The sequence below is a fragment of the Nocardioides sp. QY071 genome, assembly GCF_029961765.1.
Taxonomy (GTDB): Bacteria; Actinomycetota; Actinomycetes; order Propionibacteriales; family Nocardioidaceae; genus Nocardioides.
The window spans coordinates 5,044,813-5,275,498 of sequence record NZ_CP124681.1; the positions used below are offsets into that span (position 1 = coordinate 5,044,813).

Consider the following 230,686-nt stretch of genomic DNA (forward strand, 5'->3'; position numbering starts at 1 on the left):
CACCGTCCGTGACCAGCTCGACCCCGTCCTTTCGGAGCGCCGCATACCACCCGTTGTCGATGAGCATGCGTTTGCCGAAAGGCGGGTACGTCGGAAGTGACTTCTCGAGCAGGTCGTCGCGGCCGGCGAGTTCGTCCTGGATGTAGCGCGTCAGCGCACGGCGGTGTCCGTCATTGTGCGCATTGATCGACCGCTCCGGGTGCGGCCACGCGGGGTCGATCTGCAGCGAGGGATACAAGCGGTCGTTGATCAACCACGACAATCGCAAGCGGTACCAGAGCTGGTAGTTGGGGAGGTTGTCCATGAGCCAGTGCACGGGCTCTGGAACGGGGCTGGAGTAGTTGAAGCTCGGCGCGATCCACTGGGGGGAGCGCTGGAAGACGGTCAGGGACGAGACGCGGTCGGCCACGGCCGGGACGATCTGCATGGCGCTCGCACCGGACCCGACAACGCCGACGCGCAGCCCCGCAACGTCGAAGCCCTCGGGCCACTCCGCGGAGTGGAACTGCCTACCCGCGAAGGTCGCGGCCCCGGGGATCGTCGGGACCGCCGGTCGATTCAGCTGACCCACCGCCGTGATCACCACGTTCGCGACATGCTCCGCGACCACCCCTTCCGCGGTGCGCGTGGTGACAGTCCAGCGCTTGGCGCCCTCGTCCCAGACCGCAGACTCGACGTCGGTCTCGAACTGAACCTGGTCGACGACACCCGTCTTGCGCGCCACGTCGCGGACGTAGTCGAGGACCTCGTCGCGCTTGCCGTAGTAGGTCGACCATCGCCGGGGCTGGTAGGAGAGCGAATAGACGTGACTTGGCGTGTCCACGCCGCAACCCGGGTACCTGTTCTCCCACCAAGTGCCGCCGACGTCAGGATTCTTCTCGAAGACCGTGGCGCGGATGCCAGCGGCCTTCAGCTCCACGGCGGCCGCGAGACCCGAGATGCCGGCGCCGACGACGATCACGGACAGGTCTACACCGTCCTCGACATGAGGGTGTGGGCGGTCGCCCTCGAGGCTGGCTCGCATGTCCTCCGCGAACATCGGACCGAACTCAGACGGGACCTCCTCTCCCACACACGTCGCGATCAGCTCGACGAGCAGCTCGTCGTCAGGGAGGGGAACCGCCACAGGACGCCCGTTGCGCCAATCCTGGAGGATGTCGAAGGCAGCAGAGCGCACCTCGTCCTGGATCTCCGGAGCGAAGCCTCCGGTGTCGTTGTCGCTCATACCCTTGGCGCGCTGCGGTCGGTAGGGCTCGCTGGTCCAGCGGCGGTCGCCCGTCAGCTGGAACATGACCATGAGCAGTGTCGGCAGGTTGGCGGACTCGAGCGCTTCGCGCAACGTCGCTTCGTCGAATGTCTGGGCGGCAGTGCCCATGAGGGTCTCCTTCGCGTCTTATCTAGAAGTGTTTGAGGCGTCGTGCAGAAGGCGTGAGCCTGGCCACGACCGCCGATCCAGCAATGTCACGAGCTGAGGAACTGCTCTCGGAGGACGAACTTGCGGACCTTGCCGGTGGCAGTCATCGGCAGCTCGTCGACCACGACCACGTGGCGCGGAACCTTGAACGCGGCCAGCTGCCCACGGAGGAACGCACGCAGTTCAGCGATGTCGAGCAACTGGCCCGGAAGCAGGGTGACGTGCGCCAGGCCGACCTCGCCCAGCCGCTCGTCGGGCACGCCCTGCGCCGACGCGAAGGCTACGGCGGGATGGCGCATCAGGGCGGACTCCACCTCGATCGGGTCGACGTTCTCCCCGCCGACCTTGTAGATCTCCTTGATCCTCCCTGCGAACCGCAGGTAGCCATCGGCATCGACCGCGACGGCGTCACCGGTGTGGAACCACCCGTCGACGATGGCATCGGCTGTTGCCTCAGACATCTTGTAATAGCCCTGCATGACGGGCGGGCCCTTGACGAGCAGGTGTCCCACGACTCCCGGCGCCACGTCTTGACCGCGGTCGTCGACGACCTTGACGGTCGAGCGCGGCAGAGTCCGACCCACGGTCTCAGCACGCCTCTCCAAGGAGTCATCGACCTCCCCGAGCGACGTCATGGAAGTGGTCTCGGTCATGCCGTACACGCTGATCGCCGGGCCCATGTGCGCCGAGACCGTGCGAACGAGGTCGGCCGACCCGGGGGCCAAGCACAGTCGCAAGGTCGACAGGTCGCGGTCGGCGAAGGTCGGATGGCGGATCTGGTCGAGATAGTGAGGTGCGACCCCATAGGCGAGGGTCGCCCGCTCCTTCTCCATCAGGTCGAGCGAGGCACCGGCTTCGAACACCTCCATGAGGACCAACGCGGCCCCGCGGACCATGAAGGTCACCGTTGCGGCAAGGGCGAAGATGTGGAAGAGCGGCAGGTACATCACCGCGACGTCCTCTTCGCTGAGCCTGAGCCGCTCCGCCGCATCATCCATGTTGCCGATGACGCGGTGCGAGTGCATGACGCCCTTCGGGAAGCCTGTCGTGCCCGAGGTGTACAGCATGAGGACGATGTCGTCCGGGCGGACGGCGGCGGCTCGCGCTGCCGATTCGTGACGGCTCACGGATTCGGCGCCCGACAGCAAGGTCGCGATGTCCATGCTGTCGGACTCCGTCGGCCCCATCGTCACGAGCGCACGCACCGAGACGCCCGGACTCTGCACGATCTGGCGAGCCTCGTCGGCCAGGTTCCGTCCCCGCAAGGTCGATGAGGTGACGAGCACGACCGAGTCCGACTGCGCCACCACGTACGCCGCCTCGGCCACGGTGAACCCGGTGTTGACGGGCACCACGACGGCGCCGGCCCGAACGAGCCCGAGCTCGACCAACACCCAGCTCAGCGTGTTGCCCATCCACAGGGACACCCGGTCACCGGGCCTCACCCCCAACGCCATAAAGGCACGGGTGTGCCGGTCGACCTCTTCGGCCAGCTCGGACCAAGTGAGCCGCCGCCCGTCGTGGACGTAGGCCGAGCGATCCGGCCACAGTCGCGCCGCGCGGTCGAGAAGGCCACCGATCGTGAGGTCGTCCACGCCGGGCTCGCTCACGGTCGTCCTCGGCCGGATCGTTTCAAACACGTCCACAACTACTCCTCGGCCAGGCTCACAGGGATTCGAGATAGGCCCGCGTCGCGGCGACGACCGCCGGATCGGTCGCGGCGCGCCCCAGGGTGATCGCGTCGTCGTCAGCCTGGGCCTGGGTGGACAGGGCCGCGATGCGACGCAGGCCGGCGGTGACCCCGAAAGCCGGACGTGACGCAACCAGACGAGCCAGCTCGAGGGCGGAGTCCTCGAGCTCATCAGCAGGAACGACTCGGGCGGCGAACCCGCGCGCGAGCGCTTCGTCGCTTCCGAGTGGACGGCAGGTGAGGAGCAGGTCCCGAACGACGGATGCGCCGAGCTGTTCGACCAAGCGCGGCACGGCACCCCAAGCCAGGGGAAAGCCCATCACCAGCTCAGGCACCACGATCTTCGAGCCTTTGGCCATGATGCGCAGGTCGCACGCCGCCACCACCGCCGCCGCGCCGCCGATGGCCGCCCCGTGGACGGCGGCGATCGTGACGAGCTCGGGCGCGGCCAGGGCGTCAGTGAGCCGCGTGCCCTCGCGCGCGTCTGCCTCCGTGAGATCCGGATCGACGGCGTCCGCCCCGAACGCATGCCGGAACTCGTCGACGTCGGCCCCGGCCGAGAACATGCGTCCCTGCCCCTGCAGGACGAGCACCCGCACCGCCGGGTCCGCCGCCAGCCGCTCGACGACGGCGGTCAGCTCTGCCACGACGGATCGGCTCAGGGCGTTCAGCTTCTCCGGGCGGGCCAAGGTCGCGACAGCGACAGCGTCGTCGACCTCGAGCCGGATCGTCGTCGCCATCGTCAGGACAGGCGTTCGATCATCATGGCGATACCCATTCCGCCGCCGACACACATGGTCTCGATCCCGATCTGCTTGTCCAGGGTCTGCAGGTCGTTGATCAGGGTGTTCATGATGCGAGCACCTGTCATGCCGAACGGGTGTCCCACGGCGATCGAGCCCCCGTGGGGGTTGAGCTGGTCCTCGACCGAGATGCCCAGCTCGGCGCAGATCGGCAGCACCTGAGCGGCGAAGGCCTCGTTGAGCTCGACGACGTCGACGTCCTTGATGGACATCTTGTGGCGGTCCAGAAGCTCCCCGACAGCCTTGATCGGGCCCACGCCCATGATCTCGGGTGCAAGACCCGTGACCGCTGATCCGATGATCCGCGCCAGCGGCGTGATCCCGAGCTCCTTGGCGCGGACGTCCGACATGACGACCACGGCGGCAGCTCCGTCGTTGAGCGGGCACGAGTTGCCCGCGGTGACCACGCCATCCTCGCGGAAGGAGGGCTTGAGCGACGCGAGGCCCTCGAGGGTGGTCTCCGGGCGCGGGCAGTCATCGCGGTCGACGATCGAGCCGTCGGGCAGTGTGACCGGGGTGATCTCTCGAGCGTAGAAGCCATCGGCGATGGCCTTGGCGGCACGCTGCTGCGAGAGCAGTGCGAAGTCGTCGAGCTCGCGGCGAGACAGTCCCCACTTGGCGGCGACGTTCTCGGCGGTCTGTCCCATGGGGATGTACATGTCGTTGATGTAATTCGGAAGACTCCGGTCCAGGAACCGAGGATTCATCGCGTCCTCTTCATAGAAGCCCGCGACGCGGCTCACGCTCTCGACGCCCGCCGCCACGAACGCGTGACCCTCGCCGGTCGCGATCGCCTGGTGAGCCATGCGAATGGTCTGCAGCGACGAGCCGCAGCCCCTGTTCACGGTCGTGCCCGGCACGGTGTCCGGCAGGCCGCCGAGCGCGGCGGCGTTGCGCGCCACGTTCATCCCCTGCTCGCGGGTCTGGCTGACGGCGCCCATCATCACGTCCACGACCTCGGCGCGATCGAGCTGGGGCACCTTCTTCATCGCGGCGTCGATGATCCCGCCGGCGAGGTCGTCGGCGCGGACCGTGGTCAGCGATCCCTTGAAGGCGCGCCCAATGGGCGTTCGGGCGGCGGCGACGATGACTGCTTCGGGCATGGGGATGTGCTCCTGACTCTGGCGACGTGACGGCAATTACAGTATATTAAGGAGCAGAGATTCGCAATGACGCTCCGCTCACGCCAGCACTGGACGAAAGGCCCTCGCCATGTACGACCCCGCCTCCCACGCGCTGAAGACCCCCGATCGCCCGGCGATCATCATGGGCGGGACCGGGCAGCAACAGACGTTCGCCGAGCTCGACGAGCGCTCGGCCCGGCTTGCCCAGCTGTTCTGGGCCGAGGGCCTGCGGCCCGGCGATCATGTGGCGATCTTGATGGAGAACCACATCCGGTACATCGAGGTCTTCTGGGCCGCATTCCGCTCCGGCCTCTACCTCACAGCCATCAACCGCTACCTGACCCCGCGCGAGGCCGGCTACATCGTCGACAACTGCGACGCCCAGGTGCTGATCACCTCGTCGTACAAGGCCGATGTCGCCGAAGCCATCATTCCCATGACCCCGAAGGTGCGTCGGCGCCTCATGGTCGACGACGCCATCGCGGGCTACGAGGCCTACGAGGACGCCGTCATGGCCTACCCCGCCGACAAGCTCGCCGAGGAACCCCTCGGACGCACCATGCTCTACAGCTCGGGCACCACCGGCCAGCCGAAGGGGGTGTGGCGCCCGCTCACCGGGCGCACCGTGCAGGAGGGCAAGCCATCCCTGGTTCCGGTCTACCAGCAGATCTACAACATGGGCCCCGACACGGTGTACCTCTCGCCCGCGCCGATCTACCACTCGGCGCCACTTCTCTTCAGCACCGACTCGATGGCACTCGGCGCGACGGTGGTGATGATGGAGAAGTTCGACGCCGAACAGGCGCTCGCTCTCATCGAGAAGTACAAGGTCACCCATGCCCAGTTCGTGGCCACCATGTTCAGCCGCATGCTCAAGCTGCCGCAGGCGGTGCGCGAGAAGTACGACCTCTCCAGCCTCGAGTGCGTCATCACAGGCGCGGCGCCGTGCTCGGTCCAGATCAAGGAGGCGATGATCGACTGGTTCGGCCCGATCATCAACGAGTACTACGCCGGAACCGAGGACACCGGCGCTACGCTGATCGACTCCCACGAGGCACTCGCGCACCCGGGGTCCGTCGGCAGAGCCGCGTTCGGCGACACGATCCACATCTGCGGATCCGACGGCGAGGAGCTGCCGATCGGCGAGGTCGGACGCATCTACTTCGAGACCTCTGACATGGTTGCGGGCTTCCAGTACTACGGCGAGCCGGACAAGACGGAGCGGTCCCACCACCCCGAGCACCCGAACTGGACCGCGCTGGGCGACCTTGGCCGGATCGACGAGGACGGGTACCTCTACCTCGCCGACCGCGAGTCGTTCATGATCGTCGCCGGCGGCGTGAACATCTACCCGCAGGAGGTCGAGGACGTCCTGCACCTGCATCCTGCGGTTCAGGACGTGGCGGTCTTCGGCGTCCCGAACGATGATCTCGGCGAGGAGGTCAAGGCGATCGTCCAGCTGGTCGACCCGTCCCAGGCCAGCGAGGAGATGGTCGCGCAGCTACTCGCGCACTGCGCGGAGAACCTCGCCCGCTTCAAGATCCCCCGGTCGATCGACTTCCTCGACGACTTCCCGCGGTCTCCCACCGGGAAGCTGTTCAAGGCGCCGCTGCGCGACAAGTTCTGGGCCGACCGCGACTCCCGCATCCTCTGACCGTTCAAGGAGACACGACATCATGAGCATGATTCAGTTCGAAGGCCGATCGGTCATCGTCACGGGCGCTGGCGGCGGGCTCGGGCGCGAGTACGCCCTGCTGCTCGCCCGACACGGAGCCCGCGTCCTCGTCAACGACCTGGGCGGCAGCGTCAACGGTGAGGGCGGAAGCACGAGCATGGCCGACGCCGTCGTCCAGGAGATCAAGGACGCCGGCGGCGAGGCGGTCGCCTGTTACGACAGCGTGGCCACTGCTGAGGGTGGGCGGGCGATCGTCGACGCGGCAATGGACGCGTTCGGCGGCGTCGGCTCCGTGATCCACAACGCCGGCATCCTGCGCGACCGCTCCCTGGCCAGCATGTCGCCCGAGGAGGTGGACGCGGTGCTCGACGTCCATCTGCGCGGCGGCTTCAACGTGACGATCCCCGCGTTCGCGCGGATGAAGGAAGCCGGCTACGGGCGTCTCGTGATGACGTCGTCTTCGTCAGGCCTGCTCGGGAACTTCGGTCAGGCCAATTACGGCGCGGCCAAGACCGGACTCGTGGGACTCACCCACGTCGCTGCTCTCGAAGGCGCACGGCACGGCATCTTGGCCAACGTCATCGCTCCGGGGGCCCGCACGCGCATGACCGAGGGGCTGCTGGGCGCGGAGATGGACGAGCTGCTCGCGCCGAACCAGGTCGCGGCGATGGCCGTCTACCTGGCATCACCTCAGTGCTCCCAGACGCATGAGATCTACTCCGCCGGCGGCGGGCGTTTCGCGCGGTACGTCGTCGGGGTGAACGAAGGCTGGTTCGCATCCGACCGTCCTGCCTCGCCCGACGATGTGCTGGAGAACCTCGCTCAGATCCGCGACCTCGACACTCTCCAGGTCCTCGACAGCGGTGCAGACGAGATGGCGGTGCTGCATCGGCTGGCCGTCACAGCCGGCGCACTTCCCGTGCGCGCCTGACCGGTAGCACGGTCGTCCCACTCGATCGACTCCCACCGCGGGAGATCTCGCGAAACGCCCGACCGGGTCACCGGTCGGGCGTTTGGTGTCTGCCCTCCGAATCACCGCACCGCGGCAACCGACCCCGTGCAGGTCGGTCCGACCAACTGCACCGGCAGACCCCGCTGGAAGGGGCCGGCACACTGCCAGAATGCCGAAGCGCCGCCACGACAACGGCCGTGACGGCGCTCCGGGAATCTGCTCCTTCGACTGCTGAGGATGTCCCTAGGGGTGCTCAGGGTCCTGAAGCATCGCCTCGATCATGCTGGGCGCGTCGTACTGGACCATGCACATCCGCAGACCATGGGCCTCGCGCGCGCCCCAGACCGCTTCGCGCATGCTCCCGATGCGGATGTTCTGCACGAGCCGGTAGCCCTTGGCCCTCATCTCCACGATCGCGGCCTCGATGTCGTCGACCTTGAAGTGAATGTTGCGGACGCGCTCCCGCGACGTCGGCGGGTGCGACTGCAGCAGTTCCAGGTACCCCTTCTTGTCCATCGCCATGCTCATGCGCGTGGTCATCGCGTGGGGTGGCTCGTCGGCGGGTAGCTCCTCGATGTCGACGCTCCCGTCGAACTCGATGCGAACGAACTCGGTGTCGAGCAGCTCACCGAACTCAACGATCGCCGCATCGAGGTCCGACACCTCGAGCCCGACGAGTTCCATGCGTTCCAGCTTCATCCGTCTCCTCCTTCTCTACAGGTCGTGTGCGGCGGCTCGTCGTCGAAGCTCAGCGAGGGCGCCGGCTCGCCGTGACCTGGACGCCCGACGTCCAGCCGCCATCGATGGCGATCTCGGCGCCGGTGATGAACGCAGCCGCGTCCGAGGCGAGAAAGGCCACCAGCTCGGCGACATCGCGCGTCTCGCCCGGGCGCGCGATCGGCAGCAAGGAGAGCATCGCGCCGGTGACCTCCGTGGGTACGGAGGAGGTCATGGCGGTGTCGATGTAGCCAGGATGGATGCTGTTGACCCGGATGCCCCATCGGCCGAACTCCTGCGCGCCCGTCTTCGTGATGCCACGGACACCCCACTTGCTCGCGGTGTAGGCGACGTCGGGGTGCTGATCCAGACCGGCCGCAGACGAGACGTTGACGATCGAACCGCCGCCGGCGTCTCGCATCGCTGGAGCCAGGATCTTCATCCCCAGCCAGGTGCCTTTGAGATTGACGTCGAGCACCCGGTCCCAGCTGCTCTTCTCGGTCATGGCGATGCGTCGATGTCCGAGGATCCCCGCGTTGTTGACCAGTACCGACAGGCGTCCGCCCAGCTGCACGGCGAGGTCCCGGATCGCGTGCCAGTCGCTCAGCTCGCTGACGTCGCCCACGTGGGCGACCGCGGCATCGCCGGCCTCTGCGACGACCCTGCCCACGTCCGCGTCGACATCGACCGCGACCACACGCGCGCCTCTGCGTGTCAGCATGCGGACGTGCTCGGCGCCCATGCCACTCGCGGCACCGGTCACGACGGCGACACTGCCTTCCAGGGACAGTCGCTCGTGACTCACGCGCCCTCCTTGGCGGTCGCGGAGGCCAGCTCGAGGGCCCGGCCGGCCCCAGCAGGCACGAACCCGCCATCGATCACGAGCTCCGCCCCGGTGGTGAAGGACGACTCGTCGGAGGCGAGGTGCAGCACTGCCCACGCCACTTCGTGTGGGGTGCCGACGCGTCGATTCGCGTTGAGCCGGACGAAGCTGTCGATGGCCTCCTGCGGCATCCCGGCGACCATCGGCGTCATGATCGCGCCGGGATGTACGGAGTTGACGCGGATGCCGTGCTCGGCGAACTCGGATGCCGCCGTCTTGGTCACTCCCCGCAATGCCCACTTGCTCGCGGTGTACGCGGCGTGGTCATAGCCGGTGAGGCCAGCGATGGAGGAGATGTTGACGATCGAGCCACCGCCGCCGCGTGCCATCAGAGGCGCCACCGTCCGCATGCCCACGACCGGACCCCAGAGGTCGATCCCGAGCACCCGGTCCCACCCGGTCAAGCTCAGGTCGACGATCCCACGTCCGTCACCGACACCGGCGTTGTTGACCAGGACGTCGAGCCGACGGTGGCGCGCCTCGATGTCGGCGACAACGGCTTCCCACTGATGCTCGTCCGCGACGTCCAGCAACGCGAACTCCGCACGGCGTCCGGCCGCCGAGAGGTCGGCGACGAGTGCTTCGCCGGCCTCGACGGCGACGTCGGCGGCGACCACGGTGGCACCTTCGGCCGCGAACAAGCGAGCCTCGACCGCTCCCTGCCCGCTAGCGGCTCCCGTGACGAGCACGACCTTGCCCTCGAAGCGCCTGGTCACGGAACGGCCCTCGCCGGTCACGAGACCATGTAGGTGCCGCCGTCGACCGACAGGACCTGCCCCGTCATGTAGCTCGCTGCGTCCGAGAGCAGGTACGAGAAGGTGGGCGCCATCTCCTCGGACTCGGCGAAGCGCCCCAGCGCGATCCGCGACAGGTACGTCGCCGCGAACTTCTCGTTGGTCATGATGGTCTTCGTCATCTGCGTGGAGGCCGATGGCGCCACCGCATTGACCCGGATGCCGTACCGCCCCAGCTCCTTGGCCCCGGACTTGGTCATGGCGATGATGGCGCCCTTGGCGCTCGCGTAGTTGATCTGTCCGATCGTTCCGCCCAGACCCGCGGACGACGTCACGTTCACGATCGAGCCGTTCGTCTCGCTCGCCACCATCCGGCGGGCCGCTTCACGCAGGCCGAGGAAGGTCCCTCGTGCGTGCACGGCAAGCACGGAGTCGAACTCGTCGACCGCCATCCGCAGCAGCATCGCCGGACGGGAGTTCCCGGCGTTGTTGATCCATCCGGAGATCGCTCCGAGGTCGCGCTCTGCGCAGTCAGCGACGCGCGCGACGTCGTCCTCGTTAGAGACGTCGGCACCGACGCCGACCGCGCGATGCCCTGCGGCGACCAGGTCGGCGGCAACGGTCGCGGCTGCTGCCTCGTCGATGTCCGCGACACACACCTCCCATCCCTCGCCGGCGAGGTGCTGCGCCAGGGCCTTGCCGATGCCGTCGCCGCCACCCGTGACGACGACGACCTTTGACTCACTCATGCGGTTCTCTTCTTCCCTGTCGATGATCGGCTGTCTCAGACCGGACGGCCGAAGTAGATGGCGGTCAGCTCGGGATCGTTCATGACGGTCTCGGGCGGCCCCTCGGTCAGGAGCCGGCCACGGTCGAGGAACAGCACCCACGACGCCACTTCGCGGACGACCTGCATGCTGTGCTCGACGATGCAGATCGACGTCGTGCCGTCGGCCACGATCTGGCTCAGCAGATCCGAGAGCTGCGTGCGAGCCGACTGGTCGAGACCTGACATCGGCTCGTCGAGCAGGTAGCAGCTGGCGCCCGTCGCCAGCAGCCGGCCCATCATGAGCATCTTCTGCTCTGCATAGGACAGGTCGCGGGCCAGCGAGTACCTCTTCTCGTAGAGACCAAGGTTCCGCAGCATGACCTCTACGCGGTCTGCATCAGCGTGGTCGCGTCCGCGCCACGAGCGTGGAAGGAACTGAGCGACGATCGTCTCGTGCCTCATGCCTGTCACCGCAACGTGGATGTTGTCTTGCACGGTCATGCCCTCGAACAGCCGGACCTCCTGGAACGACCGCACGACGCCCAGCTGGGCACGGCGCTCGATACTCAGGCTCGAGATGTCCTGGTCGCCGTAGAAGGTCTTGCCGGAGTCGGATCGCAGGGCACCGCTGAGCAGGTTGAACACGGTCGTCTTGCCGGCACCGTTCGGTCCGACCAGAGCGGTGATCTGGCCCGGACGGACAGCGAGCGTGACCTCGTCGACGGCCCTGAGGCCTCCGAAGGAGATGCCGATTCCTTCCGCCCGGAGCGTCTTGGGCTCTGCATGTGTCTCGTCTCCACCGACGCGTTCGGGCACATCCGGAGCGGTCGTCGAACCAGCGTCAGGCGGTACCCGGCGAGAGCCGGCGGCCTTCCTGAGACGCCGCTCCTCGTTGCGTTGGGCTTCCCTGACCGGGTCCCGGCCCAGCAGCCCCCGCGGCCGGAAGATGAGGATCAGCAGCACGACCAACGTGTAGATCATCCCGTTGACCGGGCCCGCCACCGAGTCGGGGATGTCGGCGAAGCTGAGCGCCTCGGGCAGCGCAAGCACGGTGAACGCGCCGACAAAGGGACCCCAGTAGGCCGCCACGCCCCCGATGATCGTGATCGACAGGATCTCGACCGTGCGGTCGAGCGTGAACTCCGCCGGGCTGATGTACAGGGTGTGCATGGCATAGAGACCACCGGCGACACCGGCAACGGCCGAGCTGAACGCGAAGACCGTCACCTTCGTCCAGAGGGCCCGCTTGCCGAGCGAACGGGCAGCCGGGACGTCCTCCCTCAGCGCCTTGAGCAGGCGCCCGTAAGGCGAGTGGACGAGGCGCCAGCACACCGCGGTCACGATGACCAGGAACACCCAGCTCATCATCATGACCTCGGTGTTGGTCTCGAGCTGGTAGCCGAAGACCGTCGGCCGCGGGATGCCGACAATGCCGGCGGAGCGTCCAGTGAGCTCCAGGTTGTTGAACAGTTCCACGAGCGCGACCTGGACGGCGATCGTGACGATGAAGAGGAACTCGTCGGACAGCCGGCCGGCTGCGTACCCGACGGACAGGCTCAGGATTCCGGCAAGCACCGCGCCGACCAGGACTGCCGGGAGGAACTCCAGCTGGTGATCCTTGACGAGGATCGCCGTGGCGTAGGCGCCGACGCCGAAGAAGCCACCGTGGGAGACCGACAGCAGTCCTCCGTATCCGAGCAGCAGGTTGAAGGAGATCCCAAGGATGATGAAGATCGGCAGCAGCCCGAGGAGGCTGGTCAAGTAGTAGCTCATTGGCTGTCCTCTCTGCGGTGGGTCAGGAGACCGGCGTCGGCTGGGTCATGGACGCATCCGAGGTGCTCTCGGAGAGGATCTCGGTGTCGGAGCCTTTTGCGCTCGGACGCGGCTTGCGCTTGCCACCGATGAGGCCTGTGGGACGGAACAGCACGAAGAAGAACGCGATGATGTAGACGACGAACTCGCCCCACTCGGTCGGCAGCCAGTACAGCGGGATCGTCTCGGCGAGGCCGACGAGAAGGCCGCCGATCATCGCACCGCTCATGCGTCCCATTCCACCGATCGTCAGAGCGATGACCGCCTTCAGCAGGAGGTCGAAGCCCATGCTCGGGTGGATCGGCGCCTTGAGGGCCAGGAGCACCGCGGGCGGGACCACCAGGATCGAGCCGAGGATCATCGAACGCAGGTAGACACGGTCGAGGTTGATGGCCAAGGCCTGGGCACGCTCAGGGTTGTCCCCCACGGCGCGGAACTCCAGCCCGGCGTGGGTGCGGGCGAGGAACCAGTGCATGACGCCGAAGAGAGCCAGGCTCAGCGTCAGCACACCCAGGTCGTAGACGTCGATGCGGATCCCGGCGACGGTGGTGCTCCAGCCGAACCAGTCCGGGACCGCGGCCGAGACCACGCTGGCTCCCCATGCGAACTCGATGACGTAGGACGCGAAGGCGACGACAAGCAGCGAGGCCACCATCACCACGATCGGATCGGCGTCGCGCCGGGCCAGCGGGCGATAGATGAGGTACTGGACCGCGCATGCGGCGAGTGCCGCCGCGCCGACCGCGCCGAGAAGGGCGAGCACGACGGGCAGCTCAAGCGTGGTTCCGAGCGTGTAGAACACGTAGGCGGACAGGACGAACGTGGCGCCCTGCGCGACGTGGAACACCTTGTTGACCGAGAGGATCAGACTCAGGCCATAGGCGAACAGTCCGTAGAGCAGGCCCATGACCAATCCGGTCTTGACGAGGGTGACGAGCAGGTCCACGAGGTGTCCCTTCCGTGGTCGACGAGAATGGGGTGCGCCTGCTCTCCGTGGAAGGACGGAGAGCAGGCGCAGATGAGGGTCAGCCTTCGCCGTTGACGGAGTCGATCGTCTCGTCCGTCATGGGATCGGCCTTGTAATCGTTGACCTGGCGAATGATCGTCGGTCCGACGTACGTGAGCTTGCTGGTCAGGTCCATCGGACCGATGATCGGCACGGTGATGTCCTTCTTCTCGTTCAGCACGGCGAGGATGTTCTCCCCGGTGACCGGAGCACCCTGCGACCGGAGCTCCTTGATCACCTCGGCGTAGATGAACGGAACAGCGTAGAAGTAGGGGTCGTACGACTGGGTCGCCAGCACGCGATCAGGGTCTTCGGCCTGGAGGCGGTCGAGCAGTGCGGTGACGCCGTCAAGGTCCTCAGGGATGTGGGACATGTAGATGAACCCGTTCATCGCCTCAGCGCCCGCGTCACGGATGACGCGCGATTCGCCCTCGCCGGCGTAGCCACCGATGGGGATGTCGATGCCGGCCTCACGGTAGGCCTTCATCGTCGCCGCGCCCTCGACCAGGAGAGTCTGCAGGTAGATGAAGTCGGCTCCGGACTCCTTGACCTTCGCGATCTGGGTCGTGGCGTCCGTGGCGTCCTGGCGGATCGACTCCTGCGCAACGACCTTGCCTCCGCGCGCCTCGACCGCCTTCTTGAACGCCTCCGACGTCCCCTGGCCGCTCTCGTTGTCGACGTAGATGACGGCAAAGTTCTTGAAGCCCTTTGTGTTGACCAGATAGTCGCTGAAGTTGGTCAGCTGGACGTCATTCATCGGCACCGTGTTGACAAGATTCGGGCTGGCGCCGATCAGTGGCGGGCTCTGCGCCCCCGGATTGAACAGCGCGAATCCGAGGTCCTCCGCCACCGGCGCGGCGGCCGAGACCACAGCGCTGTAGGCAGTGATGATCGCAGGCGCCTTCTCGACGGCCCCCAGCTTGTTCATGGCACTGATGCCGCCCTCGGCGGTTGCTTGGGTGTCCGCGGTGACGAGCTCCAGCTTGATGCCGTCCGCGGCGAACCGCTCGTTGACGTCCTTCACGCCGTCGGCAGTGGCCATGACGAACTCCTCGCCATACGAGGCGGCCGGACCGGTCAACGGGATGCCGATTCCGAGCTTGTACGTCTCCTTGGAGGTCGTGGCCTTACCGGTCGCATCCTGCACGCCGTCCTTCCCCGCTGCAGATCCACCGCCGGAATCGGTCGTGCACGCGGTCGCGAGTGAGAGCGCCGCGACGGCGACCACGATCTTTGTCGTTCGAATGAGCCGCATCACTGTTCCTTGTCTCGTGTAGTGCTGACAGACGGACAAGCCGTCTCGGTGCTCAGAACAGGCCCCAGATGTCGGGGTCGTCCAGGAGCGTTGCGGCGGGACCGTCCCGCACGATCTCCCCGAGTCGCAGCACGTAGGCACGGTCGGAGATCCGCAGCGCCTCGTGGATGTTCTGCTCGACGATCACGACGCCGATGCCGAGTTCTCGGTGAACGGAGCGGATCTGGTCGAGCATGGTCTGGACGAGCACCGGGGCCAGACCGGTGGAGGGTTCGTCCAGGAGGAGGAAACGCGGACAGGCCATGAGCGCCGTGCCGATGGCGACCATCTGCTGCTGACCACCCGAGAGCGTTCCTGCGTCCTCGTGCAGCCGGTGGGCCAGTGCGGGGAACAGGTCGAGCACGAAGTCGAGGGTGACCTTGGTCCGGTCGCGGACCCCGCGGGCCACCCCGGCACCGAGTCGCAGGTTCTCTCCGATGCTGAGGGTCGGGAACACACCACGGCCTTGGGGAACCAAAGCGATCCCGTCCTTGGCGACATGCGCGGAGCCGCGGCCGAGCTGACTGGTCCCGTTGAAGCGGATGTCACCCTCCATGACCTCGATAACACCGGCGATGGCACGCAGCAAAGTGGACTTTCCCGCACCGTTGTGGCCCAGGAGGCTGATCACCTCCGTGCTCTCGGCGACGAGGGAGACGTCCCGCAGCACCGTGTGCGCCCCGTAGCCGGCCGTCACCGACCTGACCTCGAGGGACGGCGCACTGCGGTCGGCGATCGAGCCGGCCGGAGCGCTCGTATCGGATTGGGGCATGGGTAGTTCCTCCTGAGGCGGCGGACCTGGGCAGGACCGGGCCGCGTCACACCGGTCGAGTGGGACGCACGGGTGATGGACTGATGCGAGTCCGGGGACTAGGTCCCGGCTCCCGGGGCGTTGGGAACGTTCAGATCGAGCGCTCCACGAGCGCCGTCTTGTTGACGCCGGCCTCGGGGAGCACCCCCACCGGCACCAGCTCGAGGCGGGGTCGGAACGCCAGGACCTGCGTGATGCGGCGCTCGACCTCCTCGGCGAGCAGGGCGAGGTCATCGGGAGAGACGTGCTGCCCGTGCTCCATGCGGACGTGGAGACGTTGCTTGGTCGAGTGCCCCGGGAAGTCGGCGATCACCCGCATGTTCCCGGTCAGCCGCGGTTGGAAGCTCACCGCGATCTCGCGGATGGCGGAGGGCCACACGTTGACGCCCCGCACGATGAGCATGTCGTCGGTGCGACCGACACACCGCACCTTCGGTCCGACGCGACCGCAGGCGCACGTCGTTGCCAGCACCTCGAGGTGGTCGCGAGTCCGGAAGCGGAGCAGCGGCGAAGCCTCACGGTCCAGCGCGGTCATGACGAGCTCCCCGTGGGCGCCGGTCTCCAGGGGAACGTCCTCTCCCGTCGCGGGATCGATCAGTTCGATGTGCACCAGGCCCTGCGCGATGAAGTGCATGCCGTCCCGCTCGAGGCACTCACCGAAGACCATCGGCACCACGTCGGAGTTGCCCAGGGTCTCGCAGCTGGTCGCGCCCCACAGCGCCTCGATCTGCGATCGGATCTCGGGCACCCCACCGCCCGGCTCACCGCCGACGACAATGCGCTCGACCCCGAGCGTGGAGGCGGGGCGGCCGAGCACCTGCTCGGCGATGCGACCTGCGTGCAGCGCGAAGTTGGGTCCCGTGCAGAACATCTTCGGGGCGAGGGACGCCGCCACGGTGAGAAGGCGCTCCGCGCCGGCCTCGCCGCCGATCGGGATCACGACGCATCCCAGCTGTTGCAGGACGCGAACGGCCGGCACGCCGCCGGCGAACCCCTTGCTCATCCCCCAGCCGTGCAGGACCAGGTCACCGGGTCGTGCACCGGCAGCATAGAAGGCGCGTGCGCCTGCGGCGCCCCACACGCCGAGGTCGTGCTGCGTCAGACCAAAGTACGACGGCGTACCGCTGGTGCCGGATGTCGCCTGGATCTGCGCGAGATCAGCGGCCTGCACCGCGAGGTGCGCTCCGAGGGGCGGGTGGTCCGCCAGGCTGCGCCGCAGCTCCTCCTTGTCGGTGAACGGGACGCGTCGCAAGTCCGCGACCGTCCGGACGGAGGCGAGGTCGACGCCTGCGTCAGCCATCTTCTCGCGGTAGAACAGCGAGTTCTCCTGCACGTGCGCGAGTTGTCGGCGCAGCATCGAACTCTCGTGCTCCCGCAGTCGCGGGAGGTCCCAGGTCTCGATCTCATCAAGCACGTCGGCCATCGGTCAGCTCGTCTCGTTCGCGGGGGTGAAGCGGAGGATCGGGAGATCGTCATCGGCCGTGCGTTCGAAGACCGCGCGGACCCGCAGCCCTGGCACCAGGGCGTCCGACGCGCAGCCGACGACGTTCGCCTGGACCGTGACCCCCTCGTCGAGGGTCACGTAGGCCAGCACGAAGGGCACGTGAGAGCCCCAAGGTTCTGCGGCTCGTCGCACGATCGAGTAGCTGTAGACCTCACCGTGCCCCGTGGCGGGCAGCCAGGCGATGTCGCCGCTGCCGCATCGCGGGCAGAACCCACGCGGATACCAGAAGGAACGGTCGCAGGCCCCGCAATGGGGAACCGTGAGCGCGCCGCGCTCGGCTGCATCCCACCACGGTCGGGTGTCGGGTTCGACGACGGGGCGGGGGGTGGGCAGGCCGCCCGGAAAATACTCGGTCACGCGAAACGCTCCAGGACGATCGTCGAGCTGTAATGGTTGGTGGAGAGGCGGAATCCCGTGCCCGAGGCGACAGCCCACTCGAGATCCGGGACCTGAAGCGCCGGATGGGCCTCGCCACGCAGCTGGCGGACGGCCTCGATGACCTTGGTCATGCCGCCGCGGTTGCCGGGATGGTTGTTGGACAGGCCGCCGCCATCGGTGTTGACCGCAAGCCGTCCCGAGCCGCTGACCAGGCCGCCGTCCTCGACGAACGGACCACCTGCCCCACGTGGGCAGAAGCCGAGATCCTCCAAGGCCACCAGCACCGTGATGGTGAACGAGTCGTAGAGCGATGCGTAGCGAACGTGGGCAGGGGTGATGCCGGCTTCGGCGAACGCGAGCTCGCCCGAACGTCGGTTGGCGCTGTAGGTGAGGTCCACGTCGCCGGCCAGCGATGCCTTGTGACTCTCCCCATGCCCCCGGAGGACCGCACCCGCTCGACCGAGCTCCCGCGCGACATCGGGATGCACGACGACCAGCGCCCCTCCGCCATCTGTCACGACGCAGCAGTCGAGCTTGCGCAGAGGGTCCGCGATGAGAGGCGAGCTGAGGACGTCGTCCACGCTCACCTCGTCACGTAGGAAAGCGTTCGGGTTGTGTGCGGCATGACGTGACGACGCGACCTTGACCCAGGCGAGCTGCTCCGCGGTCGTCCCGAACTCATGCATGTGACGCCGCGCGAGCACCGCGTAGTCAGCAACCGGGCCGTATCCACCCGTGTACCCGTTGACCTGGTACGCGGCGGCCGGCGGCGGAGTGTCGGGCGGGGAGATCCGCTGACGCTGCGCGGGAAGCCCGGCCAGGGAGATGACGGCAACGCGGCACTTGCCCGCCGCGATGGCGGCCGCGGCGTGGCCCACGTAGGCCACATAGCTCGATCCGCCCATCTCCGAGGACTCGGTGTACGTGCACTGCAGTCCGAGGTGCTGGAGGAGGTCGATGACGCCGAGCCCCGGCGCCGTCGAGTCGGTGAAGAAGCCGTCGACGTCGGACGGGGCCAGGCCCGCGTCGGCGAGTGCTCCCGCGACGACCTCTCGGTGCACCCCCGCCAGCGTGTGGCCGGCCAGCCGGCGGCCGGGGTGCTCGTAGGCCCCCACGATCACCGCTGATCCGTTCGACGTCATCATCTGTCTCCTGCCCTGTGGCGAATCTCTCATTATTCTAGTCATAGTTAGACCAGACTTGTCAACGATGCGAACAGCACCCGGAAAGCCCCGCCCGCGGCCCGCACGGCGGGGCGAGCCGACTCACCTCACGAGGTCGTTGAGGGGCGCAAGCGAGTCGAGAGACCTGGCGAGGCCGTCGCGATCCGTCGGCGGGAGGGTGATCACCAGACGCTCGACCCCGAGGCTCGCGTACAGCTCGACCAGGCTCTGGTCACCGCGCGGGTCGAACGCGTGAAGTCGAATGGTGGCCGGATCGCGGCCCGCGTCCTCGAACGCCCGCTGCAGATCAGGCAGGCCCTCCTGGATCGTGCGCGGCCCGATGGGAGCCCAGCCGTCGGCGAACTCGGCAATGTTCGCGAACAGCTTGGGACCGGCCAGTCCCCCGATGACGATCGGCGGGCCGCCCGGCTGCACCGGCTTGGGCCACTGATACGACGGCGCGAAGCTGACGTGCTCACCCTGGAACGAGGCAATCTCCTCGGACCACAGCTGCCGCATCGCGAGCACCGTCTCCCGCGTCACCGCGCGACGCTTCTTGTACGGCGTGCCGTGATGCTCGATCTCGTCCTGGTTCCAGCCGTAGCCAATGCCGAAGATGAGTCGGCCCTCCGACAGCAGGTCGAGACTGGCAACCTGCTTGGCCAGATAGATCGGGTCATGCTGTGGTACGACGGTGATGCCCGTCCCGATCGTGAGCCCGGGAGCAGCGGTCGTCGCCGCCGCCAGGCCGACGAACATGTCGACCGTTCGGTAGTACTCAGGGGGAAGCTCTCCGCCGCGGGGGTACGGCGTCGTCCGCGTGATCGGGATGTGGCTGTGCTCGGGCAGGAACATCGCCTCGAAGCCACGGTCGGCGACCATTCGGGCCAGTGGCGCCGGCGCCACTGTCTGATCCGTGGAAAACATCATGATTCCGACGTGCACGGCTAGCTCCTGCCAACGAGAGGGGGGATAAGTAGTATCATAATTAGCATAAGCAGCAGGAGCTGTCCACGGAATGGAGACTCATGTTCGACCTGGCATCACTCATCGCCCGCGAAGAGATCCGGGCACTGCTGATCGAGTACGCGCAGTGCGCCGACACGGGGCGCGCCGAGCGCATGCTCGAACTGTTCGCGCCGGAGGCCGTGCTCGAGGCGACCGGCGACCCGACATGCCGGGGAGCCTCTGAGATCCGCGACTACTTCGAGCGCGCGGCGCGCAGCGCGCAGCGTCTGATGGCGAAGCCGTACCTCCGCCACCACGTCTCGAGCATCCACATCGAGCTCGACGGCGCGGTGCAGGCGCGAAGCACCAGCTACTTCCTCGCGATCACTGACGCCGGCCCCGATCACTGGGGCCGCTACCGCGACACCCTGCGGCACGACGGGACCGGTTGGCTGATCCACCACCGTCGACTCCAGCTCGAGGGCTGTGCCAGCGGCGGCTGGCTCGACAGGCATCGCAGGGAAGCCGCCAGTGGGGGCGTCGCCCTCCCCGCGTCCGCAGTCGAGACCACACCATCTTGACGACCGGCCCCTACGGCGAGACGAGAAGACATGCGGACGAGCAGCCCTACGAAACACGGATCTCCGTGCGTTGGAGCGACATCGACGCACTGGGCCATCTCTCCAACAGCAAGTACCTCGAGTCCGCCTCGCACGTGCGCTTCGAGTACCTCATGAGCCAGGGCGTCGATGACACCCTCGGCTGCGGCGCCGTCGTCCTGGCCGAGACCATCGCCTACCGCCGGGAGATCCGCCCAGGGAGCACCGTGAGCATCACCCTTCGCCTCGGAGCCGCCCGGAGAGACGGCTCGCGCTACGAGCTCCGACAGGAGATCCGCGACGGCGACCAGGTATCGGCCACACTGACGGCGTCAGGGGCGTGGCTCGCTCCACGAACGCCGCCTCGTCGTGCCCCCGAGCCCCGCGGCCGCCGTCATCTTGACGATGCCACGCGCGCGCGACTTCCGATGGTTGGACTGAGCCGCGCGCCCCGGGAGCGAGCCCTCAGACCGTCGACGCGTCGCCGAGCAGAACCGTGACCTGGCTGGACAGCATCCCGCCGTTGCCGTGCGCCAGGGCGACCCGGGCGTCGGCCACCTGGCGGTCCCCGGCCTCCCCACGCAGCTGCCTCACCGACTCGATCAGCGTGAAGATGCCGTACATGCCCGGATGACAGTAGGAGAGACCTCCGCCGTTGGTGTTCACCGGGAGGCGGCCACCGGGGGCGAGTGCGCCGTCGCTGACGAAGTCCCCGGCCTCGCCCTTGGCACAGAAGCCGAGGTCCTCGAGGAACAGCAGGGTGTTGATAGTGAACGCGTCGTACAGCTGTACGACGTCCACATCGGACGGGCGCAGGCCCGCGAGATCGAATGCTCGGGCCCCGGACTCGGAGGCAGCCGTGACCGTCACGTCGTCGAGCTGCGAGATGCCCGTGTGCCAGTGCGCTTCGGCGCCACCGAGGTAGTAGACCGGCGGGCGGCGAAGGTCACGCGCCCGCTCCGCAGAGGTCACGACGAGCGCCCCTCCGCCGTCGGTGACCAAGCAGCAGTCCCGGACCGTCAGCGGGGTGGAGACCATGCGCGAGCCCAGGACGTCATCGATCGTGAGCTCGCCACGCTCGAAGGCCGCAGGGTTGAGCTGCGCCCATCGACGAGCCGCGACGGCCACCTCAGCGAGGTGGCGACGTGTCGTGCCGAACTGGTGCATGTGGCGCGCCGCGGCGAGCGCGTACGCCGAGACCGGGAGGCGGGGAGCGAACGGCGTCTCGTACGACGGGAGGTGGTTCTGCCCCGACGAGATCAGCCCGCCCGACGCCGACCGCTGATTGCTGCCGTAGGCGATCAGCGCCACCTCGCACAGACCTGCTTCGATGGCAGCGCTCGCGTGGCGCATGTGCGCCAGGAACGAGCTGCCACCCGTCGCCGTGCTGTCGCTGTAGCGAGGCCGGATCCCCATCCGTTCCGCCAAGGTGACCGTCGGCATGCCGTAGAAGGCAGAGTGCGAGAACACGGCGTCCACGTCGCCGATGCTCAGGCCCGCGTCGTCGAGCGCGCGACCTGCGCCCTGCTCGACGAGGTCGAGCGCGGTGATCCCCGGCCCCACTTCGCCGAGGTCCGACTCGGCCACGCCGACGACCGCCGTCCGGCCGCGGAGCGCGCGTTCGTGCATCATCGACGAGCTCCCTCGACCGCGAAGAGGGGAATCGTCTCGCTCCCGGCGCGGGCAGGGGCGACGACGACCCGGTCGCCGATCGCCACCGCGTCATCGTCGATGCGCGACATCATGCGGTAGCCCTCGTCGAGGTCGATCAGGACGACGGCGTACGGCTCCTGGCCGCGGGGGGCGATGACGGTGCTCGAGTAGACGGCCCCGCGCCCGGCAGACGCACGCCACGTCAGCAGGTCGGCACCGCACCGCGGGCATCGCAGACGAGGCGGAAAGATCGCGGACAAGCAGCCGGAGCATGCCTGGAAGGCGAGGACATGCTGCTCGAGCAGGGCCTGGTAGGTGGCGTGCGGTCCGCCGTCCTCGATGCACAGCTCGACGGCCCGGCCCGGGATCTCAGCACTCACGTCACAGTCCTCCAGGTTGACAATGTGCTAATTAATATCATACTTATGCCATTCGCCGACCATGGGAGGGCACGCCGACATGGGCGCTACCGAGAGCAACCCCGAGACCGTCCGTCACCACGACGCGTCGACCCGACAGCCCCTGGACGGCATCACGGTGCTCGACCTCACTCGTGTCGTCATGGGACCGTTCGCCACACAGATCTTGGCCGACCAGGGTGCGGACGTGATCATGGTCGAGGCCGATGGCGGCGACACCAACCGCGTGATGGGCCCGGGCCCGCACGCGGAGCTGTCGGGCATCTCCCTCAATCTGCTCCGCAACAAGCGCTCTGTCGCCGTCGACCTGAAGTCCGCCGAGGGCCGTGCCGTCCTGGAGGAACTCGTCCGCCGGTGTGACGTCGTCGTCTCCACGATGCGCCCGCACGTGCTCACCCGGTTGGGCCTCGACTATGCATCGGTACGTGCCCTGCGCGAGGACGTCGTGTACTGCCAGGCACAAGGCTTCCCGGTTGGTAGCCCGCGCGCCAACGAGCCTGCATACGACGACATCATCCAGGCGGCCTGCGGCGTGTCGGACGTGGTCGAGCGTGTCACCGGCGAGCCCGGACTGATGCCGACGATCTTCGCGGACAAGGTGTGTGGCCTGGTGATGGCCCAGGCGATCGTCGCGGCGCTCCTGCAGCGTGCACGCACCGGTCAGGGACGCCACGTCGAGGTGCCCATGAACCAGGCGATGGGGGCCTTCATGCTCGTCGAGCACGGCGCGGGCGCCATCAGCGAACCTCCCGTGAACATGCCTGGCAAGCCCGCCACCGGCTATGCGCGCGTGCTGTCCCCGGACCGGCGGCCGCACCCGACCAGCGACGGCTGGGTCCACCTGCTGCCCTACCGCCCCGAGCACTACGCGTCGCTGTTCGCCGAGGCCGGCGTCCCCAACGCCGACGACGACCCTCGCTATGCGGACCTGCGGGCCACGATCGCCAACTCCGACTCCTTGTACCGCGACGTTCGCCGCTTCACCCCCACCCGGACGACCGCACAGTGGCTCGACTACTGCCGTCGAGCAGGCATCCCGGCCACGGAAGTCGCGTCGATGCAGGACCTGGTCGAGGAGCTGCCGATCGTGGAGCATCCGCACGCCGGCTCGTACCGGCTGATCCCCCCGCTTGCGCTCTTCCACGGCGCGACCATGACCACCCCCTCGCCGGCACCCCTCATCGGGGAGCACACCGCCGCCGTGCTCGACGAGCTCGGCGCTCACCTGACGGAGGCCCCGTGATTCTCGTCCCCACCACCCTCACCGCCGAGGAACGCGCACTCCAGGCCGACGTCCGTGCCTACCTCGACGAGCGACTTCTCCCCGGGACCTACCCGCTGGGATTGGGGATGGCCGGTGACGTGGACCCCGCGTTCTCCCGCGACCTCGGGGCCCAGGGTTGGGTGGGAATGGCCTTGCCCAAGGAGTACGGCGGAGGCGGACGAACCGCGGTCGAGCGTCAGATCGTGGTCGAAGAGCTCCTCACTCGCGGAGCCCCGGTCGGCTTCCACTGGACGGCCGACCGACAGTCGGGCCTCAACATCCTGCACAACGGCACCGAGGAGCAGCGGCGCGCACTCCTTCCTGGCATCGCGCGGGGAGAGCTGTCCTTCGCCATCGGGATGAGTGAGCCCGACGCCGGCTCCGACCTCGCCTCGGTGCGTTCGATAGCGACGTGGAAGGACGGCGCGTGGCACATCAGCGGAACGAAGATCTGGACGTCGAACGCGATGACCGCGACGCATCTGCTCTGCCTGTTCCGGACCAGCGACGGGCGGCACGACGGACTCACCCAGTTCGTCGTTCCGCGTGACACTCCGGGAGTCACCGTCGCGCCGATTCCCTTCATCGACGGTACCCGCCACTTCTGCGAAGTGGCCTTCGAGGACGTGCGCCTCACGGACGACGCGCGCCTGGGGGAGGTCGGCGCCGGCTGGGGACAGAACACGAGTGAGCTCGCCCTCGAACGAGGTGGCGTCGACCGCTGGATGTCGACCATGCCCCTCCTCGAGCGCTGGGCGCGTTCGGAAGGCGTGCGCGACTCGGTGCCTGCGCAGGTCGACCTCGGCCGGATCCTCGCGCGCCTCTGGGCCTACCGCGGGATGAGCCTCTCCATCGCGCGGCTCGTCGATTCCGGAACCTTCCCCGTCGTCGAGGCCGCCCTTGTCAAGGAGATGGCGACCCTGTTCGAGCAGGAGTCGCTTGCTCTCGTTCGCCGTCACTACGGCCGTACGCCGTCCCTGACGTCCGACGATCCGTGGGAGGCCCTGCTCGCGCGGGCGATCCTGGTCGGACCGTCCTGGACACTGCGCGGTGGCACCACTGAGATCCTCCGCACCATCATCTCGAAGGGACTCATCAAGCGATGACCTCGGACCTCACGGCCGCGCTGGCCGACTTCTTCGCGGCGACCTGGCCGGCCGACACCCCGATCGCCGAGTCCGGTCCGCTTGCCCAGACTCGCTGGTCCCCGTTCGCCGCGCTCGGCCTTCATCTCGTCGGCGTGCCCGAGGAGTCCGGCGGGTCCGGGGGAACGGTCGACGACCTGGTCGCGCTGGCGGTTCTCGCCGGCCGGCACGCGGCCGACGTTCCCTTGGTCGAGTCGACGACTGCCGCCTGGGCACTCGCCGAGGCGGGGTTCCCCGTCGACGCGTCGGTCAGCTCCTCGATGCCGGTCGCCCCGGCGTCGCTCGTCATCCACGACGACGGCACGGTCACCGGCCAGCTCACGGATGTTCCGTGGGGCGGGTCCGTGGATCAGGTCGTGGCCGTCACCGACGACGGGCGCACTGTCGCGCTCGCGCCCCGGGACGCCGTGGTCGCCCTCGGCGTCGACCTCGCCGGCCAGCCGCGCGACACCCTCACGTTCGAGCGGATCGCTCCCCTCGCGACAGGTACGGGCCTCAGCCCGGACAGGATGCGCCGACGCACGGCCATGCTGCGGATCGCCATGACGGCTGGTGCCCTGCAGGCGTGTTCTGAGCTGACCCGTCGATATGTGTCCGAACGGGTGCAGTTCGGACGGCCCATCGGCGCCTTCCAGGCCGTCCAGGCACACGTCGTGCAGCTCGAGCAGATGGCGGTCATGACGACAGCCGTCGCGGAACGGCTCGCGATGCAGGTCGATCCCCACGATCTCGACCTCGCCGCGGCCCAGGTCGTCACCTCGGAGAACGCGCTCGTCGCCGCACGCGCCGCTCACCAGGCACACGGAGCGATCGGCATGACCCGGGAGTACCGCCTGCAGGGCTACACCCGGCGACTTCACACGTGGGCCGGCGACCTCGGCGAGGAGCTGGAGCTCTCCCGACGGCTCGGCGTCACCGCGTCGTCCGCCGCGTCCTTCGCCCACCTCGTCCTCGACGACAACCGACCGGAGCTGCGTCCATGACCACCTACCCGCTCGACGGACTGAGGGTCGAGACCGACGGCCTCGTCGCCATCCTGGAGATCGCGCGACCGCCGGCGAACTACTTCGACCGCCCACTCATCGCCGCCATCGCGGACACCCTCGACACCCTGGCGGCCGACGGCACGGTGCGTGTCGCCGTCCTGTGCTCAGAGGGCAAGCACTTCTGCGCCGGCGCCGACTTCGGCGCTCCGACCGAGAGCTCGGACCGTGCAGCCGACTCGCGTCGCCTCTATGCCGAAGGAGCGCGACTGTTCGACTCGCCGATTCCCGTGGTGGCCGCGGTCCAGGGGTCAGCGGTGGGAGGGGGGCTGGGCCTCGCCTGCGCGGCGGACTTCCGGGTGGCGTCGCCGAAGACCCGACTGTGGGCCAACTTCGCGCGGCTGGGCTTCCACCAGGGCTTCGGGCTCTCCGTGAGTCTGCCGCGGATCATCGGGACGCAGGCCGCGAGCCGGATGCTCATCGGGGCGGAGACGGTCGACGGCGAGAGGGCCCTCGCCCTCGGCCTGGCCGACCGGCTCGCCGAGCCGGGTCTCGAACGTGACGTTGCGATCGCCTACGCACGTGAGCTCGCGGCACTTGCTCCTCTCGCGGTGCGTTCCATCCGCGAGACGTTGCGTGGCGACCTCCGGGAGCGCGTCGTCGAAGCGCTCGACCGCGAGGCGACCGAGCAGGCTTGGCTGTGGGAGACCGCGGACAGCCGGGAGGGCATCGCCGCCAGCCTCGAGCGACGCGACCCGGAGTTCGCCGGGCGCTGAGAGGGGCGGGAGATCAGGGGAAGGCGAGGACGATGAACTCGCCGACCATCGCCGGCTTCTCGACTCCCTCGATCTCGATCGACAGGCCCAGCCGGTACTGCATCCCGCCAGCGCGGGGTGCCGCGGCGAGGACGGAACCCCGCATCCGGATCCGTGAGCCCTCCCGGACCGGCGTGACGAAGCGAACCTTGTCGATGCCGTAGTTGACCCCGCTGCTGCGGTCGGTCACGTCGATGATGTCGCCCATCATGCCGGCAACCAGCGACAGGGTCAGGTACCCGTGCGCGATCGTGCGACCGAACGGACCCGCGGCCGCACGGTCGCGGTCCACGTGAATCCACTGGTGGTCACCGGTCGCCTCCGCGAAGGCGTCTATCCTGCCCTGCTCGACAGTGAGCCACGGGCCGGGGCCGAGCTCCACACCGACGGACTCCTCGATGTCGGCAAGCGAGATGACCGTCGGAAGCGCGCGATCGGCCGGTGTATTTATAGTCATAGTTATGATTATCTAGGGAACACCTCCTGAAGGCAACCCAAGAAGTGCCACGGCGGAACCGATCCGATTTGCGGCCGCGGCAAGACGGTGGGCCGATCTACCAGTGCGAGGCCGCCGAGCGCCAGCAGGCACAGGATCGACTCCGAGCGGGATCCAGGACTGCCCCGGCGACGGGCGCCACATGGAGGATGGAATGGGATAACTATTGACATAGATAGGTCCTTTGGGCTCATGATTCGGATGTGACGGACGACACTCGCCGTTGTCGACTCGAACCGGAAGGACTGCTGTGGAGAAGAGCACGAGTCACACCCCCTGGGTCGTCGGGATCGACGTCGGAGGAACCTTCACCGACATCGTCGCCCTCGACCTCATCCGAGGCGAGGTGCGTGACGGCAAGGTCCTGACCACCTCCGAGCAGGAGGTCGGGGTGCTGGCGGCAATCCGGCAGATCGGCATTGAGCCGCAGGAGATCGCAGAACTGGTCCACGGCCACACGGTCGGGATCAACGCCGTGCTCAGCCGTGCTGGCGCCAGGACGGCTCTGCTGGCCACCGACGGCCATCGCGATCTGCTCGACATTGGCCGCATGAACCGCGAGTTCGGACCGCAGTTCTACGACCCCACCTGGGTGCGGCCCCACCAGGCGCGCCCCATCGTCGCGCGCCAGCAGCGCGTCGGCGTGCCCGAGCGAATGTCCGCCGATGGCAACGTGGTGCGCGACCTGGACGAGGCCGCCGTTCGCGCGGCGGCGCACGTGCTCAAGGACGACGGTGTCGAAAGCGTCGGCATCTGCTTCGTCAATGCATACAGCAACCCGGACCACGAGCAGCGCGCCGCGACGATCGTCCGCGAGGTGCTGCCAGAGGCCTACGTGCAGACCTCCTCGCTCTACTCGGTGACCAAGGAGCACGAGCGCACCACCACGGTCGCGCTCGACGCCTACGTCGGTCCGGCCGTGACGCACTACCTGCATCGCCTGCGCGGCCTGCTGGCCGAAGCTGGGTTCGACGGCCTGCTCTGGATCATGACCATGAACGGCGGGGTCACGACCGTCGAGCACGCAGCCACAGCACCGGTCTTCCAGCTCGTGTCCGGGCCCGTCGGCGGCGTCGCTGGCTCCGTCCGCCTTGCCCAGGCCGGCGGTCCGGAGAATCTGCTCACGATGGACGTCGGCGGCACCAGCACGGACGTTGCGAGCATCGTGTCCGCGACGACACCGATGACGGACCTCTGGACGCTGGAACAGGGCCTGACCTTGACGATGCCCCTGGTCGACGTTGGCAGCGTCGGGTCGGGAGCGGGCAGCATCATCTCAGTCGACTCCCTAGGAGCGCTGCGCGTGGGGCCGGCCTCGGCGGGCTCGGTCCCTGGCCCGGCCTGCTACGGCCGCGGCGGCGCCGACCCGACGTTGACCGACGCGTGCGTGGCCCTCGGCATCCTCCAGCCCGACCTGTTCGCCGGCGGCGCGATGGAGCTCGACACCAACCTCGCCCGCAAGGCGCTCGCCACGGTCGCCGAGAGCGTCGGGCTGGACGCGACCAAGCTCGCCTCCGCGGCCTACGCCGTGGCATGTGAGGACATGGCAGCCAAGATCCGGTCTGTTTCGGTGTATCGCGGGATGGACCTGCGCGACTTCGCCCTCCTGCCCTTTGGTGCGGCCGGGCCGATGCTCGCCAACCAGGTCGCCGAGATCCTGGGGCTCGACACGGTCATCGTTCCCTACAGCCCGGGGCAATTCTCCGCGCTCGGCCTCCTGGGCAGCGACCTGCGTGTCACAACGGCCACGGCTCCCATGACGATGCTCACGGCTGGTGGAGCGCTCGGCCTCGAGCAGGCGTTCACGAGGATGGAGCAGAGTATCCGCGACGACCTCATGGCCCAGGGCCTGAACGTCGGCGCCCTGCAGTTCGAGCGAGCCTTCTTCGGGATGTACGCAGGCCAGACCTGGGACAACCGCCGGCCGCTCGCCGACGGTCCGATCACGGCGGAGACCGTCGAGGCCATGGTCGAGGAGTTCCACACGTTCTACCAGCGCACCTACGGGTTCTCCGCTCGCGAGCTCCCGGTCATGTGCACCAGCCTCGAGGTCACGGGCGTGGTCGCCCGCGACACCACGGTGGAGCGTCGGGTCACCTCCAAGGCGGGCACGTCGTACGTACGGACGGCCACCGTCATCCCGGTCGGCCGTGGGCCCATGGAGGCCGAGGTCCACCAGCGTGAGCTGCTCACCTCGGGCGCCCGGATCGAAGGGCCGGCCCTGGTTGTGGAGCGGTTCGCCACGACCTTCATCCAGCCGGGATGGTCCGGCAGCTTACGAGAAGACGGCTGTCTGGTCGTCAGCCGCATCAACGAGAGGGGTTCGCGATGACCGTGGCACCGGAGGCGACGTCCTCAGCAGCACCCGCGGGTCTGTACGACACGATCCGCTACGGACTGATCGAGATCGCCCGCGAGATGAACCTGTCGCTGATGCGCAGCGCCTTCTCGCCCGTCGTGCGTGACATCCTGGACTGCACCACCGCCGTGCACCTGAAGACCGAGCAGGGCTGGGAGATGGTGGCCTGCTTCGAGGGCTGCATGCAGCACGCGTTCACCTCGCAGCACATCGCCAACTTCACGATGAACGAATGGGATCTCGACCGGACGAACCCAGGAGACGTCATCTTCGTCAACGACCCCTGGCGCGGAGCGATCCACCAGTCCGACATTAACCTACTGCGGCCGATCCACATCGACGGTGAGGTGCGCGCGGTGCTGCACTCGACGTCGCACGTCGTCGATCTCGGCGGGCCGATCCCCGGCGGGTTCTCGAACGGGGTCGAGACGGCGTTCGAGGAGCAGCTCAAGTTTCCGCCGACGCTGCTCTACGCAGACGACGTCCCGGTGCGTCCGGCCTTCAACTACCTGCTCGAGAACACGCGTGTCCCGGCGATGCTCCTCGGTGACCTCCGAGCGCTGTACGGGTGCCTGGTGGTCGGCGAGGGGAGGTTGCGAGACCTCCTTGACCGCTACGGCACCGGCACCGTGTTCGCGGCGGCCCAGCATGCGATCGATGTCACCGAGGCAAGCATGCGCGCCGGCATCCGGGAGATCCCGGATGGCGACTACCGGATCGAGGACTTCCTCGACGACGACGGCGTCGAGGCCGACCCACTGCCCATGGTGGTGACGGTCAAGGTGCGGGGCGACTCGATGGAGATCGACTTCTCCGGCACCGGGCGCCAGCCCCGGGGAAACGTCGGCACGGCCTGGGTGGAGGCCACTCGGTGCATCGAGGCCGTGAAGATGCTGGTCGACCCCGAGCCGCCGGTCAACAGCGGCACGCTGCGCCCGATCGAGACCATCCTGCCCCCCGGCAGCGCCGTCTGCGTGCTCCCGCCGTCCAGCTGCTCCAATCACATCGACATCGGCTCACGATCGATCAACATGGTCGTCAAGGCGATCTCGGGGGCCCTGGTCTCCAAGTCGATCGCGGCCGACTCCGGCACCTGTGCGACCATCGTGATGGGCGGCATCGACATGCGGCCCGGGCACGAGGGTCAGCAGTGGGGCTCATTCGCCGGCCCCGGTGGTGGCTGGGGTGGCACCTGGAAAGGTGACGGACTGACCTACTGCATCGCTCCGATCGGTAACTGTCGGACCTCCGTCCACGAGCACGCCGAGGCCGAGTCGCCGACCGTGATCGGCCAGATGGAGGTGATGCCAGACTCCGCCGGCGCCGGCAAGCACCGGGGCGGTTTTGGCGGCATCTACACGCTGGTCGCCCTGTCGGACACCATGGTGACCATCACGTCCGACCGGGTCCGCCACGGGGCCGACGGCGTCGGCGGCGGCGGGCGCGGGATGTCGTCCTACGCGTGGTACATCCCCCAGTTCGACTGGTCAAAGCACATGGACCCGCGGATGCTGCAGGGCCTCGAGCCGCTGTACGGCGCCTTCGACGACAAGGGCGTCCCCGACGCCGACCACGGCTCGGTCCAGGGCACAGCATCCAGCACGACAGGGAAGCTCGCCGGAGTGGTGGTCAAGGCCGGTGACGCGCTCCGCGTCGTCATCGGTGGCGGCGGCGGGTGGGGAGATCCCCTTGAGCGCGACACCGACGCCGTGGCGAACGACGTCCGCGACGGCCTCTACTCGCCCGGGTACGCGACGAAGGCGTTCGGCGTAGTCCTGGAGGACGGTGTCGTGAACACGGCCGCTTCACTCGAGTTGCGCCGCCACCTCGCGACGGAGCGGGACGCTGGCCGTTGGAGCGTCCCGTCCGCGTCCCCCTCCGACTGGATTCTCTGACCCGACCTCCTGCCGGGTGTCTTCCCGGGACCGATGAAACGACGAAAGGAGCCCCCTGATGGGCGTGGATCGCTTGTTGTTTGGGCCGCCCCAGGAGCCGACGGTGAGCGTCGAGCGCGTGCCGACGGGCCGTACGTGTCCGGCGTGCGGCTCGCACGACGTGGCGCGGTACCCCGTGGCCAACTACCTGGGCCCCCGCATGGTGGTCAAGTGCCAGGACTGCTTCGAGCACTTGGAGGTGACGCTGCCGACCGCTGACGACCACTGGCCGCCGTGGGCATCCGCGACCTCAGACTGGCCAGCCTCGCGCAACGGCTAGACCCGCTGGCGCCGGAGCAGCTCTGCTCCGGCGCCGGCCTCGGCCGTGCCTCTGCAGGACAGCAAGGACTCGACACAGGAACGGAGGCCCTCATGGGGTGCTTGGACGGCAGGACGGTCATCATCACTGGCGGCGCTCGGGGCATGGGAGCCGCGGGGGCTCGCCTCGTCGCCGCCGAAGGCGGGACGGTCGTCATCGGCGACGTGCTCGTCGAGGAAGCGCAGGCACTCGCGGACGAGATCGAACAGGGCGGCGGCCGTGCGGTCGCCGTCGAGCTCGACGTCACGCGCGAGCCGGAGTGGGAGCGCATCACAGCCGTGGCGGCGGACCTCGGTGGCGTGGACGCGCTCGTGAACAACGCGGGCGTCAGCCAGCGGGTCGGCATCCTCGACACCGAGCGCGAGGGGTGGGACCGGGTCTTGGCCATCAACCTCACCGGGTGCATGCTCGGGATCCGCGCGGTGGCACCCGGTATGCGCGAGCGCGGTCGGGGCTCGATCGTCAACGTCTCGTCGATCGCGGGCCTGGTCGCCTACTCTTCAGCTGCGTACTCGGCCAGCAAGTGGGGCCTGCGCGGCCTGACGAAGGTCGCCGCGCTCGAGCTCGGCCCCCATGGCATCCGGGCGAACTCCATCCACCCGGGCATCGTCGAGACGCCGCTGATCGACGACGTCACCCCCGTGGTGCGCACGTCGTTCGCCTCCGTCACCCCTCTGAAGCGCACTGGACAGGCCAGCGAGGTCGCCGCCCTGGTGGCCTTCTTGTGCTCGGACGCCTCTTCCTACATCAACGGTGCCGAGATTGCCGTTGATGGCGGGTTCTCCGCAGGCGGCGCCTTCCAGGGCGTCATCAACGAAATCACGTGGCGCGCGCAGCCGTCCGAGTGATCCGTCATTCGATCGACGTCGTCAGGCGTCGGGCATGTCCTGTGACGGCGAGCATGTAAGTCGATAGCAGGCCTGACCCCTGTCATTCTCATGACGCGTCCTGCGAGACCGTCGGCCTGCTGGCCGGAGCAGTCCTCGGCCGCGAGCTCCACTTTGGGCCGGTCCCGACCTGTCGCGAGTGAGCCCGAGCCGGTTGGCTCGGGCTCGTCGAAGGCGAGGGTCTGGGTCCAGGTCAGCAGGTCGGCGGTCAGTACGACGACCGCCATCCAGATCCGGCGCTGCACGAGTGGGGTCTTGCCCCTCGCCAAGCCAGGAATCCGCCACACAGGCACTCGTGCGCTGGGCGGCGGTCCCCCGACGGCATGAAATCCCGATGCTAGTCCGGCCAGCGCAGCGGGCTGCGGAGCGTCGCCGGCTGGTTCTGAGCAATGAACCGACGGCCGACGTCGAGGTGACGGTGCATCGAGTTCGCCGCGCCCTCGGCATCGCCGGCTTCGAGGAGGTCGATGATCTTGGTGTGCGCACGAACCACGTCCTCGAGCTCCGCGCGCTCGTAGTGGACGCCGCTCGACGCACCATCGGCGATGAACTTCACCGCGTCGACGATCATGCTGATCACGCGGCTGTCACCAGCCTCAGCCACAGCCGAGTGAAAGCGCTGGTTCTGCGCCCAGAACTGCCCCGGGTCGTCGTAGCTGCGCTTCATGACCTCCACGGAGTCGCGCAGCTCCGCGATCTCCTCCGGAGTGATCCGCTCCGCTGCCAGCCGCGCCATCATCGGCTCGAGCGCCAGCCTGGCGTCCGAGACGTCCTGGAGCGTGAGCTGCTGGAACTGCAACATGAGACCGAGGTGCTCCGCCAGCTCGCCCGAGCTCGGGCGTCGGACGGTGGGTCCACCGCCGGGACCGGTACGGATCACGACCAGACCCCAGACCTCGAGCAGCCGAAGTGCCTCCCTGAGCGTGGCTCGACTGACCTTCAGCTGGTTGAGCATCTCGCTCTCGTGCGGCAGGCGCGCTCCCTCTTCGATCTCACCCTCGACGATCGATGTCGCCAACTGGCGAGCCAGACGCTCGGAGGCCTTGACCATGCGCTGGCGGAAGGCGCTCATCTGCACTCGTGTCACTTGTACAACTATACGTAAAGTTATCCACCACGATGGCAGGACCTCGGGCCCTGCCGGCCGTGGCGGCGCGTGAGAGTCCAGCGAGCCAGGACGTCCTGCAGACACCCGGTCAGCGCGATCGGCTGGTCGAGCATGACGTGGTGACCGCTGTCCTCGATGATCAAGTCCTCGGCACCGCCGAGCCTGTCGCACAGCTCAGCCGCCTGGTCGGCGGAGAGGAGTCCGCGCTCCGCACGCACCAGGACGACGGGACCGATGTCATTGCCCCACAGCTCGTCGGGGAAGGTGTCGTGGCCCGTGACGGCGGGGTCGAAGCGCCATGTCCACCCGTCCGGGGTCAGGTGCACCGACCCCTCCGCGACATGACGTTCGACGTAGGGCACTCGCGCCGGGTCCGTCGGTCGGGCCTGGAAGCGCGCCGCCGCCAGCTCCCGACTGGGGTGGAAACGGCGGGGGTTCAGGACGGTCCGGCGAGCCTCCAGACCGCCTTCGGCCACCAGCCAGTCCGGAGGGTCGACCGCGATGGTTCCCGCCACGCGATCTCCATGACGGTAGGCCGTGACCAAGGCAGCGACGCTGCCCAGGCTGTGCCCGGCGACGGAGAACACGTCGCCCTCGGCTTCGGCCGTCCCGACCGCTTCGATCTCGTCTGCCCAGGAGAGGAGGTCGTAACGTGAGCGCGCGTCGCTCGAGCCATGGCCCGTGAGGTCGAGGGCGACCACGCGGTGCCGCGGCGTCAGCGCCGGCGCCACGTGGTCCCACCACCCTGCATGGGCCGCTCCTCCGTGAACGAGCACGACGACCGGCGCACCTCGAGGCCCCCACGCCCGGTACGCCACGCGGGCGCCGTGCACCTCGACCGCGTGGTCCTGACCACCGTCCTGAAGCGCGGCGACGAACCACGACGGGGGCGGGTCAGCCCCTGGCAGCGAGCACGACATCGGCGATCGCGGAGCGCAGTTCGGCGTGCGTGCCGCCCAGCAGCTCCAAGGACTTGGCCCGCTTGAAGTGGAGGTGTGCGGAGTGCTCCCACGTGAACCCGATACCACCGTGGAGCTGGATCATGTCCGCCGCGGTCCGGAAGTACGACTTCGTGGCATACACCTTGAGCACGGAGGCGAGCAGGGCGAGATCCTCGCCGCCCTCGACCAGCACCCTGCCGGCATGCCGGACACCGGCTCGCGCACCGTCGAGGCGCACCTGCATCTCGGCACAGCGGTGCTTGACGGCTTGGAACGAACCGATCGGCTTGGCGAACTGGTGGCGCGTCTTCGCGTACTCGACCGTGTCATGAATCGCACGAGCTGCGCCGCCGACGGCCTCGGCAGCGAGGGCCAGGGCCAGCGTGGGCTGCAGGGATGCGAGGATCTCCGGTGCCTGCCCGTCCCGCCCGATCAGCTGGGCCGGCGCACTGTCCAGCACCAGGGTCGCCATCCGTCGCGTCGGATCCAGCGTCTCTGCGGCCCTGCGCTCGACACCTGAGCCGTCCAGGAGGAACAGCGACCGGCCGGCGGGGGTCGAGGCCTCAACGATGAGGTGGTCAGCGTCAGCTCCGTCGATCACGCGGAGCGCCTCATCGCTGACGACCCAGCTGTCGCCCGTCGACGTCGCCTCCGGCGCGGGCGCGGTGTGCCGGTCACGACCGACGTCGATGGTCGCCAACGCAGCAGTCTTCTCGCCGCTGGCAATGCCCGGGAGGAGCTGCTCGGCGATCGCACGGTCACCACTGAGCACGATCGCGTTCGCCGCCAGCACGACGGTGCTGAAGTAGGGGCCCGCGTACAGGGCGCGACCGAGCTCCTCGGCAACAAGGAGAGCCTCCGCGGGCGCGCCGCCCGATCCGCCGTACTGCTCGGGGATGTTGAGCCCCGCGACGCCGAGCTCTCCGGCGAGGCGGCGCCACGTCGCGCGGTCGGGTGCCGCCGCCTGCAGGTCCGCACGGACCTCTTCGTCCGTCCAGTTCGTGTCGAGGAACTTGCGCAGGCTGCGCTGGTAGGAGCGCTGGTCGTCGTCGAGCAAGGGGTCCATGGAAACTGCCTTCTGTGGGTGCGTCGTCACTTGGGGAGGCCGAGCAGCTTCTCGCCGATGATCGACTTCTGGATCTCGGTCGTGCCGGCGTAGATGGTTCCGGAGCGGGAGACCAACGCCGTGGTGATCCACGAGGCGCTCGAGTTGGGCGCACCCATGTCGTCGGTCTGGAACATGGTGGTGTTGGTGGGACGCCGCCCCTCGGCCACGAGGCTCTCTCGACCGAGCACGTCGAGGGAGAGCTCGGTGACCTTGGTGTGGTACTCGCTCCAGAACAGCTTGCTGATCGCCGCGTCGGGACCAGGCGCGTGACCCGCGAGGAAGCGGGCGAGGGAGTCGCGGCCCAGGAAGCGCATGATCTCGTTGTCGATGTAGGCGTCCGCAAGCAGGTCGCGCATGACGGGCTCGTCCGCTGCGCCGTTCTCCCTCGCCAGGTCGAAGAGCCGCTCGAGCTCGACGCGGAACATGATCGGCAGCGTTGCCGCCGACTCACCACGCTCAAAACCGAGAAGCGTCATGGCCACAGGCCAGCCCTCGTCAACCCCGCCCACGACGTTCGCCTTGGGGCAGCGTGCATCGGTGAAGTACACCTCGTTGAAGTCGCTCTCGCCGGCGATGTTCTTGATCGGCCGGACCTCGACACCTTCTTGGTCCATGGGCACGAGAAGCATCGAGATGCCGCGGTGCGCGGGGGCATCCGGATTGGTGCGGACGAGCACGAAGATCCAGTTGGCGAGGTGGCCACCGGACGTCCAGATCTTCTGTCCGTTGATGACCCACTCGTCATGGTCGAGGACCGCACGAGTGGACAGGGAGGCGAGGTCGGAGCCCGAGCCCGGTTCGGAGTAGCCCTGACACCAGACATCCTCGCCGGAGAGGATGCGCGGGAGGAAGTGCTTCTTCTGCTCCTCGGTACCCCAGTGGAGCAACGTGTTCCCGATCATCACGATGCTGAAGATGTCGTTCATGATCCCGGTGGGCACACCGACCCGGGCGAACTCCTCGGCAAGCACGACGCGTTCTGCATCAGTGAGACCCGCGCCGCCGTACTCGACCGGCCACGACGTGGCCAGCAGTCCGTGCTCCGCCAGCGAGGCACGCCAGCGCTGAGCGAAGGCCTCGGCCTCGAGGTGACTGAGCTCGCCGACTCCGGCCCAGTCAGCCGGGAGCTCATTCTCCAGAAAGACCCGCACCCGGGCACGGAATCCGTCGACGTCCGGCGACGTCACTGCGGCAGCATTCATAGGAACTATGATACTAAACCTACGAAGACGCGTCCACCCTCATCGCGGAGAATCCCACCCGCGCAGCCGCGATTGACGCTTGCCGGTCTCTGCCCATCTGCCAACCGCCGCTGGGGCGGCTCTCAGGTCGTGGCGGGCTCCGGCTTGACCGCCAGGACGGGACAGGTGGCATCGAGCAGGATCCGCTGGGCCGTGCTGCCGAACACCAGCTTGCCGACCGGGGTACGTGCCCGCAGCCCGAGGACGACGAGGCGGGCGTCGCGCCGCTGGGCGACCTGGACGACGTTGTCGCTGGGGTCGCCGAGGTCACCGCTCTCGATCTCGACGCGGCCGCCGACCTCTGGCCACCGCGCGACGATCGCGTCGAGCTCGGGCAGTGCTTCCCCGCGAACCGCTGGGACGAGGATGATGACTTCCTGCGCGGGGGCAGACTCGGCGACGGCGGCTGCGACGGCGGCGTGGCCGGGAGGGGTGTCGGCGTAGGCGACGACGAGGGTCATCGGGATTCCTTTCGGGAGGGGCTGGGAAGAGGTGCTGGCCGGGACGTCACTGCAGGAGGCCGAGGGGCAGGTCGACCGGAAGCAACGACGGCAGGACGAGGAGCACCAGGCCCAGGACCAGGGTGTAGACGACCGCGGTCCGGGGGCGGACTCGGGCGGCGTACAGCAGGAACACGGGCGTGAAGACCAGCGTGGCCGCGAGGTAGCCGCCGACGGTGACCAGGACCAGGAATGCGGCCATGGCGGCGAAGGTCCGGGCCGCGATCACGAGGTCGTGGCTCTGGGCGACGGCGACGTCCGTCGGCGCCACGCGGGTCGCGAGCACGGTGCGGCCCGCGCCTGCACCCGCCCGGTGGTCGTCGGGTTCGTCGTCGGCCGACCTGGCGTCGCGCCACCGGCCACGGAGCTCCTGCCAGACCAGCGCGAGTGCCACGGCCAGGCCGCAGACCGCCACCAGCCGCGGCATCAGCCGCGCCTCCGCGGAGAAGCTGCCGCTGACCCAGAACGCGCCGGCGAACAGGGCGACGGCGACGAGGGCGACCGCGGCGGACCACCGCGTGCCGGCCATCGATCCCTCGAGCTCGTCGCCATCGGCGTCCTCGGCAGCGTGCTCGTCTCGATGGCCGTCGTCGACGGCACCCGAGGCGCCGCGCAGCCGCTTGACCAGCGCCCAGAGGGCCGGCACCACCAGCAGGGCGGCGAAGACCAGGACACCCGGGCGGGTCATCCAGCTCGTGCCGTCATACAGGTTGGCGGTGAGGTAGTAGTAGCGCTCCATCGGGATCGCGAGGACGAAGCCGATCAGGAAGGGGGCCCGCGGCATGCCGGTCGCCTTGAGGAAGAACCCGACCACTCCGAGCACGACCATGACCCAGAGGTCGCCGAGCTGGCCGCCCTCCTGGAACGCGCCGAGCAGCATGACCACGAGCAGCCCCGGCCCGAGGACGGCAAAGGGCACCTTGGTGAGCTTCGCGAGCGAGCCGGTCGCGAGGAAGCAGAGGAACGCGCCCGCGACCGAGGCGATGGCGAACGCCCAGACGATGAGGTACATCAGGTCGAGGTGGTCGGTCACGATCGCCGGACCGGGCTGGATGCCGTAGGTCAGCAGCATCCCGAGGAGCATCGCGGACGGTACGCCGCCGGGAATGCCGAACAGGAAGGTCGGGATTAGGTCACCGGCCTCGACGGAGTTGTTGGCGCTCTCCGGGCCGACGATGCCGCGCGGGTCGCCCTTGCCGAACTTGCGCTTGTCCTTGGCCGTGGCGACGGCTTGTCCGTAGGCGAGCCAGGTGCCCGCGGTCGCGCCCACGCCGGGGAGGACTCCAGCCCAGATGCCGATCAGGCCGCCGCGGATGACCTGGGTCCAATGGGTCAGCCACTCGCGGATGCCGGAACCCCAGCCGCCGGTGAGCTCGACGGGCTTCTCTGCGACGCGGCGCTGCCCGACGCGGCTCGCGATCTCGGCCAGGCCGAAGATGCCCAGGGCGACCGCGACGAGCGAGAAGCCGTCGCTGAGGAAGAGCGAGCCGAACGAGAAGCGCTCCTCTGCGGTCGTTGGCGACGTGCCGACGAGGCCGAGCAGGAGTCCGAGGAAGCCGGCGGTCAGGCCCTTGACGACATTGCCGCGCGAGAGCACGGCGGCGAGGGAGACACCGAGGATGGTGAGCATGAAGAGCTCGGGGCTGCCGAAGGAGAGCACGAGCGGTCGAGCCAGCGGGATCGCGAGCGTCAGGCCGATCGCACCGATCACGCCGCCGGCCATCGAGGACAGGAACGCCAGGGACAGCGCCCGTTTTGCCTGACCCTGCCGGGCCATGGCGTAGCCATCGAGCATCGTGACGCTGGCGGAGGCCGACCCGGGCGCCCCGAGGAGCACGGCAGCGACCGTGTCGGAGGTGTGGACGACGGCGAGCGCCCCGATGAGCATCGCGAGAGCCGGCTCGGGGTCCATGCCGAACGTGACCGGCAGGAGGATCGCCACCGCACCGGTGCCACCGAGACCGGGGATCAGGCCGATCACGAGGCCGGCCACCACACCGATGGCGAGCATGACGAGGAGCGAGGGGTCGGCGAGCGAGCCGAGGGCTGAGAAGGCTGCGTCGGTCATGGTGGTCAGTCCTGCTCGATCGTGATGTCGTAGTCGGTCGCGAGGAGCGCAAGGACGTCCTCGCGCACGCTGTCGTCGACCTGGTAGGCCTCGCCGATCCGCTCGGGGAGGTCCTCGGACGCGTCGATCGGGTAGCCGCCGAGGATCTCGGCCGCGGCCTTCTGGAACTCGGGGTCGCGACCCATCTCGTCAGCGGTCGAGCGGAGCAGCTCCACCGCCTCGTCGGGAGTGTCCTCGGGCACCCACAGCGCCTTCTGGTACGTGTACGTCAGCGCGAGGATCGCCCGGTAGGTCTCGAGCTTCCCGGGGTCGGGCTGCTCGTCGTACAGGTCCTCGTAGACCTCGACGACCGTCGGCAGGTCGGGGAAGTTCGGATCGCGGACGATCTCGCCGTCCTCGTCGACCTGGCCCAGGGAGAAGAGCGGCACCGCCACGCCGTCCTCGACCAGCGGCTCGACCGCCGGCCCGTACGACGACGTCGTCTGGTAGTCGATGTCGACCTCACCCCGCTGGAGGGCCAGGTTGACCGGACCGCGCCCCTCGAAGCCGAAGGTCGCCTTCACGTCGGCGGAGAGGAGGTCGAAGGCGAGCAGCGTCGTCAGGTCGAGGCTGGTCGCGGCGATGCCGCCGAAGACGAGCGGCGTGCCGCGGTCGACGAGGTCCTCCACCCCGTGGACGCCTGCACCGGTTCGGGCGTAGACCACGGCGCCCGTCCCGTTCGCGAGGATCGGGCGCAGCTCGTTGAAGTCGTAGCGCACCGCGGGCATGTCGAGCAGGTAGGGGACGACCGTCGACGCCGTGCTGACCAGCACCTCCGTGCCGTCCGGTTCGGCCGAGCTCATGAAGTGGTTGGTGCCGAGGATGCCCTCGCCGCCGTCGTCGTTCACCGGTGCGAGGCCGGGCGACCCGGGCACCGCGTGAGTGAGCTCGGTCGTCACGAAGCGCGCCCAGGTGTCGGTGCCGCCGCCCTCGGCGAGGGGGATCATCAGCTCGACGGTCTCACCGGCGTAGTCGCCGTCGGTCGTGGAGGCCGCCGGGTTGAGGAGGTTGCCGCCGACGACGGAGACACCCACCGCCAGGGCGGTGAAGCCGGCCACGACGGCCGCGGCCAGCCGTGGGCTGGGCGCCCGGCGCTCGGGCGCGTCCTGCGCGGGCCGGACGTCGCCGTCTGCGGTCGCGACCACGTCGCTCTCGTTGACGTGCTGGGTCATGGGTTCCTCCAGATCAAGCGAGCCTCGCACGGACCGGCCGTGTCAAGGGAGTGGACTGTCATGCCGAGACGGACGGGAGCAGCGGGGGGTCGGGCAGCACCACGGACCCGTGGGCCAGCCGGCGGTAGGTCCGCAGGACGCCGACGACGGGCACGCCGTCGTGCTCCTCGGCGAAGGTCGTCACACACCCGGCGGGCGTGCCGAGGCGAAGTCCCGCGGCAGGGCGGTCCTGGCGCACGAGGTCGTTCACGACCGTGCCGGGGACACCCGCGGCGAGGGTCAGCGCCACCGACCCGGTGACAGGAACAGCCGGGTGGAACCGGCCCATCGACAGCATGCGAACGGTAAGATCAGTCTCCTCGCCGTCCTGCGAACCGGGGCCCGAGACCAGCGCCAGCTTGGGTACGGCGCGGGCGACGGCCTCGGGGCTCGGCGCGAGCCCCATCAGTACGCCGGCTTCCCGTCGTACGACGTCGAGGCAGTCCAGCAGCCCGGGCACGCGGTCGAGGTCAGCGATGTCCTCGTCGCCGCGGACGCCGAAGTCGGCCGCCCGGGCAGCAACGACGGGGGCGCCGGCGTCGACGAGCGTCACGGTCACTCCCCCGACGCCCTCCGTGAGCACGTCGCGCGGCGAGCGGGTCGGGAACAGCCGGCCGGTGCTGCGCCCGGCCGGGTCGACGAACCCCATCCGCACCGGGGCACCCGGGAACGGCACGCCGGGGATCGTGTCCGAGGCGGCCTCGTCCAGGTGACCACCGGGCGTGGGCACGTGCTGCAGGATCAGCTGGTCGGTGTTGGTGTTGAGGACGCGCACAGCCGTCTGCGACGGTCCCGTCGACACCCAGCCCTCGCGGATCGCGAAGGACGCGACGACGGCGGAGCAATTGCCGCAATTGCTGCCCCAGTCGACCTTGGCCTCGTCGATGCCGACCTGGGCGAAGGTGTAATCGACGTCCACACCGGGCTGGGAGGACGGCGCGAGGATCACGGCCTTGCTCGTCGTCGACGTACCACCGCCGACGCCATCCACCTGACGATGGTCGGGACTGCCGTAGATCCGCAGCAGCACCTCGTCGACGGACAGGTCGGGGACCTGCAGGTCCTCGCGTCGGAAGACCCAGCACTTGCTGGTGCCTCCGCGCATCCACGTCGCCGCGATCTCTCGCATTCGCCCCTCCTGGGTCGGGCCGCCCGGACGCTCCGGACCCCCTCAGGTTGGGCTGCCGTGAGTTGTAGCACAATCGCCATTTGTCACAGGAGAGTGAAGTGATGCTTAAGCCACTACCGGCACGTGACACCCGTGGGCAGCGCGTCCGCGATTGAAGCAGCGCAGGAACACCCTTCATGGCTTTGTAGCGATGCTTCAGGCAGAATCGGCGTCATGCTCGACATCAGGCGCCTGCAGGTCCTGCTGGCGATCGTGGAGGAGGGCTCGGTGACGGGTGCCGCCGCAGCACTCGGCTACACGCCGTCCGCGATCTCGCAGCAGCTGCTCCGACTGGAGCGCGAGGTGGGCCAGCCACTGCTCGACCGCCACGCCCGCGGCATGACGCCGACCGACGCAGGCGTCGTGCTCGCGACCCACGCACGCAAGATCCTCCGGCACCTGGCGGCGGCCGAGGCCGACCTGGCCGAGGTCGCCGGGGTGCGACGCGGCAGTGTCACGCTGGGAACCTTCCCCACCGTCGGGAGCTCGTTCCTCCCCCTCGCCGTCCGCCGCTACCGCGAGCTCTACCCCAACATCTCCCTCACGATCAGCAGCGGGCGCGAGGACAACCTGGTGCGGATGCTCGAGGACGGCACTGTCGCCATGTCCCTGCTGTGGGACTACGAGTGGCAGCGCATCGACAACGACGAGCTGGTCCTGACTGAGCTCTTCACTGATCCCACGGTGCTCCTCGTCGGCGCGAACCACCGGCTCGCCCGCCGTCGTACTGTCCGGATGAGCGACCTGACCTCCGAGCCCTGGATCATCAGGGCCGGCGGCCATCCGGTCGTCGAGGTGCTGGACCGCAGCGCGGTCGCGGCGGGCTTCACGCCGACCATCGCGTTCCAGGCCAACGACTACCAGGAGGCGCAGGCCATGGTCAGCGTCGGCCTCGGCATCGCCCTCGCCCCCCGGACGGCCACGGTCAACCAGCACCCTGACGTGCGGGTCGTCTCGCTCGGCGACACCGCCCCCTCCCGGCGGGTCCTGGTCGCCCACCGTCAGGGACGGGTCCGAGGTGCGGCCGAGCTGGCCCTGCACGACGTGCTGGTCGAGACGGCGTTGACCTACACCTGAGAACCGGAACCTGCCCCGCGCGGACATGCCGAGGGAGCTCGCTCTGCATCGGGGGCCAGAAGCCCTCCATCATGGCGTTGTCCGGGCCGTCGCCCATGGTGACGAAGGACGGCGAGAGCTCGGCTGTCCGCACACGGCTGCCAACGGCCGACGGGAGTCAACTGGACCCCATGGTCGGCGTGGACCACGCCGACAGGTCCGAACTGCCGCTGTGCATGGCCAGGTCGAGAGCATTGACGACCCGTGTCGAACTCTGGCATGCGTCGCTGGACCAGTCCCACGGTACGCCGGCCAAAGGGATCCAGCACCGCGGCGTAGTGGACATTCCCCGCCCGCGTGGGTGTTCGGCGCTAGCGAGCGATCGTCTGCTGCCTCCGGCCGCCCAGCCCGGCATCAGTACTCAAGCAGACGACCTCCCGACCAACCGAACCATCGATCAATCGCCACGTGGACCGTGACGAGAGGACTCTCCCTGGCAGGGTAGTCCTTGCCGAGGAAGTGCCTCGAGAGTCGATCGATGTCGGCCAGGCCCTCATCGGGCTTGATCGATACGACATGCCCCTGGACTGATACATGCGTGCCGAAATCGTCCGCCGCCAGCACGGTCAGCGATACGTGTCCGTTGTTCTTCAGGTGCTTGAGCCGGGCACGATCGGAGTTCATGCACAGCATCAGAAGGCCGTCATCTTCGAGGAGGTACCACGTCGCTACCGACACGGGCCGGCCGTCGGACGTGACCGTCGCCATGACGGCCGGGTTCGGCTTTCGGACAATGGCTAGGGCAGCTTCCGGCAACGGGGCGTCAGACACAGCGTCATTGTGACAGGACCAGCGCCCCATGATGCAACAGGTTGGCGACCGGCGCCCGAACATGGCTTCGACCAGGCCGTCGATGCTGCGGGTTCTGACACCGTGGACGTAGGCCTCCGACACCACCGCGTACGACGCATGGTCGGTGCGTCGGCGGGGTTAGAGGATGACGGGCAGGAACGAGGCCTTGCGTCGTTTGGGATGCGTGGCTCGACGTCGCCCCTCTGTTCCGCGCCCTCGTGCCGGGCTCCTCACTGCCACGACGTTGTACGCGGAGGTCACCTCATCCCAGACGAGGTCGATGCAGGCGATTCATCGGTGCCGTCGCTCGGGCAAAGGAGCGGCTCGCGTTGCCAACAGCTCACAGCACATCGTCTCTCAGCGGCGCGGCACTCACCGCGACCTCCGCGCGGCGAGCTCGGCCCGCGATCGGACCCCGAGCTTCGCGTAGACCCGGGCGAGGTGGAACTGCACGGTTTTCACCGACAGGAACAGCTCGGCGGCGACCTCCTTGTTGCTGCGGCCCTGCGCGACCAACCCGGCGACGGCCTCTCCTGCGGGGCGAGGTCGTCGAGCTCGCGGTGCCCGCGGACCACCTTGACGCCGTCGGCGGCGAGCTCACGGTCGCAGCGGGCGGCGTCGAGGTCACCGCGCACGCCGTACCAGCGGCCGCGGGCGTAGGCGAGCCGGGCGGTCGCGGAGGCGTGGCCGTGCTCGCGCGCGACCTCTTCGTGGCAGGTCAGGAAGGCGTCCGCCTCGTCCTGCCGCCCCACCAGCACGAAGGCGTTCGCGTGCACGTCGGCCCACGGCCAGCAGCCGGGCTGCTCGACCCAGTCGCGCGCTCGGTCGGGGTCGTCGGCGGTGAACGCGCCCAAGCCCCGAGCTGCCGAGCACACCTCCGCCGTCAGGAAAGTCCAAGCAGGCCGATCGCGTTCTCCCTGAGAATCAGCGGTCGGGCCGCGTCGGGAATGTCGAGTGCCTCGAACTCCCGCAGCCAACGGTCGGGTGCAAGGACTGGGTAGTCCGACCCGAACAACACCTTGTTGCGAAGGATAGTTCCGGCCTGCCGGACAAGTTTCGGCGGCAAGTATTTCGGGGCCCACCCCGACAGGTCGATGAACACGTTCGCCTTGTGAGTCGCGATCGCCATGGACGAGTCGACCCACGGCACACCGGGATGCGCCAGGACGATAGGCAGGGCGGGGAACTCCGCAGCGACATCGTCGATCAGCATCGGGTCCGAGTATCGAAGCTTGATGCCACGGCCGCCCGGGAGCCCAGCACCGATTCCGGTCTGGCCGGTGTGGAATAGGGAAACTACCCCGAGCGCCTCCAACTCCGCCCACAGCGGGCGAAGCTTGGGATCGTTGGGACGGAACCCCTGGAGGCTCGGGTGAAATTTGAAGCCGCGCACCCCGTGCTGCTCGACCAGCCGTCGCGCCCGAGTCACTGAAGCAGCCCCTGAAAGCGGATCGACGGATCCGAACGGGATGAGGACGTCCGCGTGTTCCGATGCTCGCTCAGCAATCTCTTCGCTCGACAGCGCCGGGTGTTCGAGCGCGGTCGTCGCGTCGACCGTGAAGATCACCGCCGCCATGTTGCGCTCGCGATAGTGAGCCGCAAGCGCTTCTACGGTCGGCGACCGGTCCTGGTCCGCCCTGAAATAGGCGGCGGAAGCATCGAGCAGCTCCTGATCCAGCGAGAAATTCCCGTGCGCATCGGCTTCCACGTGCACATGCATGTCGACCGCCATGACGGAGCCGACGTCGATTCGGGACTCATACATTGTTGGGTCCTTTCAGGGAAGAGAAGGGAAGTCGCGCTTTCGCAGAATCAGCTCAACGAGCAGTTCATCACGCTGGGCAACGAGATCGCGCTGGTCGATGCCTTCCAGCTCCGCGTCAACCCCTGCAACGAGGGCGTCGGTGAGAGCAGGAGTGAGTCGGGGAGCGCCCAGGTCATCCATCCACACCTGGGCGGGCGGCCCAAGGTGGCGAAGCGTATGGGCCATACCCCCAGGCCCGCCGGACAGATGCTGTCCAGCGAGCGGACCCAGCAACGCCCAGCGAAGACCCGGCCCAGAACTGATTGCCGTGTCGATGTCACCAACCGTCGCGATGCCACGCTCGACCAGCGAATACGCTTCGCGCCACAGCGCTGCCTGAAGCCGGTTGGTGAGGTGGCCGGGCACCTCTCCTCGCACGAGCACAGGCCGCTTGCCCAGGGACTCATAGAACGAGAAGGCAGCTTTGACGAACTCCTTCGACGAGCGCTCCCCCGGCACCACCTCAACCAGCGGCACGAGTTGCGCCGGGTGAAACGGATGCCCGATCAGCACTCGCTCAGGGTGTGCCGAACACATCTGCTGGAGCGTGGTCGGCATCAGCCCCGAGGAACTGCTAGCGACAACGACCCCCTCGGGGGCCAACGCATCGACATCAGCCAGCAACTCGGCCTTGGCCTCCAGGTCCTCCGGCCCGGACTCCTGTACGAACGTCGCACCCTCGAGCGCCTGCTCAAGGGTCGCGCTCGTCGTAAGCCTCGATCGGTCAGCTCCCGCGGCCAGGCCAAGTCGCTCAAGGGCCGGCCACGCCGCTTCGACCCCGTCCCGCAGACGAACCTCGGCGCCATCAGCCGGGTCGAAGACGCGAACATCGTGACCGCGGGCAAGCAGCAGCGCCGCCCAGCCGATACCGATGGTGCCGGCCCCAATGACCGCTACTGGCCCTGACTTCATCTGTTCCTCACGATCGTGACGCCCATCCAGTTGACGAACACCAGCAGTGGTCTCAGGGACATTGGGAGCAGACTCATCGCAACCCCAACCATTGGCTCAACCCACGGGACGAAAAGCCCAAGGTCTCGGCGCTTCCTGGCCCACCGGAGTCGGAAAGATCGTCGATGGCGTGATCTGTGCGCATTCCGCTGCTCTTGCCCAATGGAGTGCGGATCGCACCGAGGACCGATGCCCTGCGACTGGTAGTCAACGTGAGTCCTTCGTAGATCTGGAAGTTCGTTCGTTAGCAGCGCGGACCTGGGCGAGAACCCGGACCTGGACCGTTCCGGGCGCGGCCTCAGGGCGCGTCGCTCCCGCCGCGTCGGGCAGGAAGCTGCTCCAACGCACGGCGGCATCGGAGCGACCGCCGAGTTCGTCGGCGCGTGATGGTCGCGCTCGTGCGCTGACGCGGTAGCGCAACCGATCAACACCATGCTCTCCGGCGCAGAGGGCCCTACGGCGTCTTGGACTCAGCTTGACCTGTGCCCGACGTTTCCCAGAACGTGCTCACACGCTCGGACTCCGCCGCTCCCTCCTCGTCGGCCACCAGCACGAATCGTTCCCGGCGGTGCGGCTTCGGCACTGCCGGGTTGGCGCTGTCGATCTCACGACCGAGGCGGTGACCGTCGAAGATGGCGTCTGCGAGCACGCGTGGCGCAACGCAATCACCAATCTGATAGACGCTCTCGATGCCCGCGTCCTCAAGCTGTTCCGGATCTGCGCTCAGCTGCAGATAAAGGTGATCGTCAGAGGTTCGCCGCGAGACGACGACCAGCGACTCAGCCCGGACGTCGATCGCAGGCTCGAACTCGGACTCGAGACTGGCCGAGCCGTCCGCGAAGCGGGTGATGGAACGCCCCGTCCATACGGAGACCCCAAGTTCGCGGAGTCGCGGCCGGATGATGCCCGCCTCCCCGGTGTAGTACGTCCGTGGGGCGAGGTCAGAACCCGGCGTCACGATGCTGACCGAGTAGCCCTCTGAAGCCAAGAGCTCCGCCAAGCCGACGCCGACATAGTATCCGTCGAGGTCGTAGACCATCACGTCACTGCCCTCTGGGCGAAGTCCCTCATCCATGATCTGCTCAGGCAGCAGCACCCGGGACGGGTCCAGATCGAGCTGCTCGAGGACCGGGTCGGGCGACCAGGTGGACCCGGTAGCCATCACCACGAGGTCCGCGCCGTAGTCCAAGATCCCTTCGAGATCAAGGGACCTGTTGAGCGCGACTGTCACTCCCTTGAGGCGCTGAAGTTGGCTCGCGCGCCACTCGACGACCCGCGACCAGGTCTGGAGGCCTGGGAGGTCCCTGACCCACCGCATGTGGCCGCCAAGCTCGTCGCGCGACTCGACGAGGTGCACGTTGTCGAACCCGCGCTTGGCCAGAACGATCGCGCACTCCATGCCTGCCGGTCCACCGCCGACGATCAGTGCGTTCCTGTTGTTGTTGTCGGCCTCGCCGAACACCTCCGGGTTCCAGCCCCGGCGGAACTCCTCACCCGCGGTCGCGTTCTGGGTGCAGTTCAGATGCGGCGCACCGAACTCGGCGGTCTTCGCGCACATGTTGCAGCCGATGCATTCGCGAATGTCGTCGTAACGGCCTTCGCGAATCTTCTGCGGCAGGAACGGGTCGGCAATCGAGGGGCGCGCACCCCCGATCAGGTCACACACGCCTGCCTTGATGAGGTCAACCATGACGTCGGGGTCGGTCAGCCTCCCCACACCGACAATTGGCTTGGTCGTGGCTTGACGAACCCATTCGCCGATGTGGCGCTGGAACCCTTGCGGGTAGCCGCGAGATGCACCGAGCTCGACAGCTGGATCACCGACCTCGATGTTGACGTCCCACAGATCGATGAGCGGGTCAGCCTGCGCGATGAGTTGCAGTCCTTCTTCGTTGGTCACTCCACGTTCGCGCATGCCCCCGATGCCCATACGGGTAGCGATGGCACAGTCCGAGCCCACTGCGTCGCGCACCCTCTCAAGAGTCTCAAGGTAAAAGCGTGCGCGGTTCTCGAACGATCCGCCGTACTGGTCTTGACGCTGGTTGACGTACGGCGACAGAAACTGCATCGGCAGATCCGTGGCCATCACATAGATGATGTCGAAGCCGGCGTCTCGCGCACGCTTGGCTGCGTCGACCCAGTCCGACTGGACCCGTTGAATGTCGCTCAAGCTCATGGCCTTGGGAACCAGTGTTGGGTCTCCGACAGGGATCGCGGAGGGCGCCACCGTCGGCCACCTGGTGTAGTTGCTCACCATGCTTCCGCCGAGGTGCGTCAGCTCGATGCCTGCCAGGGCTCCGTGCTCGTGCACGCTCTCGCACATCAGCTGCAGGCACCTGGCGTCCTCGTCGTCCCACATGTGCGACGACAGGGACGGCGAAGTGTCGGAGTCGTAGCTCACTGGAGAGAACTCGTTGCAGACAGCTCCCCAGCCGCCCTGTGCCTTCATGCCCCTGAACGCAGCCTGCGACCGCGGCTTCTCGACACCCATGCCCGCGGAGTGCGGGACCGCGTAGAAGCGATTGCGGATGGTCTTGGACCCGATCTGCACGGGATCGAACAAGATGTCGTGACGTGGATCGCGTTTGGTCATGTGCCCCTGCCGGTTGAGAGTTGAGGAGGCATGGTCGCGGCTTGGTCCGCGACCACGCCTGCTCGGGACCTACTTGGACGAGACCCAGGTGTCCATGAGACTCCACGTGTCGAGCGGCGTCACTCCGAACTTGTGCACTGAGTCGCTGACGGCGTAGACCGAGGTATCGAACAGGATCGGCAGCCATGCCAGGTTGTCGAGAGCTGACTGCTGGACCTTTGCGTACAGGTCCTTGCGCTCAGCTTCATCCCAGGTGCTGTTCGCCTGCTTCATCAAGTCGCCGAGCTCCGGGTTGTCGTACTTGAAGTACTTCGCGATGGCCGGGTTGGCCCAGTTGTCGTAGAACTCGGCCTCCGTCGGGACGTGACTCGCCATGCTTCCCGGACCGAACAGGATCGTCTGCCAGTTGCCGTCGATGTTTGCCTGGTACAACGCAGCCTGATCCAACGACCGAATCTCCAGAGTCACGCCGATCTCCTTCCAGGCCTGCTGCAAGATCTGGGCAGTCTGGTTGGAGACCGTGTCACCGGTGAGGGTGAGCATCTCCAAAGTGAAGCCGTTCGGGGTTGGGGAAGCCGCCATCAGTTCCTTGGCCTTCGCGAGGTCGGTCTTCACGGCAGGCACGGCGCTGTCCCAGTACCGCAGGGGCGGCACAGTGCTGTTCGGAATGGTCCCCTTCCCGGCGAACGCGACCTTCTTGATGGTCTCGAACGGGATCGCGTACAGGAGCGCTTGGCGAACCTCCTTGGGAGCCGTCGGCCCATCCGAGGCGATCCACGGTGCGAACACTGACGCAATCTTGGTTTCCTCGATCTTCACACCAGGGACGCCCTCGACACTCTTGATCTGTGGGTACGGGACGCTCTCGGCGACATCGATCTCGCCGGACCGGACAGCGAGCATCCGCGCGTTGTCGTTCGGAATCATGCGAATGACGACCTCGTCGACGTTCGGCTTCTGACCAGTCCAGTTCGGGTTCTGCTTGAACACCATGCGCTGACCGCGATCGAAGCGCTCGATGTTGAACGGCCCTGACCCAGCGTCGGTCGGAGCGTCACCGAACTTCTTCTCGCCGAGCTGCTTGAACACCTTCTCGCTGTAGATCGATGCACCCGTGAAAGTCAGCCAGTCGAGGAGATCTGGCTGCGGGCCGGCCTGGAGCTCGAGAACGACCGTGGTCGGGTCGGGCGCATTCACCTTCTTGATCTGGCGTTGGTAGGTGTAGCCGAAGTCGGGGTTCACCTTCAGATCCGTCAAACGCTCGAGGGAGAACTTGACGTCATCGGCGGTCACGGAGTCGCCGTTGGCGAACTTGAAGTCGCCGAGGTGGAACGTCAGCTGGGTCTTCGCTCCGTTGAACTCCCACGACGTCGCGAGCCCCGGAACGATCTCGTTCGACGTGGGCGAGGCCTCGACGAGGCGCTGGAAAGCCAGCAGCAGAGGACGCTCAGCGGGCGGAGCCGTCTCCGACTTGCCCGGGTCGAGCGACAGCGGCTCCGCGCTGGAGCCGATCGTCAGCGTGCCGCCCTTCTGAACCGGACCATCGGCCTCCGAGTTGCCGCGACCCTTCGCTCCACAAGCAGCAAGAGCAACCGCCAGCACGACGGCAAGAACAGCTCGTATCACTTGCCCTCCGGCCATGCGATTCGATTCACGGAATCTTCCCGCGAGGAGTGCAGATCTCATCGGTACACCTCCAGCTGAGCTCACGATCGAGCTGTCGCCCCTTGCGACATTGAGGCGAAAGTATCAGTCCACCTGATACAGTGCAAGGGTGGTCACCATCAATCGATTCGAGGAAGTTCCCTACGAGCGCGACCTGGGCGCGCCGGCTCCGTACCGAGGCGGCGTCCACCATTTCAGCGTCGGCGCGGACCTCACCCATGCGGTGGCGTTCGAGCTCGAACCTGGCCAGGCCGTGTGCCCGTACCACTACGAGTACGGCCACGAGCTGTGGGCGGTGGTCCTCGAAGGACAGGTCACCGTCCGCACTCCCGAAGGCTTCCAGGAGCTCGCCACCGGCGACGTCATGTTCGCTGCGCGAGGCACCGACGGTACTCATCAGCTCATCAACAAGTCGGAAGGCCGGGTCCGGATCCTGGGCTTCTCCAACTCCGGCCTGGGCGCCTCGTTCTACCCGGACTCCGAGAAGGTGGGCGTCTGGACTCCCTTCGAGGGAGAGGACTTCATCGGCGTTCGATCGACCGGAGTGGGCTACTTCCACGGCGAGGGCGACCTGCACCTCATGGCAGACGACTAGCAAGCCGCGCTGGCAAATCCATCCGGTTCAGGGCCCCGTCCGCTGCCAGAACGTCTGAACACGGACGGGCCTGATGCCTAGGCTGAGGATTCGTCGGCCCGCGATGAGGTGAGTAGACCTCCGCCAAGCCGTCGCACGCAGCTGATCAGGGCCTCGAGGACGATGTCGCGGTCTGCGGGCGCAACATCGGCCAGCATCTCCTTCTCAAGCTCCGCAACGTCGTTGTTGCAGTCCTCGAGGAGACGATGGCCCGCCTTCGTGACCTTGGTACGAAGGATTCTCCCGTTGTCGGGCTCGAGCGCCCGCTCGATCAGGCCCTTGCGTTCGAGCTCGGACACGACCTGCATCATCGACTGAGGCCGCACGAACGCGCGGCGCGCCAACTGGGCGTTGGACAGGCCACTCTGGATCTCGAGAACCGACAGTGCGGTGTACTGAGGAAGGGTGACCCCGTACTTGGCGACCTTCTCGCCCATCGCGCTCGCGAGCGCCTTGTCGAGACGGCCGACCACGTAGCTCAGGCTCGGCACGGGCTTGGCAACCAGCCGGCTCGATGTCCGCGGACTCACGATGCCGACCTTACCCGAGCAACGCTGCGTGGCTGCCGTAGTCCAGGTTCACAGGGCGAGGTTTCGGACATGGGACCTCCAGGCTTGGCTGTGGGGCTGGTCACGCAATCCACCGGTTCATCTATCCGCTATGCATAGCCGAGGCATCGTCGATGTCGGGCCGTAGCGGGAGGTTGCTGACCGCTGGGGGGACAGGCATTGGCAAAGCGGCCGGGTAGTGGCACTCAGCCGAATGAGTGCCACCGAGCTCGACGACCGGTGGCCGTTCAATGGAACAGAGCTCAGTCGCGGCGGGACATCGATCGCGGTACCTGCATCCGGTCGACTGCAGTTCCGCGACGCTTACATCGGGTCGACGTTCACGGGGCGCTTTCACGCTGGTTCGCTGATGGCGCCCGGGCTGCGCAGCCAGAAGCCCCACCGTGTACGGATGGGCCGGGTGCTTGAAGATCGTCTCGACAGGACCAACCTCCACGATCCGTCCGAGATACATGACTGCGACGCGGTCTGCAATGTGCGCGACGACCGGAAGCTGGTGGGAGATGAACAGGATCGAGATGCCCAGCTCAGCCCTCAGACCTTCGAGAAGGTTGAGGATCTGGGCTTGAACGGGCAGATCCAGGGCGCTCACGGCCTCGTCAGCGATGAGCAGGTCAGGCTTGACCGACAGGGCACGCGCGATCGCGATCCGCTGCCGCTGACCTCCGGACAACTCGCGGGGCAGCCTCGACGCCATGGAGGCGGGTAGGCCGACGCGCTCGAGTAGGTCCTTTGCATACGCCCCACGCGTGAGGCCTCCGAGCGTGCCGTGCACCACGGCGGGTTCGGTGATGGCACGCCCGATGGCCAGCTGTGGGTTCAGCGACCCGTACGGGTTCTGGAAGACCATCTGCATGCGGGGGCGGAGCTTTCGCAGTGCCGTGCGCCCCATCCCCAAGACGTCGTGGCCGTCGAACTCCACAGTGCCATCATCGGCGTCGGTGAGGCGCGTGACGATTCCGGCGAGTGTGCTCTTTCCGCTGCCCGACTCTCCTACCAGGGCGAGGGTCTCGTCGCGGCCGAGTTCGATCGATACGTGATCGAGGGCGAAGAACGTCGTCGCCTCCCGCAGGAGCTTCCGTCGCTCGGTGGGATAGGACTTCGTCAGATCCTCGACCTTGAGCAGTGCGGAGTCGTTCATCGAGCCGCCTCCTGACGCTGACGGATGAGACAGGCCGTGGAATGATCAGTTGCGACGGTCTCCAGACGCATGTCGAAACTGGTGCACTCGGGAGTGCGGTCCGGGCATCGCGGTTCGAAGTAGCAGCCGGCTGGGAGGGCCGTCAGCAGAGGCGGCTGGCCGCCCAATGTCTGAAGAACCCGGTCGCCTCGGCCGCGCGCTCCCGCCATCTCGGCGAGGGTTCGCACCAGGCCTTCGGTGTACGGGTGGCTCGGGCTGTCCAGAACGGCGTCGGCCTGGCCGCGCTCCACGACTCTGCCGGCGTACATGACTGCGACGTTGTTGCACACCTCGGCGATGACGCCGATGTCATGGGACACGATGAGCATGCCCATCTGCATTTCGTCGCGCAGGTCGGCGAGCAGCTCGAGGATCTGAGCCTGCACGGTCACATCCAGCGCTGTCGTGGGCTCGTCTGCAAGCAGCAGCTTCGGCCTCGACGCAACGGCCAACGCGATCATGATCCGCTGGCGCATGCCTCCGCTGAGCTCATGGGGGTACGCCTTGAGCCTCTCCCGCGCAGACCGGATGCCGACCCGTTCAAGCAGGTGGAGGGCTTCCTTCTCCGCATCCGCACGGTTCAGGCCACGCTTGCGGGTCAAGACCTCACGAATCTGGCGGCCAACCGACAACACAGGGTTCAGCGACGTCGTCGGGTCCTGCAAGATCATCGAGATCTCTTGGCCGCGGACCTTCTCCCAACCCTTCGGCGACAACTCAAGAAGCTCTCGACCGTTGAGCTTCACGCTCCCTGCGAGCACCTGCCCGGGGTACGGAACCAGACCAAGAAGGGCCCGAAGGGTGATGCTCTTCCCACATCCGCTCTCGCCGACCAGACCTAGCGTCTGTCCGGCCTCCACGGTCATCGAGACCCCTGATGCAGCAGGTACGACTGCGCCGCGCGCGGTAAGGAATCCGATCGAAAGGTCGTCGACCTCGAGAAGCGTCTCGGCCATCAGTCCTCCGCCAGAGATAGGTCACGGCCGGTGAAGTCAGCGATCGCGTCTCCGATCAGGCTGACGCCGACGCCGAGCAGTGCGACAAAGATGCCCGGAAGGATCGAGATCCACCAAGCAGTGAAGAGCTGGTTCTGACCGTCGGAAATGATGGCGCCCCACTCGGGAGTCGGAGGCTGAACGCCGAGGCCGAGGAATGACAGCGACGCGATGAGCAGCAGGTTGAGCACGAAGTCGATCACCGCGTAGCCGAGGCAGACGCGCCAGACGTTGGGGAGCGCGTGTCGGAACATCGACCGCCGGCGGGAGAAGCCCAGTACGTCGGTTGCGAGCATGAACTCCTGCTGACGCACGATCAGCATCTCCGCTCGGGCGAGACGTGCATATACGCCCCACCCGACTAGTGGAACGCCGATGATGATGCCGGTCAGGCCAGGGCCTGCAACCGCGATGATCACGATCACGACCACCAGGAACGGGAACGCGACCACGATGTCGATGGTTCGCGTTACCAGAGCGTCGAGCCAGCCACCGAAGAAGCCCGCAAGAGTCCCCAGCGTGAGTCCGAGCACGACCGACAAGGACGTCACCAGCAGGGCGATCGGCAAGTCAATCCGACCAGCGGCAAGGGTCCGACTCAGCACGTCGCGTCCCAAATCGTCGGTTCCCATCCAGTGCGAGAACGATGGCGCCTGCAGGACCGCGTCGTAGTTCTGCGCGATCGGCGACGGCAGCGGTAGGAGTGGCTGGATGCCGCACAGCACGAGGATCGACGCAGTGAGCACGATGCCCACCCACATGCTGACGCGTAGGAGGCGGCGCTCTCGCCGAGCAGCGCGCTGCGCCTTCCGGAGACGATCCTCAGCGACGCGTTCGACGAGCCCCTTCTTTCCGCCGCTCACAGCCGGATCCTCGGGTCGAGGAGACAGTACAAGAGGTCGGTGATCAGACTCGAAAGAAGCGTCACACCGGCGAACATGAGGATCAGGGCTTGGATCACGGTGTAGTCCCGGTTGTTCACAGAATCGACGAGCAGTCGGCCGAGGCCGGGGATCGAGAAGATGTTCTCGACCACGACAGTGAAGCTGAGGGCGCCTCCGATGGAGAGCCCGATGAGGGTAACTGTCGGCAGCAGCGAAACCCGAAGCGCATGCCGGTACAGCACCCGCTGGCCGGACAGACCGCGAGCCCGTGCCGCTTCGATGAAGTCCGTGGTCAGAGTGTTGATCAGCGCAGATCTCAGGGTCCGCACGAACAGCGGGGTGATCGCGAAGGCCACGGTCACCACAGGCAGGACGAGGCTCTGGAGGTGCCCCACGAAACCTTCGCCGTAGCCCTGGACCGGAAGAACTGCCAGGTTGACGCTGAACACAAGGACGAGGACGAGTCCCACCAGGAACGACGGCGTCGCGTAGCCGACGACGCCGAGGAAGCGAACCGTGTGGTCCCCGGCTCGATTGCGCTTGACAGCCGCGTACACGCCGAGAGGGACGGCGATGAGGACCGCCAGCATGATCGACAGCAGTACGATCGCCAAGCTGGGGACCAGAGCATCCAGCATCGTCGGCGCGACCGGATCCTTCGTGCGGAGCGACTCGCCGAAATCGAAGTGCAGTGCACCGCCCAGGAAGTGGGCGTACTGCTGCAGCATCGGCTGGTCAAGGCCCATCTGCGCCCTGACGGCTGCGACCTTCTCCGGCGTGGAGTTCAGAGGGCCGAGCACCTGCAGAGCCGGATCGCCCGGAACAAGACGCGGCACAAGGAAGGCGAGCACCGAGACGATGAACAGTGTGGCGAGGGCCTGCAGCAGGCGGCCTAGGAGATAGCGCACGGGCATGGTTGATAGCTCTCAGGATGACTCTCAACTCAGGATCGAGCCCGAGCACCCGGGGACCGCAGCCCGCGATGTGTCGTGCCGAGTTCCAGAGATGAATGCCATCCGCACCCTTTCGTGTGATGTTCACGGTGCAGATACCGCGGCCGACTGCGCGCGACATCTACGACCTCAAGTTATCAGTCTTTCTGATAACCATCAATGGTTTCGGCGCCAGAAAGGGGGCCCGCCGGCCTCGGTCAGGCGCCCTACAGATCGAGCACGAGCCGCCTTGAAGCAGCTCGGCTGACACAGATCATCATCGTCTGGCCGGTCTGTCGCTCGCCCTCGGTCAGGATGCTGTCGCGGTGGTCGACCGCCCCGGCGAGCACCTTGGTTTCACACGTGCCGCAGGTTCCTTCCAAACACGAGGACGGCGGCCAGACTCCGGCTCCTTCAACCACGTCGAGGATCGATTCGCCATCGCTGACCTCGAGTACCAACCCCGACCGCTCCAGCACTACTTCGAAGCCGTCGCCTTGGCGCGCGGCCTCCGCAGAGATGGCGGGCGCGAAACGCTCGACCCTCAGCTCACGGCCCACCGCCGCGCAGCGCGCCGCGACGGCGTCGATCAATGGCGCCGGGCCGCAGCAGTAGACCAGGGTTTCCGGCGAGGTCTTGTCGATGATCGTTAGGTCCAGCAGACCAACCTCATCCTGCGGTGCGATCTGGACTCGTTCGCCGTAATCCGAGACCTGTGAGACGAATGCCATCGAGGCGCCGCTTCGGCCGCCGTAGAGGAGGCGCCACTCTGCGCCGCGTGCGGACAGAGCTCCGAGCATCGGCAGGATCGGCGTGACGCCGATACCTCCGGCGACGAATAGATAGGAGGGCCCCTCCTCCAGCTCGAAGTGGTTCAGCGGGCCGTTCGCTTCGAGCGTGGTACCGACCCGAAGGGACTGATGAATCCACTCCGATCCGCCTCGTCCACGGGCCTCGCGTAGTACCGCGATCCTCCAGTAGCCCTCGCCAGGGACACCGCACAGCGAGTACTGACGCTCGAGGCCGTTGGGCAGGGCAAGATCGATATGAGCCCCCGGCTCCCATGAGGGGAGCTGGCTTCCATCGGCCGTCTCCAGCTCGACAGAGACAACTCCGTCGGATTCCCAGCGAAGCGATCGGACGAGGAGCTTCATCCTCGTCGTCACTCGCTCGGAGCAGGGGCAGCCTCGAAGAAGTTGCCCGCGCGGATGTGGACCAACGAGTCAGCCTCATCGTGGATGACACCGGGCGGGTCCTCACCGGCCTCAACTGCCGCAGCGACGCGGGCCATCATGCGACGGAGCATGGTCACACCCTGGTCGGTGGTCGTGAGGTGGTCGTCCGAGTGCAGGCTCGTCTTGCCCTGGCTGCTCTGCGCCTCGTAGTCACCGGGCATCCGCTGGTGCTCCTCGGGAGTGAGCTCGGCCCACCGCTTGCCGGCGAATGTCCCCCTCATCTGCTGGAGGCGGTCGGCAGATTCAGCGCGGAAGAGGGTGAAGATCTTGAACGCCTCGTCATCCACCGGGACGACCCAGCCGAGGATCTCGCACGGCGCGTCGAAGGTCGTGAGCTTGACATCGGGGACGACGCGCAAGTTCGGGAAGACAGCTTCGGTGACCCGGCGCAGTCGCCGTCCGTCTTTGAGATCGCGAATCGACTGGATCCGCAGACCGTCGTCGAGATAGGAGAAGGTCACCTCAGGGATGACGGCCATCTCGGGAACGAACTGGTTGCCACTGAATCGTGCGTGGAGGATCGGCACGTGGAACGGGTCCAGGACGTTCTCCCAGTGCGAAAGCCAGTTGAAGTCGAGGAAGGCCGGGCCGCCGCCGGAGAAGCCGGAGTCGTCCGCAAACACGTGCTGACCCTCAGGCAGGTCCTCAAAGACGTCGTACCGCGGCAGGACGGGCTTCTTCTCCGGCGGGCCGAGGTAGGCCCAGACGATGCCGTAGCGCTCGAGAACCGGGTACCAGGGCTGTCGGACCCGGTCGCGGTGAAGTCCGAGCTCGGGTTCGCACGGCTGCTCCAGGCAGCGGCCCTCGACGTCGAAGACCCAGCCGTGGTAGCAGCAACGAATGCCCTGCTCCTCGATGCCTCCGTAGTACAGCGAAGCGCCGCGGTGGCAGCACCGCGGGTAGAGCAGTCCTGGCCGGCCCGAACCGTCCCGGAACAGAATGAGGTCCTCGTCGAGGATCCGGACATTCTCGGGACGCTGGGTGACCTGCTCGGAGAGGCCGACCGGCTGCCAGTAGCGCCGCAGCACCTCGCCCATCGGAGTGCCACGTCCCACTTTGGTGAGGTGTTCGTGGGGAGAACCCGGCGTGAAGTGGTAGGCCGAACCCTGGTGGTCGGCGGGACGCGTGGTCATGAGATCTTCTCCTGCTCGTGGGAACCGCGCAGTTCCCGTCGTGTTGCTGCGATTTCGAATGTATGCCGGATGAGTGACGGCACGTCCAGATCTGCCAATCCTTTGTGTGCATCGACATGGACGATCGCGCCGCGCGAGGGCGCCTGCTCGTTCTGGTCGGTTCCGTCGTTGACCAGAGCCCACGGGCGATCGAGCGCATAGTCGGCAACTGCCCGCGCCTGTCCGAACTGCACCGGAAGGAACGGCCACTTGTCGCCCTGGATCCCTAGTTCTGAGGCCCACGAGGTATGCGCGTTGTGCCCCCACGCACTCACCCAGACGATGTCGTAGACCTCAGCGAGCTCGGCGACAACCTCTCGCGCCCCAGTCGGGACAAGGACGCTTCGGTTCCAACGGCCCCAGGCAGAGACCCGCACTTCGTGAACGTCGGCACCGGGAGGTGGTTCGACCGCCACGACCCCATCGATGTCCAGACCGAGGATCGGACGTTCAGTCATGACGACCCGAGAGTGGCAAGTCGTCGACATGGCGCTCGAGGATCTGGCGAACGGTCAACGGATCCTTGCCCGTGAGCTTGCGGTAGTCATCGCTCACCACCGCGAGCTCACCGCGCTCCTGTGCCTCGAACTCAGAGAGGCGCCAGGTGATCTGGTCCTGGTTCAGGTCCTCCTTCGCGTACTCCCCCAGCCAGTGGTCGATGGACGCCGGCTGATAGGTGTAGGTGTCGCCACTGACCGAAGACGCACACTCCGCGATCTCGTCCATCGTCAGCGCCTCGGAACCCGTGACGTCGTAGATCTTGTTGAGGTGACCGTCCTCCATCATGGTGATGGCGATGGCCTCGGCGAGTTCCCGACGGTAGGAGAAGGAGATCCGACCGTCCCCGACAGGCACCCGGCAGATTCCGTCTTCGTCGAACCATCCGGGCAGGTGATCGGAGTACATGCCGTTTCGAATGAACACCCACGGAACACCGGATGCGCGCAGTGCCTCTTCAGCCGTGTGGTGGGACCGCGCATGGTGGAAGATCGCGGTCGGCGACGGCAGCATGAACGATAGGTACACGATGCGCTCGACGCCGGCCTTGGCGGCCGCATCGATGAAGCTCCCCTGAAGCCGAGTGCGCTCGTCGGGCGACTGGGGCAAGGAGACCATGAACACCCGGTCCCCCTCTCGCAGCGCCTTCTCGAGAGCGGCGGCGTCGTCCCATTCGGCTTCGACCACCTCCGCGCCGGGGATCTGTGCGGCGCGATCGGCGTCCCGCACGATGAGCCGAACGGGCTCAGCGCCACGACGACTGAGCTCCTCAGCGACAAAGCGGCCGACTCCTCCGGTCGCACCCGTAACAACGTAAGCCATGACTTGAGATTCCCTTCGTCGAAGGTCAGTTGGAGAGGACCGTCAGCGTCAGGTTCGACGGCGTCGTACCTCCGGTGATCAACGTTTGTTGGTTTGCCTGGGTCCGTGTTGCCTGCCACGGGTTCTCGCCCGTACCGGGAAGCCACAGGAACAACGGGAAGTCGCTCGACGCGAGGTGGATGCGGAGGCGGTGCCCCGGTCGCAGGCGGTACCCGGTGTGGCCCAGGTAGACCTCGGAGAGCACGTCCGGATCCGGTGAATCGATGGTGACCTGACCTCGGGTGATCATGTGCGCTGTGCCGTCGGGCGAGACGTCCAGGAGCTTCGCGTGTACCTGCATGGCGGAGCCGCTGGAACCAACCTTGACCCTCAGGTGGATCGGACCGGCCAGGTCGAGCGGCGTGCTGCGGGCCTCGGAGGTGAAGGTGAGCACGTCCGGACGATCGTGAACTCGGGACTCGTCGGGGTACTCTCGCAAGAACGCGAACGAGTCGCCGACCATCGACGGCACCATGTTGTTCGGGTCGTGTGTCCACTGAACGCTGGCTCGGCCTGCGTCAGCCTTCTCCGAGAGCGCACCGCCTTCGGCTGACGTCGCTGATCCTTCTCCTACGAGGTGAAGGACAAGCTCCTCAGCGCCCGGCGGGGGCCAGGTGTCAGCCTGGTGCCAACCGTCGTGGCCCAAGTGCCAACGCACTTGAGCGAGGTCAACGGGACGGTCGAGTCCTCGAAGCGTCCAGTCGAAGAAGTCGAGGGCCGGCGCGAGGTACAGGGGAATGAGCCGGGCTAGCGCGGCGTCGTCCTCCCCGTGGTCCAGTTCGGGGCTGATCGGAACATCACGGAGATGGTAGTTCTCGTGGTCCCGCGAGTCTGCAGTGAGGAACTGGAGGCTCGTCCGGTCCTCGATCGCAGAGATCGTGACGTAATCGCGCATCGACAGGGGAGAGACATTGTCGAACCACGCAACCTGGTGAAGGACAGGGATGCGGCTGCCGCGAAACGGATGGGTGGGCCAGTTCGCGCCGGCGACAGTCGGGTCGTCCCAGGTGTTCACGACGTTGTCGAACGCGCCCGAGCGCGTTCCGATCTGCCCGAACGCCTCGTCGAAGACGTTGGCGAGCGGCCGAATGCTCCAGTCGACGTCGAACTCGTGAATGTTGTTGTCGACCCAGACATGGGAGACGTAGTCGGACTGGATCAGTGGGAACACCGCGCCCGGGAGCCGCTTGCGTTGCAGCGACAACTCGGCGGACGTGACTCCTGGTGCGATCGCCTTGAGCGCGTGGTGCCCACTGGCCGCCGCAGCCCACTGGGTATACCCGTAGTAGGAGTCACCGAACATCCCGACGTTCCCGTCGCACCATGCTTGGCGCGACAGCCACTCCAAGGTGTCGTAGCCGTCTGCCATCTCGCTCGTGCAAGGCATCGTCTCGCCCGTGGAGCGGAACTTTCCTCGCACGTCCTGGGCGACCAGTACGAACCCGCGCTCGTTGATGGTCTCAGCGAGCTGCGACATGAAGGTGTAGCGGCCAGACTTGTCGTACGGAAGCCGCACGAGGATCACCGGCTTCGGAGTGGTGTCCTGGCACAGGTAGACGTCGGTAGCCAAGGTGATGCCGTCGCGGGTGCGCACCTCGAACTGCTCGGCGCGAGGATCGACCGGTGCGGGTCCGAATGTTTCGACCGTTGTCTTGAACTCAGTCATGCGTTGAACTCCTTGGGTCGCCGGCAGGGATCGTCAAGCCACGGCCGCAGCTGCTCGACGGCAGCGGCGACGCGGAAGACGACCTCATCGCTGTAGGTCGGACCTACGATCTGCAGGCCGGTCGGTACGCCGTTCGCGGAGAATCCTGAGGGCACGCTGATGGCCGGGACCCGGCTCATGACGTTGAACGGCATGGTCATCATGGCGTCGAACGGACCCTCGAGAGCCTGTCCATCCACCTTGACCCGGTAGTCGTCGGGGTAGTCCTCGTCAGCCAGAAGGCCCGAGGTGGCGACCGTCGGACAGATGAGCGCGTCGTACGACGCGAACACCTTCGACGTGAGTTCGCGGTACAGCTTCTGCTCAAGCTCCCAGCCGTCCTCGACTGTGCCGCCCTTTCCGTGCGAGCGGTGACGGCCGGACGTCCAGATGAGCTCGTTGGAGATGAGCTCACGGTTCAACTCGATGAAGTCGTCCCAGGACCCGTCCGACAAACGGAGGGTGCTGATGTGGATGCCGGCAGCGCGGTTGACCTCATCGCGCGGCAGGTTCAACGGAACCTCATCGACGATCGCGCCGGCGGCCCGCAGTACGTCTGCCATGTCGAGTGTGTTGCGCCGCACGTCCGGGTCCACTGCCCACCCGCCGAAGTCGACGGACAGCGCAATACGCATGCCCTCCACCGATGGGAAGGTCAGCGGCAGTTCGAGCTTCGGCCGTAGCGAGACGATGTCGGAGTCGTCCGGGCCGGCGATCACGTTCTCGAGCAGGATGGCATCCTCGACGGTGCGAGCCATCGGGCCGTAGTGCAGGTACGTGTCGTGATTGCCGGTCGGCTCGGACGGAACGCGACCGAACGGCGGCTTGTATCCGACGACCCCGGTGAAGGATGCAGGGATGCGGATCGACCCGCCGAGGTCCGATCCGGTGGCAAGGGTTGCGGTCCCTGCGGCCAGAGCAGCTCCGGAGCCGCCGGAGGAGCCGCCGACGTCGTACATCGGGTTCCACGGGTTGCGTGTCGGACCCCAGATCTTGGAACGGGTCAGGACAGCCGCACCGAACTCCGGGCCGGTCGCACGAGCGTGGACGATGGCGCCGGCGTCGATGGCTCGCTGCACGAAGCAGGAGGTCTCGGTCGCGATCTCTTCGCGGTAGAGCAGAGAGGCCTGCGTCCAGGGTTGACCGGCGATCGGCTCATGTTCCTTCACCGCCAGTGAGATGCCGTCGAGAGGGCGAGCGTCCACGCCTCCACGGGCGTAGCGCGCTTCGGACTGACGGGCCTGTTCGAGAGCCTCGTCGAAAAAGGTGTGGCACAGAGCGTTGACGACCGGCTCGACGGCCTCGGCGCGCTCGATGATGGCGGTCATGAGTTCGACCGGGGACAGCTCCTTGCTGCGGAACAGCTTCAACGCATCGGTTGCGCTCAGGTAGTGCAGGTCCATCACGCCACCTCGCTGCCGTAGGCCGGGGTGGCCTTCTCGGTCTTGCGCATCAGCTTGTGCGACAAGGTCGCCTCCTCGCTATCATGTCAGGTAAACTGCGATCTTGGAGCACACTACCCACACATTCACGCAGAAGCCAAGGAATGTTCTTCGCCTGGTCTTGAACCAAGCTCGGCAACGGCCGGGATCGGCTTTCGACCTCTCTCGAGACTTGTTTCAAACGAAGGGACGCCATGCATCTCCTGCCCAGTTCAGGCAACTTCGGCCTCGGCACGTGGCCGCTTCGAAGAGCGCGGATCGCGCCCGACGCGGTGGCCCTGAGTCAGGGGAGTCGAGTCGTCACGTGGGGCCAGCTGGCGGATCGCACCGCTCGCCTGGCCGCCGCCCTCGAGGCCTTAGGTGTAGCCCGCGGCGAGCGTGTTGCCTACCTGGGACCCAACGACGTCGCGATCTTCGAGACGTTCTTCGCAACTGCACAGGTCGGCGCCGTGTTCGTACCGCTGAACACCCGGCTCGCGGCGGCTGAGCTGCAGTACATGCTCCGTGACTGCGACCCCGCCGTGCTGGTGGTCGACGACGAGATCGGATTCGATCCGTCCGATCTCGTGACGGGCGGAGCGACTCGGATCATCTCGAAGTCTGACCTCGACGCATTGATCGAGACACACGAGCCGGGCGCACCGGTGGCCCCCCTGCCGTTGGACGACCCTGCCCTTTTCCTGTTCACCAGCGGCACCACCGGGCGTGCCAAAGCAGCGATGCTGACTCACTCGAACATCCTTTGGAACACCTTCAACCAACTGGCTCACATCGACTTCTTAAGCACCGACCGAGCGCTGTGCGTAGCTCCTCTGTTCCACTCGGTCGGATTCGGCCAGATCACGCTGCCGGTCCTGTTCAAAGGCGGGCGGGTCGAGCTTCTCGCAAAGTTCGACCCCGCCGCGATGCTCGAGACCATTGAGAAGCTCAAGATCACCGGATTCGCGGCGGTTCCGACGATCCTGCAGATGCTTGCAGAGCACCCCTCCTGGAACGACGCCGATCTGTCGTCTCTTCGCCACGTCAATTTCGGCGGGTCACCCGCAAATGAACGCGTCATACGCGAGTGGCAGAAGCGTGGCGTCATGTTGCAGCAGGGCTACGGCATGACCGAAGCCGGGCCGGGAGTACTGATGGCGTCCGCCGAAGGAGGCCTCGACAGACCGATGGCCGCAGGAATACCCCACTTCTTCACCGACATCGCGCATGTGGGCGGGGACGGCCACGCGGCGCCGGTCGACAACACTCCTCGAGAGCTCATCGTGCGAGGACCCCACGTCTTCGCCGGCTACTGGCGCCGGCCCGAGGAGTCTGCGGCTGAAGTCGTTGACGGCGAGTGGTTCCGGACGGGCGATGTCCTTCGCTTCGAGGACGGCTGGGGATACGTCGTCGACCGGATCAAGGACGTCATCATCTCCGGCGCGGAGAACATCTACCCCGCTGAAGTCGAGGCCGTCCTCGCAGCCGCGCCGGGTGTCCGGTCAGCTGCCGTCGTGGGCGTTCCAGATGACCGGTGGGGTGAGGTCGGACTCGCCTACGTCGAGGCACTCCCCGGCTTCGAGCTCGACCCCGAAGATGTCCTGACCTACGCACGTTCCCGACTGGCGAAGTACAAGGTTCCGACGCAGGTGCACGTCGTACCACAGTTGCCACGAAACGCCTCCGGCAAGTTGCTTCGCCACACGCTCCGCGAACAGAACGCGAACCCCTCAGACCTCAGCGTCGCCAGCAGTCCGGAAGGAACCCCATGATCGAGTCGGCCTCCACCTCCGAGAGCCCGGTACCCGCGCAGGAAGAACACGCTCCCGCGCTTCCGTCGTCGCTTCAGCTCGAGCGCCGCGGCCCAGTCGCTGTCCTGACACTCGCGCGTCAGCACAAGCGGAACGCCCTGGATGACGCCACCGTGCTGGGCCTCGAGGCGTTCTTCTGCTCGCCCCCCGAGTGGGCGCGCGCAGTCGTGCTCCGCGGGGAGGGGAAGCACTTCTCTGCTGGCTTGGACCTCAATGAACTCCGACGGCGCGACCTTCTGGAGAGCCTCACCCATTCACGCATGTGGCACCGGGCATTCAGCGCGATCGAGTTCGGGAGTCTCCCGGTCATTGCCGTCCTCAGTGGTGCCGTCATCGGCGGCGGCCTCGAACTCGCCGCGTCGGCCCACATCCGAGTCGCCGAGCCCAGCGCGTTCTTCGCCCTTCCCGAAGGCCAGCGGGGCCTGTTCGTCGGCGGCGGCGGAGCGGTCCGCCTGCCGCGCCTGATCGGCGCAGCAAAGATGGCAGACATGATGCTGACCGGCCGAGTACTTCGAGGCGACGAAGCGGAGCGCGTGGGCCTTGTCCAGTACACGGTCGCCGAAGGCGACGGTTTCGCCAAGGCGCTGGAGCTCGCAGAGGCCGTGGCACAGGTGTCCCCGATCACCACTCTCGCCGTGCTCCATGCTCTGCCGCGGATCGCCGACATCGACCGCGACACGGGCCTGTTCATGGAAGCTTTGGTGGCCTCCGCCGCGTCGAGCAGCCACGAGGCGCAGCACCTGATGGCCGAGTTCCTTGAAGGTCGCGCCAAGAAGGTCGGTCGATGAGCGAAACGGAGGCACTTGAGGTTCTCTGGACACCAACCGATTGGAGAACGAACTCGCGCGTCGGCGAGTTCGCGCGCTGGGTCGAGACTCGCACGGGTACCGACCTCTCGGACTACGATGCTCTCTGGAAGTGGTCCGTCACCGACCTCGACGGTTTCTGGTCCTCCATCTGGGACTACTTCGGGGTGCAGAGCAGCACCGCACGCGGCGCAGCGATCGCTGACCGCTCGATGCCCGGCGCACAGTGGTTCCCGGGCGCGCGGATCAACTACGCGCGACACCTCCTTGAAGACGCAGACCTGACCCGCCGGTTGGATTCGCGTGTCGCTGTCGTCGGTGAGTCGCAAACTCGTGCCCGTACTGAGCTGACGTTCCAGCAGCTGCGCACGGAGGTCGGACGGGTCCGGGCCGGTCTGCGCGAACTCGGTGTCGGTCGCGGCGACCGGGTGGTCGCCTACCTCCCCAACATCCCCGAGACCCTGATCGCCTATCTGGCGACCACGAGCCTGGGCGCCATCTGGGCCTCCTGTGCCCCGGAGTTCGGTGCACGCAGCGTCATCGATCGGTTCGGCCAGATCGATCCGAAGGTGCTGTTCACGGTCACCGGCTACACCTACGGCGACAAGCACGTCGACCGCGAGAGCGAAGTCGCAGCCATCACGACCGGCCTCCCGAGTGTGCAAAGCGTCGTGCATGTGTCCTACCTGGGCATGGCACCGCCAGGCTCGCTGGACTGGAACGACCTCGGAGCCGGCTTGGACTGCGAGCCCGCCTACGACGACGTCCCCTTCGACCATCCGCTCTGCGTGTTGTTCTCATCGGGCACCACGGGACAGCCGAAGGCGATCGTCCACGGCCATGGTGGAATCCTGCTTGAGCACCTCAAGAATCATGCGCTCTCCTGGGACCTCGGCGAGGAGGACCGCCTCCAGTGGTTCTCCACCACTGCATGGATGATGTGGAACGCCATGGCGTCCGCGCTGCTGGTTCGATGCTCGATCGTGATGATTGATGGTCACCCCGCTTGGCCGGATGCCAACTATCAGTGGAATCTTGCGGCCAGCACGTCAGCGACGGTCCTCGGCATGAGCCCTGGGCTTGTCATGGAGAGCAGGAAGCAGGGAATCCGCCCCGCTCGCGACTTCGACCTTGCCAATCTTCGCGAGCTCGCGTGCGCGGGCAGTCCGCTTCCGGCCGAGGGATACCGATGGATCTACGCGGAGCTGGGCGACGTACTTCTCAACGTCGGAAGCGGCGGCACGGATGTCTGCTCGGGCATCGTGCAGGGCTGCCCGGCGTTGCCGGTCTGGGCTGGAGAGATCTCCGGCCGATGCCTCGGAGTCGCGGCAGACGCGTTCGACGACAACGGCACCCCCGTCGTGGGCGAGCTTGGCGAACTGGTCATCACCGAACCCATGCCGTCGATGCCGGTCGGCTTCTGGAACGACGCGGACGACACTCGTCTCCGCGGGACCTACTTCGACCAGTTCCCCGAAGTGTGGCGACACGGCGACTGGATCCGATTCACAGCGGACGGAAGCTGTGCCATCACCGGGCGGTCGGATGCGACGCTGAACCGCGGCGGAGTCCGGCTCGGCACTTCCGACTTCTACAACGTCGTCGAGGAACTCCCCCGAGTCGCCGACAGTTTGGTCGTGCACTTGGAGGACGCCGAGGGCGGCAACGGCGAGCTGCTGCTCTTCGTGGTCGCCCCGGATGGTCTGAGTGACGATCTGCGCCACGAGATCCGCTCCGCCCTGCGGACCGCGTTGTCACCCCGTCACCTTCCGGACGCGATCATCGAGGTCCGTGCGGTCCCTCGAAACCGGACCGGGAAGAAGCTCGAACTCCCCGCGAAGCGCATTCTGCAGGGCCGTTCGCTTGACGAGGTCGCCTCTCGTGAGACCCTCGCAGATCCGACTTCTTTGGACGCGTTCGTCGCCTTGTTCGCGGAGAGAGCGCATTCGGCCTGAACCACGGCGACCGGCCTCCATCGACCTCGTCGGTGGTCGTCGTCGAAGTCCACGCTGGGTCGGTCAGTGTCTGCCTGAGTCTGCACAACGCTCCTTGAGCTCGCAAACGCCGGACAAGCTCTACCAAAGGCATTCAGAGGCACCGTCCCTACAGAATCGACCGCTCACGGTCTCAGCGTGAGTGATACCGCCACCATCGTCGGCCATGTCCGGACGGTCAATGCCGTCGCGCCCGACCGCGCGACCAGGTCCTTCCAGACGGTCCGGCTACCCAGCATGAGAAGGCGATACACATTGAAGGTCGCTTCTCCGCCGATTGAGCGCAACGATCTTCGGCGTGTGTGAAGCTCCTTGGAACACGGCTCAACGCCGCTGCTGGAAGCACGTCGTTCTCGCGAGCGGCGATGGTGAAGTTCGCTCTGCGGCACAGGACTGGGCGTGAACTACTCCGCCCTGTCTCTGTGGCACGAAACGACCCCTACTGACTGGAGCGCTCGGCGCGCCCTCAGCGGCGAGGTCGAGGTCGACGTTGCCATCGTCGGCGCCGGTTTCACCGGCCTATGGACTGCCTATTACCTCAGCCGTGCGCGCCCCGACATGCGCATCGCGATCGTCGAGGCTGAGGTCGCCGGCTTCGGCGCCTCGGGGCGCAATGGCGGCTGGTGCTCCGGACTCTTTCCTGTCGACCTTGGCGACGAACAGGCCGCCGTGATGCGAGCGACCGTCGACGAGGTCCTTCGGATTGCAGCAGAGGAGGGCATCGACTGTCATGCCACGAAGTCCGGGACCATTTCCCTGATTCGCAACGGGGCGCAACTGAAGCGCGTGCGGGCCTCAGGCGCACACGTGCTCACGCCTGCCCAGACTGCTCAACACGTCCGAGCCAGTCGCGTGCTTGGCTCGACGTTCACACCCGACTGCGCAGTCATTCATCCAGCGCGTCTCGTCCGCGGCCTCGCCGACGTCGTAGCTCGTCGCAGCGTGACCATCTACGAGAAGTCACCGGTGCTTCGGGTACAGCCCGGCGAGGTGCGAACCGCCGTCGGAACCGTCCGAGCCAAGTACGTCGTGCGGGCAACCGAAGGATTCACTCCGAAGCTGCCCCGCTTGGCGCGCGCGATCATCCCTGTCTACTCGTTGATGGTTGCCACCGAGCCGCTCAGCGAGGCGACGTGGGAACGAATCGGCTTGGCCTCCCGGCCCACCTTCACCGATCATCGCCATCTTGTGATCTACGGCCAGCGGACCGCAGATGATCGCCTGGTCCTCGGTGGTCGTGGCGCCCCTTACCACCTTGGATCCAAGGTTGCGCCGGGCTACGACCGCGCGCCGCGGGTGTTCGCCAAGCTGCAGGAGACCGTCATCGACCTGTTCCCGGCATTGGACAAAGCACGGTTCACCCACGCGTGGGGCGGGCCCCTCGGCATATCGCGGGACTGGCATCCGTCAGTCGGTCTCGACAGGACCACGGGGATGGCTTGGGCCGGTGGCTATGTCGGCGACGGCGTCTCGACGACCAATCTTGCCGGCAGGACTCTCGCTGACCTGATCCTGTCACGAAACTCGAGGCTCGTGCGACTCCCATGGGTCGACCACAAGTCGCCCCTGTGGGAGCCCGAGCCGCTGAGGTGGGTTGGCGTGAATGCCGGCCTGCGCGCCATGACGATGGCTGACGCGGAGGAGCGGTTCACGGGCCGGCCATCGTTGATCGCGCGGGCCATGGCACCGCTGATTGGGCACTGATGAGGGCCCTGTCCTAGCGGTACGGCCGGAAGGGAAAGTTGCGTTTCACGTGTACCGCGAGTTGATGCGCGCGCCGGACTGGCCCAGTTGGCTGCCTCGCAACTGCTGGCCCCTCGACCCGGACCTCCGGCTTCGCTTTCGCCGTCACCTCATCGTCGCCATCCAACTGGGCGTGCTCCGCCTGATGCGCCTACACCGCCGTACGCGTTGCATCGGCGCCCTCGCTCTTGCCCTGGGTCCTCGCCAGGCTGGTATTCGACACCACCGGCCTGGTCGCCGGACCCCCGCCGCACGCCGGCGTCTCGGGTCCTCGCGTGTTCGCCCTCGGTGAGAGGCTTCAGAAGCCGATCCTCGCCAGTCTCGCCAACGATCGCGCCCCCAGGACGAGCACGGCCGCTACAACGCCATCCAGAACGGCACCTTCCTGGCCGGCTCAGTCCTCGGCCCGCTACTGGCCGGCTCCTCGTCACCGGCACCGGTGCGGCGACTCGTCACCGCCATGGTCGCCCGGCCGCCTCCGCGATCGTCGTCGCCTTCGTCTTGCTGGAGCGGACCCCGCCGCACCAAGCGAACCTGCCGGCGCCAGCCTCAGCCACCCCGTCAGGAACTAGTTTCGAGCAGCCTGAGTCCGAGGACGCCGCCGACAATAGGCCCACGCACAGCCCTTCAGGAGGCCGCCGCCGGCCTCGCAACCTGAGATCAACGTATAAGCAACGGCCAGGGTCGCGCCGACGCCGATCCACACGGCGCAGCAGCAGCTGCTCACCGGTAGCTGCTTTGTCGTAGTCACCAGATCCGCCATGTTCACAGTCCGGCTCGGCTGCTCTCTCTGAACCTCGCGCGGCGGTTGCCCAGCCACCTCGACCATACCTGCGACGAGGAGGACGACCCGGGCAGCGGCCGCCTACATCACCAACCTCTCGCTGAGAGCCGGTGCGGCTGGGGCAGCTCGTCGATGTTGATGCCGACCATCGCCTCCCCCAGACCGCGAGAGACCTTCGCGACCACGTCCGGGTCGTCGAAGAACGTCGTGGCCTTCACGATCGCCTCCGCCCGCTGCACCGGGTTGCCCGACTTGAAGATCCCCGAGCCCACGAACACACCCTCGGCACCCAGCTGCATCATCATCGCCGCATCCGCCGGCGTCGCGATCCCGCCAGCGGTGAACAGCACCACGGGCAGCTTGCCCGTCGTCGCTACCTCCACAACCAGTTCGTACGGCGCCTGCAGGTCCTTTGCGGCGACGTACAGCTCGTCTTCCAGCATCATCGTCAGCCGACGGATCTGCCCCGTCATTGTTCGCATGTGGGTCACCGCGTTCGACACGTCACCCGTGCCGGCCTCACCCTTGGAGCGGATCATCGCCGCGCCCTCGGTGATCCGCCGCAGCGCCTCACCCAGGTTCGTCGCACCACACACGAACGGCACCGTGAAGGCCCACTTGTCGATGTGGTTGGCGTAGTCGGCCGGGGTCAGCACCTCGGACTCGTCGATGTAGTCCACACCCAACGACTGCAGCACCTGCGCCTCGGCGAAGTGACCGATCCGGGCCTTCGCCATCACCGGGATCGAGACCGCCTCGATGATCCCGTCGATCATGTCCGGGTCGCTCATCCGCGACACACCACCCTGGGCACGGATGTCCGCGGGCACCCGCTCGAGCGCCATCACCGCCACCGCACCAGCGTCCTCCGCGACCTTCGCCTGCTCCGGGGTGACGACGTCCATGATGACCCCACCCTTGAGCATCTCGGCCATGCCACGCTTCACGCGCGTCGATCCTGTGGCACTGGTCGCACCGCCGTGGAGTGTCTGTGTCACGGTGATTCCCATCGTCAGTAGTGCGCGCTCATGACGTGCTTGATTCGCGTGTAGTCGTCGAAGCCGTAGCCAGAGAGGTCCTTGCCGTACCCGGACGCGCCGAATCCGCCGTGGGGCATCTCCGAGACGAACGGGATGTGCGTGTTGAGCCACACGCACCCGAAATCGAGCTCGCGGGTCAGTCGCTCCGCGGTCCCGTGATCGCGGGTCCACACGCTGGCGGCAAGACCATAGGGAACACCATTGGCCATCGCGATCGCGTCCACTTCGTCGGAGAACGACTGCACCGTCAGGACCGGGCCGAACACCTCCTCCTGGACGATCCGATCCTGTTGCAGGACGCGGGTGACGATCGTGGGTTGGAAGAAGTAGCCGGTGTCGCCGTGGCGTCCACCCCCGGTGACGACGTGGGCGTGCGGCGGCAGATCGGCGAAGAAGGCCTCGACCTTGCTGAAGTGGTGGGCGTTGTTGAGCGGACCGTAGTCGGCATCCACATCGGCGGGAAGGCCGGGGCGGGTCGCCTCGGCGGCCTTGCGGAGCAGCGCCACGAACTCGTCATGGACACTCTCGTGCACGATCACCCGGGTGGCTGCCGTGCAATCCTGGCCGGCATTGAAGTACGCCGCCGCGGCGATCGCCTCGGCGGCCGGGGCCAGGTCGGCATCCGGCATGACGACCACGGGCGCCTTGCCACCCAGTTCGAGGTGAGCGCGCTTGAGGGAGCGGGCCGCCGACACGGCAACCTCGATCCCAGCGCGCACGGATCCGGTGATCGCGACGAGACCAGGCGTCGGGTGCTCGACCAGGTATCGACCGGTCGTGGCGTCACCGTTGACCACGTTGAGCACGCCCGGCGGAAGGATGTCGCCGGCGATCTCCGCGAGGAGCATGGTGGAGCGGGGAGTGGTGTCGCTCGGCTTAAGCACGATGGTGTTGCCTGCGGCCAGCGCGGGTGCGATCTTCCAGATCGCCATCGCGAAGGGGTAGTTCCATGGGGTGACCTGGCCGACGACGCCGATCGGCTCGCGTCGGATGCTGGAGGTGTGTCCTGCAAGGTACTCGCCGGTCGACTTTCCTTCGAGGAGTCGAGCTGCACCGGCGAAGAACCTGAGCTGATCGACGCCTTGGTCAACCTCTTCGCTGGCGATGTACCGCACCGGTTGGCCGGTGTCGCGAGCCTGAACCTCGCTGATCTCGTCGCGGCGGGCGGCGACTGCAGTGGCCAGGTCGAGAAGGTAGGCCTGGCGTTGCCCGGGGGTGAGTCTCTTCCAGGAGTCCTGGGCTCGCTCGGCGGCGGCGTAGGCCTGGTCGACCTCGGAGGTCAGGGAGACGGGCGACGTCCCGTCGGGTTGACCGGTGACGGGGTCGACGAGCTCGATGAACGAGGCCGTGGCCGAAGGCACGAGCTGGCCGTCGATGAAGTTGCTGATGATGTCGGTCATGGCGGGTCCTGTCAGGCGACGTAGATCTTGCGAAGGGTCTCGTGGACGACCCAGGTGGTCTGGTCGCCGGCTCGCAGGCGGACGACCGTGCCCGGTGCGAGGTCGATGACCTCGCCGTCGTGGAAGGTCACCGTGGCTGCTCCGCTGAGGACCACGAAGACCTCGTCGACTTCGATGTCGGCGGCAGTGCCGGGCGTCATCTCCCAGACGCCGACCTCTACGCCGGCGACAGCGGCCAGCGCCCTCGATCCCGCTTCCGGGGAGCCCGCAAGGACCATCGCGTCGTCGAGGAGTTGGGTCGGCACGTCAGCGGAAACATCGAGCACACGATTCACACAACCATCCTCGCCGCTGACCGCGAGGGTCGGTGGGTGACAGTCTGTCGTCAGTTGTCGAATGCCTCGAACAGTTCGTCTGCCACCAGCGCGACGTGGAGCGACACCCTGACATCCGGGTCGTCCAGATCGACTCCGAGGGCCTTCTCGATCATGGCTATCCGGCTGTAGAACGCGGCACGGGACAGGTGCAGACTTGCCGCCGCGTCTGTCTTGCTTCCGGGATGGTGCAAGAGCGAGCGGAGCGCGGCCATCAGATCCGTGCGCGCACCTCTCGTCTGGTCGTGTGCCTTGAGAGCCGACAGTTCTCGGTCGATGAAGAGCCGCAAGCGTTCGTCGGCACCGAACAGCGCGAGCAGGCCGCGCAGATGCAGGTCCTTGAGGCGATGGACGTCTCCGGTGACGTGGTCGCGACCATGCGGGACGGCATCAGCAACCTGCCCGGCCTCTGTCACCGTCCGCGCGATCCCCGACCGGTCGAGCACGACCTGGCCGGCAGCGACAGTCACGTCATGGTGCTGAAGCAGCCTCTTTGCCAACCGGTCGGCCGCCGCGTCCGCATTGGTTGAAGTCGTGACCGACAGGAGAGCCACGACGTCGCGCTCGACTTCGCAGACCAACGCGGGCAAGCGCAGCGCATGAGCCCCGCGCACGACCGCTGCCGCGAGCTCGGGCGCCTCCGCTGCCAGCTGACCGCCGACCTTGGGCCGAACGACGATGCCCAGGAACTGACGCCGCTGAGTTGGGAAGCCGCTCAGGTCGCAACGGCGAACCACCTCGGCTGAATCCGGTTCGCGCTGGAGTCCCTGCAGGATCTCGTAGTGAGTACGACGCATCAGGTTGTCCCGATCCCGGTCGTTCAACCTGTGCAGTGCGAGAGCTGCCGCAGCTCGCTCCGCAACCGCGATCAGACGCTGTGAAGGCGCACCGGGCGAGCCGATGACCAGCCGTCCCCAGGCATTGTCGGCGGAGCCGAGCCTTGTCACCAGCCAGCCGTTGCGGGCGTCCCAGCCCGTGCGGCCCGCGACAACCACCCGTTGGGACCGGGCGGACCACTCGTCCAGGAAGCCAGCCATATCCTCCGCGCCCGCGAGATAGTCCAGAGGTCGGTGTTGGACGTTCTCCACCACCACGGGCGCGCCCGCGAGCCGCTGCACCGCATCAAGGATGTCGTGCGGTCCGGCATGGCTGAAGCTCAGCTCGGTGAAGGTCTCGTGCACGCGCTGGGCATCGCGCAGTTCGGCCAGCTGTTCGTCGACCACGCGCTCGCCCACGGCCTGCGCGATCGCGGCGAATCGCGTCTCATGCCGCAAGGCGACCAGTGGCACCGCGAGGTCTTCACATGCTTCCACGAGAGGGCGCGGAAGACCGTCCTCCCAGCGACGGCCTAGCTCCACCACGAGCCCGACACTCTCGACATCAGCCAGCTCTTGGACGAACGCGCGGAGTCCCGCAGCGTCCTTGTCGGGCGGAAGGCCGGTACCCATCGTGAGGACCAGATCACCCGGACGCAGCAGGCTTCCCACGTCGACCCGCTCCGTCGCATGAACCCAACGGATCGCACGTTCAAGCCCCGACGCTCCGGCGACCACCTCGGGTGCCGCGCGCCGGAAAGCCGGGAGCGACAACGCCTCACGCAACGTCACTGACGCCACGGGAACGACCACCCTTTCTGAAGACTGACGAAACGTCGCGTCAGAGAGCAAAAAGCTACGTTCCGCCAGCCCAGCGACGCCGACACATACGACAGGATGACGTCGAGTCAGTCGCGACCGGCGGTCCATCCACGATCTGGATGGACCGTCGGTAGCCCCGGGGCCCCGGGCGCGACATCCGATCGCAGCCAACCTAGGAACAGACGTGATCCCCCAGCCCACGGCCTACGAACGCCATGCACCCGACACCCGCGTAGTCCGGCGTGCACTCGCCGAGTCGACCAGAGCGGTGTACTGGCTGGAGGAGGCGAACGCCCGGGCACAGTTCACTTCCCTGACAGCAGGCACGTCCGCCGACCTGACCATCGTCGGGGGCGGCTACCTGGGGCTGTGGACCGCCGTGCAGGCCAAGCGACGCAACCCGGGCCAACGCGTGGTTCTGCTCGAAGCCGAGACCGTCGGCTGGGCAGCATCGGGTCGCAACGGCGGGTTCTGCGAAGCCTCGATCACCCACGGCGAGGAGAACGGCCGCTCGCGCTGGCCCGACGACTACGAGCTCCTCGAGCGGCTCGGGCAGGACAACCTCGACGGGTTCGAGAGGGACGTCCGCGACCTGGAGCTGGACTGCCACTGGGAACGCAACGGCACACTAGCGGTCGCTGTCGAGGAGCACCAGGTGGCATGGCTGGGCGATTCCCCCCACAGACTTGACCGTGCTGCGGTGCGGGCCGAGATCGACAGCCCGTTGTTCTTGGCCGGCGCCCTCGACCTTGGGGGCAGCGCTCTCGTGCATCCGGCACGCCTCGCCCTCGAGCTCGCGCGGGTTGCCGCCGACCTCGGCGTCGAAATCCATGAGCACTCGCGAGTGGTGGCTGTCGATTCCGCCGCAGCGGGCAGCAGCGTCGACGTCCGAACCGAGCGCGCAACCGTGCGCTCGGACCGGGTCGTCCTGGCCACGAATGTCTTCCGCTCGCTCCTGCGACGCAACCGCCTGATGACGATCCCCGTCTACGACTACGTCCTGATGACCGAGCCCCTCACCGACGAGCAGATGGCATTGATCGGGTGGAGCGCGCGCCAGGGCCTAACCGACCTCGCCAACCAGTTCCACTACTCCCGCCTGACCCGCGACAACCGGATCCTCTACGGCGGCTACGACGCGATGTACTACCCCGGAGGCAAAGTCAAAGAGCAGTACGAAGAGCGCCCCGAGACCTACGAACGCCTCGCTTCGCACTTCTTCGCGACCTTCCCACAGCTCGAGGACGTCCGGTTCAGCCATCGTTGGGCCGGCGCTATCGACACGTGCACCCAGTTCACGGCGTTCTACGGTCTCTCCCACCGCGACCGGGTTGCCCACGCCGCCGGCTTCACAGGTCTCGGCGTCGGGGCCACACGCTTCGCCGCCGACACCCTCCTCGATCTCCTCGCCGGCACCCCGACCCGGCGTACCCAGCTCAAGATGGTGCGAAAGCGACCGATGCCGTTCCCGCCCGAGCCCGTGGCCGCCTTGGGGATCAATCTGACTCGGTGGTCGCTCGACCGCGCCGATCACCGACAGGGGCAGCGCAACGCGCTCCTCAGGACGCTCGACGCGATGGGACTCGGCTTCGACTCATGACGAAGTCTCCCGAAAGCCCGGTTGGTTTCGGTGTCCGAAGTACGACGAAAGAAGGGCTGGCGAACCCTTCTCCAAAGGACGGTCCTCCACAGTCCGAAACCAAGGCCCCCACGGATTCGCACCTGAACGTCCATAGCCAGTGCGGCGTCCACGGGACCACGCACTCGCAGCTGACCGCACGTCTGCCGCTCGGCATGCTGTCCCTCGTGACGCTCTTGCACGTCAAGCGAGTCGCAGGATCCATGGCGGCCCGGAGAACCGGGCGGGGATCCACCTGAGGTCCCCCGTCGGTCAGCACCTCAGGTTGGCATGTAGCAGTCGCGATCATCGGTCGACGTTCGGAGGATCTCGTCCCTGTCGGCGAGGAGTTCGAGATGCACGGCGGTCTCAAGGATGGCGGTCATCCCGTGGACGTCGTTCAGCTCATCGAGTCGATTGTCGCGACGCCTCCAAGGCATCCGCCCCGCCACATCGGCTGCCGTTCGATGACCGTCGGCGACCCGTGATGGGGTGTCGATCCGGCAGAAGTCGTGTCGGGTGCACTGGTCACCGCCGATGAGGAAGGTCGCCTCGCGGTCCTCCCAGCACTCGGAGATGTTGGGGCCGCCGACCTCCTGGCAGAGCGCGTGCGGGCCTCGGACTTCACCTGCTCTGCAGAGCGGTGTACCCGGGCCATCTTCGCGCGGGTCTTGACCCACGAGCACTTCCGCTCGATCGGGGTCTCCGCGTTGCGGACTTCGAGGCGGAGAAGACTCGCGTCCTGAAGCACCACATCACTCATGTCACTGCTCCGAGTAGCAGACGACGTGCCGGGCTGTGCCGATGCCGGTCCGCCCGCGTGGCGCGGGCAGGGACCAGGGCTGAGACCGCGACTGGTGCCTCAGACGTTGAACAGCGGGCCCGTGATGGTCAGCCCGAGCGTCGGCACCAGGGCGAAGAGTGCGAACAGCGCGAGCGCGCCGCCGACCAGGCTGACGGTCTTGTTGAACTGGACCTGCTCGTTCATCCGGGCCTCACCCTGCTCGTTCCAGTAGCGGTGCATCATCGGCGCGATGGGCGCAATCGCGACCAGCAGGAGAAGCGAGCCCAGGTCGCCCCAGACACCAAGCAGGACCGAGAGGGAACCGACGAGCATGAGCAGACCCGACACGACGGTGCTCAGCTTGGGAGCCGGAACGCCCTTGAACTTAGCGTAGCCAGTCATGGCCTCGGTCTGAGCGAGGTGGCCCACGCCGGAGGCGAGGAAGATGGCGACGAAGAGAATGCGGGCGATGAGGACGACAACGTCCATCGGAACTCCTAGAGATGTAGTTGGATTTTCAATTACCTCTACCTGCAAGCGCCCGGCCGGCGATGCGATCCCCGACGGAACCGTGACGAACGTCACGGATTGGGGAGGCGTAGGGCGTTCGCCACGCCGGCCGTCACGATGTGGTTGCATCAACGTGCTCGATCACGGCCGGCAAACGTCACCTGATCAGCAGCGATGTCTGCGGCGCACCACGGTGGGAATCACGCCCGCGGCGGCGCTCGTGGTCGAGATCACCGCCGGATCAGTGCCTCCCTGGGTCTGCCGCATTGCGAGTGCTGAGACGTACTCGCCGATCACTTCGGGCGCGGCGTTGTTCGGCTTGAACTCGACCCAGGTCGTCTCCGCTGTCAACTGGCGCAACTCGGAAACGATGCGCTTCAACTCCTGGTGGAGCAATGACGTCTTCTGAGGCCGGGCGCGGGCGCGACGGTAGTCAAACCTAGGGGTCGAGCAACACTTGCACCGAACGGTCCCGATCACTCGGTGCAGCAACCTGAGCCAACCGCGCGACCAGCCAATCGTGTCGCAAACGTGTCAATCGGCTCTGTCGGGCCCACAACGTACAGTGGCTCTGATCAGCATTTCTGCTGGTCAGAGCCACTGTCGTCAGAGCCGCCTGTCGGAATCGAACCGACGACCTAATCATTGCGATTGGCTGGCGCATGATCCTGTCCCACCTCGCTACGCCTCAGCCATTCTCTGCCGCCTCACTCATCACCCACTACCGGCTTTTGACGACTCCCGTATCAGCCCTCGCCCTAGCCGCTATCTAGCCCTCCAACAGGGCGGCACGCATGCTACGAAGGTTCGTAGCTCGGTCCGTCCCCCTGGGACGGAGCGTGCGCCGTTTTCGCGTTGATTGACGAGTAGTGACGGACGGTGATCGGGGCCGTGCACGGTGGGGTGAAGTTCTACCGCGGCTGCGCCAAGGCCGCCCGGAACTATGTCGAGGCCGACCGGTCCCGGGCCGACGACTACTACCTGACCGAGGGCTCCGGGATCGCCCAGCGCTACGTCGCCAGCCCGGCTGCACCACTCGTCGATGGCGGGTCCCTGGATGGCGACGCCTACGAATCCTGGGTCGCCGGGTACGACACCAACGGGGCGCCGAAGGGGCGGCTGCGCAAGGACGAGAAGGGGCTGAGGTTCGTCGAGGTCGTCGTCAACGGACCCAAGACCTGGTCGCTCGCCGCGTCGCTGCACCCCGAGATCGCCGACGCCTACGACGCCGCTCAGGAACGGGCGGCGGTCGAGATCATCGGCTGGCTGGCCGAGCACTCCACGACCCGGGTCGGGCCACGCGGGCTGCAGGTCCAGGTACCGGTCGAGAAGATCGAGGCCGCGGTGGTGCGGCACTACACCTCCCGCGCCGGGGACCCGCACCGACACCTGCACCTCCAGGTCAACGCCCGGGTGTTCGCCCAAGGTCGGTGGCGAGGCTTGCACTCGGTCGGAGTTGTGGACTCGATCGAGGCCATCAACGGCATCGGTCACGCCGCCGTCATGTGCGACCCCGAGTTCCGTCGCGTGCTCGCCGCGTACGGGTACACGCTCGACATCGAGTCTGGTGAGATCACCCAGCTGGCTCCGTTCGCCGGGGAGTTCTCCCACCGTGCTGCGCAGATCGGCCGGCATGTCGACCGGTACGAGGCCGAGTGGCGCGCCGAGCACCCTGGCCAGGAACCAGGCGCGGCGCTGCGTCGGGCTTGGGACCGGCGGGCGTGGGCGGAGGCACGGCCGGACAAGGTGGTCCCGACCGACGGCGCCGAGTTGGTCGGGCGGTGGCGCGAGGAGCTCTACGACCTCGGGTTCCGACCACCCTCGATCGCCGCCAGGTTGCCGACTGCCGCGGTCGGACAGATCGACCGCACCGCTGTCACCGAACTCGTGCAGTCCCGGCTCGGGTCACGGCACTCGGCGTGGAACTGCGCAGACATCCGTGGGGAGGTCGAACGGGTCGTCGCGGCCGTCGGCGTCGTCGCCGAACCAGTCGTGCGGCGCGAGCTGGTCGAGGACCTCACCGCCCGGTCCGAGGATGCCTGCCTCCGGCTCGTGGACCGCGACAACGTCCCCGACCACATCCGCTCCCTGACCTCGCAGCGGGTGGTCGCGGTCGAGAAGGACCTCGTCGACCGCATCGCACGACGCACAGATCAAGACGGTCGCGCTCCGGAGGCCGTGCGGCCAGCCCGGATCGGCCCCGTCGTCGCCCGGCGGCGCCTCGATCCCGGACAACGACAGGTGGTTGCTGCTCTCGTTGGTCGCTGCGCATTGGTGGTCGTCGAGGGCGCAGCCGGCGCAGGGAAGACCACCACCCTCGCCGCCACCGCTGCCGTGCTCGGGATGGACGAGCGGCGGATGGTGGTAGTGACTCCGACCCTGCGGGCGGCCCGGGTCGCGGAAACCGAGGTCGGGTCACCGGCGTCGTCCGCGGCTTGGCTCGCGCATCAGTACGGCTTCCGGTGGGACGCCGACGTCCGCTGGACCCGCGAACCCCTCGACATCCGTACCGACCGGCACCGGCTCGACCCACGAGCCCGGTTGATGCCGGGCGACCTGCTGCTCGTCGACGAGGCCGGGATGCTCGATCAGGACACTGCCCAGGCCCTGTTCACGATCGCCGACGAGACTGGCGCCCGGGTCGCGCTCATGGGCGACCGTCACCAGCTGCCCGCCGTCGGCCGCGGTGGCGTGCTCGACCACGCCACCCGTTGGACACCCGCCCACGCACAAGTCGCCCTCGACAGCGTCCACCGGTTCGCCGACCCCGCCTACGCCGACCTGTCGTTGCTGATGCGCACCGGCGACCGACCGGTACACGTCTTCGACCAGCTCCTCGAACGCGGCGCCATCGTCATCCACCCCACCGAGGTCGAACGCACCGCCGCACTCATCGAAGCAGGAGCGGCAGGCGCCACCGTCATCACCGACACCCGTGACCACGTCGCGGACCTCAACGCCGGCATCCGCGACCGCCGCCGCAGCCATCACCGCGCCGATCACCCAGCCGACAAGACCGATCCTCCCGTCGGTCGGACGCCTTCCGGCGAACCGCTCTGGGTCGGCGACCAGATCACGACCCGACGCAACGACCGCGACCTCGACGTCGCCGACCGCGACCGCTGGACCATCACCGGCACCGACCGCCACAGCAACCTCCAGATCCGCGGCGACCGCGGGAGCCGGACCCTGCGCCGCAACTACGCCCAGACCCATGTCGAGCTCGCCTACGCCACCACCGTCCACGGCGCCCAGGGAGACACCGTCGACCACGCCCACTTCGCACTCAACGAGACCACCGGCGCCGCCGCCACCTACGTCGCCATGACCCGCGGCCGACACTCCAACACCGCCCACCTCGTCGCCGACACGACCGACGATGCCCGCGAGCAATGGCTCACGACCTTCAGCCGAGACCGGGCCGACCTCGGCCCGGTCCGCGCCCGCGAGCGCGCTCTGGACGACATCGACCGTTACGGCCCCACACCACGCCGTGCGAGGCCCGAGCACGGGGTAGCCCCGCCCGTCCGGCAGGTTCCCCCCAGCCCGAGCATCGGATTCTGATGCCTCGCCGCAGCCGTCACCTCCTTCGTGTCCGGCACCGCGTCAAGACCCTTCGGGAAACAACCGGGGGGAACCTGCTGACCTGCGCAAACACCAGAAGACGCTCAGGTTCCCCCCTCTTGGAGGCCCGAAAGCGGCGTACCTGCGTCGTCATCATCGGTCGGTCCGGGATGGCACCTTCCGAGATTGCTCGTCAGCGATTGATCGCCCCGAGGGCTTCTCCGGACCTAGGTGACCAACCACGACACCGAAGGGACCCCCTCCGATGAACCCGATCGACATCCCCGCCGAGTGGAACGACAGCGCCCTGCTCACGTTCGAGGAGTTCTGCGCCCTCATCCACATCCCCCAACGAACCGTCCGCGACTGGCGCCGACGAGGCGTCGGTCCACGGTTCTGGCGCTTCAACGGCACCGGCCGGCTCTACACCACCGTCGCCGAAGTCCGGCGGTTCACCGACCCCGTCAACGCCGCCCGCTAGGAGCACCTCGATGTCCACCGCCCGTCACGACAACGACGACCACGCCAACGACGAGATGCTCACCATCGACGAGGCGGCAGCGTTCCTCCGGGTCCCCGTCGCGACCATGCGCTACTGGCGCTACTGCGGCACCGGCCCGTTCAGCTTCAAGATCCAGCGCCACGTCCGCTACTGGCGTACCGACCTCGTCCTCTGGCGCGCCGACCAGGGTCGTCAGCCCGGAGGTTATCCACAAGGCGCACGGAGCGCACCACGCTCCGCCACCAGCGACTGACACTGGAAGCCACGAAGGGAGCAGCCATGGCCGGCAACATCGCCAAACGTCCCGACGGGAGCTGGCGCGCCCGTTATCGCGACGAACAAGGGCGCGAGCGCTCACGCCACTTCGACCGCAAGATCGACGCGCAGCGCTGGCTCAATGAGATCGCGTCCGCCGTCCTCACCGGGACCTACGTTGATCCCGACGCTGGGAAGGTCACGTTCCGGGAGTTCTACGAACGTTGGTCGGCCCGACAGCTCTGGGTGTCCTCGACCCGCACCAACGCCGACCTCGCGACCCGGTCGGTGCCCTTCGCCGACCTGGCGATGCGAAGCATTCGTCGATCGCACATCGAGGAGTGGGTGAAGGACCAGAGCAGTCGTCTCGCGGCCACGACCATCAAGACGAGGTTCGTCGTCGTTCGCTCCGTCTTCCGCGCCGCCGTCACCGAGCGGGTGATCACCACTGACCCGTGCGCGGGCGTCATCCTGCCCCGTCGCCGAAGGGCAGACGCCGCGATGAGGATCCCTACGGTCGAGGAGGTCGGACGGCTGCTCGAGCACGCCGACAGCGAGCGGGTCTCGACCCGCAAGGGCTTCCGCGCCTACGTCGCACTCTGCGCCTTCGCCGGCCTCCGGAAGGCCGAGGCCGCCGCGGTTCAGCTCGGCGACCTCGACCTGCCGCATGGGCAGCTCGCGGTCACCCGGCAGCTCCAGCGCGAGGGGTCGACGTACGTCCTTCGCGCTCCCAAGTACGGCTCGGAACGAACCGTCTACCTGCCCGACCAGCTCGTGGGCATTCTGGCCCTTCACATCCGAGACCACGTCACGGAGCGCACCACGGAGCGCTGGCTGTTCACCGTCGGCGACGAGCCGCTCTACGACAACGCCATCCACTGGCGGTGGCGGGCCACCCGTTCAGCCGCCCACCTCGCCCGCATCCGGCTCCACGACCTGCGCCACTTCTATGCCTCCGGGCTGATCGCGGCCGGCTGTGACGTCGTCACGGTGCAGCGGGCACTCGGCCACTCCAGCGCGACGACCACGCTCAACACCTACAGCCACCTCTGGCCGACGGCCGAGGACCGCACCCGGGCGGCGGCCGCCGAGCTGATGCGGCAGGCGCTGGCGACGCCCGCAGGAGACCGGTCCGAGGGCCCGGCGGAGGGACCTCTCTCGAATTTTGCGGACTTTTTGCGGACCAGGGAGGGTCCGCAACGCTCTGACCTGCGCAAACAGGCCGATTCAGTAGTACCAGGGGAACGGCGACCAGTCCGGCTCGCGCTTCTCCAGGAACTGGTCCCGCCCCTCCTGCGCCTCGTCGGTCATGTACGCGAGCCGGGTGGTCTCACCGGCGAAGAGCTGCTGGCCGACGAGGCCGTCGTCGAGCAGGTTGAAGGAGTACTTGAGCATCCGCTGGGCGGTGGGGCTCTTGCCGTTGATCAGGCGGCCCCACTCGAGGGCGGTGGCCTCGAGCTCGGCGTGGGGGACGGCGCGGTTGGCGGCGCCCATCCGGACGGCGTCGTCGGCGGAGTACTCCTGGCCGAGGAAGAAGATCTCGCGGGCGAACTTCTGGCCCACCTGACGGGCGAGGTACGCCGAGCCGTAGCCGCCGTCGAAGGAGCCCACGTCGGCGTCGGTCTGCTTGAAGCGGGCGTGCTCGGTGGAGGCGAGGGCCAGGTCGCAGGTGACGAAGAGGCTGTGGCCGCCGCCGGCCGCCCAGCCGGGAACGACACAGATGACGACCTTGGGCATGAAGCGGATCAGGCGCTGGCACTCGAGGATGTGCAGGCGGGCGAGCTTGGCCTTGTCGATGGCGCTGGGCTCCTCGGCACCGGTGTCACCGGAACCGGCGGAGACGTCCTCGTACTGGTAGCCCGCGCGACCGCGGATCCGCTGGTCGCCGCCGGTGCAGAAGGCCCACTTGCCGTTCTTGGCGCTCGGCCCGTTGCCGGTGAGCAGCACGCAACCGACGTCGGCGGACTGGCGCGCGTGCTCGAGGGTGCGCAGCAGCTCGTCGACGGTGTGGGGGCGGAAGGCGTTGAGGACGTCGGGGCGGTCGAAGGCGATCCGGACCGTGCCGTGCGCCTTGGCGCGGTGGTAGGTCAGGTCGGTCAGGTCCTCGAAGCCGGGGACGACGTCCCACTGGCTCGCGTCGAACGTCTCGCTCACGCCCTCGATCGCACTCATGGCACCGAACGCTAGCCCCTCCGGGATCCCGGGCTTGACCTTGACCCCGGGGGCAAGGTCTACGGTCGGTCCCGTGCTCATCAAGGACCTCGCCGAACGCGCCGGAGTGAGCGTGAAGGCGGTGCGCTACTACGAGTCGCGCGGCCTCATCACGCCGGAGCGGGCGGCCAACGGCTACCGGGAGTACGACGACGCGGACGTGCTCGTCGTACGCGAGATCCGCGCCCTCCTCTCGCTCGGCCTCACCGCCGACGAGACCGTGCCGTTCGTCGAGTGCCTGCGGGCAGGCAACGAGCGGGCGGACGTGTGCCCGTCGTCGCTGGACGCCTACCGGCTGCGGATCGCCGAGATCGACCGGCGGATCGAGGAGCTGAGCCGGCTGCGCGGCGAGCTGTCCGGGCTGTTGCACGACGCCGAGACCTACCCGAACCGAGAGGAGAAATGATGAGCCTGCAGGAGATCACCGATGCCGACTTCGCGGCGGAGGTGCTGACGTCCGACGTACCCGTCCTGGTCGAGTGGTGGGCGGAGTGGTGCGGACCGTGCCGCCAGCTCGCGCCGGTGCTGGAGAAGCTCGACGACGAGCGCGGCGAGGCGCTGCGCGTGGTACGGATCAACCAGGACCAGCAACCGTTGCGGGCCGCGGAGCACCGGGTGCTCGGCCTGCCGACCATGATCCTGTTCCGCGACGGAGCGCCCGTCCTCCAGCTCGCGGGCGCACGGACGAAGGCATCGATCGAGCGCTCGATCGACGCGGCGCTGGAATAGCCGCCAGCGGCCCGGCCTTGAGGTGGACATGACCCTTCACGGTGAGTACGAGCCCAGCAGCCAGAAGTGGGTCCGCGACCAGGTCGCGGCGTACGAGGCGTCCGGCGGCCGCGAGGCCAACACGCTCCAGGGCGGCAAGGACCCGATCGTGGTGATCACCTCGGTCGGCGCGAAGTCCGGCAAGCTCCGCAAGAACCCGGTCATGCGGGTCGAGAAGGACGGCGTGTACGCCGCCATCGCGTCCAAGGGCGGCGCGCCGGAGAACCCGAGCTGGTACGCCAACTTCGTCGCGAACCCGCTCGTCGAGCTGCAGGACGGACCCGAGCCGAAGGCCTACACGGTACGCGTCGCCGAGGGCGCGGAGCGCCAGGAGTGGTGGGACCACGCCGTCGCGACCTGGCCGACCTACGCGTCGTACCAGGAGAAGACGGACCGCGAGATCCCGGTGTTCCTGCTGGAGCCCGTCGCAGCCTGAGGTTGGATGACGAAACTCGCGCTGGGACGAGGATGCTTCCTCGTCCAGGCGCGAGTTTCACCGGTCGGCCGGTGAAACTCGCCGGTCAGCTGTTGGCGATGGTCACGGCGAGGCCGCACAGGTGGCCGAGCCGCATGACCTCCGAGTCGGCGAACTCCGGTCCGCCGCGGCGGCCGACGACGACGATCTCGTTGCCGTCGAGGCGCGCGGCCGCGAACAGGGTGACCTCGTCCTCGGGCGACTCGAGCCGGGTCGGCGACTCGATCTCGAGGAACTCGAACTCGTCCGGCGCGGCGCTGGTGCCGTAGACGACGCCCTTCGCGCGGTGCACCCGCGCGGCCCAGTCGACGCGGAAGGTCGCGGGCAGGACGTCGATCAGCTTGTCGAAGGCGTCGTCGGGGGACGCGGTGAGCTCCTCGACGGCCTCGAGGTCCAGCATCAGGTTGCCGCCGGCCGGGTAGCGGCTCACGAACAGCACCTCGACCCCGTCGAGCGCGTTGCACGCCGACACGACGGAGTCGGGCATCATCCCCTGCTCGAGCTCGAGCAGTACGTCGTCGACGGCAGTGCCGTCGTCGACACGGTGCTCGACGATCTCGATCGCGTCGATGTCGCCGCCTGCCATACCGATCGCCGTCGCGACGCGACCCAGCGACCCGGGGACGTCGGGCAGCAGCACGCGGAGCAGGAATGGCATGGTCTCGACACTAACCCGCCCAGGTTTCGGGCCGGTTGCGGGCCCACCGGTTGAGCGGGGCCGTGCGGATCATCGGGCGAGGCGGTGCCGCAGGCCGGTCGCGCGCTGCGCGGTGGTCGTCACCGCAGCGCGTACGGCGGCCTCCGAGCCCACCACGAGCAGGCTCTCGCGCGCCCGGGTCACCGCCGTGTAGAACAGCTCGCGGCTGAGCAGGCGCGAGCCCTCCTCCGGCAGCAGTACGGCGATCCGGGTGGCCTGGCTGCCCTGGCTCTTGTGGATCGTCATGGCGTGCATGGTCTCGATCGCGTCGAGGCGGGCCGGGGCGAACGGGCGGGGTGCGCCGGCGCTCGCGATCCACGCCCGGGGCCGGCCCGAGGGTTCGGTGACGACGACACCGGTCTCGCCGTTGTAGACGTCGAGGGCGTAGTCGTTGCTGGTGACCAGGAGCGGCCGCCCGGCGTACCAGGCCGAACCGAGGGGCACGCCGATCTCGGCCGCGAGCCACTGCTCGACGTGGCGGTTCCACACCCGCACGCCGTAGGGCCCGTCGCGGTGGGCGCAGAGCAGGCGGAAGCCCTCGATCTCCGCCAGCGCCGCCTCGGGTCCCTCGTCGACGGCGGCCGAGCGCACCCGCAGCGCGGCGGCGGTGCACTCGTCCTGCAGCGCCGCGACCGGGTCGTCGGTCTCGACCCACCGCACCTCGCCGGTCCCGGCCCGGAGCACCTCGAGCACCCGGTCGGCCGCGTCCGGCGAGTCGTCGCGCAGCGCCGCGGCGAGGCTCTTGATCTCCTCCGTGGAGCGGTGGTTCTCGGTGAGGGCGACGACCGGGGAGTCCGGGTGCGGCGCGAACCCGGCGACCAGGTCGGACAGCACCGCGCCCGCACCGACGGACGTGAGCTGACGCGGGTCGCCGACCAGCACCAGCCGGCTGTCGGGGCGGACCGCCTCGAGCAGCCGGGCCATCATGGTCAGGTCGACCATCGACGCCTCGTCGACGACGACCAGGTCGTACTTCAACCGGTTGCCGCGGTCGTGGCGGAACCGGGTGGTGTTGTCGGGACGCCAGCCCAGCAGCCGGTGGAGGGTCATCGCCTCGGGCGGCGCGACCTGGTGGTCGGCGTCGCCCAGCGCGCCGAGCGCGACCAGCTCCTCCTTCACCGCCTCCTGCAGGCGGGTCGCCGCCTTGCCCGTCGGCGCGGCCAGCGCGATCGACATCCGCCGGTCCTGCGCGACCGAGAACTGGTCGGCCAGCGCCAGCACCAGTCGCGCGACCGTGGTGGTCTTGCCGGTGCCCGGGCCACCGGTCAGGACAGTGGTGCGGTGCCGCGCCGCGTGACGTACGGCGGCCGCCTGCTCCTCGCTCAGGTGCTCACCGCTGACCCGCGACATCGTCGCCGTGAGCACCGCCTCGTCGACGGCCGGCGGACCGAGCTCGATCCGCGCCGTCAGGTCGTCGGCGACCTGACGCTCGAGCCGGTGGTAGCGATCGAGGTAGACCAGGTCGTGCTCGACGTGCAGCACCTCGGCCCCGACCAGCGCGGAGGACCCGATCGCCGCGACCCAGTCGCCGCGGTCCGGCCAGGCCAGGCCGGTGCCGTCGAGGTCGGGCAGCGCGTCGAGGTCGAGACCGACCGACCCGCCACGGACCGAGCGGACCGCGAGGGCGGCGGCGAGGAGCACCCGCTCGTCGTCCTCGCCCGCGAGCGCGGCCACGCGCTCGGCCACCCGGACGTCGGCCGCGTCCACCACGCCGGCGGCGTTGAAGGAGCCCAGCAGTCCGTCGACCCGGCGCGCCAGGCGCGGGTCGTGGGGCGAGGTCGGCTCGAAGATCTCGGTCATGACCTACTTCCTCCCGTCCAGCAGGTCGGACAGCGCCACCACGAGCTCGACCGGCGGCTGCCAAGTGAAGATGCCGCACGGGTTGCCGTCGACCCGCGGCGTCTCCGGCCCGCACATGCCGCGCAGGTAGAGGTAGGCGACCCCGCCGAGATGACGCGCCGGGTCGTAGCCGGGCTGGCGCCAGCGCAGGAACCGGTGCAGCACGACGGCGTACAGCAGCGCCTGGAGCGGGTAGTCGGAATGCCCCATCGCCTCGTCCAGCGCGCTCGGCCGGTAGGAGCCGGCCGTCAGCGGGTCGTCGGCCGGCCCGAGCCAGTTGGTCTTGTAGTCGATGACGACGTAGCGCGCGTCGCCGCTCCCGCCGCTAGCCGACGGCAGCCGGAGGACCACGTCGATCGAGCCGGTGAGGTAGCCGCGCAGCACCTGCCCGCCGAGCAGCGGGTTGTCGAGCGCATCGGCGTACGCACGCACAGGGTCGCCCTCCGGCAGGTGCTTGCGCAGCAGGGCGGCGATGTCGCCGAGCAGCACCTCGTCGCTCGACCGCGCCTGGTGGACCGGGTGGTCGCCGCCCGACAGCGGCAGCTCGAAGTCGAGCTCGCAGAGCCGGTCCGTGGTGCCGACGGCGCGCAACGTGGTCTCGTCCATCAGCGGCCCGAGCGGGGTGTCGAGCACCGCGACCAGCGCGTCGGCGAGCTCCTCGGGCTCGAGCGCCACCGGCCACCAGGTCAGCTGATCCTCGATGTGGCCGAGCAGCTCGGCGCGCAGGTCACCCACCGTCGGGTCGGTGTGCTCGAGGACGGCGTGGACCAGCGATCCGAAGGTCGCGCCGACGGGCAGCCCCGCCATCGGAGAAGGTACGGCGAGCGCCGGGTCGGGCGCGGCGGTCTCGACGACCGGCGGCAGGTCCTCGTCGTCCTTCGGCTCCACCTCGGGCTCGCTGCCGACGCCGGGTGCCGGGGTGCCGAGGTCGACATGGCTCAGCGCCGAGTAGGACGTGCGCCGCCAACCGGTGTCGACGGACCGGGTGAAGGCCCGCGAGCTCAGCTCGACCGGCGGTTCCGGCGGCAGCGGCGGCAGGGCGGCCGCGGGCTCGGCGACCTCGGGCACGAACGCGCCCCGGTCGCGCCAGGTCGCGAACAGGCGGGTCGCCGCCTCCTCGTCGGGCACCGCCGGGTCGACCGGGACGACACCGCTCAGGCCCTCGCCGTCAGCTGCCGGACCGCGCAGCAGGAGGCGGTGGAGCGGCGAGGCCTCGGCGTTGCGGGTCGGCGCCCACCACACGACGACCTGGCTCTGCGCGCGGGTGAGGGCGACGTAGAGCAGCCGCAGCCACTCGCCGTTCTCCTCTTCGCGCCAACGGCGCTGGTGGTCGGCCCAGTCGGGCCCGGCGTTGGCGACGTCGAGGCAGCGGCGCCCGGATGCGTCGTGGAACAGCGGCTTGTCGGGCTTGCCGACCCAGCGGTCGGCGAGCGAGGGCAGGTAGACGACGGGGTACTGCAGGCCCTTGCTGGCGTGGATCGTCACCAGCTGGACCGCGTCGGCGTCGGAGTCGAGGCGGCGGGTCCGCTCGGCACCGCGGCCCTCGCGCGCCTCGAGCACCTGCTGGCGCAGCCAGGCGAGCAGGGCGACGGCGCCCATCTGCTCGCGCAGCGCGGCCTCGTGGAGCACCTCGCCGATGTGGCGCAGGTCGGTGAGGGTGCGCTCGCCCCCGACCTGGCCGAGGAGCCGCTCGGGCATGCCGCCCGAGGTCGCGGCCTCGACGACGGCGGCCACGCCGCGCCGGCCGAGCGCCTCGGACCAGGACCGGAGCCGGTCGCCGAGGTCGTCGCTGAGGTCGTCGCCGCCGGCGTCGAGGGTCGCGGCGTCGTAGCCCAGGAAGGAGGTGAGCGCCGCGGCCCGCACCCGCGGGGTGCGGTGGGGCTGCTCGAGCGCCTCGAGCAGGGAGAGCCACTCGACGGCGGCGGGGGTCGCGAAGACGCTGCCGCCGCCGGCGATGACGGCCGCGACGCCGACCTCGAGCAGCGCGGCCCGCGCGGCGGCCAGGTCGGCATGGCGGTAGCAGATGACCGCGATGTCATCGGGGCGCAGCTCACGGCCCTCGAACGTCGCGCCGCTGGTGATCAGCGCCCGGATGTCGTGGGCGAGGTCGCGGGCGATGTGGGGCCGGACCTGGTTGACCGGCAGCGCGGTCCCGCCCCGCTTGCGGAAGGTCTCGCGCCGCACCACCCGCAGCCGGAACGGCGCCGGCTTCGGCGCCCCGGCCAGCCGCGACTCCTGGTGGTGGGCCTGCACGTCGTGGACGACGATCCGCGGGTCGCCCAGCTCGGCGCCGCCGAGGAGCCGGCCGAACCCGGCGATCAGGCCGGCGTCGCTGCGCCGGTTGACCGCGAGGGTCTGGCGGGTGGTGGCGGTCTCCGCCGCCGTGAGGTACGTCGTCACGTCGCCCCCGCGGAAGGCGTAGATCGCCTGCTTGGGGTCGCCGATCAGCACCATCGTGGCGTGGCCGCTGAACGCCCGGTCGAAGACCTTCCACTGCACCGGGTCGGTGTCTTGGAACTCGTCGACCAGCACGATCCGCCACCGCGCCCGCATCCGCGCCCGGGCCGGGGAGTCAGGCGACTCGAGCGCGTCGGCGAGCTGGTCGAGCAGGTCGTCGTAGGACAGCACCCCGAGCCGGCGCTTGCGCCGCTCGATCTCCTGGCGCACGGCCGTGGCGAACGCGACGCGTCGCCCTGCCGGGTCCTCGCGAGGCAGGCCGGCGGGCTCGAGGTCGGCCTGCGGGTCGCCCACGACGCGGCGCGCGATGGCGAGCGCCTCGGTGTGGGTGAACGCCGGTGCGGTGCCGGCGGGCAGCTGCGCGAACGCCCGCAGGTAGAGGTCGTCGACGACCTCGACCAGCATGTCGTCGAGGTCCTCGACCAGGCGGGCGCGGGCGTCGGTGTCTCCCGCGACGCCGAGCGAGTCGAGCACCAGAGAGCAGAACTGGTGGATGGTGGCGATGGTCGCCGCGTCGAAGTCGGCCAGCGCCTGGCTGACCCGGCGGTGCCTGGTCCGGAGCTCGTCGGGCGGGCCGTCGAGGAGCTGTTCGATCACCTCGGTCGGCGGGCTCGCCAGGGTCCCGGCCAGCGCGGCCTCGGCCTCGACCAGCTGGCGGCGTACCTGCTCGCGCAGCTCCTGGCTCGCCGCCCGGCCGAAGGTGACGACGAGCAGCTGCTCGAGCGGCACGCCCTCCTCGGCGACGTAGCGGGTCACGAGCGCGCCGATGGTCCAGGTCTTGCCGGTGCCGGCGCTGGCCTCGAGCAGGGTGGTGCCGGTCGGCAGCGGCCCGCGGATGTCGAAGGGGCTCATGCTCGTCGAGTCCGATCCGGCGGAAGGACCGGGGTCCCCGCGGCGTTGTTCGGGGGAGCGCAGCGGAGGAGAAGAACGGCGTGGGGTGGTCATAGGGGACCCACCTTCTCGGCGCCGGCGAGCAGAGGCTCCCACAACGTCCAGGCGTACGACGGCAGGCCGGCGTCGATCAGCACCGACACCGGCGCGTCGTGCCCCCAGATCCGGCGGTGCACGGCGTCGTCGTCCTCGCCGGTGATGCCGAACGGGTTGAACGGGTCGGTCCTCCAGGCGCGACCCGCGGCCTCGACCGGGTCGATGTCCATCCCGCGCAGCTCCTTTGCCCGCGCCTCGGCCCAGGCATGCGCGGTCTTGAGCGGGATCGGCAGCGGCCGCACGGCACCTTCGTCGTAGAGCGCCACGACGGCGCCCAGCCACTCGAGTGCGCGGTGGTCCAGCGGCCCGGCCAGCGCCCGCTGGGGTCCGCCCTTGGCGCGGGCGATCGCGTGGCTGCTCCAGTTCTCGTCGGGGTGGCTGGCGCTGAGGGCGACCACACGCAACCACGACGCGATCCGCTGCTTGGGGCCGGGCCGGGAGTAGGTGACGTCGACGAGCTGGTTGCCGTGGATCCGGGGCACGGTGCCGGTGAGCCGGCGACCGCCCCCGAGGTCGACGTCGACGTCGACGCTGCGCGCGGGGGCGGCCCGCAGCGGCGCGCTCTGCTGGAGCAGGGCCTGGCAGTCGCGGACGACCTCGGCGAGCGCGCCGTGGCCGAGGCCGAAGGGGGGCAACGAGCCGCGCAGCTGCTCGGCGAGCATCACCGCCTCGCCGGTCGTGCCGGGGTCCTCGGAGGAGAGCACCGCGCGCAGCAGTCGGTCGCCGATCGCCCACTTCTCCAGGTTGTCGAGGTCGACGGGGATCGCGTCGGCGACCTCGCCGGGCTCGAACGGGGTGGCGACGTCGAGCCGGCCGCGCAGGAAGGTGCGGGCGGGGCGGAGCACGAAGTCGACGAGGTCGGCGAGGGACACGTCCTGCTGCGGGCGGGTCGTCAAGGGGCCCGACAGGAAGGACGGGACCGGCGTCCGCTCCCGCACCGACGCCCGCGCGCCGGCGAGCGAGGCGCGGTCGAAGCTGAACGGCTCGCTCCCGACCAGCTCGCCGGGGACGTGGTTGCGCGGGTCGAAGCCCTGCAACGGATGGCGTACGACGACCCGGTCACGCACCGGCGCCGCGGCCGTGCGGTCAAGGGCGTCGAGCAGCTCACCGAGCGGCACGGCCGGCGGCCGCTCCTGGCCGGTGTGCTCGGCGGCGCCGGTGTAGGTGACCACCAGCCGCTCGCCGGCCGCGAGGATCGCGTCGAGCAGCAGCTGGCGGTCCTCACCACGCAGGTCGCGCTCGCCGACCCGCGGCCGGCGGCCGAGGACGTCGTCGCCGTTGACCCCGCTGGTGCGCGGGAAGACGCCGTCGTCGAGCCCGACCAGGCACACCACCCGGTGGGGCACCGACCGCATCGGCACCATCGTGCAGACGGTCAGGGTGCCGGTGCGGAAGTTGGCGCGCGTCGGCCGTCCGGCCAGCCGGGCCTGCAGCAGCGCACGCACGTCGGCGAGTCGCAGTGGAACGCCCGTGTTGTCAGCGTCGCTCTCGTCGGCACTGGCCCTGGCCCGCGCGAGCTCGCGCTCGAACTGCGGCAGCTGCCACGCGTCGTCGTCCTCGACCTCGCACAGGTCGCGCACACCTTCGGCGAGGGCCGCGAACCACTGCTCGGCGGCGGTCGCGGCGTCGAGCGCGCCGAGGCAGGCGCCGAGCCGAGCGACCGCCTCGCTCATCCGGCCGACCAGCTCGATCTCACCGCTGGCGATGTCGTCGACCGGCAGCCCGCGACCGACGTGGCGGTGCTCGTCGTCGCTCATCGCGACGCCCAGCAGCAGCCGGTCGAGCCCGGCCCGCCAGGTGTTGTGCTCGAACCCGTCCATGGCGTACGCCGCCCGCTGGCTCGCGTCGATCCCCCACCTCACGCCGGCCTCGGCGACCCACCGGGTCATCCGCGCGAGGTCGTCGTCGGTGAACCCGAACCGGCGCCGGCACACCGGCCGGGCCAGCAGGTCGAGCACCTGGGACGCCGTCGCCCGGCCGCCCGCGAGCTCGACGAGCACGACCGCGACGGCGAGGAGCGGGTTGGTGCTGGTGCTGGCACGGTCGGCGAGGCGGACCCGCAGCTGGTGGGCGGGGTGCAGTCCGGCGTCACCCGGGCCGCCCGGGCCGTCACCGATCAGCTCGCCCATGCCGAAGCCGGCGGAGATCAGCGGCGCGTACGTCTCGACGTCGGGGCACATCACGACGATGTCGCGCGGCTCGAGGGTCAGGTCGTCCTCGAGCAGGCCGACGAGCAGCTCGCGCAGCACCTCGACCTGCCGCGCCGGACCGTGGCAGGCGTGCACCTGCAGCGAGCGGTCCTCGGCCCTCAGCACGCGGCCGGCCCGCTCCTCGGCGGACAGGGCCAGGTTGGCCCGGAGGTCGGACTGCAGCCAGCCGAGCAGGTCGTCGGGAGCCTCGGGGTCGGGCGCCGCACCTGAGTCGGAGGCCTCCCCCGTCCGCACCCGTGCACCCAGCACCGTCGCCAGCTCGCGGGCGTCGCGCCCGAGCGAGGCCAGCAGCGGATGGTGCGCCAGCTCGGCGGAGGTGGACCCGTCGCGCGGCCCCAGCTCCATCCCGGCCTCGGCCACCGCAGCCCACAGCGCGGCCGACGGCTGGGCGAGCCACAGGTGCACGTCGCGGTGGGAGGCCAGTGCCACGAGCAGGTCGATCTCGGTCTCGGGCAGCCGGGTGTGGCCGAACAGCGACAGCCGGTCGGGCAGGTCCAGGCCGGCGACCTCACCGGCCCGCAGCGCCGCGCACACCCGGTCGTGGCGTACGTCGGGCGCCTCGTCGTGCCCCGCCGCGGCCATCCGCGCGAGCAACCGGCGCCACAGCTCGGCCTCCCACACCAGGTCCGGCGCCAGCACCGACCCGGCCCCGTCGGTGTCGCGGCCCTCGCGCCAGTCGCGGACCAGCGCGGGACGCTGGACGGCGTACGACGCGAACAGCTCCGCGAGCCGTCGCGCCACCGACCACCGGCGGCTGCGGCGCAGCTCGCCCTCCTCGCCGTCGAGGCCGTGACCGAGGTGGGTCGCCAGGGTCGCGCACCACGGCTCGTCGAGCGAGTCGTCGATGGTCGCCAGCAGCGGCCAGACCAGGCGATCGGGATGCCACGGGTCGTCACGGTCGCGGCCGAGCAGCATGCCGACCAGCGACGCGGGCTGCAGGAAGCGGACCCCCGCGCACACGCCGTCACCGCCCGACGGTCCGGCACCGAGACGGTGCGAGAGACGTTGGGTGAGCCACCGCTCGACGCCCTTCGCCGGCACCACCACGACCTCGCTGGCGAACGGGTCGGCCAGCGGGCTCGCCAACAGCCCGCCGAGCTCGTCGGCGAGCAGGTCGGTCCGCGCGGCGCGGTGCAGGTGGAGGGTCATCGCGGCCGAGGCTACTGAGGGGGTCCGGCAGAACCCGACGGAGTCCCCAGCACCGCCCGCCCGATCCGCAGCAGCCCGTCGCGCTGGCCGTCCTCGTCGAGCGCCAGGCGCAGCCGCATCGAGTTGACGACCGACTGCGCCGCACGCACGAGCGCGTGGGCGTCCGAGCGCGACAGCTCAGGGCGGCAGGCCACGAGCAGCACGACCCACTCGTCGACGTAGTCCTGCTGCATCCGCCGGATCGGCGCCCGCTCGTCCTCGGGCACGTGGACCAGCTCGGTGAACAGCGCGGCAAGCGCGTCCCCCTGCGCGACGTTGATCCGCACCAGCGACGCCAGCGCCTTCTCCAGCGCCTCGGCCGGGTCGCTGGTGGCGGACAGGACGCCCGCCAGGTCGAACTGCATCGCGTCGAGGCACCGGGTGATGGCATGCACGAGCACTGCGGACTTGCGCGGGAAGTGGTGGTAGAGCGTCGGACCCGAGATCCCCGCCGCGGCGCCGATGTCGTCCATGCCGACGGCGTGGAAGCCGCGCTCGGCGAAGAGGCGTACGGCGGCCGAGAGCGCCGCCTCGCGCCGCGACGCCGGCCGCAGCCCTTCCGCCGGGCCCACCGGCCGGCGTACGACGGCGCCACCGGTGCCGAGATCGCCCAGGTCCGCGACGGCGATGGCGGCCGCGACCATCAGCTCCTGAGCACGGTCCCGGTCGACTTTGGCCCGCTCGAACGCCCGTCCGGTCGTGAGCACCGCGTGCACCGCCCAGGCCGGCACCTCCCCGCCGACCGCCTGGCGCAACGGCTCGAGCGCTGCGAGGTAGCGCGCCTCCAGCTCCGCGGCCCGGTCCGGCTGGAGGAACACCTGCCCGCGCTGCCACACGCTGCCCGCCCGGTCCGGTCGCAGCAGCCGGGTCGCGGCGTGGTCGAGCAGACCGGACAGGTCGGCGGGACCGCCGTACGCCTGCTCGAGGAGCTCGATCTCCTGCTCGACCGCGGCGGCGAGAAGGCCCGTCTTTCCGCTGAAGTGGCGGTAGAGCGCGGAGGCGGAGACGCCCACCTCGGCGGCGATGTCGGCGACCGAGACGTCGTGGAAGCCGGCCCGCTCGAACTGCCGCGCGGCGGCAGCGACGATCAGCTGCTTGCGGTTGCGCGGGCGGCGCTGCGCGACGGCCTCGGGCATCAGGCCGGCAGCCGGTCGAGGTAATCGACCATCGCCAGCCGCCCGCGCTCGATCGCGTCGTCGATGGCGGGAAGGTCGGCGCTGAGCCGCGACACGTCGGGCGAGCCGAGCGGCGGGCGCACCTCGACCAGGGTCGGTATGTCGGCCAGCGTGCCCGCGGCGAGGCGCAGGTCGTCGGCGGCGTACGACCGGAACCGGCCGACGTGGGCGGCCCCGGCGGCCCGGCCGTGTCGCAGGAAGTAGGGCGCCAGCAGCACCCGCTCCAGCCGCGAGGGCGGGACCGCCCGCTGGTCGGCGCGGCGGGTACGCAGCACCAGCACGTGGGTCGCGCCCTGGGCGAGCGCGGTGCGGTAGGGCACGCCCTCGGAGAGGCCGCCGTCGACGTACCTCCTCTCGCCGACGCGGACCGGCCGACCCGCCAGCAGCGGGATGCAGGAGCTGGCCCGCAGGGCCGTCTGGGCGCTCAGCCGGTCGACGACGTACGGCGCCAGGTCGGTCTCCTTGCCCGTGGCGGCATCGGTCGCCATCGGGTGGAAACGGATCGGGTTCGCCACGATCGCGTCGAAGTCCATCGGCGTGATCGACTCGTAGACGTGGTGGACCAGGCGGCGCAGGTCGACGACCGGGCCACCGCGGAAGACCCGCCGCGGGTCGGTCACCCTGGCGGCCTGGACCTCCGGCCAGGCCCAGCTGCGCAGCCACCGCTGTGCCTCTCCGGTGAGCAGCCAGGCTCCGTTGAGGGCGCCGCCGGAGGTGCCGTAGACGTCGTCGAAGCAGTCGGTGAGGCCGGCCTCGTCGATCGCCAGCGCCATGCCCGCGGAGTAGGCCGCCCGGCTGCCGCCGCCCTCGATGGCCAGCGCGATCCGGAACTCGTCGGTGCGCTGGCCCGGCCGGCTGCCGGACGCGCGGCGCGCGGCGAGGGCGTCGAGCAGGGTGGTCACCGGGGTCCCCGCGGAGTTGTGTGGCGGAGGAGCACAGCGGGGGAGCCGCAGAACTTCGTGGGGTGGTTCATGCGGGGAGCTCTCTCACCACCCGGGCCGGGTTGCCGACCGCCAGCACGCCGGCGGGCAGGTCGCGGGTGACGACCGAGCCGGCGCCGACGACGGTGTTGGCGCCGATGCTGACGCCGGGACAGACGATCACCCCGCCGCCGAGCCACACGTTGTCGCCGATCGTGATCGGCGCCGCGTTCTCCCACTTCTCGCGCCGCAGCCCGGCCTCGAGCGGGTGCAGCGGCGTGAGCAGCTGCACGTTGGGCCCGATCTGCACGTCGTCGCCGATGGTTATGTCGACGACGTCGAGGGCGATCAGGCCGAAGTTGACGAACACCCCCGAGCCCACACGGATCTGGCTGCCGTAGTCGACGCGCAGCGGCGGGCGGATCGCGCTGTCCTCGCCGAGGGCGCCGAGCAGCTCGCCGAGGATCTCGGTACGACGAGCGCGCTCGTGGATCCCCGTCGCGTTGTAGGCCTCGGTGAGCTCCTGGGCCCGGACATGGTCCGCGACCAGCTCGGGGTCGTCGGCGAGGTAGAGCTCGCCCGCGAGCATCCGCTCCTTCGTCGACCGGGTGTCGTCCACGGCGCTCACCACTCGTGCTCGTCGGTGTGGTGCCGGCGGCCGTCGGCCTCGCTGATCTCGCCCTCGAGGGCCGCCCGCGCCTCCGGCTTCCCGTGGAAGCGCCGGTAGGAGTAGACGAGCAGGCCGAGCGCGATCGCGCACGACAGCAGCAGCGTGACGCCGGTCCACACGCCGCCGGGCAGCCACCACCTCTCGTCGATCGGCCACCAGTCCGGCATGTCCGGGTCGAGCAGCCAGACCATGCCGAAGGCGCCGATCCCGAGGGCGCCGATGGTCGAGGCGACGATCCGCGGCCAGGTCTCGACGCCCTCCGCGGCCGCGCGCAGGGCGCGGAGCAGGACGGGGTCGAGGAGCCGCTCGGCCCAGGTGTACTGCTGCGACAGGACCGCGAGCCCGGCCGCCATGAGCAGCAGCCCGGGGCCGGGAAGCACGATCGCCGCGATGCCGGCGAGCAGCAGGACCCAGCCGAGGACCTCCAGCAGGATCCGCTTGGCGGCGCCGGTCACCGTCCGCCTCCGAACCTGTCGAGCCACGCGAGCACGTCCTCGTCGGCGTTGCCGTGCGCGGCAGCGATCCGGGCCCACTTCTGTGCCATGGCGTGGAAGCGCAGCGGGTTGTAGACGTCCTCCTCGCGGGAGAAGAGCCCGTCGCCGGCGTACGTCATGATCGTGATGTTGGGCTCGGTCAGCATCGTCCCGTCGCCGGGGTCGGGCATCGGGTTGAGGACCTCGCAGACCAGCCGGTTCTGCGCGGCATCGACGACCTGCCAGGTGATCGGGAACTCGGGCATCACCCGTCCCGGGTAGGACGTCATGGTGCGCACCGACCACGCACGGATCTCGTCGCGGCCGCGGAAGGTGCCCATCGCGTGCTCGACGTACTCCGCGTCGGGGGTGAACAGGTCCGCGTAGCCGTCCCAGCTCCCGGTCTTGGCGAAGTCGGCGACCTGCTCGTGGAAGGCGGCGTACGCCTCGGTGATCTCCGCAGACGTGAACGAGGGGGCTGCGCTCATGGTCCGATCCAATCAGGTCCCGCCCAACGGGGCACGGGATCAGTCCCCGGAGCCCTCGAACCGCCAGTCGCCGCGGACCCGGGACAGCACGCCGTCGATCGACCCGTTGTAGTCCTCGACGACCGCCGCGACCCGGTAGGCGCGGTCGGGGCTCGGCGCGCGCTTGAGCTCCTCCTGGTCGATCACCACGCCGTAGCAGTCGTGGGGACCGGCGGCCCATTCCGGGATCGGCGCGATCGGCTGCGAGGGTCCCCAGCTGCGGGCGGTCAGCGGCGCCGTGGACCAGGTGGGCACGCACGCGGCGTCCTCGTCGGGGTTGCCGGTGACCCGGATCGCCTCGTCGCCGGCGACGGCCAGCGCGTCGACCGTCGGGTTGGCCAGCGGGAGGTGCACCACCTCGAACGCCTTCGCTCCCTGCCGCCACAGCAGCGAGCGCTCACCGCCGCGCGCGACGAGCAGGTGGGCGCTGGTCTGGGAGAGCGGCTCGTACGCCGGCCGCTCGACGACCTGCGCGACCCACTCGCTGCCCTCCGCGCTGGCGACCACCACGCCGGTCGAGGGCGGCGGCGCGTCGTCGTACTCGTCACCCCAGGCGGAGCCCGCGGGCCAGCACTGGACGAGGTGGAGGACGTCGGTGGCGCCGTAGATCGTCTCGGAGCGGGCGGCGTGGCACTCCTGGCCGGCGGGAGCCCGGGCCACCTGCTTCGGCTCGGTCCACGCGGTGCTGCCGGCGGACCGGCGCTGGACGACGACCCGGCGCAGGTCCGGTGACCCCACGGCGACGGACGAGTCGTCGTCCAGGTCGGTGATCTGCATCGGCAGGCCGACCGCGGGGTCGATGGAGGCCAGTCCTCCCTCGCCGGTCGCGCCGCCCGGCTGGTCGTCGGTCCAGGTGTCGCCGGTGCGGGTGAAGGTGACGACCTGGTCGATGGCGCGGTTGTAGAAGGACACCGACGCGGTCCCTGCCTCGATGTCCTCGGCGTAGCAGCCGTCCTGGCCGCGGGCCGGGGTGGCGGCGACCACGGCGAGCTCGGTGCGACGCGGGCGGGCGGCCCACAGCTCGAAGGTGCAGCCGTCCGCCCCCTGCCGCCCCACCACCGTCACCAGGCTGCCGTCGGCCAGCAGCCTCACGTCCGGCGCCCGGTGCACCCCGCCCGTCGCAGCCGGCGGTCCGGTCAGCCGCACCCGCTGCCATCCCTCGTCGTCTCCGCGCCACACCGCGAACGCAGGCACCTCGTCGTCGGTGGCGACCGCGGCGAAGGTCCCGTCCGCGTCGATCATCGGCGCCGCGGTGACGTCCTCGACGAGGTCGCAGGTGAGGTCGTGGCAGATCGCCGCGTCGCTGCGGACGAAGCTGTCGTGCTCGTCGTCGTCCGCCTGCCACCAGTCGATGGCGACGACCGCGGCGTCACCGCCCACCGCGATCGTGGAGCCACCCGTGTCGAGGTCCGAGCCCTGGGCGATCGTCTGTGGCTCGGTCCATCCCTCACCACCGCGCTCGCGCCACTGTGCGATGTACCTGTCGCCGCCGTCGCTGATGACGAGCTCGTGCCCGTCGGCCAGGGTGGCCCGCGCGGGGTCGGCGGGCCCCGACCGGACTAGCTCGTCGCCGTACGTCCCGCCCGTGCACGCCGTCAGCGCGAGGGCGGGCACGACAGCAGCGGCGATCCTTCTCCCGAGACCCACCCGCCTCATCCTAGGAGTCACTACGCTTCGGCCCATGCCGCGCGGGACCGCCTCTCGACGACGCAGCCCGTTCGGCTCGCGCGTCCTCGGCCCGCGCGACCAGGAGCCCCGGCAGCTGCGGGTCCGGATCCAGGTGCTGCTGACCGTGCTCCTGGTCGGCACCAACCTGATCGGCGCGCTCGTCGTGTTCGTCATCAACACCTGGGCGATCCCGTCGCCCGGTCCCAACCGCGAGATGGTGATCGCGTTGGCGATCGCGATCCCGACCTACGTGTTCGTGGCCGCGGCGATCGGTGCCGTGTGGGGTACGACGACCTCGCTGCGCGCCCTGCGCTGGGCCACCCAGCCGGGCGTCGACCCGGACCGCACCCAGCGCGCCCGGGCGCTGCGGGTGCCGCTGACGCTGACGGTGATGCAGCTGGTGATGTGGCTGGTCGGGACGCTGCTGTTCACGACGCTCACGGTCCTCCTGCAGCCCTCGCGCACCCTCGGCACAGCACTCACCGTCAGCATCGGCGGGGTCGTGGTGGCCGGCATCTCCTACCTGTTCACGGAGTTCTCGCTACGACCGATCGCGGCGCGGGCGCTGAGCGACGTCCGGGTCACCGAGAGGATGCGCGGCGTCGGTGTCGGCCCCCGGATGGCGATCTTCTGGACGCTCGGCACCGGCGCGCCGGTCGTCGGCCTCCTCATCGCCGCGATCCTCGCCCTCACGCCCGCCGGCTCGGACGCGACGCTCACCCAGCTCGCCGTCGTGACGATCATCGTGTGCGGGATCGTGCTGCTGTTCGGCTTCCTGCTCACCGATCTCAACGCCCGGTCGGTCGTCGCGCCCCTCCTGTCGGTGCGCGACGCGATGCAGGAGGTCGAGAAGGGCCGGCTCGACGCCGACGTGGTGGTGTACGACGGCACCGAGCTCGGCCAGCTGCAGAGCGGCTTCAACTCGATGGTCCACGGGCTGCGGGACCGCGAGCAGATCCGCGACCTGTTCGGCCGGCACGTCGGCCAGGAGGTCGCGGCGGCCGCGGCGGCCCTGGGCGCCGGCGAGATCGAGCTCGGCGGTGAGACCCGGGAGTGCTCCGTGCTCTTCGTCGACCTCATCGGGTCCACGACGTACGCCACCCAGCACGGGCCGACCGAGGTGGTCGCCGTACTCAACCGGTTCTTCGGGGTCGTCGTCGACGAGGTCGACCGTCACCACGGGCTGGTCAACAAGTTCATCGGCGACGCGGTGCTCGCGATCTTCGGCGCCCCGGTCGAGCTCGACGACCACGCCACCGCGGCGCTCGCCGCGGCCCGCGCCGCCGCGGCGCGGCTGGCCGTCGAGGTGCCCGAGGTGGGTGCCGGGATCGGCGTCGCCACCGGCCAGGTCGTCGCGGGCAACGTCGGGCACGAGCAGCGCTTCGAGTACACCGTGATCGGCGATGCCGTGAACTCCGCCGCCCGGCTCACCGACCTCGCCAAGGACGTGCCCGGCGGCGTACTCGCCTCCTGGGACTCGGTCGCCGCCGCCGACCCGGCCGAGGCGGCCCACTGGATCGGGCACGGCGAGATCGTGCTCCGCGGGCGGAGCGAGCCGACCCGGCTGGCGATCCAGCGCTTGTAACTAAGTGTTACGCGCCAGAAAGCGGTGCAACAGCGCCCAGGTAGTAGCCACAACGCCCGGGTGGCTGGTAGCAACCCTTGGCTCGATGGCAGTCGCGCGCCGAGCAACACCTCCGAGGACCCAGCAGACATCTACCTCGGCGCTGCGACCGCTACCCGGGCGCTGGTGCAGCCAAAAACGTGCTGTAACACTTAGTTACAAGTCACGCCAGCGCGCCCAGCGCCTGACCGATCACGACGAGCAGCTTGGCCGGCTCGAGGTCGACCTCGGTGGGTACGGCGGTCAGCTGGGCGTCGCGCTGCAACACCGCCAGCCCGTGCACGGTCGCCCAGCCGATGGTGACCAGCTCCTCCGTCGGCACCGACGCTGCCCACCCGTCCGCCTGGGCCGCCCGGACGAGGTCGAGCAGCAGGGCCCGGTGGGCGAGCCGGACGTCGCAGAGTGCGGCGTCGTCGGCGTGCAGCAGCTCGGGGCGGAACATCACGTCGAACATCGTCGGCTGGCGGGCGGCGAACTCGACGTACGCGACTCCGGCGGCGGTGACCTGTTGACCACCCGCAACCGGGACGTCGACGACGGCCGAGCGAGTCGACGACAGCAAGAGCTCGAAGCCCTCGACGGCGAGCGCGGTGAACAGGCCTGCCCGGTCCTCGAAGTGGTGGGCGGTCGCCTGGTGGGAGACCCCGACCCGGCGGGCGATCGCGCGCAGGCTGGCCTTGGCCGGTCCGCAGGCCGCGATCTCCTGCTCCGCGGCTCGGATCAGCCGCTGCCGCAGGTCGACCTGCCTCATGATCATCCCCCGAGTCACCGAGTCCGCTGCGGCCACCACAGCCGCCTGCCCAGCAACGTAGCGAGTGCGGGCACGAGGAGCGAGCGCACGACGAAGGTGTCGAGCAGCAGCCCCACGGCGATGGTGAACCCGACCTGCCCGATCGTGGTCACCCGGCCGGCGAGCAGCGCCATCATCGAGACCGCGAAGATCACGCCGGCCGACGTGATCACTCCCCCCGTCGCGGCGGTCGCGCGCGCGATCCCCAGGGCCGAGCCGTCGGGCGCCTCCTCGTGCATCCGCTTGGTCAGCAGCAGGTTGTAGTCGGCGCCGACGGCGACGAGCACGACGAACGCGACGGCGGCGACGGTCCAGTCGAGCTGGATGCCCAGCCCGTACTGCCATACCAGCACCGAGAGGCCGATCGCGGCGACGTACGACAGCACGACCGTGGCCATCAGCGCGAACGCCGCGACCAGGCTGCGCAGCAGCAGCAGGAGCACGAGGAAGACCGCCACCAGCGCGAGGCTCGCGATCACCTCGAGGTCGGACATCGAGTAGTCGCGCAGGTCGGCGTTCGTGCTCGCCATCCCGGTGGTGAGGACCTCGGCGTCGTCGAGACGGGTGCCGTTGAGCGAGGTCTCCACGGTGGCACGGATGTCCTCGACCCGGTCGGAGGCCTCGGGACCGAAGGCGTCGGTCGAGCCGAGTACGGCGAGGCGCGCCGTCCGGCCGTCGGGCGAGAGGTAGAGCCGCATGGCCGCGGCGAAGTCCTGGTCCTGCAGGGCGGTCGGCGGCAGGTAGAAGCCACCGCTGACCGGGTCGTCGGCCGCCGTGCGCGTCTCGCGGAGGTGGCGTGCGGCTGCCGCGAGGCCGTGCTCGAGCTCGGGCAGCGAGGCCGCGACCTGCCGGGTGCCGCCGTACAGGCGGTCGGCCCCCGCCGCGAGCTCGTCGACACCGGCGGAGAGGTCGCCGAGCCGGTCGGCGAAGACCTTCTGGCCGTCGGCGAGCTGGCGGCTGCCGTTGCGGGCCTTCGCGATCCCGGCCCGCAGCTGTTGGAGGCCGGACTGAAGGTCGCCGCTGCCGGTGGCCAGTGCCCGGGCACCCTTCGCGGCCTGGCGCAGGCCAGGCAGCAGCTGGTCGCGCTCGGCCTCCCAGATCTGCTTGAGCCCGGTCCGGGCCTGCCGGCAGGCCGCGTCGAGACCGCAGGTGAGGCTCTTGGTGGCCAGCGCGTCGTGAACCAGCCCGAGACCGTCGACGGCGACCTGCACCTGGTCCGCGGCGGTGTCCAGACCGTCGGCGAGACCGGCCGCGCCCGTGCGCAGGTCGCCCGTCCCGGTGATCGCGGCGTCGGCGCCGTCGAGCAGCTTGGTCATGCCGGAGGTGAGCCGGCCCGTCGAGGCGGCGATCCGGTCGGCACCGGTCACGGCCTTGTCGGCCCCGTCGGCGAGCCGGCCGGCCCCGTCGTCGAGCTGCCCGGCACCGTCCGCCAGCTGCTCGGCACCGCTGGTGCCCTCGGCGACCTTGCCCTGCGCCTTGCCGAGCTCGTCCCCGACCAGCCCGGCCTGGTGGGCGACCGACGCCTCCGTGATCGGTACGCCGAGCGGCCGGGTGACCCCGCGCACCAGGGCCACTCCGTCGTGCTGGGCCACTGCGGCCGAGGCGCGCTCGAGCACGGCGAGGTCCTTGCTGGTGCGCAGGTCGTGGTCGGCACGGATGAGCACGTAGTCGGGGAGCACCTCGTTGACGGGGAAGTGCCGTCCCAACAGGGCATACCCGGCGTTGCTCTCCGCGTCCTCGGGGAGCGGGTCGCGCACGTCGTACGACAGGTCGGTGAGGGGGAACACCGCGGCCAGCAGGGCGAGCGGGACGAGTGAGGCGACGAACGTACGCGCGGGGTGCGCGGCCACGACGCCGGCGACGCGCTCCCACACTCCCGAGGCCTTCGACTCGCGCGGCTCGGCCCAGCCGCGCCGGCCCGCGAGTGCGAGCAGCGCCGGGGTGAGGGTGAGGCTGACCAGCAGGTTGACCGCGATGCTGACGGCGACCGCGGGGCCGGTGGTGTTGAAGAAGCCGAGGTCGGCCAGTGCCATCGCGAGGGTGGCGAGGACGACGGTGACGGCCGAGCCGGCGATGACCGAGCCGACCCGGGTCGCGGCGATCGCGGCCGCCCGCCCCGGTTCGACGTCGAGACGGCGCTGCTCGTGGTAGCGCGCCACCAGGAAGACGGCGTAGTCGGTGCCGGCGCCGAGCACGATCGCGGTGAGGAAGGAGCCGCTGAACGTCGAGACCGCGAAGAGGTCCTGCAGCCCGCACCACGCGACCACCGCCCGGCCGAGCCCGAGGCCCAGCCCGACGACGGTGAGGATGAGGACCGGGACCACGAGCGAGCGGTAGATCAGGAACAGGATCAGCGCGATCAGGCCGATGGTGACCACGGTGATCCGCACGACGCTGTGCTCGGTCTCGGTCGCGAGGTCCACGACGGTCGCGGTGGGCCCGGTGACCTGGACGGTGAGCCCGTCCGGCGCACCGGCCCGGGCGATGTCGCGCACCGCGGCGACCTGGCGCAGCGACGCGGGCGCGCCGGTCGCGCCGGTGATGCCGACCAACAGGTAGCGCGCCTGCCCGTCGTCGCTGGTCAGCGCCCTGCGCAGCGCGGGGTCCCGGATGTCCTGGACGAACGCGACGTCGCCCTCGTCCTCGGCGAGCCCGCCGACCAGGCCCTCGGCGTACGCCCGGTCCGCCTTGGTCAGGCCCGACGTCCGCTCCATCGCCACCACGATGAAGCTCTCGGCGTCGCCGTTGCTGAACTCCTGGTTCATCAGCTCGACCGCGCGCATCGACGGCGCGTCCTTCGGCACCATCGGCGAGGAGTCGCGCCCGGCGATCTCCTCGAGCTGCGGTACCGCCACGTTCATCACGACCGTGACCGCCAGCCAGGCGAGCACCACCCACCCGGCCCGTCGTACGGCGAAGCGGGCGTAGCGCGCGACCTGGTCGCTGTGAGGGGGCACCCCCGGAAAGTAGAACCGGTTCCTTGCCAGTGGCAAGCAAGTGTGGCGCGGGCCACGGGCGTGGCTCGGTGTGGCAGGCTCCCTCGCGTGAGCCAGGGAGCTGAGCAGGGATTCCAGCCGGACGCGATCGTCGTGGGCGCCGGCCTCGCCGGCCTCGTCGCGACCCACGAGGCCGTGAAGGCGGGCAGGAAGGTGCTCGTGCTCGACCAGGAGAACCGCGCCAACCTCGGCGGCCAGGCGTTCTGGTCGCTCGGTGGGCTGTTCTTCGTCGACTCCCCCGAGCAGCGCCGGATGGGGATCAAGGACTCCCCCGAGCTGGCCTGGCAGGACTGGCAGGGCTCGGCGGGCTTCGACCGGATCGGCGAGGGTGACGGTCCCGAGCGCGGCGAGGACCACTGGGGCAGCCGTTGGGCTCGGGCGTACGTCGACTTCGCGGCCGGCGAGAAGCGCGCCTACCTGCGCGAGCTCGGCCTCAAGTCGCTGACCTTCGTCGGCTGGGCCGAGCGCGGCGACGGGTCCGCCAGCGGCCACGGCAACTCGGTCCCGCGCTTCCACCTGACCTGGGGCACCGGCCCCGAGGTGGTCCGGGTCTTCCTCGAGCCGGTCGAGGCCGCCGAGGCCCGGGGCCAGGTCCGCTTCGCCTTCCGGCACCAGGTCGACGAGCTGGTCGTCGAGGACGGTGCGTGCGTCGGCGTCCGCGGCTCGGTCCTCGAGCCGTCCGACCTGCCGCGCGGCGTGAGGTCGTCGCGCGAGGTCGTCTCCTCGTTCTCCCTGAGGGCGCCGGCGGTGATCGTGACGTCCGGCGGCATCGGCCACAACTTCGAGCTGATGCGCGCCAACTGGCCCACCGACCGGGTCGGGCCCGCACCCGAGCACATGATCGCCGGCGTACCCGCCCACGTCGACGGCCGGATGCTCGCCATCACCGAGGCCGCCGGCGCCAACCTGGTCAACAAGGATCGGATGTGGGCCTACGTCGAGGGCATCCACAACTGGGACCCGGTCTGGCCCGACCACGCCATCCGGATCCTCCCCGGCCCCTCGTCGATGTGGTTCGACGCCGACGGCCACCGCCTCACCGGGATGTCGGGCGTCCCCGGCGCCGACTCGATCGGCTCGATGAAGCAGATCCTCGCCACGGGCGCCGACTACTCGTGGTTCGTGCTCACCCAGTCGATCATCGAGAAGGAGTTCGCGCTCTCCGGCTCCGAGCAGAACCCGGACTGGACCGAGAAGGACGTCCGGATGATGCTCAAGGAGCGGCTCGGCAAGGGCGCCACCAGCCCGGTCGAGGCGTTCAAGGAGCACGGCGAGGACTTCGTCGTCGCATCGTCCCTCGACGAGCTGGTCGCGGGGATGAACAAGATCGCCCGCGGCGGCCGGGTCCTCGACGTCGAGGTGCTGCGCAAGCAGATCCAGGACCGCGACCGGCAGATCGACAACGCCTACTGCAAGGACGCCCAGGTGATGGCGATCCACAACGGGCGCAAGGACCGCACCGGCAAGATCATGCGGGTCGCCAAGCCCCACAAGATCCTCGACCCGGCCCACGGGCCGCTGATCGCCGTACGCCTCAACATCTTGTCCCGCAAGACCCTCGGCGGCATCGAGACCAACCTCGACAGCCAGGTCGTGCGCCCCGACGGCACCCCCTTCCCCGGCCTGTACGCCGCCGGCGAGGTCGCCGGCTTCGGCGGGGGCGGCGTCCACGGCTACAACGCGCTCGAGGGCACCTTCCTCGGCGGCTGCATCTTCTCCGGCCGGGCCGCCGGGCGCGCCGTCGGCTCTCGTTGACTTGCCGCATCCTCACCGTTGACTTGCCGCATCCTCACCGTTGAGTCGCCGCATCCTCACCGTTGAGATCGGCAACTCAACGGGGAGAAGGCGGCAACTCAACCAGGAGGATGAGGCAACTCAACGGGACGGGTCGACCAGGATCTTCGCGTGCCGCTCGGGGTCGCCGAGGTCCTCGAATGCCCCGGCCACGCCGTCCAGCCCGACGACACCCGTGACGAGCGGGCGCACGTCGACCTTGCCGGACGCGATCCACTGCAGGGCCTGGTGGAACTCACTGGGGTCGTAGGCGAACGCGAAGCGGAGGTCGATCTCCTTGTTGATCGCCATCGACGGGCGGAAGGTGTCCTCGCCCATGCAGACGCCGACGACGACCACGCGTGAGAGCAACGGAGCGTTCGACACGACGTGCTCGATCATGCCGGGGATGCCGACGCACTCGAACACGACCGGGCCGCGCGGGGTGGCCCCGGCCTTCTCGGCGGCGCGCATGACGTGGGCCCACGGCAGCAGCGGTACGGCGCGCAGCTTGTCCATCGCGTCGATGCCGAGGTCCGCCAGGGCGATCGCCTCGGTGAGGTACCGCTTCGACTCGGCGAAGGAGGCCCAGGGCGACTCGTCGGCGGGGTTCACCACCACATCGGCACCCGTCTTCGCCGCGAGGGCACGGCGGCCGGCGGAGAAGTCGCTGGCGATCACGTGCCGCACGCCGGTGGCCTTGAGCATCGCGATCACGGCCAGGCCGATCGGGCCGCAGCCGATCACGACGGCGGTGTCCTTCGCGCCCACCTCGCCACGGCGTACGGCGTGCAGCGCGACCGCCATCGGCTCGGTGAGCGCGGCGGCGTCGGCGTCGAGCTCGTCGGGCACGCGCATCGTCATCGACGGCACGGCGAGCACCTGCTCGGCGTACCCGCCCGAGGCGAGCGGGCTGAGGCCGGTCAGGTGGGTGGACCCACCGGCGCGGAGCACCGGGAGCGCGACGACGCGAGTGCCGACCGGCAGCTGCTTGCGCGTGCCGGGACCGTAGTCAGCGACGGTGCCGACGAACTCGTGCCCCATCACGACCCGGTCACTCGAGCGCATGAAGTGGTCGTAGCCGAGCTCGGCGGCGCCCGCCGCGGTCTCGTCGCTGTGCAGGCGGGCGTGCAGGTCCGACCCGCAGATCCCGCACCGCTCCACGTCGATCAGCACCTGCCCCCGCTCCGGCGTCAGGTCAGGGAGGTCCTCGACGGTGAGCTCGGTGCGGTGGCAGACGACGGCGCGCATGCGGACATCATGCCGCCCGCCGGGGGACGTACCGGTCGAGCGGTCGCTGGTCGGTCAGCTCCCCGATCGCCCGCATCAACGCGTCGGTGGCGGCCCGCACCTCCCCGTTCCGTACGTCGACCGGGGCGCCGATCACGACGGTGACCCGCCCGCGCCGCCACCACCGCCGACCGCCGCCGCCGCGGGAAGGCGGATCGACCACCTCGGTTCCCAGCAAGCCCACCGGCAGCACGACCGCGTCGGGCACCGCCCGGGCGACCCGGACCACCCCGGTGTGACCGCGGTGCAGCCGGCCGTCGGGCGAGCGGGTGCCCTCGGGGTAGATCGCCCAGACGCCGCCCGACCGCAGCAGCGTCTCGGCGGCGGCCAGGGAGGCGGACGCCGCGGAGCCGCCGGCGCGGTCGACGGGGATCTGGCCGGTGACCGAGCACAGCCAGCGCTCCGTCCGCCCGCGCAGCCCGGCACCGGCGTAGTACTCCGCCTTCGCCAGGAACCGCGGCTGGCGCGGCAGCACCAAGGAGAGCACCAGCGAGTCGATCTCGGCGCGGTGGTTGGCCGCGACGACCACCGGGCCGGCGGACGGGAACCGGTCCAGGCCCACCACCCGCGGGCGGGTGAACCACCGCACGACCGGGCCGAGCAGCACCCACCGCAGCAACCAGAACCACATGACCGACCTCCGCGTAGACAATGTCTACTGGCCAGCCTGCCCGACTCTGTAGACAATGTCTACGTGAGCCCGCGCGACTGTCTCGTCACCATCGGCACCGAGCTGCTCGAGGAACGCGGCCTGTCCGCCATCTCGCTGCGCGCCATCGCGAGCGCCGCCGGCCTCTCCCACGGCGCCCCGCGCCGGTACTTCCCGACCTACCAGGCCCTGCTCGCGGCCATCGCGCGCGGCGGTCTCGAGGACCTCGATGAGCAGATCGCTCCGGCGCTGGCCGCCGACGACCTCCACGCCGCCGCCCGCGCCTACCTCGACTTCGCGCGGCAGCGCCCCGAGATGTTCGACCTGATCACCCGCCATGACCTGCTCGAGGGCGCCGGCGGCCACCTGCGCGAGATCACCGGGCGCTGGTTCGCCGACCTCGGCGCAACCCTGACCCGCGCCACCCGGCGGACTCCGAGCCCGGAGGAGGTCCTCGCCCTGTGGTCCGGCGTGCACGGACTGGCCGCGCTCACCAGCCGCCGCGCTACCGAGCCGACCGGCATCGACCCGACCGCAGCGCTCGACGTACTGCTGCGGCGGGCGACATAACGAGTACTTGGACGACGAAACTGGCGCTTGGACGAGGAAGCTTCCTCGTCCCAGCACCAGTTTCACCGGCCGGCCGGTGAAACTCACCACCGGCCGAAAAAGCACAGTGCCCCGGCTCCGAGGAGCCGGGGCACTGCGAAGAGGTGAGACCTCAGGCGTTGTCCAGGGCGGACGCGACCCGACGGTGCGCCTCCCAGATCTCCTCGGGGAGACCGTCGAACTGCGCGAGGTGCTTCTCGCGGAAGCCCATCTCCTGCTGCCAGCGCGGTACGTCGATGGTGAGCAGGGTGTCGAGGTCGGCGAGGCACTGCTCGTCGAGGCCCTCGAGGTTGAGCTCCTCGCGCTTCGGCAGCACGCCGACGGCGGTCTGCACGCCCTCGACCTCACCGTTGAGGAACTCCATGAGCCAGTTCAGCGGGCGCAGGTTCTCGCGGTAGCCGGGCCACAGGAAGCGACCGTCGTCGCCACGCTGGAACCAGTTGACGTGCGCGAAGATCGGCTTGGTCGTCGCGCGGCCGATGACCTCGAGCCAGTGCGCGGCGTAGTCCGCCTCCGAGTACGACATGAACGGACGCATCGACATCGGGTCGTAGCGCAGCACGCCCTCGAGGCCGTCGGCGGCAGCGGTGGCCTCGGCGCCCAGGGTGAGGCCGTCGTAGACGCCCTCGGCGATGTCGGTGATCGCACGGATCAGCGGCTCACGATCGCGCGTGCGGCCACCGAAGATGATGCCGTGGATCTCGACGCCCTTCGGGTCCTCGAAGTCCTTGGCGACGTTCGGGACGTTGGCCAGGGTGGTCGTGAAGCGGGAGTTCGGGTGCGCCCACGGGTCGTCGGCGTGCTCCGGAGCCCGGTCGGCGATGACCTCGCCCTTCCAGTCCTCCCAGCCGTCGAGGTCGGTCGGCTTCTCGCCGCGACCCTCCCACCAGACCTCCTGGGTCTTCGGGTTGTAGGCGACGTTGGTGAAGATGGCGCCGGTGCCGTCGACGATGGAGTCGATCGCGGTCGGGTTGGTCTTCTCGTTGGTGTCCTTCGCGACACCGAAGACGCCGTTCTCCGGGTTCATCCCGTAGAGCTTGCCGTCGTCGCCGACCCAGATCCACGCGATGTCGTCGCCGTAGAACTCGACGTAGTAGCGGTCACCGAGGGCGTCGGGCGCCAGCGTCATCGCGAGGTTCGTCTTGCCCGAGGCCGACGGGAAGCCACCGCAGATGTTGTACTTCTTGCCGGTCTGCTTGTCGGTGATGCCGAGCAGCATGAACTGCTCCACGAGGAAGCCGTTCTTCCAGCCGTCGTAGGAGCCCTGGCGCAGGCCGTGGGCGATCTTGCCGAGCAGCGCGTTGCCGCCGTACGACGAACCGAAGTGCAGGATCGTGCGCTCGTCGGCGACGGTCACGAAGTAGCGCTTGTCGTCGGGGGTGCCCTGGCCGAGGTTCTCCAGGTCGCCGGTGACGTGCACGGCCTTGACGAACGAGTCGCCGAGGTCGTTGACGTACTCGACGCCGACGCGGGCCATGCGGATCATCTGCATGACAACGTTGCGGTTGTCGGTCAGCTCCACACCGGCCGCGAACTTCTCGACGGGCGAGCCCTTCGGCGACATGAGGTAGGGGATGACGTACATCGTCTTGCCCGCCGAGGCGCCGGTCATCAGCTCGACGAGCTTCGGCTTCATCTCGGCGGCGGGCTTCCAGTTGTTGTAGACGCCCTTGTCGGCCTCGTTCGAGGTCGCGACGATGGTGCGCTCCTCCGCGCGAGCGGTGTCCTTGTAGTAGGAGCGCGAGTAGTAGCGGCCCTCGCCGGCGGGGAGCAGCTCGCCCGCGTCCAGTGCCTCCTGGATCAGGCGCGCGTCGTCGGCCGCGGACACGACCTCGATGCGCTCTGCTCCGGTGATGTTGGCCCAGTGTGCGACGTACTCACGGACGTGGGGGTTGGTGAGACCCGCCTCGTCGAGCGTCCGCTCCACATCAACCATGTGCTATTCGCCAGCCTTTCGGTCCTTGTCAAGGTGTGGGCACGCTACCCCACAGCCCACCCGGTTTTTTCCGGGGTTCGAATCGTGCGATCCGTGGACACCGTCGTCCGCGTGACAGTCACCATGACACCCGATTTGCGTTGACGCACATCCGCGCGAGTTGGATCGTTCAACCGGCGTTCAGCCGCCGGCCGGGCCGGCAAGGATCTCCCGGGCCCGCCGCAGTCGGCGGAAGTACGTCGCCCGGCTGAGGTACGTCGCCCGCATCACCGCCTCATGGGTGGCGCCGGCGGTCAGGTAGCGGCGGACCACGAGGTCGTGCAGCACGGGCTCGGCCGCGAGCAGCTCCGCGACGCGGGCCCGCACCCGCGCCTGCACCGGCTCACCGGCGGCGGGGTAGTCCTCGAGGGCGGCGACGAGGTCGACCTCCGGGCCACCCTGCTCGGCCACCACCGCGGCGTGGAGCAGCCCGGCGAGGCCGGGGGGCCCGACGTCGGCGACCCAGGTCGTCACCGGGACACCGTCGACCTCGCGGCGCAGGCTCACGGCCTCGGCGTACCCGTAGGCCTCGAGGACGGCACGCTCCTCAGCCAGGTCGCCGACCAGGTTGACGTGATCGCTGCGCGGGTTGCCGATGCCGCACTGGGCGAGCCCCGCCGCGTTGCGGACCCGGACGACCTCCGCCTCGTCGACGTCGTCGAAGGTCAGCTGGACCGCGCTCAGCACCGCCCGGTCCGGTCCGCCGGCGCGACGGGCGTGCTCGACGACCGGCGCGACCAGCCGGCGCCGTGGGCCGGTGATGCCCTCGGCCGCGGACATCGCGAGGGCGGCGACGAGCGCGACCGGGCGTCCGTCCCCGCGCCGGACGACCCGGGTGCCCTCACCCAGCCACGGCGCGACCACCGGCCACACGCCGGGGTGGCGCACCGCCAGCTCGCGGCGCACGACGGCCGCGTCGCTGGCGCGCCAGCGGTCCGCATAGTGGCGACTCAGCGTGGTCGGCCCGAGTCCTGCCCGGATACCGGGGTCCGCGACCAACGCGGCCAACCGCGGCAGCGCACCCGCTTCGCCGGCGACCGCGCGGGCGTGCTCGTGCTCGGCGACCCGCAGCACCGCGGCCGCTGCCCGTACCGGCTCCTCGGCCCGCAGCCGGTCGGCGAGCTGGCCGGCGAGGGAGGGATGCAGCACCAGCCGGTGGCCGACCGCCTCCACCACGCTCGTCTCCCGCAGCGCGGCGACCAGCTCCTCGACCCGGTCGGGGAAGAGCGCCGCCAGCATCGGTACGTCGACCCCGGCGGCGAGGACCAGCACGGCGAGCAGGTCGGGGTCCAGCCGGTCGAGCGCCGCGTCGGTGAGGTGGGCGACGAGCTCGTCACCTGAGCTGCGCACCAGCTCCGCGAGGTCCCGATCACCGTCACCGGCACCGGCGGCGGCGGCCCAGGCCCGGGCACCGAGGACGAGTGCCAACGGCAGTCCGCCGGCCTGCGCGACGAGCGTCGCCCGCGCTGCCGGGTCGTCGAGACCCCAACGGACGAGGAGGGCGTCGGCCTCGGCCGGCGTGAGCCCTGCCAGCCGGACCTGCACGGCCAGGGCGGCGAACGGGTCGGGCAGCCAGCGCGCCGGCAGGGTCCGCGCCGCGAGCACGACGCACGCGTCGTCCGGCAGCCTCGCGATCGCGGCCACCAGGGCGGCGAGCGCGGGACCGAGTGCGTCCACCTCGTCGACCATCACCACCCGGCCCGGACCCTCCACCGCCTCGAGCCTTGCGAGCACGTCGTCGACGCGCGCATCGAGAGCCACGACCCCGCGGCCGGAGCGCTCCCCACGCCGGCCCGCCTCGCGCAGGCCGGCGCTCTTCCCGCTGCCGGCGCGGCCGGTGACCACGAGCAGGCGGTGCGGTCCGACCGGGTCGAGCAGCAGGTCCAGCCGGCGGTCGAGGTCGGCGGGACAGGCGTAGCGCCGGGCATCCAGTGTGGCGGCGTACGACGCCAGCGTCGGCCCCGCGGGCTGCCCCGTCCGGAGCCGGACGATCCCCATGTCCCTCAGCCTAGGATTGGTGTTGACGAGTGGTCAACGGTTCGGCGTAAGGTCGCGACGTGTCCACCAGCCTCCTGCGCGGCCTGCGTGCCCTCGAGATGCTGGGCACCGAGGCCCTCGGGGTCTCCGAGATCGCCCGCCGGCTCGGCGTCGACAAGGCCGGCGTCTCCCGGATGCTCGGCCAGCTGCACGCGGAGGGCTGGGTGCTGCGCACCGGCGCGCGCTACGTCCTCGGCGAGCGCGCGCTGACGATGGCCACCACCGACCCGGCCGGCGTACGGCGCCGAGCCACCCGGGTCGCCGCGCAGCTCCACGAGCGCACCGGCCTGACCGCGGTCGTGCTCCGGCTCTCCGGCGACGGCAGCCAGCCGGTGGCCGTGGCCGGTCCGACGGACTTCCTCGAGCCGGACGAGCCGTTCGAGCACCTGTGGTCCACGGCCGGGGGCGTCGCGCTGCTCGCGCAGCTCCCCGACCCCGAGCTCGAGCGTCGTCTCGCCGTCTCGCCCTGGCCCCGCCCGTCCGCCGCCGCACCCCGCGACGCCGCCGACGTGCGGCGACTCGTGCGGGCCGTGCGGTCCGGCTCCGCCGCGGAGGAGCGGTCCTGGACCATCGCCGGCGTCAGCTGCGTCGCCCTCCCGTGGCCACTGCTCGAGCCCGCGCCGCCGTACGCCGTGCTGGCGGTGGGCCCGACCGACGACCTGGAGCGCGACCCCGACGCGGTCCGGCAGGCCGTGCGGGACGCGGTCGCGGGATGAGCCCCGCCCAGGAGTCTCACCCTGGTCTCACCCTGCGCCGATCCTCTCGGCGGCACGCCGCCGGATGGCCACGATCACCGGCGTGACCACTTCTCCGCGCCGCGTGGCCGGCCTCCTCGTCGCCCTCATCCTCGCCCTTGCCGCCCTGGTGGTGCCACGGGCCCACGCCGAGACCGGCGCGTCGGGCAGCGGCAGGGCCGTCACCGTGACCCCGGCCCGGCCGATGGCCGGGGAGCGGACCCGGTTCAGCGGACGGATCGGCGCGAAGAACGGCCCCGCCGCCCTCGAGCGGAGGAAGGGCAAGCGCTGGGTCACGGTTGCCCGCGGCAAGGTGAGGAACGGGAAGTTCAAGGTCACCGCGAAGGTGAGGAAGCCCGGGACCTACCGGGTCCGGGCCGGGGGCTCCACCTCGAAGAAGGTCAAGGTCCGGCTCGCGGCACAGGCGGCGCAGATGGGTGTGGGGGCGCCGTTCGTCGCCGGTCTGCCGCGGCAGGCCCTCGCCACCTTGACACCGGCGCGCGCGGGCCGGGTGGTCTCCCTGCAACGGCTGACCGGGACGACCTGGTCGACGGTCGCCAGCGGGACCACCGACGGTGCGGGCGTGGCGAGGATCCCGTACGCCGGCGGCCCGGTCGGCACCGCGTCGTACCGCGTCATCGGCGAGCGCCACCGGGGCTCGGCCGCGACGACCTCGGCACCGCAGCCGGTGCGCACCGCCGCCTCGCCGGAGCTGGTGAGCGCGGGGACCAGTGCGTCGGAGCACTCCTCCGATCCGTCGGTCTCGGCGGACGGGCGGTGGGTCGCCTTCAGCTCCGAGTCGCCCCTCCTGCCCAGCGACACCGATGACGACGACGACATCTACCTGTTCGACAGGGTGACCGGAGGCCTCACCCATCTCGTGGCCGGCGCGACGGGACACGTCAACAGCCCGATCCTGTCCGGCGACGGACGTCACGTCGCGTTCCAGTCCGACGCGATCGACCTCGCCGGCGAGCCCGGCTACGACTACGACGTCTTCGTCCTCGACCGCGCCACCGGTCAGGTCGAGCTGGTGTCGACGACGGCGGGCGGCACGATACCGGCCGACGACGACTCCTACCTCTACGACATGAGCGACGACGGCCGGGTGGTGGCCTTCACCTCGACCGCCACGGACCTGGTGGCGTCCCTGCCCCCGCCGGACCACACCGTGCGGCACGCCTACGTCCGCACCCGCGGCGACATCAGCCGGGGTCTCGACCGGGTCGGCCTCGGGTGGTCCGACGCCAACGTCTTCGGGCTCGATCTGAGCGCCGACGGTCGTCGGGTCACCTTCCAGAGCGGCGACACCGACCTGGACCCGGGCGACGTCGACGGGTCCGCCATCTTCGCCTGGGACGTCGCCGTCTCCGGGACGATCTCGGGCCGGAGCAACCTCACGCCCGACATCGACGCGGACAGCCCCTCGCTGAGCGGCACCGGGGACGTGCTGGCCTTCACGACCGCCGAGGCCCTGTCGGCCCAGGACCTGAACGGCGCGCGCGACACCTACCTCCGTGTCGCTCCCGGCAGCTTCGTCCTCGCCGGCCCGTACGGCGCCGCGGGCAACCCCGGCGGCACCCTCTCCGACGACGCCCGGTACGTCACGATGGGGACCAAGAACGTGCTGCCCGGCGACACCAACGGCGGCCAGGCCGACATCGTGGTCTGGGAGCGGGCAAGCGGCACGAGCACGCTGGTGACCCGCGCCGGGGCCGGAGCCAGCGGCGAGGACCAGCTGTCCGCGGACGGCTCGGTCCTGGTGTTCGGCTCGGCGGCGGCGGTGGCGCCCGGCGCGACGGGCAACTACGACGTGTTCGCCGTGGTGATGCGATGAGGGTCCCCGCCACGCTCGCCACCCTGGTGGTGGTCGGACTCCTCGCTCCGTCGCCGGCCGCCACCGCTGCCGACGACCCCTGGGCCGGCGTGACCTGGTCAGCGCCCGAGGGGGTCTCGCCGGCGGGCATCGACGTGGCCGCCGGTGGGGTGTGGCCACTGGCCGACGGCAGCCTCCTCGCCCTGTGGTCGGTCGTCGACGACCCGACCGCAGGAGGAGACGGTCCGGCCCAGGTCTGGTCGAGCAGCCGCGGGCCGGGCAGCGAGGTCTGGACGCCACCCGTGGCCGTCAGCGACTTCCAGCAGTACTTCACCGCCTACCCGAACTTCGTCTGGGACGTGGATCCGTCCGGCGCGGCGGTGGTGGCCTGGACGCAGTACGACGACGCCGCCGACGTGTGGACCTACCGCGCCGTCGTCCGCACCGCCGCCGGCACATGGGGTGCGCCGACGACGGTCGCCGCAGGTGAGACCGACGGGCTCGGACCGATCAGTCTCGCCGGCCGGAAGGCGGTGGCGGTCGCCCCCGACGGCGGGGCGACGGTGGCGTTCGAGGCCAGGGAGCCGGCCGCGAGCCCCGGTGAGACGAGCGCGGACAGGGAGGTGTTCCGCACGCACTGGTCCGGCACGGCGTGGACCGCGCCCGAGGAGGTCTCGGTCGAGACCCCGCCCTTCCCGATCGTGTGCGCCGAGCCCGACCCGGACGACTGCCCCGACCGCGAGGGCCACTCCGACCAACCGGCCGTTGCCTTCGACGGGTGGGGCCGGGAGTGGATCGCCTGGGTGCACACCGAGGCGGCCGACGAGCCCGCCGAGGAGGCCGGCATCTTCGTGAGGGGCGCGGTCACCAGCCACCTGGCCACAAGTTCCGAACAGGATCCGCGCACCTTCGCCCTGGCGGGGATCGACGCCGACCCCGCCGGCGGCATCGCCCTGGCCTGGACCCGCGAGGTCGCCTCCGGCAGGGAGACCTGGGCCCACGCGGGTGGCGACGTGACCGGCGCGACCAGCCTGATCACCCCCGCGTCGGTGAACGGGTCGGTCCGCTCGATCGCGATGGCGCACGGCCAGGCGATGGTCGTCGTCGCGACGGGGACGGCCGGCGTCGACGGGAGCCGCGACCTGCTCACCTCGCACCGCGCCGCCACGGGCGCCTGGGCGACGCCCGCACCGATGGTCGAGGGCAGCAGCGCGGTCCGCGGTGTGGGGGGACGAGCGTTGATCACCCCGGCCGGCGTACCCGTCCTCGGCCACACCGACGGCGGCGACGGTGCGGTGCTCGCCCCGACGACCTCCGGGTGGGCCCGCACCGAGGTCGACGGTGTGCTCGGGTCGCTCCAGGTCGCCGCCTCCGGCGTGCTGTACGCCGGGTCCCGCGTCGTGGACGGCGGAGTCCACCGGCTCCGCGTGAGCGTGAGCAGCGCAGGGCCGGCCACGGTGACGCCACCCTCCCCGCCCCCGGGCCCGGCGCCACCGCCGGGGCCGACGCCGGGGCCGACGCCGAGCCCGCTGGTCGTCGTCGACGACGGCGCCCTCGGGCGCTCGAGCGGCTGGCAGCGGAAGACCAGAGCGGCGTACGACGGTGGCACCGCCCTGCTCGCCAAGCGCAAGGGGGCCGTGCTGACCCTGCCCCGGACGCCGCTGACGCAGGTGGGCGTCCTCGCCACCACCTGCCGGCGCTGCGGGAAGGTCGAGGTGTTCGTGGGGAAGCGCAGGGTGGGCCGGATCTCGTTGAAGGGCGCGAGTGCCCACCAGCAGACCCGGCTGCTCCCGGCCTTCGCGGCGCGTTCGGGCAAGGTGCGCCTGGTGGTGGTCACCCGCGGCCGAGCGGTGCGGATCGACGCCCTGGTGATCCGCGCGGGCTGAGGCCGCCAGACGACTCCCGGTCACCGGTACCCGCGTCCCGTGCGACCGGGACGGCTGTTTGGCTGGCGTCGTGCTGCGCACCCACGCCCCCGAGGTCGCCGGCCTGCTGGCCCGCCTGCCCCTCGTCCCGGTCGACGCGCTGGTGGCCGACGAGCCCGACGAGGTCGTCGCCTTCGCCGAGCAGTTCGCCGTCGACGTCTCGATGATCAGCCCCGACCAGCGACAGGCCCTGATGACCGCCCTCGGCCCGCGGACCCGCACCTTCGCCGGCCACCTGTACGTCGCCGACTGGCTCCCCCGCGCCCGCCGCGCCCTGGACCAGCTCGCCGGTTCGACGACGCCCTGGCCGGTCGCGACCGACCCCGGCGAGGACCCGTGGCCCACGCTCGACGAGCTGTGGCGCGCCATCGCCCGGCTCCGCGTCCTCGACCCGCTGACCACCGAGTTGCTCCGGCTGCGCCAGGCTCGCCAGCACAACTGCCGGATCTGCCAGTCGCTGCGCAGCCGCTCGGCGCTGGACGCCGGTGGCGCCGAGGAGACCTACGCCGAGATCGACGACTACGCCGCGAGCAGCCTGTCCGAGCGGCACCGGACCGGCCTGGCCGTGGTCGACGCCCTGGTCTGGGACCCGTCCGGGCTCGGCCCCGACCTGGTCGCCGACGTCCGACGCCACTTCTCACCGGCCGAGCAGGTCGAGGTCGTCCTCGACCTGCTGCGCAACGCGGCCAACAAGATCTCGGTCTCCCTCGGGACCGACGAGGCCCACGTCACCGAGGGCACCGAGGTGTACGACGTGCTCGAGGACGGCAGCGTCGTCTTCGGGCTCGGTTGAGCGACGCCAGGACGGGTAGGAGCGCCCCCATGAGCTTCCCGCCCCCTCCCCCGACGGGACCCCCGACGGGACCGCCGCCGGGCTACCCGCCGTACCCGCCCTTCGGTCCCCCGCCGCGCAAGGGCAACGGCGCGCGGATCGCGCTGGTCATCGTGGGCGTGCTGGTCGCCGTCGTGCTGCTCGGTGTCGTCGGCGTCGGCGCCTTCCTCATCGCCGGCGGCGGCGATGACGATGACCGCGCCTCGGAGACGCCCACCCGCACCAGGGAGACCTCGGAGCCGACCTCCGAGCCGACCTCCGAGGCGACGTCGGGCGCGACGTCCGAGGCCACGACCGAGGGCAGCCCCACCTCGCCGGGCTCGGGCCCGTCCACGCCGTACACCCCCTCCGACGACACCGACGACGACATCCACAACGACGTCAAGGTCGCCGACTTCCCGGGCAACTGGGACTTCAAGCTCGGCGACGTCGAGCACCACGCCACCCTGGTCAGCTCCACGGACCACGCGAGCTGCGCGCCGGTCGAGAAGGGCTCGGTACTCACCGACCAGCGCTGCACGTACGCCGCCCAGTGGGTCTTCAACGCCCTCGGCGGCAAGGTCCGGATGACCCACCTGTTCCTCGTCTTCGACACCGAGCGGCATGCCAAGGCGGCCCAGGGCGCGATGAAGGACACGGACTTCGAGCTGCCCGACGGCAGCATCTACCCCTCCTTCGTCCAGGGGCAGTGGAACTCCAGCGTCTACGGCAACATCGTCGCGGTCACCATCGGTACGTCGAAGGTGAAGGTGAACGAGAAGAAGCTGAACTCGCTGGTGAACTACATGAACACCGACTTCAAGACGGCGCTGCTGTTCAAGTCCTGACCCGCACCGGGCGAGGGTCCGGAAAAATTGGAAGCCGCCGCAGGCGTCTCGGGTCACCTGCGGCGGCGTGAGAAGCATGCCAGAGCGCCCTTGGGGTTGTCATCAGGTTGCGAGAAAAACTTTCCGGCCCCCGCGAGCGTCGTACCGCCTAGGCTCGGACCATGGGGGACCAGAGGGCCGATGACACGCGCCCGGGCGACGAGGTGAGCCTGGCGGCGCTCTACGAGCTGGTGCCGGCGACCGAGGACTTCGACGCCCCGCCGACGCCCGGGCAGGCGCAGGGGATGGTCGAGCACCTGCTCGAGGGCGAGGTCATCCCCGACGACGCCGAGGATCCGGACGAGCCCGACCAGGACTGACTCAGCGCTCGCGGTACGCCGGCGCGCGCCGGCTCGGCACCGGCTCGGCGCTCGCGAGCAGCGGGAGCACGCGAGGCGGCACGAGCACGGACAGCACCATCACGCTGGTGGAGCGGACGACCGCGGAGGCCTGGTCGATCCGCACCAGCGTGGCCTGCAGCTCGGGGTGGGACCGGGTCGCGACCCGGCAGAGCACGTCGAAGGATCCGGTGGTGACGTAGGCCTCGAGCACCTGCGGTATCTGCTCGAGGTCGCGGGCCACCTCGTCCAGCGCGCCCTGCGCGATCTCGAGGGTGACGTAGGCCTGCACCTCGAACCCGGCCGCGGCGACGTCGAGGGTCGGGTCCCAGTCGAGGATCACGCCGGCCTCGCTCAGCCGGCGCAGCCGGCTCTGGACCGTGGCGCGGGCGACCGACGTCAGCCGGGAGAGCTCGAGGTCCCCGGCGCGCGGGTGCTCGGTGAGGGCGGTGAGGAGGGCGAGGTCGATCTGGTCCAGGGTCAGCACTCGTCCAATCTAGTCAATCTGCCTAGTTGTATGCCCGCGTGTTACGTAGATCTGCGCAGCATGACCACCTCCGGGTGGTCAGGTTGTGGGGTCCGGCGCCGGGCTGATCTGCTCGCCCCATGCAGGCCACCCACATCTGGGGCGACGAGCGTCGCGTCACCGAAGCCGCCGTGAAGATCGCGTCCGCCCGGATCTCCAGTCCCTCCGACCCGAAGACCACCGCGCGCCCGATCTCCGCGCTGCGCGCCGACGCCGGTACGACGATCACGCCCGCAGGCATTGGGGTCGACCAGGCCTTCTCCGTCTTCCAGGACGTCATCGCCCCCGCCACCCGCGCCCAGGACGACCCGCTCAACCTGGCCTACATCGCGGCCGCACCGACCCGGGCCGCGCTCGCCTTCGACGCCGTCGTGTCGAGCTTCAACATCTTCGGCGGCACCTGGGAGGCCGGCGCCGGCGCGATCTTCGCCGAGAACGAGGCGCTGGCCTGGCTGGTGTCGCTGCTCGGCTGGCCCGAGGACGCCGGCGGCTGCTTCGTCTCCGGCGGCACCTCCGGCAACCTGTCGGCGCTGGTCACCGCGCGGCACACCGCGCTCGCCCGCCGCGGCTCGCGGCCCGAGGGCGGCTGGAAGATCGCCTGCACCTCCGGTGCCCACTCCTCGATCCTCGCCGACGCGCGGGTGATGGACGTCGAGGTCGTCGAGGTGCCCGAGGGCGACCGCGGCCAGCTCACCGGCGCCGCGCTGCGCGCCGCCATCGCCGAGGAGCCCGGCGTCTTCGCCGTCGTCGCCTCCGCCGGCACCACCAACGCCGGGATCATCGACGACCTCGACGACGTCGCGGACGTCTGCGAGGAGCTCGGGATCTGGCTCCACGTCGACGGCGCGTACGGCGGCGCGGGGCTCGCCGCCCCCTCCGCCCGGGCCCGGTTCACCGGCATCGAGCGAGCCGACAGCTTCATCGTCGACCCGCACAAGTGGCTGTTCGCGCCGTACGACTGCTGCGCCCTGCTCTACCGCGACCCCGACCTGGCCCGCGCCGCGCACAGCCAGCACGCGTCGTACCTCGACCGGATCGACCGCGAGGCCTGGAACCCGACCGACCTCGCCGTGCACCTGTCACGGCGCGTGCGCGGGCTGCCGTTCTGGTTCAGCCTGGCCGTGCACGGCACCGACCGCTACACCGCGGCCGTCGAGCAGACCCTCGCCACCACGCGGGCCGTGGCCGACGCGATCGAGCAGAGCGCGACGCTGCGGCTGCTGATGGAGCCGGACCTGTCGGTGCTGCTGTTCGACCGCCCGGGCTGGAGCCGCGACGACTACTACGCGTGGTCCGACGAGCTCTCCCGCGCCGGCCGGATCCTCTGCGTCCCGACGTCCTGGCGCGGCCGGACCGTGCTGCGGCTGGCGTTCGTGAACCCGGCGACCGACCCGGCGGCGGTCATCGAGATCCTCACGACGACGACGGCCTGATTGCTGGGCGTGATGCCCAGGCACCGCACCTAGAGGTCCTTCGGCAGCCGTACGGCGAGCAGCGCTCCGATCGCTGCTGCGACCGCACCCCAGCCGTAGCCGAGGGCGTACCCGACCGCGGACCCGGCGTGTGCCGCCAGCAGTGCGCCGACGACGGCGCTCGACACCGAAGCGCCGATCATCCGCATCAAGGTGTTGAGCCCGTTGGCCGCGCCGACCGCCTCGGGCGCGGTGAGCCGGACCACGAGGAACGGCAGGGTCGCGAAGGACAGGCCGATCCCCACACCGATGACGACCGAGGCAAGGACCACGACGGCGGGCCAGCGGGCGGAGCCGGCCGAGGCGGCGTACCCGACGCTGCTGCAGACCAGGCCGGCCGTGAGCGCCCACCGGCCGCCGCGACGCTCGACCAGCCAGGAGCCGAGCGGGGCCGCGAGCATCATCGCCATGCCGGCCGGGACCAGGCACAGTCCTGCGACGAGGACGCTGACGGCCCTGCCGTCCACCGGGTGCCGCAGCAGGATCGGCAGCACCAGGACGTGGGTGAACATCGCGACGCCGGCGAGCACCGAGGCGGACTGGACCAGCGCCATCCTCGGTTCGATGGCCGAGTCGAGGTCGACGAGCGGGTCCGTCGTACGGCGCTCCCAGCGCCACCAGCCGACCAGCACGAGCAGGCCGCCGACGGCACACCCGAGCGTCGGTGCGCCGGCCCAGCCCCAGCGGCCGCCGTTGGTGACGGCGAGCAGCGCGGCGGTCAGGCCGACGGAGAGCAGCACGCAGCCGACGCCGTCGAAGCCCGCCCGGCCGCTTGCTCGGTCGGCCGCGGGAGACGGGACGACGAGGATCACGGCGGCGGTGGCGAGGAGGCCGAGCCCGGCGGCGACCCAGAACACCACGGTCCAGTCGGCGACCGCGGCGATCAGCCCGGAGAAGGCGACGCCGCCCGCCGTACCGATGCCCATGGTGGCGCTGATCAGCGCGGCCCCGCGCTGCAGGCCGACGCCGACGGCGATCTCAGCGAGCGCGCTGATGCCGAGCGGGATGACCGCGCTGGAGGCGCCCTGCAGCGCGCGGCCCGCGAGCAGCAGCGGGTAGTGCCCGCCGCTGGCGCACAGCACGCTGCCGACGGTCGTCGCGGCCAGGCAGCACACGAGGACCCGCTTGCGGCCGACGATGTCGGCGAGCCGACCGCTCACCGGCGTGGCCACGGCGGCCGCGACCAGGCAGATCGTCATCGCCCACGACGCCGCCTCGCCGCTGACGTCGAGTCGTGCGGGCAGGTCGCCGAGCAGCGGGATGAGCAGCGCCTGCGAGAGGATCCCGACCAGGCCGGCGGCCGCGAGCACCGCCACAACCCGGCCCTGGGCCGGGGCGGCCGGTGTCGTCGCAGCGGCGGCCGTCGCGGTCACGCGAACAGGGCGCGGGCGCCGTCGATCGCCGTACCGCGCTCGGTGTCGACGCGGAACGAGCCGTCCGCCCACACCGGCACGACCAAGCGCTCGCCCGGGAAGACGGCGCTGCTGAACCTTCCCTCGAGCAGGGTCAGGTCGGCCGGGGACGCACCCCGGGCCTCCGCCGCGGCGAGGACGGCGGTCGACATGGTCGCGAGCCCGTGCAGGATCGGCCGCGGCTGGCCGATCCGCTCCGCGGCGAGCGGGTCGATGTGGATGTGATGACGGTCGCCGCTGAGCCGGTAGAGCGCCGCGGCGTTCGCCGCCACATCGACCTCGATGCTCGTCGTCGGCTCACCCTCGGGGCCGGTGGTCCGGCCCGGGCCGCGCTCGCCACCGAAGCCGCCCCGGCCCGGCGCGAAGATCGACCAGGTCGCGCGGACGTACTCGCACTCGACGACGACCTCGAAGACCGCCGCCGCACCCTTGTCCCACACGTTGCCGACCCGCGCGCTCATCAGCGTGGTGCCGCTCGCCGGCATCGGGGCGAGGACCTCGAGCCGCTGGGAGCCGTGCAGGGCCGTACCGACATCGAAGGCACCGGCCGACCCGAGCACGTCGGGGGCCCACTGCGCCAGGGTCAGCGCGAAGGTCGGCAGCACCTTCAGGTCACGCTCGAAGACCAGGTCGAGCTGGTCGGCGCGGGCGCCCACCGCGAGCGCGAACAGGATCGCGTCGCGCTCGTCCCAGCTGACCTCTCGCTCGCCGAGTGACCGGCCGGCCCAGTCAGCGGTGTCGGTCACATCGAGATCGGGTTGCGTCGTCATCCTGCTACGATACCAAGCAAACGCTAGGTTTGTATGACGACCCGGGAGCAGCCATGAGCGACGAGACCACCACCATCGAGCCGGTGGTGACGTACGACGTCCGCGACGGCGTCGCCTACGTGACCCTCAACCGGCCGGAGTACGCCAACGCGCAGAACTCCAAGGTCACCTACGCCCTCGACCGCGCCTTCACCGATGCCGTCAACGACGACGCCGTGAAGGTGATCGTGCTCGGCGGCAACGGCAAGCACTTCTGTGGCGGCCACGACATCGGCACGCCCGGCCGCGACATCCACGAGTCCTTCGAGCGCAAGGCCGTCATCTGGTGGGACCACGTCGGCGCCCAGGGCGTCGACGCGCGGTTCGCCCGCGAGTCCGAGGTCTACCTCGGCATGTGCCGACGCTGGCGGGAGATCCCCAAGCCGGTCATCGCGAAGGTGCAGGGCGCCTGCGTCGCCGGTGGCCTGATGCTCGCCTGGGTGTGCGACTTCATCATCGCCTCCGACGACGCCTTCTTCCAGGACCCCGTCGTCAAGATGGGCATCCCCGGCGTCGAGTACTTCGCCCACCCGTGGGTGATGAACCCGCGCGCCGCCAAGGAGTTCCTCTACACCGGCGGCCGCTTCGACGCCCGCCGCGCCCACGAGCTCGGCATGGTCAACCACGTCGTCCCGCGCCCCGAGCTCGACGCCGCAGTCGACGAGATGGCCCGCCGCATCGCCGTCATGCCCCGCCTCGGCCTCGCGCTGACCAAGAAGGCGATCAACCAGGCCGAGGACCTGATGGGACAGCGCGCCGGCATGGACTCCGTCTTCGGCCTCCACCACGCTGCCCACTCGCACAACGCCGAGGTCACCGTCGACTCCCTCGCCGGGCTCGACGCCGCCGCCATGGCGGAGTCGAACAAGCGGGACGCCGGCGAGCTCTGAGCCGGCACACACTCAACGCGTGCGGGCCTCCGGCAGCGCAGCCAGTCGCCGAGAGACCGTGTCGGCCGTCGTCACCAGGCGCTCCCGCCAGTGCGCCACCTGCGCGCCGGATGCTCCGGCGGGCATGCCGTGGAGCACGAGCACCAGCGCGGTGCGGCCACCAGATCGGACGGGCGCGGCGAGCGCGCGGACGTCGTAGGAACCCGTCGGCTCGAGGTCCGAAGGCTCGTAGTAGGGCGTGAGACCGTCCAGCAGGGCGCCGATGCGGCGTTCGACATCGGGCATGGCCCGCGCCTCTGAGAAGCGAGCGACCTGGTCCCAGACGTCATCGTGCTGGGGCGCCCGGAGACCGAGCGACCAGCCGCGCGAGCGCACGCGCTCGAGCATCAGCCGGTGATGCGCCCGCATCGGCGCGGAGACCGGCGTGCGGAGGTGGTGGGCCCACTGGTCCGCGGCCACGTCCGGGTCGGCGAGGTCGAGGAAGAGCGACCCGTAGGGCGGGACCAGCGGCAGCCGGCGTCCGATGTGGGTCCGGACGACCTGGTCGCCGCCCGCCCCGGCGACGACCACGACCTCGTCGTCGACGAGCGCCTGCGCGTAGCAGGGGAACCCCACCTCACGCGCCAGGTCCTCCATCGGCCCCCGTGCCACATCGGCATCCTGGAGCTGGGGGCGCAGGTCGGCGGACCAGGGCGCGACGAGGGCACGCGGGCGGAATCCGCCGTACCCGCCCTGGAAGAACAGCAGCGGGTCGCCCGCGCCGGACACCTCGAGGTGCTCGACCCGGCCGAGCACGATGTCGTGGTCACCGCCGTCGAGGACGCCTTCGACCGAGCAGTCCAGCCAGGCGACGGCGCCGGCGAGCACCGGGGAGCCGCCGGGCGACAGGGCCCACGTGACGTCCGTGAACTTGTCCGCACCGCGCGAGGCGAACTGGCGGCACAGCTGCTCCTGGTCGCTCGCGAGCACGTTGACGCAGAACCGCGGCTGCTCACGGAGGGCGGCGTAGCTGCTCGACGACTTCGCCGGGAGGTAGGCGACGAGTGGCGGGTCCAGCGAGACGGACGTGAACGATCCGACCACCATCCCCAGCGGTGCGCCGTCGCGATCGAGCGCCGTGACCACGACGACTCCCGTCGGGTAATGCGCGAGGACCTCGCGGAAGCGCCGGGCGTCCCCGGCCAGCTCGGTGTCGGACACGGACAACTCCTCAGGCAGTCGGTCGGTCGGCCAGGTGGTCGCGCAGCGTGGCACCGGCGTAGCGCTTGCGGAACAGGCCGCGTGCTTGCAGCCGCGGGACCACTTCCTCGACGAAGTCGGTCAGGCCCGCCGGCATGTCGGCCGGGATCACGACGAACCCGTCGGCGGCGCCCGACTCGAACCACCGCTGCAGGTCGTCAGCGATGTCGTCGGGCGTGCCGACCAGGCTGCGGTGACCGATGCTCAGCCCGATCCGCTGCAACAGCTGCCGCAGGGTCAACCGCTCCTCGAGCGCGGTCCGGATGAACAGCTCCGGACGTGACACGCCGGCGTGGGCCGGGAGCTGGCCGCGCAGGTCGGGGAAGGGATCGTCCAGCTCGTACGACGACAGGTCGAGGCCGCCGAACGACGCAGCCATGAACTGCAGGGTCGAGGGTTCGCTCACGTAGGAGCCGAGGTCGGCAGCCAGGTCCCTGGCCTCGGCGCGAGTGCGGCCGACGATCGGCGTGACGCCGGGCAGCACCTTGAGGTCGCCGGCGTGACGTCCGGCCGCGACGGCGAGGGTGCGCATCTCGTCCGCGAAGGCGAGCGAGGCCTCCGGGGCGACCTGGGTCGTGAAGACGAGGTCGGCGACCCGCGCACCGAGCCGCATCCCGGGTCCCGACGAACCGGCCTGCGCGAGCGGCAGCCTGCCCTGCGGCGAACGCGGAACCGTCAGCGGCCCGCGCACCCGGAAGTGCCGGCCCCGGTGGTCGAGGGACCGGATTCGGTCGAGGTCGGCGAACACGCCCGAGGACCGGTCCGCGACGACGGCGTCGGGCTCCCAGCAGTCCCACAGCCCGAGGACGACGTCGACGAACTCCTCGCCCCGCTCGTACCGGTCCTCGTGGTCGGGCAACGTCTCCGTGCCGTAGTTCTCGGCTGCCGCGGCGATGGCCGTCGTGACGACGTTCCACCCCGCGCGCCCCTCGCTGAGGTGGTCGAGTGTTGCGAACTGCCGAGCCACGGTGAACGGATCGTTGTAGGTCGTCGAGCTGGTCCCGATCAGCCCGATCCGGCTGGTCGCGACACTGAGCGCCGACAGCAGTGCGACCGGGTCCGGCCGCAAGGTCGCGTCGCCGGCGATGCCGGGCGAGAGGGTGAGCGCGTCCGCGACGAAGAACGCGTCGAAGCAGCCCGCCTCCGCGGTCTGGGCGAGGTGGGCCCAGTGCCCCGGGCTCAGCTCCGTGCCGGCGACGGTCCGCGGCGAGCGCCAGACTCCTTGCGCGGCGCCCATCGCCTGGGCGAAGACCGCGAGGTGCATCGACCGGCCCATCAGGACGCACGCCCGGTCCGCAGTTCCTGCGACAGTCGGGCGGAGCGGCCTTCGGCCGTGGGGCACGGTGTTCTCATGGGTCCTCCTGAGGTCTCGACTCGTCACCGGTCCTCGCGGCCCCGCCGTGGGCACGCGGAGCGCGGCGCCGCATCAGCCTGCAGGGGCCAATCGCCGCCCGCACCCGCCGTGCCACTGGGTGAAGTGCGCGGGCTGCTGCACGGCACACCGAGCCACTGGCGGCCCTTGAGGGGAGTCGATAAACTACCAAGCGTTTGCTCAGGAAGGAGTGCACGATGAGCTCTGCCATCGCGAGCTCGGTCGCCCGTCCAGCGACCCGCGAAGGCGTGCTCGAGCGCGTCACGCAGATCATGGACTGCTTCGCGGACGCAGCCGGGCCGCTCGGCCTCGAGGAGGTCACCCACGCCACCGGCCTTCCCAAGTCGACCGTGTTCCGGATGCTGCGCAAGCTCCACCGGCTCGGCTGGATCCACCAGGACGAGCGCGGCTATGCGCCAGGCCCGCGGATCACCCGCCATGACGTCAACGCCGAGCACGACCAGATCCGGATCGCGGCGGCGGTCGCCCTCAACGAGCTTCAGCTCGCCACCGACGCCGTCGCCCACCTGTCCGTGATCGACGGACCAGTCATCCACTACCTCGACAAGATCGGCGGAGCACGCGCGGCGAGCATTCCGTCGCGCGTGGGCGGCCGAGTCATGGCGACAGAGGCCGTGGGCGGTCTGGCGATGCTCGCCGCGATGCGCCCCGAGGAGGTCGACGACCTGGTCGACCGACAGCACCGCTGGCACCCCGACCAGCTGACCGCGCTCCACCGGGACCTCAACCACATCCGCCGCAACCGCGGCATCGCGGTGTCCGACGGCCTACGCCTCTACGGGGGCATCAGCTCGCTCGCCGCGCCCGTGCGCGGTCCGCACGGTCCCGTGGCCGCCATCACGGTGGCGCGCCGGGGACAGCTCTCGACCGCGGTCGCCGGGCCCTTGCTGCTCAACGCCGTCCGGGCGACCGGTCGGGCCCTGCACCTGCTGCGCACGGCCTAGTGTCTTGTCACGCTAGGGCACCGCTACGAACAGACCCCGCGCCTCGACCGTCGCGACGTCGCCCCACCACAGCGCTCCGACGGTCTCGACCTTGCGGCCGCTGCGACCGACGATCTCGGCGGTGAGCCGCAGCGGCACGTCGAGCGGCGTGGCGACCCGGTAGTCCACCGTGAGCGAGGCGGTGACCGCGCGGACGGCGTGGTGCTGGACCAGGCTCGACAAGATCACGTCGAGCAGCAACGCACCCACCCCGCCGTGCAGCTTGCCGGGCGGGCCGGCGTACACCATCCCCAGCCCGGCAGGGATGGACGCGGTGGCGCGGCCGTCCTCGAAGAGCATGGCCAGGCCCGGCAGCGCCGGGTTGTCGAGATGCCAGCCGTAGTGGGGAGCACCGACCGCTTCGTCGTACGGCGTGCGGGGGACGTCGTCCAGCTGCCGCTCCCGCAGCAGCTTGGTCAATGCCCGCACCGTCGCGGCCGCCTGCGCCATGTCCGGGTCGTCGACGTCGGTGACGGCCATGGTCGACGCGAGCTCGCGAACCGCCTCGGTCAGGTCGCGCCGGGCGTTCACCGCGACTCGCGCTCCGCCCGCAGCTCGTGCAGCGGCCGGCTCACCGAGGCGTCGGTGCTGACCCGCCGCCGGTCAGCCTCCTCGACAGCCACCGGCGCCACCTCGTGCATCGTGGCGAGCGAGCGCTGGGCCAGCTGGCGATAGACGTCGGGGCCGTTCGACTTCCAGGCCAGCTGGGCCTCGTCGAGCTCGCGGAGGACCTTCGCCGGACTGCCGATCACCAGCGAGCGTGACGGCGCGACGAAGCCCGCGCTGACCACACTGCCGGCGCCGATGAGCGAGTTCTCGCCGATGCGGACGCCGTCCATGACGACGGAGTTCATCCCGACCAGCACCCGCGGCTCGAGCACGCAGCCGTGCAGGATCGCGCCGTGGCCGACGTGGCTGCCCTCACCGAGGACGCAGTCGGCGCCGGGGTAGACGTGCACGACGCAGCTGTCCTGGACGTTGGAGCCGGCCTCGATCCGGATCCGGCCGAAGTCACCGCGAAGACTGGCCGAGGGGCCGATGTAGCAGCCGGGACCGATGATCACGTCGCCGATCACATCGGCGGACGGGTGCACATAGGACGTCGGGTCGCAGACCGGGACGACGCCGTCGATCTCGTAGAACGGCACGGTCAGGCCTTCATCCCGCCGTCGACCACGAAGTCCTGGCCGGTGCAGTAGCTCGCCGCGTCGCTGAGCAGGAAGGTCACCATCGCGCTGACCTCGTGGGGCTGCGCTGCCCGCGGGACCGGCAGGTTCGCAACCACACCGCCGCCCTGGCGCGAGGCCTCCGAGAGCATCGCGGTGTCAGCGGCGCCGGGCAGTACGCAGTTGACGCGGATCCCGCGCTCGCCGCCGAGGTCGATCGCAGCAGCCCGGCTCACGCCGCGCAGCGCGAACTTCGAGGCGCCGTACGCACTGCTCCCCGGCCAGGCCGCCAGGCCGGCCACCGAGGCGATGTTGACGATCGCGCTACCCGGGCGCATGTGCGGCGCGAACGCCTGCATGCCGTGGACGGCGCCCATCACGTTGACCTGGAAGTGCCCCTCGAACATCTCCGGCGACGTCTCGAGGAAGTGCGCGTACTCGCACCGGCCGGCGTTGTTGACCAGGCCGTCGACGCGGCCGTACCTCTCGAGGACGAACGCGGCGAGCTCGGCCCACGCCTGCGGCGAGGTCACATCGAGGGCGGCCGAAGCGTGCCCCTCCCCCAGCTCGGCCGCCACCTCGGCGACGCCCTCCGCGGCGAGGTCGGTCACGACGACGGTGGCGCCGGCCTCCGCGAGGGTGCGCGCGTGGGCGGCGCCGAGGCCGCGACTGGCACCGGTCACGACGACGACCTTGTCGGTCAGGTCGACGAGCGGGTGGGGTGCGGTGTCCGACATGTTCATCTCCTCAGGGTTTCACATAAACCAAGCGCTTGCTAGGTTTCGTTCATGACGACGATCCATCACGTGGGCATCACGGTCAGCGACATGACGCGCTCCCTCGCGTTCTACGAGGACCTGCTCGGCGGCGAGCGCCTCGGTCCCTACGAGCGGCGTGGCCCGCGCATCGACGCGGTCACGGGCTACCCGGGCGTGGTCGTGCGCCAGGCGTTCGTCCGCGCCCAGGAGGGCACGACCGTCGTCGAGCTGCTGCAGTACGACGGCGGGTCGGACGTCGTGCTCGACCCGGACAACGGCCACGTGGGCGCCGCGCACGTCGCGATCACCGTGACCGACCTGGACGGCACACTCGATCGTCTCCGTGCCGCGGGGACCACCGCGCTGTCGGACCCGATCGTGGCCAGCGAGCCGATGGCCGGGTGCCGCGTGGTCTATGTGCTCGACCCGGACCGGGTCCGCGTGGAGCTGGTCGAGCCGCCGGCTCACGACTGACCGCGTCCGCCCGCGAGGTGGGCCAGCTCGTCCTCGGTGAGGACGAGCGTGGCCGCCTGCACCGAGTCGCGCACCGACTCCGGTCTGCTCGCCCCCGGGATCGGCACGATCCACGGCGAACGGGCGAGCTGCCAGGCCAGGGCGACCTGTTGGGGGCTCACCCCGCGCGCCTCGGCGACCTCGGCGAACGGAGCGAACGAGGAGCCGAGGGACTTCGCCTCCCGCATGCCGCCGAACGGGCCCCAGGAAAGGAAGGTGAGGCCGAGCTCGGCGCACAGGTCGATGACCGGCTCGCTCCCCCGCGCGAGCGGCGAGTACTCGTTCTGCACCGACACGAGGGCGTCCCCGATCACCTCGACCGCCAGCCGGATCTGGTCACCATCGACGTTCGAGAGCCCGATCCGGGCGACGATCCGGTCGTCGACCAGGCTCCGCAGTGCCTCCATCGACTCACGGTACGGCCGCCGCGGGTCCGGCCGGTGGTGCTGGTAGAGCGGGATGACGTCGAGGCCCAGCCGCTCCCGGGACGCCAGCGCCGCGGCGCGCAGGTGATCGCGACCACCGTCGATCCACCAGGTCAGGCCGTCGCGAGTGTGTCCGCCCTTGGTGGCGATCACCACGTCGTCCAGCGGACCGTCCCACGATCGCAGCGCCGCGACCAGCGCACGCTCGTTGACGCCGTAGCCGCCGACGGTGTCGAAGCCGGTCGGTCCGTAGACGTCGGCGGTGTCGAAGAAGGTGATGCCCGCGTCGAGCGCGGCATGGACGGCACGAGTCCCGCGCTCGACATCGCTCTCCGGGGTCTGGGTGAGAGTCATCGAGCCGAACCCGATCGCGGAGATCTCGAGGTCGCCGAGGCGTCGCTTCGGAAGGCTCACTTGCCGACCGCCGTCCAGCCGCCGTCGACCGGCAGGCACACCCCGGTGGTGTGCGTTGCGTCGAGGAGCAGGTGGACGATCTCGGCAGCCATCTCCGCCGGCGTGCAGAGGCGGCCGAGCGGCGTGCGGGCCTCGACCGGGCCCACGTCGTAGCCGTGGTCGATCATGTCCTGCACCATCGGGGTGAGCGTGTGCCCCGGTGCGACCGAGTTGACCCTGATCCCCAGCCCCGCCCACTCGATCGCGAGGTTCTCGGTGAGCTGGCGCACCGCGGCCTTCGCGACACCGTAGTCGGACTGGTTCGCCCAGCCCCGATAGGCGGTCGTCGACGACAGCGTCACCACGGACCCGCCCTGCGTCGCATCGAGCTCCACCAGGCGGCGGGTCAGCGCGGTCGCGGTCACGAGGGTGCCGACGACGTGGACGTCCAGCATCCGTCGGACGCCGGCGAGGTCGAGCTCCAGGGCCGGCACGAATGCGCCCCTGATGCCGTGGCTGGCCACCAGGTGGCGGACCACTCCTCGGTCAGCCTCGGCGGCCCGCAGGGCGGCGGTCACGGCGTCCGCGTCGGTCACGTCGAGCTCGTGATGGCCGACGTCCTGACGGGACGGGGTCGCGAGGTCCCAGACGGTCACGGCGTGCCCGCGCTCGCGGAGCCGGTCGACGACGGCCGCGCCGATCCCGCTGGCCCCACCCGTCACGACCACATGTCCGGTCATTACTCCACCTCTTGTCTCGACCAAGCGTTTGCTTGTGATGCAACCACCACGCCGCCTGACCCGCAAGGCCTGTCCCCTCCAGTGGCACTGCCGCGCTCCCCGAGGTACAGTCGCCACCAAGCAAGCGCTAGGTATGGAGGACTGATGGCGGACAAGACCATGCAGCTGACCGACGTGGCGAGCCACGTCCGGTCGGGCATGACCATCGGCATCGGCGGCTGGGGGTCGCGGCGCAAGCCGATGGCCCTGGTCCGCGAGCTGCTGCGCAGCGACGTGACCGACCTGACCGTCGTCACGTTCGGCGGACCTGACGTGGGCCTGCTCTGCGCCGCGGGCAAGGTGAAGCGGCTGGTCTACGGCTTCGTCTCGCTCGACAGCATCCCGCTCGACCCGCACTTCCGTGCCGCGCGCGAGGCCGGCACCGTCGAGACGACCGAGTACGACGAGGGCATGTTCGTCGCCGCCCTTCGCGCCGGCGCCAGCCGGCTCAGCTTCCTGCCGACCCGGGCCGGTCTCGCCTCCGACGTGCTGACGATGAACCCGGAGCTCAAGACGGTCGCGTCGCCGTACGACGACGAGGTCTACGTCGCCGTCCCTGGCGTCCGGATGGACCTCGCGCTGATCCACCTCAACCGCGCGGACGCGGCTGGCAACGGCCAGTACCTCGGCCCGGACCCCTACTTCGACGACCTCTACGCGATGGCAGCGGACCGCACCATCATGAGCGTCGAGAGGATCGTCCCCACCGAGGAGCTGACCGCGACCGCCGCGCCGCAGTCACTGCTGGTCAGCCGGATGTTCGTCTCGGGCGTCGTCGAGGCGCCGGGCGGTGCCGGGTTCACCAGCTGCGACCCCGACTACGGCCGCGACGAGGCCTTCCAACGGGAGTACGCCGAAGCCGCCCGCGACCCCGAGGCCTGGGCCGCGTTCGAGAAGTCCTACCTCGAGGAGAGCACCCGATGAGCGCGACCACCGACGTCACCACCGAGGTCACCCGCGCCGAGGTCTGCGTCGTCGCCTGCGCAGACGCCTGGCGCGGCTCCGGCGAGATCCTGGCCCACGCCGTCGGCATCGTCCCGACCATCAGCGCCCGGCTCGCGAAGCTCACCTCCGAGCCCGACCTGGTCCTCACCGACGGCGACTGCTTCTTGATGAGCGAGCCGCCGCCGCTGGGCCGCAACGCGTCCGCCGGCGGGACCATCGAGTCCTGGGCGCCGTTCCGCCGGGTCTTCGAGATCCTCGCGACCGGCCGCCGGCACAGCATGATGGGCGCCAGCCAGGTCGACCGCTACGGCAACCAGAACATCTCCTCGATCGGCGACTGGCGCAAGCCGACCCGCCAGCTGATCGGCGTACGCGGCGCGCCCGGCAACACGGTCAACCACCGCACCGACTACTGGGTCAGCAAGCACAGCGCCCGGGTCTTCGTCGAGGCCGTCGACGTCGTCTCGGGCGTCGGCAACGACCGGGCGCGCGCCCATGAGGGGAGGGCGCTGCGCTTCCACGACCTCGGCGTCGTCGTCACCGACCTCGCCGTCCTCGACTACGACGACGACGGCCGGCTCAAGGTGCGCTCGCTGCACCCCGGCGTCACCGCCGAGGAGGTCGCCGAGAACACCGGTTTCGCGATCGACACCAGCACCGCCGGAACCACGCGCCTGCCCACGGCCGAGGAGCTCGAGCTGATCCGCACGGTCCTCGACCCGAAGGGGCTGCGCGACAAGGAGGTACGACGCTGAGCGCGTCGTACTCCCGTCGTCGATGCGGCTCAGGCGAGCAGTCCGCCGTGGAGCATCTCGAGGTACTGGTCGGCGAGCGCCTTGTGCTGCAGCCGGCCGCGCGGGTTGTACCAGCGCACGGTGGACCAGATCGCGTCGCGGATGAAGCGGTAGGTCGTACCGGGGTCGAGGTCGGCGCGGAAGTCCTCCTCGACCTGCCCCTGCTTGAGCACGCCCAGCCAGACCTTCTCGACGTCGAGGCTGGCCTTCTGGACGAACGCGAACTCGGGCGTCGTGGCCAGGAGCGCCGACTCGTTCTGGTAGAGCGCGACCGCGAACGGCACCTTGTGGATGGTCTCGAAGGAGTTGTAGATCAGCCCGTCGAGCGCCTCGCGCGGGGTCTGCCCGCGCTCGGCGATGTCGCGGATCTCGCCCAGCAGGTTGCCCATGAACTCGCGGAGGATCTCCGTGAGCATGGCCTCCTTCGAGTCGAAGTGGTGGTAGAGGCTGCCCGACAGGATGCCCGCCTCGTCGGCGATGTCGCGCACCGTCGTCTGCGAGTAGCCCCGCGTCGCGAACATCTCCGCCGCGATCGCCAGGAGCTGGGCACGCCGGGACGAACCCGCGCCGTTGCTCCGCCGCCGGCCGCCGCGCGCCGTAGCCTCGTTGTTGCTGCTCGCCATGACTTGATCCTTTCCCACGGTCCCTCCCGCCGGACACACAGGCCGGCCGGGACGGGCAGGACTACAGTACCTAACAAGCACTTGTTCACGAGGAGTCTCGCCTGATGGCAGCACGGACCATTCCCGCTCTCCTGGCCCAGGGGGCCGCGACCCACGGCAGCCACCCCGCCGTCGTCGACGGTGACGTCACCGTCACCTACGAGGGCCTCAAGGACCTCGCCGTCGCCGCCGCCAGGTCCTACCGCGCCGTCGGCGTGGAGCCCGGTGACCGGGTCGCGATCTGGGCCCCGAACCGGGTCGAGTTCATCGTGGCCCTGCTGGCCGCGCAGTACATCGGCGCCTCCGTCGTCCCGCTCAACACGCGCTACCGCGGCCACGAGGCGCAGGTCGTGCTCCAGCGCTCGCGGGCGGTCGCGCTCGTGCTCTGCGACGGCTTCCTCACCACCGACTACTCCACGATGCTGCGCGACGCCGGGGCCGACCAGCCCGGTCCCGTCGTACCCGGCCTGCCGCACCTGCGCACCGTCGTCGACATGAACTCAGCCGGTCGTCCCGGCACCCTGCCGTGGACCGAGTTCCTCGCCCTCGGCGAGCGCGTGTCGGTCGAGGAGGTCGAGAAGCTCGCCGCCGAGGTCACCCCGGAGACCGTGTGCGACATCCTCTACACCTCCGGCACCACCGGCATCCCCAAGGGCGTGATGAGCACCCACGCCCAGACCATCGGCGTCGCCGACGTGTGGGCAGACGGCGCGTCGCTGTCGCCGCAGGACCGCTACGCGATCGTCAACCCGTTCTTCCACGGCTTCGGCTACAAGGCCGGCGTGATCACCTCGCTCACCGCCGGAACGACCATCTACCCGGTCCTCACCTTCGACCCGGTCGCGCTCATGCAGCTCATCCAGGACGAGAGGATCACCGTCCTCCCGGGCGCGCCGACGATCTTCATCACGCTCATCAACCACGACCGTCGTACCGAGTTCGACCTGTCGTCGCTGCGCTTCGCCATCGCGGGCGCGACCTCCGTTCCCGAGACCCTCTTCGAGCAGATGCTCGACGTCCTCGGCTTCGACACCGTCGCCCAGGCCTACGGGCTCACCGAGTGCGTCGTCGCCACGGTGTCGCGCCGCAACGAGGACCCGCGCCACATCGCCGAGACGACCGGCCCCGGAGTCCCCGGCATCGAGGTCCGCGTCGTCGGCGGCGACGGCGTCGACGCCCCGGTGGGCAGCGACGGCGAGATCTGGCTGCGCGGCGCCAACGTGATGCTCGGCTACTTCGAGGACCCCGAGGCCACCGCTTCCGCGATCGACGCCGACGGCTGGTTCCACACCGGCGACATCGGTCGTCTCGACGAGCACGGCTGCCTGAAGATCACCGACCGGATCAAGGACATGTTCATCGTCGGCGGCTTCAACGTCTATCCCGCCGAGGTCGAGAACGTCCTCGCAGCCCACCCCGCCGTCATGGAGAGCGCCGTCATCGGCGTCCCCGACGACCGGATGGGCGCTGTCGGCGCGGCCCACGTCGTACTCCGGCCCGGGACCTCCGCGACCCCGGACGAGCTCATCGCCTGGGTGCGCGAGCGGCTCGCCAACTTCAAGGTCCCGCGCGACGTCGTGCTCGAGGAGGCGCTGCCGCGCAACGCCAGCGGCAAGGTGCTCAAGACGGACCTGCGGCAGGGCTGATCCGGGCTCCTGTTCGTCGAGTAGGAGCGGCTACTCGGCGAGCTCAGAGCACTATCTCTCAAACCAAGCAAGTGCTAGGTTGTCTTCATGGCGACCGACGCACGCGTCGCGGACGGCGGGCCGGACCCGGCGCTCCACTCGACGACCTTCCGACTGAGCTACGCCGACACCGATCCGGCCGGGATCCTCTACTACGCCGCATGGTTCCCGTGGATGGAGCGGATGCAGAGCGAGTGGTTCTGGCTCAACGACCTGCGGCAGGACGAGCTCAAGCAGCGGCACGGGTTCTGGACGGTCACCGCGCACACCGCGTGTGACTACCTCGCCGCGGTCGGACTCTTCGACGAGATCCGGATCGAGCTGAGGCTCGGGGCGGTCGGGCGGCGCTCGTTCGAGATGTTGCACCGGATGGTGCGCACGGCCGACGACGAGGTCGTGGCGCGAGCGCGGATCCGCATCGTCGCCGTCTCCCCCGGCATCGACTCGGTCGAGATCCCGCCCCTGCTGCGGCAGCACCTCGACGCCTGGGCGCAGGGCGCCCGCCTCACCACCACGGACCAGACGAACGAACCGACCCCCACGGAGGCCACCGCATGAGCTACGGAACCACCCTCGTCACCGGCGCGACCGGCGGACTCGGCGCGGCGATCTGCCGCCGCCTCGCCGAGGACGGCGCCGACCTGCTCCTCCTGCACCGGCGTACGGCGCCCGACGCCCTGGTCGCCGAGCTCGGCACCAGCGTGCGCGGCACGCGGCAGTGCGAGCTCAGCGACGCGGCCTCGGTCGGCCAGGCGGTCAGCGAGCTGGAGGCCGAGCACGGGCAGGTCCGCACGGTCGTCCACGCCGCCGGCCCACACGTGCCGATGGTCCACCTGTCGAAGGTCACGCCCGAGCAGTTCGCGAACCAGGTCGACCAGGACGTCGTCGCGTTCTTCAACCTCGCCCACGCCGTGCTGCCCTCGCTGCGCGCGACCCAGGGCACGTTGACCGCGGTCACCACGGCCGCCACGGTGCGATACCCGATCCGCGACGGCCTCTCGTCCTCCCCCAAGGCGGCCGTCGAGGCGCTCGCGCGCGGGCTGGCGGCCGAGGAGGGGCGCTTCGGCGTTCGCGTCAACTGCGTCGGCCCCGGCATGCTCACCGACGGCATGGCCGAGCGCTTGATCGCCAACGGCGACCTCGACGAGCGCGCCCTCGACGTCGCGCGCACCAACATCCCCCTGCGCCGGTTCGGTACGGCGGTCGACATCGCCGAGGCCGTCGCGTTCCTGGCCAGCGATCGGGCCGGGTTCGTCACCGGGCAGAAGCTCGACATCGACGGCGGCTACGGAGTCTGAGGAGACAGCGATGACCAACGACACGATCAACCTCGGCTTCACCCCCGGCGACGCCGTCATCGTGACCGGTGCCGGCAGCGGCATCGGTCGCGCGGTCGCCCTCGGCGCGCTCGACGCCGGCCTGCGCGTCAGTGGCTGGGACCTGCGCCCCGACGGCCTCGAGGACCTGGCGGCCAAGGGTGTCCACACCGCGGTCTGCGACGTCGCCGACGCGTCGGCGCGCGCCGACGCGCTGTCCGCGACGACCGCTGCCCTGGGCGGAGTGCCGCGCTACCTGGTCAACAACGCCGGCCCGTCCTCGCAGGTGCCCCTCGACTTCGAGGAGGCCGTGCGGATCAGCGTCGGCAGCGTGCGCGGCCTGACCCAGGACTGGCTCGACGCCGGTACGCCGACCGGCTCGGCGATGGTCGTGACAGCGTCGGTCGCGGGCAACAGGGTCGGCACCGAGAGCGACTGGTACTCCGCGTCGAAGGCCGCCGTCATGGGCTACGTCCGCCACCTGGCGGCCCACAAGGCGGACCTCATCCGCGCCAACGGCATCGGGCCGGGCATGACCGACACCCCGCGACTGGCCGGCTTCGCGCAGTCCGAGATGGGCCACCACATCCTCGGCCGGGTTCCGCTGAAGCGGATGGGCCGGCCCGAGGAGATGGCCTGGCCGATCCTCTTCCTGCTGTCACCGCTGGCGTCGTACGTCAACGGCGTCTTCCTGCCGGTCGACGGCGGCTGGACGATCACCCAATAGCGTCGGCAGGGCTCAGGCGGTCAGCCAGCCCGGTCGGGCCGGCGGACGCAGCTCGCGCAGCGTGAGGGCCCGCTCCTCGAACAGCTGAGCCGTCCGCTCGGGGTCGGTCAAGCACCAGAAGTCCCCGCGAGCCACCGCCTCGAGGAGGAGCGAAGCCGCCCGCCCGGGCTCCATGCCCTGCTCCTGGATGGCCGTCGCCATCCGGGCGAAGGTGGCGCGCGCGTCGGCGTCGACCGGGTCACCCCCTCGCCGTACGTCGTCGAAGATCCGGGTGCGGACCCAGTTGGGCAGCAGCGCCGAGACCTGGACAGGGGTCTCGGCGGCCCTCAGCTCGAGGTCGAGGCACTGCACCAGGGCGAGGGCGGCGTGCTTGCTGGCGACGTACGCCGACTGGTACGGCAAGGAGGTCACCGCGCCTGTCGACGCGACCACCGCGAAGACCCCCGGCCGCTCCTGGGCGGCCATCCGCGGTACGGCGGAGCGCGCGCAGTGGAAGGCGCCGTCTGTTGACGGCCATCACCCGGCGCCACTGCTCGGGCGTCATGTCGCAGACCCGGTCGCCGGACTCGATGCCGGCGTTGCTGACGACGAGGTCGACGCTGCCGTGCTCCGCCCAGACCGAGGCGAACAGGGCGTCGACCGCGTGGCCGTCGGCGACGTCGAGGACATGGGCCGCGGCACTGCCGCCCGCCGCGACGCACGCGGTCGCGACGGCGGTGGCGCGGTCGCGGTCGACGTCGGTGACCAGCACGTGCACACCGTCCGCGGCGAGGCGGGCGGCCATCGCCTCCCCGAGTCCCGATCCCGCGCCGGTCACCAGGGCGATGCCGCCTCCGAACCGGTCTGCCACTGCTGTGCTCATCAGACCTCCTGATCGCGCTCCTCCAGGCGCTCGGCGAGCATCCCGCGCACGGTGGCGCGCGAGAGCTTTCCCGTGGTGGTGTGGGGCAGGGCGTCCATCCAGACCACGGCGTCGGGCACCTCGTACCTCGCCAGTACAGCCCGCGCCCCGGCCAGCACCGCCGCGTCGTTCCGCCCATCGGCATCCGCGTCGTCGGCGGGCACCGCGACCGCGACCAGCCGCTGCCCGCGCCGCGGGTCCAGCAGGCCCACGACAGCGACCTGGGCGATGTACGGCGACTGAGCAAGCGCCTGCTCGACCCGCACCGGGTCGACGTTGAACCCCGACACGACGAGCTGGTCATCGACGCGCCCGGTGATGCAGAGAGCGCCGTCCGGGTGGACGTGTCCCTCGTCGCCCGTGGCGAGCCAGCCGCCGGCATCGGTGGGGACGGCGACCTGGTAGCCGCGGGTCAGCACCCGGCCACGTGCGCCCGCCGGCAGTGGATCCCCCAGGGCGTCGACCACGGCCACCTCCACACCGGGCACGACGGTCATCGGGGCATGGCCACCGCTGGTCAGCCGGCCGATGTCGGGGCAGATCGCGACCGTGCCACAGGTCTGGGTGAGTCCGTACCCGGACGACACCCGCGGGATCCCCGCCACGGCGGCCATCGGCAGCAGCGCGTCGGGACGCACCTCGGTCGCACCGGTCATGAACAGCCGCACCTGCGGGCCCAGGCTTGCGCCGGCGGACACCGCGGCGGCGAGGTCGTGCAGCAGCGCGGGCGGTCCCGCGACGATCGTCGCGGAGGAGTCCCGGACCAGCCCGGGCAGGGCTTCGCGGTCGCGCTCAGGCACCAGCCGCACGGACGCGCCGGTCAGCAGAGCCAGCACCAGCAGCCCGTTGAAGCCGAAGGAGTGCGCCAGGGGCACGACACCCAGCAGCCGGTCACTCCGGTCGATGTCGAGCATGGCCGCCACGTCGACGTACAGCCTCACCAGCACGTCGTGGTCCATCGCCACCGTGCTCCGGTGCCCCGCCGTGCCCGACGTCGCGAGCAGCACGGCGGGTCCGGACGGTTCAACTACCGAATCTGTCGCCGGATCGGCCGATGCGCGACGAATCCGGTAGTTGAACCGACCACAGACCAACCCGAGGTCGAGCTCTCCCTCCACCGGGAGCTCGGCCACGACGACCCGGGCGCCGACGCGGTCGGCGTAGGCCTGCCGGGAGGCCACCGGCTCCTCCGCCCCGAGGGGCGCCAGGGTCGCGCCGAGCAGGTGGACGCCGCCGGCGACGAGCACCCACTCGACCGTGTTCCTGGCCTGCAGTACGACGACGTCTCCGGGCCCCACACCGGCGCCCCGGAGCGCATCAGTGACGGCCTGGGCGCGCGGCAGCAGCTCGGCCCAGCTCAGCCACCCGCGACCGTCGTCGACGGCGGGATCGTCGGGATGGACGCGGGCGCGTTCGATCCAGAGCTCGGCGATGGTCGCAGCCACGTGTCCCACCCTGCCGGTGACTCGTTGGTAGGTCACCTCTGATTTCACTCCTTGGCCAACCAAGCGCTCGACCGGGACAAGGGTATTCCTAGTAGGTATAGTTCGAACCGTTACCAGATAGCTAGGATGAAGCCCGTGCCGACCAAGGGACCCGACGTGCCGTCGGACGACGCCGCGCCCACGCTCCCACCCACCGGATGGGCGGTCCTCGGGCTTCTCTCGTTCGGCGAGGAGCTGTCCGGCTACGACCTCAAGCGCTGGGCCGACTGGAGCTTGAAGTTCTTCTACTGGTCGCCGTCGTTCTCCCAGATCTACGGCGAGCTGCGCCGGCTGGAGAAGCTCGGTCTCGCCAGTTCACGGATCGAGAACCGCGACGACGTCCGCGGCAAGCGGATGTACCAGATCACTGACGCTGGCCACACCGCGCTGCGCGACTGGTCGGCCGACGACCACGTCGACCCGGTCGTCCTCAAGCACGGCGTGATGCTGCGCCTGTGGCTCGGTCACCTCTCCGACCCCGACCGGCTGCGCGCCGTGCTCGCCGAGCACCGCGACCAGTCCGAGCGGATGCGGGTCCGCGCCGAGGCCGACCGCGAGGGCGCGACCGCCGAGCCCGGCTGGGCCTTCCCCGAGCTGGTGCTGCGCTGGTCGGAGCGCTACTACGCCGACGAGCGCGACCGGGCCGAGCTGATGCTCGCCGAGCTCGACGAGGCGGCACGCACCTGGGGCACGTCGTCCGCGGCCGAGGCCCGGCGTACGTCGGAAGAGCTGCGGCAGCACCGCGGCTAGGAGGGGTACGGCGATGACGGAGTCAGCGACGCGACTGGGCGTCCTCGAGCGCGCGACGATGATCCTCGACGCGTTCGACGACGCACCCGGCCCGCTCGGGCTGGACGACATCGCCGAGATCACCGAGCTCCCCCGCACGACCGTCTTCCGGCTGCTGACCACGCTGCGCGACCTCGGCTGGGTCCACCACGACCGCCGCGGCTACTCGCCGGGGCGCCGACTGAACGCGACCGGCGGCGAGGGCGAGCACCTCGACCTGCGCGCCGCCGCGTCGGTCGCGCTCAACGAGCTCCAGCTCGCCACGGACGCCGTCGTCCACCTCTCGGTGCTCGACGGCCCGATCGTGCACTACCTCGACAAGGTCGGCGGCGCCCGCGCCACGACCATCCCCTCCCGAGTCGGCGGCCGGATCATCGCCACCGACTCGGTCAGCGGACTCGCGATGTTGGCGGCCCTCGCCCCGGAGCAGGTCGACGCCCTGGTGGGTCACCTCGACCGTACGCCGGGCGGGCTCGAGTCGGTGCACCACGAGCTGGCCGCCGTACGACGCCGCAAGGGGATCGCGATCCTCGACGGCCTCCCCGGCACCGGGATCAGCTCGATGGCCACGGTGGTCCCGGGCCCGCGCGGCCCGCGACCGATCGCCGCGATCTCCGTGGTCCGACGCGGTCACCTGCCGCTCCCCGTCGTCGGCCCGCTGTTGCTCGCCGCGGCCCGGACGACCAGCCGCACGCTGTACCCGGACTGGGTCCCGTCGAAGCGCGGCGCCGTCCTCCGCCTGGCCTGAGAGCACGCCGACCCGGCAGAAAGTTGCGCCGGGTCGGCGCCGACCCGGCGCAACTTTCTGCCGGGTCGGCGATCAGGTCAGCCCGCGGTCTTGCCGAAGTACGCGTCCTGCAGCAGCGTCATGTCGCTGACCTCGCTGGCGGGCGAGGAGAGCATCGTGCGGCCCATGTCGAGGACGGTGACGTGGTCGGCGATCGCGAAGGACGCCTCGACGGCCTGCTCGACCAGGAGGATGCCGATGCCGGTCTCCTTGAGCTGGTGCACCCGCTCCATCACCTCGTTGACGATGACCGGGGCGAGGCCGCCGGACGGCTCGTCGAGCATGAGCAGCCGCGGCTGGGCCATCAGCGCCTGGCCGATGGCGAGCATCTGCTGCTGGCCGCCCGACATGCTGGCCGCGGGCAACGCCCGCTTCTCGGCGAGGATCGGGAACAGCTCGTAGATCCGCTCGGCCTCGGAGCGCAGCTCGGACCGCTTCATCTTGCGGGTGTAGCCGCCGAGGAGCAGGTTCTGCTCGATCGTCTGCGAGTGGAAGACTCGCTTGCCCTCCTGCACGTAGGCGATCCCCTGCCGCACCCGCTGGTGCGCGGGCACCTTGGCGAGCGACTCCCCGCGGTAGCGGACCTCGCCGGCCACGATCTTGTTGAGGCCGCTGATCGCACGGATCGTCGTGGTCTTGCCTGCGCCGTTGCGACCGAGCAGGACGGTGATCTCACCGGCCCGCACGTCGAACGACACGTCCCACACGACCCGCAGGTCGCCGTACCCGGTGCCGAGGCCGCGGACCTCGAGCAGCAGCTCGTTCGCCTTGTCCCCGGTGCTCTCGGTGCTCATCGGTCGGCCCCTTCCGCCGCTCCATCGGTGAGTACGTCGGCCAGCACCACGTGCGCGGACGCCGGCGCGTCGGGGTCGATGCCGAGGTACTCGCTCATCACCCGCTCGTTGTTCTGGATCTCCTCCGGCGTTCCCTTGGCCATCAGCTCGCCGTGGGCGAGCGCGACGATCTCGTCGGCCAGGGAGAGCACGAGCTGGAAGTTGTGCTCGACCAGGACGACGGTGCCGCCCGCGTCGCGCACCCGGCGGATCACCTCGGCGAGCCGCTCGACCTCGTCCTCGTCCAGGCCGGACGCGGTCTCGTCGAGCAGCAGCACGCCCGGGTTGCTGATCAGGCAGCGGGCCACCTCGAGGAGACGACGCTGGCCCAACGGCAGCGCGGTCGCCTCGGCGTTCTCCAGGTGCCGGATCCCGACCAGGTCGAGCACGCGGTCGGCCTCGGACAGGTCGCCCTTGCGGACCTTGCGGTAGCGGGGCAGGCGCAGCACGGCCTCGAGGACGGTGGCCCGGTGGCCGGCGTACCGACCCGCCATGACGGCCTCGCGGACGGTGATGCCCTCGGGGATGTTGGGCGTCTGGAAGGTGCGCGCCACGCCCGTGCGGGCGACCCGGTCCGGGCCCATCCGCTGCAGCTGCCGGTCGTCGAGGGCGATGACGCCCGCGTCGGTGCGGTAGAAGCCGCAGATCATGTTGAGCAGGGTGGTCTTGCCCGAGCCGTTGGGCCCGATCAGCGCGGTCACCCGGCCCGGCGTGGCGGTGAGGTCGACGCCCTTGAGCGCCTGGTTGCCGCCGAACGCCTTGGCGACGCCCTCGACCTTGAGCACCTTGCCGGGTACGGCGGGCACCTCGTCGGCCGCTGAGACGGACCGCTCGGACCGCTCGGCCGCGGTCGAGGGGTCCTCTGCGACCAGCCTGCGCCACAGCGCCCGGGCCAGGCCGGAGAGGCCGCCGGTCAGCAGCACGCCGCCGATGATGAGGAAGGCGCCGGTGACGACCAATGAGTACTTCTGGAAGTCGGTCGACTGGTTGAGGCCGAACTGCAGGATGAACGCGCCGAACACGGCGCCGTACACGCTGGCCGAGCCGCCGAGCACCGACGACGCCAGGATGGTGGTGGCGACGGTGAACGAGAAGGCCTCGGGCGAGATGTACAGGTCCAGGCTGGCGAAGAGCGCGCCGGCTAGACCCGCCGGGACGGCGCCGAGGGCATAGGCCATCAGCTTCATCCGGAACACGTTGATGCCCATCGAGGCCGCGAGTACGGGGCTCTGCTTGAGTACCCGCAGCGCGGTGCCGTGCCGGGAGACGGCGATGTTGCGCATCACCGCGAACCAGCCGACGGTCACGATCGCGATGACCATGAAGTAGTCCTCGGGCGTGAGCAGCCGGCCGAACAACGTCGGCGAGAGGATGCCGCTGAGGCCGTTGCGGCCGCCCGTGTCCTCGCGGAAGATCGCGATCACGTCGGGCAACAGCAGCACCAGGAAGAACGATGTCATGGCCAGCGACCAGCTGCCGAGCCGCAGGCCCGGGATACCGGTGATCACTCCCACCAGCAGAGCCGCGACCCCGGCCGCGACGAGCTGCAGCACGATGTCGGTGTGCCCGTGCAGGGAGAGCAGGCCTGCCGTGTAGGCGCCGGCGGCGTACATCGCCACCTGGCCGAGCGCGAGCTCACCGGCGAAACCGAGGCTCAGGTTGAGGCCGCTGACCAGCAGCGACAGGATCATCGCCAGCTGGAGCTGGCGGACGATGGAGTACTCCAGGTTGAAGTACGGCACCAGGATCAGCAGGATCCCCAGCGCCAGCGGGACGATCCAGAGCGGACCGCCGGCAATGCGGCGTGCGAGCGTCTGAGCAGCCATGGTCAGACCACCCTTTCCTTCGTGCGGACGAAGAGCCCGGCGGGACGCACCATGAGGACGGTGATGAGGATCAGGAAGACCGCGAGGTTGGCGTACTCGCCGCCCAGGTAGCGCGAGGCGTAGGCCTCGGCCAGCCCGACCAGGGTGCCGCCGACCAGGGTGCCCGGCATCGAGCCGAAGCCGCCGATGGCCAGGACCACGAAGCCCTTGAGCGCGAGCGCAGCACCGAGCGTGGAGACGGCGAAGGTCTTGGACCCCACGAACATGCCGGCGAAGCCGGCGAGGGCACCCGCGGCCACGAAGGCCATGAAGGCCATCCGGCGCACGTTCACGCCGCGCAGCAGTGCGGCCTCGCGGTCCTCGGCCATGCCGAGCAGGGCCAGGCCGGTCAGCGAGCGGCGGCTGTAGATGCCGAGCGCGACGACGAGCAGCACGGCCAGAGCGATCAGGAACAGCTCGACCGGGTAGGCCCGGCCGCCCAGCAGCGTGAACGCCTCGTCACCGCCGAAGAAGGGGACCGTCAGGGGCTGCGTGCCCCAGGTCAGCTGGGCGATGCCGTCGAGGAGGATCGAGGCGCCCAGCGTGGTGACCAGGATGTTGTGCATGTCGCCGACCGGGCGGATCGCGATCCGCTCCTCGATCGCGGCGACCAGGGCGACGGCGATCGCCGCCATCGGGACCACCGCCACGGCGGGCAGGTCCCAGGTCACGAGACCGGTGTAGGCCACGAAGGCGCCGACCATGGTCAGCTGCGCGTGGGCGAAGTTGAAGGTCTTCGAGGAGATGAAGACGATGTTGTAGCCGATGGCGACGATCGCGTAGATCGCCCCCAGGGACAGGCCACCCCAGATCAGAGTCACGGTGATTCCCTCGGGTCGTACGGCGAACGCCGGCGGGACGGGTCACCCCACCCCGCCGGCGTCAGCACGTCAGTGGAACTGGCCGTCCTTGAGCGGGCCGGGGGCGATGAACTCGAACTCCTCGGGCGCCGGGTTGGCGGCGTGGGAGTCGGCCGAGAAGCGGTAGGTGCCGATGACCGCGGTGGTGGCCTCCTCCTGCACGTCGGCGTCGAGGAGCGCCTCGGCGATCTTCTTCGGGTCGGTCGAGTCGGCCTCGTCGGCGGCGGCCTGGACGAGGGCGAGCGCGTCGTTGTTGTAGGCGAGGATCAGCGTCGCCTTGATCGGGTCGATCTTCTTCATCCGGGCGACCAGGTCGTTGGCGTCGGTCGCAGCCGCGTCGTACGCGGTGCTCTTGAAGACCTGCATCACCAGGTTCTTGACGGCGGGCGTGCCGAGGACGCCCGAGGGCGGCTCGGTGGAGATCAGCGTGGTGGCGGACACCGAGGTGTTGCCGACAATCGGGATGTCCCAGCCGAGCTTCTCGATGCCCTTGAGGACGTAGCCGAGCGGGGCGCCGTACGCGTCCAGCACCAACACGTCGGGGCTCTTGGCGCGGATCGCCTCGAGCTGCGCGGTCATGTCGAGGGCGGCGACGTCGTACTCCTCGTTGGCGACGACATCGAGGCCGGCGGCGTCGAAGGTCTTCTCGGAGGCGGCGCCGTAGACCTCGCCGTAGGAGCTCGAGCCGTGCAGGATGCCGACCTTGGCGTAGCCCTTCTCCTCGAAGTACGGCGGGTACGCGTCGAGCTGGTTCTGCGCGCTGGCCGAGAGGTCGAAGTTGAGCGGGAACGCCTTCGGGTCCGCGGAGGTCGCGGTCGGGCCGATGTTGAAGGACAGGATGCTGTTCTGCTTGAGGATCGGCAGGGTCGCGTCAGCGACGGTCGACGGGCCCGAGTTGAGGACCAGGTCGGGCTTGCCCTTGGCGATCGCCTCACGCAGCTTGGTGACGGCGACGGTCGGGTCGGCCTGGTCGTCGAGGACCTCGATCTTGACCTTCTTGCCGTCGATCCCGCCGCTGGCGTTGACGAGGTCGACGCCGGCCTTCGCGGACAGGACCGAGGTGGAGGCGTTGTCGGCGAGGGGGCCCTCGGCCGAGATGCCGCCGAGCACCAGGACGCGGTACTCGCCGTCCTTGCTGCCGCTGCCGGAGTCCTCGCCGGCGCAGCCCGCGGCGACCATGGCGAGGGCGGCGAGTCCGCCGACCACCTTGAACAGACGTGTCTTCATCCCAGATTCCTTCTGATGAGCGTGGGCAGGCCGGGCAGGCCCGCCAGTTCGACGCGAGGAGCCGAGCCTCTCGTTATGACCTTCCGGGGTATTACGAATCGTCATAGTAGGTGACAAACCAAGCAAACGCTAGGGCAAGCGGCAAGGGATCTCGCGCGATCCCCGCGTGCTCGATGCAAGCACTCAGCTCCGCTGCCTGCCGGCCGATGGGGACGAGGTCACGTGATCGTCGAGCCAGCGCGATCTACGTCATCGCACGCACCTGGATCGCACCATGGGGACCAGCGCCACCACGCGGCCGTCGTACGCCGCGGAGCACGACCACGAAGCCGACCGACTCGAGTCGCTGCGCTCTTACGCGCTCCTCGACACCGAGCCCGAGGACCTGTTCGACGACCTCGTCCTCATCGCCGCCCGGATGTGCGGTACGCCGATGGCGGCGGTGGCCCTGGTGGACGACGAGCGAGTGTGGTTCAAGGCCCGTTTCGGCATCCGGCGCACCGAGGTGCCGCGCGGCTTCACCTTCTGTGAGCAGGTCGTGGCCCGCAAGGAGCCCCTCGCGGTGGCCGACTCACGGCTCGATCCGCGATTCCGCGCCGCCGCCGACGACGGAGTGCTGGCGTACGCCGGCGTGCCCCTCGTGGGCCGCGACGGCCTGCCCATCGGCACGCTCTGCGTGTTCGACACCGTCGCCCGCCAGCTGCCGGACAAGTCCGTCGAGTGGCTGCGGATCCTGGCCGAGCAGGTCGTCGCCCACATCGAGCTGCGACGCACCGACCACCGAGCGGGTCTGGCCGACGGCTTCGAGACGTCCGGGCTGCTGCGACCCGAGCGGATCCGCGCCGCCCTCGACAACGGCGAGCTGTTGCCCTGGTTCCAGCCGGTGGTCGACCTGCACACCGGCCGGCGTTGCGGCGCGGAGGCGCTCCTGCGCTGGGAGCACCCGGAGCACGGACCGATCCCCCCGTCGGCCTTCCTGCCCGTGCTCGAGGCGACCGGGCTGATCCTGCCGACCGGACGCCAGGTGGTACGGCGCTCGCTCGCCGCACTGCGATCGGTCCTGGACACGGTCTCCAGCGGCTCCGCCGAGGGGCCCGGGTTCGGCGTATCGATCAACGCCTCGGCCGTCGAGATCGCCCAGCCCGGGTTCGCCCGGCGGATCATCGACGAGATCGCCGAGCAGGCCGTCCCGGCCGGCGCCGTGACGATCGAGCTCACCGAGACCGGAGGCCCGACGCCGATCGAGGTGCTGCGCCCCGAGCTGCAGCAACTGCGCGACGCCGGGCTGCGGATCGACGCCGACGACTTCGGCAACGGCCACTCGACGCTCCAGCGCCTGCTCGACCTGCCCCTCACCGGGATCAAGCTCGACCTGTCGATCATCAGCCGGGTCCCGCACGACGTCCGGGTGGCGCGGGTCGTGCAGTGGCTCGTCGACGGCGCCCACGATCTCGGACTGTCCGTCGTCGCCGAGGGCGTGGAGTGCGAGGAGCAGCGCCTGTTCCTGCGCGACGTCGGCTGCGACCGGGCCCAGGGCTACCTGTTCGGGCGACCCGCGCGCGATCTCGATCCGGGTCCCACTGGGTGAGTCGAGCGACTTGTCGTCGGTCCCGTGCACCGGAAGGCTCGCCTCCGTGACCCCGACGACCGCCGACCGGCTCGCTCTCGACGACCTCGTCCACCGCTACGCCCTGCTGGTCGATCAGCGCGCGTTCGCGGCGGTCGGTGACCTGTTCACGTCCGACGCGGAGCTGGTCCTGCCCGATCCGCCGTCCTCCCTGCAGCCGACCGTCGAGGTGCTCGGCCGAGAGGCCGTGGTCACCGCTCTCGGCCGGCTCGCCGGCTTCGCGGCGACCTTCCACGCCGTGGTCGGCCGGATCGCGGAGGTCGACGCGGATCGACCCGACCGAGCGACCGGTCGGGTCGCCTGCGAGGCGCACCACGTGAGCACGGCGGATGACGGCCGGGCCCGGGACCTGACCTGGTACCTGCACTACGACGACGAGTACGCGCTGGTCGACGGGCGTTGGCTGATCGCCAGGCGAGCGCTGACGATAGAGGTGATCACGACCGGACCGGTGCGCAAGGTCCGCTGAGTTCGCGCGACGGGGAGGCGGCGTCGCGAGCGTCGTGGCGCGCGCAGCAGGCGCCTCCCCGTCGCGCGAACCCTACGATCGAGACGTGAGCGACCCCTGGCAGACCGACCGGCTCGACCTGGCGGGCTACCTCGATCGTCTCGGCCTGACGGCGGCGCCACCGTCGCGGGCCGCGCTCGACGCGCTGCACCGGGCGCACGTGCGGACGTTCACCTTCGACAACGTCGACGTGCTGCTCGGCCAGCACCGCGGCGTCGGGCTCGACGTGCTCAGCGAGAAGTTCGTGGGACGGGGGCGGGGCGGCTACTGCTTCGAGCACGCCACGGTGTTCGCGGCCGCCCTCGACCGCCTGGGGTACGACGTCGAGCGGCACCTCGGCAGGGTCGGGGACCCGGCGACGGGTGACGTGCAGGGCCGCACCCACATGACGCTCGAGGTGCGCCTCGACGGGGAGCGGCTGCTGTGCGACCCCGGCTTCGGGATGAGCCTGGTGCGACCGGTGGTCCTGGCCGACGGCGCGGAGAGCGACCAGGACGGCTGGCCCTACCGGGTGGTGCGCACCGGCGGCGGGTGGGGCCTGCAGCGACTGCGGGAGGCCGGCTGGGAGCACGCGCACACCACGGACGAGCTGCCTGTGCTGCCGGTCGACGTCGTCATCGGGCACCACTACACGAGCACGTTCGCGACCTCGCACTTCCGCAACGGCCTGATGATCACGCGCCACGACGAGGGTCGCCACGTCTCGGTCACCGCCACCGCGCTGACCGTACGACGACCGGGCGAGCCCACCGCGCACCGTCCCTTGGCGCCCGGTGAGCTCACCGACTGGTTGCGCGCGCTCGCCGTACCGCTGACCCCGGACGAGGAGCGGCGACTGCTGGACCGGGTCGCCGGGCTCTGACCGGTCAGCCGGCGGCGAGGATCCCCTCGGCGATCTCGGAGCCGACCCGCACGGCGCCGTCGACGTGCTGGAAGCCGTGGCCGGCGACGTCGCTGCTGCCGAACTCGATCGGGCCGACCGGCTGGCGCAGCACGTGGCCCCAGCGGGTCAGGCCGCCGAGGTCGAAGCTGGTGCCGTAGGCGCCGCCGGTGAGCTCCTGGTGCTGCCAGTCGCTCTCGACGTACGCGATCGGGTGGCGGGCCTGCTCGCCGTAGTAGGTCGCGAGCGAGTCGAGGACCCGCCCGCGGCGCTCCTCCTCGGACAGCGGGCCGACCGCGTCTGCGTTGACGTCGGACACGAAGCCGACGACGACACCGCGGGACTCGCCCTCGGGGGTGTTGTCGTAGGCCTCGTGCACGAGCTCGTAGGGCCCGAACGCAGTGCCGTCGAGGCCCGCCTCGCGCCAGAACGGCGTCTCGTACATCGCCTGCACCTTGATCACGAGCCCGAACGACTGGTGCTCGCGGGCGATCCGGTGCTCGGCCGGCAGCTCGGGGGTGAACCGGACCCGGCGCACCACGGTCGGGGGTACGGCGAGCACCAGCCGGCGCGCGGCGTGCTGCTCGTCGCCGACGTGGACGACCGCGCCGCCGTCGTTCCACTCGACGTGGGTCACGTCCTGGCCGAGACGGACCCGGTCGCCGAGCCTGCTGGCCAGCTCGATCGGGACCGACTGCAGGCCGCCGACGACGCGGCGGTCGAGGATGATGTCGGCGTCGAGCAGGTTGCTGAACGAGCCGGCGCTGGCCGCCATCTGCACCGCCTGGAGCGCGGAGAACGCGTGGGCGGGCTTGGTCAGCATCGCGGGGCCCAGGTAGAGCGCGATGTTGTCGCGGGCCTCGGCGTCGTCGCACTGCTCCTCGAGCCAGGCGCGCAGCGAGATGCTGTCGAGGTGGCGGGCGTCCTCGAGCTCCCACGGCCGGGCCGGGTCCATCGCGGCGGCGAGCTCGTCGAGCTTCTTGGCCAGCTCGGCGATCGCGGCGTTGGTGGCCTCCGATACCGGCAGGTCGTCGGTGAAGCGGCGCGCGACGCGGTCGCGGCCGACGTACAGCGATTCGCCGTCGCGGTGGCGTGGGTACGTCGCCAGCCCGAGCTCGTCGACCAGCGCGATGAGCGCGTCCTGGTCGGGCGAGACCCACTGGCCGCCCATCTCGAACATGGCGGGGGCGCCCGCCTCGTCGGTGAGGTCGGTGCGCAGCCGGCCGCCGACGCGGTCCCGGGCCTCGAGCACCAGCACGTCCTGGCCGGCCTCGGCCAGGCGCCAGGCGGCGGTCAGGCCGGTCGCGCCGGCACCGATCACGATCACGTCGTGGAGGGTCATGTCAGTTCTCCTGGAAGGCGGGCTCGAGGGCGGGCTCGTCGGTCGGGTCGATCACGACGAAGCGCTCGTCGGGCCGGCGGGCGAGGTAGGTGAGGTAGTAGACGAGGGCGACGGCGAGGATGCCGCCGGTGATGGCGAGGTCGAGCGGGTCGGCGCCGACGAGGGCGTAGCCGACCGCGACGACGACGAGCAGCGGCGGCAGGGGCCACAGCGGCATCCGCCAGCCGGGGGCGGTGCTCATCAGGCGCACCCGGATCGCGGCGAGCGCGAGGACGACGTACATCGCGGAGATGATCACCGAGGTGATGCCGAGCAGGGCCTCGATGTCGACGCCCCACGCGAGGACCGCGCCGGGGATGCCGATCACGAGGGTGGCGACCCAGGGGGCGCCGTACCGCGGACCGAGGAGGCTCAGCGCGCGGTTGACGGCGGGCGGCCAGGCCCGGTCACGGCCCGACGCGTAGACGACGCGGCTGTTCTGCAGCACCATCACGATGGCGGCGTTGAGGATGGCGATCGCGATGCCGAGGTTGACCGCGACGGCGGTGGCGTCGCCGCCCCAGGCCCGGACGAACTCGGAGAAGTCGCCGGTCGCGAGCGCGCCGAGGTCGTCGACGGCCAGCACGGTGGTGACGGTCGGGACCAGGATGACCAGGCCGCCGAGGCCGAGCGACCAGAACACGACGCGGGCCACGTTGCGGCGGGGCTCGACGACCTCCTCGGCCAGGTAGGCCGCCGTACCGAATCCGCTGACGACGAACACGCCGACGGTCAGCCCGGAGACCAGCAGGGCCGCGGTGAACGGCTCGAGGCCGCTGTCGCCGAGGACGTGTGCGCCCAGCAGCTCGCCGGGACCGCGCTGGACGTGTGCCGCGCCGAGCAGTGCGACGACGGCCGCGGCGACGATCTCGAGCAGCAGGAAGATGCCGGTGACCAGCGCGTTGGCGCGGATGTCGAGCAGCGCGATGCCGGTGGCGACGAGCATGACGACCGCGCCGGTGAGCGCGCGGTCGAGGTTCACCAGGTCGGCGAGGTAGTCGGCGGTGCCGAGCGCGATGACCGGCGGGATCACCCAGAGCAGCACGCCGGACAGGGCGAAGGTCAGCCATCCGGCGCAGCGGCCGAGGGTGTGGGTGACCATGGCGTACTCGCCGCCAGCGCTCGCGACCCGGGTGCCGAGCTCGGCGTAGCAGGCGCCGACCGCGACCGAGATCAGGATGCCGGCGAGGATCGTGAGGACCACGCCGCTGCCCTGGCTGGCCATCATCTCGGGGACGATGATGAACAGGCTCGACGCCGGCGTGATGCACGACAGCACGAGCAGGACCGCTCCGGCCGGGCCCAGCACGCGAGCCAGCCCTCCCCCGTGTCCCGACTCGACGGGCGTGGTCTCCGCCGCGCTCGCGGTGATGGTTTCGGTCATTTCCCGGACTCCTCGGCAGTACCTCTCGACGCACTTTGAACGTCGTACAAAAGTTTGAACGACATTCAAAGTGACGTACGACACGGGTCCTCGTCAAGACCCCTGCACGATTTGTCCAGGCTGCGTCCCCACGTCGCCGCCGTCGCGAGCGGCGTTTCCGGCCGCTATGGCAAGGCGGCGGAGCGAAGTCGTGCTGGATCGCCCTTCGAGCGACGCCGACGCAGCCAGATCGAGTCGGAAACGTCGCGCAGCAGGCGGGGCCGTGGGGGCCGCGGCCTAGGGTGTGGGCGTGGCACGCACCCGATCGAACCGGCGCCTGGACCGGCCCCGCGAGCAGGTGCTCGCCACGACCCTCGAGATGATCGCCGAGCAGGGCCTCGGCAAGGTCACCATCGCCTCGCTGGCCGCCCGCCTGGAGACCAGCGGCGGGCACCTCCTCTACTACTTCGGCACCCGCAACGGCCTGCTCCTGGAGACGCTGCGCTGGAGCGAGAGCCAGTACGCCGAGCAGCGGGCGCCCCTCCTCGAGCAGGCCGCCGCGGGGACCGGCGACCTCACCACGGTCCTCGAGTTCGCCGGCGTCTTCCTGCCCGTCGACGAGCGCGACCCGCGCTGGATGCTGTGGCTGGAGCTGTGGGCGCGGGCGCCGTACGACGCCGAGCTGGCCGCCGCGCAACGCGAGCTCGACGACCACTGGCACGACGACCTGGTCGTCGTACTGCGCGCCTGCCTGCCCGGGATCGGCGACCCGGAGGGGCTCTCTGCCCGGCTGCGGGCGATGTGGGACGGCTTCGCGATCGCGATCGTCAACGGCGGCGGCACCGCCCAGCGCGAGGCCGCGATCGGCCACACCCGCGCGACCCTCACCCCCTGACCCGCGCGGCGATCCCGTCCAGCGGGACCCGCGGGTCCGCTCCCGGCGTGCCTCACCACAGTGAGGGCACCAACGACCAGGGAGGTTCCTCCATGACCACGGCCCACGACGTCTTCTCCGGCCGCACCGCGTTGATCACCGGCGCCGGCAGCGGCATCGGCAAGGGACTGGCCCAGCACGCCGCGTCCCTCGGCATGAAGCTCGTCCTCGCCGACATCGACGAGGCCCGCCTCTCGGCGGTGGCCTCCGAGCTGCCCGGCGAGGTGCTGAGCGTCGTCACGGACGTCGCGGACGCCGCCGCCGTGGACCGGCTCGCCGAGGCCGCGTTCGAGCGCTTCGGCAGCGTCGAGCTGGTCGTCAACAACGCCGGCGTGATGCGGATCGGCTACTCCTGGGCGATCTCCGCCCAGGACTGGGACACCGCGATCGACGTCAACCTGCGCGGCGTCGTCAACGGCGTCCGCGCCTTCGTCCCGCGCCTGGTCGCCCAGGGCACGGCGGCCCACGTCGTCAACGTCTCCTCGGTCGGCGGCTTCCTGCCGAGCCCGATGATGGCGCCGTACACCGCCACCAAGTTCGCGGTCCTCGGCCTCACCGAGTCGCTGGCCATGGAGCTCCAGATGGCGCAGTCGCCGGTCAAGGTCTCCGTCGTCACTCCCGGCCCGGTACGCAGCGAGATCTTCGCCCAGGCCCCCGCCACCGAGGACCCGGCGCTGCTCGGCTTCCACCAGTACCTCGCGCAGCAGAACGTCGAGGAGGGCATCCCCGGCGACGAGTACGCCCGGATCGTGCTCGACGCCGTCGCCGCCGGCGAGTACTGGGTGATCACCCACCCCGAGTTCACCGACGCCGGCCTCGCCGCCCGCGCCGAGATGATCACGACCCGGACCGCCCCGTCGGTCAGCCTCGGCTGACCAGCTCGTTGAGTTGCCGCATCCTCACCGTTGAGTTGCCGCATCCTCACCGTTGAGTTGCCGGAACTCACCGTTGAGATCGGCAACTCAACCGCGAGGACGGGGCAACTCAACAGGGAGAAAGCGGCAACTCAACCACGAGGACGGGGCGACTCGACGGGGACGTCAGCCGAACCGGGTCCACTGCTCCAGCACGACCAGCGTCTTCGTGCTCGCGACCGCACGTCCCGAGCGCAGGATGCCGACGACGCGGCGCAGGTCCTCGACCCCGTCGACCCGGATCCGCACCAGTGCGTCCGGGTCGCCGGCGAGGGTGAGCACCTCCTCGACCTCGGGGACCTGGGCGACGAACTCCATGATCTGGGCGAGGTCGAGGTCGTCGCCGAAGTGCAGCTCGGTCATCGCCTCGATGCCGGTCGCGATCCGGCCGTGGTTGATCTTGACGGTGTAGCGCTCGATCACACCGAGCTTCTCCAGGCGCGCGATCCGCCGCTGGACCGGTGCGACGGTCAGCCCGACGGCGGTCGCGATCTCGCGCAGCGGGCGGCGCGCGTTCTCCCGCAGGAGGTCGAGGATCGCGCGGTCGGTGGTGTCGAGAACAGCAGCATCACTCACGCAACGGAATCTACTCCTCACGAGTCTTCTGTTGCGCAACGAAGCGGCAGCGCACCGCCACGATTGCGGATCGACGCCAAACCGGGCGACAAGTCTTGTGACCCGGCCCACCAAGCCCCAGGCTCGTGCGCATGACGCTGACCGCCGCCCCCGCCGCCCCCGTCGACCTGGTCTTCGAACGCTCCGACGAGCTCGGGTCCGCCGGCCACGAGCAGGTGGTCTTCTGCCGCGACGAGGCCACCGGACTGCGCGCGATCATCGCGATCCACGACACGCGGCTCGGCCCGGCGCTCGGCGGCACCCGCTTCTACCCCTACGCCAGCGAGGCCGAGGCGCTCACCGACGTGCTGCGCCTCTCGCAGGGCATGACCCACAAGGCGGCCGCGGCCGGCATCCCCCTCGGCGGCGGCAAGGCGGTCATCATCGGCGACCCCGAGTCGATCAAGACGCCGGAGCTGATGGCGGCGTACGGTCGGTTCGTGGACACGCTCTCCGGGCGCTACTTCACCGCCGCCGACGTCGGTACGACGGCACAGGACCTCGACGCGGTCGCCACCGCCACCCGGTACGTCGTCGGCCACAACGGCGGCTCGGGCGACAGCGGCTTCTCCACCGCGTACGGCGTGTTCAGCGCGATGCGGGCGACCGCCGAGCACCGCTGGGGACCCGACGGCCTGCGCGGCAGGACGGTCGGCGTCGAGGGCATCGGCAAGGTCGGCACCCACCTGGTCGCGCTCCTCCTCGAGGAGGGCGCGAGCGTCGTCGTGTCCGACGCGTCCGAGGCGGCCCTGGCCCGCATCGTCGAGGCGCACCCGAGCGTGACCACGCGCGCCAGCGTGCTCGACGCCCCTGTCGACGTCTACGCCCCGTGCGCGCTCGGCGCGACGCTGACCCCGGGCTCGGTCGACGCGATCCGCGCGAGCATCGTCTGCGGCGCCGCCAACAACCAGCTCCTCGACTCGTCGGTCGCCCCGCTGCTGCAACAGCGCGGCATCACCTGGGTGCCCGACTACGTCGCCAACGCCGGCGGCCTGATCCAGGTCGGCGGCGAGATCTGGGCGCGCACGCCCGAGGAGCTGCGCGTCGAGATCGCCGCGATCGCCACCACCGTGCGCGCGATCCTCACCCGCTCCGACGAGAGCGGCCGGCTGCCCAGCGAGGTCGCCGCCGAGATCGTCGCCGAACGCCTGTCCGCCGCGACCCGCCCGACCGAGGGAGCCACCGCATGACCGAGCTGCTCGAACGACCTGCCGGCGAGCCCGCCGCGCCGTACGACCTCGACGACCGGTTCCGGGTCGACGCGCCGCCGACGCTGCTCACCGGCGTGCAGGCGATCGCCCGCCTCCTCGTCGAGCACCGCGCCCTCGACCGTCGCCGCGGCCTCAAAACCGCGTCCTTCGTGTCCGGCTACCAGGGCAGCCCGCTCGGCGGCCTGGACCGGATGCTCGCCGGCATGCAGGACGTGCTCGACGCCAACGACATCCGCTTCGTGCCCGGCCTCAACGAGGAGCTCGCCGCCACCGCCGTGTGGGGCAGCCAGGTCGACCTGCCGCTCGGCACCAGCAAGTACGACGGCGTGACCGGCTTCTGGTACGGCAAGGGCCCTGGCGTCGACCGGGCGACCGACGCACTGCGCCACGCCAACATGTACGGCGTCAACCGCCGCGGCGGCGCGGTCCTCCTCGTCGGCGACGACCCGGCGTCGAAGTCCTCGACCGTGCCGGCCGTCAGCGAGCGGTCCCTGGCCGCGCTCGGCATCCCGGTGCTCTTCCCCCGCAACTCCACCGAGATCGTCACCCTCGGCCTGCACGCGATCGACATGTCGCGCGCCACCGGCTGCGTGGTCGCGCTCAAGATCGTCGCCGACGTCGCCGACGGCGCCTGGGTGGTCGACAGCTCCGACGTCGCCCTGACCCCGGTCACGCCGACGATCGACTGGAACGGCAACCCCTACGCCTACACCCAGAGCCCGATCGTGCTCCGCCCGGCGATGATCGTCGGCGCGGAGGCCGAGCTCGTGGGCCCGCGGACGGCGCTCGTCCACGAGTACTCCGCCCGCAACGGCCTCAACGTCATCGAGGTCGACTCCCCGACCGCCCGGATCGGCCTGGTCGCCTCCGGCAGCTGCTACGACTCGCTGCGCCAGGCGCTGACCGACCTCGGCGTCACCGACGAGGCGCTGGTCGCGGCCGGCGTCCGGGTGATGCGGATGGGCATGATGAGCCCCGTCGAGCCCGAGGCCGTACGCCGGTTCGCCGACGGCCTCGAGGAGATCGTGGTCGTCGAGGACAAGACGTCCTTCATGGAGATGCAGGTCCGCGACCTGCTCTACGGCAGCGCGAACGCACCGCGGATCCTCGGCAAGCTGGACGCCTCGGGCCAGCGGCTGATCCCCGCCGACGGCGAGCTCACCGCGGGCCGGCTGCTCGCTCCCCTGCGCCACGCGCTCGAGGGCTGGCTGACCGTCGCCCCGCCCCAGCGACCCCGCACGAGCCTGCCGCTGCTCCCGGTCAACCGGTCGGCGTACTTCTGCTCGGGCTGCCCCCACAACCGCTCCACCGTGCTGCCCGAGGGCTCGATGGGTGGCGGCGGCATCGGCTGCCACGCCATGGTCACCATCTCCGACCGCCCGGAGGACACCGTCACCGGTGTCACCCAGATGGGCGGGGAGGGTGCGCAGTGGATCGGTCAGGCGTGGTTCACCGATGCCGGCCACATCTTCCAGAACGTCGGTGACGGCACCTTCTTCCACTCCGCCCAGCTCGCCGTGCAGGCCTGCATCGCGGCCGGCGTCAACATCACCTACAAGCTGCTCTTCAACGAGGTCGTCGCGATGACCGGCGCCCAGGACGCCGAGGGCGCGCTCTCCGTCGCGCAGCTGACCCACAAGCTCACCACCGAGGGCGTCGCCAAGATCATCGTCTGCGCCGACGACCCCGGCCGGCACCGCCGCCGCGACCTCGCCGCCGGCACCCTGCTCTGGGACCGCGACCGCCTCGACGAGGCCCAGCGGCTGCTGCGCGAGGTCCCCGGCGTGACCGTGCTGATCTACGACCAGCACTGTGCCGCCGACGCCCGCCGCCAGCGCAAGCGCGGCGCCCTGCCCGCCCGCACCCAGCGCGTCGTCATCAACGAGGCGGTCTGCGAGGGCTGCGGCGACTGTGGCGTGAAGAGCAACTGCCTGTCGGTGCAGCCGGTCGAGACCGAGTACGGCCGCAAGACCCGCATCGAGCAGACCTCGTGCAACACCGACTACAGCTGCCTCGACGGCGACTGCCCGTCGTTCGTGACCGTCGAGACGGCACCGAAGACCGCCCGGTGGTCGATGAGGTTGCGCAGCAACCGTCTCGAGACCCCCAGGACCGCCAAGTCCAAGCGTTCGTACCCGGCGCCGCCGAGCGTCGCGGCGAGCACCGCCGACCAGCCGGTCACCACGACCCAGAACGTCTTCATGGCGGGCATCGGCGGCACCGGCATCGTGACCGTCAACCAGGTGCTGGCCACGGCCGCGCTGCGTGCCGGGTACGCCGTCGAGTCGCTCGACCAGACCGGCCTGAGCCAGAAGGCCGGACCGGTCACCGGTCACCTGCGCTTCGCCGCCGGCGACCTCGAGCCGGCCAACCGCCTCACCCCCGGGTCGGCCGACTGCTTCCTCGGCTTCGACCTGCTCACCCTGGCCGAGGACCGCAACCTCACCTACGGCGACCCGGAGAAGACCCGCACTGTCGTCTCCACCAGCCGCACCGCCACCGGCGCGATGGTCCACGACCCGAAGGTGTCCCACCCCGACGAGGCGGGCCTGCTCGATCGGGTCCGCACCGCCAGCGTCGAGCTGTTCGACTTCGACGCGCTCGAGGCCGCCGACCGGATCTTCGGCAACACCGTCGCGGCGAACTTCCTGCTCGTCGGCGCCGCCCACCAGACGGGTGCGCTGCGGCTGCCCGCGGCCGCGATCGAGGAGGCCATCGAGATCAACGGCACCGCGGTCGCCGCCAACATCGCCGCGTTCCGCTGGGGCCGCGTCGCGGTCACCGACCCGGCTGCCTTCAGGGCCGCCGGCGCCGTCGCCGCGCCGACCGCTCCTGCCCGCGAGGTCGCCGTACCCGCCTCCGTGGCGGCCGCCGGCCTCGAGGGCGAGCTGCTCCGCCTGGTCTCCCAACGGGCCACCGACCTGGTCGGCTACCAGGACGAGAAGCTCGCCGACTCCTATGTCGCCCTGGTCGCCCAGGTCGCCGCCGCCGAGCGGGCCGCGACCGCCGAGACCCGGTTCAGCGAGGCCGTCGCGCGCAACCTGTTCAAGCTGACGGCGTACAAGGACGAGTACGAGGTCGCTCGGCTCCTCACCGACCCGGCCTTCCTCGCCTCGACGGGCGACGCCTTCCCCGGCGGCACGGTCGCGTTCAAGCTGCACCCGCCGGTGCTGCGGGCGATGGGCCGGAAGAAGAAGATCTCGTTCGGCCCGAAGTCGCACGGCTCGCTGCGCGCGCTGGCCCGGATGAAGTCGCTGCGGGGCACCCGCGCGGACGTCTTCGGCTACGCCCACCTGCGCAAGGTCGAGCGCGAGCTGCGCGACCACTACCGGACGCTGGTCACCGGCCTGACCTCCGAGCTGGGCGACGCGGCGTCGTACGACCGCGCGGTGCGGATCGCGGAGCTGCCCGACCTGGTCCGGGGCTACGAGACGGTCAAGCTGCGCAACGTCGAGGAGTACGTCGCCGCGCTGCGCGAGCTCGGCGTCACGCCTCCGGCGGTCGACTGACGGGCGGACGCGAGGGGTCGTGGGCCGCTGCCATCGCGGCCCCGACCCTCGCCGTCGGCCCGGCGACGAACACGTACTCGACGTTGCGCAGTCGCGAGACGGTCCCGACCTTCTTCCCCGAGGGACCGTGGATCCCGATCTGGGCGCCGACGTACCGCTTGCGGTCGAACGCGAGCATCCGCACGTCCTCGTGCCCGGCGTCGCGCAGCGAGTCCATCATCTGCTCGGCGGTGATCCACGACTCGTCGTTGTAGGACACCACGACGACCTCCGACCGGGCCCGTCCGACCAGGTCGGCGAACGCGGCCGGCATCGCGCGCTGGGTGTTGAAGACGCTCCTGGTCCCCGCGTCCCGGCTGTCGATCCGCTTGCACGCGACCCCGTAGTGCTCGGGTGCGTCCCAGCGGACGAGGGTCTCCCAGATGTGGTAGTTCGTGAAGTAGCGGTGCTGGTTGTACGGCGGGTCCAGGTACATCAGGTCGACCGGCGGCAGGTCGTCGATCGTGCGCATCGCGTCGCCGCGGATCGTCGTACCGGTGCCCGGGAGGAGCTCGGGGCGCCGCAACGCCAGGTCGTTGTGGGACCGCGGCGCCCACTGCTTGAGGTAGGCCATCTGCACGCCCGTCGTCGAGTCGACCCGGTCGGCCGCCAGCAGCAGGGCGGTCAGCAGGATCGGGTACAGCGGCGAGCCCCGATGGTCGCTCTCCAGCACGTTGCGGATCGCGTCGACCCGGGCGCCGTTCTTGGGCTGGAAGAACCGCGACCGCACGCAGAACGTCTCCGTGAAGTACCCCGGCTCCCCCGGCAGCGCCGCCAGCCGCTTCAGCTCGTTGTCCAGCTCCTGCTCGTCGACCTCGCGCGCGTCGGTCGCGATGAAGCAGTCGCTGAGGACCTGGCTGTACGTCGCCAGGTCGGTCGCGGTGACCACCAGCCCGCGCCGCTTGAACTCCTGCGCGACCCGCGTCGTACCGGTGAACAGGTCGACCGCGGTCCTCGCGCCCACCGCCTCCGCGATGTCGCCGAGCACGGGGACCAGGGTCCGCTTGGAACCCAGGTACTTGAGCACGGACCGAGGCTACTTCGCCTTCCGTCGCACCGCGGGACCCGGGCCGCGCGGCCCCACACCCCGCGGCGGGCACGGGTACGGCGAGTCTCGGGGGGATGATCGTCGCCGTACCCGGGCAGCCAGAACCCTAGGAGCCGGCCTTGACACGCGATCGGCGTGAGTGTGAAAGGTCGGACGTAGCCTCACAACGCGGAAGGCCGGCCTCCGTGGTTCGGAGACCGGCCTTCGTGCTCTGCGCGCCTGTAGGGATTCGAACCCCAAACCTTCTGATCCGTAGGGATCAGATGGGGTGACCGGCGCCGACCCGGCGCGCCTGTGGCCGACACCTCGATGTCGCCCAACGTAGCAGGTCAGAGGGCACTTCGCCGGCCCGTCGTCCTCAGTCGGAGCCGGTCGCACCGAGCCGTCCACCCTCCACAAAGGACTGTCCGAATGAGCCGAAAATGAGCCGGCTCCTTCCTCTCGAAGGCCGCGCGATCCGATCTACCGATGGTGCCTGGATCGCTACCTCGGACTTTCCCGACTTCGCGACGGCACCCCCTCGCACCTCTTGAGACCGATTCGGCATCCGCTCACGCTCGACGAAGGGTGCGGCCCCACGGCTTCTGCGTGGATGTGTCGGACCCCCATGGCACCATCCGAGGATGGACGTGTTCGACGCCGCCGACTTCAGCGATCTCCTGCCCAAGAAGCTCCTGCGGTGGATCGGCATCGGAGTAGTGGCGTTCGCCGCCCTGGCGCCGACTCGGTTCCAGGACTGGTACATCGGACAGGCACAGCAGCACGCCGAGCACCTCACCGAGGAGCTCGTCGACATCATGATGCCTTCCACCGACCCGCCCATCGCCCCCGCGAACGAGGACGGTGCTCCGTGAGCGATTTACGTCCGTGGTGAGAACACCTAGCGGACGAAGGTCACCTGCTGGTCGAGTGGCTCCCTGTCCGTCGCGTTCACGGCGATCGGGTGAGCCCGGTCCTCGTAGCCCAGCGAGATGCCGCACACGATCATCCGGTCGGCCGGAATGGCCAGGTGCTCCCGCACGGCCGGGTGGAAGTCCAGAAACGACGCCTGTGCACAGGTGGCAAGGCCACGGCTCCGAGCGCTCAGGAGGAGGGTCTGGATGTACGCACCGACATCGATGAGCGCGCTTGCTCGGGGGTTGCGGGCCGTGGTCACGATCATCCCGACGGGAGCGGAGAAGAAGTCGTAGTTGCGGCGGTGGTAGCGCTCGCGCTCCGTAGCGTCCTCCAGGCGCAGGCCGAGGGCGCGGCCATAGAGTCCCTCGCCGAATCTCTCTCGGCGCTCCTTGAACGGCGGCTCCCACGCTGCGGGATCCGGTTGGTAGTCGAACTCGCGCTCCGCCCGGCCGAAGGTGTCGTAGTAGCGCAGCACGTGCTCGGTCAGCGCCCGCCGCCGCGCGCCCGCGAGCACGTAGGTGTGCCAGGGCTGGACGTTGGAGTTGCTCGGCGCCCGGGCGGCGAGGTCCAGGATCTCGCGAACCAGCTGCGGGGGGACCGGATCGTCACGGTAGGCCCGCACGCTGCGCCGGCCCCGGACGATCGCGTCGAACGCGTCCACCTCGTCGTGGCGACACGACGAAGGCGCGCCCTGGCGCGTCGAGGTCATTCGACCGGAGGCACGATGTCGTAGGAGATGCGGCCCGCCGGAAGGTAGAACAAGGCGATGACGGCGCCGCCACGCACCTCCGGGTAGTGGTGGCTCGCCGGGTCCGGCGCCGTCCAGCCCCCGCCGCACCAGCCGCGTGGACCGGCGAGCTCGGCGCCCTCGTCGAGCGCGACGACGAGGTTCAGCTCGCCGTACGGGTGCTGGTGGTATTGGCCACGGAACGGCTCGACGCTGTCCATGTAGACGGCCGTGATGCTGAAGTAGTTCAGCTCGGCACTCGGCTCGGCGAGGCGACTGCGCCGGTAGTGCGGGCCGTCGATCTCGATGTTGGCCGCCCAGCCGTCCCGGACACCCTCGGTCACCAGACTCGCCACACGGTCGTAGAACTCCGAGCCGGGGCCGTGGGTCTGGTTCAACCAGCGCTCGAGGTCCTCCCCGGCGGTCCGGTTCTTCAACGCGTTCAGGAACGGGATGCTGGCGTCGATCAGGTCCTGCGGTGTGCTCATGGTCGGTCTCCTCGTCTCGTCCGGGCGCCCGCCCGATCCGGTTCTAATACAATACCGTATCGTAACGAAATCGGAAGAGGGGACTTGCGATACTGAGCCCATGACCCCCAGCGCACACGCGACGCCCGCTGCGGCCGCCGGGCCCGGCCGCCCTCGCGACGCCGATCTCGACACTGCGATCATCCAGGTGACCCGTGAGCGGCTGGCAGAGCAGGGCTACTCGCAGATCAGCCTGAGCGAGATCGCGGCCGCGGCGGGTACGACCCGGCCCACGTTGTACCGCCGCTGGCCGACCAAGCTCGATCTCGTCATCGCCGCGCTGGAGTGGGGGTTCCAGGCGCAGACCGACTCCTACCCCAGCGACGCCATCGCCGAGCTGGAGCCGCGCGAGGCCTTCGTCGAGGCGGTACGGCGCCTCGACCCGGCGTACTTCAACGAGGACGCCATGTTGCTGATGGGCAACTTCATGGGCGAGGCCCGCCGGACGCCGGAACTGCTTGCGATCGTGCGCGAGCGCGCCGTCAACCCACGGCTCGCCCAGCTCGAGGCCGTACTCCAGGCGCTGCAGCATGGCGGCGGGATCCGGCCGGAGGTCGACGTGCGGGCGGTCGCCACACTGTGCTTCGGCGCGTACTTCGCCACGTTCCTGCGCGAGGACGCCGACCACCACGCCGTCGCGGAGAGCGTCTGCGACACCCTGTGGCCCTCACTCGCCCCCTGACGGCGCCGCCGAACGGCACCGGGGGATCCACCGAATCAGCGCATCGAGCAGGTCCGCGAGCGCCTCGTCGTTCTCCGGGCTCGGAGAGAAGCGCCGTCCCGACGCCTGCTCCTCGATCCGAGCGCCGACCGACGGGACCACCACGGCCTCGCGCAGGGCGAGCGCCCCGACCGACGACAGCACCGGGCGAAGGGCGGCCGCGGCCCGGGTCCCGCCGGAGATCCCCCCGTAGCTGACCAAGCCGACCGGCTTGTCCGACCACTCATGGAAGAGGTGGTCGACGGCGTTCTTCAAGGCCGCATTGAAGCTGTGGTTGTACTCCGGGAAGACGATGACGAACCCGTCGGCCCGCTCGATCAGTCGACCGAAGGCGCGCGTGTGCTCGTGCTCGTACTGGCGCAGCCGGGGGTGCCTCGGCTCGTCGTAGAGCGGGAGGTCGACCTGGGCGAGGTCGACCTGCTCCACCGTGAGGGCCGGTCGGCCCTCCGCTTGCTCCGCCACCCACGCGGCGACGTGGTGGCCGACGCGTTGGCGCCGGGTGCTCGCCGTGATCACCTGGACCAGGGGCGGGTGCTCAGCCATCTCGACTCCTTCTTCTCGTTTCATTACAATACTGTATCGTAATATCATGCTCGTTGGCCTCATTCGAGGCGCCGTCCTGCGGCCCCCCTGGGCCGGCTCGGTCACCTTCGCGGTCTTCACCCCGCTGTTCGCCCTGATGGCCCTGCCCGGCGCCCGCGGGCCTGCCGCACTGCCGATGCTGGCGGCCCTCGTGCTCCTACCGCGACTGGTGGGCGGCATCGTCTTCGGCGCGCTCGGCGACCGGTACGGCGCCACCTGGGCCCTGCGGCACTGCCTCACTTTCGGCGCCGGCACGTCGGCGGCGACGGCCGCGCTCGCCGTGCTGCCCGGGCCGCTCGCGTCGAGCGCCGCGGTCCACGGCGCCCTGCTGAGCAGTGCCGCGATCGCGGCCGGAGGCGCCTGGCCACTCACTGCCGTCCTGTGCGCCGGCGGCGCGGAACCGACCCGCCGTGGCCGCGCCGGACTAGCACCTCAGCTGGGTGTGCTCGCAGCCGTCGTGGCCGGCGCCGGAATCGCCGTCGGATCTCGCCTGGCCGGGGTCCTGCTTGGCGTGGACGCGTGGATCGCCGGCTCTCACGTCGTGGTGGCCATGGGCCTGCTCCGGCTGTGCCGAGTCCACTGCGGGCCCGTGCGAGCCCCGCGACCGAGCTCCGCGGCGATCTCCCTGCGCAGCTGGCGCCGGGTCCTCCTGGCCGCAGCCGCCCTCTCCACCACCTTCACGGTGTTCACCATGGCGACCGCGCCCGTGGTCGCCCTGGGCGCCGAGAGCGCCGGCTCACCCCTGCCGGTCGTCGCGGCCGGCCTGGTCGTCGTCCTCGGCACCCTGGCCGGGGCCGGCAGCCTTGCCGCCGTCGTCTCGGACGCCTACTCCCGCCAGCACATCGTGCTGGCCGGTACCACCGCGGCCACCGGCGTGGCACTGTCGGCCGTCCTCCTCCAGCCGGGGCCGATCCTGCTGACGTCGCTGCTCGCCGTGCCCGCAGCCCTGCCGTTCGGCTGCGGCGCGGCGCTGCTGCCGACGCTGTTCCCCGCCGGCCACCGCACCGTCTGCGTCGCGATGGCCTCGGCCCTGGGCGCGGCCGGCGGGGCGGCGACCTATGCCTGGGCGACCGTGGGCACCGACCCGGCCGCCGCGCCGGAGCCCGCGCCGGCCGTGCTGGCGGCCGTCGGCTGCCTGAGCGCGCTGTGCATCCGCGCGGTGATCCGCGACACCCGCCGCGCCTGACCAGGGCCCCGCAGCGACCGCCGCCGCGCTGCCGTCAGCCGGCCGCCAGGTGGACCGTCTGGACCCGCAGGTACCCGGCGAGCCCCTCCGGGCCGAGCTCTCGGCCCAGGCCGCTCGCCTTCCATCCCCCGAACGAGAACGCGGGGTCGGGGACGTAGCCGTTGACGCCGACCGCGCCCGCATGCAGCCGCCCGGCGACCCGAGCACCGAGCTCGAGGTCCTCGGTCCACACGGTGCCGCACAACCCGTACGGCGTTGCGTTCGCGAGGCTGACCGCCTCGGCCACGTCGTCGTACGGCGTGATGGTCAGGACCGGCCCGAAGATCTCGGTCTGCGCGAGGGTCGAGGTGGTGTCGACGTCGGCGATCACGGTCGGCTCCACGAACCAGCCCGGCCCGAAGCGCTCACCCGGACCGCCGCCGACCACGACCCGGCCACCCTCGGCGACACCGGTCGCGATCAGCGAGGTGACCCGGTCCCGCTGGCGCTCCGACACGAGAGGGCCGACCTGGACCGTGGGATCCGACGGGTCGCCGACGACGAGCGAGCCGACGAATGCAGCCACCGAGCCGACCAGCTCCTCGTATCGCGAGCGAGGGACCAGGAGCCGGGTCGTCGCGTAGCAGGTCTGCCCGTTGTTGAGGAGCGCGGCGCCGAAGAGGTCACCCCAGCGCTGGGTCAGGTCGACGTCCTCGAGCAGCACTGCGGCCGATTTGCCGCCCAGCTCGGTGCTCGCCGGTCGCAGCAGGCGCCCGCACTGCTCGGCGATCGATCTCCCGACCTCGGTTGAGCCGGTGAACGAGACCTTGTCGACCCCCGAGTGGGCGACCAGGGCCGCGCCGACCTCCGCGCCTCCCGGAAGGATGCCGACCACACCGTCCGGGAAGCCCGCCTCCTCCAGAGCGTCGGCGAGGAGGAGGCTGTCGAGCGCAGTCTCGGGAGACGGCTTCAGCACGATGCCGCACCCGGCAGCCAGGGCGGGCGCGAGCTTGGTGAAGGCGAGCGTCTGCGGGAAGTTCCAGGGCACGATGCCGGCGACCACGCCGACCGGCTCCTCTCGGACCCGCGCGGTGCCTCCGTGCCGACCCGCACGCAGCGGGGCGAAGTCCTTCTCGCGGATCAGGTCGGCGTAGAACCGCAGCGTCGCACCGGGCATGGCGGCCTCCAGCTGCGCCGAGAGCTGGATCGGCATGCCGTTCTGCGCGGAGACCACTTGGGCGATCCGCGGCCCGCGCGTCGCGAGGGCGCCGGCCAGAGCCTCCAGCCGGTCGGCCCGATCGGCCGCCGACCAGGACGACCAGCCGTCCGGTTCGTCGAGGGCGCGCCGGACGCCGCGCACGGCGGCATCGACGTCCTCGGGCGTCGCGGCACTCGTCGAGCCGACGACCTCGAGCGTCGCGGCGTTGCGCGCCAGGATGGTGGCGTCCGTCGCCGGGCGCTGCCAGCCACCCGCGTAGTACAAGCCTCGCGGCTCCAGAGCTTCCATGGTCGACCTTCCTCACGTGTTGTATTACAGAGTTGATTCGTAACGTAAATGGCGGACGCCAGACGCCGCCGACCCCATCGGGCTCAGATCAGCTGAGGCTGCCGCTGGGCGACCTCGTCGAGCAGGACGCCAAGCACCTCGCCACGCATGCGGTCCGGCGAGATCTCCTCCTTGGTCGCCCCGACGTGGAGCGCGGCCACGATCCGGCCGTCCCAGCGGGCCACCGGAACGGCGATGGAGTGCTTGCCGGCCTCGATGTCGTCGGCCACATAGCTGTAGCCGTCGCTGCGCACCTCGGCGAGCTCGGCCTCGGTCAGGCCGCTCGCGCCGCCGAGGTAGGCGGCGGCCTCGTCCTCGGGCAGGTTCGCGACCAGGACCCGGCCGAGGGACGAGACCCGTGCCGGGGTGCGGAAGCCGATCCCGGTCCCGATCGCGATCAGGTGGTCGGGCACGAAGCGGGCCACGATCAGGGCGTCGTCCCGGTTCAGCACGGCGACGGAACAGGGCGCGTCGAAGCGGGCGCCGATCCGGTCGCACGACGGCTGGAGCACGGAGCTCACCGGGTTGGACCCCAGGTAGCGGCCGGACAGGGCCATCACCTGGGGCGTGAGCTCGTAGGAGCGGCCGTCGCTGCGGAGGTAGCCGAGGAACTCCAGGGTCAGGATCGCGCGCCGCACGGTCGCCCTCGAGACGCCGATCAGCTTGGCGGCCTCCGCCTGGGTCAGTCGGTCTCGGTCGGTGCCGAAGGCCTCGAGGACGGCCAGTCCGCGCGCCAGGGCCTCGGAGAAGTCGGCGGGGTTGACCCCGTCGGGGAGCGTGCGGGCGCGACGGGCCTGCTCGTCCTCAGGTGCTAGTCGACCCATCGGCTGGTCCTCTCCTCCCGAGAGTCTCGAGACAGCGTGCAGCGCATCAGTATGGCGGGAGCCGGCATCACGGCAGCCGAGAGCCTCGGTACACGGTCTGGGGCCGGGTCGCCGCGTCGAACGACGCCGAACCGCCGGTGGCCCCCATCCCGCTGGACCGGGTGGGCTCGTAGACCATGATCCCACCACGGCCCTGCCACTGGTTGAGCCAGACCAGCGCGACGGGGAGCTCGGCCGCCGCCGCCAGGTGCGCCTCGTCGTTCGAATAGACGGTGGCGCCCAGGCCGTACGTGCTCGCGGCCGCCTGGTGCAAGCCGGCCTCGAACGAGCTGACCGACTCGATCGCGACGACCGGCCCGAAGGTCTCCTCTCGCATCAGCGACATCGAGGCGTTCACGCCGGTCACGACCGTGGCCGGCAGGCGGTTCCCCGGACCCTCCGGTACGACGCCGCCCCGCACCACCCGCGCGCCCCGGTCGACCGCGTCCCGCAGCTGAGCGACCACCAGGTCGCGCTGACGGCCCGACGCCAGCGGACCCAGCGCCGGCATGGCGGCTCCTCCGTCGTCGAAGCCCCATGCCTCGACGGCCACACCCACCGCCTCGGTGAAGGCGGCGGCGATGTCCTGGTGGACGTACACACGCTCCATCGAGGTGCAGATCTGCCCGCTGTTCAGCAGCGAGCCGAGCGCGATCTGCGCGGCCACGCTCTCGACGTCGACGTCGCGGTCGACGACGACCGCATCCTTCCCGCCGAGCTCGAGCGTCGCACGCATCAGCTTCCGCGCAGCGGCGAGCGCCACCGCCCGGCCCGAGCCTACCGAGCCGGTGAAGCTCACCAGTCGGACAGCCTCGTGCGCACTGAGCAGGGCGCCCGTGCTCCCGTCGCCGTGGACGACGTTCATCACCCCGGGCGGCAGCGGCGAGATCGAGGCGAGGAACGCCACCGACATCGGGCACAGCTCCGACGGCTTGACTACCAGCGTGTTCCCGCTGAGCAGGATCGGCCCGCACTGCTCCAGGACGGAGAGCACCGGCGAGTTCCACGGCGTGATAAGCGCCGTGACCCCGAGGGGCCGCCGCTCGAGGCGGCTGGCGCCGTCTTCGTCGGCAGCCTCGACCGAGAAGGCATAGCGCTTCGCCGTCGCACAGGCCGAGCGGAGGGCCGCGGCGCCCTGGAGGATCAGCATCCGCCCGAGCCCCAGCGGCTGGCCCATCTCGAGGCGCTGCAAGGTCGCCAGCTCGTCGAGGTGCTCCTCGACCACGTCCGCGAGCTCGGCCAGGTGATGGATCCGGTCGGCCAGCCCGAGCGCGGCCCAGCCGATCTGGCTCGCGCTCGCCGAGTCCACCGCAGCGCCGACGTCGGATGCCGCGCCGATCGGCAGCGTGGCCAGGACCGACCCGTCGTGCGGCGAGAGGACCGGGCGGCCGGCGCCCCCCTCCGCCACGACGGGCCGACCGGCGACCCAATGGGCGATCGCGGTCTTGTTCATGGCCGTCACCCCAGCTTGTCGGCGAGATGCTCGCCGACCATGACGGCTGCGAGGTGGGTGTTGGCCCGCGGCACGAACGGGAGGACCGAGGCGTCCGCGACCATGACGCCACGGAACCCGTGCAGCCGGCCGCTGCTGTCGACCACGGCCCTCGGGTCGTCGCCGCGACCGATGCGGCACGTGCTCGTCGGATGCTGGGCGTCGGCGGCAGTCGCCAGAAGGAACTCGTCCAATCGGCGGTCGTCGTCGATCGCCGCGAACAGCTCGGCATTGAGGTCCGGCAGGTTGCCGGCCGAGATCGCCGCGACCGCGTCCGAGCGGCACAGGTCGGCGACCAGCCGGATGCCGTGGCGGAAGCGGGCCAGGTCCCTCTCGTCGTCGAGCATCCGCTGGCGCACGAACGGCTGGACCCGCGGGTCGGTGCTGACGATCGATACAGTGCCCTCGGCGTACACCCGGTTCACCCACAGGCCGACGGCGCCGGCGCCGAATCGGACGTCGGCCCGCTCCATGGCCAGCACGTTCTGGTTCCCCGACATGATCAGCATGTCGTTGAAGACCGAGCCTGGTCCCTCGCTCGTGTAGCGCACCGTGACGTTCGTGTGCCGCCCGTCCACGGACGTGACGGCCGACTCCTCGGTCAACGGGATCCGCACGAAGACCACGGGATGGTCCTGGAGCGCACGACCGACCGCGAGGTCCGCCCGGACCCGCACGCCCGCACGCTCGAGGACGTCCGCCGGCCCGATACCGCTGCGCTGCAGGATCGCCGGTGAGTGGATGGCGCCCGCCGACAACACAGTGAGATCGGCCCGGAACTCGGCAGGGACGCCGTCGACGACCGCGGTGACGCCCACGACCCGATCGCCGTCGATGAGCAGTCGGTCGACCAGGACGCCGCCGCGGATGTCGAGGTTCGGGTCTGCTCGCATCGGCTCCAGGTACGCATCGTTCGTGGTGACCCGCCGACCACCTCGGCTGTTGATCGGGTAGCGCGAGACGCCTGTCGCGCCCGGCGCGTTCACGTCGTCCTCCCACCCGAAGCCGGCACCGAGGGCGGCGTCGTGCAGGGCGCGGTCTACCGAGCCCCAGTCGGCCGGGTCGGTCCGGAAGACCGGGATCGGGCCGCCGCTGCCGTGGTACGCCGCGGCGCCATAGTCCTGGTCGTCCTCGAGGCGCGCGAAGTACGGCAGCACGCTGTCCCGGTCCCAGCCGTCGGCCCCGAGCGCTGCGTAGTCGTCGAAGTCCTCCAGCGGTGGCCGGATCGCGATCTGGCCGTTGACCGACGAGCTGCCGCCGACACCTCGGCCCCGCCAGTACGGCTGGGCCTCCTGGTGCTCCGTGCGCGTGGCCATCAGGTCACGCCACACCAGGCTCTTGGTGGCCTCGGGGTCGAGCAGCGCGCGGAGCGGGTTCGGCGAGCGCCAGACCTCCGGCATGTCACGCGAGCGGTAGTCGGGCCCGCCCTCGAGCAGGAGGACCCGGCGCCCGCCGGCCGCGGCGCGAGCGGCGAGCGCCGCACCTGCGGAGCCCGCGCCCACCACGATCAGGTCCCAGTCGTTCTCTGTCATACGTTCGCTCCTCGGGGCGTTGGACGTGTCGCGGCTGGTCGCCGCCGTCGGGTGGTGGCGGCGGCTGTTGCCACTGCCAGGAATTCTGCGATGTCGGCGGGGTCCGTGTCGTAGGAGCAGACCAGACGGCATCGTCCGCTGTCCTCGTCGTACACGTGGAAGTCGGCGATGTCGGCCAGGGCGGCCCGGATGCGGACGCTCAGGTCCACGAACACCAGGTTCGCCTCGACCGGGAAGGCGAGTCGCGCACCCGGCAGCTCCGCCAGCCCTTCGGCGAGCCGACGGGCGGCCTCGTTGGCGCGCTCGGCGTTGGCCTGCCACAGCCCGGCCTGCAGGTAGTGGTGGAATTGGGCGCCGATGAAGCGCTGCTTCGAGGCGAGCTGACCCGCTTGCTTGCGGACGTGTCGCACCCGGAGGTCCGGAACGCGTGCTCGCGAGGCGACGACCACCGCCTCGCCGAACATCATTCCGTTCTTGGCCCCGCCCAGGGTCAGCAGGTCGACGCCCGCGCCAATGCTGAGGTCGCGCAAGGAGGCCCCCTCGTGCACAGCGGCGTTGGCGAGCCGTGCGCCGTCCAGGTGGACGAGCAGATCCCTCGCGTGTGCCCAGTCCGCCAGCTCCCGGACCTGATCGGCGTCGTACACGCGGCCGGTCTCGGTCGCGTTGGCGAGCGTCACCACGGCGGGCCTGACCTGGTGCTCGCCGCGGACGAACGGGCGCAGCGCGGCCTCGAGGCTCCCGACGTCCAGCATCCCGTCGTCAGTCGCGACGGGAACGAGCGAGGCGCCGGCGAACCGGGCCAGCGCTCCTGCCTCGTCGGTGAGGACGTGACTGTCGTCGGCGCAGACGACCGCCTCGTGCGCGCCGGTCAGCGACGCGGCGAGGGCGACGGTGTTGGCACCGGTCCCCCCGAAGGTCGGATACACCCTCACGCCGCGGCCGAACTCGGCGCGGAAGGCCTTCGCCGCGCCGGCGGACCACCGGTCGGAGCCGTACGCCGGCGCGGGGCCGTCGTTGGCCGCCGCCAGGGCCGCCAACAGGTCGGGGTGGGTGGGCGACCAGTTGTCGCTCGCCAGGGCGATCCGGCGGCTCACCGCCCACCCCCAGGAGAGAGCCAGGCACGAGCCGCGGCGACCAGCGCGGCGACGCCCGTCGTGAGCGTCGGGCGCGGGCAGGGGGCGAACTGCGGCGAGTGGTTGGTGGGCAGCTGGTCGATCCGGTCCGCGTTCCGGGCGCTGCGGTACTCCTCCGGCTCGACCCCGCCCAACGCCCAGAACACCGAGGGCGCGCCGCACGCGCGACCGAGCTCGGGGAAGTCCTCGCTGCCCATGATCGGCTCGATCTCCTGCACCTGCGCGGCACCGAGAACGGAGCGATGCGCCGCGACCACCCGGTCGGTGGCGTCCGGGTCGTTGATCGTCGGCTTGAACCCGAACAGCTCACGGAACTCGGGCGGCCTCGGCGAGCCGGAGGCCGCGCACTCGGCCTCGACGATCCGGCGCAGGGAGCCGGTCACCCGCTCGGCGACGGCCTCGTCGAAGGTCCGCGCGCTGACGGTGAGGTCCGCATGGTCCGGGACGATGTTGCCGGCGACGCCGGCATGGAGCTGCCCCACGGTCACCACGACCCGGTCCGCAGGCGAGACCTCCCGCGACACGATGGTCTGGATCCTGGTCACGATCGAGGCGGCGAGCACGATCGGGTCGACGACCGCTTGCGGCTGCGAGCCGTGCCCGCCCCGGCCGTGCACCCGGATGTCGTAGGCGTCGGACGCGGCGAGGATGGGCCCGGACCGGTAGCCGACCGTCCCCGCCTCGTACGGGAACACGTGCTGGCCGAGGATCACGTCCGGGCGAGCGAACAGGTCGAACAGGCCGTCCTCGATCATCGCGCGGGCGCCGCCGGCGCCCTCCTCCGCCGGCTGGAAGAGCGCGACCAGGGTCCCACCCCAGGAATCCCGTTGCCGCGCGAGCTCCTCGGCCGCACCGACGAGGCAGGCCATGTGCACGTCGTGGCCGCACGCGTGCATGAGCGGTGTGGCGACGCCGCCCTCGCCGGTGACGACCTCCTGGCTCGCGTACGGGAGGCTGGTCTCCTCCTTGACGGGCAGGCCGTCCATGTCCGCGCGCAGGACGACGACCGGCCCGGGACCGTTCGCGAGGACGCCCACGACGCCCGTGCCGCCCACGGCCGTGGTCACCGCGAAACCGGCGGCGGCGACCCGTTCCGCGAGCACGCCGGCCGTGCGGACCTCCTGGTAGGCGAGCTCCGGGTGGGCGTGCAGGTCTTCGTACAGACGCTCGATGTCGTCGAGGTGAGCCTGGTCCATGACCGTCCTGTCTAGTTCGTTTATCGCACGTACGTGCGTCCTTCGGAACGATAGGTCGAGCAGCATCGCGGACGCAACCCCTTGCGGTCCACCAACTGTGGTCTTAGTCTCTCTTGTCAGCGCACGTACGTTCGTTAATCGAACAGGAGAATTAAATGGTCACACCCGTGATGAACCCGGTGGAGCCCAGAGGAGGGCAGATCACCCGCGGGCTTCTCACCATGGCCGGCATCGGCATGTGGGAGCGCTTCTCGTTCTACGGGACCCAGGTCGTCCTGCTGTACTACCTCTACTTCAGCGCCGACCAGGGCGGGCTCGGGCTCCAGCCGGCGGAGGCCGTCGCGATCGTCGGCACCTACGGCGCGCTGGTCTACTGCTTCACGATCGCCGGGGCGTGGCTGTCCGACCGGATCCTCGGGCCCGAGCGGACCGTGTTCGTCAGCGCGGTCGGGATCATGCTCGGCCACCTGGCACTCGCGGCGCTGCCCGGAACGGCCGGACTGATGGTCGGACTCGGCCTGCTGGTGATGGGCACCGGCGGCACCATCAGCAACATGCCCTCCTCGGTGGGGTTGCTCTACGACACCGACGACCACCGGCGCGACGCCGGCTTCATGCTCTTCTACATGGGCCTCAACGTCGGGGCCCTCGGCGGTCCGCTCCTCACGGGCCTGCTGCGCAAGGAGCAGGGCTTCCACGTCGCGTTCGGCGCGGCAGCCGTCGGCATGGCCATCGGCCTCGTCGTGTACACGCTTGGGCGCCGCAACCTCAGCCCCGAGGGACGTCGGGTCCCGAACCCGCTGGCCGCCGGGAACGCCGTACCGCGGCTGCTGGCGGTGGCCGCCCTCGCCGCGCTGGTCGTCCTCGCCCTCGCCTCTGACCGGCTCACCCCGTCCAACCTGCCCGACGTCACGGCGATCGCCATCGCCCTCATCAGCGCCGCCGTGTTCGCCACGATGCTCCGCAGCCCGAAGACGACGGCGCCCGAGCGGCGGCAGGTGACGGGCCTCATCCCGCTCTACCTCGCGGGCGCGGTCTTCTTCGCGCTCTACCAGCAGCAGTTCACGGTCGTGCAGGTCTACGTCGCCTCGCGCGTCGACCTGGAGCTCGGCGGCATCACCCTGGCGCCCGAGTTCTTCAACTCGGTCGTGCCCGCCTTCGTCATCGTGCTCGCCCCACTCTTCGCGCGGTGGTGGACCAAGCAGGGCACCCGCCAGCCTTCGGCCCCGGCCAAGTTCCTGGTCGCCCTGATCGGCATCAGCGCGGCGTTCTTCTGCTTCCTGCCTCTCGCCGGCCGCGAGGGCGCGACCATCTCACCCCTCGCCATCTTGGGCATCCTTTTCCTCTTCACCGTCGCGGAGCTCTTCATCGCCCCCGTCCAGCTCGCCGTCGCCACCCGGCTCGCCCCCGCCCACCACCAGACCCAGACCGTCGGCCTGATGTTCCTGTCGATCGCCCTCGGGTCGTCGCTGGGCGGCATCGCCGGCAAGTCGTACTCACCGACCGCCGAGACGGAGTACTTCCTGACTGTCGGTCTCGCCGCCCTGGCCTGCGCTGCCGTCTTCGCACTCTCGATCCCGTGGATTAGGCGGACCATCGCGGACGACGACCCACGCTGAGTCGGCTCTCCTCCATCGGTATGACCGCAGCTGGGCATCCGTCGTCGTTCTCGGCGAACGGAGGGTGCCCAGCCCGCGTGCCCGGGTCCGGTCGAGCGGGGGTCCTCTGACTCCCGCCTCACCGCCGGGAGAAAGCACGAGGCCCCAGGGATCCCCTGCGGCTTCTCATGTGCGCGAGAGGGGAGTTGAACCGGAGGAATTCGCTGCTCTGACAGCGAATTCGCCGTTCTGAGGGTGAAATCGGCCTTTTGCTGGCTCCGGTTGGGTCCCGATTTCCCAGGGTATGCACCCTGGCGGTGCACCAGCCGGTGTTTCAGTTGGGGCGGTGTCGGCCATCGGCAGTCACAGGCTATCCCCGACCGGCGAGCGGCCGGGCGCTCCCCCAGGGCGGCGACTTGCATCCGGTACCCGGGTCCACGTCAACCGTCGATCCGTGGACGTGTTGAGCACGCCAGCGTGCACTGTGCCGACCAGCGAACGGCCGCTGCGGCTGGCCGAGTTCGACGAGCTCTTCGCCGACGCCTTGGTCGACGTCACCCGCGAGGCGACCACCGCGATCCTCCGGCTCTCGGGGACGACGGGCCCTGTCGGCGCGGGTGCATGACCGCGCGGTACGCGAGAGCAGCTGCTGCTCGTTCTTCGCCTTCGACGTGAGCGGATCCGACGAGACATCGAGCTGCGGATCACCGTGCCGCCGGAGCATGCGGACCTGCTGGCGGCGCTGGTCGACCGTGCTTACGAGGCGCGACGGTGAGCCTGCGCGCCGCGGAGGTGCGGCGGCCGGGGGCGTGCACCGCGAGACGCTCCATTACTACGAGCGGCGGAGCCTGCTCGGCGACCCGGACCACAGTCCCGGCGGTCACCGGCTGTACGACGTGCAGTCGTGACGACTCTGCGGGTCATCTGAAGGCCGTCCGAGAGATCAGTTGGTGACACCCCGCGGGTGCCCGGACATATGGGCGAAAAGGCAATGAGCTTCGCGCTGAGCTTGCGACGGCAGCGGCCGTAATTGCGGCGCTGCCATCCGGACCAAAGCCGGCCGAGGGCTTCTGTGTTCGCGGTCCGTGGGAGGCGACCTCGGCATCGAGGACCCGGCTCTCGGCAGCGAAGAGCAGGGCCCGAACCTCCTCTCCTCTTAGGGCTTGGCGAGGTGGGGTGCGGTGCGGTCCTCGCATCATCCGCAGCCGTTCCGGGGCTGTCGGAGATGCGAAACGCACTGTTCATTTCGACGAGTGGTCGCGCGGCACGGGCCACAACTCACCCAAGAGCCGCGCCAAGACCGGCGAGGCATTGCGGGACATCGCGAGCTCGTACGGGGGCTTTCGCTACGACCCGCAGACCGAGACAGTGCAAGCCGGCCCGCACAAGTTCGGCCTATCGACCGCAGAGCAGGCGGCGTTCGGCTGTGTGCGGCCATCAACGAAGCTGCTCATTAGGCGGACCACCAGCAACGCGGCGCCCCTAGCTTCCGCGCTCCAGTCCAATGAGCGCGGCGCCCGCCCTGGCCCGGACCCGCAGTACAGGATGTGGCTGTGACCACGATGTCAGAGACTCGCTACACGCTGGCCCTACAAGAGGCTCGTCGTGGCTTCGACCAGCTCGCGCATGAAGTGTCCGTCGTACGAGACCGGGCTACCTCCATACTCGGCATGGGAGGTCTCGCCGCCTCGTTTCTCGGAGGACTGTCCATCCGCGATGGTGCACCCGTGACCGGCTGGACGTGGCTCGCCGTGATCTCGTTCGTGGCACTCGCCAGTTTGTGCGTAGTCGTCTTGTGGCCGCGCCGCTTTCACGTCTCTCAAGACCCGGCCAGCATGGTCTCGTGGGCGGAGCAACACAAGGCGACTCCGAACCAGATGGAGCGCGATCTCGCGCTCTGGCTAGGCATGAAGTACGACGAGAACCGAGAAGGAGTCGACCGGCTCGGTCGGCTCCAGTCCATGGCTTCGATCGCGTTCCTCATCGAGATCGCCGCCCTCATCCTCGACCTCCTCACCAGGTGACCCGATGACCGACAACAGTTCACAGCCCCCGCCGCGCCCCCAGCCGTCCTTGCCGGACCCTGGGCGCGAGCGGGAAACACGCAACGACCCGCGCCCAGCACCCCGCCCTAGCCGTCCCAACCCGCGGGAACGCTGAGCCAGCCGACGGTCCAGATCCGCTCGGCGCCGATCATCGACGCCATTTTCGGGTTGGGCTGACCCGGTTTTCGTTGATCGATGTTCTCAGCGGCGAGAAGACGGACCGTCACGTGTCCAGCCGTGCGAGCAGCCTGGCGCGCAGACCTCGAGGGGCGGGAACTCGGCTTCCGCCTGGGTCTGGATCTCATCGGCCATCCGGCCATCGGCATGGTCCAGGTCCGAGAGGCCAATGTTCCCTTCATCGACCGGCTCCTCGCCGACATCGAACACGGCCGCCGTCACGGAGCCTGCCCCGCCCGCGCCATGGCCGCTCCACCGCGCAGCTTCGGGTGGTTCTCGGGAGCGTGCTCAGTCTCGCCGTCTCAGAGGGCGCCATTCCCACCAACCCGATTCGCGACGCCGGCGTACGCGATCCCTGATCGCCCGTCCATGAGCCCGTCCCCAACGTCGAGCTCCCCACAGTGAAGGAGCATGGCAGGCACGCGTAAGTGTCGGACTCCCCTGTTAGAACTCTTTCCATGACGAAGCAGCCGGAGCCGTCGAGGTACTCGACGGTGAGCCAAGTGGCTCAGAGCATCCTCGCGCTCGGCGAATCGGATCGGTATGAGTTCAAGCGAGACGTTGACGTTGTCACGCCGAAGCTGCTGGCTGCGCTGGCGAACTGGGTGTCGCTCGACCCGACTCGCGAGGCCGCTCACCTTTTGGTGGGTGTCGATGAAGCCGAGGACGAAGAGACCGGGCTCGTCTATGGAGTTCCGTTTGGACTATCGAAGGGCCTCGACAAGGCGGTCGCACGTATCCAGGACATGGCGAGCAAGACCCGGCCGATCCCCGTCGACGTCCGCATCATCGAGGAAGGCGTCGACCAAGCTACGCCGTTTCTCCGAGTGGAGATCCGCCCGAGCATGGCACCGCATTTCGATGACGAGGGCCGGCGCCAGACCAGACAGGGACGTTCCACTCGGGCGCTCACCGACGACGAGCTCTTGGGCGTCTACCTCGACCGCGAGGCCGGCAGCTTCGCAGCTCGCTTCCGGCAGACCACGACGGAGCTGCAGTCCGCCGTCGGAGTAGTCGGCGGCCAGGTCGACCAGATCGCCGCGGGCATCGAGAAGAACATCGCTGAGCCGATCGCGCGCATGACGGCAACTGCAGAAGAGGCCGCGGACGCCGCGCACTCTGCCGCTTCAGCAGCCGACTCGGCCAACGCCGCGGCCGACACCGCCACCTACGAGGTCGAGCACGTACAGCGGCTGGTCAGAGAGCTCCAGGAGGTCGTGGACGACCTCGACGACGAGTCTCACCAGAGCCTGGTGTACCGCGTGGTGCAGCTCCGCCGGAAGGTGTGGTGGAACTTCGCCGTCGATACCCACCAGCGCACATCGGCATGGGCCAACAAACTCACCGACGAGCTTCGCGACCTACTGGCCGGCGATGTGTCGGTAGAGCCCGCCCGCAACAGCTGGGAGCTGGACGTCTGGCAAGACATGCTTCGGGACCGCGGAGAGCAGCGGCACTCCCGCGGAACACAGAAGTGGTGGGCGGCGGCGATCGAGGAGGTACAAGACTTCCTCAAGGACCCCGTGTACGCCGGCCCCGACCTGCCGGACTTACGGGCGGCGCTTCAGGCGGACTTCGATCACGAGGTGGACGACCCGGAGAGCGTGACGAACCAGTTCCGCGCCCTCCTCGATGACGACTGATCCCGCCCGGCCGACGGAATCTGTCGGAGGCTCGATCTAGCCTCGTCAGTGAACCAAGGAGGCGCGCCATGACCGACCGTCTGCAAAGAGCCCTAAAGCACCAGTACATCTACGTACCCTGGATCAAGGATAAGGACACATTGCCGCTGGGCAAGCAGCTCGGCCTGACGGTGGCTCGGCAGCACCGCACCCGACTGACGGTCCTATCAGTCTAGAAAAGCGGAGCCACACACCACCCAGAGCTTGCCAAGCAGACCATCGTGAGCGAGCGAAGCGGGTACATCGAGGACGGCGGAGTTGTCCTGGCCTGGTGTCCACGACACAAGACCATGGAGAAACTCCACCAACTGGAGAAGAGCGTCGTGGTGCTGGTCGAGTGGGTGCCTGGCCAGATGGCGGCATGGGCCAAGATCAACGAGGCATACAACATCCTGACCGGCGAGGTCATGGAGTCAGGACTCGATGAGGAAACCACCGAGCTGCTGGAAGGCATCGTCACCGAGGGATACAACGGCTGGACCAAGAGCATCGACGTCACACTGACGAAGAGCTACCTGGAGGACTTGTCGAAGGCTGGGCATACGACCGCGACCTTGTTTTGGCCTACGCCCGGCAGGAGAAGCCCGAGGCGAGCATCGAGCGGCTCGTGAAGATCTTGGATGACTTCGAGAAGACCCTGCCGACCGCGGCGGCACCCGGGCGGCTGGTGTTGTAGGCGACCGAAGCAGTTCGTCACTCGACAACTCTCCGGCGGGAGCTTCCACTTCCCTCCGGGAGAGCCTCAACCAGCCACTCCCGCATCTGACGGCCCAAACGACAGAGCAATTCAACCACCCACATCGGCGAAATGCGTCACGACCGTGTCACTCCACCAGGAGTAGGAAGGCCTCCGTCCTGCGTTTCCACAGTTCAGAGGCCTTTTAGAGCCTCCTGTCGTGTTCGAACCGACGACTTAACTATCTCGCTCAACGTGCCAAGTTGTTCGCGAACCGATGTCACCGGTGGAGTCCTTCGCGAGGTCGAGGAACTCGTTGATGGCGTCGGCGACGACTTCGTCGCGGCCTGGCAGGGCGTGGGAGTACTCGCGCAGGGTCGTGGAGGCGTCGCCGTGGCCGAGGCGGTCTTGGGCTTCGAGGATCTTGCCTTGGGAGACCAGGAAAGTTGCGACGCTGTGCCGCAATCGATGCAGGGTCGCAGTCGGGACGCCTGCCGCGTCGCGGATGTCGTCGAAACGATGGCCCAACGCTCCCGCTCCGAGGCGGCGATGGTGACTCGCGTCAGCGCTGAACACCCACGGCCCCAGTCGCGCCTCTATTTGATCGACGGCATTCACTTCCTGTGCCGTGTCTCTGGCGTCGCCGACGCGAATTGCCCATTCGTCGTGGAGACGACGCCACAGGGCGGCGGTGTCGGCGCCGAGTGTCAGCGTCCGGCCGTACCCGGACTTCGGAGTGGTGAGCTGCCCGGCGGATACGGCGCGCTGGATGTGCAGCCTCCGCCCCGTCAGGTCGTCGAACCGCAGCGCGGCCAGCTCGCCGCGGCGAGCACCGCTGTCGGCCGCCAGCCGTACCAGCAGCAGGCCCTGTTCGGCGACGCGTAGACGCCGCCACGCAGCCGACCTGGCAACGGCAGCCGCCGTTCTTGGCGTGACTGACGGACCACCGCGTAGATCTGGGCCGTCGAGGGCTGCCGTGGTTGGGGCAGGTGGGAGGTTGGCGTGGGCCTCGAAGACCCGGAACTCGGCGGTGAGGAGCAGGGCCCGGATCTCCTCGCTGGTCAGGGCTTGGCGGGGTGGGGAACGGTGGGGTCCGCGCATCATCCGCAGGGGGTGGGTGTCGAGGAGGCGTTCGTTGTAGGCCCAGGTCAGGCAGGCCCGCAGGACCCGGAACCTGGCCGCCACCACCGCGTCGGAGTCCCCGGCGGTCTGCCAGGCGGCGAGTCGGTGGCGGATCTCGTGGGGCGCAAGCGCGGCGGCGGGCCGCAGGGCGATCGGGTCGCGGGACAGGGCGCGGGCGTTGGCGCCGTAGCCGACGTAGGTCGAGGGCTTCCACGGATGGTCCGCGGCCAACCAGGCCTCCAGCAGGTACCCGACGGACACCCGGTGGGGTGGCGGCGTCACCGGGTGGCCGGCCGCGAGGAGCCGGATCCGGGCGGCGGTGGCGTCGGCCTCGGTGCCGTGCACGGTGACCGAGAGGTGCCGGGTCCGGCCGGTCGCCGGGTCGGTGTCGGTAGGGACCCGGACCTCCCAGGCCCCGGGACGGCGTTCACGTTGGGTGCCCTCACCACGCGGACGACGGCGTGGCACGCCCGGCGGGGCGGACGGCGAGCTTCGAGGAGGACAGCGGGTGAGGTCGATGATCATGTGACCACGGTGCGCCCGCATCTGCGGCGGGCTCAAGACCGCCCGGACGTCGCCTCGTAGTGGGATCCGTAATGGGATGACGGGACGAGGTGATCGATCCCGTTGCAGGCCAACCCGGCGTTGACCTGCGCAAACTGTTGCGCGCCTGTAGGGATTCGAACCCCAAACCTTCTGATCCGTATCTGGCGGGGTCACTGGTGCCGACCCGGCACGCCCACGGCCGACACTCTCCTCTCACCAAAGTAGCAGGTCAGAGCCCCTCCCACCGGCGCGTCGCCCCTAGTCGGAACCGGTCGCGACGAGCCGCACCTGCACCTCACCGAGGGCGTCGATGAGCCGAGAATGAGCCGAGCCCCACCACCACCCGACGCTCTTGGGGGACTTCCGGGCCGGACACCGCAGGTCACCTCAAGGTGTCACCTACCCGTGCAGCGGACCCGTTTCCCGAATGGAAAGGACGACCACCGGCCTTCGATGCCAAGATCTACAGGGGCCGCAACGTCATCCAGCGCTCCTTCAGCGACCACACGCAAAGGGGAGGCAGCGCCACCCGCTACGACAAACTCGCCACCGTCTATCGAGCGCCGTAGTCCTACGCGCTATCACCATCTGGCTCGCGAGCTAGGAGACGCGCCCTAACTGTTCGATCCCGTCGCAGGCCACACTAGCGGCGACCTGCGCCAAGCTGGATGGGCGGTTTTGAGGGCATGGGAGCACTAACCCGGCTACTAGGTCGTGCGCCGTGTCAGGGGGCGCCATGCGGAGCGGTGAGCCCGAGTTCCGCGAGTGGCGGGCCGGGGCCCAATCTTCGGCGCGGCCGTCAGATCGAGCGTCGCGATCCTCAGACAGACGCAGGCCGCCGGACCCCTCGCCCGCCGAGATCTTCAGTCATCGCAGTGACACGGATGGACAGAATGCAGAAGCCAGCGTTCAGACCCTCGTCCGAGACGGCGCACGGACGTTCTTGCGACGTCATCGAGGTCACGACCGCCTCGCAGGCTGATCCGGTGTAGTCACCGGCTTCGGGGTCGTACTCACGCAGGATAAGGATGTCGCCGACCTGATAATCACGGTCGTTACGGCGCAACTCATGGGACCGCTCCCCCGCCACGATGGGGCGGAAGAACTTTGACCAGCTCTTGATCTGGTGGACACGATTGTTCATTGCTTCTCCACCGGGGTGAAGTCCGAGAAGTCGAAGTTGAGGTGTCGCAGGCCGCTTGCATGTGGCGGGTCCAGGACGGGCTCGAGGGCGAGCCATGTGCTCGGGTCAGGCACGGGACGTCGACTCACGTCCGATCGACCATTGACCCAGAATTCGGTGTTGGCGATTCGTCCAGCGGTCGTGTTCGTGACTGCGGGCAGGGCGTCGAGCAGATTCTGTGTCATGCCGATCACCCGCCTCATCATCTCGTCCTGGCCGAATGCATCCTCGTCGTAACTATCAATGTAGATCACACCCAGGACATTCCGTCTTGCGTCGTCGCCTGGCTTGGTCGCCCCGAGGATAGGGATCGCTGCCACTGAAGCCACTGAAGCGGCCATGTCCTGCGAGGCCTCATTGAGCGAAAGTGCGTCCATGTCTGCTCGCAACTCCTCGCGCGTGGCGCCGTCACGACTCCGGACCACCTGACCCAGAGTGAAGGCTGCCCCGATCGTCCCGTTAGCGCTGGGGAACGTCCGCCCAGCCCGGCCGGTGTCGTTACCTGGACCTTGGTAGTCGCAGCATTGCTGCAGCACGACCTCATCTCCGGCGGCCAGGGTGCGGTGCAGGGTGACCCTCAGCCGTGCCGACGGCTCCGCGACACTGACGATGTATCCGGCAACAGCAGCACAGAACGTGGTGGCTACAGCTTCGGTGGGGCTCGGCAAGTACTCACGGCGCCAGTGCCCCCGGACAACATCCGTGGTCTGCGGTGTTCCGGCGCCCGTCGTCAGTTCACCCAGACCAGGCATGTCGAAGTAGCCCCCTGACCACGCCGGCGAGTCACCTTGTGTGTGTTTCTCAGGTTCGTTGAAGCATTGCTCCACCTCAGCACGGAGGGTGCCGTCGAGTACGGCGGTCAATCCGGCCTTCTTCTCTGTCCCGTGCCTGATGATGACCCGTTCGTGCGGGACGCCGTGCTCGCGCGCCAAACGGGCGAAGTCCTCGACGCCGTCGGCCGTCACCGGGGTGAAGGCACCGCACCGGTAAAGCAGGTAGGCGAGTAGCCGGTTCTGGAAGGAGACCCGTTTGTCGACGAACAGGTTCGCGAAGCTTGGGTTGCGCACTCGAAGGAGGACATCGGTGTCTTGTCGGAGCCGGGCCCGCAGCCGCTCTTGGACCTCTTCTGCAGACTCCGCTAGGCCCGGGTCCTCCCAGATCGCACCGAAGTCCTCGAACGAAGTGCCATTCGAGTCGTTCGTCTTCTTGACAGTCCGCAATCGTTCCAGAAGGTCGTCGCGACCGGAGAACAACTCCGCCAGGATCCGGTCCTGGCGGAAGTGAGAGATTCTCAGCCGGAACAGGTCGATCATGGCGCCGTCGCCAGAACCGGAGACGACGTAGGTGCTGCGCGCCTGACCCAGTTGCGGCTGAGCAAGGGTTTCGTTGCGCCAGTAGTAGGTGTGCGAGTCGGTCTCGAGCCCGAAACCCACTGCTAAGACGACAAGGTCGAACGTCGCTGACTCCCCCGACGGTGACGGCTGACCACCCGCTGGGAGGGCCGGCTCGGCTCGGTCGCGTTCTTCGCCTATCCATTCCACTTGCAACGTGGCGGCATCGGTGTTGCTGCGGATCAGGAGGTGCCGGGTGTTGCAAAACAACCGCAACCTCGGCGGGTCAGAGGTGGTGTCTTCGGGCGGAACCTGGTCGATGCCAGCCACGTCGCGCCACCCACTCAGGACTTGGACCACTACGTCAGAGGCGCGGCTCGCCGTCCAATTCAGGACCGGTAGTGCGGCGCTGTATGCCTCGCTACCTCGACTGGGCCAGTCGTAGATGTGGGGGTGGAGCCAGCGCGAATCGCTTCCGTGTTGTAGCGGCATGACGGTGTCGCGTCGCTCGAAGACATAGATGTCGGCGTTGACCCGCTTCTTCAACAGACCCGCCGCGACGGTGAGGCCGGCGAAACCTGCACCCACGATCGCGATGCGTTTGCGGGTGGGGTCGACAGCGCCTGCGACATGTCCTTCGGGGGCGGCGAGGGCGACTTCGCCGGCTTCAACGAGCGCCCACGCGAGGTTCAGGGCCCGTATCTGCTGGCTAAGTACGGTGATGCCTTTATCGAAGGTACCGACCATGTAGACAGTCGAGTCTGGCAGCTTGTAGGTCTTGAGGAGCTCCTCAGCTCGACCCGCCATGTCAGTCACGTCCACCCTCCAACCCTAGATTGTTTGAAGGCCGAACGGGTGCTGCGCCGTTGCGGACGGTGCCGGGTCCGACAGCTCTTCGCTGCAGAACCCTGTGCGGGTGGTCTAACCGCTGGGCCAAGCTCACGAGCGGGAGAGGTGGCGAACGGCGCTCAAGTCAGAGAATCGTTGTCGGTTTCGCCGCCACCAAAATCACGATCCAGCTCGAGTTCCGTCACCACCACTGTCCGGGGCACACGCCGAGCTCCGCGGCGAGGTCCTCCAGAAGATGGCCGTCCTCGGATGGGACTGCCAGCGGCAGCTGCGAGGGATGCTCGAGTCCGAACGAGTCGGCCAGTCCGAACGCATGTCCCCGTGCCGTGCCTTCGCGGTTCCCGCACGAGAGGCTGCCGGCGGGCAGAAGCTTGGCTACCAGGCGACCTCTGACGAAACTGGCAGGCGCGGCTTCTCCTCCGCCGCGGCGCTAAGAACCAGCTCCGCCGGCTGCCCTACCAGTCCCCCCGCCGCCATGACGTCGTCGAAGTCGATGCCGGCGTCGATCATGACTCTGCGTGCAATGCCTAGCAGTTGGGGTGCTTCGGCTACTCCGAGGTCACCAGGCTCCGGCCGCCCCCAGATTGAGAGTTGCTGGTTTGCACGTCGGTACGACGCTTCGGAGAGCACGCCGAGATGCCGAGCTCGGTAGACCAAAGCTTTCAGGCTTACGCCCCAGCTACGTTTGAGTTCGTGGAACCGTGCCCAGTCGATACGACGCGGCAGTAGATCGATGATTTGCTCTCGCGGCATGAGCAACTCGGCGGCGAACCGGTTGGCCTGCTCTTCGACGATCTTCGACCCTGGTTCCGTGTCAGGATGAAGGAGCAGGTGCCCAAGTTCATGGGCGGCATCGAACCTTCCCCGTGCCTTGTCGGCTTTGTCTGAGGCAAGAAGGACGATGGGATAGTTGCCTGCATCGGAGGAGAAGGCACTGACCTTCCGGTCGGTTTCTGGAGGCAGTCTGACAACGATGATCCCGTTGTTCTCCAGGAGTCGCACCACGGGCGGGAAGGGTCCTTCAGGGATGTCCCAATGCCTTCGCGCATGCGACGCGGCGGTTTCGATGAACGAGTCAGACAGGTTCTCTGGCAGATCCATCTCTGGAAGATTTCGGCGCGGAAACTCCACATAGCCGGCCATTAGGTCGGCCGTTGCGAGGCATAGCTCGCCGAAGGCGAGCGCCTGCTCCCGGCTTGCCGCGGGAGTCGAACGCAACGAACGAAAGTGGGCACTGTGCGCGGGCAGGGGTTCCACGACTCGCCCAGCGCCTAGGAATTCGCGAGGCACACCAAGCCGGAGCGCCAACTCAGCGACAACGGCAGCACTCGGGCGAACGTTCTTCTCGTACTGTCCGACCGCGGTGGGGGTAACACCGACCGCCCTCGCAAGCTCGGCTTTCGTCATGCGCCGGAGCCTGCGCGCCACTTGGAGACGGTTGCCGTCGAAGTTGGGCACGCCGGAAGACTCTCGAGTCCGGGGCGTCACTTGTGGTTCTCCTCGGTGGCCTTGGGCCTGAGGGTGACGGCTGGCTCAGGTACTTGGAGTTGATCGAAGCGAGTAAGACCCTCGGGCAACGACACTGCGGCGACGGGAGTGGCTTCGGGCTCTTCGTCGACCCAAAGCTGCTGTGCTCCGATCAATGGGTAATCACCGACTACGGGTGCGCCGAGCCACGCTGAGGTGAGGGGGGACCGCGGTTCTCCTGCGAGGACGAGAAGGTAGTCGCGGACTGGCCCGAACGTCGGGCCGGCGTCCTCGAAGAGCGGGTCGTCAACGCCAAGGATGCTCCGATAGCCCCCGAGAGCTGCAGAGTTGTTCGCGGCCATCTCGGAGCGCAGTTGGCTCTGCCCGTCCCATTTGCCCCACTGATCGGGGCGCAGTTTCCGCCCGTGCTCGTACGGGACCTTGAGTACGGAGATCCGTGCGCCACGGAAGTTCATGACGAAAGCATTGCCCGACCGAGTCAAGGAGAGGCCTTCGATGTTCCAGTGTGACTCTTCTGCTTCGCGTTCGTCGTGTGCGTGTCGTCGCTCTGCTCGGGTGATGAAGTTCTGGTGGGTCTGCAGACCGAGCGACATTGCGGTGTCGCCCAGTTCATCTGGCTCGTGGCGAGCGATGTTGATGGTCCACACCGTCTTGAACAGATCGCGACACGCCTTGACCAGTCCAACACTTTCGAGGTCTTCACACAGAAGCGCGACTGTCTCGCGCGCGCGTACCTCAGCCCGTCCCATAGGCTCTAGTGAAGCACGAAGAGACCGGAGCTTCCAGTCGAGTGAAGCCAAATGCGCAAATTTTGCGCGAAACTGAAGAATCAGGCTTGCGTCGTGCCCCAACCGCATGGCACGGTGAGTTCTGAGCACAAGAGGCCCGACCTGGGTCTCCCAGGCCGAGCCTCCTGCATCCGTTGCGATCCGGATTGCTTGAGATTAGTTGGTTTCGATCGTCCTGAACAGATCAGGCGGCCAACGACCGGCCCTGGGGTTACCTGCGTGCTCGGAAATTGGAGCCAAGCCCATGCCTGCTGAGATCACCACCAACCTCGAGGTCAGCCGCCAGACGGTGAACATCGACGTCGAGTCCATCGCGCCGGTTCGCCAGTTCGGTCCCGACTCCTACGACGTCGCGAACAGCACCATCACCGCGAACGTCAACGTCCCCTCCGACGACACCTACCGGCTCGTGCTCGCCATGGAGACCGAGCAGGACACCTCGGCGTTCGTCCGCTGCGTGTCGGCGACCGACGACGACTTCGACACGATCGCGAACTTCAAGCGCATCCCGAAGGGCCAGGTCAGCATCCTCAAGCCGGTGCTGGAGAAGGCCGGCATCCCGCTGGAGGCCGACCTGCAGGCCCAGCTCGAGCGCGAGGCCTCCAAGTACAAGGTCGCCGACATCGACCTGCCCGCCGGGCAGCACGTGCTCCGCATCCACGCCAGCCAGAAGCTGACGCCGGTCGACGCCACCAACAAGCGCTACCAGTTCACCATCTACGCACCCCAGCTGAGCCTGGCACCCACCGGCAACGTTCGCCTCGGTGTGACCGTCGTCTTCCCGATGGACTTCACCGCCACCATCGACGCGCCGATCGTCGAGGCGCTCCCCGGCCAGCCGCAGGTGGGGACCGACGCCCAGACCGACAGCACCGTCGGCATCCAGCGGGCCCTGGGTTGGGCGTTCCACGCCGACCCGAAGATCACCATCGCCTACACCTACGCCTGACCGACCAGGACGTCGCCGACGGCTCCGGACTCGACAGTTCGGAGCCGTTGGCGTTGGCGTTTGGCTGTCGGCGTAGGTCGCCGGGCATGCCGGCGGCCTGCTGCCAGCCGCTATCGTCTCGACACGCCATCGACTCATGGGTTCGAGTCCGCCGCCTGCGCACGCATCCACGACGCGTTCGTCCAAAGGAAGGCACCCGTGAACGTCGCCCTAGGGGGTGCCCGCTCGCCAGGTTGGCCGGAGGTCGTCACGCCCTCCAGGGAGCACGAGGAGCGCACCCGACACCGAACCTACTCAGAGAGGAGTCAGATCTCGTCGCGCTTCGAGCAGTCGCGCATCCTTGGGGTTGCGCCGATGTCGGAACCCGCCGATGACCGCCTGCTGGGTCTCCGGACTCCAGAAGATCTGCAGCTTGTCGCGAGCTCGCGTCACGGCTGTGTAGAAGATGCTGTGATTGATCTGTTCTTCGTGCTCGTCGGTGATGACGATCTTCACCGATTCGTACTCGAGGCCTTGGGCCTTGTGGATCGATACGGCGTAAGCGACCTGAAACGGCACCGTCGTGTGGAGTGAGTCATCGTCATCCTCGCTGAGGTCATACTCGTACACGAGGAAACGGACGGTTGTGTCGTCGACCCACACCAGGTCGTTGCCGAAGATCTGCTGCACCTCCACGGGGTCGAGAACCCGATCAACCTTGATGTCGAACTGGACTGCGCCGACCAGTCGCTCGATGCGTCGGATTTGTCCCTTCAGGCTGTTGTAGAGCAGGGGCCGGAACCGCTCCACTTCGCTGAACAGGACGGGGTCGCCGACCTTGTAAGTCGCCGCACCCCAGTCGACGGCGTATCCGGAGTTGCTCGCCTGCATGAACCGGTTGATGTTGTTGATGCCGTACAGGCCGTCGTAGTTGAGGCAGAGCACGATCTCGTCGTCGGACTCTCGCTGAAGCAACGAGCCGTCCAGCTGCTTGGCGAACCCGTTGCGAGCAATCGCTTCAGCGATGTCGGGCTCGATGTTGCGGACCTTGTCCCAGAACCCGAGCAGAGCTTGGTTGGTGGTCCGGTAGGGCTTGGTCAGCTCGAAGACCGCGTTCGCCGGGATGAACTCACGGATGAGGCTGAACCAGTTGCCGAACTGAATGGACTCGATCTGGTGGACGTCACCGACGAGGACGAGCAACTTGAAGGTGACGTTGTCGAGGAGTGCGAGCAGGTCCTCGTTGCTCACTGTGCTGCACTCGTCGATGACTAGGACGTCGCACACAGACGGGCTAGCGTTGATGCGGCCGCGGATGGTGTCGAACTTGCCGTTGGTGACGTCGACCCGTCGTTTCAGGTTGTCGACAGCCGTGTTGGTGTGCGCTACGAGGAGTATCGGTTTGCCGTGGAAGTAGCGGGCGATGAGGTCGACGAGGGTGGTCTTACCTGTCCCGGCTGCACCGTAGATCAGGGCGATCTTCGTGTGGACGAAGAGGTTCTCCAGCGCATGTCGCTTCGCTTCGTCCTCGATATCCTGGGTCGCCATCCAGCTAGCAGCGGACTGTTGGTGGCCCGGCACGCCCGACTGTGACAGTCCGCGGAGCCTCTTGATGATCGCGACCGTGTCGTCTTCGTACCGCTGCATGACGACGTGGCCCTTGTCGATCACGAGCCGACGGCCGGCGTGACGATAGAAGACCTTGCTGTTGTAGGTGGCGACGAGGTCAGCGACCGTTCCTGCAGTCTGTTGTGGCCCGATGGGCTGGTTGAAGTCGCCCAGCTCAACCAAGGGCGTGTAGAGCATGCCGTGCTGCTCGACGTTGTTCTTGATTCGGCGGGCCAACAGTTCATGGTTTCGTCCCGTAAGGCTGACGCTCTCCCTGAGATCAGCGATCGATGGGATGTGGCGCTTCGGGTTGGTGCACAACGGCATGGTCTCGAACGGGATGCACCCCCAGTCGAGATGGAGCTCTGAAAGTGGACCGCATTGGTCGCGCGCGTACTGCGACTTAACGATCCGATTCCTCATACGCAGCATGAGGTAACGGACGATGTTGCTGCCGGGTGCTCCGCTGCGCGTAAGCCGACGTGCCTCGTCGAGGATGGGGAAGATCTGGGGAGTCGCCAAGCTGGCAGTGGCCGCTTCTCGGATCGCAGCGTATTGATGCTCTGGTGCGTCGAGCAGGCCGAGGAGGTTCGCACGTCCAGCGGTCAAGCCGCGCATGACCTGGAGGTACTCGAGGCTGTTGGTACGAACCTGAACCCGTTGACCGAACAATCGGGCGAGGTTGTTGAGCTCCCACGGGCGGATCGACACTTCCCAACCGCGGATCACGATGATCGGCATTCGCCGGTCGAACACGTCGATCGAACCGTTCGCGAGCCAGAGCATCGACGAGTAGTTGTCCGTCACATCGATGTCGGTGAACGCAGTCACTCGATCGAACTTGCTGACCCTGTTGATCGCCGGGCTGAACGTCACTTCGTAGTAGATCTTGCCGTCGACGAAGAAGGGTCGCGTCTTGTCGATGTAGTAGCGGCGGGCTGTGTCATCGACAGGCAGCGAGTGCATCGCGTCGACCTGTGCGGCGATCTTGGTGTGGTACTCGCGTAGCGCGGGATCGAGGTCGACCGGGAACTGGTCCAAGTTGCGCAGGACGTGGATGCCGTACCGGTCCCGCATGAGGTTCTTGATGCGGATCATGTATTCGAGGTACTTCAGCATGAGCCGTTCCGACGAGTCACCGTCGACGGTGTAGTGGGAGGCACTGATTTGGATCAGGTTGTGGAACTTGCCGAGAAAGTTCAGTTGGGCCTGCGATCTAACGAAGGCTAGACCGGGCTCGATGGCTTGATAGTTGAACTCGTGTGCGCCTCCGACGTGGAGGCGAGCAGAGATGCTCTCGATCAGGGTGCGCAGCTGCGACACGATGTTCTGGGCGAGCAGGTCGCGTTGCCCACTCAATACCTCGATGTTGTGACAGATCGTCTGCTCGACGATCCTGATCTGCTCGTCGACGGTGACCACACGACCATCGTGTCAGTGCGGCCCGACGAGCGGAGGCAGATCGTCCGCAGAAGGCCGCGGCCGGTCCAACGTCCACGAGGAGACCGTCCGCTTCGCATCGTCGAGGTGCGGTTCTAGTCAGGGCTTCTCCTCTTGAAACGGCATTGGTCGAGGTGGTCATCGATGCGGTCGGCGATGTGGGTGTCGGTCCCGGGGATGACGTACGCGTACTCGCGCAGGGTGGTGGCGGCGTCGGCGTGGCCGAGGCGGGCTTGGGCATCGAGGATCTTTCCGTCGCGGACGAGGGTGGTGGCGACGGAGTGGCGGAAGCGGTGAAGGGTGGCGCCGGGGATGCCGGCTTCGTTGCGGATGCGAGCGAACCGGTGACCAAGAACTTCCGCACCGAGACGTCGGTGGTGGCCGAGGTCAGCGGCGAACAGCCAAGGGCCGAGGCCTCCAGGTCCTTCTGGATGAGGCTGGTCTTGGCGGCGGCAGTCCCAGGTCTCGACGAGTTGGTGCCACAGGTCGGCGGTGTGGGCGCCGAGCGTCAGGGATCGTCCGCGGCCGGCTTTGGGGGTGGTGATGACTCCGGCGGATATGGCGCGGTCGATGTGCAGGGTCCGGCCGTCGAGGTCGGTGATCTGGAGGGCGGCGAGCTCGCCGCGTCGGGCGCCGGAGTCGGCGGCGAGGCGGATGAGGAGGAGGTCCTGCTCGGCTCGCTGCAGAAGGATGGTGGGCTGGCCGGTGCGGTGGTTGGCGTGGACCTCGAGGAGGCGCATCTCGGCGGCGGTGAGCAGCGCGCCGACGGCCGTGTCTGGCAGCGGGCGGCGGGGTGCGGGTCGGCCGGGTCCTCGCATGCCCCGCAGCGGGTGCAGAGGGAGGATCCGTTCGTTCCACGCCCAGGTCAGCGCGGAGCGCAGCGCCCGGAGCCGACCGCCGACGACGGCGATGCTGGCGCCGTCGTGTTCCCAGCGGGCGGTGGCGGAGCGGACGACGTGTGGGGTGAGTCCGGCGGCGCGGTGCTGGCCGAGGGGGTCGGCGGTGAGGAACCGGACCACGGAGCGGTAGCCGACGCGCGTGGAGGGCTTCCAACCCTGCTCGGCGTCGAGCCATGCCTGCAGCAGTCGGGCGAGGTCGAGGTGGCGGGCGGAGGGCAGACGCGCGGCGGCCGCCTCGGCCAGGACCCGGTCGCGGTAGGCCTCGGCGTCGGCCTGCGTGCCGTGGACGGTGAAGGACCGCTGCCGTGGGGTGCCGGCGAGCGGGTCGCGGCCGACCGCGATCCGGATCTCCCACACCCCGGGGCGGCGTTCGCGCAGCGACCCGGTCGACCGCGCCGCTCCACTCGCCGCCGACGGTCCCGAAGGTTCCGGAGGCTGCGGAGGCTGCGGAGGTTCTGATGGTTCAGAGGCGTCAGCGGGGTGCGGCGGCCGCGCCGACGGTCCGCGACGGCTCAATCCGGCGGCGGCGGACGGGGCGAGGGGCTGGAGTGAGGGCATCACCCATCGTCAGTGGGCGGGTCACTGGGCGGCCAGTCGCGCGCCAGATCAGCCTCGCCATCCGTCCCGGATCCTCAGGGAGGGATGACGGTAGGGATGCGGGCCCGGAAATGACAGCAGGTCAGGCCCGGGACCCGGGCCTGACCTGCGAAGACATCTGCGCGCCTGTAGGGATTCGAACCCCAAACCTTCTGATCCGTAGGGCTCTGGCGGGGTCACTAGTGCCGACCCAGCACGCCTACGGCCGACAACCTCGTGTCGCCAAACTAGCAGGTCAGAGCCCCTCCCTCTGGCCCGTCGTCCACAGTCGGAGCCGGTCGCGGTGAGCCGGAGCTTCGCCTCACCGAGGGGTCAACTGAGCCAAGAATAAGCCGGGCACCCGCAACCACCGGCGCTCCTGGGCGACCTCCAAGCCGGACACGGTAGGTCACCTCGAGGTGTCACCTATCCGTGCAGCGCTCTCCCATTCGAATCACGGTGCGCGAGATGGGCAGGATTCGGCCGGGCAACTCTCCGTTAAGCCACTTGTCGCACGCGCGCTTGATCTCCAGGAGTTCGTCTACGAGGTCGTTGATGCGGACGGTGGCGTTTAGGACCGAGACGGTGCCTTTGTCGGTGTCAAGCCGACGAAGGAAGTTCGGCACGGCGGTGTCCACCTCGAAACGGAGCATGTCAGTCGGGCCGACGATCTGGTCGACGTAGGGGTGCTGATGGCTCTTCGCCAGCACGGCGTCCATCCGCTCGTCGAAGTGCTCGAACGAGTCCCGCACGCTACGGCTCTGGACGAGGGGGCTGGCCGTGATCTGCAGCGTGGTGCGCAGTTTCTCGCCGCGCGCCCTGCCGCGCGCTCCGCTGCGAGCGACCGGCCACAACAGCTTTGAGACCATTGCTGCCGCCGACAGCAGCGACTGCGCCGCAAAGAACAGGCGTTCATCTCGCTCGACGCTGTCTGATATTTCCCATGCGGCATTAAGGTCGGCAGCGGCGAAGCTGGCGTACCGGCACTGCTGACGGATCTCATCAACGAACAGGTCGGTGTGACTCTGCGCGAGCAGGTCGAGCTCGAGGTCGTCCATGTCTACGATTGTGCCGCTCAGGCCGCACCGGCTCACCCGCCTTTCTCGACACCGGAGCCGAGGAAGCCCCGGGGAGGTCGGGCCGAGGTCGACGGCCACCGAGACTGAGCTCCCGTAGGCCGGTGCCGGAGACGGACACCACGATCGCCCTGGGCTCGGGGGGTCCATTTAGGGTGCGGCATGGAGCAGCGAGGCGAGCTATCGCACCGCGAGGACTGGTTGGGCATCGCACCTAGCGAGCCGGTCCAACGCCCTTTTGTCACCTTCGCTCGGCTACGCCATCGGACCGAAGTACTGACTGCTACCCTGCGAGAACCACGCAAGCAACTGCCGTACTTTTTGCTTGCGCTCTGACGCCCTGGAGTTGCCCGTGAGTGACACACACACAGTTGCCCTCGCGAGGAAGGCCAAGAAGGACGATGTCGTCTCGGCGGCCCGCGACTTGGTTGAGGCAGCGTCAACGGGCTCAGTCGATCTCGACTTGTCGGAACTTTCGGACATCGACGCGACGTGGGGCGCGGTGCTTTCGAACGTGCTGGTCAGCCTTCGCGAGGCCCGCAACCTGATGGTGCATATGCCGTCCGCTCCGAGGGCACACACTCAGCTTGCGCGTTCTGGAATGTATTTCGCACTGGCTCGGCATCCGGGTTTCGACTGGCAACAAGATCTCCACGGCTGGAACGATCACCTGGCGCGTTGGCGACGGGACTGGCGGCCGGCGGACCTTCAGGACCCCTTATTCGACCTGGCTGGCGAGTGGGTCGCGCGGGAGGAGCCGAACCCGTTCGACGACCAGTTGGTTGCGTTCCTAAACCCGGACCGCACGCCGCGTGAGGATGCGCCCAATGATCAGGCGGCCGTCGTTTATCCGTGGCTCCGGCACCTAATGCGGCATGATGGTGAGGTCGATCCTTCAGAGGAGCTCGATCTTCACCGAAAGATCAGCTTGGTCACTTGGGAGCTGCTCGACAACATCCGTGAGCATGCCCATCTATCGCGAGCTGGTCAGTCCTCGTTGGCAACCTTCGCGACCAAGGGACGGCCAAATCATCTAAATTTGTATGTTATGGATACCGGGGTCGGCATCCCTGCATCGTTGCGTTCACGCCTAGGCGACGACCCTGGCAGCGACACTGACTCAGTCGCCGCTGCACTGAACGGCGAGCTTGCATTACGCGGGCGCTCGCGAGGAAATGGACTACGGCGGATCGTTTCGTTGGTTGAGTCGATGCCGGGCGCGAGCATGTTCCTCGCATCTGGGCCCACCACATCTCGTGGATCCGTTGTCGCAGAGCTGTCGGGTGGCTCGAAAGCAAGCAAGGCCGTCGATGCGCATACGGACGCCAGAGTCAGGGCTCGCGAAGTTCCTGTCTCGATGCAAGGCACGGTGGTTGTCGTGAAGCTGCCGTTCGGGATCGGTCGGAACGCTCCAGTCTCAATTCGACGTTCGCGCAAGACGCGAAATGGGCGTCTCGACGCGCGCCAGTTGGGGCTGCCTGACTCGCTGACAGGCTCGGCGGCTAGAACCGAATCAGGCACTGACGGATGATCATCGCTCCCTCGTCCGGGAGCGACTTGGGTGGCCGACAGGACGGCTACCTGCGAGTGCATTCCGGACGCCGCACGGTGTCGCGTGAATCGGCCGCGGCGGCCAACCACGCTGCACTGCTCTTCATCGATGTCGAAGACGCCGTCGAGGTCGAGGACGTCATCTCGGTCCTTCAGGAGGCTCCGCCTCGACTCGCTAACACGAGCTACGTGCTCGTGCGGATGCCGGACGTCTTGGCCGGGATGGAGAAGGACGAAGAGGAGGCGGAGCACGCGCGTGCAGCGCAATGGGCGTCGGCTCTCCTTGAGCGGGCTCCTGCGCTGAGCCCGACCAACGTCCACATCGGCGTGGTGCAGTTCGTTGTGGGACGCGAGCCGCGTCTCCAATGGGCAGAGGGGACAGGCCCACGGCAAGCGACCGACGAAGTGCTCTTGCAGCGTGCCTTGCGCGTCGAACTGCTGACATTGCTGGAGTTCGGCAAGGCGGTCTGGCGCCCTGACTCGTATCACTACCAGTTGCCTTCGGGACAGCACGCCGCGTCATTCATCCGCGTCGGCGACGCTTTCCGGAGCCCTCGTGATGTCCACGCGATTGCCACTTGGCTGACACCTCGACTTCGCGACGGTCAGGCGATCGTCGCGGACAGCGCGTCGCTGGTGCCGCTTGTCCTCGAACTGCAGTCGATGACGCGGCGCGAGGGATGGACTCGCGGTCCCGTGGAGATGTTGGACGAGTATCCGCGGACCCAGCTTGACATCAATCGAGTCGTTCGACCGCTGCGTAGAGGCGGCGGGGGTGCTCTCGCATTGATGTCTGTCAACTCTTCCGGTCGCTATCAAGACATGTTCATGTCAGCGCTGCGCGACCATCTCGAGCCGGGCGATTGGTCGATGGTTGTTCTCGTCAACAAGACGGACTCCGACAGTGACCGCGAGTACCTTCCGGCCGATGACGATCTCGTCGCGGATCCGGTCTCCACCTGGCTGGGCCTCGCCGACGAAGCCGGACGATCAGTTCCGCAATCCTCGTGCCCCTGGTGCAGGGACAACAGGAAGGCGCAGGTGGTGCGTATCGATCCGCGCACCTTCGAAGCGCTCGCATTGCCTGACGTCGACCTGTTGATGCCCTCAGTGCCAGCTGCGCGCAACTCCACCCGGTTCTGGGATCTGTGCAACAAGGCTGACGCTGTCGGCGTACGCGCGAAGCCGGCCGACAGTCCTTCCAACGTCTCCCGGCCGAAGTCAGGGTTGATGAGCGTCTACATCGACTTCGAGCGACTGCTGAACTGTCCACAGTTCACCGAGTTCGTCACCGAACGGATTGAGAAGGCTCGGGATGAGGCGAAGGCCGAGTCGAAGACCGGGCTCCCCACCTTTCGCTACGACAACTGCAAGATCGTACTGATTAGCGCCTACGAGGCCGAGAAGCCCGGGTTCGCCGAAAGGTTCGGGGAACTGCGCCCAATCCTCGGCCTTGAAGACGCACAACTCGTCCCAGTCACGTTTGACGAGAGCCCGCTGCCGATCGATATCACCGGACACGACGACGTCCTTGTGTTCTCCCTCGGCTCAGTCACGAGCTGGAACATGCGCCAACTGCTGACACGAGTTCAGGAAGCGTGGCGACCTCTCGCCGGCAAACGCATGCACGGCCTCGTCGTTCATGCCCGACCTCAGACCCTCCGCGAGTGGGAGAACCTGTTCAACTCATTCGAGAGACGTCTCCACGCGCTATGGCGCACTTTTCTGCCGTGGCGCGACCCTCTGGACGAGGAGGCGAAGGCGCTCAAGGAGTTGCCTACCGAAGGATTGACCGAAGCAGCCGCCGCCTATCTGCACCTTCGGAAAAACCTGTTAAATCCGCGGCTCCAGGCGTGGGCGCCGCGCGTCGAAGAGCACGACGCCGCTTGCGTAAGTCCCTTGTGCGCAAACACTGACGAACGGCCGAGCCAACAGCCCGAGGCGACGATCCCGGCAGGCTTGTGTGAAGACCTGAATCCCCGCTCCGTCCTGTGGGGCCTCCCGCCGTACGGCGGGAGCCGACAGTTACGACGGCAGTCCCTCTACGGGTACGAGGCCCGGGCGCTGACCGCTTATGCGGCCATCGGGGCAGCCATCCATGAACGTCGCCAGTTGGACTCCGACTACGACCCCCGTCGCCGCGTCTTCGACATGCCTTCGATCACGCGGTCGTACTACGACGCAATCATCATCGCGGGCATCTTGCGGTGGCTCGAACCTCAGGAAGCCTGGTGGGGCCACTCCGAGGGTGAAGCGACGAACGCGGTGAACGAGCTTCTAACGCGCACATCGGACCAGGCGGAACTCAGGGTTCTCGTGCCGGAACTGCTCTACGCGGCTTCGCAGGGCAAGATGCCGCGAGCTGCAGCCGAACTCCTGCAGGCAGAAGCCGAGGCATTGGCGGCGAATTGGGACCCGGACCATCGCGGTCCGACCGAGCTCGGCCTGGCCTTGTTGGCCAACGCCTGGGTCGACACCGCTTCCGGCAACTGACTGGCTAACTGCATCGGTCGGCGCCAGAGGCGCGCCGGCCTGAGAACATCAATCTCGATCTGCAGACGCGCTGTCCGCGACTCCAAGCCTGAGTGCGGACCACTGGTCACCGCACGGGTTCTTGAACGTGCACCACTTTGGATCGCAACATTATCGCCGAGGACGACGGTCTTCGCTGACCAAGGAACAGGCCGTCGCGCCGGGAGGAGTCAGGATGAGTACGAGACAATGCTTGTTCTGCCTCGGAGACTCGAGCTCGTCTGTGAGCGTGGAGCACATCGTGCCGGAGTCGCTGGGGAACACGACACTGGTGCTGCCTCGCGGGTTCGTCTGCGACAAGTGCAACAACTACTTCGCTCGCAAAGTCGAGGCACCGTTCTTGAACTCGCCGGCGATATTGGCGATGCGGCACTTGCAGGGTGTGGGGAACAAGCGTGGGCGGATCCCTGGGATGGACGTCGTTCTGGACAACGGGATGGCGGGTCGCCTGGAGCGGCGTCCTCGTTCGCCGATTCCATTCTCGTTGTAGGTGGATACCTCCGATCTCGCCCAACTCGGATCTGACATCGCGAGTTGGCCACGAGGCGCGACATTCGCCAGCCCGGACAGACCCCCGCCGACCCGGGACGTTGCCCGGTTCGTGGCCAAGGCAGGTCTGGAGCATTTGGTACACCGGAACCTCGGTTTCTCCGAGGGCTTGGAGTCCATCTTCGGTGCACCTGAACTGGAACTGTGTCGGCGGTTCGCCCGAAATGGCGAGGGGCCCAGGGAATGGGGAATACGTATCGAGCGCATCTATGACCCCAACCACCTGTTCGAGGAGAACCTTCCGAACGACCAACGGGTGTGGGAGATGGACCTCCTGATCCCGGGCGACCGAGCGAGCGCGTTGTTTGCAATGAGCATCTTCGGGCTCGAGTTCGCCATCAACCTCGTGGACCCGGATCTAGGCCCTTATGACCGGTGGCGACGACTGGCTAAGGCACCGTCGTTGCTGTATCCAGAGGGAGTTCCGCGAGACCTGCGACACTCGCGCTGACAAAACGGTCACTGTCCCTCCAGGTGCTAGTTATGGCGCGACAGCGTCCCCTGTGAGTGTGCTGGAGCTGCCGTATATCGCGGCGAAGTCGCGAACAACAGCCGTCCGTTGGGTCACACTGTCGACGTGACTCGGGCTTCCGCCGACAGCGCCGCCAACGCGATCCGGATCGTGGGTATCGAGTCCATGGCGCCCGAGTGGGTGGACATGGTCATCGAGCTAGGCGACGCCAACCGTAACCGCCTCGGCCCGATGCCCTACGCCGGTTTCAGAGAAGCGGCAGCGAACGGCAACATCGTGCTAGCCGTCCGAACCCACCCGGACGGGACCGAGGCCCTCGCCGGCTACTGTCTTTACGCCCCGACGGTTCGCGCGGACTGGTACGCACGGATCGCGCACTTGTGCCTGACCGACGACGCCCGAGCGTCCGGGGTGGCTCGACGGCTCATCGACGCCGTGATGGACCGTTGTCCTGATCGGCTCGGGCTTCGATTGAAGTGCCGCGACGACTGGGAGGCCGCGAAGATCTGGCCGAGTCTCGGATTCGAGCCTGTGCGCCGGCGAACTGGCCGAGGCAAGACCCAGGAGCCGATGACGGAGTGGGTGAAGCAGAACGAGTCGGTGGCGAACCTGCTGACGTTGCCCGATGAGGACCCTGACCAGCTCGAGGCTGGTGTCGACAACAACGTGTTCTGCGACCTGCATGGCACTTCCACGAAACGACGGCAGCGGTTCTCCGGTACCGTCGCGATCCTGGCTGCGTCCGAGCAGATTCGTCTCGCAAGGCCGTTCACACTGACCCAGGAGCTGAACAGAACGGCCGACCAACGGGAACGGGACGCTCTCCTGCACACGGCAGCTGCCAGCGGTATGAAGGTGCTCAACGGCGACCGCTCCGAGGTCCGAAAGCTCCGAGACAAGCTTCTGGCAGGGGTGTCTGACAACGTTCTCGCCAAGGACGAAAGCCTCAAGACTGATGCGCTCCTTCTCGCCGAGACCATCATTGGGGGTGCGGACCTGTTCGTTACCCGCGACAAGAACGTCGTCACCTACCTCGGACCCGCCGCCGCCGACGGTACGGACTTCGCGGTCTTGTATCCCGACGAGCTTCCGGCATTTATCGACCGCCGGGCCGACGCCGTCAGTTACCTCCCCGTGCAACTGGAGGAGACCCAGTTCCAGGTGACCCGTGGGGACGCTGCGACATGGAACCCGGAGAACCTCACCGATCTCCTCGACAACGAATCCGGCGAGCGAATTGTCTATTTCAGGGCCCTCATAAAGTCACTCGCGGAGACGGCCGCCGGGACCGACGACCGCCAGATGATGCTCACCCCCGCCGGAGAGGTGCTCGCGATCTGGGCCGGGCAGCCGCATGACACCGTCCTCGAGGTGCCGCTCCTTCGCATTCAGCGCGGACCGCTTCTCCCCACCATCGCCCGTCAGATCTCACCAACCCTGCGCCGCAGGGCGGCGGAATCAGCCCTCTCCGCTGTCCGACTCACCGATTCGCACCTTCCCGCCGCCATCGCCGCCGAACTCGATCGCGACGGCTTCAGAACCAACCCCGCAACTAGCAGCCCGACCGCAACCGTTCTCACGTCCATCGGCACTTGGGCTGAGGTCCGGTCGGCAGGCGAAGCGGTAACCGATTCCGGCCTCGTCCTGCCGACCCACCTCGGATCGACAGCCGAGACATCCGAGTTCGAACGACTTCTCTGGCCGGCCAAGATCCTCGACCCCGACCTGCCCACCTACATCGTGCCCATCCGAGGCGTCTTCGCCGACGACCTCCTTGGACATGTACCAACCCTTCTCGCCCGGCCCGCCGAACTTGGCCTGTCCCGCGAACACGTCTACTACCGCAGCGGGCAGAGCCGCCCCGCGGCCCCCGGCCGCATCTTGTGGTACTCCAGCGCCCGCGACCGAGAGCTGGTCGCCTGCTCCAGACTCGTCGAAAGTGTCACCGGCAGCCCGGAGGTTCTCCACCGAGAGTTCGCCAACATCGGCGTCCTGACTCTGGAGCAGGTCCGATCGGTCGCCGACAAGCGAGGCAAGGTGAACGCTCTGCGGTTCGCCGACACCGAGATCTTCGACCGTCCGATCCCGCTCGCGCGCGTCCAAGAACTGTCGAGGGGCACTGCTAGGTTGACGCTTCAATCGCCAGTGCCGGTCGACGCGGGGTGGTTCAAGCGACTGTACGAGGAGGGGATCTGTCGATGAGAGTCACCCAGGTCCCCCAAGGAGTGACCCAACTAGCGGCGAGAGCACTCGAAACCAGCATTCGAGCAACGACGGTGTCGGCAGCGAACGGACAGCGCGCGAAGAGCGCTGCGGAAGTCGTGGCAGCCGCCACCGCCGACCCACTCGAAGAACCTGAAGAGCGAGCTCTTTTCATCTCGGTGAAGCCACGGTACGCGGACGCCATCCTCGAGGGCACCAAGACCGTCGAGCTGCGCCGCACCCGACCAAATCTTCCCGACGGGTCCCTCGTCATCCTGTACTCCTCGACGCCCACCCGCGCAGTCGTCGGCTGGGCCCAGCTCGCCGGAGTGCGGATAGGTACCCCTACCGAGATCTGGGGCAAATACGGCACCGCGGCAGCAATCGATGAGCCCGACTATGATGCCTATTTCGACGGTACCGACCAGGCTTTCGCTCTCGAACTGTGCTGCGTCGTCGCCGCTGATCAACCCATCCCGCTTGACGTCATTCGCTCCATCGGCATCCAGCCCCCACAGAGCTGGCGCTACGTCGCCGCCGACATAACCACGCAGATTCAGGCGTCAGCGCTCGCCTAATCGCAGCAAACCTGACGACCGGCAGTCCTGATCGACGCCGCGATCAAGGCGCACTGAAGTAGCCCCTGCCGGACCGGTGGCCTGCTCCGTCAGGGTCGCTCATCGGTGAAGCGGCACTGGTCGAGGTGCGTATCGATCCGGTCAGCGACATCGGTGTCGGTGCCGGGGATGACGTAGGAGTATTCGCGCAGGGTGGTGGCGGCGTCGGCGTGCCGAGGCGGGCGTGGGCGTCGAGGATCTTCCCGTCGCGGACGAGTGTGGTGGCGACGGAATGCCGGAAGCGGTGCAGGGTTGCGCCGGAGACACCGGCCTCGTCCCGGATCCGGGCGAACCGGTGGCCGAGGACCTCGGCGCCGAGGCGACGATGATGGCTGAGTCGGCGGCGAATAGCCATGGCCCCAGCCCGCCGAGTCCCTCTGAATGCGCCTCGTCGCGATCGCGATGAGTCCAGGTCTCGGCGAGTTGGTGCCACAGGTCGGCAGTGTGGGTGCCGAGCGTCAGTGATCGTCCCTGACCGGACTTGGGGGTGGTGAGGACTCCGGCGGAGATGGCGCGGTCGATGTGCAAGACCCGGCCGTCGAGATCGCCGATCTGAAGCGCGGCGAGCTCACCGCGCCGCGCTCCGGAGTCGGCGGCGAGGCGGACCAAGAGGAGGTCCTGCTCGGCACGCTGCAGGACGATCGCGGATAGGGCGACCCGGGGCTGGTCGCCGTGGCCGTCGCGGTGGTTGGCGTGGGCCTCGAGGAGTCGCATCTCGGCGGCGATGAGCAGTGCGCCGACGGCGGCGTCGGGCAGCGGGCGGCGTGGTGCGGGCCGACCGGGGCCGCGCATCCCTCGTAGCGGGTGCAGGGGCAGGATCCGTTCGTTCCATGCCCAGGCCAGTGCGGAGCGCAGCACCCGGAGCCTTCCGCCCACCGCGGCGATGCTGGCGCTGTCGTGTTCCCACCGGGCAGTAGCGATGCGGACGACGCGCGGGGTCAGCCCGGCGGCGCGGTGTTGCCCGAGGGGGTCGGCGGTGAGGACACCGGACCACGGACCCGGTAGACGACGCGCGTGGAGGGCTTCCAGTCCTGCTCGGCGTCGAACCACGCCGTCAGCAGCCGAGCGAGGTCGAGGTGGCGGGCTGAGGGCAGCCGTGCGGCGGCGGCCTCGGCAGGACCCGGTCGCGCTAGGCCTCGGCGTCGGCCTGCGTGCCGTGGACGGTGAAGGACCGCTGCCGTGGGGTGCCGGCGAGCGGGTCGCGGCCGACCGCGAAGTCGACCGCACCGCTTCACGCGACGCCCGCGGCCCCGAAGGTTCCGTAGGTTGTGAAGGTTCAGGGGTGTCAGCGCAGTGCGGCGGCCGCGCAGACGATCCGGGACGGTTGAATCCGGCGGTGGTGGACCGAGCGAGGGCTGGAGTGAGTCGCGAACTCGCATCGGCCCGAGCACGCTCTTCGGGTGTCGGGGCGGCCTTGACCCAGGCGTAGTAGGACGACCGCTCGATCTCGACGCGCTCGCACAGTCGCTTCACCTCGAAGGTGGCGTCGTTATCGGCGACGAACTGGAACGACTCATCAGACCGTCTCCCCGGGCGAAATACTTGGCCGCCCGCTGAAGGATCTCCCGATCGGTCGTGAGCTTGGCGGTCTCGTTCTCGAGCTCGTTCACCCCCGCTTCGAGCCGGGCGATCTTCTGCTCCGGCGTCTCATCGGCCGGCACCAACGGGCTCTTCGTGGTGGTCTTGGGCTGCAGCGGGCTCGCGATCAGTGTCCCGTCAGCCTTCTTGCCGGTCCCGTAGACATCGAGCCAGTGACGCAGCGTGCCGCGCACCTCGGCGCCCGGTGTGGACTGGTACAAGTCGACGGCCTGAAGACGGAACTCCTCGGAGTAGTTCTTCCTGGCCATGGTTCTCGGATGATCTCGCTTCCCCGCAACAGGTGCTGGATTCAGCCCATCCAATAACCGGGGTCAGGCCCCATCGCGCTTCAGCGCCGAACGGGACCGCCCTCAGTACCCTCCGGCAGCGTCGCGGCCTAGCAAGCCCCCGCCTGCACCCCGGCGCGCTCAAGAACCGCGTCGGGCACGAAGAAGGGGACCGGTCTCCATCATGACCGGCCCCCTCCAGAGACAACCCTCCCGGATCAGGTGCGCCAACGGCCGAGATACTGCTCCACTCTGCCCAAGACTGCTGCCGCCAATCCGCCGATGAGAGCAATCACAATGACCGCTGCGAACACCAGCGCTGTCTCGAACTGGTTGGTTCCGAGAACAACGCGATATCCAAGGCCACTGCTGCCAGAAATGAATTCCGCCAACACGACACCCATGATCGCCTGCCCAATCCCGATACGGATTCCCGCGCCGATACTGGGGACCGAGCCTGGCAACACGACATTCCAGAGCATTTGGGGGATGTTCGCCCCGAACGACCGACTCATGGCCAATAGGGACGGTTCGATGGTTTCGATTCCAGCCCGCACACTCATGATGATCGGAAAGACCGCGCAGATGAAGACCACCGCACTCTTCGAGAAATCCCCAAGCCCGAACCAAATCACGAACAGTGGCGCAAATGCGATTCTTGGAGAGTTGTACAGGACCATGACGATCGGCGATGCAGCGATATCCAGCAGCCGGAACCATCCTAGGAGGATGCCGATCGGAACTCCGATCACAATTGATGCGCCGAAACCCCAGAAAAAGACAACACCACTGGCCGAGAGATCTGACCATCCTGCTCCGCCACTACCGAAATAGGTTCCGAACTCACGGATGATCTCAGTCGGGTAGCTGATGAACAGCGGGTTCACGACGCCGCTCGTCGCCGCGATTTGCCAGACGATCAGCACGGCCAGAACAGAAGCCAACTTGACCGAGAAGGCTCCTAGGCGGGTCAACGTCATCCAGTCGATCGCCCGTCGCACGGGGCTCTTCCTACGAACGGCAACTTCCGAGCCCTGGGCCCTGGGCGGTGCGACATTGACTTCGGCGTCGTCGACGCTCGTATCATTGACATCGGTGCTATACATGGATTAGCCCTCCCCCACAGTTAGCCGACACCCTTGATGAGGTCATCATTGATCACCTTGTCTGGCGTGAAGTCCTCAAAGTCCGCGACACCGTACTTCTGCAGGAGGTCGACGACAGCAGTCGCGTCATCGACCGTGTAGGGCCTCAGCGTGTACGACGACTTGAGCGAGTCATACTGACCCTGCGCGCTCTCCTCGTCGATACTCACGTACTTTGCAATCAGCGGAACGGTCTTCGAACTGTCGCTGAGCGCCATCTCACCAGCGGCTTGCAGGCACTTCAAGACACCGGTGGTGACGTCCGTCTTACCCAGCGCTCGATCGCTAGCCACCACAACCGATCTCGACAGACTGTCGATCTCAGCAATCCCAGAAGCGCTGTAGATGCTGTGAGCGCCTGCTTCGGTGAGATCCGCTGGAACCGGGGGGAGGTAGACGAAGGCGTCGGCCTTCCCAGCAACGAACAGGCTCATCGCGGCCGCCGCAGTCCCGCTGTAGACCGTTTTGACGTCAGAGCCAAGCTCGAGACCCACCGAGTCGAACGCGACATGTGCGACCACGTCGGGGAGAGATCCTTGGGCCGACGCAACAATTGTCTTGCCCTTCAGATCGGCGAGGCTGTCGATCCCCTCCGCGGCATAGAGCTCAAGGGGCAGCGAGCCGTACGACGCGATAGCAACCGTAGGCGACCCATTGTTGGCCGCAACAAGGAAGCCACTCGAGCCTTCGACAACATAGTCGATATTGCCGGACGACAGGCCAGCCGTGGCCGCGGGCAGTGCGAGTCCGGTGACCGTCGGGCGGACGCCATACTCTTCACACATCTCGGGGTCGGATTGTACGAGATACAGGCCACCCCACGACGCGGTGGGACCCGGCGCATATGCGATGTTGACCTTCGCAATGCCCGAAGCGTCGGCCTCGGACGATTCACTTGAACTGCATGCTGTCGGGAGTAGGGCCGCTGCCGCAGCAACCACCATGATGGCCGGTCTCGTAAGCTTTGTTCGCACTGGTCGCGTCCTTTGATGTATCAATGCTCGGAATGATGTGAGTGACAATGTGAAACGGTCGCGTCGTAGTTCGCTCGAACTACTGATCGTTCTCTTCGTCCTTTCGGGGTCGAGTCGGAACCTCCTGCTCATCCTTCAGAAGGTCCCAGATCTGGCCCACATACTGGTCGAATTTCGGATCCATGCGGGTTTCTGGAGTCCGCGGCCGTGGCAGATCGATGTCAATAACGTCCCTGATCACGGAACCCGGGCCACGGGATTGGATAACAACCCGGTCACCCAGGAGCACGGCCTCATCAATCTGATGCGTGATAAATATGCCGGCAGTGTTCGTCGACTCCCAGACCCTGAGCAACTCATTCTGAAGCGTCTGACGCTGCTGAGCATCGAGCGCCGCAAAAGGCTCATCCAGCAACAGAATGGCGGGATCGGTGACCAAGGCTCTGGCGACATTGACCCGCTGCTGCATCCCGCCCGAGAGTTGATAGGGATATGAGTCGGCGAATTCGATCAGCCCGACAGTCTTCAGGGCGTCACGCGCTCGCTCCTCGGCCACACGACGTTTCTCACCCGCTATCCGCAACGGATACGCCACATTCGCCAGCGCGGTCCGCCACGGCAAGAGCGAAGCCTTCTGGAATACGACCGAGACGTTCTTACTCGCCCCGACGACCGGCCGACCGAAGATTTCAATCGATCCCAGTTGGTAGGGTGTCAGGCCGGCGATCGCACCCAGCAGTGTTGACTTTCCGCATCCGCTTGGTCCGACCACGCAGACGAGTTCGCCCGGGCGAACGTCAAAGCAGGCGCTTCGCACCGCTACGAATTCGCGACCGCGCACTTGGTACTGCACCCGAACGTCACGGAGTGCGATCGGCGGGTTGGTCGGCGTCGTGGTTCGCGCCTCACGCTCCTTCATCTCAACTCCGCCCGTCACGTCGCTGCATGTCTGGCCGTTGCAGTCCAAGATGGTCGCGCAGCGAGTTGCCTTTGTACTCCATGCGGAAGAGTCCGCGGCGCTGCAGAATCGGGACCACCTCGTCAACGAAGATCTCGATACCGTCGGGGGTGTGGGCGGGCACCAGCATGATTCCGTCGCATGCCTCGTTCGTGAACCACTCCTGCAAAGAGTCGGCAATCTGCTCGGGTGAGCCAACCAAATTCCAATGCCCGTTGTGCGACAGGTGCGTCTCGATCATCCGGCGAAGTGTGTAACCCGGAGTGAGCGCCAACTCCTTAAACAATTGCGGTCGGCTTTGTCGCGCGACGAGCGCCGAGGTGTCTTCGGGGAGCCGATCGACCGGAATGGGTTCGTCGAGATCCAAACCGGAGAGGTCAACCCCGCCGAGTTCCTCCTGCAAGCCGATCAGGCCGTAGTCGACGTCCATCAGCGACACCGCCTCGTCCCGGATCCGGCAAGCTTCCTCCTCCGTCGATCCGATGAACGTGCTGCACCCCGGCAGGAGCTTGACCTGGCCCGGATCGCGACCGGCCGCGGCGATCCGCCGACGCATGTCGCCGTAGAACTCCTGCGCCGAGGAGATGTTCGGCGCTGCGGAGAAGATCACCTCGGCGTAGCGCGCAGCGAAGTCGCGCCCGGTCGCCGACGCTCCCGCCTGCACCAGCACCGGACGACCCTGGGGAGATCGACTCACATCGAGCGGCCCCTCGACATTGAAGTAGCCGCCCGAGTGGTTAATCGGGTGGACCTTGGTGACGTCGGTGTAGATCCCTGACGCCTTGTCCACGAGAAGGGCATCGTCTGCGATCGAGTCCCAGAGCGCGGTAGCTACCTCGATGAATTCCTCTGCCCTGGCGTACCGGTCCGGCTGGGCGGCCAGCGGCACGCCGTAGTTGCGAGTCCCGAGGAACGACGTGACGATGTTCCATCCCGCTCGTCCATTGCTGAGATGGTCGAGCGTAGCGAACTGCCGGGCCAGCGTGTAAGGCTCGTTGTAGGTAGTGGAGGACGTCCCCACCAGTCCGATTCGACTGGTCCGAGCCGCCAGAGCAGACAGGAGACCGATCGGTTCCAGCTTGGGTGCCTGTCGAGGCCGACTGGGCAGCTCCAGCACGGGCGCATCGGCGATGAAGAGCGCGTCGAGCTTTCCTCGTTCTGCGACCTGCGCGATCTCGACCCAGTAGTCCAGAGAGGAGAACTCGGCAGCCCTGCTCACCTCTCTCCGCCAGCCACCGAGGCTGTCCGGCTGTGTGATAGCCATCGCGATGTGCATGGCCCGTTCCGGTGAAGGCATTCTCTAGCCAACCTCTCGTCTGTAGTCGTTGTCGTTCAGCACGGCTGAAGTAGGGCTCGTGGCTCAGAAGTTGCTGCGGGACTCCGCGACCTGTCGCGGCAGATGTACGGCGGCGAGACTCTCGTAGGCGACCCAGGCCGCATCGGGCGCGAGGTGCCGGTCCATGCCCGCGCCGAGAGAGATCGCCACGCTCGCGAACGGGTTCACCAGCTGGCAGATCTTGATCTCCAGCAAGAGCGATGCGAGGAGGTATGCCTGCTCTTCGCTCTCACCCGTCGCTTCGCGGACTGCGGCGATGGCAACGGGCAACACGGCTGCGACGGCTTCCTCGACGTCCGCGCCGATGCCGATGACCCAGCACCGGTGCTTCGCCATGACGATGGGGTGAGGAAGTCCCCACGAGGCGAGCTTGGTGGCTACGAGGTCGACCTCCGCTTCCACCTCGATGCCGGTACCGCACAGCTCGCCGTCGCCGATCGCGGCGTGCACGTCGCCGCAGAAGATGCCACCGCCGGGTACCGCCGCCGGCGCCCACAACATGGCGCCGGCGCCAAGGAGCGGCACGTCGAGGTTGCCGCCATGGGGGCCGAGAGTTCGCGACTCCTTGGCACTTGCCGGCAGCACCCCCAGGGCGCCGAGGTGAAGCTGCGACGGCACCGTTCGACTATTCCTGCCGCCGGTCGACAACGTCTCGGTGTCGAAGGCGCGGCAGGCCAGCCATCCGGGGTTGCGAAATCCGAGGCCAGGTCGCGTCCAAACGTGGCCACGCGACGAGGGGCGTACGCCGATGACGGCAATGCCCAGCGCGTCGCCGATGTCGACGCCCGCGACTCCGACCGGGCCCGCCACCGGGAAGAGCCGCGCGGGGTCGATCGCGTCCACAGTCACGCCCGGACGCACTTGGTTGCCAGACGCGTCTGGAATGCTCAGAGAGAACACCTCGCCAAGCGACACGGTGACGACATGCGGGGTGTCGGGCCCGACGGAATACAGGAGGTCGTCGATGACCGGAGCGTTGCTCACGCCGGCCCCTGCCCGCCCGCGACCGTCTCGGACATAGCCGCGGCCGCCGCCTTCATCATTGTGACCCGCGCAGCACGGTCCTCCGAGGTCCACGCCGTCGAGGTGTTGGCGATCGCCGCAGCACCGAGGATGCGCCCGCCGGGATCCACCAGGGGGACCGCGATCGCAGTGACGCCGATGTCGACCTCGTCGACGCTGAGAACGTAGCCGTCCTCGAGCGTCTGGGACCGTAGCGCTCGCAACACCTCGGGGGACGTATGGGTACCGACCGTACGTGCGGCCAGCTCCCCGCCAAGGTAGAGCTCCACCTCGTCGTCGTCGAGGTGAGCCAGGATGCATCTTGCAGCTGCACCGATGTGCATCGGTAGGCGTCGCCCGATGTCACAGTAGAAGACCAGGCTGGCCCCGCTTTGGATCTTGTCGACGAAGATCGCTTCGTAGCCTTCTGCCTTCGCGATGGTGATCGTTTCGCCGAAGTGCGTGGCCACGGGCCGGAACGCCGTCCGTGCCGCGCCGCGCAGGTCGAAGCCGCTGCGCACCCGCGAGATCAGCTCCGTCACCTTCAGAGTCGCGACATAACCGCCGTGGAAGCCGTTGACGCGCGCATATCCGGTCGCGATGAGCGTGTTGACGATCCGATACGCGGTCGGTTGCGCGACCTCCAGCTCTGCCGCCAACTCTGCCAGTGAGACCGGCTGCGTTGCCTGGCACAGGTACTCCAGAGCCTTCAGCACGCGCAGTGCGGACTGCACCAGCGGTGTCTCGCCGGCGCTCACGAAGGAACTCCGTAAGATGAAGGTGCTCCCACTTCACGAACCCGCACGCGTCGACCTGATCTCGATCAAAAGGTTCCGGTAGCGAGCCTGGCCGAGGTTGGTCAGTGCGTGCAGCTCCCCCACCGGGTGCCATTCGAACGACTCGCCTTCTACATCCCGCTCGCGAGAGCCGTCAGCGTCCGCCACCCCCAAGTGACCGTCCGTCTGGTGCATCACCAGGTACGGCACCTCGTGCTGGTGCAGCGGCAGCTCCTCGCCGCCGTCCAGGTCGACCTGCCACACACGAACCTGCTCGTTCTCGAACAGGATCGCGTTACCTATCGGGTGTAGCTCACTCATTGCTCATCCGCCTTCTGTTGCGCGATATATGGGTTGCCAAGGACGTTGGTCTCAGTCGATCCGGAACGACCGGCCGCCAGCTACAGCGTTGGCCACAGGTGTGCCCAGGGCTGAATGCGTTCGAAGGCCGAGGCCAAAGCCAGCACCGTGGCGTCTTCGTGCCTGCGTCCCACGATTTGCAGCCCGACCGGCAGACCGTCTGCGGTCTGCCCTGCCGGCACCGAGATCGCCGGCTGGCCGGAGAAGTTGAACGGGTAGCAGGGCGCCCAGGCGAGGTGGCCGACCTGACGACCGGCGACCGTCGACGGGTTCACTGCTCCGAGTTCGAATGCCGGCAGTCCCACCGTTGGCGTCAGGAGAAGGTCGTAGTCGGTGAAGAAGTCGTTGAGGGTCGCGACGTTCTGCTGGCGCAGCCGAACCGCCCCCACGTAGTCGACCGCACTGGTTCTTTGGTGTGCCTCGGCGTATGCCACGAGCTCCTGGTCCATCAATGCCTTCTGCTCCGCTGGTCGACTTGCGTGACCACCGGCTTGGACGACGCCGTAGAGGATGTCGAGAAGCTCGGCCATCGAGTCGAGTCTGGGTGTGGCGTCCTCCACGGTGAGCACCAGAGTTGAGATGACGTGAACGGCACGAGTGACGATCTCCATCACCTCGCGCTCGACCGGCGTGTCGGCGAGCTTCGGTGCCCAGGCAACCCGTAGGCCGCTCGTCCCAGACAGCACAGCGTCATCTCCACCCGAGGGGTCGAGGGTGGAGAGTGGGTCCCGGGGGTCGTAGCCGCGGATCGCGCGGTACAGCAGTCCGCAGTCGTCCACGGTTCGGGCCATCGGGCCGACATGCGCGACCAGCTCACTGCCCCCCAAGGCGGGGTACTGGGCCACGTGCCCGAACGTGGGCTTGAGTCCGACGATGCCGCAGAAGCTTGCGGGGATCCGGATGGACCCGGCTCCATCAGACCCGACTGAGAGCGGCCCCATGCCGGCCGCGACGGCTGCCGCGGCACCGCCGCTGGACCCTCCGGCTGTCGTGGAGACGTTCCATGGGTTGCTGCACTCACCATGCAGCGGATTGTCGGTCGTCCCCCTCCAAGCGAACTCCGGCATACTGGTGCGCCCGACGACGATCGCGCCAGCGACCCGAAGTCGAAGCACTGTCGGTGAATCGGCGGGAGCGACGAAGTCCGTCATCAGGCGGGAGCCCGAGGTAGCGACGTCGCCCTGGTGCCAAAGATTGTCCTTGATGGACACAGGCACTCCATGGAGCGGGCCGAGCGGCTCCCCTGCGCCGATTGCGGACTCGGCCGCCTTCGCCTGCGCCAGAGCGCGTTGGCCGTGCACATCGACGTAGGCGTTCAGTGCGCCGTTGAACTGATTGATCCGTTCCAGGACGGCCTCGACGACCTCTACCGGCGAGACCTCATGGGTGCGAATCATCGCGGCCAGCCGCGTTGCTGGGATCTGCCAAAGTTCCTCTGCGCCCGACTGGGGCGCTCCATTGCTCGTCATCTGGGCTCTTTTCGTTGCTCGGAAAGCCGACCCTCGGAGATTTGAAGATTGATCAGTGGGACCACTGACGGAATCGTTTCGGCCGCATTCAGGCCTCGAGCACTGATCGCGCTACGCGTGCCGTTTTCACGCGCGATTCAGGCCCTGGGATAACTATCGGCATGAAATTCCTGCCCACACTTCACCCGACTCACGCGACCCGAGGATCGAACCGATGGATCTCGGTGCGGTCGAACCCCTGGATGAGCCGCGATACTTTCCTCGACCTCGGCCCAACTTTCGTTTTGTGAAAGTTAGCTTTCGCTTCTGCAGAATGCTATTCACTTCTCGGACTTGGCGTCAACCACTTCGTGCGCGTTCGTGACCTGGCGGCGGTCGGTCGGTCGGTCCGGTCGGTCGGGTCGGTAGAGACTTCTGCCGGTCACAACCCGCACAGTCGGGTTCGACAGGAACGACGTTGAGCAATAGGCATAGCCCAGAGCAGGGTCCGGCTATGTGTGACACACAGAATCGGACGCTTGCCGGCAAAGGACGCTGCCGGCGCCCGGCCACGAAGCGCCGACGTGCGACAGACCTCTCCCGTGGCATGGCGAGTCCGGCGGGATCGAGGCCGCGGAGGCCACGCGACTAACCGGTCCACGGGCGGGCGCGACGCTTACGCTGCCGCGGTTCGGGAGAAGACGCGCTGGAAGAGAGCATGTCGACGGGCCGCTGAGCCCGGGTGGCCGACGGGCGACCCGGCGCGCTGACCAACGTGTTGACGGTGTCGAGCCTCGCTACTCAGCCCGTGGTGTGCTCAGCGCCCTGTCTTGCCGGGTTCCAGGTGCTTCGTGGCTCGCCCACATCGGCGTGTTGTGGGCTCGCTCAATCTCGGCAGATGCTCGTGCGCAGGCCTGCAGAACTGCGTCGACGTACTCGTCCAACTCGGCGCGGCTGACCGGTCTCATGGGTCCCCAGGCCGTGAGTGCGAACGCGACAGATCCATCCGGGGCGAATACAGGACCGGCGAGGGAGCGCAGTTCGTACGACTCGCTTTCGGGAAACTCCGCTGGATTATACTTATCGGAGACTTCTTTGACCTCGGCGAGAAACGCCTTCCTAGTGATCGACGGATCGTTGTCATTGAGGCGTGTCCAGGTGTGCTCGAGCCTAGCCACCTCCTTGTGCCCGAGAGCGAGAGCGAACCCCCGTTCGCGCACACGGTCAGGAACCTTCGCATACTCATCTCGCTCGCCTGGAGAGATGGACGACCCGGCATTGCTGATCCAAATGTCCTGGAGCGCCGTCGGTCCCCAGGCTGCGAACACGCTTCCGAGTGGAGGCATGAACGGAAGCCGTTGGCCGACGCTGGTGGGCGTGACGGAGCCGCGGATGCGACCTGAAGTGGCCGCCAACACGAGTTCATCGCCAACGAGCGCCATCGCAGCGACTTCGGTGTCGAACCGGTAGGCGAGCTCGTCCATGTGGACTCGGGCGACATCAATGAACTTCAGCTGATTGACGAGTGCCGAGTCTTGGCTAGCCAGCGAGAGGGGCCGGAAGGACCCGTAGCCGCCTCGGAAGAAGAGCAAGGGGTATCCGCTGTTGTGGACCTCCATGGCTTCGACTCGCGCGACCACGATGTCGTGATCGCCCGCATCGTGGATGACGTCCACGATGCAGTCGATGTGCGCTACCGCGCCGTCCAGGAGAGGGTTGCCGAACTCGGTGAGGTCCCATCCGATGTCGCGGAACTTGTCCTCTTTGCGCGTCGCCACATTCCGACAGACGTCTTCCTGATCGGCTCCGAGGAAGTTGACGCAGTAGCGGTCGCCAGCTTCGCGCAACGAGTGCCACGAGCTTGAGGTCTTGCTCGGGAGAAACGCAATCAGAGGCGGATCGAGCGAGACCGACGTGAAGGACCCGACGGTCATCCCCAACGGATCACCCGTCGAGGAGATGGCGGTCACCACGACAACGCCGGTCGGGTACTGTCCCAGAACTTCTCGAAAGTGATTAGGCTCGAAAGAGCTCATGGCGTCTCCGCTCGTAGATGGTCGGGTGCTGATCGTCATTCAAAGACTCCTGCCGGCCCCGAGGGCCAGGGTGCGCACGACCGGGCCCCACGTTGCGAGCCACCGCTCGCGCGCCGGATCCTCTGCGTAGTCCCTGTCGATCTGGTACACCGACGGCGCTGGACAAGTGGCCCCGAGTTCGACCAGGACGGGCTTGAGCGTCAACTCCGGAGCAAGGGCATGGCGCCAATCCGCGCCGAGCATCAGTGGCACAGCCACAACGCCGCGCAGTCCCGTGCCGGTGTCGAACTGGTCCAGGAACAGCTTGAGCAGCCCGGCGTAGGTCCCTTTGAAGGTCGGGCTTGCCACGATTGCCAAGTCGGTGGCAGCGACCTGCTCAACGCGGGCACGGACCTCTTCATCGCCCCAATCCAATAGCCGAGGCGCAAAATCGACCACGTCGATCAAGTCTGGCTCGGCGCCAGTGAGGCCCGTCGCCAGACGCCGTGCCGCGTCCACCGTGCGCGACTGCGGCTTGGGGTTACCCGCCACGACAGTGACCCTCATCGGTACCACCGCCCACGGGTCGCGGCCCTTGCGCACGCAGACGTGCCCCTCTGAGGACAAATTCCTGCCGCATACGCCCCCGCGGCATATCTCCATAGTCGAGATGCCCCCGACTTGCCCCCGAGGTGCTCGCGCACACCGAAGGCCGCAAGCCGGCCGAGATACTCGACTGTGTCCACGCCGATCAGCGCACCGAGTGCCACGCGAAGGTCTTCCCCGCAACGTGCTTGCTCGCGTGAGCCGTCAGAGTCTGCCACCCCTAGGTAACCGTCGGTCTGGCGCATGACCAGGTATGGCACCTCGCACTGGTGCAGTGGCAACTCCCTAGCGTCCCGCACATCGACCTGCCACACACGTGCCTGCTCGTTTTCAAACAGGATCAGGTTGCCGATCGGATGCAGGATTTCCATACGCGTTCGCCTTTCTTGAGCCGACTGAGGACGCCGAACTACCAGACTCAGGCATGCACTCATGGCCGAGGGTCAGGCAGCTGACGACATTCAGTGGGGCCGACCTGACGCTTCCACTCCACGGCCAAGGCCTCTCGCTGAACTGGGAGCTCAGATCGAATCGCCGAACTTTCATTTCCTGAAAGTTATCTTTCTCAATGATGCAAGTTTAGGCAGTCACGCTCACGGCGTCAACGACTTCGTGCGCAACAGCGGAGCCACGAGATGGCTCAGATCGGTCTTCGCCAACCCGATTGCCTCACGACCGTCGCTTTGTGGCGATTACCTGTCCGCGATGCCTGGCACCAGTCCCGGCGCGCATTGATGCAGCAACAGCTATGCGCCGTTCCAATCCCTACCGAACCGCACGACCGCCTTCGGATCAGCATTAGACTCCGCCAAGCGGTCGATGGCGTCGAGGTGCTGGGTGCGCATCTCGTGGGTCGCGGACGCCGAGGCCCTCGGTGGGGGCGAGGCACCACCTGCCGGCATGCGGCACAAGACAGGCAACGAACCTTTCCGGTGCAGCGTCGCGCCCGGGACGCCAGCGGCGTCACGGAGGTGGTCGAAGCGATGGCCCACGGCTTCCGCGCCGAGGCGCCGTTCGTGGCTCGCATCGGCGCTGAACAGCCACAGCCCCAGAGGCACCGGCACCTGATTGACATCCCCGCTCTCCGCGCAGCGGCCCAAGGGTTGCCGATGCGGAGGGACCATTCGCCGTGGAGGTGATGCCACAGGTCGGCGGTATCGGAGCCGAGGGTGAGCGTCCGCGCGCACCCTGGTTTCGTGGTCGTGAGCTGCCCCGCGGACACTGCGCGTTGGATGTGTAGCACCCTTCCGGTCAGGTCGCCGAACCTCAGCGCGACCAGCTCGCCGCGGCGGGCACCGCTGTCTGTGGCCAGGCGCACCAGCAGCAGGTCTTGTTCTGCAACGCGCAGGCGCCGCCATGCCGCAGAGCTTGCGACGGCGTCGGCGGTGCGTGGTGCGTCGACACCAGCCGGCACGTCAATCGGGCTGGCGTCCGGACCGCAAGACGAGGCGTGGCAGGCGCCACCGGCCAGTCTGCGTCAGCTTCTCGGACCGCCCATGGGAGGTTGGCGTGGGCTTCGCGGACCCGGGTCTCGGCGGTGAGGAGCAGGGCCCGGATCTCCTCGCCGGTCAGGGCTTGCCGGGGCGGGGTGGGGAGCGGTCCGCGCATCATCCGCAGGGGGTGGGTGTCGAGGAGGCGTTCGTTGTAGGCCCAGGTCAGACAGGCCCGCAGGACCCGGAACCTTGGCGCCACCACCGCGTCGGAGGCGCCGGCGGCCTGCCAGGCGGCGAGTCGGTGGCGGATTTCGTGGGGCGACAGCGCGGCGGCGGGCCGTTGCGCGACCGGGTCGCGGGCCAGCGCGCGGGCGTTGGCGCCGTAGCCGACGTACGTCGAGGGCTTCCACGGATGGTCCGCGGCCAGCCATGCCTCGAGGAGCTGATAGGTCGTGAGCTGTAGCTGAGTGGACTCTGGACGGGTCCGTTCACAAGGAGGCAGCTCATGGGCATGTTGGAGGTTGCCCTGGATCCGGCGACGGTGGTCGTGGCCGTGGATCCGGGAAAGGTGATGAACAGGGTTTGGGTCAGCAACGGCGCCGGCTTGTTGGAGGAACCGGTGTCTTTTCCGGTCGCGCGGTCGGGGATCGCTGCTTTGGAGAAGATGCTGGCTGCGCACGCGGGCGAGCAGGTGATCGCGATCGAAGCGACAGGTGCACTGCATCGGGCGTGGGCAACCGAACTCGAGCGGCTCCATCCCGGTTCGTTGCGGCTGTTCGCACCTTCGGAAACGAAGGCAGCTCGTCAACAGCTGGGCTCTGGCCGGTTCAAGACCGACGACCGCGACTGCGCCGCGTTGACCTACCTCGCCCGCCAGGGCGCTGGTCGACGCTGCTGGGGTCAGGCCGAGGAAGCGGTGGTCGAGGAACTGCGCGCTGCGGTCCGACACCGCCGCGGGCTGGTCGCTGACCGGAAGAAGGCCCAGCAGCGGCTCTCCATGACCAGCTCAACGCGCTGTGCCCCGGCCTGTCCGCGCCCGTCGGGCACGGCCGCTCGCTGCCCATCGAGACGCCCACAGGACAGGCCGTGCTTGCGTGCGCCGTGGCGTTCGCCGGCCGGGCCCCGTCGACCCGGTCGCTGATCGCCAGATCGCCGGGCAGGCTGACTAAGGCCACTGCCGAACACTGGGTGAGCCGCTGGCGTGACTGCCTCCCGCCGCCACCGGACGCAGCGCCACGGGCGGAGCGACTAGGCCGCGACATCGCCCGCTACCGCAGCTTGCTGGTCGACGTTGCCGCAGTCGAGGACGAGATCGAGGTCCTCCTCGCTCGCACCGATGGCCAGATCCTGACCACTCTGCCGGGCGTGGCGACCAACCGGGCGGCAGCGTTCGCTGCACACAGCCTGCCGATCGCACGGTTCCCTGACGCCGAGCACTTGTACTCCGCCACCGGCCTGGCACCGGCGATGTACGAGTCGGCGACCATCCGCCGCCGTGGACGGATCTCTCGCCAAGGCCTGGCCGAGCACCGCGACGCACTGATGGGTATCGCCTGGGGTCTCTCGCTGTACTCACCCACGTTCGCCGAACGCGACGCCGAGCTGCGCGCCCGAGGCATGGCCCCGATCCAGGCCCGCGTCGCGCTCGCCCGCAACGCCTGCCGCCTGATCTACCGCATGCTCGTGACCCAACAACCTTTCGACGAAGAGGCGTATCGTCGAGGAAGGCTCAGCCGCGGACGGTGACGGCCACGTTAGCTATGCCGCTCGACGGCGCAACCTAGCTTGCCGCCCGTCCGCGCTGGGCCGCCGTCTACGGCGCACACGAAAGCCTGCCGACCACGGCGCCTGATCAGCCTGCCGACATCGGCGGCCCAAGCCGGACTCCTCGATGCCGCTCCGTCGCGACATCAGCCACGCCCAACGACGGGCCGTGGCCGCTGACGCGCGCCCATCCTCACTCTTGACTGGCGGCGCGAAAGCTAGCCGACGGGCACTTGGTCGGGCGGCAGCGTGACCGGGCGGCCGGCCGCCAGGAGCCCGAGCCGGGCGACGGTGGCGTCGGCCTCGGTGCCGTGCACGGTGACCGACAGATGCCGGGTCCGGCCGGTCACTCGATCGGTGTCCGCAGGGACGCGGACCTCCCAGGTCCCGGGGCGGCGTTCGCGTTGGGCGCCCTCACCGTGAGGTCGGTGGTCATCTGGCCGCGGTGCGCCCGCATCGGCGGCGGGCTCAAGCCCGCCCGGAGATCAACGGTAGTGGGATCCGTGGTGGGATGACGGGACGAGGTGATCGGTCCCGTTGCAGGCCACCCCCGCGGTGACCTGCGCAAACTCTTGCGCGCCTGTAGGGATTCGAACCCCAAACCTTCTGATCCGTAGTCAGATGCTCTATCCGTTGAGCTACAGGCGCTCGTCGCTGTGCGACCGCACGAGAATAGCCGAGGCGACGCGCAGATGCCGAATCACGGACGCCACCGGCACCGGACGGGCGTGTGGAACCATGACGCCATGACCTCCTACGAGCCCGCGGACCGGGCCATCTTCGAGGAGGAGGCGATCGGTCTCTACGAGGCGGTGCTGGCCGAGGGCGGGCTGGCGGCGGACGATCTGCGGCTGGTCGACGGGTCCGCCGTACGACGAGCGTTCGACCTGTTGGTCGAGCTGGGCCTGCTGCAGCTGGACGCCTCGCGGCAGACCTGGCGGCCGGTGGAGCCGAGCAACGCGCAGTCGCGCGTGGTGACGCCACTGGGGAACGAGGGGGCGCGGCTGCTCGAGGAGTCGGCGCGGTGGGCCTCGGCGTTCGCGCACCTGGCCCAGAGCTGGCGTCGTTCGCCGGCCGCGAGCGAGTCGGGGCCGTTCCTCTACCTGCACGGGGAGGCGATCAATCCGTACCTCGCGACCCTGGTGAGCGAGGCGCAGGAGGAGCTGCTGACCGCGCAGCCTCAGGCGACGCGCAGCGCCAAGTCGGTCTCGGAGGCGATGATCCGCGACGTGGAGGCGCTCAAGCGTGGCTTGGCGATGCGGACGCTGTACCAGCACAGCGCGCGGCGGCATCCCGCGACGCACAAGTACGTCGCCACGGTGACCGAGCAGGGCGCCGAGGTCCGCACCCTCGACGAGTTCTTCAACCGGATGATCGTGGTCGACCGCCGGGTCGCGCTGATCCCGGCGGCCGACAGCCTGGCGACCGCAGTCGTCGTACGCGAACCGGCGATCGTGGCGTACCTCGTCGACGTCTTCGAGCGCGCGTTCGCGCGCGGACGCCCGTTCGCCAGCGCGGGGCAGAGCGTCACGAAGGAGATCGCGTCCGAGCAGCGCTCGATGACGATCCGGATGCTCATCGAGGGCCACGCCGACGCGGTCAGTGCGAAGCGGCTCGGCGTCAGCCCGCGCACGTACGCCGGCTACGTCGCCGAGCTCAAGGAGGAGTACGACGCCGAGACGCGCTTCCAGCTCGGCTACACCATGGGGACGCTGGGCATCGCCGGTCAGGACGACGAGGGAACGTCGTCCTGACGCTGCGCCAGGTGCGCGGACCCGTCAGCGGTGGGCGTGGGGGACGACCCGCCAGGTCCAGCCGGTGTCGGCCTCCGCGGACGCGGGAAGAGAGACGATGCCGGCCGTGGTGATCAGCGCGGCGAGGACGAAAGCGGTCTTGCGAGCGAGCTTCTTCATGAGCATTCCCCTCACTGGTGGGCGGCCGAGCCCCGTCCCTCCGGATCTACCCGAACCGCTGGCGCCTACCCCCATGAGGACGCCCCCAAACATCTTCACGCATCGGGCCTGAATAAGCGAGACCCCCGGCAGGTCTGCCGGGGGTCTCGTCGTGCGGCGGAGGCGGAGGGATTTGAACCCTCGATGGGCGATAAACCCAAACCGCATTAGCAGTGCGGCGCCATAGACCGGACTAGGCGACGCCTCCTCCACTGCGCCGGTCAGGGACCGGCCAGCGTGCTCAGGCTACTAGGACCGCGCGCGCCTGTCCCAATCGGGCCCGACCCGTGGGTGGTCAGCCGGCGGCGCGCTTGAGGTGGGCCCGTACGTCGCGCGCGAAGTCGTCCTTGTCGCCGGCCACGAGCTGCACGGGGATGGTCGTGCTGCGCCCGTCGCGCAGCCGCAGCACGAGGCAGTCGATGCCCGAGGGAGCGGCGGCGACGGCGTCCTCGACCTCGGTCCAGCGGGCCTCGGTGGCGCCGGCCGCCCGGATCATCCGGACCTGGTACCCCGCCTCGGTCAGCCGTACGACGACCAGCCGGGCCCGCAGCCACCAGCCCAGCCCGATCAGCCCGAGCAGGCCCAGCCCGAGCACCAGCACCAGCAGGTCGGCGTTGAGCTCGGCGGCGACCACGACCACCGTGACGACGAGGAGCAGTACGGCGAGCAGGACCAGGTAGGCGCCGACGAAACGCGCCATCACCGGTGGGGCGAGGCGGTAGTCGGTGACCGGGGTGGGCTGCGCACTGCTCATGGACCGCATTGTCCCGGCCCGGCCGCGGACCGGCCAAAGCGGCGACGACGCCCCCACTAGACTCGACCTGGTGTCCGGCCGGCGCGTGCGTCGTACCGGGCCCAGGAGGGATGCCGGAGTGGCCGATCGGAACCGCCTTGAAAGCGGTCGTAGGGAGACCTACCGCGGGTTCGAATCCCGCTCCCTCTGCTGACGCGAAGCGCTCACAGCATCGGCGCGAACCGCCCCGGCTCGGGACGTACGGCCGCTGCCTGCTCCGCCACCCGGCTGCCGCGACCGCGGTTGCCGGTCAGGGCGAGGTCGAGGCGGATCAGGAACCAGCCCAGCACCAGCCCGACGGCCAGCCCGTAGACGACCGACAGCCCGGCCTCGGTGACCGAGACGGCCGGGTTGGCGAGGGCGGTGGCGGTGGGCGAGGTGGCGGCGACGCCGAAGGCGCACACCCACCAGCCCTGCCGGCGCCGGGCCCGCATGTGGCAGCCGTAGGCGAGGGCGGGTACGCCGAGCACGGTCGCGATCGGGCGCGGGAACGCGCCGAGGTGGTCACGGCTCCAGGCCACCCAGCCGAGCAGCTCGTCGACCAGGCCGGTCGAGCCGTACCGGCGCAGCATCTCGGCGTACAGCAGGGTCACGGCGAGCACGACGACCCCGATCGCGACGATGACCAGCCCACGCCGGCCGAGGCCGTGGAAGCCCGCGCCGAGGCGGTGGACCAGCACGATCGCGCCGAGGAAGGCGAGCCCGAGCCCGACGTACTCGAAGCGCTCCTTCTGGATCGCCGGCTCGAAGCCGACCGTGGCCATCGCGCCGATCCCGGCGACGACCAGTCCGACCACGCACTCGCGGGCGGCGGTGGCGATCCCTGCCGCGGGCACCGTGATCATCACGCCGAGCACCGCGGCGACGGCGGAGGTGCCGACCGCGGCGCCGGTGAGCAGCAGGTCCTGGTCGGTGAGCACCGCGACCAGCCCGCAGGCCAGCGCGAGCGGGGCGAAGACGAACGGGCGGCCACCGGTCCGGGCGGCCAGCCCCCAGGTGAAGGCGGTCGCGACCGTGATCGCCCCGGCCGTGCCGAGCCAGTCGGGCCCGACCGGCACCATCGCGCAGACCAGGGCGGCGGTGCTGGCCGCGACCACGACGAACCAGATCGTCAGCGGCCAGCGCGACGCCCCGAACTCACCGATGCGCTGCTCGAGCGGGACACGGGAGGGAGCGCGGGACACGGAGGAGCAGCCTACATTCGCCTGTTGAGCAGGGACGGATTGACGCGACGGGCCTCTTCCAGCACCGTGCGCTCGATCACGGCGCGGACCACCTCCGGCTGCTCGGGCGAGCCGGGGCCGGCCTCGTCCAGCACGTCGCCGTAGGGGTCGACGACGAGCGAGTGGCCGCAGTAGCGGCCGGCGGGCTGGCCGACGGCGGCGACGTACGCCGTGTTCTCGATGGCGCGAGCCCTCACCAGGGTGCGCCAGTGGTCGACCTTGCGCGGCCCGGCGACCCAGGCCGCGGGGAGCACGATCAGCTCGGCGCCGCGGTCGACCAGGGCTCGGGCGAGCTCGGGGAAGCGGAGGTCGTAGCAGGTCATCAGCCCGACCCTCCAGCCGTGCAGGTCGACCACGACCGGCTCGAGCGGGCCGGCGCTGAGCCGGTCGGACTCGCGGTAGCCGAAGGAGTCGTAGAGATGCACCTTGCGGTACGACGCCGTCGCCTCGCCGCGCACCAGCAGGGTGTTCCACGGCCGCTCGGGGTCGGGGCCCTGCTCGAACATCCCGGCGACGAGCGTGGTGTCGTGCGCGGCGGCGGCCTCGGCGAGGGCGGTGCCGAACGGGCCGTCGACGGGCTCGGCGTACGCGCTGACGTCGGAGCCGGCCTCGCCGAAGTCGCGGGCGAAGGCCTCGGGGAAGACCACGAGGTCGGCGTCACCGGCGTGTTGGGCGGCCAGCGTCGTCAGCGCCGCGCGGTTGGCGGCGGGGTCGAGCGCCGACGCGGCCTGCACCAGCGCGAGGCGGAGCGAGGGGGCTGTGGGGCTGCTCACGGTGCCAGCCTAGGTGGGTGCTTGAGAGGATCGGGAGGTGGTGATCGAGCTGGGACTGGCCGGATTCGCGGCGATCGTGCTGGCCGGCGGGCAGGGCTCGCGGCTCGGCGGCGTCGACAAGGCCTCGATCGAGGTGGACGGGCGCCCGCTGCTGGAGCACGCGCTCGACGCCGTCATCGACGCCAGCGAGGTCGTCGTGGTCGGGCACCAGGTGCCGACCGACCGGCCGGTGACCTTCGTGCGCGAGGAGCCGCGGTACGGCGGCCCTGCGGCGGGCCTGCTGACGGGGCGCGACGTGCTGCTGCGCTCGTTCCCGACGATCGCGGTGCTCGCGGTCGACATGCCCCGGCTCGCGCCCGGCACCTTCCGCCGCCTCCAGGAGGCCGCGGTGGGCCACGAGGGGGCCGTGCTGGCCGACGCTGACGGTCGCCGGCAGCTGGCGTTCGTGGTGGAGACGGCCCGGCTGGACGCCGTACGCCCGGACCACGAGGGGCAGCACGGCATGTCGATCCGGGCGCTGCTCGAGCCGCTCGACCTGGTCGAGGTCGCGCCGCTGGGCGACGAGGCGCGCGACATCGACACCTGGAGCGACCTGCGCGACATCGCCGGCGACGGCTGACCCCGCTGATCTGGACTGGTCCCGGAGTGTCCGGAAAACCTTGCACCCGCGGGGTCCTCGGGTGATTCTGGACAGGTGAACCTCCACGACTGGATCGATGAGTTGTGCGACGCCCTCGACATCGAGGCCGAGGCCGACGAGGGCCTGCTGGTCGACCTCGCCGGGATCGCGGTCGAGAACGTCCACCCGGCCGCGGGACTGGTGACCGCCTTCCTGCTGGGGTTCTCCGCGGGTGAAAAGGGCGCCGACCCCGACGCCGTGGAGCGGCTCGCCGCCCGGGCGCAGGCGCTGGCCGAGTCGTGGGACCGGCCCGCCGGTGCGGCCGACGACGAGGACGAGGACGTCGACTTCGAGGAGCTGGCCGACGCCGACTACTCCGACGAGGACTCGCTGGTCTGACCCGCCGCACCCCATTCGAATTGGTTGTCAAACCGCCGAATTCGGAACCAGAACGTAGGGGGTGCCGGGCACCAGACAGACTGGACCCATGCGTGCCGTCACCCAGTCCGCCCCGGGCGGGCCCGAGACCCTCGTCGTCACCGAGCTGCCCGACCCGGTCCCCGGGCCCGGCGAGGTGCTCCTCGACGTGGCCGCGACCGCGGTCAACCGGGCCGACCTGCTGCAGCGACAGGGCTTCTACCCGCCGCCGCCCGGCGCTTCCGGCGTGATCGGCCTGGAGTGCAGCGGCACGGTCGCGGCGCTCGGCTCGGGGGTCACCGGCTGGGCGGTCGGCGACCAGGTGTGCGCGCTGCTGGCCGGCGGTGGCTACGCGAGCCGGGTCGTCGTACCGGCCGGACAGCTGATGCCGGTCCCCGACGGAGTCGACCTGGTCACCGCCGCGGCACTTCCCGAGGTGGCGTGCACGGTGTGGTCGAACGTGTTCATGATCGCCGGCCTGCGGCCCGGGGACACCTTCCTCGTGCACGGCGGGGGCGGCGGGATCGGCACCTTCGCGATCCAGCTCGCCGCCGCGTCCGGCGCGCGGGTGTTCACCACCGCGGGCAGCGCGGAGAAGCTCGAGCGGTGCCGCGAGCTCGGCGCCGAGGTGGCGATCAACTACCGCGACGAGGACTTCGTCGAGGTCGTGCGTACGGCGACCGACGGGTCCGGAGCGGACGTCGTCCTCGACAACATGGGCGCGAAGTACCTCGCCCGCAACGTCGACGTGCTCGCCGACGAGGGCCGCCTCGTCGTCATCGGCATGCAGGGCGGCACCAAGGCCGAGCTGGACCTCGGCCGGCTGCTGTCGAAGCGCGGCGCGGTGATCGCGACCGCGCTCCGGTCCCGTCCGGCCGAGGGGAAGGCCCGGATCTGCGCGTCGGTCGTCGAGCACGTGTGGCCGCTCGTGGCCGACGGGACGATCCAGCCGATCGTCTCCGCCGTGCTCCCCCTCGACGACGTCGCGCAGGCGCACCGGATGATCGAGTCCGGCGACGCCGTCGGCAAGGTCCTGCTCACCCCCTGACCAGACCTCCGGTTCGGGCGATCAGTCGCTCCTCCTGTCGTCGAGGCACAGGATGTTGTCCTCGCTGTCCTTGAACCACGCGGCGTGGCCCATGTCGCCCATGGAGGCGACGTCGCCGTCCCAGGTGATGCCGGGCATGTCGTACTGCTCGAACGTGACACCACGGCTCTTGAGCTCCTCGACCACGGGACGCACGTCGGCGACGTGCAGCTGGGCGATGGTGTGCCCCGCCTGGCCGGCGTACTGCGTCTCGTAGAGGAAGAAGTCCGTCCCGCCGGTGCGGTAGATCAGCCCGCCCGGGTTCTCCTCGACCGGTTCGAGGCCGAGGATGTCGGCGTAGTACTTCCTGGCGCGCCCGATGTCGCCCGCGGGGATGTTCGCGGTGACCTGGCAGTTCTCCAACAGCATCGGACGGCTCCCGTCAGGCACTCTGGAAGTGCGGATTGTGGAGGTCGTGGAAGGTCGCGCCCTGCATCGCGTACTCCAGCTCCCGGCGTACGTCGGCCGGCGGCTCGATCCGCTCGCCCTCACGGGCCGCGTCCTCGGTGGTGAACGCGACGGTCTCGACGAAGGAGCCGTCGGGCTCGATGGCGAGGGTGCCGCCGAGGATCTCCGGGCGCATCTCGTGCAGCGTCTCGGTGTCGGCCATCATCGCCTTGAGCCGGCTCGGGTCGTCGACCTTGCCGGTGATGATCTGCACGAAGCCGGCCTCGTCGGAGCCGCCGTCCATGAAGAGAGTGACGTCGTCGCAGTCGTGGAACTCGGCGGGACCGTCCATGAGGGCCATGAACCGCTCGGCCCAGGCGCCCTGCTCGGCCCGGGCGGAGTTGGCCATCGCCTCGTCACGGGACGCGAAGCGCACGACGGCCATCAGCTGGTCGTCATCGGTGTAGCCATAGGTGCCGCCCAGCCAGCCGGTCGCACCGGGAGCCAGGTCCCGCCGCCACTCGTCGAGCATCGCGTCGGCCTCGGCCTGCCGGGTGCAGGCGGCCTGGATCATCTGGATGAACATGTGCTGCTCCTCGGTCGTCGGATCGGACGTGGATGTCCACAGGGATCGGTCGAGGCCGCACACACCGGGCCCCGGCCGGGCCCATCGGCAACGTACGCCGGCGCGGTGTCCGTGACATCGCCCAAGAGGGGGATGAGGGGATCCTCTAAGTTGGGGTCATGAGCGAGAACGCCTCCGGGAGCGAAGAGCAGATCGTCGTCATCGGTCCGGACGGGCAGCCGATCGGCACCGTCCCGGCGTCCGCCGTCGAGCAGGCCGGCGCCACCGCCGCCGACGACGGCGAGGGCGACGACGGTGAGCGCGCGCTGACCGACCTGGTCGAGCAGCCCGCGAAGGTGATGCGGATCGGCAGCATGATCCGCCAGCTCCTCGAGGAGGTGAAGGCGGCTCCGCTCGACGAGGCCAGCCGCAGCCGTCTCGCGGCGATCCACCGCTCCTCGATCGCCGAGCTCGAGCAGGGTCTGGCCCCCGAGCTCGTCGAGGAGCTCGAGCGGCTCTCGCTGCCGTTCTCCGAGGACGCCACGCCGTCGGAGTCGGAGCTGCGGATCGCCCAGGCCCAGCTGGTCGGCTGGCTCGAGGGCCTCTTCCACGGCATCCAGACCGCGATCTACGCCCAGCAGATGGCGGCCCGCGCGCAGTTCGAGCAGATCCGGCGAGCGCTGCCGCCCGGCATGAGCCTCGGCGGTCCGGGGGGTCCGGGCGGTCCGGGCGCCCACCCGGCCGAGCAGCCGGCTCCCGACCAGCCCGGTGGCGGCGAGCAGTCCTCGTCGGGCGGGATGTATCTCTAGCCGCGGGGGCGGCGGCCCAGCCGGGAGACCAGCAGCAGCCCGAGCAGGCCGATCAGGCTGATCGCGCCGCCGGAGGCGAGCACCCGGCTGATCTGGGGCGGGTCGCCCAGCGGGTCGGACGGCTGGTGGAAGCTGACCGGCTCCGGCTCCGGCTCGGGCACCGGTGGCGGCTCGACGACGGCGAGGTACTTCTTCAGCATCCCCGCGACCTTCGGGGTCAAGCCCTTGGGCAACAGCACCGTGCCCCCGCAGGCGTCGGCGACGATCCCGTCGACGGTGTCCTTGGTGAAGAAGAGGTACGACGCCCCCTGGCTCACGCCGGGCTGCGCGCCCACCGGCCAGTCGATGGTGACGGCGGCCTGCTGGCCCTTGGCGACGTCGCCCAGCCAGGCGTGCTCGACGGTGACGCCGTAGCCGACGCGACCCGAGCCGGTCACCGGCGCGGCCGCGTCGACCCGGCCGACGAAGACGTCGTCGGCCGCGGCGGCGCGCTGGTCGACGACCGCCTCGTCGGTGATGTCGATGGGGGCGCAGTCGGCCGGGAGCCCGCCGTACGCCTCCGCGGCGTCCGCGACGGCGGCACCCGGCAGCGCGACGAGCGCCACCGGCACCGCGAGCAGGGCAGCGCGGAGCAGTCGGGGGGACCTCACAGGTCCATCCCACCAGATCCGGCGGCGGGGAACCAGCGGCCGATCTCGACGGCGGCACCGTCCTCGTCGACGGTGTCGGTGACCGCGTCGGCGATCTGCTTCACCTCGTCGATGGCCTGGCCCATGGCCACGCCGCGGCCGGCCCACTGCAACATCTCGATGTCGTTGCGGCCGTCGCCGATGGCGAGCACGTAGGCCCGGTCGATGCCGAGCTGCTGGGCGACGTACTCCAGGCCGGAGGCCTTGGACACGCCGACCGGGGCGAGGTCGAGCCAGGCGGTCCAACCGACGACGTAGTCGGTGCCGTGGAGGCCCAGGTTGGCGGCGAGGGCGACGAAGTCCTCGGCGGTCGCCTTCGGGTCGCGGATGATCACGCGACTGACCGGCTGGGCGACCATGTCGTCGACGTCGGCGATGATCGTCGTACCGCCGAGCTCGCCGTCGGGGAACGGTCCGGACACGCGGTAGCCGACCCCGCGCTCCTCGACCGCGACCAGGGCCTCGGGGTGCTGGGCCAGGACGGCGGCGACGGCGGGGCGAGCGTCGAAGGTGACCTCGTGGACGACCTCGGCGGGCGGGTAGCGCAGCACGACGGCGCCGTTGGCGGCGACGATCCAGAGCTGCTCGCCGTGGCCGTGGAGGTCGAGCTTGTCGGCCACGACCGTCATGTTGTGGGGCGCCCGGCCCGAGGACAGCACGACGTGGGCGCCGGAGTCGAGGACCCGCTGGACGGCGTCGTGCACCGCGGGCGTGACCTCCTCGTGGCTCATGCCGAGCCCCGCCACCCACTTGAGCAGGGTGCCGTCGATGTCGAGGGCGACGAGGCGGGGCTGCCAGTCGCTCATCGGTTCACGGGCTCCAGCACCTCGAGGCCGCCCATGAACGGCTGCAGCGCCTTCGGGACCCGGACCGACCCGTCGGCCTGCTGGTGGGTCTCGAGCACGGCGACGATCGCGCGGGTGATCGCGGTCAGCGTGCCGTTGAGGGTGGCGATTGGCCCGGTCCTGTCGCCGAACCGGCCGCGGGTGTCGAGGCGGCGGGTCTGGAAGTCGGTGCAGTTGGAAGTCGAGGTGAGCTCGCGGTACTTGCCCTGGGTGGGGATCCACGCCTCGCAGTCGAACTTGCGGATCGCGCTGCCGCCGAGGTCGCCGGCCGCGATGTCGACGACCTGGTAGGCGAGCTCGAGCTTGTCGAGGAACTCCTTCTCCCAGGCGAGCAGGCGCTGGTGCTCGGCCTCGGCGTCCTCCAGCGTCGTGTAGACGAACATCTCGACCTTGTCGAACCAGTGGACCCGGATGATCCCCTTGGTGTCCTTGCCGTGCGAGCCGGCCTCCTTGCGGAAGCACGGGCTGAAGCTGGCGTAGCGGCGCGGCAGGCTGTCGGCGTCGAGGATCTCCTTGGAGTGGTAGGCCGCCATGGGCACCTCCGAGGTACCGACCAGGTAGAGGTCCTCGCCCTCGATCCGGTAGATGTCCTCGCCGCCGCCCTGGTCGAGGTAGCCGGTGCCCTCCATCGCCTCGGTGCGCACCAGCGACGGCGCGATCACCTGGGTGAACCCGGCGTTGCGGGCCTGCTCCATGGCGAGGTTGACCAGCGCCAGCTCGAGCTGGGCACCCACGCCGGTGAGGAAGTAGAAGCGGCTGCCGCTGACCTTGGCACCGCGCTCGAGGTCGATCGCGCCGAGCATCCGCCCGAGCTCGATGTGGTCGCGCGGCTCGAAGCCCTCCTTCGCGAAGTCCCGCGGCGTGCCCACGGTCTCGAGGACGACGAAGTCGTCCTCGCCGCCGGTCGGGGTCTGGTCCGCGACGACGTTGGGGATCGCCTTGAGGGCGGTGGTCCACGCCTCGTCGGCGTCGGTCTGCGCCGCCTCCAGGTCCTTGACCTCGGCCGCCAGCTGCTTGACCTGCGCGAGCAGCGCCTGCTTCTCCTCGCCCTGCGCCTGCGCGACCTGCTTGCCGAACGTCTTCTGGGCGGCGCGCTTCTCCTCGAAGGCGGAGATGGCGGCGCGTCGTACGTGGTCGGCCTGCAGGGCTGCATCGACCACGTCGGGAGACGCCCCGCGCTTGGCCTGCGAGGCACGGACGCGGTCGGGCTCGTCGCGGAGGAGGCGCGGGTCGATCATGCGGCTCAGGTTATCCGCCGCCCTCGACACACCGCGCATCGGTTTCGCTGGCTCCTCGATCCCCCGAATCGTTCGATCGAACGGTTCGGGGGAGTTTCGTGGCAGAAATCCCCTCGAACCGTTCGATCGAACGATTTGAGGGGCCGGAGATCAGTACAGCGCGATGGGTTCCGGCGCCGGGAAGAGCTCGTCCAGCTCGGCGAGGTCCTCGGCGGTGGGCACCCACCGGTCGGCCTGCGCATTGGCGGCGACCTGCTCGGGCGAGGTGGCGCCGGCGATGACCGATGCGACGGGCGACTGGGCGAGCAGCCATCCGATGGCGACGGTGACCTCCGAGATGCCGCGCTCGCGGGCGAAGTCCGAGTAGGCCTTGAGGGTCGGGGAGACCGCGTCCTCGAGCAGGTGCTGGCGGGTGTGCGAGAGACGGGAGCCCTCGGGGGCGTTGCCGGAGGCGTACTTGCCGGTGAGCAGGCCGTTGGCGAGTGGGAAGTACGGCAGCACACCGATGTCGAACGCGCGGGAGGCGGGCAGCACCTCGAGCTCGGCGCGGCGATCGGTGAGGTTGTAGTGGTTCTGGGCGGAGACGAACCGCTCGACACCGAGCTCGCGGGCGACGTACTCGGCCTGGGCGATCTGCCAGCCGGCCCGGTTGGAGTGGCCGAGATAGCGGACCTTCCCGGAGCGCACCAGGTCGTCGAGGGCGGACATCGTCTCCTCGATCGGGGTCCGCGGGTCGGGCGTGTGGAACTGGAAGAGGTCGATCCAGTCCGTGCCGAGCCGGCGCAGCGACGCCTCGACGGCGGTCCGGATGTAGCGGCGCGAGCCCCGGACGCCGAAGTCGGGGCCGTTGGCGCCGCGCATGTCCATGCCGAACTTGGTGGCCACGATCACGTCGGCCCGCCGCGCGCCGAGCGCCTTGCCGAGCCGCTCCTCGGACAGTCCCGGCGTGGCGCCGTACACGTCGGCGACGTCGAAGAAGGTGATCCCCGCGTCCAGCGCGGCGCCGATCACGCGGTCGGTGCCCTCCTGGGACTCCGTGGCGGCGCCGGGGCGGCCGAGGTTGTTGCAGCCGAGGCCGACGCGGGAGACGACGAGGCCCGAGCGGCCGAGGGTCACGGAAGAGGGGGCGGTCATGCCTCGACGTTATCCTCCACCAGTGCTCGACCGACCCCGCCGGACCCCGCTGCTGGCCTCGCTGATCCTGCTCGCCCTGTTCGCGGGGGTGGCCGGAGCCGTCGCCGCCGACTGGTCCTGGGTGGTCGATCTCGACAGCCACGGCGAGGCCGCCCGCAACTGGGCCGGCGACCAGGGCTGGCTGGAGCACCCCCTGCGGATCGTCGAGATCGT

Annotated in this window: 206 protein-coding genes, 3 tRNA genes and 5 pseudogenes (2 of these 214 running past the window's edge); 78 read left to right on the forward strand and 136 right to left on the reverse strand. The window is 69.2% G+C overall.

Annotated elements, in window-relative coordinates; all coding sequences use genetic code 11:
* From QI633_RS24285 to QI633_RS24300, 4 genes are all read right to left on the reverse strand, one after another.
* Positions 1-1,375, reverse strand: the 5' portion of a protein-coding gene (locus QI633_RS24285) for an NAD(P)/FAD-dependent oxidoreductase (RefSeq protein WP_282427327.1). Its footprint begins 569 nt before the window's first position; the window shows 1,375 of its 1,944 coding nt (coding positions 1-1,375); the start codon lies at positions 1,373-1,375; the stop codon falls past the left edge of the window.
* An 86-nt stretch (positions 1,376-1,461) separates the two neighbouring features.
* A complete protein-coding gene (locus QI633_RS24290) occupies positions 1,462-3,024 on the reverse strand; it encodes an AMP-binding protein (RefSeq protein ID WP_282427328.1) in 1,563 nt (520 codons plus the stop codon).
* Positions 3,025-3,079: 55 nt separating this feature from the next.
* Positions 3,080-3,844 (reverse strand): enoyl-CoA hydratase/isomerase family protein, encoded by a 765-nt coding sequence (locus QI633_RS24295; protein ID WP_282427329.1) that lies wholly within the window; start codon positions 3,842-3,844, stop codon positions 3,080-3,082.
* A 2-nt stretch (positions 3,845-3,846) separates the two neighbouring features.
* On the reverse strand, positions 3,847-5,010 hold the full coding sequence (locus QI633_RS24300; RefSeq protein WP_282427330.1) for an acetyl-CoA C-acyltransferase: 1,164 nt from the start codon (positions 5,008-5,010) through the stop codon (positions 3,847-3,849).
* 109 nt (positions 5,011-5,119) lie between these two features.
* Between QI633_RS24300 and QI633_RS24305 the strand changes: the two genes are divergently transcribed.
* Positions 5,120-6,685 (forward strand): AMP-binding protein, encoded by a 1,566-nt coding sequence (locus QI633_RS24305; RefSeq protein WP_282427331.1) that lies wholly within the window; start codon positions 5,120-5,122, stop codon positions 6,683-6,685.
* A gap of 22 nt (positions 6,686-6,707) precedes the next feature.
* Positions 6,708-7,637, forward strand: coding sequence for an SDR family NAD(P)-dependent oxidoreductase (locus QI633_RS24310; RefSeq protein WP_282427332.1), 930 nt, complete (start codon positions 6,708-6,710; stop codon positions 7,635-7,637).
* A 264-nt stretch (positions 7,638-7,901) separates the two neighbouring features.
* On the opposite strand, the gene QI633_RS24315 is transcribed toward QI633_RS24310, so the two are convergent.
* The 12 genes from QI633_RS24315 to QI633_RS24370 all read right to left on the reverse strand — a co-directional run bounded on the left by QI633_RS24315 (position 7,902) and on the right by QI633_RS24370 (position 19,674).
* Positions 7,902-8,357 (reverse strand): VOC family protein, encoded by a 456-nt coding sequence (locus tag QI633_RS24315; protein WP_282427333.1) that lies wholly within the window; start codon positions 8,355-8,357, stop codon positions 7,902-7,904.
* 49 nt (positions 8,358-8,406) lie between these two features.
* The gene (locus tag QI633_RS24320) at positions 8,407-9,180 is read right to left on the reverse strand and encodes an SDR family oxidoreductase (RefSeq protein WP_282427334.1); all 774 of its coding nucleotides are present in this window, start codon (positions 9,178-9,180) and stop codon (positions 8,407-8,409) included.
* On the reverse strand, positions 9,177-9,974 hold the full coding sequence (locus QI633_RS24325; RefSeq protein WP_282427335.1) for an SDR family oxidoreductase: 798 nt from the start codon (positions 9,972-9,974) through the stop codon (positions 9,177-9,179). Before QI633_RS24325 ends, QI633_RS24320 begins: the two co-directional genes overlap by 4 nt.
* Positions 9,975-9,991: 17 nt before the next feature.
* Positions 9,992-10,741, reverse strand: coding sequence for an SDR family NAD(P)-dependent oxidoreductase (locus tag QI633_RS24330; RefSeq protein WP_282427336.1), 750 nt, complete (start codon positions 10,739-10,741; stop codon positions 9,992-9,994).
* A 35-nt stretch (positions 10,742-10,776) separates the two neighbouring features.
* Positions 10,777-12,534, reverse strand: coding sequence for an ATP-binding cassette domain-containing protein (locus tag QI633_RS24335; protein ID WP_282427337.1), 1,758 nt, complete (start codon positions 12,532-12,534; stop codon positions 10,777-10,779).
* A gap of 22 nt (positions 12,535-12,556) precedes the next feature.
* Positions 12,557-13,519, reverse strand: coding sequence for a branched-chain amino acid ABC transporter permease (locus QI633_RS24340; RefSeq protein WP_282427338.1), 963 nt, complete (start codon positions 13,517-13,519; stop codon positions 12,557-12,559).
* 79 nt (positions 13,520-13,598) lie between these two features.
* A complete protein-coding gene (locus tag QI633_RS24345) occupies positions 13,599-14,834 on the reverse strand; it encodes an ABC transporter substrate-binding protein (protein WP_282427339.1) in 1,236 nt (411 codons plus the stop codon).
* A 52-nt stretch (positions 14,835-14,886) separates the two neighbouring features.
* The gene (locus tag QI633_RS24350) at positions 14,887-15,645 is read right to left on the reverse strand and encodes an ABC transporter ATP-binding protein (protein ID WP_282427340.1); all 759 of its coding nucleotides are present in this window, start codon (positions 15,643-15,645) and stop codon (positions 14,887-14,889) included.
* Positions 15,646-15,775: 130 nt separating this feature from the next.
* Positions 15,776-17,107, reverse strand: a complete 1,332-nt coding sequence (locus QI633_RS24355) for a hypothetical protein (RefSeq protein WP_282427341.1) — start codon at positions 17,105-17,107, stop codon at positions 15,776-15,778.
* A gap of 3 nt (positions 17,108-17,110) precedes the next feature.
* Complete coding sequence (locus QI633_RS24360; protein ID WP_349016703.1) at positions 17,111-17,623, reverse strand: OB-fold domain-containing protein; 513 nt, start codon at positions 17,621-17,623, stop codon at positions 17,111-17,113.
* Positions 17,542-18,708 carry a thiolase domain-containing protein gene (locus QI633_RS24365; RefSeq protein ID WP_282427343.1) on the reverse strand — a complete coding sequence of 389 codons (1,167 nt, stop codon included), beginning with the start codon at positions 18,706-18,708 and terminating at the stop codon, positions 17,542-17,544. Before QI633_RS24365 ends, QI633_RS24360 begins: the two co-directional genes overlap by 82 nt.
* A gap of 123 nt (positions 18,709-18,831) precedes the next feature.
* On the reverse strand, positions 18,832-19,674 hold the full coding sequence (locus QI633_RS24370) for an LLM class F420-dependent oxidoreductase (protein ID WP_282427344.1): 843 nt from the start codon (positions 19,672-19,674) through the stop codon (positions 18,832-18,834).
* Between the two features lie 83 nt (positions 19,675-19,757).
* Here QI633_RS24370 and QI633_RS24375 point away from each other — a divergent pair, with 83 nt between their 5' ends.
* The gene (locus QI633_RS24375) at positions 19,758-20,258 is read left to right on the forward strand and encodes a nuclear transport factor 2 family protein (protein WP_282427345.1); all 501 of its coding nucleotides are present in this window, start codon (positions 19,758-19,760) and stop codon (positions 20,256-20,258) included.
* Positions 20,259-20,741: 483 nt separating this feature from the next.
* On the opposite strand, the gene QI633_RS24380 is transcribed toward QI633_RS24375, so the two are convergent.
* Both QI633_RS24380 and QI633_RS24385 read right to left on the reverse strand, forming a co-directional pair.
* Positions 20,742-21,908: a thiolase gene (locus QI633_RS24380; protein ID WP_282427346.1), complete on the reverse strand. Its 1,167-nt coding sequence runs from the start codon at positions 21,906-21,908 to the stop codon at positions 20,742-20,744.
* The gene (locus QI633_RS24385; RefSeq protein ID WP_282427347.1) at positions 21,905-22,309 is read right to left on the reverse strand and encodes an OB-fold domain-containing protein; all 405 of its coding nucleotides are present in this window, start codon (positions 22,307-22,309) and stop codon (positions 21,905-21,907) included. The genes QI633_RS24380 and QI633_RS24385 overlap by 4 nt, the downstream gene beginning before the upstream one ends.
* 79 nt (positions 22,310-22,388) lie before the next feature.
* On the opposite strand from QI633_RS24385, the gene QI633_RS24390 reads away from it, so the two are divergent.
* From QI633_RS24390 to QI633_RS24405, 4 genes are read left to right on the forward strand one after another with little or no spacing between them, the layout of a single operon-like run.
* Complete coding sequence (locus tag QI633_RS24390) at positions 22,389-23,591, forward strand: CoA transferase (RefSeq protein WP_282427348.1); 1,203 nt, start codon at positions 22,389-22,391, stop codon at positions 23,589-23,591.
* Complete coding sequence (locus QI633_RS24395) at positions 23,588-24,718, forward strand: acyl-CoA dehydrogenase family protein (RefSeq protein ID WP_282427349.1); 1,131 nt, start codon at positions 23,588-23,590, stop codon at positions 24,716-24,718. The genes QI633_RS24390 and QI633_RS24395 overlap by 4 nt, the downstream gene beginning before the upstream one ends.
* Positions 24,715-25,740, forward strand: coding sequence for an acyl-CoA dehydrogenase (locus QI633_RS24400; RefSeq protein WP_282427350.1), 1,026 nt, complete (start codon positions 24,715-24,717; stop codon positions 25,738-25,740). The genes QI633_RS24395 and QI633_RS24400 overlap by 4 nt, the downstream gene beginning before the upstream one ends.
* Positions 25,737-26,516: an enoyl-CoA hydratase/isomerase family protein gene (locus QI633_RS24405; RefSeq protein WP_282427351.1), complete on the forward strand. Its 780-nt coding sequence runs from the start codon at positions 25,737-25,739 to the stop codon at positions 26,514-26,516. Before QI633_RS24400 ends, QI633_RS24405 begins: the two co-directional genes overlap by 4 nt.
* Positions 26,517-26,529: 13 nt before the next feature.
* Here QI633_RS24405 and QI633_RS24410 read toward each other — a convergent pair whose 3' ends face one another.
* Positions 26,530-27,012: a MaoC family dehydratase gene (locus QI633_RS24410; protein WP_282427352.1), complete on the reverse strand. Its 483-nt coding sequence runs from the start codon at positions 27,010-27,012 to the stop codon at positions 26,530-26,532.
* A gap of 289 nt (positions 27,013-27,301) precedes the next feature.
* Here QI633_RS24410 and QI633_RS24415 point away from each other — a divergent pair, with 289 nt between their 5' ends.
* The 3 genes from QI633_RS24415 (at position 27,302) to QI633_RS24425 (ending at position 32,511) form a co-directional block, all read left to right on the forward strand.
* The gene (locus QI633_RS24415) at positions 27,302-29,383 is read left to right on the forward strand and encodes a hydantoinase/oxoprolinase family protein (protein WP_282427353.1); all 2,082 of its coding nucleotides are present in this window, start codon (positions 27,302-27,304) and stop codon (positions 29,381-29,383) included.
* A complete protein-coding gene (locus QI633_RS24420; RefSeq protein ID WP_282427354.1) occupies positions 29,380-31,305 on the forward strand; it encodes a hydantoinase B/oxoprolinase family protein in 1,926 nt (641 codons plus the stop codon). The genes QI633_RS24415 and QI633_RS24420 overlap by 4 nt, the downstream gene beginning before the upstream one ends.
* Positions 31,306-31,578: 273 nt before the next feature.
* A complete protein-coding gene (locus QI633_RS24425) occupies positions 31,579-32,511 on the forward strand; it encodes an SDR family NAD(P)-dependent oxidoreductase (protein WP_282427355.1) in 933 nt (310 codons plus the stop codon).
* Between the two features lie 376 nt (positions 32,512-32,887).
* Here QI633_RS24425 and QI633_RS24430 read toward each other — a convergent pair whose 3' ends face one another.
* The 8 genes from QI633_RS24430 to QI633_RS24465 all read right to left on the reverse strand — a co-directional run bounded on the left by QI633_RS24430 (position 32,888) and on the right by QI633_RS24465 (position 41,895).
* Positions 32,888-33,622 carry a FadR/GntR family transcriptional regulator gene (locus tag QI633_RS24430; RefSeq protein ID WP_282427356.1) on the reverse strand — a complete coding sequence of 245 codons (735 nt, stop codon included), beginning with the start codon at positions 33,620-33,622 and terminating at the stop codon, positions 32,888-32,890.
* Between the two features lie 35 nt (positions 33,623-33,657).
* Complete coding sequence (locus tag QI633_RS24435) at positions 33,658-34,578, reverse strand: alpha/beta hydrolase (RefSeq protein ID WP_282427357.1); 921 nt, start codon at positions 34,576-34,578, stop codon at positions 33,658-33,660.
* Positions 34,553-35,665 carry an acyl-CoA dehydrogenase family protein gene (locus QI633_RS24440; RefSeq protein WP_282427358.1) on the reverse strand — a complete coding sequence of 371 codons (1,113 nt, stop codon included), beginning with the start codon at positions 35,663-35,665 and terminating at the stop codon, positions 34,553-34,555. The genes QI633_RS24435 and QI633_RS24440 overlap by 26 nt, the downstream gene beginning before the upstream one ends.
* Positions 35,666-35,691: 26 nt before the next feature.
* Positions 35,692-36,909, reverse strand: a complete 1,218-nt coding sequence (locus QI633_RS24445) for an acyl-CoA dehydrogenase family protein (RefSeq protein WP_282427359.1) — start codon at positions 36,907-36,909, stop codon at positions 35,692-35,694.
* Between the two features lie 122 nt (positions 36,910-37,031).
* The gene (locus tag QI633_RS24450) at positions 37,032-37,409 is read right to left on the reverse strand and encodes a universal stress protein (protein WP_282427360.1); all 378 of its coding nucleotides are present in this window, start codon (positions 37,407-37,409) and stop codon (positions 37,032-37,034) included.
* 46 nt (positions 37,410-37,455) lie between these two features.
* The gene (locus QI633_RS24455) at positions 37,456-39,516 is read right to left on the reverse strand and encodes a tripartite tricarboxylate transporter permease (RefSeq protein WP_282427361.1); all 2,061 of its coding nucleotides are present in this window, start codon (positions 39,514-39,516) and stop codon (positions 37,456-37,458) included.
* Between the two features lie 5 nt (positions 39,517-39,521).
* Positions 39,522-40,727, reverse strand: coding sequence for a hypothetical protein (locus QI633_RS24460; protein ID WP_282427362.1), 1,206 nt, complete (start codon positions 40,725-40,727; stop codon positions 39,522-39,524).
* 58 nt (positions 40,728-40,785) lie between these two features.
* Positions 40,786-41,895 (reverse strand): PrpF domain-containing protein, encoded by a 1,110-nt coding sequence (locus QI633_RS24465; protein ID WP_282427363.1) that lies wholly within the window; start codon positions 41,893-41,895, stop codon positions 40,786-40,788.
* Between the two features lie 213 nt (positions 41,896-42,108).
* Here QI633_RS24465 and QI633_RS24470 point away from each other — a divergent pair, with 213 nt between their 5' ends.
* A complete protein-coding gene (locus tag QI633_RS24470) occupies positions 42,109-43,011 on the forward strand; it encodes a LysR family transcriptional regulator (protein WP_282427364.1) in 903 nt (300 codons plus the stop codon).
* 393 nt (positions 43,012-43,404) lie between these two features.
* Here the strand turns inward: QI633_RS24470 and QI633_RS24475 are convergent, their stop codons facing one another.
* The 8 genes and pseudogenes from QI633_RS24475 to QI633_RS24510 form a co-directional block, all read right to left on the reverse strand.
* Positions 43,405-43,821, reverse strand: a complete 417-nt coding sequence (locus QI633_RS24475; RefSeq protein WP_282427365.1) for a pyridoxamine 5'-phosphate oxidase family protein — start codon at positions 43,819-43,821, stop codon at positions 43,405-43,407.
* A 60-nt stretch (positions 43,822-43,881) separates the two neighbouring features.
* Positions 43,882-44,054, reverse strand: a pseudogene (locus tag QI633_RS24480) (transposase); the annotation flags it as partial.
* A 160-nt stretch (positions 44,055-44,214) separates the two neighbouring features.
* Positions 44,215-44,358, reverse strand: coding sequence for a LuxR C-terminal-related transcriptional regulator (locus tag QI633_RS24485; protein ID WP_282427366.1), 144 nt, complete (start codon positions 44,356-44,358; stop codon positions 44,215-44,217).
* Entirely contained in the window at positions 44,301-44,696 is a 396-nt protein-coding gene (locus tag QI633_RS24490; RefSeq protein ID WP_282427367.1) for a hypothetical protein, read from the reverse strand. The genes QI633_RS24485 and QI633_RS24490 overlap by 58 nt, the downstream gene beginning before the upstream one ends.
* A gap of 29 nt (positions 44,697-44,725) precedes the next feature.
* Positions 44,726-45,607, reverse strand: a complete 882-nt coding sequence (locus QI633_RS24495; RefSeq protein ID WP_282427368.1) for an amidohydrolase family protein — start codon at positions 45,605-45,607, stop codon at positions 44,726-44,728.
* Positions 45,608-45,619: 12 nt separating this feature from the next.
* A complete protein-coding gene (locus QI633_RS24500; protein ID WP_282427369.1) occupies positions 45,620-46,558 on the reverse strand; it encodes a 3-hydroxyacyl-CoA dehydrogenase NAD-binding domain-containing protein in 939 nt (312 codons plus the stop codon).
* Positions 46,559-47,051: 493 nt separating this feature from the next.
* Complete coding sequence (locus tag QI633_RS24505; RefSeq protein WP_282427370.1) at positions 47,052-49,190, reverse strand: FAD-dependent oxidoreductase; 2,139 nt, start codon at positions 49,188-49,190, stop codon at positions 47,052-47,054.
* A 69-nt stretch (positions 49,191-49,259) separates the two neighbouring features.
* Positions 49,260-50,876, reverse strand: coding sequence for an ABC transporter substrate-binding protein (locus QI633_RS24510; protein ID WP_282427371.1), 1,617 nt, complete (start codon positions 50,874-50,876; stop codon positions 49,260-49,262).
* Between the two features lie 88 nt (positions 50,877-50,964).
* On the opposite strand from QI633_RS24510, the gene QI633_RS24515 reads away from it, so the two are divergent.
* Positions 50,965-51,450 carry a cupin domain-containing protein gene (locus QI633_RS24515; RefSeq protein WP_282427372.1) on the forward strand — a complete coding sequence of 162 codons (486 nt, stop codon included), beginning with the start codon at positions 50,965-50,967 and terminating at the stop codon, positions 51,448-51,450.
* A gap of 77 nt (positions 51,451-51,527) precedes the next feature.
* Here QI633_RS24515 and QI633_RS24520 read toward each other — a convergent pair whose 3' ends face one another.
* From QI633_RS24520 to QI633_RS24570, 11 genes are all read right to left on the reverse strand, one after another.
* Complete coding sequence (locus tag QI633_RS24520; protein WP_282427373.1) at positions 51,528-52,019, reverse strand: MarR family transcriptional regulator; 492 nt, start codon at positions 52,017-52,019, stop codon at positions 51,528-51,530.
* 121 nt (positions 52,020-52,140) lie between these two features.
* Positions 52,141-53,199: an ABC transporter ATP-binding protein gene (locus QI633_RS24525; protein WP_282427374.1), complete on the reverse strand. Its 1,059-nt coding sequence runs from the start codon at positions 53,197-53,199 to the stop codon at positions 52,141-52,143.
* Positions 53,196-54,194, reverse strand: coding sequence for an ABC transporter ATP-binding protein (locus QI633_RS24530; RefSeq protein ID WP_282427375.1), 999 nt, complete (start codon positions 54,192-54,194; stop codon positions 53,196-53,198). Before QI633_RS24530 ends, QI633_RS24525 begins: the two co-directional genes overlap by 4 nt.
* Positions 54,194-55,096, reverse strand: a complete 903-nt coding sequence (locus tag QI633_RS24535; protein WP_282427376.1) for an ABC transporter permease — start codon at positions 55,094-55,096, stop codon at positions 54,194-54,196. The genes QI633_RS24530 and QI633_RS24535 overlap by 1 nt, the downstream gene beginning before the upstream one ends.
* Positions 55,093-56,031, reverse strand: a complete 939-nt coding sequence (locus tag QI633_RS24540; RefSeq protein ID WP_282427377.1) for an ABC transporter permease — start codon at positions 56,029-56,031, stop codon at positions 55,093-55,095. The genes QI633_RS24535 and QI633_RS24540 overlap by 4 nt, the downstream gene beginning before the upstream one ends.
* A 245-nt stretch (positions 56,032-56,276) precedes the next feature.
* Positions 56,277-57,203: a PDR/VanB family oxidoreductase gene (locus QI633_RS24545; RefSeq protein ID WP_282427378.1), complete on the reverse strand. Its 927-nt coding sequence runs from the start codon at positions 57,201-57,203 to the stop codon at positions 56,277-56,279.
* Positions 57,204-57,211: 8 nt separating this feature from the next.
* Positions 57,212-58,417, reverse strand: coding sequence for a Rieske 2Fe-2S domain-containing protein (locus QI633_RS24550; protein WP_282427379.1), 1,206 nt, complete (start codon positions 58,415-58,417; stop codon positions 57,212-57,214).
* Entirely contained in the window at positions 58,414-58,914 is a 501-nt protein-coding gene (locus QI633_RS24555; RefSeq protein ID WP_282427380.1) for a hypothetical protein, read from the reverse strand. The genes QI633_RS24550 and QI633_RS24555 overlap by 4 nt, the downstream gene beginning before the upstream one ends.
* On the reverse strand, positions 58,907-59,776 hold the full coding sequence (locus QI633_RS24560) for an SDR family oxidoreductase (RefSeq protein ID WP_282427381.1): 870 nt from the start codon (positions 59,774-59,776) through the stop codon (positions 58,907-58,909). The genes QI633_RS24555 and QI633_RS24560 overlap by 8 nt, the downstream gene beginning before the upstream one ends.
* A gap of 25 nt (positions 59,777-59,801) precedes the next feature.
* On the reverse strand, positions 59,802-61,481 hold the full coding sequence (locus QI633_RS24565) for a CocE/NonD family hydrolase (protein WP_282427382.1): 1,680 nt from the start codon (positions 61,479-61,481) through the stop codon (positions 59,802-59,804).
* Positions 61,478-62,923: an amidase gene (locus QI633_RS24570; RefSeq protein WP_282427383.1), complete on the reverse strand. Its 1,446-nt coding sequence runs from the start codon at positions 62,921-62,923 to the stop codon at positions 61,478-61,480. The genes QI633_RS24565 and QI633_RS24570 overlap by 4 nt, the downstream gene beginning before the upstream one ends.
* Before the next feature lie 233 nt (positions 62,924-63,156).
* Here QI633_RS24570 and QI633_RS24575 point away from each other — a divergent pair, with 233 nt between their 5' ends.
* The 4 genes from QI633_RS24575 (at position 63,157) to QI633_RS24590 (ending at position 69,256) form a co-directional block, all read left to right on the forward strand.
* The gene (locus tag QI633_RS24575; protein ID WP_282427384.1) at positions 63,157-64,713 is read left to right on the forward strand and encodes a long-chain fatty acid--CoA ligase; all 1,557 of its coding nucleotides are present in this window, start codon (positions 63,157-63,159) and stop codon (positions 64,711-64,713) included.
* Positions 64,710-65,540 (forward strand): crotonase/enoyl-CoA hydratase family protein, encoded by an 831-nt coding sequence (locus QI633_RS24580; protein ID WP_282427385.1) that lies wholly within the window; start codon positions 64,710-64,712, stop codon positions 65,538-65,540. Before QI633_RS24575 ends, QI633_RS24580 begins: the two co-directional genes overlap by 4 nt.
* A complete protein-coding gene (locus tag QI633_RS24585) occupies positions 65,537-67,513 on the forward strand; it encodes an acetoacetate--CoA ligase (protein WP_282427386.1) in 1,977 nt (658 codons plus the stop codon). The genes QI633_RS24580 and QI633_RS24585 overlap by 4 nt, the downstream gene beginning before the upstream one ends.
* 438 nt (positions 67,514-67,951) lie before the next feature.
* Positions 67,952-69,256 carry an FAD-dependent oxidoreductase gene (locus QI633_RS24590; protein WP_282427387.1) on the forward strand — a complete coding sequence of 435 codons (1,305 nt, stop codon included), beginning with the start codon at positions 67,952-67,954 and terminating at the stop codon, positions 69,254-69,256.
* Positions 69,257-70,165: 909 nt separating this feature from the next.
* On the opposite strand, the gene pdxS is transcribed toward QI633_RS24590, so the two are convergent.
* Genes pdxS through QI633_RS24610 form a run of 4 tightly spaced genes read right to left on the reverse strand, consistent with a single transcriptional unit; the run spans position 70,166 to position 74,500 of the window.
* Positions 70,166-71,089, reverse strand: a complete 924-nt coding sequence (gene pdxS / locus QI633_RS24595; RefSeq protein WP_282427388.1) for a pyridoxal 5'-phosphate synthase lyase subunit PdxS — start codon at positions 71,087-71,089, stop codon at positions 70,166-70,168.
* A gap of 2 nt (positions 71,090-71,091) precedes the next feature.
* The gene (locus QI633_RS24600; protein ID WP_282427389.1) at positions 71,092-72,519 is read right to left on the reverse strand and encodes a gamma-aminobutyraldehyde dehydrogenase; all 1,428 of its coding nucleotides are present in this window, start codon (positions 72,517-72,519) and stop codon (positions 71,092-71,094) included.
* 11 nt (positions 72,520-72,530) lie between these two features.
* Positions 72,531-72,854, reverse strand: coding sequence for a cupin domain-containing protein (locus QI633_RS24605; RefSeq protein WP_282427390.1), 324 nt, complete (start codon positions 72,852-72,854; stop codon positions 72,531-72,533).
* Between the two features lie 50 nt (positions 72,855-72,904).
* Positions 72,905-74,500: a PucR family transcriptional regulator ligand-binding domain-containing protein gene (locus QI633_RS24610; RefSeq protein WP_282427391.1), complete on the reverse strand. Its 1,596-nt coding sequence runs from the start codon at positions 74,498-74,500 to the stop codon at positions 72,905-72,907.
* Positions 74,501-74,714: 214 nt separating this feature from the next.
* Between QI633_RS24610 and QI633_RS24615 the strand changes: the two genes are divergently transcribed.
* Positions 74,715-76,130 carry an FAD-dependent oxidoreductase gene (locus tag QI633_RS24615; RefSeq protein WP_282427392.1) on the forward strand — a complete coding sequence of 472 codons (1,416 nt, stop codon included), beginning with the start codon at positions 74,715-74,717 and terminating at the stop codon, positions 76,128-76,130.
* Positions 76,131-76,645: 515 nt separating this feature from the next.
* On the opposite strand, the pseudogene QI633_RS24620 reads toward QI633_RS24615, so the two are convergent.
* The 3 genes and pseudogenes from QI633_RS24620 to QI633_RS24630 all read right to left on the reverse strand — a co-directional run.
* A pseudogene (locus tag QI633_RS24620) lies at positions 76,646-76,911 on the reverse strand (lipoyl synthase); the annotation flags it as partial.
* 99 nt (positions 76,912-77,010) lie between these two features.
* Positions 77,011-77,421 carry a DoxX family protein gene (locus QI633_RS24625; RefSeq protein ID WP_282427393.1) on the reverse strand — a complete coding sequence of 137 codons (411 nt, stop codon included), beginning with the start codon at positions 77,419-77,421 and terminating at the stop codon, positions 77,011-77,013.
* 186 nt (positions 77,422-77,607) lie between these two features.
* Complete coding sequence (locus tag QI633_RS24630; protein ID WP_282427394.1) at positions 77,608-77,838, reverse strand: hypothetical protein; 231 nt, start codon at positions 77,836-77,838, stop codon at positions 77,608-77,610.
* 483 nt (positions 77,839-78,321) lie between these two features.
* On the opposite strand from QI633_RS24630, the gene mobF reads away from it, so the two are divergent.
* From mobF to QI633_RS24650, 4 genes and pseudogenes are all read left to right on the forward strand, one after another.
* Positions 78,322-81,006: a MobF family relaxase gene (mobF, locus tag QI633_RS24635; protein ID WP_282427395.1), complete on the forward strand. Its 2,685-nt coding sequence runs from the start codon at positions 78,322-78,324 to the stop codon at positions 81,004-81,006.
* Positions 81,007-81,271: 265 nt separating this feature from the next.
* Positions 81,272-81,487 carry a helix-turn-helix domain-containing protein gene (locus QI633_RS24640; protein ID WP_282427396.1) on the forward strand — a complete coding sequence of 72 codons (216 nt, stop codon included), beginning with the start codon at positions 81,272-81,274 and terminating at the stop codon, positions 81,485-81,487.
* A 10-nt stretch (positions 81,488-81,497) separates the two neighbouring features.
* A complete protein-coding gene (locus tag QI633_RS24645) occupies positions 81,498-81,761 on the forward strand; it encodes a helix-turn-helix domain-containing protein (protein ID WP_282427397.1) in 264 nt (87 codons plus the stop codon).
* A gap of 503 nt (positions 81,762-82,264) precedes the next feature.
* Positions 82,265-82,753 (forward strand): annotated as a pseudogene (locus QI633_RS24650) (tyrosine-type recombinase/integrase); the annotation flags it as partial.
* Positions 82,754-82,990: 237 nt separating this feature from the next.
* On the opposite strand, the gene QI633_RS24655 reads toward QI633_RS24650, so the two are convergent.
* Complete coding sequence (locus tag QI633_RS24655) at positions 82,991-83,935, reverse strand: 1,4-dihydroxy-2-naphthoyl-CoA synthase (RefSeq protein ID WP_141796975.1); 945 nt, start codon at positions 83,933-83,935, stop codon at positions 82,991-82,993.
* A gap of 73 nt (positions 83,936-84,008) precedes the next feature.
* Here QI633_RS24655 and QI633_RS24660 point away from each other — a divergent pair, with 73 nt between their 5' ends.
* The 3 genes from QI633_RS24660 to QI633_RS24670 are packed head-to-tail and all read left to right on the forward strand — an operon-like array spanning position 84,009 to position 85,178.
* Positions 84,009-84,380, forward strand: a complete 372-nt coding sequence (locus QI633_RS24660; RefSeq protein ID WP_141796974.1) for a MerR family transcriptional regulator — start codon at positions 84,009-84,011, stop codon at positions 84,378-84,380.
* Positions 84,380-84,703, forward strand: coding sequence for a thioredoxin domain-containing protein (locus QI633_RS24665; RefSeq protein ID WP_282427398.1), 324 nt, complete (start codon positions 84,380-84,382; stop codon positions 84,701-84,703). Before QI633_RS24660 ends, QI633_RS24665 begins: the two co-directional genes overlap by 1 nt.
* A 28-nt stretch (positions 84,704-84,731) precedes the next feature.
* Positions 84,732-85,178 carry a nitroreductase family deazaflavin-dependent oxidoreductase gene (locus QI633_RS24670; protein ID WP_141796972.1) on the forward strand — a complete coding sequence of 149 codons (447 nt, stop codon included), beginning with the start codon at positions 84,732-84,734 and terminating at the stop codon, positions 85,176-85,178.
* A gap of 85 nt (positions 85,179-85,263) precedes the next feature.
* Here QI633_RS24670 and QI633_RS24675 read toward each other — a convergent pair whose 3' ends face one another.
* From QI633_RS24675 to QI633_RS24720, 10 genes are all read right to left on the reverse strand, one after another.
* Entirely contained in the window at positions 85,264-85,875 is a 612-nt protein-coding gene (locus QI633_RS24675) for an ACT domain-containing protein (protein ID WP_141796971.1), read from the reverse strand.
* Positions 85,876-85,944: 69 nt separating this feature from the next.
* Positions 85,945-87,714 (reverse strand): exodeoxyribonuclease V subunit alpha, encoded by a 1,770-nt coding sequence (recD, locus tag QI633_RS24680; RefSeq protein WP_282427399.1) that lies wholly within the window; start codon positions 87,712-87,714, stop codon positions 85,945-85,947.
* Positions 87,715-87,717: 3 nt separating this feature from the next.
* On the reverse strand, positions 87,718-91,062 hold the full coding sequence (locus QI633_RS24685; protein ID WP_282427400.1) for a UvrD-helicase domain-containing protein: 3,345 nt from the start codon (positions 91,060-91,062) through the stop codon (positions 87,718-87,720).
* An 89-nt stretch (positions 91,063-91,151) separates the two neighbouring features.
* Positions 91,152-94,556, reverse strand: a complete 3,405-nt coding sequence (gene recC, locus QI633_RS24690) for an exodeoxyribonuclease V subunit gamma (RefSeq protein ID WP_282427401.1) — start codon at positions 94,554-94,556, stop codon at positions 91,152-91,154.
* An 11-nt stretch (positions 94,557-94,567) separates the two neighbouring features.
* Positions 94,568-95,731: a TetR/AcrR family transcriptional regulator gene (locus QI633_RS24695; RefSeq protein ID WP_282427402.1), complete on the reverse strand. Its 1,164-nt coding sequence runs from the start codon at positions 95,729-95,731 to the stop codon at positions 94,568-94,570.
* Positions 95,731-96,672: a patatin-like phospholipase family protein gene (locus QI633_RS24700; protein WP_282427403.1), complete on the reverse strand. Its 942-nt coding sequence runs from the start codon at positions 96,670-96,672 to the stop codon at positions 95,731-95,733. The genes QI633_RS24695 and QI633_RS24700 overlap by 1 nt, the downstream gene beginning before the upstream one ends.
* Positions 96,673-96,739: 67 nt before the next feature.
* A complete protein-coding gene (locus tag QI633_RS24705; RefSeq protein WP_282427404.1) occupies positions 96,740-97,318 on the reverse strand; it encodes a sugar O-acetyltransferase in 579 nt (192 codons plus the stop codon).
* Complete coding sequence (locus QI633_RS24710) at positions 97,315-97,815, reverse strand: PGPGW domain-containing protein (RefSeq protein ID WP_282427405.1); 501 nt, start codon at positions 97,813-97,815, stop codon at positions 97,315-97,317. The genes QI633_RS24705 and QI633_RS24710 overlap by 4 nt, the downstream gene beginning before the upstream one ends.
* Positions 97,812-98,321, reverse strand: coding sequence for a nuclear transport factor 2 family protein (locus QI633_RS24715; RefSeq protein ID WP_141796964.1), 510 nt, complete (start codon positions 98,319-98,321; stop codon positions 97,812-97,814). The genes QI633_RS24710 and QI633_RS24715 overlap by 4 nt, the downstream gene beginning before the upstream one ends.
* Positions 98,322-98,360: 39 nt before the next feature.
* Entirely contained in the window at positions 98,361-100,007 is a 1,647-nt protein-coding gene (locus QI633_RS24720; RefSeq protein WP_282427406.1) for a hypothetical protein, read from the reverse strand.
* 34 nt (positions 100,008-100,041) lie between these two features.
* Between QI633_RS24720 and QI633_RS24725 the strand changes: the two genes are divergently transcribed.
* Positions 100,042-101,613 carry an adenylate/guanylate cyclase domain-containing protein gene (locus QI633_RS24725; RefSeq protein ID WP_282427407.1) on the forward strand — a complete coding sequence of 524 codons (1,572 nt, stop codon included), beginning with the start codon at positions 100,042-100,044 and terminating at the stop codon, positions 101,611-101,613.
* A 202-nt stretch (positions 101,614-101,815) separates the two neighbouring features.
* On the opposite strand, the gene QI633_RS24730 is transcribed toward QI633_RS24725, so the two are convergent.
* Together QI633_RS24730 and QI633_RS24735 are read right to left on the reverse strand one after the other, a co-directional pair.
* Complete coding sequence (locus QI633_RS24730) at positions 101,816-102,403, reverse strand: TetR/AcrR family transcriptional regulator (RefSeq protein ID WP_186348218.1); 588 nt, start codon at positions 102,401-102,403, stop codon at positions 101,816-101,818.
* Between the two features lie 14 nt (positions 102,404-102,417).
* The gene (locus tag QI633_RS24735) at positions 102,418-105,399 is read right to left on the reverse strand and encodes an MMPL family transporter (protein WP_282427408.1); all 2,982 of its coding nucleotides are present in this window, start codon (positions 105,397-105,399) and stop codon (positions 102,418-102,420) included.
* Between the two features lie 87 nt (positions 105,400-105,486).
* Here QI633_RS24735 and QI633_RS24740 point away from each other — a divergent pair, with 87 nt between their 5' ends.
* On the forward strand, positions 105,487-107,193 hold the full coding sequence (locus tag QI633_RS24740; RefSeq protein WP_282427409.1) for an FAD-binding dehydrogenase: 1,707 nt from the start codon (positions 105,487-105,489) through the stop codon (positions 107,191-107,193).
* Between the two features lie 120 nt (positions 107,194-107,313).
* On the opposite strand, the gene QI633_RS24745 is transcribed toward QI633_RS24740, so the two are convergent.
* Both QI633_RS24745 and QI633_RS24750 read right to left on the reverse strand, forming a co-directional pair.
* The gene (locus tag QI633_RS24745) at positions 107,314-108,462 is read right to left on the reverse strand and encodes a zinc-binding dehydrogenase (protein ID WP_282427410.1); all 1,149 of its coding nucleotides are present in this window, start codon (positions 108,460-108,462) and stop codon (positions 107,314-107,316) included.
* Between the two features lie 7 nt (positions 108,463-108,469).
* A complete protein-coding gene (locus QI633_RS24750; RefSeq protein WP_282427411.1) occupies positions 108,470-109,132 on the reverse strand; it encodes a lysophospholipid acyltransferase family protein in 663 nt (220 codons plus the stop codon).
* 63 nt (positions 109,133-109,195) lie between these two features.
* Between QI633_RS24750 and QI633_RS24755 the strand changes: the two genes are divergently transcribed.
* The gene (locus QI633_RS24755) at positions 109,196-109,720 is read left to right on the forward strand and encodes a TetR/AcrR family transcriptional regulator (RefSeq protein ID WP_282427412.1); all 525 of its coding nucleotides are present in this window, start codon (positions 109,196-109,198) and stop codon (positions 109,718-109,720) included.
* Between the two features lie 151 nt (positions 109,721-109,871).
* Here QI633_RS24755 and QI633_RS24760 read toward each other — a convergent pair whose 3' ends face one another.
* Both QI633_RS24760 and QI633_RS24765 read right to left on the reverse strand, forming a co-directional pair.
* Positions 109,872-111,695: a phosphoenolpyruvate carboxykinase (GTP) gene (locus tag QI633_RS24760; RefSeq protein ID WP_141796956.1), complete on the reverse strand. Its 1,824-nt coding sequence runs from the start codon at positions 111,693-111,695 to the stop codon at positions 109,872-109,874.
* Positions 111,696-111,875: 180 nt separating this feature from the next.
* Positions 111,876-113,732 (reverse strand): hypothetical protein, encoded by a 1,857-nt coding sequence (locus QI633_RS24765; protein WP_282427413.1) that lies wholly within the window; start codon positions 113,730-113,732, stop codon positions 111,876-111,878.
* A 59-nt stretch (positions 113,733-113,791) separates the two neighbouring features.
* On the opposite strand from QI633_RS24765, the gene QI633_RS24770 reads away from it, so the two are divergent.
* The 6 genes from QI633_RS24770 (at position 113,792) to QI633_RS24795 (ending at position 120,264) form a co-directional block, all read left to right on the forward strand.
* Positions 113,792-114,487 carry a helix-turn-helix domain-containing protein gene (locus QI633_RS24770; RefSeq protein WP_282427414.1) on the forward strand — a complete coding sequence of 232 codons (696 nt, stop codon included), beginning with the start codon at positions 113,792-113,794 and terminating at the stop codon, positions 114,485-114,487.
* 82 nt (positions 114,488-114,569) lie between these two features.
* Entirely contained in the window at positions 114,570-116,342 is a 1,773-nt protein-coding gene (locus QI633_RS24775; RefSeq protein ID WP_282427415.1) for a hypothetical protein, read from the forward strand.
* A complete protein-coding gene (locus QI633_RS24780) occupies positions 116,339-118,207 on the forward strand; it encodes a hypothetical protein (protein ID WP_282427416.1) in 1,869 nt (622 codons plus the stop codon). The genes QI633_RS24775 and QI633_RS24780 overlap by 4 nt, the downstream gene beginning before the upstream one ends.
* 70 nt (positions 118,208-118,277) lie before the next feature.
* Positions 118,278-119,039, forward strand: a complete 762-nt coding sequence (locus QI633_RS24785) for a hypothetical protein (protein ID WP_282427417.1) — start codon at positions 118,278-118,280, stop codon at positions 119,037-119,039.
* Positions 119,040-119,068: 29 nt separating this feature from the next.
* On the forward strand, positions 119,069-119,905 hold the full coding sequence (locus QI633_RS24790) for a hypothetical protein (protein ID WP_141796950.1): 837 nt from the start codon (positions 119,069-119,071) through the stop codon (positions 119,903-119,905).
* Positions 119,906-120,066: 161 nt separating this feature from the next.
* A complete protein-coding gene (locus QI633_RS24795; RefSeq protein WP_282427418.1) occupies positions 120,067-120,264 on the forward strand; it encodes a hypothetical protein in 198 nt (65 codons plus the stop codon).
* Between the two features lies 1 nt (position 120,265).
* On the opposite strand, the gene QI633_RS24800 is transcribed toward QI633_RS24795, so the two are convergent.
* Positions 120,266-120,769 (reverse strand): Lrp/AsnC ligand binding domain-containing protein, encoded by a 504-nt coding sequence (locus tag QI633_RS24800; protein ID WP_282427419.1) that lies wholly within the window; start codon positions 120,767-120,769, stop codon positions 120,266-120,268.
* A gap of 119 nt (positions 120,770-120,888) precedes the next feature.
* Between QI633_RS24800 and QI633_RS24805 the strand changes: the two genes are divergently transcribed.
* Positions 120,889-122,241, forward strand: coding sequence for an aminotransferase class V-fold PLP-dependent enzyme (locus QI633_RS24805; protein ID WP_282427420.1), 1,353 nt, complete (start codon positions 120,889-120,891; stop codon positions 122,239-122,241).
* 29 nt (positions 122,242-122,270) lie between these two features.
* On the opposite strand, the gene QI633_RS24810 is transcribed toward QI633_RS24805, so the two are convergent.
* Both QI633_RS24810 and QI633_RS24815 read right to left on the reverse strand, forming a co-directional pair.
* A complete protein-coding gene (locus QI633_RS24810; RefSeq protein ID WP_160158150.1) occupies positions 122,271-123,653 on the reverse strand; it encodes an MFS transporter in 1,383 nt (460 codons plus the stop codon).
* Complete coding sequence (locus QI633_RS24815; protein WP_282427421.1) at positions 123,650-124,462, reverse strand: MaoC/PaaZ C-terminal domain-containing protein; 813 nt, start codon at positions 124,460-124,462, stop codon at positions 123,650-123,652. The genes QI633_RS24810 and QI633_RS24815 overlap by 4 nt, the downstream gene beginning before the upstream one ends.
* Positions 124,463-124,515: 53 nt before the next feature.
* Here QI633_RS24815 and QI633_RS24820 point away from each other — a divergent pair, with 53 nt between their 5' ends.
* Positions 124,516-125,391, forward strand: a complete 876-nt coding sequence (locus QI633_RS24820) for an enoyl-CoA hydratase (protein WP_141796944.1) — start codon at positions 124,516-124,518, stop codon at positions 125,389-125,391.
* Between the two features lie 12 nt (positions 125,392-125,403).
* On the opposite strand, the gene QI633_RS24825 is transcribed toward QI633_RS24820, so the two are convergent.
* Positions 125,404-126,591, reverse strand: coding sequence for a flavin reductase (locus QI633_RS24825; protein ID WP_282427422.1), 1,188 nt, complete (start codon positions 126,589-126,591; stop codon positions 125,404-125,406).
* Positions 126,592-126,601: 10 nt separating this feature from the next.
* A complete protein-coding gene (locus QI633_RS24830; protein ID WP_282427423.1) occupies positions 126,602-127,894 on the reverse strand; it encodes an LLM class flavin-dependent oxidoreductase in 1,293 nt (430 codons plus the stop codon).
* Positions 127,895-128,199: 305 nt separating this feature from the next.
* Between QI633_RS24830 and QI633_RS24835 the strand changes: the two genes are divergently transcribed.
* The gene (locus QI633_RS24835; protein WP_141796941.1) at positions 128,200-128,967 is read left to right on the forward strand and encodes a helix-turn-helix domain-containing protein; all 768 of its coding nucleotides are present in this window, start codon (positions 128,200-128,202) and stop codon (positions 128,965-128,967) included.
* Between the two features lie 12 nt (positions 128,968-128,979).
* Here the strand turns inward: QI633_RS24835 and QI633_RS24840 are convergent, their stop codons facing one another.
* From QI633_RS24840 to QI633_RS24850, 3 genes are read right to left on the reverse strand one after another with little or no spacing between them, the layout of a single operon-like run.
* The gene (locus tag QI633_RS24840) at positions 128,980-129,537 is read right to left on the reverse strand and encodes a hotdog domain-containing protein (RefSeq protein ID WP_282427424.1); all 558 of its coding nucleotides are present in this window, start codon (positions 129,535-129,537) and stop codon (positions 128,980-128,982) included.
* Entirely contained in the window at positions 129,534-130,154 is a 621-nt protein-coding gene (locus tag QI633_RS24845) for a transferase hexapeptide repeat family protein (RefSeq protein WP_282427425.1), read from the reverse strand. Before QI633_RS24845 ends, QI633_RS24840 begins: the two co-directional genes overlap by 4 nt.
* A 2-nt stretch (positions 130,155-130,156) precedes the next feature.
* Positions 130,157-130,909 carry an SDR family oxidoreductase gene (locus QI633_RS24850; RefSeq protein ID WP_282427426.1) on the reverse strand — a complete coding sequence of 251 codons (753 nt, stop codon included), beginning with the start codon at positions 130,907-130,909 and terminating at the stop codon, positions 130,157-130,159.
* Between the two features lie 51 nt (positions 130,910-130,960).
* Here QI633_RS24850 and QI633_RS24855 point away from each other — a divergent pair, with 51 nt between their 5' ends.
* Positions 130,961-131,404, forward strand: a complete 444-nt coding sequence (locus tag QI633_RS24855; RefSeq protein WP_282427427.1) for a VOC family protein — start codon at positions 130,961-130,963, stop codon at positions 131,402-131,404.
* On the opposite strand, the gene QI633_RS24860 is transcribed toward QI633_RS24855, so the two are convergent.
* Complete coding sequence (locus QI633_RS24860; RefSeq protein ID WP_282427428.1) at positions 131,395-132,282, reverse strand: aldo/keto reductase; 888 nt, start codon at positions 132,280-132,282, stop codon at positions 131,395-131,397. The two genes, QI633_RS24855 and QI633_RS24860, sit on opposite strands and share 10 nt — an antisense overlap.
* Positions 132,279-133,001 carry an SDR family oxidoreductase gene (locus tag QI633_RS24865; protein ID WP_282427429.1) on the reverse strand — a complete coding sequence of 241 codons (723 nt, stop codon included), beginning with the start codon at positions 132,999-133,001 and terminating at the stop codon, positions 132,279-132,281. Before QI633_RS24865 ends, QI633_RS24860 begins: the two co-directional genes overlap by 4 nt.
* A 144-nt stretch (positions 133,002-133,145) precedes the next feature.
* On the opposite strand from QI633_RS24865, the gene QI633_RS24870 reads away from it, so the two are divergent.
* Both QI633_RS24870 and QI633_RS24875 read left to right on the forward strand, forming a co-directional pair.
* Entirely contained in the window at positions 133,146-133,964 is an 819-nt protein-coding gene (locus QI633_RS24870; RefSeq protein WP_141796935.1) for a CoA-transferase, read from the forward strand.
* On the forward strand, positions 133,961-134,740 hold the full coding sequence (locus QI633_RS24875) for a CoA-transferase (protein WP_141796934.1): 780 nt from the start codon (positions 133,961-133,963) through the stop codon (positions 134,738-134,740). Before QI633_RS24870 ends, QI633_RS24875 begins: the two co-directional genes overlap by 4 nt.
* A gap of 29 nt (positions 134,741-134,769) precedes the next feature.
* Here the strand turns inward: QI633_RS24875 and QI633_RS24880 are convergent, their stop codons facing one another.
* Positions 134,770-135,402 (reverse strand): TetR/AcrR family transcriptional regulator, encoded by a 633-nt coding sequence (locus tag QI633_RS24880; protein WP_141796933.1) that lies wholly within the window; start codon positions 135,400-135,402, stop codon positions 134,770-134,772.
* A gap of 104 nt (positions 135,403-135,506) precedes the next feature.
* Here QI633_RS24880 and QI633_RS24885 point away from each other — a divergent pair, with 104 nt between their 5' ends.
* From QI633_RS24885 to QI633_RS24900, 4 genes are all read left to right on the forward strand, one after another.
* Entirely contained in the window at positions 135,507-137,087 is a 1,581-nt protein-coding gene (locus QI633_RS24885; RefSeq protein ID WP_141796932.1) for an AMP-binding protein, read from the forward strand.
* An 87-nt stretch (positions 137,088-137,174) separates the two neighbouring features.
* Positions 137,175-137,684, forward strand: coding sequence for an acyl-CoA thioesterase (locus tag QI633_RS24890; protein WP_282427430.1), 510 nt, complete (start codon positions 137,175-137,177; stop codon positions 137,682-137,684).
* Positions 137,681-138,424: an SDR family oxidoreductase gene (locus QI633_RS24895; protein ID WP_141796930.1), complete on the forward strand. Its 744-nt coding sequence runs from the start codon at positions 137,681-137,683 to the stop codon at positions 138,422-138,424. Before QI633_RS24890 ends, QI633_RS24895 begins: the two co-directional genes overlap by 4 nt.
* Positions 138,425-138,434: 10 nt before the next feature.
* Complete coding sequence (locus QI633_RS24900) at positions 138,435-139,169, forward strand: SDR family oxidoreductase (RefSeq protein ID WP_141796929.1); 735 nt, start codon at positions 138,435-138,437, stop codon at positions 139,167-139,169.
* A gap of 12 nt (positions 139,170-139,181) precedes the next feature.
* On the opposite strand, the gene QI633_RS24905 is transcribed toward QI633_RS24900, so the two are convergent.
* The gene (locus QI633_RS24905) at positions 139,182-139,634 is read right to left on the reverse strand and encodes an SDR family NAD(P)-dependent oxidoreductase (RefSeq protein ID WP_282427431.1); all 453 of its coding nucleotides are present in this window, start codon (positions 139,632-139,634) and stop codon (positions 139,182-139,184) included.
* Between QI633_RS24905 and QI633_RS24910 the strand changes: the two genes are divergently transcribed.
* A complete protein-coding gene (locus QI633_RS24910) occupies positions 139,540-140,043 on the forward strand; it encodes a hypothetical protein (RefSeq protein ID WP_282429336.1) in 504 nt (167 codons plus the stop codon). The two genes, QI633_RS24905 and QI633_RS24910, sit on opposite strands and share 95 nt — an antisense overlap.
* On the opposite strand, the gene QI633_RS24915 is transcribed toward QI633_RS24910, so the two are convergent.
* Positions 140,031-141,515, reverse strand: a complete 1,485-nt coding sequence (locus QI633_RS24915) for an AMP-binding protein (protein ID WP_282427432.1) — start codon at positions 141,513-141,515, stop codon at positions 140,031-140,033. The genes QI633_RS24910 and QI633_RS24915 overlap by 13 nt on opposite strands.
* A 135-nt stretch (positions 141,516-141,650) precedes the next feature.
* Here QI633_RS24915 and QI633_RS24920 point away from each other — a divergent pair, with 135 nt between their 5' ends.
* A complete protein-coding gene (locus QI633_RS24920; RefSeq protein WP_222117715.1) occupies positions 141,651-142,304 on the forward strand; it encodes a helix-turn-helix transcriptional regulator in 654 nt (217 codons plus the stop codon).
* Between the two features lie 13 nt (positions 142,305-142,317).
* The gene (locus tag QI633_RS24925; protein ID WP_141796925.1) at positions 142,318-143,091 is read left to right on the forward strand and encodes an IclR family transcriptional regulator; all 774 of its coding nucleotides are present in this window, start codon (positions 142,318-142,320) and stop codon (positions 143,089-143,091) included.
* Positions 143,092-143,168: 77 nt separating this feature from the next.
* Here QI633_RS24925 and QI633_RS24930 read toward each other — a convergent pair whose 3' ends face one another.
* The 4 genes from QI633_RS24930 to QI633_RS24945 form a co-directional block, all read right to left on the reverse strand.
* Positions 143,169-143,924 carry an ABC transporter ATP-binding protein gene (locus tag QI633_RS24930; protein ID WP_141796924.1) on the reverse strand — a complete coding sequence of 252 codons (756 nt, stop codon included), beginning with the start codon at positions 143,922-143,924 and terminating at the stop codon, positions 143,169-143,171.
* Positions 143,921-145,789: a branched-chain amino acid ABC transporter ATP-binding protein/permease gene (locus QI633_RS24935; RefSeq protein ID WP_282427433.1), complete on the reverse strand. Its 1,869-nt coding sequence runs from the start codon at positions 145,787-145,789 to the stop codon at positions 143,921-143,923. The genes QI633_RS24930 and QI633_RS24935 overlap by 4 nt, the downstream gene beginning before the upstream one ends.
* Before the next feature lie 2 nt (positions 145,790-145,791).
* Complete coding sequence (locus QI633_RS24940) at positions 145,792-146,649, reverse strand: branched-chain amino acid ABC transporter permease (protein ID WP_282427434.1); 858 nt, start codon at positions 146,647-146,649, stop codon at positions 145,792-145,794.
* 69 nt (positions 146,650-146,718) lie between these two features.
* A complete protein-coding gene (locus tag QI633_RS24945) occupies positions 146,719-147,915 on the reverse strand; it encodes an ABC transporter substrate-binding protein (protein ID WP_141796921.1) in 1,197 nt (398 codons plus the stop codon).
* Positions 147,916-148,189: 274 nt separating this feature from the next.
* Between QI633_RS24945 and QI633_RS24950 the strand changes: the two genes are divergently transcribed.
* The 3 genes from QI633_RS24950 (at position 148,190) to QI633_RS24960 (ending at position 150,912) form a co-directional block, all read left to right on the forward strand.
* On the forward strand, positions 148,190-149,503 hold the full coding sequence (locus QI633_RS24950; protein WP_141796920.1) for an EAL domain-containing protein: 1,314 nt from the start codon (positions 148,190-148,192) through the stop codon (positions 149,501-149,503).
* A 46-nt stretch (positions 149,504-149,549) separates the two neighbouring features.
* Positions 149,550-150,011, forward strand: a complete 462-nt coding sequence (locus tag QI633_RS24955) for a nuclear transport factor 2 family protein (RefSeq protein WP_282427435.1) — start codon at positions 149,550-149,552, stop codon at positions 150,009-150,011.
* Positions 150,012-150,096: 85 nt separating this feature from the next.
* Entirely contained in the window at positions 150,097-150,912 is an 816-nt protein-coding gene (locus tag QI633_RS24960) for an arylamine N-acetyltransferase (protein WP_282427436.1), read from the forward strand.
* A gap of 4 nt (positions 150,913-150,916) precedes the next feature.
* Here the strand turns inward: QI633_RS24960 and QI633_RS24965 are convergent, their stop codons facing one another.
* Both QI633_RS24965 and QI633_RS24970 read right to left on the reverse strand, forming a co-directional pair.
* Complete coding sequence (locus QI633_RS24965; RefSeq protein WP_282427437.1) at positions 150,917-152,272, reverse strand: NAD(P)/FAD-dependent oxidoreductase; 1,356 nt, start codon at positions 152,270-152,272, stop codon at positions 150,917-150,919.
* 1 nt (position 152,273) lies between these two features.
* Positions 152,274-153,695: an APC family permease gene (locus tag QI633_RS24970; protein ID WP_141796888.1), complete on the reverse strand. Its 1,422-nt coding sequence runs from the start codon at positions 153,693-153,695 to the stop codon at positions 152,274-152,276.
* Positions 153,696-153,984: 289 nt separating this feature from the next.
* Here QI633_RS24970 and QI633_RS24975 point away from each other — a divergent pair, with 289 nt between their 5' ends.
* Together QI633_RS24975 and QI633_RS24980 are read left to right on the forward strand one after the other, a co-directional pair.
* On the forward strand, positions 153,985-154,569 hold the full coding sequence (locus tag QI633_RS24975) for a TetR family transcriptional regulator C-terminal domain-containing protein (protein WP_282427438.1): 585 nt from the start codon (positions 153,985-153,987) through the stop codon (positions 154,567-154,569).
* Between the two features lie 92 nt (positions 154,570-154,661).
* A complete protein-coding gene (locus QI633_RS24980) occupies positions 154,662-155,483 on the forward strand; it encodes an SDR family NAD(P)-dependent oxidoreductase (protein ID WP_282427439.1) in 822 nt (273 codons plus the stop codon).
* A gap of 165 nt (positions 155,484-155,648) precedes the next feature.
* Here the strand turns inward: QI633_RS24980 and QI633_RS24985 are convergent, their stop codons facing one another.
* Positions 155,649-156,098 carry an Lrp/AsnC family transcriptional regulator gene (locus QI633_RS24985; RefSeq protein ID WP_141796885.1) on the reverse strand — a complete coding sequence of 150 codons (450 nt, stop codon included), beginning with the start codon at positions 156,096-156,098 and terminating at the stop codon, positions 155,649-155,651.
* A 131-nt stretch (positions 156,099-156,229) separates the two neighbouring features.
* Between QI633_RS24985 and QI633_RS24990 the strand changes: the two genes are divergently transcribed.
* Positions 156,230-157,327 carry a Glu/Leu/Phe/Val dehydrogenase dimerization domain-containing protein gene (locus QI633_RS24990; protein WP_282427440.1) on the forward strand — a complete coding sequence of 366 codons (1,098 nt, stop codon included), beginning with the start codon at positions 156,230-156,232 and terminating at the stop codon, positions 157,325-157,327.
* The gene (locus tag QI633_RS24995) at positions 157,324-160,857 is read left to right on the forward strand and encodes an indolepyruvate ferredoxin oxidoreductase family protein (protein ID WP_282427441.1); all 3,534 of its coding nucleotides are present in this window, start codon (positions 157,324-157,326) and stop codon (positions 160,855-160,857) included. Before QI633_RS24990 ends, QI633_RS24995 begins: the two co-directional genes overlap by 4 nt.
* Here the strand turns inward: QI633_RS24995 and QI633_RS25000 are convergent.
* The gene (locus tag QI633_RS25000; protein WP_282427442.1) at positions 160,835-161,923 is read right to left on the reverse strand and encodes a DNA adenine methylase; all 1,089 of its coding nucleotides are present in this window, start codon (positions 161,921-161,923) and stop codon (positions 160,835-160,837) included. The two genes, QI633_RS24995 and QI633_RS25000, sit on opposite strands and share 23 nt — an antisense overlap.
* Positions 161,924-162,156: 233 nt before the next feature.
* Positions 162,157-162,236, reverse strand: a pseudogene (locus QI633_RS25005).
* A gap of 331 nt (positions 162,237-162,567) precedes the next feature.
* On the opposite strand from QI633_RS25005, the gene QI633_RS25010 reads away from it, so the two are divergent.
* Positions 162,568-162,798 (forward strand): hypothetical protein, encoded by a 231-nt coding sequence (locus QI633_RS25010; RefSeq protein ID WP_282427443.1) that lies wholly within the window; start codon positions 162,568-162,570, stop codon positions 162,796-162,798.
* A gap of 26 nt (positions 162,799-162,824) precedes the next feature.
* Here QI633_RS25010 and QI633_RS25015 read toward each other — a convergent pair whose 3' ends face one another.
* Both QI633_RS25015 and QI633_RS25020 read right to left on the reverse strand, forming a co-directional pair.
* The gene (locus QI633_RS25015) at positions 162,825-163,550 is read right to left on the reverse strand and encodes a nitroreductase (RefSeq protein WP_282427444.1); all 726 of its coding nucleotides are present in this window, start codon (positions 163,548-163,550) and stop codon (positions 162,825-162,827) included.
* On the reverse strand, positions 163,547-164,056 hold the full coding sequence (locus QI633_RS25020) for a DUF4863 family protein (protein WP_282427445.1): 510 nt from the start codon (positions 164,054-164,056) through the stop codon (positions 163,547-163,549). The genes QI633_RS25015 and QI633_RS25020 overlap by 4 nt, the downstream gene beginning before the upstream one ends.
* 100 nt (positions 164,057-164,156) lie before the next feature.
* Between QI633_RS25020 and QI633_RS25025 the strand changes: the two genes are divergently transcribed.
* Positions 164,157-164,777: a TetR/AcrR family transcriptional regulator gene (locus QI633_RS25025; protein WP_282427446.1), complete on the forward strand. Its 621-nt coding sequence runs from the start codon at positions 164,157-164,159 to the stop codon at positions 164,775-164,777.
* Here the strand turns inward: QI633_RS25025 and QI633_RS25030 are convergent.
* Positions 164,763-165,359 carry an NAD(P)H-dependent oxidoreductase gene (locus QI633_RS25030; protein ID WP_282427447.1) on the reverse strand — a complete coding sequence of 199 codons (597 nt, stop codon included), beginning with the start codon at positions 165,357-165,359 and terminating at the stop codon, positions 164,763-164,765. The genes QI633_RS25025 and QI633_RS25030 overlap by 15 nt on opposite strands.
* Positions 165,360-165,405: 46 nt before the next feature.
* On the opposite strand from QI633_RS25030, the gene QI633_RS25035 reads away from it, so the two are divergent.
* Positions 165,406-166,584 (forward strand): hypothetical protein, encoded by a 1,179-nt coding sequence (locus QI633_RS25035; RefSeq protein ID WP_282427448.1) that lies wholly within the window; start codon positions 165,406-165,408, stop codon positions 166,582-166,584.
* Between the two features lie 34 nt (positions 166,585-166,618).
* Here the strand turns inward: QI633_RS25035 and QI633_RS25040 are convergent, their stop codons facing one another.
* From QI633_RS25040 to QI633_RS25065, 6 genes are all read right to left on the reverse strand, one after another.
* Entirely contained in the window at positions 166,619-168,070 is a 1,452-nt protein-coding gene (locus tag QI633_RS25040) for an aldehyde dehydrogenase family protein (protein WP_282427449.1), read from the reverse strand.
* 83 nt (positions 168,071-168,153) lie between these two features.
* Positions 168,154-168,933 (reverse strand): helix-turn-helix domain-containing protein, encoded by a 780-nt coding sequence (locus tag QI633_RS25045; RefSeq protein ID WP_282427450.1) that lies wholly within the window; start codon positions 168,931-168,933, stop codon positions 168,154-168,156.
* A 67-nt stretch (positions 168,934-169,000) separates the two neighbouring features.
* Positions 169,001-170,425: an aldehyde dehydrogenase family protein gene (locus tag QI633_RS25050; RefSeq protein ID WP_282427451.1), complete on the reverse strand. Its 1,425-nt coding sequence runs from the start codon at positions 170,423-170,425 to the stop codon at positions 169,001-169,003.
* A 5-nt stretch (positions 170,426-170,430) separates the two neighbouring features.
* Complete coding sequence (locus QI633_RS25055; protein WP_282427452.1) at positions 170,431-171,996, reverse strand: GMC family oxidoreductase; 1,566 nt, start codon at positions 171,994-171,996, stop codon at positions 170,431-170,433.
* The gene (locus QI633_RS25060) at positions 171,993-173,090 is read right to left on the reverse strand and encodes an aminotransferase class I/II-fold pyridoxal phosphate-dependent enzyme (protein WP_282427453.1); all 1,098 of its coding nucleotides are present in this window, start codon (positions 173,088-173,090) and stop codon (positions 171,993-171,995) included. The genes QI633_RS25055 and QI633_RS25060 overlap by 4 nt, the downstream gene beginning before the upstream one ends.
* Positions 173,087-174,325, reverse strand: coding sequence for an amidohydrolase (locus QI633_RS25065; protein ID WP_282427454.1), 1,239 nt, complete (start codon positions 174,323-174,325; stop codon positions 173,087-173,089). The genes QI633_RS25060 and QI633_RS25065 overlap by 4 nt, the downstream gene beginning before the upstream one ends.
* Positions 174,326-174,480: 155 nt before the next feature.
* Between QI633_RS25065 and QI633_RS25070 the strand changes: the two genes are divergently transcribed.
* From QI633_RS25070 to QI633_RS25085, 4 genes are all read left to right on the forward strand, one after another.
* Positions 174,481-175,944, forward strand: coding sequence for an oligopeptide:H+ symporter (locus QI633_RS25070; protein WP_282427455.1), 1,464 nt, complete (start codon positions 174,481-174,483; stop codon positions 175,942-175,944).
* A gap of 463 nt (positions 175,945-176,407) precedes the next feature.
* The gene (locus QI633_RS25075; protein ID WP_282427456.1) at positions 176,408-176,548 is read left to right on the forward strand and encodes a hypothetical protein; all 141 of its coding nucleotides are present in this window, start codon (positions 176,408-176,410) and stop codon (positions 176,546-176,548) included.
* Between the two features lie 97 nt (positions 176,549-176,645).
* Positions 176,646-176,831: a MerR family DNA-binding transcriptional regulator gene (locus QI633_RS25080; protein WP_282427457.1), complete on the forward strand. Its 186-nt coding sequence runs from the start codon at positions 176,646-176,648 to the stop codon at positions 176,829-176,831.
* Positions 176,832-177,476: 645 nt separating this feature from the next.
* Positions 177,477-177,947: a hypothetical protein gene (locus QI633_RS25085; RefSeq protein WP_282427458.1), complete on the forward strand. Its 471-nt coding sequence runs from the start codon at positions 177,477-177,479 to the stop codon at positions 177,945-177,947.
* Between the two features lie 222 nt (positions 177,948-178,169).
* On the opposite strand, the gene QI633_RS25090 is transcribed toward QI633_RS25085, so the two are convergent.
* Positions 178,170-178,367 carry a hypothetical protein gene (locus tag QI633_RS25090; protein ID WP_282427459.1) on the reverse strand — a complete coding sequence of 66 codons (198 nt, stop codon included), beginning with the start codon at positions 178,365-178,367 and terminating at the stop codon, positions 178,170-178,172.
* Between the two features lie 236 nt (positions 178,368-178,603).
* On the opposite strand from QI633_RS25090, the gene QI633_RS25095 reads away from it, so the two are divergent.
* The 3 genes from QI633_RS25095 to QI633_RS25105 all read left to right on the forward strand — a co-directional run bounded on the left by QI633_RS25095 (position 178,604) and on the right by QI633_RS25105 (position 180,438).
* The gene (locus tag QI633_RS25095) at positions 178,604-179,788 is read left to right on the forward strand and encodes a hypothetical protein (protein WP_282427460.1); all 1,185 of its coding nucleotides are present in this window, start codon (positions 178,604-178,606) and stop codon (positions 179,786-179,788) included.
* Between the two features lie 68 nt (positions 179,789-179,856).
* Positions 179,857-180,003: a hypothetical protein gene (locus QI633_RS25100; RefSeq protein ID WP_282427461.1), complete on the forward strand. Its 147-nt coding sequence runs from the start codon at positions 179,857-179,859 to the stop codon at positions 180,001-180,003.
* 45 nt (positions 180,004-180,048) lie between these two features.
* On the forward strand, positions 180,049-180,438 hold the full coding sequence (locus QI633_RS25105) for a hypothetical protein (RefSeq protein ID WP_282427462.1): 390 nt from the start codon (positions 180,049-180,051) through the stop codon (positions 180,436-180,438).
* A gap of 302 nt (positions 180,439-180,740) precedes the next feature.
* Here QI633_RS25105 and QI633_RS25110 read toward each other — a convergent pair whose 3' ends face one another.
* The 5 genes from QI633_RS25110 to QI633_RS25130 form a co-directional block, all read right to left on the reverse strand.
* On the reverse strand, positions 180,741-182,150 hold the full coding sequence (locus tag QI633_RS25110) for a site-specific integrase (RefSeq protein WP_282427463.1): 1,410 nt from the start codon (positions 182,148-182,150) through the stop codon (positions 180,741-180,743).
* An 841-nt stretch (positions 182,151-182,991) separates the two neighbouring features.
* Positions 182,992-183,315 (reverse strand): DUF3850 domain-containing protein, encoded by a 324-nt coding sequence (locus tag QI633_RS25115; RefSeq protein ID WP_282427464.1) that lies wholly within the window; start codon positions 183,313-183,315, stop codon positions 182,992-182,994.
* Positions 183,312-185,507 (reverse strand): hypothetical protein, encoded by a 2,196-nt coding sequence (locus QI633_RS25120; RefSeq protein ID WP_282427465.1) that lies wholly within the window; start codon positions 185,505-185,507, stop codon positions 183,312-183,314. Before QI633_RS25120 ends, QI633_RS25115 begins: the two co-directional genes overlap by 4 nt.
* A 402-nt stretch (positions 185,508-185,909) precedes the next feature.
* Positions 185,910-187,022 carry an XRE family transcriptional regulator gene (locus QI633_RS25125; RefSeq protein ID WP_349016705.1) on the reverse strand — a complete coding sequence of 371 codons (1,113 nt, stop codon included), beginning with the start codon at positions 187,020-187,022 and terminating at the stop codon, positions 185,910-185,912.
* Positions 187,019-187,771: a hypothetical protein gene (locus tag QI633_RS25130; protein ID WP_282427467.1), complete on the reverse strand. Its 753-nt coding sequence runs from the start codon at positions 187,769-187,771 to the stop codon at positions 187,019-187,021. The genes QI633_RS25125 and QI633_RS25130 overlap by 4 nt, the downstream gene beginning before the upstream one ends.
* Positions 187,772-188,054: 283 nt before the next feature.
* Here QI633_RS25130 and QI633_RS25135 point away from each other — a divergent pair, with 283 nt between their 5' ends.
* Positions 188,055-188,759 (forward strand): hypothetical protein, encoded by a 705-nt coding sequence (locus tag QI633_RS25135; protein WP_282427468.1) that lies wholly within the window; start codon positions 188,055-188,057, stop codon positions 188,757-188,759.
* Between the two features lie 294 nt (positions 188,760-189,053).
* On the opposite strand, the gene QI633_RS25140 is transcribed toward QI633_RS25135, so the two are convergent.
* The 3 genes from QI633_RS25140 to QI633_RS25150 all read right to left on the reverse strand — a co-directional run bounded on the left by QI633_RS25140 (position 189,054) and on the right by QI633_RS25150 (position 194,319).
* Positions 189,054-191,768 carry an ATP-dependent RecD-like DNA helicase gene (locus QI633_RS25140; protein ID WP_282427469.1) on the reverse strand — a complete coding sequence of 905 codons (2,715 nt, stop codon included), beginning with the start codon at positions 191,766-191,768 and terminating at the stop codon, positions 189,054-189,056.
* 113 nt (positions 191,769-191,881) lie between these two features.
* Positions 191,882-193,042 (reverse strand): tyrosine-type recombinase/integrase, encoded by a 1,161-nt coding sequence (locus QI633_RS25145; protein WP_282427470.1) that lies wholly within the window; start codon positions 193,040-193,042, stop codon positions 191,882-191,884.
* A 641-nt stretch (positions 193,043-193,683) separates the two neighbouring features.
* On the reverse strand, positions 193,684-194,319 hold the full coding sequence (locus QI633_RS25150) for a hypothetical protein (RefSeq protein ID WP_282427471.1): 636 nt from the start codon (positions 194,317-194,319) through the stop codon (positions 193,684-193,686).
* A 370-nt stretch (positions 194,320-194,689) separates the two neighbouring features.
* Between QI633_RS25150 and QI633_RS25155 the strand changes: the two genes are divergently transcribed.
* The 6 genes from QI633_RS25155 (at position 194,690) to QI633_RS25180 (ending at position 202,221) form a co-directional block, all read left to right on the forward strand.
* Positions 194,690-195,868: an ATP-binding protein gene (locus QI633_RS25155; protein ID WP_282427472.1), complete on the forward strand. Its 1,179-nt coding sequence runs from the start codon at positions 194,690-194,692 to the stop codon at positions 195,866-195,868.
* Entirely contained in the window at positions 195,865-198,381 is a 2,517-nt protein-coding gene (locus QI633_RS25160; RefSeq protein ID WP_282427473.1) for a hypothetical protein, read from the forward strand. The genes QI633_RS25155 and QI633_RS25160 overlap by 4 nt, the downstream gene beginning before the upstream one ends.
* 214 nt (positions 198,382-198,595) lie before the next feature.
* Complete coding sequence (locus QI633_RS25165) at positions 198,596-198,910, forward strand: HNH endonuclease (protein ID WP_282427474.1); 315 nt, start codon at positions 198,596-198,598, stop codon at positions 198,908-198,910.
* Between the two features lie 111 nt (positions 198,911-199,021).
* A complete protein-coding gene (locus QI633_RS25170; protein WP_282427475.1) occupies positions 199,022-199,420 on the forward strand; it encodes a hypothetical protein in 399 nt (132 codons plus the stop codon).
* 126 nt (positions 199,421-199,546) lie between these two features.
* Positions 199,547-201,643, forward strand: coding sequence for a GNAT family N-acetyltransferase (locus QI633_RS25175; RefSeq protein ID WP_282427476.1), 2,097 nt, complete (start codon positions 199,547-199,549; stop codon positions 201,641-201,643).
* Positions 201,640-202,221 carry an ASCH domain-containing protein gene (locus tag QI633_RS25180; protein ID WP_282427477.1) on the forward strand — a complete coding sequence of 194 codons (582 nt, stop codon included), beginning with the start codon at positions 201,640-201,642 and terminating at the stop codon, positions 202,219-202,221. Before QI633_RS25175 ends, QI633_RS25180 begins: the two co-directional genes overlap by 4 nt.
* Positions 202,222-202,362: 141 nt before the next feature.
* On the opposite strand, the gene QI633_RS25185 is transcribed toward QI633_RS25180, so the two are convergent.
* The 13 genes and pseudogenes from QI633_RS25185 to QI633_RS25245 form a co-directional block, all read right to left on the reverse strand.
* Positions 202,363-203,136, reverse strand: coding sequence for a hypothetical protein (locus QI633_RS25185; RefSeq protein WP_282429337.1), 774 nt, complete (start codon positions 203,134-203,136; stop codon positions 202,363-202,365).
* 498 nt (positions 203,137-203,634) lie between these two features.
* Positions 203,635-204,107 (reverse strand): annotated as a pseudogene (locus tag QI633_RS25190) (IS3 family transposase); the annotation flags it as partial.
* 236 nt (positions 204,108-204,343) lie between these two features.
* The gene (locus QI633_RS25195; RefSeq protein WP_282427478.1) at positions 204,344-205,126 is read right to left on the reverse strand and encodes an ABC transporter permease; all 783 of its coding nucleotides are present in this window, start codon (positions 205,124-205,126) and stop codon (positions 204,344-204,346) included.
* Between the two features lie 125 nt (positions 205,127-205,251).
* On the reverse strand, positions 205,252-206,214 hold the full coding sequence (locus QI633_RS25200; RefSeq protein WP_282427479.1) for a PhnD/SsuA/transferrin family substrate-binding protein: 963 nt from the start codon (positions 206,212-206,214) through the stop codon (positions 205,252-205,254).
* 109 nt (positions 206,215-206,323) lie between these two features.
* Positions 206,324-207,163: an ABC transporter ATP-binding protein gene (locus tag QI633_RS25205; protein WP_282427480.1), complete on the reverse strand. Its 840-nt coding sequence runs from the start codon at positions 207,161-207,163 to the stop codon at positions 206,324-206,326.
* A 1-nt stretch (position 207,164) separates the two neighbouring features.
* The gene (locus QI633_RS25210; RefSeq protein ID WP_282427481.1) at positions 207,165-208,478 is read right to left on the reverse strand and encodes an LLM class flavin-dependent oxidoreductase; all 1,314 of its coding nucleotides are present in this window, start codon (positions 208,476-208,478) and stop codon (positions 207,165-207,167) included.
* A gap of 84 nt (positions 208,479-208,562) precedes the next feature.
* A complete protein-coding gene (locus QI633_RS25215) occupies positions 208,563-209,522 on the reverse strand; it encodes an acetamidase/formamidase family protein (protein WP_282427482.1) in 960 nt (319 codons plus the stop codon).
* Positions 209,519-210,298: an IclR family transcriptional regulator gene (locus QI633_RS25220; RefSeq protein WP_282427483.1), complete on the reverse strand. Its 780-nt coding sequence runs from the start codon at positions 210,296-210,298 to the stop codon at positions 209,519-209,521. The genes QI633_RS25215 and QI633_RS25220 overlap by 4 nt, the downstream gene beginning before the upstream one ends.
* A 33-nt stretch (positions 210,299-210,331) precedes the next feature.
* Positions 210,332-210,637, reverse strand: coding sequence for a hypothetical protein (locus tag QI633_RS25225; protein WP_282427484.1), 306 nt, complete (start codon positions 210,635-210,637; stop codon positions 210,332-210,334).
* 80 nt (positions 210,638-210,717) lie between these two features.
* Positions 210,718-212,145 (reverse strand): amidase family protein, encoded by a 1,428-nt coding sequence (locus QI633_RS25230; protein ID WP_282427485.1) that lies wholly within the window; start codon positions 212,143-212,145, stop codon positions 210,718-210,720.
* A 776-nt stretch (positions 212,146-212,921) separates the two neighbouring features.
* Positions 212,922-214,199 carry a flavin reductase family protein gene (locus QI633_RS25235; RefSeq protein WP_282427486.1) on the reverse strand — a complete coding sequence of 426 codons (1,278 nt, stop codon included), beginning with the start codon at positions 214,197-214,199 and terminating at the stop codon, positions 212,922-212,924.
* A complete protein-coding gene (locus QI633_RS25240) occupies positions 214,200-214,742 on the reverse strand; it encodes an NAD(P)H-dependent oxidoreductase (protein WP_282427487.1) in 543 nt (180 codons plus the stop codon).
* A gap of 1,269 nt (positions 214,743-216,011) precedes the next feature.
* Entirely contained in the window at positions 216,012-217,127 is a 1,116-nt protein-coding gene (locus tag QI633_RS25245; protein ID WP_282427488.1) for a hypothetical protein, read from the reverse strand.
* Positions 217,128-217,279: 152 nt separating this feature from the next.
* On the opposite strand from QI633_RS25245, the gene QI633_RS25250 reads away from it, so the two are divergent.
* A complete protein-coding gene (locus tag QI633_RS25250) occupies positions 217,280-217,924 on the forward strand; it encodes a transposase (protein ID WP_282427489.1) in 645 nt (214 codons plus the stop codon).
* 236 nt (positions 217,925-218,160) lie between these two features.
* On the opposite strand, the gene QI633_RS25255 is transcribed toward QI633_RS25250, so the two are convergent.
* Together QI633_RS25255 and QI633_RS25260 are read right to left on the reverse strand one after the other, a co-directional pair.
* Positions 218,161-218,292 carry a hypothetical protein gene (locus QI633_RS25255; protein ID WP_282427490.1) on the reverse strand — a complete coding sequence of 44 codons (132 nt, stop codon included), beginning with the start codon at positions 218,290-218,292 and terminating at the stop codon, positions 218,161-218,163.
* Between the two features lie 225 nt (positions 218,293-218,517).
* Positions 218,518-218,590, reverse strand: a tRNA-Arg gene (locus QI633_RS25260).
* Positions 218,591-218,688: 98 nt separating this feature from the next.
* Here QI633_RS25260 and QI633_RS25265 point away from each other — a divergent pair.
* Positions 218,689-219,696, forward strand: a complete 1,008-nt coding sequence (locus QI633_RS25265) for a LuxR family transcriptional regulator (RefSeq protein WP_141796848.1) — start codon at positions 218,689-218,691, stop codon at positions 219,694-219,696.
* A gap of 24 nt (positions 219,697-219,720) precedes the next feature.
* On the opposite strand, the gene QI633_RS25270 is transcribed toward QI633_RS25265, so the two are convergent.
* The 3 genes from QI633_RS25270 to QI633_RS25280 all read right to left on the reverse strand — a co-directional run bounded on the left by QI633_RS25270 (position 219,721) and on the right by QI633_RS25280 (position 220,648).
* Complete coding sequence (locus QI633_RS25270; RefSeq protein WP_260805717.1) at positions 219,721-219,855, reverse strand: hypothetical protein; 135 nt, start codon at positions 219,853-219,855, stop codon at positions 219,721-219,723.
* Between the two features lie 157 nt (positions 219,856-220,012).
* Positions 220,013-220,102, reverse strand: a tRNA-Ser gene (locus QI633_RS25275).
* Between the two features lie 87 nt (positions 220,103-220,189).
* Positions 220,190-220,648, reverse strand: a complete 459-nt coding sequence (locus tag QI633_RS25280) for a hypothetical protein (RefSeq protein WP_141796847.1) — start codon at positions 220,646-220,648, stop codon at positions 220,190-220,192.
* A 104-nt stretch (positions 220,649-220,752) separates the two neighbouring features.
* Here QI633_RS25280 and QI633_RS25285 point away from each other — a divergent pair.
* Positions 220,753-220,837, forward strand: a tRNA-Ser gene (locus QI633_RS25285).
* 14 nt (positions 220,838-220,851) lie between these two features.
* Here the strand turns inward: QI633_RS25285 and QI633_RS25290 are convergent.
* Together QI633_RS25290 and QI633_RS25295 are read right to left on the reverse strand one after the other, a co-directional pair.
* Positions 220,852-221,871 (reverse strand): hypothetical protein, encoded by a 1,020-nt coding sequence (locus tag QI633_RS25290; RefSeq protein ID WP_282427491.1) that lies wholly within the window; start codon positions 221,869-221,871, stop codon positions 220,852-220,854.
* Between the two features lie 11 nt (positions 221,872-221,882).
* Complete coding sequence (locus QI633_RS25295; RefSeq protein WP_282427492.1) at positions 221,883-222,683, reverse strand: carbon-nitrogen hydrolase family protein; 801 nt, start codon at positions 222,681-222,683, stop codon at positions 221,883-221,885.
* 37 nt (positions 222,684-222,720) lie between these two features.
* On the opposite strand from QI633_RS25295, the gene QI633_RS25300 reads away from it, so the two are divergent.
* The 3 genes from QI633_RS25300 to QI633_RS25310 all read left to right on the forward strand — a co-directional run bounded on the left by QI633_RS25300 (position 222,721) and on the right by QI633_RS25310 (position 224,767).
* Complete coding sequence (locus QI633_RS25300) at positions 222,721-223,302, forward strand: molybdenum cofactor guanylyltransferase (RefSeq protein ID WP_260805716.1); 582 nt, start codon at positions 222,721-222,723, stop codon at positions 223,300-223,302.
* Between the two features lie 75 nt (positions 223,303-223,377).
* Positions 223,378-223,701, forward strand: a complete 324-nt coding sequence (locus tag QI633_RS25305; protein ID WP_141796844.1) for a DUF6457 domain-containing protein — start codon at positions 223,378-223,380, stop codon at positions 223,699-223,701.
* Between the two features lie 88 nt (positions 223,702-223,789).
* A complete protein-coding gene (locus tag QI633_RS25310) occupies positions 223,790-224,767 on the forward strand; it encodes an NAD(P)H-quinone oxidoreductase (protein WP_141796843.1) in 978 nt (325 codons plus the stop codon).
* Between the two features lie 21 nt (positions 224,768-224,788).
* On the opposite strand, the gene QI633_RS25315 is transcribed toward QI633_RS25310, so the two are convergent.
* Both QI633_RS25315 and QI633_RS25320 read right to left on the reverse strand, forming a co-directional pair.
* Entirely contained in the window at positions 224,789-225,175 is a 387-nt protein-coding gene (locus tag QI633_RS25315; RefSeq protein WP_222117710.1) for a VOC family protein, read from the reverse strand.
* Positions 225,176-225,188: 13 nt separating this feature from the next.
* Positions 225,189-225,779 carry a hypothetical protein gene (locus QI633_RS25320; protein ID WP_141796842.1) on the reverse strand — a complete coding sequence of 197 codons (591 nt, stop codon included), beginning with the start codon at positions 225,777-225,779 and terminating at the stop codon, positions 225,189-225,191.
* Between the two features lie 158 nt (positions 225,780-225,937).
* On the opposite strand from QI633_RS25320, the gene QI633_RS25325 reads away from it, so the two are divergent.
* Positions 225,938-226,567, forward strand: coding sequence for a bacterial proteasome activator family protein (locus tag QI633_RS25325; protein ID WP_141796841.1), 630 nt, complete (start codon positions 225,938-225,940; stop codon positions 226,565-226,567).
* Here QI633_RS25325 and QI633_RS25330 read toward each other — a convergent pair.
* The 4 genes from QI633_RS25330 to QI633_RS25345 all read right to left on the reverse strand — a co-directional run bounded on the left by QI633_RS25330 (position 226,564) and on the right by QI633_RS25345 (position 230,473).
* Positions 226,564-227,217: a hypothetical protein gene (locus QI633_RS25330; RefSeq protein WP_141796840.1), complete on the reverse strand. Its 654-nt coding sequence runs from the start codon at positions 227,215-227,217 to the stop codon at positions 226,564-226,566. The genes QI633_RS25325 and QI633_RS25330 overlap by 4 nt on opposite strands.
* Positions 227,214-228,062, reverse strand: coding sequence for an HAD family hydrolase (locus QI633_RS25335; protein ID WP_282427493.1), 849 nt, complete (start codon positions 228,060-228,062; stop codon positions 227,214-227,216). The genes QI633_RS25330 and QI633_RS25335 overlap by 4 nt, the downstream gene beginning before the upstream one ends.
* Positions 228,059-229,339, reverse strand: coding sequence for a serine--tRNA ligase (gene serS / locus QI633_RS25340; RefSeq protein ID WP_141796838.1), 1,281 nt, complete (start codon positions 229,337-229,339; stop codon positions 228,059-228,061). Before serS ends, QI633_RS25335 begins: the two co-directional genes overlap by 4 nt.
* A gap of 150 nt (positions 229,340-229,489) precedes the next feature.
* Positions 229,490-230,473, reverse strand: coding sequence for an aldo/keto reductase (locus QI633_RS25345; RefSeq protein ID WP_141796837.1), 984 nt, complete (start codon positions 230,471-230,473; stop codon positions 229,490-229,492).
* A gap of 22 nt (positions 230,474-230,495) precedes the next feature.
* On the opposite strand from QI633_RS25345, the gene QI633_RS25350 reads away from it, so the two are divergent.
* A protein-coding gene (locus tag QI633_RS25350; protein WP_282427494.1) for a YegS/Rv2252/BmrU family lipid kinase crosses the window boundary here: on the forward strand, positions 230,496-230,686 show its 5' portion. 1,393 nt of this gene lie beyond the right edge of the window; only the first 191 of its 1,584 coding nucleotides appear in the window; its start codon is at positions 230,496-230,498; its stop codon lies beyond the right edge, outside the window.

Bases quoted from the DNA above. Each gene is read 5' to 3' on its own strand.
- QI633_RS24295 (WP_282427329.1), bottom strand. From the start codon at position 3,844: ATGGCGACGACGATCCGGCTCGAGGTCGACGACGCTGTCGCTGTCGCG.
- QI633_RS24300 (WP_282427330.1), bottom strand. From the start codon at position 5,010: ATGCCCGAAGCAGTCATCGTCGCCGCCGCCCGAACGCCCATTGGGCGC.
- QI633_RS24305 (WP_282427331.1), top strand. From the start codon at position 5,120: ATGTACGACCCCGCCTCCCACGCGCTGAAGACCCCCGATCGCCCGGCG.
- QI633_RS24310 (WP_282427332.1), top strand. From the start codon at position 6,708: ATGAGCATGATTCAGTTCGAAGGCCGATCGGTCATCGTCACGGGCGCT.
- QI633_RS24315 (WP_282427333.1), bottom strand. From the start codon at position 8,357: ATGAAGCTGGAACGCATGGAACTCGTCGGGCTCGAGGTGTCGGACCTC.
- QI633_RS24330 (WP_282427336.1), bottom strand. From the start codon at position 10,741: ATGAGTGAGTCAAAGGTCGTCGTCGTCACGGGTGGCGGCGACGGCATC.
- QI633_RS24335 (WP_282427337.1), bottom strand. From the start codon at position 12,534: ATGAGCTACTACTTGACCAGCCTCCTCGGGCTGCTGCCGATCTTCATC.
- QI633_RS24345 (WP_282427339.1), bottom strand. From the start codon at position 14,834: ATGCGGCTCATTCGAACGACAAAGATCGTGGTCGCCGTCGCGGCGCTC.
- QI633_RS24350 (WP_282427340.1), bottom strand. From the start codon at position 15,645: ATGCCCCAATCCGATACGAGCGCTCCGGCCGGCTCGATCGCCGACCGC.
- QI633_RS24355 (WP_282427341.1), bottom strand. From the start codon at position 17,107: ATGGCCGACGTGCTTGATGAGATCGAGACCTGGGACCTCCCGCGACTG.
- QI633_RS24365 (WP_282427343.1), bottom strand. From the start codon at position 18,708: ATGACGTCGAACGGATCAGCGGTGATCGTGGGGGCCTACGAGCACCCC.
- QI633_RS24375 (WP_282427345.1), top strand. From the start codon at position 19,758: ATGTTCGACCTGGCATCACTCATCGCCCGCGAAGAGATCCGGGCACTG.
- QI633_RS24380 (WP_282427346.1), bottom strand. From the start codon at position 21,908: ATGATGCACGAACGCGCGCTCCGCGGCCGGACGGCGGTCGTCGGCGTG.
- QI633_RS24390 (WP_282427348.1), top strand. From the start codon at position 22,389: ATGGGCGCTACCGAGAGCAACCCCGAGACCGTCCGTCACCACGACGCG.
- QI633_RS24400 (WP_282427350.1), top strand. From the start codon at position 24,715: ATGACCTCGGACCTCACGGCCGCGCTGGCCGACTTCTTCGCGGCGACC.
- QI633_RS24405 (WP_282427351.1), top strand. From the start codon at position 25,737: ATGACCACCTACCCGCTCGACGGACTGAGGGTCGAGACCGACGGCCTC.
- QI633_RS24410 (WP_282427352.1), bottom strand. From the start codon at position 27,012: ATGACTATAAATACACCGGCCGATCGCGCGCTTCCGACGGTCATCTCG.
- QI633_RS24420 (WP_282427354.1), top strand. From the start codon at position 29,380: ATGACCGTGGCACCGGAGGCGACGTCCTCAGCAGCACCCGCGGGTCTG.
- QI633_RS24430 (WP_282427356.1), bottom strand. From the start codon at position 33,622: ATGAGCGCCTTCCGCCAGCGCATGGTCAAGGCCTCCGAGCGTCTGGCT.
- QI633_RS24435 (WP_282427357.1), bottom strand. From the start codon at position 34,578: ATGTCGTGCTCGCTGCCAGGGGCTGACCCGCCCCCGTCGTGGTTCGTC.
- QI633_RS24440 (WP_282427358.1), bottom strand. From the start codon at position 35,665: ATGGACCCCTTGCTCGACGACGACCAGCGCTCCTACCAGCGCAGCCTG.
- QI633_RS24445 (WP_282427359.1), bottom strand. From the start codon at position 36,909: ATGAATGCTGCCGCAGTGACGTCGCCGGACGTCGACGGATTCCGTGCC.
- QI633_RS24450 (WP_282427360.1), bottom strand. From the start codon at position 37,409: ATGACCCTCGTCGTCGCCTACGCCGACACCCCTCCCGGCCACGCCGCC.
- QI633_RS24455 (WP_282427361.1), bottom strand. From the start codon at position 39,516: ATGACCGACGCAGCCTTCTCAGCCCTCGGCTCGCTCGCCGACCCCTCG.
- QI633_RS24460 (WP_282427362.1), bottom strand. From the start codon at position 40,727: ATGACCCAGCACGTCAACGAGAGCGACGTGGTCGCGACCGCAGACGGC.
- QI633_RS24465 (WP_282427363.1), bottom strand. From the start codon at position 41,895: ATGCGAGAGATCGCGGCGACGTGGATGCGCGGAGGCACCAGCAAGTGC.
- QI633_RS24470 (WP_282427364.1), top strand. From the start codon at position 42,109: ATGCTCGACATCAGGCGCCTGCAGGTCCTGCTGGCGATCGTGGAGGAG.
- QI633_RS24495 (WP_282427368.1), bottom strand. From the start codon at position 45,607: ATGTATGAGTCCCGAATCGACGTCGGCTCCGTCATGGCGGTCGACATG.
- QI633_RS24500 (WP_282427369.1), bottom strand. From the start codon at position 46,558: ATGAAGTCAGGGCCAGTAGCGGTCATTGGGGCCGGCACCATCGGTATC.
- QI633_RS24505 (WP_282427370.1), bottom strand. From the start codon at position 49,190: ATGACCAAACGCGATCCACGTCACGACATCTTGTTCGATCCCGTGCAG.
- QI633_RS24510 (WP_282427371.1), bottom strand. From the start codon at position 50,876: ATGAGATCTGCACTCCTCGCGGGAAGATTCCGTGAATCGAATCGCATG.
- QI633_RS24525 (WP_282427374.1), bottom strand. From the start codon at position 53,199: ATGAACGACTCCGCACTGCTCAAGGTCGAGGATCTGACGAAGTCCTAT.
- QI633_RS24530 (WP_282427375.1), bottom strand. From the start codon at position 54,194: ATGGCCGAGACGCTTCTCGAGGTCGACGACCTTTCGATCGGATTCCTT.
- QI633_RS24540 (WP_282427377.1), bottom strand. From the start codon at position 56,031: ATGCCCGTGCGCTATCTCCTAGGCCGCCTGCTGCAGGCCCTCGCCACA.
- QI633_RS24545 (WP_282427378.1), bottom strand. From the start codon at position 57,203: ATGAAGCTCCTCGTCCGATCGCTTCGCTGGGAATCCGACGGAGTTGTC.
- QI633_RS24550 (WP_282427379.1), bottom strand. From the start codon at position 58,417: ATGACCACGCGTCCCGCCGACCACCAGGGTTCGGCCTACCACTTCACG.
- QI633_RS24555 (WP_282427380.1), bottom strand. From the start codon at position 58,914: ATGACTGAACGTCCGATCCTCGGTCTGGACATCGATGGGGTCGTGGCG.
- QI633_RS24560 (WP_282427381.1), bottom strand. From the start codon at position 59,776: ATGGCTTACGTTGTTACGGGTGCGACCGGAGGAGTCGGCCGCTTTGTC.
- QI633_RS24565 (WP_282427382.1), bottom strand. From the start codon at position 61,481: ATGACTGAGTTCAAGACAACGGTCGAAACATTCGGACCCGCACCGGTC.
- QI633_RS24570 (WP_282427383.1), bottom strand. From the start codon at position 62,923: ATGGACCTGCACTACCTGAGCGCAACCGATGCGTTGAAGCTGTTCCGC.
- QI633_RS24575 (WP_282427384.1), top strand. From the start codon at position 63,157: ATGCATCTCCTGCCCAGTTCAGGCAACTTCGGCCTCGGCACGTGGCCG.
- QI633_RS24580 (WP_282427385.1), top strand. From the start codon at position 64,710: ATGATCGAGTCGGCCTCCACCTCCGAGAGCCCGGTACCCGCGCAGGAA.
- QI633_RS24585 (WP_282427386.1), top strand. From the start codon at position 65,537: ATGAGCGAAACGGAGGCACTTGAGGTTCTCTGGACACCAACCGATTGG.
- pdxS (WP_282427388.1), bottom strand. From the start codon at position 71,089: ATGGGAATCACCGTGACACAGACACTCCACGGCGGTGCGACCAGTGCC.
- QI633_RS24600 (WP_282427389.1), bottom strand. From the start codon at position 72,519: ATGACCGACATCATCAGCAACTTCATCGACGGCCAGCTCGTGCCTTCG.
- QI633_RS24625 (WP_282427393.1), bottom strand. From the start codon at position 77,421: ATGGACGTTGTCGTCCTCATCGCCCGCATTCTCTTCGTCGCCATCTTC.
- QI633_RS24640 (WP_282427396.1), top strand. From the start codon at position 81,272: ATGAACCCGATCGACATCCCCGCCGAGTGGAACGACAGCGCCCTGCTC.
- QI633_RS24645 (WP_282427397.1), top strand. From the start codon at position 81,498: ATGTCCACCGCCCGTCACGACAACGACGACCACGCCAACGACGAGATG.
- QI633_RS24655 (WP_141796975.1), bottom strand. From the start codon at position 83,935: ATGAGTGCGATCGAGGGCGTGAGCGAGACGTTCGACGCGAGCCAGTGG.
- QI633_RS24665 (WP_282427398.1), top strand. From the start codon at position 84,380: ATGAGCCTGCAGGAGATCACCGATGCCGACTTCGCGGCGGAGGTGCTG.
- QI633_RS24670 (WP_141796972.1), top strand. From the start codon at position 84,732: ATGACCCTTCACGGTGAGTACGAGCCCAGCAGCCAGAAGTGGGTCCGC.
- QI633_RS24675 (WP_141796971.1), bottom strand. From the start codon at position 85,875: ATGCCATTCCTGCTCCGCGTGCTGCTGCCCGACGTCCCCGGGTCGCTG.
- recD (WP_282427399.1), bottom strand. From the start codon at position 87,714: ATGACCGAGATCTTCGAGCCGACCTCGCCCCACGACCCGCGCCTGGCG.
- QI633_RS24685 (WP_282427400.1), bottom strand. From the start codon at position 91,062: ATGAGCCCCTTCGACATCCGCGGGCCGCTGCCGACCGGCACCACCCTG.
- recC (WP_282427401.1), bottom strand. From the start codon at position 94,556: ATGACCCTCCACCTGCACCGCGCCGCGCGGACCGACCTGCTCGCCGAC.
- QI633_RS24695 (WP_282427402.1), bottom strand. From the start codon at position 95,731: ATGCCCGAGGCCGTCGCGCAGCGCCGCCCGCGCAACCGCAAGCAGCTG.
- QI633_RS24715 (WP_141796964.1), bottom strand. From the start codon at position 98,321: ATGAGCGCAGCCCCCTCGTTCACGTCTGCGGAGATCACCGAGGCGTAC.
- QI633_RS24725 (WP_282427407.1), top strand. From the start codon at position 100,042: ATGCCGCGCGGGACCGCCTCTCGACGACGCAGCCCGTTCGGCTCGCGC.
- QI633_RS24730 (WP_186348218.1), bottom strand. From the start codon at position 102,403: ATGAGGCAGGTCGACCTGCGGCAGCGGCTGATCCGAGCCGCGGAGCAG.
- QI633_RS24745 (WP_282427410.1), bottom strand. From the start codon at position 108,462: ATGCGCGCCGTCGTCTGCCACCGCACCGAGCTCACCGTCGAGGACCTC.
- QI633_RS24750 (WP_282427411.1), bottom strand. From the start codon at position 109,132: ATGTGGTTCTGGTTGCTGCGGTGGGTGCTGCTCGGCCCGGTCGTGCGG.
- QI633_RS24760 (WP_141796956.1), bottom strand. From the start codon at position 111,695: ATGGTTGATGTGGAGCGGACGCTCGACGAGGCGGGTCTCACCAACCCC.
- QI633_RS24765 (WP_282427413.1), bottom strand. From the start codon at position 113,732: ATGGGGATCGTCCGGCTCCGGACGGGGCAGCCCGCGGGGCCGACGCTG.
- QI633_RS24780 (WP_282427416.1), top strand. From the start codon at position 116,339: ATGAGGGTCCCCGCCACGCTCGCCACCCTGGTGGTGGTCGGACTCCTC.
- QI633_RS24790 (WP_141796950.1), top strand. From the start codon at position 119,069: ATGAGCTTCCCGCCCCCTCCCCCGACGGGACCCCCGACGGGACCGCCG.
- QI633_RS24795 (WP_282427418.1), top strand. From the start codon at position 120,067: ATGGGGGACCAGAGGGCCGATGACACGCGCCCGGGCGACGAGGTGAGC.
- QI633_RS24805 (WP_282427420.1), top strand. From the start codon at position 120,889: ATGCAGGCCACCCACATCTGGGGCGACGAGCGTCGCGTCACCGAAGCC.
- QI633_RS24815 (WP_282427421.1), bottom strand. From the start codon at position 124,462: ATGACGACGCAACCCGATCTCGATGTGACCGACACCGCTGACTGGGCC.
- QI633_RS24820 (WP_141796944.1), top strand. From the start codon at position 124,516: ATGAGCGACGAGACCACCACCATCGAGCCGGTGGTGACGTACGACGTC.
- QI633_RS24830 (WP_282427423.1), bottom strand. From the start codon at position 127,894: ATGCACCTCGCGGTCTTCGCCCAGGCGATGGGCGCCGCGCAAGGAGTC.
- QI633_RS24835 (WP_141796941.1), top strand. From the start codon at position 128,200: ATGAGCTCTGCCATCGCGAGCTCGGTCGCCCGTCCAGCGACCCGCGAA.
- QI633_RS24850 (WP_282427426.1), bottom strand. From the start codon at position 130,909: ATGTCGGACACCGCACCCCACCCGCTCGTCGACCTGACCGACAAGGTC.
- QI633_RS24855 (WP_282427427.1), top strand. From the start codon at position 130,961: ATGACGACGATCCATCACGTGGGCATCACGGTCAGCGACATGACGCGC.
- QI633_RS24865 (WP_282427429.1), bottom strand. From the start codon at position 133,001: ATGACCGGACATGTGGTCGTGACGGGTGGGGCCAGCGGGATCGGCGCG.
- QI633_RS24870 (WP_141796935.1), top strand. From the start codon at position 133,146: ATGGCGGACAAGACCATGCAGCTGACCGACGTGGCGAGCCACGTCCGG.
- QI633_RS24875 (WP_141796934.1), top strand. From the start codon at position 133,961: ATGAGCGCGACCACCGACGTCACCACCGAGGTCACCCGCGCCGAGGTC.
- QI633_RS24880 (WP_141796933.1), bottom strand. From the start codon at position 135,402: ATGGCGAGCAGCAACAACGAGGCTACGGCGCGCGGCGGCCGGCGGCGG.
- QI633_RS24885 (WP_141796932.1), top strand. From the start codon at position 135,507: ATGGCAGCACGGACCATTCCCGCTCTCCTGGCCCAGGGGGCCGCGACC.
- QI633_RS24890 (WP_282427430.1), top strand. From the start codon at position 137,175: ATGGCGACCGACGCACGCGTCGCGGACGGCGGGCCGGACCCGGCGCTC.
- QI633_RS24895 (WP_141796930.1), top strand. From the start codon at position 137,681: ATGAGCTACGGAACCACCCTCGTCACCGGCGCGACCGGCGGACTCGGC.
- QI633_RS24900 (WP_141796929.1), top strand. From the start codon at position 138,435: ATGACCAACGACACGATCAACCTCGGCTTCACCCCCGGCGACGCCGTC.
- QI633_RS24905 (WP_282427431.1), bottom strand. From the start codon at position 139,634: ATGGCCGCCCAGGAGCGGCCGGGGGTCTTCGCGGTGGTCGCGTCGACA.
- QI633_RS24925 (WP_141796925.1), top strand. From the start codon at position 142,318: ATGACGGAGTCAGCGACGCGACTGGGCGTCCTCGAGCGCGCGACGATG.
- QI633_RS24930 (WP_141796924.1), bottom strand. From the start codon at position 143,924: ATGAGCACCGAGAGCACCGGGGACAAGGCGAACGAGCTGCTGCTCGAG.
- QI633_RS24935 (WP_282427433.1), bottom strand. From the start codon at position 145,789: ATGGCTGCTCAGACGCTCGCACGCCGCATTGCCGGCGGTCCGCTCTGG.
- QI633_RS24945 (WP_141796921.1), bottom strand. From the start codon at position 147,915: ATGAAGACACGTCTGTTCAAGGTGGTCGGCGGACTCGCCGCCCTCGCC.
- QI633_RS24950 (WP_141796920.1), top strand. From the start codon at position 148,190: ATGGGGACCAGCGCCACCACGCGGCCGTCGTACGCCGCGGAGCACGAC.
- QI633_RS24965 (WP_282427437.1), bottom strand. From the start codon at position 152,272: ATGACCCTCCACGACGTGATCGTGATCGGTGCCGGCGCGACCGGCCTG.
- QI633_RS24970 (WP_141796888.1), bottom strand. From the start codon at position 153,695: ATGACCGAAACCATCACCGCGAGCGCGGCGGAGACCACGCCCGTCGAG.
- QI633_RS24980 (WP_282427439.1), top strand. From the start codon at position 154,662: ATGACCACGGCCCACGACGTCTTCTCCGGCCGCACCGCGTTGATCACC.
- QI633_RS24990 (WP_282427440.1), top strand. From the start codon at position 156,230: ATGACGCTGACCGCCGCCCCCGCCGCCCCCGTCGACCTGGTCTTCGAA.
- QI633_RS24995 (WP_282427441.1), top strand. From the start codon at position 157,324: ATGACCGAGCTGCTCGAACGACCTGCCGGCGAGCCCGCCGCGCCGTAC.
- QI633_RS25010 (WP_282427443.1), top strand. From the start codon at position 162,568: ATGGACGTGTTCGACGCCGCCGACTTCAGCGATCTCCTGCCCAAGAAG.
- QI633_RS25015 (WP_282427444.1), bottom strand. From the start codon at position 163,550: ATGACCTCGACGCGCCAGGGCGCGCCTTCGTCGTGTCGCCACGACGAG.
- QI633_RS25020 (WP_282427445.1), bottom strand. From the start codon at position 164,056: ATGAGCACACCGCAGGACCTGATCGACGCCAGCATCCCGTTCCTGAAC.
- QI633_RS25025 (WP_282427446.1), top strand. From the start codon at position 164,157: ATGACCCCCAGCGCACACGCGACGCCCGCTGCGGCCGCCGGGCCCGGC.
- QI633_RS25030 (WP_282427447.1), bottom strand. From the start codon at position 165,359: ATGGCTGAGCACCCGCCCCTGGTCCAGGTGATCACGGCGAGCACCCGG.
- QI633_RS25035 (WP_282427448.1), top strand. From the start codon at position 165,406: ATGCTCGTTGGCCTCATTCGAGGCGCCGTCCTGCGGCCCCCCTGGGCC.
- QI633_RS25040 (WP_282427449.1), bottom strand. From the start codon at position 168,070: ATGGAAGCTCTGGAGCCGCGAGGCTTGTACTACGCGGGTGGCTGGCAG.
- QI633_RS25045 (WP_282427450.1), bottom strand. From the start codon at position 168,933: ATGGGTCGACTAGCACCTGAGGACGAGCAGGCCCGTCGCGCCCGCACG.
- QI633_RS25050 (WP_282427451.1), bottom strand. From the start codon at position 170,425: ATGAACAAGACCGCGATCGCCCATTGGGTCGCCGGTCGGCCCGTCGTG.
- QI633_RS25055 (WP_282427452.1), bottom strand. From the start codon at position 171,996: ATGACAGAGAACGACTGGGACCTGATCGTGGTGGGCGCGGGCTCCGCA.
- QI633_RS25065 (WP_282427454.1), bottom strand. From the start codon at position 174,325: ATGGACCAGGCTCACCTCGACGACATCGAGCGTCTGTACGAAGACCTG.
- QI633_RS25070 (WP_282427455.1), top strand. From the start codon at position 174,481: ATGGTCACACCCGTGATGAACCCGGTGGAGCCCAGAGGAGGGCAGATC.
- QI633_RS25080 (WP_282427457.1), top strand. From the start codon at position 176,646: ATGCGGACCTGCTGGCGGCGCTGGTCGACCGTGCTTACGAGGCGCGAC.
- QI633_RS25095 (WP_282427460.1), top strand. From the start codon at position 178,604: ATGACGAAGCAGCCGGAGCCGTCGAGGTACTCGACGGTGAGCCAAGTG.
- QI633_RS25100 (WP_282427461.1), top strand. From the start codon at position 179,857: ATGACCGACCGTCTGCAAAGAGCCCTAAAGCACCAGTACATCTACGTA.
- QI633_RS25110 (WP_282427463.1), bottom strand. From the start codon at position 182,150: ATGATCATCGACCTCACCCGCTGTCCTCCTCGAAGCTCGCCGTCCGCC.
- QI633_RS25115 (WP_282427464.1), bottom strand. From the start codon at position 183,315: ATGAACAATCGTGTCCACCAGATCAAGAGCTGGTCAAAGTTCTTCCGC.
- QI633_RS25130 (WP_282427467.1), bottom strand. From the start codon at position 187,771: ATGGGACGGGCTGAGGTACGCGCGCGCGAGACAGTCGCGCTTCTGTGT.
- QI633_RS25135 (WP_282427468.1), top strand. From the start codon at position 188,055: ATGCCTGCTGAGATCACCACCAACCTCGAGGTCAGCCGCCAGACGGTG.
- QI633_RS25150 (WP_282427471.1), bottom strand. From the start codon at position 194,319: ATGGACGACCTCGAGCTCGACCTGCTCGCGCAGAGTCACACCGACCTG.
- QI633_RS25160 (WP_282427473.1), top strand. From the start codon at position 195,865: ATGATCATCGCTCCCTCGTCCGGGAGCGACTTGGGTGGCCGACAGGAC.
- QI633_RS25165 (WP_282427474.1), top strand. From the start codon at position 198,596: ATGAGTACGAGACAATGCTTGTTCTGCCTCGGAGACTCGAGCTCGTCT.
- QI633_RS25180 (WP_282427477.1), top strand. From the start codon at position 201,640: ATGAGAGTCACCCAGGTCCCCCAAGGAGTGACCCAACTAGCGGCGAGA.
- QI633_RS25200 (WP_282427479.1), bottom strand. From the start codon at position 206,214: ATGGTGGTTGCTGCGGCAGCGGCCCTACTCCCGACAGCATGCAGTTCA.
- QI633_RS25205 (WP_282427480.1), bottom strand. From the start codon at position 207,163: ATGAAGGAGCGTGAGGCGCGAACCACGACGCCGACCAACCCGCCGATC.
- QI633_RS25210 (WP_282427481.1), bottom strand. From the start codon at position 208,478: ATGCACATCGCGATGGCTATCACACAGCCGGACAGCCTCGGTGGCTGG.
- QI633_RS25225 (WP_282427484.1), bottom strand. From the start codon at position 210,637: ATGAGTGAGCTACACCCGATAGGTAACGCGATCCTGTTCGAGAACGAG.
- QI633_RS25230 (WP_282427485.1), bottom strand. From the start codon at position 212,145: ATGACGAGCAATGGAGCGCCCCAGTCGGGCGCAGAGGAACTTTGGCAG.
- QI633_RS25235 (WP_282427486.1), bottom strand. From the start codon at position 214,199: ATGACGATCAGCACCCGACCATCTACGAGCGGAGACGCCATGAGCTCT.
- QI633_RS25265 (WP_141796848.1), top strand. From the start codon at position 218,689: ATGACCTCCTACGAGCCCGCGGACCGGGCCATCTTCGAGGAGGAGGCG.
- QI633_RS25270 (WP_260805717.1), bottom strand. From the start codon at position 219,855: ATGAAGAAGCTCGCTCGCAAGACCGCTTTCGTCCTCGCCGCGCTGATC.
- QI633_RS25280 (WP_141796847.1), bottom strand. From the start codon at position 220,648: ATGAGCAGTGCGCAGCCCACCCCGGTCACCGACTACCGCCTCGCCCCA.
- QI633_RS25310 (WP_141796843.1), top strand. From the start codon at position 223,790: ATGCGTGCCGTCACCCAGTCCGCCCCGGGCGGGCCCGAGACCCTCGTC.
- QI633_RS25315 (WP_222117710.1), bottom strand. From the start codon at position 225,175: ATGCTGTTGGAGAACTGCCAGGTCACCGCGAACATCCCCGCGGGCGAC.
- QI633_RS25320 (WP_141796842.1), bottom strand. From the start codon at position 225,779: ATGTTCATCCAGATGATCCAGGCCGCCTGCACCCGGCAGGCCGAGGCC.
- QI633_RS25325 (WP_141796841.1), top strand. From the start codon at position 225,938: ATGAGCGAGAACGCCTCCGGGAGCGAAGAGCAGATCGTCGTCATCGGT.
- QI633_RS25335 (WP_282427493.1), bottom strand. From the start codon at position 228,062: ATGAGCGACTGGCAGCCCCGCCTCGTCGCCCTCGACATCGACGGCACC.
- serS (WP_141796838.1), bottom strand. From the start codon at position 229,339: ATGATCGACCCGCGCCTCCTCCGCGACGAGCCCGACCGCGTCCGTGCC.
- QI633_RS25345 (WP_141796837.1), bottom strand. From the start codon at position 230,473: ATGACCGCCCCCTCTTCCGTGACCCTCGGCCGCTCGGGCCTCGTCGTC.